Source organism: Blastococcus sp. TML/C7B, assembly GCF_016612845.1.
Classification (GTDB): Bacteria; Actinomycetota; Actinomycetes; order Mycobacteriales; family Geodermatophilaceae; genus Blastococcus.
The window spans coordinates 57,672-280,085 of the sequence record NZ_JAEOAA010000001.1; the positions used below are offsets into that span (position 1 = coordinate 57,672).

General features: G+C 74.4%; 222 protein-coding genes, 1 other RNA gene and 17 pseudogenes (2 of these 240 running past the window's edge). 100 read left to right on the forward strand and 140 right to left on the reverse strand.

The window, feature by feature from the left end:
* Both JKP76_RS00265 and JKP76_RS00270 read left to right on the forward strand, forming a co-directional pair.
* Positions 1–1,083 carry the 3' portion of a CDP-glycerol glycerophosphotransferase family protein gene (locus tag JKP76_RS00265; protein WP_200489082.1) on the forward strand. The gene continues 45 nt to the left of window position 1, outside the view, so 1,083 of the gene's 1,128 nt are visible here — the last part of the coding sequence; the start codon falls outside the window, past its left edge; it ends in the stop codon at positions 1,081–1,083.
* Positions 1,070–1,882 (forward strand): phosphocholine cytidylyltransferase family protein, encoded by an 813-nt coding sequence (locus tag JKP76_RS00270; protein ID WP_309232779.1) that lies wholly within the window; start codon positions 1,070–1,072, stop codon positions 1,880–1,882. The genes JKP76_RS00265 and JKP76_RS00270 overlap by 14 nt, the downstream gene beginning before the upstream one ends.
* Before the next feature lie 39 nt (positions 1,883–1,921).
* Here JKP76_RS00270 and JKP76_RS19820 read toward each other — a convergent pair whose 3' ends face one another.
* From JKP76_RS19820 to JKP76_RS00290, 5 genes are read right to left on the reverse strand one after another with little or no spacing between them, the layout of a single operon-like run.
* A complete protein-coding gene (locus JKP76_RS19820; RefSeq protein WP_242471128.1) occupies positions 1,922–2,275 on the reverse strand; it encodes an SCO family protein in 354 nt (117 codons plus the stop codon).
* Positions 2,276–2,291: 16 nt separating this feature from the next.
* Positions 2,292–2,639, reverse strand: coding sequence for a hypothetical protein (locus JKP76_RS19825; RefSeq protein WP_242471129.1), 348 nt, complete (start codon positions 2,637–2,639; stop codon positions 2,292–2,294).
* Complete coding sequence (locus JKP76_RS00280; protein WP_200489083.1) at positions 2,636–3,349, reverse strand: YcnI family protein; 714 nt, start codon at positions 3,347–3,349, stop codon at positions 2,636–2,638. The genes JKP76_RS19825 and JKP76_RS00280 overlap by 4 nt, the downstream gene beginning before the upstream one ends.
* 38 nt (positions 3,350–3,387) lie before the next feature.
* A complete protein-coding gene (locus JKP76_RS00285) occupies positions 3,388–5,169 on the reverse strand; it encodes a copper resistance protein CopC (protein WP_309232780.1) in 1,782 nt (593 codons plus the stop codon).
* Positions 5,166–5,810 (reverse strand): zf-HC2 domain-containing protein, encoded by a 645-nt coding sequence (locus JKP76_RS00290; RefSeq protein ID WP_200489084.1) that lies wholly within the window; start codon positions 5,808–5,810, stop codon positions 5,166–5,168. The genes JKP76_RS00285 and JKP76_RS00290 overlap by 4 nt, the downstream gene beginning before the upstream one ends.
* A 113-nt stretch (positions 5,811–5,923) precedes the next feature.
* Here JKP76_RS00290 and JKP76_RS23715 point away from each other — a divergent pair.
* The 6 genes and pseudogenes from JKP76_RS23715 to JKP76_RS00315 form a co-directional block, all read left to right on the forward strand.
* A pseudogene (locus JKP76_RS23715) lies at positions 5,924–6,139 on the forward strand (sigma factor); the annotation flags it as partial.
* A 229-nt stretch (positions 6,140–6,368) separates the two neighbouring features.
* Positions 6,369–6,488, forward strand: coding sequence for a hypothetical protein (locus JKP76_RS23720; protein WP_375335633.1), 120 nt, complete (start codon positions 6,369–6,371; stop codon positions 6,486–6,488).
* A gap of 107 nt (positions 6,489–6,595) precedes the next feature.
* The gene (locus JKP76_RS00300; protein ID WP_200489085.1) at positions 6,596–7,213 is read left to right on the forward strand and encodes a DUF47 family protein; all 618 of its coding nucleotides are present in this window, start codon (positions 6,596–6,598) and stop codon (positions 7,211–7,213) included.
* A 5-nt stretch (positions 7,214–7,218) separates the two neighbouring features.
* Complete coding sequence (locus JKP76_RS00305) at positions 7,219–8,220, forward strand: inorganic phosphate transporter (protein ID WP_200489086.1); 1,002 nt, start codon at positions 7,219–7,221, stop codon at positions 8,218–8,220.
* 10 nt (positions 8,221–8,230) lie between these two features.
* A complete protein-coding gene (locus JKP76_RS00310; RefSeq protein ID WP_309229496.1) occupies positions 8,231–9,655 on the forward strand; it encodes an MFS transporter in 1,425 nt (474 codons plus the stop codon).
* A gap of 226 nt (positions 9,656–9,881) precedes the next feature.
* Positions 9,882–10,904: a sulfite exporter TauE/SafE family protein gene (locus JKP76_RS00315; protein WP_200489087.1), complete on the forward strand. Its 1,023-nt coding sequence runs from the start codon at positions 9,882–9,884 to the stop codon at positions 10,902–10,904.
* A gap of 75 nt (positions 10,905–10,979) precedes the next feature.
* Here JKP76_RS00315 and JKP76_RS00320 read toward each other — a convergent pair whose 3' ends face one another.
* From JKP76_RS00320 to JKP76_RS00335, 4 genes and pseudogenes are all read right to left on the reverse strand, one after another.
* The gene (locus tag JKP76_RS00320; protein ID WP_309232940.1) at positions 10,980–11,417 is read right to left on the reverse strand and encodes a DUF5994 family protein; all 438 of its coding nucleotides are present in this window, start codon (positions 11,415–11,417) and stop codon (positions 10,980–10,982) included.
* Between the two features lie 294 nt (positions 11,418–11,711).
* Positions 11,712–13,605: pseudogene (typA, locus tag JKP76_RS00325) on the reverse strand (translational GTPase TypA).
* A gap of 101 nt (positions 13,606–13,706) precedes the next feature.
* The gene (locus JKP76_RS00330) at positions 13,707–14,054 is read right to left on the reverse strand and encodes a hypothetical protein (protein ID WP_200489089.1); all 348 of its coding nucleotides are present in this window, start codon (positions 14,052–14,054) and stop codon (positions 13,707–13,709) included.
* Positions 14,055–14,236: 182 nt separating this feature from the next.
* Positions 14,237–14,797: a YceI family protein gene (locus JKP76_RS00335; RefSeq protein ID WP_200489090.1), complete on the reverse strand. Its 561-nt coding sequence runs from the start codon at positions 14,795–14,797 to the stop codon at positions 14,237–14,239.
* Positions 14,798–14,885: 88 nt separating this feature from the next.
* On the opposite strand from JKP76_RS00335, the gene JKP76_RS00340 reads away from it, so the two are divergent.
* Positions 14,886–15,401: a MarR family winged helix-turn-helix transcriptional regulator gene (locus tag JKP76_RS00340; protein WP_200489091.1), complete on the forward strand. Its 516-nt coding sequence runs from the start codon at positions 14,886–14,888 to the stop codon at positions 15,399–15,401.
* Between the two features lie 39 nt (positions 15,402–15,440).
* On the opposite strand, the gene JKP76_RS00345 is transcribed toward JKP76_RS00340, so the two are convergent.
* On the reverse strand, positions 15,441–16,343 hold the full coding sequence (locus JKP76_RS00345; protein ID WP_200489092.1) for an enoyl-CoA hydratase-related protein: 903 nt from the start codon (positions 16,341–16,343) through the stop codon (positions 15,441–15,443).
* 207 nt (positions 16,344–16,550) lie between these two features.
* Here JKP76_RS00345 and JKP76_RS00350 point away from each other — a divergent pair, with 207 nt between their 5' ends.
* Positions 16,551–17,192, forward strand: a complete 642-nt coding sequence (locus JKP76_RS00350) for a TetR/AcrR family transcriptional regulator (RefSeq protein ID WP_200489093.1) — start codon at positions 16,551–16,553, stop codon at positions 17,190–17,192.
* A 63-nt stretch (positions 17,193–17,255) separates the two neighbouring features.
* A complete protein-coding gene (locus tag JKP76_RS00355; RefSeq protein ID WP_200489094.1) occupies positions 17,256–18,827 on the forward strand; it encodes a long-chain-fatty-acid--CoA ligase in 1,572 nt (523 codons plus the stop codon).
* A gap of 3 nt (positions 18,828–18,830) precedes the next feature.
* On the opposite strand, the gene JKP76_RS00360 is transcribed toward JKP76_RS00355, so the two are convergent.
* On the reverse strand, positions 18,831–19,685 hold the full coding sequence (locus tag JKP76_RS00360; RefSeq protein WP_200489095.1) for a patatin-like phospholipase family protein: 855 nt from the start codon (positions 19,683–19,685) through the stop codon (positions 18,831–18,833).
* A gap of 94 nt (positions 19,686–19,779) precedes the next feature.
* Here JKP76_RS00360 and JKP76_RS00365 point away from each other — a divergent pair, with 94 nt between their 5' ends.
* The gene (locus tag JKP76_RS00365) at positions 19,780–21,519 is read left to right on the forward strand and encodes an AMP-binding protein (protein ID WP_200489096.1); all 1,740 of its coding nucleotides are present in this window, start codon (positions 19,780–19,782) and stop codon (positions 21,517–21,519) included.
* A 99-nt stretch (positions 21,520–21,618) separates the two neighbouring features.
* Complete coding sequence (locus tag JKP76_RS00370; protein WP_200489097.1) at positions 21,619–22,680, forward strand: TrkA family potassium uptake protein; 1,062 nt, start codon at positions 21,619–21,621, stop codon at positions 22,678–22,680.
* A gap of 6 nt (positions 22,681–22,686) precedes the next feature.
* Here JKP76_RS00370 and JKP76_RS00375 read toward each other — a convergent pair whose 3' ends face one another.
* Complete coding sequence (locus JKP76_RS00375) at positions 22,687–24,213, reverse strand: adenylate/guanylate cyclase domain-containing protein (protein ID WP_200489098.1); 1,527 nt, start codon at positions 24,211–24,213, stop codon at positions 22,687–22,689.
* A 235-nt stretch (positions 24,214–24,448) separates the two neighbouring features.
* Here JKP76_RS00375 and JKP76_RS00380 point away from each other — a divergent pair, with 235 nt between their 5' ends.
* Positions 24,449–24,703 (forward strand): isochorismatase family protein, encoded by a 255-nt coding sequence (locus JKP76_RS00380; RefSeq protein WP_200489099.1) that lies wholly within the window; start codon positions 24,449–24,451, stop codon positions 24,701–24,703.
* A 4-nt stretch (positions 24,704–24,707) separates the two neighbouring features.
* On the opposite strand, the gene JKP76_RS23095 is transcribed toward JKP76_RS00380, so the two are convergent.
* Complete coding sequence (locus tag JKP76_RS23095; RefSeq protein ID WP_309232941.1) at positions 24,708–25,640, reverse strand: alpha/beta hydrolase; 933 nt, start codon at positions 25,638–25,640, stop codon at positions 24,708–24,710.
* Between JKP76_RS23095 and JKP76_RS00390 the strand changes: the two genes are divergently transcribed.
* Entirely contained in the window at positions 25,592–27,469 is a 1,878-nt protein-coding gene (locus tag JKP76_RS00390; RefSeq protein WP_242471308.1) for a DUF2207 family protein, read from the forward strand. The genes JKP76_RS23095 and JKP76_RS00390 overlap by 49 nt on opposite strands.
* Positions 27,470–27,486: 17 nt before the next feature.
* On the opposite strand, the gene JKP76_RS00395 is transcribed toward JKP76_RS00390, so the two are convergent.
* The 6 genes from JKP76_RS00395 to JKP76_RS00420 form a co-directional block, all read right to left on the reverse strand.
* The gene (locus JKP76_RS00395) at positions 27,487–28,152 is read right to left on the reverse strand and encodes an NADPH-dependent F420 reductase (RefSeq protein ID WP_200489101.1); all 666 of its coding nucleotides are present in this window, start codon (positions 28,150–28,152) and stop codon (positions 27,487–27,489) included.
* Between the two features lie 61 nt (positions 28,153–28,213).
* On the reverse strand, positions 28,214–28,345 hold the full coding sequence (locus JKP76_RS00400; protein ID WP_200489102.1) for a methionine/alanine import family NSS transporter small subunit: 132 nt from the start codon (positions 28,343–28,345) through the stop codon (positions 28,214–28,216).
* The gene (locus tag JKP76_RS00405) at positions 28,342–29,904 is read right to left on the reverse strand and encodes a sodium-dependent transporter (protein WP_200489103.1); all 1,563 of its coding nucleotides are present in this window, start codon (positions 29,902–29,904) and stop codon (positions 28,342–28,344) included. Before JKP76_RS00405 ends, JKP76_RS00400 begins: the two co-directional genes overlap by 4 nt.
* A 171-nt stretch (positions 29,905–30,075) precedes the next feature.
* Positions 30,076–31,317 carry an FAD-dependent oxidoreductase gene (locus JKP76_RS19845; RefSeq protein ID WP_200489104.1) on the reverse strand — a complete coding sequence of 414 codons (1,242 nt, stop codon included), beginning with the start codon at positions 31,315–31,317 and terminating at the stop codon, positions 30,076–30,078.
* Positions 31,318–31,327: 10 nt separating this feature from the next.
* Positions 31,328–32,677: a cytochrome P450 gene (locus JKP76_RS00415; protein WP_200489105.1), complete on the reverse strand. Its 1,350-nt coding sequence runs from the start codon at positions 32,675–32,677 to the stop codon at positions 31,328–31,330.
* A 116-nt stretch (positions 32,678–32,793) separates the two neighbouring features.
* Positions 32,794–33,105 (reverse strand): 2Fe-2S iron-sulfur cluster-binding protein, encoded by a 312-nt coding sequence (locus JKP76_RS00420; RefSeq protein WP_200489106.1) that lies wholly within the window; start codon positions 33,103–33,105, stop codon positions 32,794–32,796.
* A 51-nt stretch (positions 33,106–33,156) separates the two neighbouring features.
* On the opposite strand from JKP76_RS00420, the gene JKP76_RS00425 reads away from it, so the two are divergent.
* Both JKP76_RS00425 and JKP76_RS00430 read left to right on the forward strand, forming a co-directional pair.
* Positions 33,157–33,366 (forward strand): hypothetical protein, encoded by a 210-nt coding sequence (locus JKP76_RS00425; RefSeq protein ID WP_200489107.1) that lies wholly within the window; start codon positions 33,157–33,159, stop codon positions 33,364–33,366.
* Positions 33,367–33,431: 65 nt separating this feature from the next.
* Entirely contained in the window at positions 33,432–34,073 is a 642-nt protein-coding gene (locus tag JKP76_RS00430) for a TetR/AcrR family transcriptional regulator (protein ID WP_200489108.1), read from the forward strand.
* 156 nt (positions 34,074–34,229) lie between these two features.
* On the opposite strand, the gene ssrA is transcribed toward JKP76_RS00430, so the two are convergent.
* The 17 genes and pseudogenes from ssrA to JKP76_RS19855 form a co-directional block, all read right to left on the reverse strand.
* Positions 34,230–34,605: a transfer-messenger RNA gene (gene ssrA / locus JKP76_RS00435) on the reverse strand.
* A gap of 59 nt (positions 34,606–34,664) precedes the next feature.
* Positions 34,665–36,422: an exodeoxyribonuclease V subunit alpha gene (gene recD, locus JKP76_RS00440; RefSeq protein ID WP_309232781.1), complete on the reverse strand. Its 1,758-nt coding sequence runs from the start codon at positions 36,420–36,422 to the stop codon at positions 34,665–34,667.
* Positions 36,419–39,688, reverse strand: coding sequence for a UvrD-helicase domain-containing protein (locus JKP76_RS00445; protein WP_200489109.1), 3,270 nt, complete (start codon positions 39,686–39,688; stop codon positions 36,419–36,421). The genes recD and JKP76_RS00445 overlap by 4 nt, the downstream gene beginning before the upstream one ends.
* Positions 39,685–42,906: an exodeoxyribonuclease V subunit gamma gene (gene recC, locus JKP76_RS00450; RefSeq protein ID WP_200489110.1), complete on the reverse strand. Its 3,222-nt coding sequence runs from the start codon at positions 42,904–42,906 to the stop codon at positions 39,685–39,687. Before recC ends, JKP76_RS00445 begins: the two co-directional genes overlap by 4 nt.
* A 55-nt stretch (positions 42,907–42,961) precedes the next feature.
* Positions 42,962–44,098: a magnesium and cobalt transport protein CorA gene (locus tag JKP76_RS00455; protein ID WP_200489111.1), complete on the reverse strand. Its 1,137-nt coding sequence runs from the start codon at positions 44,096–44,098 to the stop codon at positions 42,962–42,964.
* A gap of 233 nt (positions 44,099–44,331) precedes the next feature.
* Positions 44,332–45,945, reverse strand: coding sequence for a DASS family sodium-coupled anion symporter (locus JKP76_RS00460; protein ID WP_200489112.1), 1,614 nt, complete (start codon positions 45,943–45,945; stop codon positions 44,332–44,334).
* Between the two features lie 69 nt (positions 45,946–46,014).
* Positions 46,015–46,896 carry a hypothetical protein gene (locus JKP76_RS00465; protein WP_200489113.1) on the reverse strand — a complete coding sequence of 294 codons (882 nt, stop codon included), beginning with the start codon at positions 46,894–46,896 and terminating at the stop codon, positions 46,015–46,017.
* Positions 46,897–46,947: 51 nt separating this feature from the next.
* The gene (locus JKP76_RS00470) at positions 46,948–47,325 is read right to left on the reverse strand and encodes a VOC family protein (protein ID WP_242471131.1); all 378 of its coding nucleotides are present in this window, start codon (positions 47,323–47,325) and stop codon (positions 46,948–46,950) included.
* The gene (locus JKP76_RS00475; protein ID WP_200489115.1) at positions 47,325–48,227 is read right to left on the reverse strand and encodes an amidohydrolase family protein; all 903 of its coding nucleotides are present in this window, start codon (positions 48,225–48,227) and stop codon (positions 47,325–47,327) included. Before JKP76_RS00475 ends, JKP76_RS00470 begins: the two co-directional genes overlap by 1 nt.
* A gap of 91 nt (positions 48,228–48,318) precedes the next feature.
* Positions 48,319–49,239 (reverse strand): NADP-dependent oxidoreductase, encoded by a 921-nt coding sequence (locus JKP76_RS00480; RefSeq protein ID WP_200489116.1) that lies wholly within the window; start codon positions 49,237–49,239, stop codon positions 48,319–48,321.
* Positions 49,240–49,351: 112 nt separating this feature from the next.
* Positions 49,352–49,846, reverse strand: a complete 495-nt coding sequence (locus JKP76_RS00485; protein WP_200489117.1) for a hypothetical protein — start codon at positions 49,844–49,846, stop codon at positions 49,352–49,354.
* A 39-nt stretch (positions 49,847–49,885) separates the two neighbouring features.
* On the reverse strand, positions 49,886–50,362 hold the full coding sequence (smpB, locus tag JKP76_RS00490; RefSeq protein ID WP_200489118.1) for an SsrA-binding protein SmpB: 477 nt from the start codon (positions 50,360–50,362) through the stop codon (positions 49,886–49,888).
* 123 nt (positions 50,363–50,485) lie between these two features.
* Positions 50,486–51,370, reverse strand: a complete 885-nt coding sequence (gene ftsX, locus JKP76_RS00495) for a permease-like cell division protein FtsX (protein WP_200489119.1) — start codon at positions 51,368–51,370, stop codon at positions 50,486–50,488.
* Positions 51,371–51,420: 50 nt separating this feature from the next.
* A complete protein-coding gene (gene ftsE, locus JKP76_RS00500; protein WP_200491196.1) occupies positions 51,421–52,101 on the reverse strand; it encodes a cell division ATP-binding protein FtsE in 681 nt (226 codons plus the stop codon).
* Between the two features lie 110 nt (positions 52,102–52,211).
* A complete protein-coding gene (prfB, locus tag JKP76_RS00505; protein WP_200489120.1) occupies positions 52,212–53,327 on the reverse strand; it encodes a peptide chain release factor 2 in 1,116 nt (371 codons plus the stop codon).
* A gap of 69 nt (positions 53,328–53,396) precedes the next feature.
* Entirely contained in the window at positions 53,397–54,269 is an 873-nt protein-coding gene (locus JKP76_RS19850; protein ID WP_242471132.1) for a bifunctional diguanylate cyclase/phosphodiesterase, read from the reverse strand.
* Between the two features lie 109 nt (positions 54,270–54,378).
* A pseudogene (locus tag JKP76_RS19855) lies at positions 54,379–54,660 on the reverse strand (GGDEF domain-containing protein); the annotation flags it as partial.
* Here JKP76_RS19855 and JKP76_RS23100 point away from each other — a divergent pair.
* Positions 54,556–55,269 carry a hypothetical protein gene (locus JKP76_RS23100; RefSeq protein WP_309232782.1) on the forward strand — a complete coding sequence of 238 codons (714 nt, stop codon included), beginning with the start codon at positions 54,556–54,558 and terminating at the stop codon, positions 55,267–55,269. The pseudogene JKP76_RS19855 and the gene JKP76_RS23100 sit on opposite strands and share 105 nt — an antisense overlap.
* Positions 55,270–55,275: 6 nt before the next feature.
* Here the strand turns inward: JKP76_RS23100 and cutA are convergent, their stop codons facing one another.
* Entirely contained in the window at positions 55,276–55,602 is a 327-nt protein-coding gene (gene cutA, locus JKP76_RS00515) for a divalent-cation tolerance protein CutA (RefSeq protein ID WP_200489121.1), read from the reverse strand.
* A gap of 80 nt (positions 55,603–55,682) precedes the next feature.
* Between cutA and JKP76_RS00520 the strand changes: the two genes are divergently transcribed.
* Complete coding sequence (locus JKP76_RS00520) at positions 55,683–55,919, forward strand: hypothetical protein (RefSeq protein WP_200489122.1); 237 nt, start codon at positions 55,683–55,685, stop codon at positions 55,917–55,919.
* A 60-nt stretch (positions 55,920–55,979) separates the two neighbouring features.
* Here the strand turns inward: JKP76_RS00520 and JKP76_RS00525 are convergent, their stop codons facing one another.
* Positions 55,980–57,095 (reverse strand): hypothetical protein, encoded by a 1,116-nt coding sequence (locus JKP76_RS00525; RefSeq protein WP_200489123.1) that lies wholly within the window; start codon positions 57,093–57,095, stop codon positions 55,980–55,982.
* Positions 57,092–57,538 carry a hypothetical protein gene (locus JKP76_RS00530; protein ID WP_200489124.1) on the reverse strand — a complete coding sequence of 149 codons (447 nt, stop codon included), beginning with the start codon at positions 57,536–57,538 and terminating at the stop codon, positions 57,092–57,094. Before JKP76_RS00530 ends, JKP76_RS00525 begins: the two co-directional genes overlap by 4 nt.
* 199 nt (positions 57,539–57,737) lie before the next feature.
* Between JKP76_RS00530 and JKP76_RS00535 the strand changes: the two genes are divergently transcribed.
* Together JKP76_RS00535 and helR are read left to right on the forward strand one after the other, a co-directional pair.
* Complete coding sequence (locus tag JKP76_RS00535) at positions 57,738–58,340, forward strand: LppP/LprE family lipoprotein (protein WP_200489125.1); 603 nt, start codon at positions 57,738–57,740, stop codon at positions 58,338–58,340.
* 99 nt (positions 58,341–58,439) lie between these two features.
* A complete protein-coding gene (gene helR / locus JKP76_RS00540; protein WP_200489126.1) occupies positions 58,440–60,581 on the forward strand; it encodes an RNA polymerase recycling motor ATPase HelR in 2,142 nt (713 codons plus the stop codon).
* Here helR and JKP76_RS00545 read toward each other — a convergent pair whose 3' ends face one another.
* From JKP76_RS00545 to JKP76_RS00560, 4 genes are all read right to left on the reverse strand, one after another.
* The gene (locus tag JKP76_RS00545) at positions 60,582–61,562 is read right to left on the reverse strand and encodes a phosphotriesterase (protein ID WP_200489127.1); all 981 of its coding nucleotides are present in this window, start codon (positions 61,560–61,562) and stop codon (positions 60,582–60,584) included.
* Between the two features lie 30 nt (positions 61,563–61,592).
* Positions 61,593–63,089 (reverse strand): class I adenylate-forming enzyme family protein, encoded by a 1,497-nt coding sequence (locus tag JKP76_RS00550; protein WP_200489128.1) that lies wholly within the window; start codon positions 63,087–63,089, stop codon positions 61,593–61,595.
* Positions 63,090–63,174: 85 nt separating this feature from the next.
* A complete protein-coding gene (locus tag JKP76_RS00555; protein ID WP_200489129.1) occupies positions 63,175–63,351 on the reverse strand; it encodes a hypothetical protein in 177 nt (58 codons plus the stop codon).
* 100 nt (positions 63,352–63,451) lie between these two features.
* Positions 63,452–65,041: a helicase HerA-like domain-containing protein gene (locus tag JKP76_RS00560; protein WP_200489130.1), complete on the reverse strand. Its 1,590-nt coding sequence runs from the start codon at positions 65,039–65,041 to the stop codon at positions 63,452–63,454.
* 107 nt (positions 65,042–65,148) lie between these two features.
* Here JKP76_RS00560 and JKP76_RS00565 point away from each other — a divergent pair, with 107 nt between their 5' ends.
* Genes JKP76_RS00565 through JKP76_RS21940 form a run of 3 tightly spaced genes read left to right on the forward strand, consistent with a single transcriptional unit; the run spans position 65,149 to position 66,851 of the window.
* Positions 65,149–65,820 (forward strand): class I SAM-dependent methyltransferase, encoded by a 672-nt coding sequence (locus JKP76_RS00565; protein ID WP_309229491.1) that lies wholly within the window; start codon positions 65,149–65,151, stop codon positions 65,818–65,820.
* Between the two features lie 51 nt (positions 65,821–65,871).
* On the forward strand, positions 65,872–66,336 hold the full coding sequence (locus JKP76_RS21935; protein ID WP_309232783.1) for a YhjD/YihY/BrkB family envelope integrity protein: 465 nt from the start codon (positions 65,872–65,874) through the stop codon (positions 66,334–66,336).
* Positions 66,333–66,851: a YhjD/YihY/BrkB family envelope integrity protein gene (locus tag JKP76_RS21940; RefSeq protein ID WP_309232784.1), complete on the forward strand. Its 519-nt coding sequence runs from the start codon at positions 66,333–66,335 to the stop codon at positions 66,849–66,851. The genes JKP76_RS21935 and JKP76_RS21940 overlap by 4 nt, the downstream gene beginning before the upstream one ends.
* A 7-nt stretch (positions 66,852–66,858) precedes the next feature.
* Here JKP76_RS21940 and JKP76_RS00575 read toward each other — a convergent pair whose 3' ends face one another.
* Positions 66,859–67,965: an alanine racemase gene (locus JKP76_RS00575; RefSeq protein ID WP_304504695.1), complete on the reverse strand. Its 1,107-nt coding sequence runs from the start codon at positions 67,963–67,965 to the stop codon at positions 66,859–66,861.
* Between JKP76_RS00575 and JKP76_RS00580 the strand changes: the two genes are divergently transcribed.
* A complete protein-coding gene (locus JKP76_RS00580; RefSeq protein WP_200489132.1) occupies positions 67,964–68,422 on the forward strand; it encodes a GNAT family N-acetyltransferase in 459 nt (152 codons plus the stop codon). The two genes, JKP76_RS00575 and JKP76_RS00580, sit on opposite strands and share 2 nt — an antisense overlap.
* A gap of 96 nt (positions 68,423–68,518) precedes the next feature.
* Here the strand turns inward: JKP76_RS00580 and JKP76_RS00585 are convergent, their stop codons facing one another.
* Genes JKP76_RS00585 through JKP76_RS19860 form a run of 8 tightly spaced genes read right to left on the reverse strand, consistent with a single transcriptional unit; the run spans position 68,519 to position 74,478 of the window.
* Complete coding sequence (locus tag JKP76_RS00585) at positions 68,519–69,262, reverse strand: hypothetical protein (RefSeq protein WP_200489133.1); 744 nt, start codon at positions 69,260–69,262, stop codon at positions 68,519–68,521.
* Between the two features lie 51 nt (positions 69,263–69,313).
* A complete protein-coding gene (locus tag JKP76_RS00590; RefSeq protein ID WP_200489134.1) occupies positions 69,314–69,766 on the reverse strand; it encodes a DUF5313 family protein in 453 nt (150 codons plus the stop codon).
* Positions 69,763–70,278, reverse strand: a complete 516-nt coding sequence (locus JKP76_RS00595) for a MarR family winged helix-turn-helix transcriptional regulator (RefSeq protein WP_200489135.1) — start codon at positions 70,276–70,278, stop codon at positions 69,763–69,765. The genes JKP76_RS00590 and JKP76_RS00595 overlap by 4 nt, the downstream gene beginning before the upstream one ends.
* A gap of 59 nt (positions 70,279–70,337) precedes the next feature.
* Positions 70,338–70,805, reverse strand: coding sequence for a hypothetical protein (locus JKP76_RS00600; protein ID WP_200489136.1), 468 nt, complete (start codon positions 70,803–70,805; stop codon positions 70,338–70,340).
* Positions 70,802–71,212 carry a TadE/TadG family type IV pilus assembly protein gene (locus JKP76_RS00605; protein WP_200489137.1) on the reverse strand — a complete coding sequence of 137 codons (411 nt, stop codon included), beginning with the start codon at positions 71,210–71,212 and terminating at the stop codon, positions 70,802–70,804. Before JKP76_RS00605 ends, JKP76_RS00600 begins: the two co-directional genes overlap by 4 nt.
* Positions 71,205–71,411, reverse strand: a complete 207-nt coding sequence (locus JKP76_RS00610) for a hypothetical protein (RefSeq protein ID WP_200489138.1) — start codon at positions 71,409–71,411, stop codon at positions 71,205–71,207. Before JKP76_RS00610 ends, JKP76_RS00605 begins: the two co-directional genes overlap by 8 nt.
* Before the next feature lie 29 nt (positions 71,412–71,440).
* Positions 71,441–72,382, reverse strand: coding sequence for a type II secretion system F family protein (locus JKP76_RS00615; protein WP_200489139.1), 942 nt, complete (start codon positions 72,380–72,382; stop codon positions 71,441–71,443).
* The gene (locus JKP76_RS19860) at positions 72,379–74,478 is read right to left on the reverse strand and encodes an ATPase, T2SS/T4P/T4SS family (RefSeq protein ID WP_309232785.1); all 2,100 of its coding nucleotides are present in this window, start codon (positions 74,476–74,478) and stop codon (positions 72,379–72,381) included. Before JKP76_RS19860 ends, JKP76_RS00615 begins: the two co-directional genes overlap by 4 nt.
* 201 nt (positions 74,479–74,679) lie before the next feature.
* Here JKP76_RS19860 and JKP76_RS22835 point away from each other — a divergent pair, with 201 nt between their 5' ends.
* Positions 74,680–75,843 (forward strand): flagellin, encoded by a 1,164-nt coding sequence (locus JKP76_RS22835; protein ID WP_207146577.1) that lies wholly within the window; start codon positions 74,680–74,682, stop codon positions 75,841–75,843.
* A 10-nt stretch (positions 75,844–75,853) separates the two neighbouring features.
* Here the strand turns inward: JKP76_RS22835 and JKP76_RS00635 are convergent, their stop codons facing one another.
* Both JKP76_RS00635 and JKP76_RS00640 read right to left on the reverse strand, forming a co-directional pair.
* Positions 75,854–79,636, reverse strand: coding sequence for an ABC transporter ATP-binding protein (locus tag JKP76_RS00635; RefSeq protein WP_200489141.1), 3,783 nt, complete (start codon positions 79,634–79,636; stop codon positions 75,854–75,856).
* Positions 79,637–79,768: 132 nt separating this feature from the next.
* Positions 79,769–80,656, reverse strand: a complete 888-nt coding sequence (locus JKP76_RS00640; protein WP_200489142.1) for a hypothetical protein — start codon at positions 80,654–80,656, stop codon at positions 79,769–79,771.
* A 296-nt stretch (positions 80,657–80,952) separates the two neighbouring features.
* On the opposite strand from JKP76_RS00640, the gene JKP76_RS00645 reads away from it, so the two are divergent.
* Positions 80,953–81,180 carry a hypothetical protein gene (locus tag JKP76_RS00645; protein WP_200489143.1) on the forward strand — a complete coding sequence of 76 codons (228 nt, stop codon included), beginning with the start codon at positions 80,953–80,955 and terminating at the stop codon, positions 81,178–81,180.
* A 35-nt stretch (positions 81,181–81,215) separates the two neighbouring features.
* Here JKP76_RS00645 and JKP76_RS00650 read toward each other — a convergent pair whose 3' ends face one another.
* A complete protein-coding gene (locus JKP76_RS00650; protein ID WP_200489144.1) occupies positions 81,216–82,757 on the reverse strand; it encodes an acetolactate synthase large subunit in 1,542 nt (513 codons plus the stop codon).
* Between the two features lie 44 nt (positions 82,758–82,801).
* A complete protein-coding gene (locus tag JKP76_RS00655) occupies positions 82,802–83,023 on the reverse strand; it encodes a hypothetical protein (protein WP_200489145.1) in 222 nt (73 codons plus the stop codon).
* 59 nt (positions 83,024–83,082) lie between these two features.
* On the opposite strand from JKP76_RS00655, the gene JKP76_RS00660 reads away from it, so the two are divergent.
* The gene (locus JKP76_RS00660) at positions 83,083–83,478 is read left to right on the forward strand and encodes a hypothetical protein (RefSeq protein ID WP_200489146.1); all 396 of its coding nucleotides are present in this window, start codon (positions 83,083–83,085) and stop codon (positions 83,476–83,478) included.
* A 9-nt stretch (positions 83,479–83,487) separates the two neighbouring features.
* Here the strand turns inward: JKP76_RS00660 and JKP76_RS00665 are convergent, their stop codons facing one another.
* From JKP76_RS00665 to JKP76_RS19875, 3 genes and pseudogenes are all read right to left on the reverse strand, one after another.
* On the reverse strand, positions 83,488–84,429 hold the full coding sequence (locus tag JKP76_RS00665; protein ID WP_200489147.1) for an NADP-dependent oxidoreductase: 942 nt from the start codon (positions 84,427–84,429) through the stop codon (positions 83,488–83,490).
* Positions 84,430–84,507: 78 nt separating this feature from the next.
* Positions 84,508–85,308 (reverse strand): acyl-CoA dehydrogenase family protein, encoded by an 801-nt coding sequence (locus JKP76_RS00670; protein ID WP_242471318.1) that lies wholly within the window; start codon positions 85,306–85,308, stop codon positions 84,508–84,510.
* Between the two features lie 94 nt (positions 85,309–85,402).
* Positions 85,403–85,708 (reverse strand): annotated as a pseudogene (locus tag JKP76_RS19875) (acyl-CoA dehydrogenase family protein); the annotation flags it as partial.
* A 172-nt stretch (positions 85,709–85,880) separates the two neighbouring features.
* On the opposite strand from JKP76_RS19875, the gene JKP76_RS00675 reads away from it, so the two are divergent.
* Together JKP76_RS00675 and JKP76_RS00680 are read left to right on the forward strand one after the other, a co-directional pair.
* Positions 85,881–86,300, forward strand: a complete 420-nt coding sequence (locus JKP76_RS00675) for a DUF4190 domain-containing protein (protein WP_200489148.1) — start codon at positions 85,881–85,883, stop codon at positions 86,298–86,300.
* A gap of 64 nt (positions 86,301–86,364) precedes the next feature.
* Positions 86,365–87,009 (forward strand): dihydrofolate reductase family protein, encoded by a 645-nt coding sequence (locus tag JKP76_RS00680; protein WP_200489149.1) that lies wholly within the window; start codon positions 86,365–86,367, stop codon positions 87,007–87,009.
* Between the two features lie 55 nt (positions 87,010–87,064).
* Here JKP76_RS00680 and JKP76_RS00685 read toward each other — a convergent pair whose 3' ends face one another.
* The 4 genes from JKP76_RS00685 to JKP76_RS00700 all read right to left on the reverse strand — a co-directional run bounded on the left by JKP76_RS00685 (position 87,065) and on the right by JKP76_RS00700 (position 90,690).
* Positions 87,065–88,018, reverse strand: a complete 954-nt coding sequence (locus JKP76_RS00685; RefSeq protein ID WP_200489150.1) for a CoA ester lyase — start codon at positions 88,016–88,018, stop codon at positions 87,065–87,067.
* Between the two features lie 82 nt (positions 88,019–88,100).
* Positions 88,101–88,853 (reverse strand): SDR family oxidoreductase, encoded by a 753-nt coding sequence (locus JKP76_RS00690; RefSeq protein ID WP_200489151.1) that lies wholly within the window; start codon positions 88,851–88,853, stop codon positions 88,101–88,103.
* Between the two features lie 41 nt (positions 88,854–88,894).
* Positions 88,895–89,755, reverse strand: coding sequence for a DMT family transporter (locus tag JKP76_RS00695; RefSeq protein ID WP_200489152.1), 861 nt, complete (start codon positions 89,753–89,755; stop codon positions 88,895–88,897).
* A gap of 62 nt (positions 89,756–89,817) precedes the next feature.
* Positions 89,818–90,690: a PhzF family phenazine biosynthesis protein gene (locus JKP76_RS00700; protein ID WP_200489153.1), complete on the reverse strand. Its 873-nt coding sequence runs from the start codon at positions 90,688–90,690 to the stop codon at positions 89,818–89,820.
* Between the two features lie 24 nt (positions 90,691–90,714).
* Here JKP76_RS00700 and JKP76_RS00705 point away from each other — a divergent pair, with 24 nt between their 5' ends.
* Together JKP76_RS00705 and JKP76_RS00710 are read left to right on the forward strand one after the other, a co-directional pair.
* Positions 90,715–91,953 (forward strand): magnesium transporter MgtE N-terminal domain-containing protein, encoded by a 1,239-nt coding sequence (locus JKP76_RS00705; RefSeq protein ID WP_200489154.1) that lies wholly within the window; start codon positions 90,715–90,717, stop codon positions 91,951–91,953.
* The gene (locus JKP76_RS00710; RefSeq protein ID WP_200489155.1) at positions 91,946–92,491 is read left to right on the forward strand and encodes a DUF1003 domain-containing protein; all 546 of its coding nucleotides are present in this window, start codon (positions 91,946–91,948) and stop codon (positions 92,489–92,491) included. The genes JKP76_RS00705 and JKP76_RS00710 overlap by 8 nt, the downstream gene beginning before the upstream one ends.
* 16 nt (positions 92,492–92,507) lie before the next feature.
* On the opposite strand, the gene JKP76_RS00715 is transcribed toward JKP76_RS00710, so the two are convergent.
* The 3 genes from JKP76_RS00715 to JKP76_RS00725 are packed head-to-tail and all read right to left on the reverse strand — an operon-like array spanning position 92,508 to position 93,816.
* Positions 92,508–92,825 carry an AzlD domain-containing protein gene (locus JKP76_RS00715; RefSeq protein ID WP_200489156.1) on the reverse strand — a complete coding sequence of 106 codons (318 nt, stop codon included), beginning with the start codon at positions 92,823–92,825 and terminating at the stop codon, positions 92,508–92,510.
* Positions 92,822–93,520, reverse strand: coding sequence for an AzlC family ABC transporter permease (locus JKP76_RS00720; RefSeq protein WP_200489157.1), 699 nt, complete (start codon positions 93,518–93,520; stop codon positions 92,822–92,824). The genes JKP76_RS00715 and JKP76_RS00720 overlap by 4 nt, the downstream gene beginning before the upstream one ends.
* A gap of 11 nt (positions 93,521–93,531) precedes the next feature.
* Complete coding sequence (locus tag JKP76_RS00725) at positions 93,532–93,816, reverse strand: hypothetical protein (RefSeq protein WP_242471134.1); 285 nt, start codon at positions 93,814–93,816, stop codon at positions 93,532–93,534.
* Positions 93,817–93,899: 83 nt separating this feature from the next.
* Here JKP76_RS00725 and JKP76_RS00730 point away from each other — a divergent pair, with 83 nt between their 5' ends.
* From JKP76_RS00730 to JKP76_RS00745, 4 genes are all read left to right on the forward strand, one after another.
* Positions 93,900–94,076, forward strand: a complete 177-nt coding sequence (locus JKP76_RS00730) for a hypothetical protein (protein WP_200489158.1) — start codon at positions 93,900–93,902, stop codon at positions 94,074–94,076.
* Positions 94,077–94,209: 133 nt separating this feature from the next.
* The gene (locus JKP76_RS00735; RefSeq protein ID WP_200489159.1) at positions 94,210–95,361 is read left to right on the forward strand and encodes an Mrp/NBP35 family ATP-binding protein; all 1,152 of its coding nucleotides are present in this window, start codon (positions 94,210–94,212) and stop codon (positions 95,359–95,361) included.
* Between the two features lie 11 nt (positions 95,362–95,372).
* The gene (locus JKP76_RS00740) at positions 95,373–95,951 is read left to right on the forward strand and encodes an SRPBCC family protein (RefSeq protein ID WP_200489160.1); all 579 of its coding nucleotides are present in this window, start codon (positions 95,373–95,375) and stop codon (positions 95,949–95,951) included.
* On the forward strand, positions 95,840–96,523 hold the full coding sequence (locus JKP76_RS00745) for a tyrosine-protein phosphatase (RefSeq protein ID WP_200489161.1): 684 nt from the start codon (positions 95,840–95,842) through the stop codon (positions 96,521–96,523). Before JKP76_RS00740 ends, JKP76_RS00745 begins: the two co-directional genes overlap by 112 nt.
* Positions 96,524–96,619: 96 nt before the next feature.
* Here JKP76_RS00745 and JKP76_RS00750 read toward each other — a convergent pair whose 3' ends face one another.
* From JKP76_RS00750 to sigE, 4 genes are all read right to left on the reverse strand, one after another.
* The gene (locus tag JKP76_RS00750) at positions 96,620–96,979 is read right to left on the reverse strand and encodes a twin-arginine translocase TatA/TatE family subunit (RefSeq protein ID WP_200489162.1); all 360 of its coding nucleotides are present in this window, start codon (positions 96,977–96,979) and stop codon (positions 96,620–96,622) included.
* 53 nt (positions 96,980–97,032) lie between these two features.
* The gene (locus JKP76_RS00755) at positions 97,033–98,487 is read right to left on the reverse strand and encodes a trypsin-like peptidase domain-containing protein (RefSeq protein WP_309229487.1); all 1,455 of its coding nucleotides are present in this window, start codon (positions 98,485–98,487) and stop codon (positions 97,033–97,035) included.
* Positions 98,488–98,606: 119 nt separating this feature from the next.
* Positions 98,607–99,176 carry an anti-sigma factor gene (locus tag JKP76_RS22840; RefSeq protein ID WP_200489163.1) on the reverse strand — a complete coding sequence of 190 codons (570 nt, stop codon included), beginning with the start codon at positions 99,174–99,176 and terminating at the stop codon, positions 98,607–98,609.
* Positions 99,173–99,757, reverse strand: coding sequence for an RNA polymerase sigma factor SigE (gene sigE, locus JKP76_RS00765; RefSeq protein ID WP_200489164.1), 585 nt, complete (start codon positions 99,755–99,757; stop codon positions 99,173–99,175). The genes JKP76_RS22840 and sigE overlap by 4 nt, the downstream gene beginning before the upstream one ends.
* A gap of 219 nt (positions 99,758–99,976) precedes the next feature.
* On the opposite strand from sigE, the gene JKP76_RS00770 reads away from it, so the two are divergent.
* The gene (locus tag JKP76_RS00770) at positions 99,977–100,633 is read left to right on the forward strand and encodes an O-methyltransferase (RefSeq protein WP_200491201.1); all 657 of its coding nucleotides are present in this window, start codon (positions 99,977–99,979) and stop codon (positions 100,631–100,633) included.
* An 86-nt stretch (positions 100,634–100,719) separates the two neighbouring features.
* On the opposite strand, the gene JKP76_RS00775 is transcribed toward JKP76_RS00770, so the two are convergent.
* Positions 100,720–101,220, reverse strand: a complete 501-nt coding sequence (locus JKP76_RS00775; protein WP_200489165.1) for a 2'-5' RNA ligase family protein — start codon at positions 101,218–101,220, stop codon at positions 100,720–100,722.
* 24 nt (positions 101,221–101,244) lie between these two features.
* Complete coding sequence (glgC, locus tag JKP76_RS00780) at positions 101,245–102,465, reverse strand: glucose-1-phosphate adenylyltransferase (RefSeq protein ID WP_200489166.1); 1,221 nt, start codon at positions 102,463–102,465, stop codon at positions 101,245–101,247.
* A 118-nt stretch (positions 102,466–102,583) separates the two neighbouring features.
* Between glgC and glgA the strand changes: the two genes are divergently transcribed.
* The 4 genes from glgA (at position 102,584) to JKP76_RS00800 (ending at position 106,864) form a co-directional block, all read left to right on the forward strand.
* On the forward strand, positions 102,584–103,771 hold the full coding sequence (gene glgA / locus JKP76_RS00785; protein WP_200489167.1) for a glycogen synthase: 1,188 nt from the start codon (positions 102,584–102,586) through the stop codon (positions 103,769–103,771).
* Between the two features lie 294 nt (positions 103,772–104,065).
* Positions 104,066–104,971: an ABC transporter substrate-binding protein gene (locus tag JKP76_RS00790; RefSeq protein ID WP_309229485.1), complete on the forward strand. Its 906-nt coding sequence runs from the start codon at positions 104,066–104,068 to the stop codon at positions 104,969–104,971.
* A 10-nt stretch (positions 104,972–104,981) separates the two neighbouring features.
* Positions 104,982–106,079 carry an iron ABC transporter permease gene (locus JKP76_RS00795; RefSeq protein WP_309229484.1) on the forward strand — a complete coding sequence of 366 codons (1,098 nt, stop codon included), beginning with the start codon at positions 104,982–104,984 and terminating at the stop codon, positions 106,077–106,079.
* A gap of 11 nt (positions 106,080–106,090) precedes the next feature.
* Positions 106,091–106,864 (forward strand): ABC transporter ATP-binding protein, encoded by a 774-nt coding sequence (locus JKP76_RS00800; RefSeq protein WP_309229483.1) that lies wholly within the window; start codon positions 106,091–106,093, stop codon positions 106,862–106,864.
* 83 nt (positions 106,865–106,947) lie between these two features.
* Here JKP76_RS00800 and JKP76_RS00805 read toward each other — a convergent pair whose 3' ends face one another.
* Together JKP76_RS00805 and JKP76_RS00810 are read right to left on the reverse strand one after the other, a co-directional pair.
* A complete protein-coding gene (locus tag JKP76_RS00805; protein ID WP_309229482.1) occupies positions 106,948–107,784 on the reverse strand; it encodes a biotin-dependent carboxyltransferase family protein in 837 nt (278 codons plus the stop codon).
* Positions 107,785–107,794: 10 nt separating this feature from the next.
* The gene (locus JKP76_RS00810) at positions 107,795–108,424 is read right to left on the reverse strand and encodes an allophanate hydrolase subunit 1 (protein ID WP_309232786.1); all 630 of its coding nucleotides are present in this window, start codon (positions 108,422–108,424) and stop codon (positions 107,795–107,797) included.
* 74 nt (positions 108,425–108,498) lie between these two features.
* Between JKP76_RS00810 and JKP76_RS00815 the strand changes: the two genes are divergently transcribed.
* Complete coding sequence (locus JKP76_RS00815; protein ID WP_200489170.1) at positions 108,499–109,590, forward strand: hypothetical protein; 1,092 nt, start codon at positions 108,499–108,501, stop codon at positions 109,588–109,590.
* A 4-nt stretch (positions 109,591–109,594) separates the two neighbouring features.
* Here JKP76_RS00815 and JKP76_RS19885 read toward each other — a convergent pair whose 3' ends face one another.
* The 3 genes and pseudogenes from JKP76_RS19885 to JKP76_RS00825 all read right to left on the reverse strand — a co-directional run bounded on the left by JKP76_RS19885 (position 109,595) and on the right by JKP76_RS00825 (position 111,597).
* Positions 109,595–109,825, reverse strand: a complete 231-nt coding sequence (locus JKP76_RS19885; RefSeq protein ID WP_309232942.1) for a LamB/YcsF family protein — start codon at positions 109,823–109,825, stop codon at positions 109,595–109,597.
* Between the two features lie 61 nt (positions 109,826–109,886).
* A pseudogene (pxpA, locus tag JKP76_RS19890) lies at positions 109,887–110,360 on the reverse strand (5-oxoprolinase subunit PxpA); the annotation flags it as partial.
* A gap of 52 nt (positions 110,361–110,412) precedes the next feature.
* Positions 110,413–111,597, reverse strand: a complete 1,185-nt coding sequence (locus tag JKP76_RS00825; protein ID WP_200489171.1) for a zinc-dependent alcohol dehydrogenase — start codon at positions 111,595–111,597, stop codon at positions 110,413–110,415.
* 147 nt (positions 111,598–111,744) lie between these two features.
* Between JKP76_RS00825 and JKP76_RS00830 the strand changes: the two genes are divergently transcribed.
* Entirely contained in the window at positions 111,745–112,827 is a 1,083-nt protein-coding gene (locus JKP76_RS00830) for a spore photoproduct lyase family protein (protein WP_242471135.1), read from the forward strand.
* Between the two features lie 157 nt (positions 112,828–112,984).
* Complete coding sequence (locus JKP76_RS00835; protein WP_200489172.1) at positions 112,985–114,646, forward strand: SpoIIE family protein phosphatase; 1,662 nt, start codon at positions 112,985–112,987, stop codon at positions 114,644–114,646.
* A 1-nt stretch (position 114,647) separates the two neighbouring features.
* Here JKP76_RS00835 and JKP76_RS00840 read toward each other — a convergent pair whose 3' ends face one another.
* Positions 114,648–115,340 carry a DUF6766 family protein gene (locus tag JKP76_RS00840; RefSeq protein WP_200489173.1) on the reverse strand — a complete coding sequence of 231 codons (693 nt, stop codon included), beginning with the start codon at positions 115,338–115,340 and terminating at the stop codon, positions 114,648–114,650.
* Between the two features lie 85 nt (positions 115,341–115,425).
* A complete protein-coding gene (locus JKP76_RS00845) occupies positions 115,426–115,812 on the reverse strand; it encodes a hypothetical protein (RefSeq protein ID WP_200489174.1) in 387 nt (128 codons plus the stop codon).
* A 143-nt stretch (positions 115,813–115,955) separates the two neighbouring features.
* On the opposite strand from JKP76_RS00845, the gene JKP76_RS00850 reads away from it, so the two are divergent.
* A complete protein-coding gene (locus JKP76_RS00850) occupies positions 115,956–117,455 on the forward strand; it encodes an NAD(P)/FAD-dependent oxidoreductase (protein ID WP_200489175.1) in 1,500 nt (499 codons plus the stop codon).
* A gap of 66 nt (positions 117,456–117,521) precedes the next feature.
* Here JKP76_RS00850 and JKP76_RS00855 read toward each other — a convergent pair whose 3' ends face one another.
* The 9 genes from JKP76_RS00855 to dapE form a co-directional block, all read right to left on the reverse strand.
* On the reverse strand, positions 117,522–118,988 hold the full coding sequence (locus JKP76_RS00855; protein WP_200489176.1) for a hypothetical protein: 1,467 nt from the start codon (positions 118,986–118,988) through the stop codon (positions 117,522–117,524).
* On the reverse strand, positions 118,985–120,487 hold the full coding sequence (locus JKP76_RS00860; protein ID WP_200489177.1) for a M17 family metallopeptidase: 1,503 nt from the start codon (positions 120,485–120,487) through the stop codon (positions 118,985–118,987). The genes JKP76_RS00855 and JKP76_RS00860 overlap by 4 nt, the downstream gene beginning before the upstream one ends.
* Positions 120,488–120,576: 89 nt before the next feature.
* Positions 120,577–120,744: a DUF3117 domain-containing protein gene (locus JKP76_RS00865; RefSeq protein ID WP_012947303.1), complete on the reverse strand. Its 168-nt coding sequence runs from the start codon at positions 120,742–120,744 to the stop codon at positions 120,577–120,579.
* A 124-nt stretch (positions 120,745–120,868) separates the two neighbouring features.
* The gene (locus tag JKP76_RS00870) at positions 120,869–121,528 is read right to left on the reverse strand and encodes a DNA-3-methyladenine glycosylase I (protein ID WP_309232943.1); all 660 of its coding nucleotides are present in this window, start codon (positions 121,526–121,528) and stop codon (positions 120,869–120,871) included.
* Entirely contained in the window at positions 121,444–122,355 is a 912-nt protein-coding gene (locus JKP76_RS00875) for a DMT family transporter (RefSeq protein ID WP_200489178.1), read from the reverse strand. Before JKP76_RS00875 ends, JKP76_RS00870 begins: the two co-directional genes overlap by 85 nt.
* Positions 122,352–122,831, reverse strand: coding sequence for an SRPBCC family protein (locus JKP76_RS00880; protein ID WP_200489179.1), 480 nt, complete (start codon positions 122,829–122,831; stop codon positions 122,352–122,354). The genes JKP76_RS00875 and JKP76_RS00880 overlap by 4 nt, the downstream gene beginning before the upstream one ends.
* A complete protein-coding gene (locus JKP76_RS00885) occupies positions 122,824–123,174 on the reverse strand; it encodes a DivIVA domain-containing protein (RefSeq protein ID WP_200489180.1) in 351 nt (116 codons plus the stop codon). Before JKP76_RS00885 ends, JKP76_RS00880 begins: the two co-directional genes overlap by 8 nt.
* Before the next feature lies 1 nt (position 123,175).
* Positions 123,176–123,940 (reverse strand): TIGR00730 family Rossman fold protein, encoded by a 765-nt coding sequence (locus JKP76_RS00890; protein WP_200491205.1) that lies wholly within the window; start codon positions 123,938–123,940, stop codon positions 123,176–123,178.
* Positions 123,941–124,020: 80 nt separating this feature from the next.
* Positions 124,021–125,127: a succinyl-diaminopimelate desuccinylase gene (gene dapE, locus JKP76_RS00895; RefSeq protein WP_200489181.1), complete on the reverse strand. Its 1,107-nt coding sequence runs from the start codon at positions 125,125–125,127 to the stop codon at positions 124,021–124,023.
* A gap of 52 nt (positions 125,128–125,179) precedes the next feature.
* On the opposite strand from dapE, the gene dapD reads away from it, so the two are divergent.
* Positions 125,180–126,154 (forward strand): 2,3,4,5-tetrahydropyridine-2,6-dicarboxylate N-succinyltransferase, encoded by a 975-nt coding sequence (dapD, locus tag JKP76_RS00900; RefSeq protein ID WP_200489182.1) that lies wholly within the window; start codon positions 125,180–125,182, stop codon positions 126,152–126,154.
* Between the two features lie 64 nt (positions 126,155–126,218).
* Entirely contained in the window at positions 126,219–126,866 is a 648-nt protein-coding gene (locus JKP76_RS21945) for a hypothetical protein (protein WP_200489183.1), read from the forward strand.
* Between the two features lie 4 nt (positions 126,867–126,870).
* Here the strand turns inward: JKP76_RS21945 and JKP76_RS00910 are convergent, their stop codons facing one another.
* From JKP76_RS00910 to fdxA, 5 genes and pseudogenes are all read right to left on the reverse strand, one after another.
* Positions 126,871–127,455 (reverse strand): carboxymuconolactone decarboxylase family protein, encoded by a 585-nt coding sequence (locus JKP76_RS00910; protein WP_200489184.1) that lies wholly within the window; start codon positions 127,453–127,455, stop codon positions 126,871–126,873.
* Positions 127,456–127,511: 56 nt separating this feature from the next.
* Complete coding sequence (locus JKP76_RS23105; protein ID WP_309229479.1) at positions 127,512–129,881, reverse strand: excinuclease ABC subunit UvrA; 2,370 nt, start codon at positions 129,879–129,881, stop codon at positions 127,512–127,514.
* Positions 129,882–129,936: 55 nt separating this feature from the next.
* A complete protein-coding gene (locus tag JKP76_RS22845) occupies positions 129,937–130,266 on the reverse strand; it encodes an aminotransferase class I/II-fold pyridoxal phosphate-dependent enzyme (RefSeq protein ID WP_309232787.1) in 330 nt (109 codons plus the stop codon).
* A 121-nt stretch (positions 130,267–130,387) separates the two neighbouring features.
* Positions 130,388–131,050: pseudogene (locus tag JKP76_RS22850) on the reverse strand (aminotransferase class I/II-fold pyridoxal phosphate-dependent enzyme); the annotation flags it as partial.
* Positions 131,047–131,373 carry a ferredoxin gene (gene fdxA, locus JKP76_RS00925; protein WP_200489185.1) on the reverse strand — a complete coding sequence of 109 codons (327 nt, stop codon included), beginning with the start codon at positions 131,371–131,373 and terminating at the stop codon, positions 131,047–131,049. The pseudogene JKP76_RS22850 and the gene fdxA, both read right to left, overlap by 4 nt.
* Positions 131,374–131,531: 158 nt before the next feature.
* Between fdxA and JKP76_RS00930 the strand changes: the two genes are divergently transcribed.
* Positions 131,532–131,693: a GNAT family N-acetyltransferase gene (locus tag JKP76_RS00930; RefSeq protein ID WP_200489186.1), complete on the forward strand. Its 162-nt coding sequence runs from the start codon at positions 131,532–131,534 to the stop codon at positions 131,691–131,693.
* Here JKP76_RS00930 and JKP76_RS00935 read toward each other — a convergent pair.
* The 7 genes from JKP76_RS00935 to JKP76_RS00965 all read right to left on the reverse strand — a co-directional run bounded on the left by JKP76_RS00935 (position 131,647) and on the right by JKP76_RS00965 (position 138,751).
* Entirely contained in the window at positions 131,647–132,066 is a 420-nt protein-coding gene (locus JKP76_RS00935) for a hypothetical protein (RefSeq protein ID WP_309229478.1), read from the reverse strand. The genes JKP76_RS00930 and JKP76_RS00935 overlap by 47 nt on opposite strands.
* Positions 132,063–132,956: an N-acetyl-1-D-myo-inositol-2-amino-2-deoxy-alpha-D-glucopyranoside deacetylase gene (gene mshB, locus JKP76_RS00940; protein ID WP_200489187.1), complete on the reverse strand. Its 894-nt coding sequence runs from the start codon at positions 132,954–132,956 to the stop codon at positions 132,063–132,065. Before mshB ends, JKP76_RS00935 begins: the two co-directional genes overlap by 4 nt.
* 23 nt (positions 132,957–132,979) lie before the next feature.
* Complete coding sequence (locus JKP76_RS00945; protein WP_200491208.1) at positions 132,980–133,990, reverse strand: dipeptide ABC transporter ATP-binding protein; 1,011 nt, start codon at positions 133,988–133,990, stop codon at positions 132,980–132,982.
* A 70-nt stretch (positions 133,991–134,060) separates the two neighbouring features.
* Positions 134,061–135,107 carry an ABC transporter ATP-binding protein gene (locus JKP76_RS00950; RefSeq protein ID WP_200489188.1) on the reverse strand — a complete coding sequence of 349 codons (1,047 nt, stop codon included), beginning with the start codon at positions 135,105–135,107 and terminating at the stop codon, positions 134,061–134,063.
* Positions 135,104–136,075 carry an ABC transporter permease gene (locus JKP76_RS00955; protein ID WP_200489189.1) on the reverse strand — a complete coding sequence of 324 codons (972 nt, stop codon included), beginning with the start codon at positions 136,073–136,075 and terminating at the stop codon, positions 135,104–135,106. Before JKP76_RS00955 ends, JKP76_RS00950 begins: the two co-directional genes overlap by 4 nt.
* Positions 136,068–136,991: an ABC transporter permease gene (locus JKP76_RS00960; RefSeq protein WP_200489190.1), complete on the reverse strand. Its 924-nt coding sequence runs from the start codon at positions 136,989–136,991 to the stop codon at positions 136,068–136,070. Before JKP76_RS00960 ends, JKP76_RS00955 begins: the two co-directional genes overlap by 8 nt.
* A 143-nt stretch (positions 136,992–137,134) precedes the next feature.
* Complete coding sequence (locus JKP76_RS00965) at positions 137,135–138,751, reverse strand: ABC transporter substrate-binding protein (protein ID WP_200489191.1); 1,617 nt, start codon at positions 138,749–138,751, stop codon at positions 137,135–137,137.
* A gap of 398 nt (positions 138,752–139,149) precedes the next feature.
* Between JKP76_RS00965 and JKP76_RS00970 the strand changes: the two genes are divergently transcribed.
* Positions 139,150–139,320, forward strand: coding sequence for a CsbD family protein (locus JKP76_RS00970; RefSeq protein WP_200489192.1), 171 nt, complete (start codon positions 139,150–139,152; stop codon positions 139,318–139,320).
* Positions 139,321–139,443: 123 nt separating this feature from the next.
* Here JKP76_RS00970 and JKP76_RS00975 read toward each other — a convergent pair whose 3' ends face one another.
* Entirely contained in the window at positions 139,444–140,202 is a 759-nt protein-coding gene (locus tag JKP76_RS00975) for a (deoxy)nucleoside triphosphate pyrophosphohydrolase (RefSeq protein WP_200489193.1), read from the reverse strand.
* Positions 140,203–140,229: 27 nt separating this feature from the next.
* Here JKP76_RS00975 and JKP76_RS00980 point away from each other — a divergent pair, with 27 nt between their 5' ends.
* The 7 genes from JKP76_RS00980 (at position 140,230) to JKP76_RS01005 (ending at position 144,402) form a co-directional block, all read left to right on the forward strand.
* Positions 140,230–140,712, forward strand: a complete 483-nt coding sequence (locus JKP76_RS00980; RefSeq protein WP_207146575.1) for an Rrf2 family transcriptional regulator — start codon at positions 140,230–140,232, stop codon at positions 140,710–140,712.
* 31 nt (positions 140,713–140,743) lie between these two features.
* Entirely contained in the window at positions 140,744–141,292 is a 549-nt protein-coding gene (gene cysC / locus JKP76_RS00985; protein WP_200489195.1) for an adenylyl-sulfate kinase, read from the forward strand.
* Positions 141,293–141,338: 46 nt separating this feature from the next.
* Positions 141,339–141,425 carry a putative leader peptide gene (locus JKP76_RS23725; protein ID WP_375335634.1) on the forward strand — a complete coding sequence of 29 codons (87 nt, stop codon included), beginning with the start codon at positions 141,339–141,341 and terminating at the stop codon, positions 141,423–141,425.
* A gap of 105 nt (positions 141,426–141,530) precedes the next feature.
* Complete coding sequence (locus JKP76_RS00990) at positions 141,531–143,204, forward strand: nitrite/sulfite reductase (RefSeq protein ID WP_200489196.1); 1,674 nt, start codon at positions 141,531–141,533, stop codon at positions 143,202–143,204.
* On the forward strand, positions 143,201–143,377 hold the full coding sequence (locus JKP76_RS00995; protein WP_200491430.1) for a hypothetical protein: 177 nt from the start codon (positions 143,201–143,203) through the stop codon (positions 143,375–143,377). The genes JKP76_RS00990 and JKP76_RS00995 overlap by 4 nt, the downstream gene beginning before the upstream one ends.
* On the forward strand, positions 143,374–144,084 hold the full coding sequence (locus JKP76_RS01000; protein ID WP_200489197.1) for a phosphoadenylyl-sulfate reductase: 711 nt from the start codon (positions 143,374–143,376) through the stop codon (positions 144,082–144,084). Before JKP76_RS00995 ends, JKP76_RS01000 begins: the two co-directional genes overlap by 4 nt.
* Before the next feature lie 24 nt (positions 144,085–144,108).
* The gene (locus JKP76_RS01005) at positions 144,109–144,402 is read left to right on the forward strand and encodes a 4a-hydroxytetrahydrobiopterin dehydratase (RefSeq protein WP_200489198.1); all 294 of its coding nucleotides are present in this window, start codon (positions 144,109–144,111) and stop codon (positions 144,400–144,402) included.
* Positions 144,403–144,412: 10 nt separating this feature from the next.
* On the opposite strand, the gene JKP76_RS01010 is transcribed toward JKP76_RS01005, so the two are convergent.
* From JKP76_RS01010 to JKP76_RS01020, 3 genes are read right to left on the reverse strand one after another with little or no spacing between them, the layout of a single operon-like run.
* Entirely contained in the window at positions 144,413–144,805 is a 393-nt protein-coding gene (locus JKP76_RS01010) for a DUF3037 domain-containing protein (RefSeq protein ID WP_200489199.1), read from the reverse strand.
* Entirely contained in the window at positions 144,802–145,647 is an 846-nt protein-coding gene (locus JKP76_RS01015; RefSeq protein WP_200489200.1) for a HipA family kinase, read from the reverse strand. The genes JKP76_RS01010 and JKP76_RS01015 overlap by 4 nt, the downstream gene beginning before the upstream one ends.
* Positions 145,648–145,660: 13 nt before the next feature.
* Positions 145,661–146,125 (reverse strand): SAM-dependent methyltransferase, encoded by a 465-nt coding sequence (locus JKP76_RS01020; RefSeq protein WP_242471330.1) that lies wholly within the window; start codon positions 146,123–146,125, stop codon positions 145,661–145,663.
* A 97-nt stretch (positions 146,126–146,222) separates the two neighbouring features.
* Between JKP76_RS01020 and JKP76_RS01025 the strand changes: the two genes are divergently transcribed.
* Entirely contained in the window at positions 146,223–146,768 is a 546-nt protein-coding gene (locus tag JKP76_RS01025) for a DUF1990 domain-containing protein (RefSeq protein WP_309229475.1), read from the forward strand.
* A gap of 36 nt (positions 146,769–146,804) precedes the next feature.
* Here the strand turns inward: JKP76_RS01025 and JKP76_RS01030 are convergent, their stop codons facing one another.
* Entirely contained in the window at positions 146,805–147,626 is an 822-nt protein-coding gene (locus JKP76_RS01030; protein ID WP_200489203.1) for a formate/nitrite transporter family protein, read from the reverse strand.
* 130 nt (positions 147,627–147,756) lie between these two features.
* Between JKP76_RS01030 and JKP76_RS01035 the strand changes: the two genes are divergently transcribed.
* On the forward strand, positions 147,757–148,563 hold the full coding sequence (locus tag JKP76_RS01035; protein ID WP_200489204.1) for an inositol monophosphatase family protein: 807 nt from the start codon (positions 147,757–147,759) through the stop codon (positions 148,561–148,563).
* An 85-nt stretch (positions 148,564–148,648) separates the two neighbouring features.
* Positions 148,649–150,766 carry a catalase gene (locus JKP76_RS01040; protein WP_200489205.1) on the forward strand — a complete coding sequence of 706 codons (2,118 nt, stop codon included), beginning with the start codon at positions 148,649–148,651 and terminating at the stop codon, positions 150,764–150,766.
* 66 nt (positions 150,767–150,832) lie between these two features.
* Here JKP76_RS01040 and JKP76_RS22860 read toward each other — a convergent pair.
* The 3 genes and pseudogenes from JKP76_RS22860 to JKP76_RS01055 form a co-directional block, all read right to left on the reverse strand.
* Positions 150,833–152,420, reverse strand: a pseudogene (locus tag JKP76_RS22860) (succinic semialdehyde dehydrogenase).
* Positions 152,421–152,467: 47 nt separating this feature from the next.
* A complete protein-coding gene (locus JKP76_RS01050; RefSeq protein WP_309232789.1) occupies positions 152,468–153,208 on the reverse strand; it encodes an FAD-binding oxidoreductase in 741 nt (246 codons plus the stop codon).
* Positions 153,201–153,809, reverse strand: a complete 609-nt coding sequence (locus JKP76_RS01055; protein ID WP_200489206.1) for a molybdopterin-dependent oxidoreductase — start codon at positions 153,807–153,809, stop codon at positions 153,201–153,203. The genes JKP76_RS01050 and JKP76_RS01055 overlap by 8 nt, the downstream gene beginning before the upstream one ends.
* Before the next feature lie 146 nt (positions 153,810–153,955).
* Here JKP76_RS01055 and JKP76_RS01060 point away from each other — a divergent pair, with 146 nt between their 5' ends.
* Genes JKP76_RS01060 through JKP76_RS01070 form a run of 3 tightly spaced genes read left to right on the forward strand, consistent with a single transcriptional unit; the run spans position 153,956 to position 157,417 of the window.
* Positions 153,956–154,648, forward strand: a complete 693-nt coding sequence (locus JKP76_RS01060; protein WP_309229473.1) for a succinate dehydrogenase cytochrome b subunit — start codon at positions 153,956–153,958, stop codon at positions 154,646–154,648.
* Positions 154,649–154,658: 10 nt separating this feature from the next.
* Entirely contained in the window at positions 154,659–156,605 is a 1,947-nt protein-coding gene (locus tag JKP76_RS01065) for a fumarate reductase/succinate dehydrogenase flavoprotein subunit (protein WP_200489208.1), read from the forward strand.
* Entirely contained in the window at positions 156,602–157,417 is an 816-nt protein-coding gene (locus tag JKP76_RS01070) for a succinate dehydrogenase/fumarate reductase iron-sulfur subunit (RefSeq protein WP_309229472.1), read from the forward strand. The genes JKP76_RS01065 and JKP76_RS01070 overlap by 4 nt, the downstream gene beginning before the upstream one ends.
* 94 nt (positions 157,418–157,511) lie before the next feature.
* Here the strand turns inward: JKP76_RS01070 and JKP76_RS01075 are convergent, their stop codons facing one another.
* Positions 157,512–158,822, reverse strand: a complete 1,311-nt coding sequence (locus JKP76_RS01075; protein ID WP_200489209.1) for a bifunctional diguanylate cyclase/phosphodiesterase — start codon at positions 158,820–158,822, stop codon at positions 157,512–157,514.
* Here JKP76_RS01075 and JKP76_RS01080 point away from each other — a divergent pair.
* Both JKP76_RS01080 and JKP76_RS01085 read left to right on the forward strand, forming a co-directional pair.
* Positions 158,794–159,927: a hypothetical protein gene (locus JKP76_RS01080; protein ID WP_200489210.1), complete on the forward strand. Its 1,134-nt coding sequence runs from the start codon at positions 158,794–158,796 to the stop codon at positions 159,925–159,927. The two genes, JKP76_RS01075 and JKP76_RS01080, sit on opposite strands and share 29 nt — an antisense overlap.
* Positions 159,924–160,313 (forward strand): MmcQ/YjbR family DNA-binding protein, encoded by a 390-nt coding sequence (locus JKP76_RS01085; protein ID WP_309229471.1) that lies wholly within the window; start codon positions 159,924–159,926, stop codon positions 160,311–160,313. Before JKP76_RS01080 ends, JKP76_RS01085 begins: the two co-directional genes overlap by 4 nt.
* A gap of 4 nt (positions 160,314–160,317) precedes the next feature.
* Here the strand turns inward: JKP76_RS01085 and JKP76_RS01090 are convergent, their stop codons facing one another.
* The 4 genes from JKP76_RS01090 to JKP76_RS01105 all read right to left on the reverse strand — a co-directional run bounded on the left by JKP76_RS01090 (position 160,318) and on the right by JKP76_RS01105 (position 163,629).
* Positions 160,318–161,217: a DUF1028 domain-containing protein gene (locus JKP76_RS01090; protein WP_200489212.1), complete on the reverse strand. Its 900-nt coding sequence runs from the start codon at positions 161,215–161,217 to the stop codon at positions 160,318–160,320.
* A gap of 55 nt (positions 161,218–161,272) precedes the next feature.
* Complete coding sequence (locus JKP76_RS01095; RefSeq protein ID WP_200489213.1) at positions 161,273–162,250, reverse strand: LLM class flavin-dependent oxidoreductase; 978 nt, start codon at positions 162,248–162,250, stop codon at positions 161,273–161,275.
* A 78-nt stretch (positions 162,251–162,328) separates the two neighbouring features.
* Positions 162,329–162,829 (reverse strand): hypothetical protein, encoded by a 501-nt coding sequence (locus tag JKP76_RS01100; protein WP_242471138.1) that lies wholly within the window; start codon positions 162,827–162,829, stop codon positions 162,329–162,331.
* A 449-nt stretch (positions 162,830–163,278) separates the two neighbouring features.
* Positions 163,279–163,629 (reverse strand): PspC domain-containing protein, encoded by a 351-nt coding sequence (locus JKP76_RS01105; RefSeq protein WP_200489214.1) that lies wholly within the window; start codon positions 163,627–163,629, stop codon positions 163,279–163,281.
* A 204-nt stretch (positions 163,630–163,833) separates the two neighbouring features.
* Here JKP76_RS01105 and JKP76_RS01110 point away from each other — a divergent pair, with 204 nt between their 5' ends.
* The 4 genes and pseudogenes from JKP76_RS01110 (at position 163,834) to JKP76_RS01120 (ending at position 169,707) form a co-directional block, all read left to right on the forward strand.
* A complete protein-coding gene (locus tag JKP76_RS01110) occupies positions 163,834–165,231 on the forward strand; it encodes a protein adenylyltransferase SelO family protein (protein WP_309232790.1) in 1,398 nt (465 codons plus the stop codon).
* A gap of 162 nt (positions 165,232–165,393) precedes the next feature.
* Positions 165,394–167,536, forward strand: a pseudogene (locus JKP76_RS23730) (acyltransferase family protein).
* 47 nt (positions 167,537–167,583) lie between these two features.
* Positions 167,584–168,762, forward strand: coding sequence for an FAD-dependent oxidoreductase (locus JKP76_RS23735; RefSeq protein WP_200492758.1), 1,179 nt, complete (start codon positions 167,584–167,586; stop codon positions 168,760–168,762).
* A 258-nt stretch (positions 168,763–169,020) separates the two neighbouring features.
* Positions 169,021–169,707: a polysaccharide deacetylase family protein gene (locus JKP76_RS01120; protein WP_200489216.1), complete on the forward strand. Its 687-nt coding sequence runs from the start codon at positions 169,021–169,023 to the stop codon at positions 169,705–169,707.
* A 66-nt stretch (positions 169,708–169,773) separates the two neighbouring features.
* On the opposite strand, the gene JKP76_RS01125 is transcribed toward JKP76_RS01120, so the two are convergent.
* The 3 genes from JKP76_RS01125 to ychF form a co-directional block, all read right to left on the reverse strand.
* Positions 169,774–170,127: a DUF1801 domain-containing protein gene (locus tag JKP76_RS01125; protein WP_200489217.1), complete on the reverse strand. Its 354-nt coding sequence runs from the start codon at positions 170,125–170,127 to the stop codon at positions 169,774–169,776.
* 267 nt (positions 170,128–170,394) lie between these two features.
* Positions 170,395–171,018, reverse strand: a complete 624-nt coding sequence (locus JKP76_RS01130; RefSeq protein WP_200489218.1) for a maleylpyruvate isomerase family mycothiol-dependent enzyme — start codon at positions 171,016–171,018, stop codon at positions 170,395–170,397.
* An 81-nt stretch (positions 171,019–171,099) separates the two neighbouring features.
* Positions 171,100–172,173 (reverse strand): redox-regulated ATPase YchF, encoded by a 1,074-nt coding sequence (gene ychF / locus JKP76_RS01135; RefSeq protein WP_200489219.1) that lies wholly within the window; start codon positions 172,171–172,173, stop codon positions 171,100–171,102.
* Between the two features lie 217 nt (positions 172,174–172,390).
* Between ychF and JKP76_RS19905 the strand changes: the two are divergent.
* The 3 genes and pseudogenes from JKP76_RS19905 to JKP76_RS21955 all read left to right on the forward strand — a co-directional run.
* Positions 172,391–172,690, forward strand: a pseudogene (locus JKP76_RS19905) (GAF domain-containing protein); the annotation flags it as partial.
* Between the two features lie 196 nt (positions 172,691–172,886).
* Positions 172,887–173,252 (forward strand): annotated as a pseudogene (locus tag JKP76_RS21950) (EAL domain-containing protein); the annotation flags it as partial.
* Between the two features lie 115 nt (positions 173,253–173,367).
* Complete coding sequence (locus tag JKP76_RS21955; protein ID WP_309232791.1) at positions 173,368–173,556, forward strand: EAL domain-containing protein; 189 nt, start codon at positions 173,368–173,370, stop codon at positions 173,554–173,556.
* 23 nt (positions 173,557–173,579) lie between these two features.
* Here JKP76_RS21955 and JKP76_RS01145 read toward each other — a convergent pair whose 3' ends face one another.
* The 5 genes from JKP76_RS01145 to JKP76_RS01165 form a co-directional block, all read right to left on the reverse strand.
* A complete protein-coding gene (locus JKP76_RS01145; protein WP_242471139.1) occupies positions 173,580–174,803 on the reverse strand; it encodes an HNH endonuclease signature motif containing protein in 1,224 nt (407 codons plus the stop codon).
* 145 nt (positions 174,804–174,948) lie between these two features.
* Positions 174,949–175,587: a response regulator transcription factor gene (locus tag JKP76_RS01150; RefSeq protein WP_309229470.1), complete on the reverse strand. Its 639-nt coding sequence runs from the start codon at positions 175,585–175,587 to the stop codon at positions 174,949–174,951.
* Positions 175,584–176,828, reverse strand: coding sequence for a sensor histidine kinase (locus tag JKP76_RS01155; protein ID WP_200489221.1), 1,245 nt, complete (start codon positions 176,826–176,828; stop codon positions 175,584–175,586). The genes JKP76_RS01150 and JKP76_RS01155 overlap by 4 nt, the downstream gene beginning before the upstream one ends.
* Positions 176,825–177,670, reverse strand: a complete 846-nt coding sequence (locus JKP76_RS01160; protein WP_200489222.1) for an ABC transporter permease — start codon at positions 177,668–177,670, stop codon at positions 176,825–176,827. The genes JKP76_RS01155 and JKP76_RS01160 overlap by 4 nt, the downstream gene beginning before the upstream one ends.
* Entirely contained in the window at positions 177,667–178,581 is a 915-nt protein-coding gene (locus JKP76_RS01165; RefSeq protein ID WP_200489223.1) for an ABC transporter ATP-binding protein, read from the reverse strand. Before JKP76_RS01165 ends, JKP76_RS01160 begins: the two co-directional genes overlap by 4 nt.
* Positions 178,582–178,733: 152 nt before the next feature.
* Here JKP76_RS01165 and JKP76_RS01170 point away from each other — a divergent pair, with 152 nt between their 5' ends.
* From JKP76_RS01170 to JKP76_RS01185, 4 genes are all read left to right on the forward strand, one after another.
* Complete coding sequence (locus tag JKP76_RS01170; protein ID WP_200489224.1) at positions 178,734–180,233, forward strand: AlkA N-terminal domain-containing protein; 1,500 nt, start codon at positions 178,734–178,736, stop codon at positions 180,231–180,233.
* Positions 180,230–180,766: a methylated-DNA--[protein]-cysteine S-methyltransferase gene (locus tag JKP76_RS01175; RefSeq protein ID WP_200489225.1), complete on the forward strand. Its 537-nt coding sequence runs from the start codon at positions 180,230–180,232 to the stop codon at positions 180,764–180,766. The genes JKP76_RS01170 and JKP76_RS01175 overlap by 4 nt, the downstream gene beginning before the upstream one ends.
* 36 nt (positions 180,767–180,802) lie before the next feature.
* Positions 180,803–181,924: a DNA recombination protein RmuC gene (locus tag JKP76_RS01180; protein WP_242471140.1), complete on the forward strand. Its 1,122-nt coding sequence runs from the start codon at positions 180,803–180,805 to the stop codon at positions 181,922–181,924.
* Positions 181,925–182,194: 270 nt separating this feature from the next.
* Entirely contained in the window at positions 182,195–182,797 is a 603-nt protein-coding gene (locus JKP76_RS01185; protein ID WP_200489226.1) for a DUF6542 domain-containing protein, read from the forward strand.
* Positions 182,798–182,861: 64 nt separating this feature from the next.
* Here the strand turns inward: JKP76_RS01185 and JKP76_RS01190 are convergent, their stop codons facing one another.
* Positions 182,862–183,830, reverse strand: a complete 969-nt coding sequence (locus tag JKP76_RS01190; protein WP_200489227.1) for a 4-hydroxy-3-methylbut-2-enyl diphosphate reductase — start codon at positions 183,828–183,830, stop codon at positions 182,862–182,864.
* Positions 183,831–183,955: 125 nt separating this feature from the next.
* On the opposite strand from JKP76_RS01190, the gene JKP76_RS01195 reads away from it, so the two are divergent.
* The 3 genes from JKP76_RS01195 to JKP76_RS01205 are packed head-to-tail and all read left to right on the forward strand — an operon-like array spanning position 183,956 to position 186,463.
* Entirely contained in the window at positions 183,956–184,960 is a 1,005-nt protein-coding gene (locus JKP76_RS01195) for a lipid droplet-associated protein (RefSeq protein WP_200489228.1), read from the forward strand.
* Positions 184,961–185,009: 49 nt separating this feature from the next.
* Positions 185,010–186,233: an exodeoxyribonuclease VII large subunit gene (gene xseA, locus JKP76_RS01200; RefSeq protein ID WP_200489229.1), complete on the forward strand. Its 1,224-nt coding sequence runs from the start codon at positions 185,010–185,012 to the stop codon at positions 186,231–186,233.
* Complete coding sequence (locus JKP76_RS01205; protein ID WP_200489230.1) at positions 186,230–186,463, forward strand: exodeoxyribonuclease VII small subunit; 234 nt, start codon at positions 186,230–186,232, stop codon at positions 186,461–186,463. The genes xseA and JKP76_RS01205 overlap by 4 nt, the downstream gene beginning before the upstream one ends.
* 2 nt (positions 186,464–186,465) lie before the next feature.
* Here the strand turns inward: JKP76_RS01205 and JKP76_RS01210 are convergent, their stop codons facing one another.
* Both JKP76_RS01210 and JKP76_RS01215 read right to left on the reverse strand, forming a co-directional pair.
* Positions 186,466–186,750: a hypothetical protein gene (locus JKP76_RS01210; protein WP_200489231.1), complete on the reverse strand. Its 285-nt coding sequence runs from the start codon at positions 186,748–186,750 to the stop codon at positions 186,466–186,468.
* A gap of 143 nt (positions 186,751–186,893) precedes the next feature.
* Positions 186,894–187,460, reverse strand: a complete 567-nt coding sequence (locus JKP76_RS01215; protein WP_309232792.1) for a DUF4245 domain-containing protein — start codon at positions 187,458–187,460, stop codon at positions 186,894–186,896.
* Between the two features lie 183 nt (positions 187,461–187,643).
* Here JKP76_RS01215 and glpX point away from each other — a divergent pair, with 183 nt between their 5' ends.
* On the forward strand, positions 187,644–188,687 hold the full coding sequence (gene glpX / locus JKP76_RS01220; protein WP_200489233.1) for a class II fructose-bisphosphatase: 1,044 nt from the start codon (positions 187,644–187,646) through the stop codon (positions 188,685–188,687).
* 116 nt (positions 188,688–188,803) lie between these two features.
* Here the strand turns inward: glpX and JKP76_RS01225 are convergent, their stop codons facing one another.
* Complete coding sequence (locus JKP76_RS01225) at positions 188,804–189,451, reverse strand: DUF1707 domain-containing protein (RefSeq protein ID WP_200489234.1); 648 nt, start codon at positions 189,449–189,451, stop codon at positions 188,804–188,806.
* A 67-nt stretch (positions 189,452–189,518) separates the two neighbouring features.
* Positions 189,519–190,145 carry a hypothetical protein gene (locus JKP76_RS01230; RefSeq protein ID WP_200489235.1) on the reverse strand — a complete coding sequence of 209 codons (627 nt, stop codon included), beginning with the start codon at positions 190,143–190,145 and terminating at the stop codon, positions 189,519–189,521.
* Between the two features lie 156 nt (positions 190,146–190,301).
* On the opposite strand from JKP76_RS01230, the gene JKP76_RS01235 reads away from it, so the two are divergent.
* Positions 190,302–191,705: an aspartate ammonia-lyase gene (locus JKP76_RS01235; protein ID WP_200489236.1), complete on the forward strand. Its 1,404-nt coding sequence runs from the start codon at positions 190,302–190,304 to the stop codon at positions 191,703–191,705.
* A 40-nt stretch (positions 191,706–191,745) separates the two neighbouring features.
* Here the strand turns inward: JKP76_RS01235 and JKP76_RS23110 are convergent, their stop codons facing one another.
* The 4 genes from JKP76_RS23110 to JKP76_RS01255 are packed head-to-tail and all read right to left on the reverse strand — an operon-like array spanning position 191,746 to position 195,624.
* Entirely contained in the window at positions 191,746–192,681 is a 936-nt protein-coding gene (locus JKP76_RS23110; RefSeq protein WP_200489237.1) for a GNAT family N-acetyltransferase, read from the reverse strand.
* A gap of 7 nt (positions 192,682–192,688) precedes the next feature.
* Complete coding sequence (locus tag JKP76_RS01245) at positions 192,689–193,423, reverse strand: class I SAM-dependent methyltransferase (RefSeq protein WP_200489238.1); 735 nt, start codon at positions 193,421–193,423, stop codon at positions 192,689–192,691.
* Positions 193,424–193,466: 43 nt separating this feature from the next.
* Complete coding sequence (locus JKP76_RS01250; protein WP_200489239.1) at positions 193,467–194,837, reverse strand: hypothetical protein; 1,371 nt, start codon at positions 194,835–194,837, stop codon at positions 193,467–193,469.
* Positions 194,830–195,624: a methyltransferase domain-containing protein gene (locus JKP76_RS01255; RefSeq protein ID WP_200489240.1), complete on the reverse strand. Its 795-nt coding sequence runs from the start codon at positions 195,622–195,624 to the stop codon at positions 194,830–194,832. The genes JKP76_RS01250 and JKP76_RS01255 overlap by 8 nt, the downstream gene beginning before the upstream one ends.
* A gap of 247 nt (positions 195,625–195,871) precedes the next feature.
* Here JKP76_RS01255 and JKP76_RS01260 point away from each other — a divergent pair, with 247 nt between their 5' ends.
* From JKP76_RS01260 to JKP76_RS21965, 8 genes and pseudogenes are all read left to right on the forward strand, one after another.
* On the forward strand, positions 195,872–196,390 hold the full coding sequence (locus JKP76_RS01260; protein ID WP_309229466.1) for an FdtA/QdtA family cupin domain-containing protein: 519 nt from the start codon (positions 195,872–195,874) through the stop codon (positions 196,388–196,390).
* Positions 196,387–196,797 (forward strand): annotated as a pseudogene (locus JKP76_RS23740) (DegT/DnrJ/EryC1/StrS family aminotransferase); the annotation flags it as partial. The gene JKP76_RS01260 and the pseudogene JKP76_RS23740, both read left to right, overlap by 4 nt.
* 25 nt (positions 196,798–196,822) lie before the next feature.
* Positions 196,823–197,518 (forward strand): annotated as a pseudogene (locus JKP76_RS22865) (DegT/DnrJ/EryC1/StrS family aminotransferase); the annotation flags it as partial.
* Positions 197,515–197,814 (forward strand): annotated as a pseudogene (locus tag JKP76_RS23745) (glycosyltransferase family 2 protein); the annotation flags it as partial. The pseudogenes JKP76_RS22865 and JKP76_RS23745, both read left to right, overlap by 4 nt.
* 16 nt (positions 197,815–197,830) lie before the next feature.
* Positions 197,831–198,856: a hypothetical protein gene (locus JKP76_RS01270; RefSeq protein ID WP_242471141.1), complete on the forward strand. Its 1,026-nt coding sequence runs from the start codon at positions 197,831–197,833 to the stop codon at positions 198,854–198,856.
* Positions 198,857–198,900: 44 nt separating this feature from the next.
* Positions 198,901–200,191: pseudogene (locus tag JKP76_RS01275) on the forward strand (citrate synthase).
* Positions 200,192–200,355: 164 nt separating this feature from the next.
* Positions 200,356–200,547: a hypothetical protein gene (locus JKP76_RS01280; RefSeq protein WP_200489242.1), complete on the forward strand. Its 192-nt coding sequence runs from the start codon at positions 200,356–200,358 to the stop codon at positions 200,545–200,547.
* A gap of 196 nt (positions 200,548–200,743) precedes the next feature.
* Entirely contained in the window at positions 200,744–202,768 is a 2,025-nt protein-coding gene (locus JKP76_RS21965; protein ID WP_309229464.1) for an NlpC/P60 family protein, read from the forward strand.
* Between the two features lie 23 nt (positions 202,769–202,791).
* On the opposite strand, the gene JKP76_RS01290 is transcribed toward JKP76_RS21965, so the two are convergent.
* From JKP76_RS01290 to JKP76_RS01325, 8 genes and pseudogenes are all read right to left on the reverse strand, one after another.
* A complete protein-coding gene (locus JKP76_RS01290; protein ID WP_200489243.1) occupies positions 202,792–203,553 on the reverse strand; it encodes a hypothetical protein in 762 nt (253 codons plus the stop codon).
* Positions 203,553–203,894, reverse strand: coding sequence for a hypothetical protein (locus tag JKP76_RS01295; RefSeq protein WP_200489244.1), 342 nt, complete (start codon positions 203,892–203,894; stop codon positions 203,553–203,555). The genes JKP76_RS01290 and JKP76_RS01295 overlap by 1 nt, the downstream gene beginning before the upstream one ends.
* The gene (locus tag JKP76_RS19930; protein WP_242471142.1) at positions 203,891–205,705 is read right to left on the reverse strand and encodes a hypothetical protein; all 1,815 of its coding nucleotides are present in this window, start codon (positions 205,703–205,705) and stop codon (positions 203,891–203,893) included. The genes JKP76_RS01295 and JKP76_RS19930 overlap by 4 nt, the downstream gene beginning before the upstream one ends.
* Positions 205,706–206,056: 351 nt before the next feature.
* Positions 206,057–206,209 (reverse strand): annotated as a pseudogene (gene csrA, locus JKP76_RS23750) (carbon storage regulator CsrA); the annotation flags it as partial.
* Between the two features lie 87 nt (positions 206,210–206,296).
* Positions 206,297–206,752: a flagellar assembly protein FliW gene (gene fliW, locus JKP76_RS01310; protein ID WP_200489246.1), complete on the reverse strand. Its 456-nt coding sequence runs from the start codon at positions 206,750–206,752 to the stop codon at positions 206,297–206,299.
* On the reverse strand, positions 206,752–207,630 hold the full coding sequence (gene flgL / locus JKP76_RS01315; RefSeq protein ID WP_200489247.1) for a flagellar hook-associated protein FlgL: 879 nt from the start codon (positions 207,628–207,630) through the stop codon (positions 206,752–206,754). Before flgL ends, fliW begins: the two co-directional genes overlap by 1 nt.
* Before the next feature lie 5 nt (positions 207,631–207,635).
* On the reverse strand, positions 207,636–209,042 hold the full coding sequence (gene flgK / locus JKP76_RS01320) for a flagellar hook-associated protein FlgK (protein WP_200489248.1): 1,407 nt from the start codon (positions 209,040–209,042) through the stop codon (positions 207,636–207,638).
* Positions 209,039–209,521 (reverse strand): flagellar protein FlgN, encoded by a 483-nt coding sequence (locus tag JKP76_RS01325; RefSeq protein WP_200489249.1) that lies wholly within the window; start codon positions 209,519–209,521, stop codon positions 209,039–209,041. Before JKP76_RS01325 ends, flgK begins: the two co-directional genes overlap by 4 nt.
* 185 nt (positions 209,522–209,706) lie before the next feature.
* Between JKP76_RS01325 and JKP76_RS01330 the strand changes: the two genes are divergently transcribed.
* The gene (locus tag JKP76_RS01330) at positions 209,707–210,654 is read left to right on the forward strand and encodes a sigma-70 family RNA polymerase sigma factor (RefSeq protein WP_200489250.1); all 948 of its coding nucleotides are present in this window, start codon (positions 209,707–209,709) and stop codon (positions 210,652–210,654) included.
* A 259-nt stretch (positions 210,655–210,913) separates the two neighbouring features.
* A pseudogene (locus JKP76_RS01335) lies at positions 210,914–211,904 on the forward strand (IS481 family transposase).
* On the opposite strand, the gene JKP76_RS01340 reads toward JKP76_RS01335, so the two are convergent.
* Together JKP76_RS01340 and JKP76_RS01345 are read right to left on the reverse strand one after the other, a co-directional pair.
* On the reverse strand, positions 211,901–213,793 hold the full coding sequence (locus JKP76_RS01340; protein WP_200489251.1) for a hypothetical protein: 1,893 nt from the start codon (positions 213,791–213,793) through the stop codon (positions 211,901–211,903). The pseudogene JKP76_RS01335 and the gene JKP76_RS01340 sit on opposite strands and share 4 nt — an antisense overlap.
* Positions 213,786–214,859, reverse strand: a complete 1,074-nt coding sequence (locus JKP76_RS01345; RefSeq protein WP_200489252.1) for a glycosyltransferase — start codon at positions 214,857–214,859, stop codon at positions 213,786–213,788. The genes JKP76_RS01340 and JKP76_RS01345 overlap by 8 nt, the downstream gene beginning before the upstream one ends.
* Positions 214,860–215,178: 319 nt before the next feature.
* Between JKP76_RS01345 and JKP76_RS01350 the strand changes: the two genes are divergently transcribed.
* The 10 genes and pseudogenes from JKP76_RS01350 to fliG all read left to right on the forward strand — a co-directional run.
* Positions 215,179–216,015: a flagellin gene (locus JKP76_RS01350; RefSeq protein ID WP_200489253.1), complete on the forward strand. Its 837-nt coding sequence runs from the start codon at positions 215,179–215,181 to the stop codon at positions 216,013–216,015.
* A 113-nt stretch (positions 216,016–216,128) separates the two neighbouring features.
* Positions 216,129–216,626, forward strand: a pseudogene (locus JKP76_RS23755) (flagellar cap protein FliD N-terminal domain-containing protein); the annotation flags it as partial.
* 208 nt (positions 216,627–216,834) lie between these two features.
* A complete protein-coding gene (gene fliD / locus JKP76_RS01360; RefSeq protein ID WP_309232946.1) occupies positions 216,835–217,515 on the forward strand; it encodes a flagellar filament capping protein FliD in 681 nt (226 codons plus the stop codon).
* A 78-nt stretch (positions 217,516–217,593) separates the two neighbouring features.
* Complete coding sequence (gene fliS / locus JKP76_RS01365) at positions 217,594–217,980, forward strand: flagellar export chaperone FliS (protein WP_200489255.1); 387 nt, start codon at positions 217,594–217,596, stop codon at positions 217,978–217,980.
* On the forward strand, positions 217,977–218,405 hold the full coding sequence (locus tag JKP76_RS01370; RefSeq protein ID WP_200489256.1) for a hypothetical protein: 429 nt from the start codon (positions 217,977–217,979) through the stop codon (positions 218,403–218,405). The genes fliS and JKP76_RS01370 overlap by 4 nt, the downstream gene beginning before the upstream one ends.
* A 355-nt stretch (positions 218,406–218,760) precedes the next feature.
* Positions 218,761–219,108, forward strand: coding sequence for a flagellar basal body rod protein FlgB (locus tag JKP76_RS19940; RefSeq protein WP_200489257.1), 348 nt, complete (start codon positions 218,761–218,763; stop codon positions 219,106–219,108).
* Positions 219,108–219,512 carry a flagellar basal body rod protein FlgC gene (flgC, locus tag JKP76_RS01380; protein ID WP_200489258.1) on the forward strand — a complete coding sequence of 135 codons (405 nt, stop codon included), beginning with the start codon at positions 219,108–219,110 and terminating at the stop codon, positions 219,510–219,512. Before JKP76_RS19940 ends, flgC begins: the two co-directional genes overlap by 1 nt.
* A gap of 2 nt (positions 219,513–219,514) precedes the next feature.
* Complete coding sequence (gene fliE, locus JKP76_RS01385) at positions 219,515–219,835, forward strand: flagellar hook-basal body complex protein FliE (protein WP_200489259.1); 321 nt, start codon at positions 219,515–219,517, stop codon at positions 219,833–219,835.
* Complete coding sequence (gene fliF / locus JKP76_RS01390; protein ID WP_200489260.1) at positions 219,835–221,430, forward strand: flagellar basal-body MS-ring/collar protein FliF; 1,596 nt, start codon at positions 219,835–219,837, stop codon at positions 221,428–221,430. The genes fliE and fliF overlap by 1 nt, the downstream gene beginning before the upstream one ends.
* Positions 221,431–221,441: 11 nt before the next feature.
* Positions 221,442–222,414 carry the 5' portion of a flagellar motor switch protein FliG gene (gene fliG, locus JKP76_RS01395; protein WP_242471143.1) on the forward strand. The gene runs 95 nt beyond the window's last position, so only the first 973 of its 1,068 coding nucleotides appear in the window; its start codon is at positions 221,442–221,444; its stop codon lies off the right edge, out of view.

Consider the following 222,414-nt stretch of genomic DNA (forward strand, 5'->3'; position numbering starts at 1 on the left):
CCGCGCGCCCTCTACGAGGAGCTGCTCGCCCGCGGGGTGGACGCCACGCACACCTGGCTGGCCGCGCCGCACACGCAGGCCACCTTCCCCGCCGACATCGCGACGGTGACCTTCGGCAGCCCGGAGTCGATCGCCGCGCTCGAGGGCGCCGACCTGGTCATCTCCAACGACCACATCCCGCTGGACTGGGAGAAGCGGCCGGGCACCACCTACCTGCAGACGTGGCACGGCACGATGCTCAAGCGCATCCACAACGACGTGCTGTGGGCGCCCGAGGGCCGGCTGGCCTACCTGGACCAGGACATCGCCCGGTGGGACCTGCTGCTGTCCCCCAACGCGGTGACCACCGAGCGGCTGCGCAAGGCGTTCGGCTTCACCGGCCCCGTCCACGAGACCGGCCTGCCGCGCAACGATCTGCTGAGCAGCCCCGAGCGGGACGCGGTGCGGGCACGGGTGCGTGCCGACCTCGGCATCGACGACGGGCAGAAGGTCGTCCTCTACACCCCGACCTGGCGCGACGACCTGGTCTTCGAGGGCAACGAGGGGCAGGACTTCGAGTTCCCCATCGACCTGGACGCCTTCACCGCGCGCCTCGGCGACGACCACGTCCTGCTGCTGCGGCTGCACAACATGGTGATGAGCCGGCTGGAGGTCACCGAGGGCTCCGTCGTCCGCGACGTCTGCGGCCACCCGGACATCCGCGACCTGTACCTGGCCGCGGACCTCATGGTCACCGACTACTCGTCGACGATGTTCGACTTCGCCATCACCGGGCGGCCGATGGTCTTCTTCACCTACGACCTGGACCGCTACCGGGACCAGCTGCGAGGCTTCTACTTCGACCTCGAGGACGTCGCCCCCGGGCCGCTCGTCCGCACCAGCGAGGAGCTCGTCGACGCCATCGCCGACATCGATCGGCTCGCCGAGCAGCACGCCGACCGCTACGCGCGGTTCCAGGCGATGTTCAGCCACCTCGAGGACGGCGCCGCGACCCGGCGGGTCCTCGATCTCGTCCTCCCGTCCGCAACCGCGTCCGGGCAGCTCAGCACCACAGAGGGAGATGACGCTCGTGCGCAACGGTGATCGCGTGCTCAACCCCGTCCGCCGGGGGATGGCGCCCCTCTCGACGCGTGCCGCCGGCCGGCGGGCCTCCGGGGCGTCGGTCCAGGTGGTCATCCTGGCCGCCGGCATGGGCACCCGCCTGGGCCGCTCGGACCCCAAGCCCCTCACCGAGCTCCGCGACGGCCGCAGCATCCTGCAGCGCCAGCTCGACGGGCTGCGCGCCGTCCTCGGCGCGGACGTCAGCATCACCGCCGTCGTCGGCTACCGCAGCAAGAAGATCATGAAGGCCGCCCCGGACCTGCTGTTCGCGTACAACCCGGACTTCGCGGTGACCAACACGTCGAAGAGCCTGCTGCGCGGGCTGCGCTCCACCCGCGACGGCGGCGTGCTGTGGCTCAACGGCGACGTGGTCTTCGACCCGGCGGTGCTCGAGCTGGCGCTGCCCAGCATGGCCGCCGACCAGAGCTTCGTCTGCGTGGACACCAGCGCCGTCGCCGACGAGGAGGTCAAGTACACCCTCGACGCCGACGGCTACGTCGACGAGCTGTCCAAGACCGTCGTCGGCGGCCTCGGCGAGGCCGTGGGGATCAACTTCATCTCCTCGGCGGACAAGGCCACGCTGATCGAGCACCTGGCCGCCTGCGGCGACCAGGACTACTTCGAGCGGGGCATCGAGACCGCGATCGAGTCCGCGGGGCTGCGCGTCCGCCCGGTCGACATCTCCGCGTACAGCGCCGTCGAGGTCGACTTCGAGACCGACCTGGCGCGTGCCAACACGCTGTTCCCGGCGCCGCTGAACACCGTCGCCGACGTCGGCTGAGCCGCGGCCGGCCGGGGGCTGCCCCGGCCGGCCGCGCGGTCAGCGCCCGTCGACGACGAGCCCGAGGTCGACGGCGATGTCGCGGGAAGTGTTCCCGGTGTCGAAGGCCACGTTCGCCTCGTCGTCGGCGCCGTACAGCAGCAGCAGCGTCGAGTGCAGGCGCCCCTCGTCCTCGGCCAGCGGAACGCCCGCCGACAGCTGCGCCTGCTCGATCGTCTGCTGGTCACCGGTCAGCCCGACGTAGCGGACCGGCAGGTCGGCGTCGAACTGCGCCAGGTACTTCCCCAGCACCTCGGGGGTGTCGAACGCCGGGTCGGTGGTGACGAACACGACCTGCACCTGCTCGGCGATCGCCGGGTCCACGGTGCGCAGCGCCACCGTCAGGTCGGCCATGGTCGTGGGGCAGACGTCAGGGCAGTTCGTGTAGCCGAAGAACAGCAGCGTCGGGCGCCGCGGCGGTCTCGGCGCGGAAGTCGTAGGCCGCGCCGGTGGTGTCGGTCAACGTGAACGCAGGCCGCCGGTAGGGCTCGGCCAGGTCGAACCCGGCGTACACCTCGTCCGGCCCCTCCACCGTGGCCGGCGGCTCGCTGCCGGAGTGGTCGTGCCCGCCCTCGGCCTGCGACGACGGCTCCTCGGCCGAGGACCCGCCGCAGCCGGTGAGGGCCACCCCCGCGGCGAGCAGCAGCGCCGCACCCGCGGGGAGCCGGCGGGCGGGGGCCCAGCGGGAGCGGGCACGGCGCAGGACGGATCGGCTCACGGAGCCACGGTACGACGGCCGGCGCGGAGGCCGAGGACGACCGCCGCGACGGCGCCCACGAGGGCGATGACGGCGACGACGAGCGCCGCGGTCGCGGTGCCGTCGTCGGACCCGCTCTCCGCGGCGGACTCCGTGGACGACTCGTCCCCGCCCGCGCCGTCGGCGCCGCTGTCGGCGGCCAGCGACAGCACGGGGGCGGGCCGCTCGGGCTCCTCGCCGTCCACCGCCGGCTCGATCCAGGCCGACTCGGTGCCGTCGCTGTAGGACTGCACGGTCGGGTAGGTCAGCTCGTCGGCGTCGGGGAACGGCCCGCCCGACAGCGCGAACTCCTGGAACTCCCCGGGTGCGATGCCGGGGCCGGTCGCGCGGAACTCCACGACCGAGACGTAGGAGGTGATCTCCTGCCCGTGCGCCTCCAGCGGCTCCGGCAGCTCGGAGCTGGTCAGCGTGGCCGTCCAGCCCGGCACCGGCTGCACGCGCAGCGAGGCCAGCGCCGCCTCGGCCGGCACCTGGATGCGCAGCCCGACGGTGCTGGCGGTGTCGCTCTCGTTGGGCACGCGGAAGACGACCTTCCCGTACCCGCCGGGCGCGGCGTCGGCGGAGGCCGCCGTGACGTGCGCCGACGCCAGGGAGGCCCCGGTGACGGACGCGGCGAGCGCCACGAGGGCGGCCGCGAGGACGACGGCCAGCCGGGAGAGGGGACGGGACATGGACACGGGTCTCCTGTTCGGAACGGGGTGGATCACGGTCAGCGCACCGGGAAGTCGGTGCTGGCCCGGGTGGCGGTGAACTCGTCGAGCCGCAGGGTCACGGTGAGGGTCCAGGTGCCCGCCTTCGGGATGGTCATGGCGTCGGCCGTGTAGTGGCCGGGGCCGGCGCCGGCGATCTCGACGTCGACCGGCCCGATGTCCTGGGCCTCCTCGGTGAGCGAGACCTCGATGCCGACGGGCTGGGTGGGGCGGCCGTCCTCGTCGAAGAGGTAGACGTGCAGCACGTTCGACCCGGCCAGCGCCGGGTCGACCGACACCTGCACGCTGCCCGCCTCCCCCGCGGTGCCCTGGAGCGGCAGGGTGACGTCGACCGGCTGGGCGACCGCGGAGCGGGCCGGGGGCGTGCCGACCAGCACGGCCGACAGCGCCAGGACGACGGCGGCCACGGCCACCTCGACGAGCATCGAGCGGCGCAGCGAGGGCAGGTGCTCGACGGCGTTCTCCTGCTGCACCCGCCCGCGGGCGGCGGCGTCGTCGTCCTCGGCGGCGGCGGCGGCGAAGGCCTGCGCGGTCACCCGGGGACGGCTCGCCGCTCGGGCCGGGCGCACGCCCAGCCGCTGCTGCACCCACACGCGGGAGACCCCGGCGGCGCCCAGCACGACGAGCACGAGCAGCACCTTGACGAGCAGCAGCCCGCCGTAGGTGCTCTCCAGCAGCGCGGTGGGCGAGCCGACCTCGCGCACCGCCTGGATGATCCCGCTGACCACCAGCGCGGCGACGGCGGCGAACGCGAGGCGGGAGTAGCGCGGCATCGCGTCGGCCACGTCGGCGGCCTCCGGGCCGGGCCGGACCAGGCCGACCAGCAGGCCGGCCAGCCCACCGAGCCAGACCGCCATCGCCGCCACGTGCACGGTCGCCACGGCAACCGCCAGCAGCGGCCAGGGCCCGGCGACCGGGTGCCCGGTGGCGGCCGTGGCGACGACGAGCCCCCCGGCGAACACCGCCCCGCCCGCCAGTGCGGGCGGCTCGGGGGCGCGCCCGGAGCGCCAGGCCGGCAGCAGCGCCGCGGCCAGGGCGAGCGCGAGCACGATCCGGGCCAGCAGCGACCAGCCGGTGCCCGAGGCGGCGGTCGCGGAGAGCAGCGACGGGCGGAAGACCGTGCCCACCCCCGTCCCTGCCGAGTAGGGCCCCTGCAGCAGGAACGACAGGGCGGCGGCACCGGCGACCGTGAGCGCTCCCCCGCCCGCGAGCCGGCGCAGCCGCGGCGACGCCCAGCCGCCGGGCCAGCACAGCAGCGCCAGCACCGGGACGCCGACGGCGAGCGCGGTGCCGGCGAAGCCGATCGCGCGCACGGCCGGCAGCAGCGCCGCCACCACCGGATCGGCGTCGGCCTCCCCCGCGCCGACGCCGGCCGGGACCAGCTCCCCCTCGCCCACGACGAAGGAGAAGGCCCCGGAGATGGGGTGCGAGTCGGCCGACACGACCCGGTAGGTGACCAGGTAGCCGCCGTCGCCCAGGTCGCCCGGGAGCGGGATGCGCAGCTCGTCGCCGTCGACCGACGGCTCCCCGCCGCCCACCTCGTCGCCGGAGGCGGTGAGCACCCGCGCGTAGCCCGCGCCGAGGGAGACGCCCTCGCTGAACGAGAGCGTCACCTCCGACGGCGCGGCGTCCAGCCGGGAGCCCTCGGCGGGGTCGGTGGAGACGAGGGTGGCGTGCGCGGCGGCCGGCCCGGCCGAGACGAGCGCGGCGAGCAGCCATCCGGCCAGCAGCACGAGCAGGGCCGCGGCGCGGCGACCCGGCACGCGGACGGCAGCGGTCACGCGGCCAACCGCCGCCCGGGCACGGCCGGCGAGAGGCGCCGGCGCGAACCGCGCCAGGCCACGACGGCGACGAGGAGGGCGCCGGCCACCAGCAGCAGGTGGGCGACGGCGCGGTCGAGGTGCACGTGCCCGGCCCCCAGGTCGGCCAGCGTGACCGGGACCAGCAGGACCGCGAGCGAGCCCAGCGCCGTCAGCGCGCCGGCGGCCAGCCCGGGGCGGGCGGCGACGGCGAGCAGCGCCGCGGCGACGGCGAGGTTCCAGGCGCCGGTCTCGTGCGCCATGTGCGCGGGTGCGCTCATGGCGCCGACGCCGGTCACCAGCACCGGCCAGGCGATGCCGGCCTGCGCGACGCCGACGACCAGCAGCGCGAACCGCAGCGCGGTCCCCACCAGCCGCGCGCGGGCGGCCGGAGCCGCACCGGGCAGCTCGCGGGGCAGCGCGGCCAGCACGTCGGCGGTGAGGTCCGGGACCGGCGGCGCGGCAGCGAGCCGGGCGCGGCGGGTGACCAGGGCGGCCCGGTCCGCCCAGGCGGCGCAGGCGCTGCAGACGCCGAGGTGGTCCTCGAGCGCGCGGGCGGGCATCCCGAGGGGCTCGCCGTCCAGGCGCGCGGAGACCGCCTCGCGGTAGGGGGAGCACGGCATGTCCTCTTGGTCGCGCGAGCCCCCTCCGGAGTTCCCGAGACCTCCCTCACACCCGACCTGGCCCCGGTCCGCCCTCCGCCCTCCCCCGGCCCGCGGTGCGGGAGGATGGGGGCATGGACGAGCTGGACGCCCTCGCGGCCGACGCCGCCGCCGGCGACCCCCTCGCCGCCGCGGCCCTCGTCCGGGCCACCCAGTCCGACGTCTGGCGGCTCTGCGCCGCCCTCGGCGACCCGGGCACGGCCGACGACCTCACGCAGGAGACCTACCTGCGCGCGTTCTCCTCGCTGCACCGCTTCGAGGGCCGGTCCTCCCTGCGCACCTGGCTGCTCGCCATCGCCCGCCGTACCTGCGCCGACGCCGTCCGCAGCCGGCGCCGCCGTCGCCAGGCGTTCGTCACCGAGGACGTCGACCTGGCCGCGCTCCCCGCCGCGGGGGGTGCCGACCCGGTGGGCGAGGGCGCCGGCGTGGCCGACCTGCTGGCCCGGATGGAGCCCGACCGCCGCGAGGCGTTCGTGCTCACCCAGACTGCTCGGCCTGTCCTACGCCGAGGCCGCCGAGGTGGCCGGCTGCGCGGTCGGGACGATCCGCTCCCGCGTGGCCCGCGGGCGGGCCGACCTGGTCGGCTCGCTCGCCCGGGTGGAGGACCACGGCGCGGAGGGCGACGTCGCTCACAGGTGACGCCCCGGTGTCGGAGAGGTGACCGGGGGGCGACCTAGGATGCCGGACGGTCGTGTGTCCACCCCCGTGCGGCGGCGACCGGTGCCCACACCGAATCGGAGCCCCGCGTGCCCTTCAGCCTGACGCCCAAGGACTCGACGTTCTACCCCCTGTTCACCGCCTCCGCGGAGAACCTGGTGCAGGCGACCGAGGTCCTCGGCGACTTCGTCCACGACCACGCGCGCCGCGCCGAGCTGGCCGTCCAGCTCCGCGAGCTGGAGCACGTCGGCGACCAGGCCACCCATGCGATCTTCCGGCAGCTCAACACCAGTTTCGTGACGCCGTTCGACCGCGACGACATCTACAACCTGGCCAGCTACCTCGACGACGTCATGGACGCCATCGAGGCCGCCGCCGACCTGGTGATCCTCACCGGCCTCGGCACCCTCCCGGCCGAGATGAGCCAGCAGGCCGCGCTGCTGCAGCGCTGCGCGCAGGTCACCGCCGAGGCGATGCCCCGGCTCAGGACGCTCAAGGACCTCTCCGACTACTGGATCGAGGTGAACCGGATCGAGAACGAGGCCGACAAGCTCTACCGGCGGCTGCTCTCCCGGCTCTACAGCGGCGAGTTCGACGCCCTCGAGATCCTCAAGCTCAAGGAGGTCGCCGACCAGCTCGAGGAGGCGGCCGACCACTTCGAACACGTCGCCAACGTGGTCGAGACGATCGCCGTCAAGGAGTCCTGAGCCGCATGGATGCGGCTTTCCTCGGCTTGATCATCATCGTCGTGGTGGCGCTGGCGTTCGACTACACCAACGGCTTCCACGACGCGGCCAACGCGATCGCCGTCGCGGTGTCGACCAAGGCGCTCACCCCGCGCGTCGCCCTGGCCCTCGCGGCGGTCATGAACCTGGTCGGGGCGCTGCTCTCCACCGAGGTCGCCAAGACCGTCGGCGCCGGGATCATCGACCCTCCCGAAGGCAACAACGGGCTGGAGATCGTGTTCGCCGCACTGGTGGGCGCGATCGTCTGGAACCTGATCACCTGGTGGTACGGCATCCCGTCGTCGTCCTCCCACGCGCTGATCGGCGGCCTCGTGGGTGCGGCGCTGGCCGCGGCGCACTCCGTGCAGTGGATGGGCGTCCTGGACAAGGTCGTCATCCCGATGATCGTGTCGCCGCTGGTCGGCTTCGGTCTCGGCTACCTCTTCATGCTGACGATCCTCTGGACCTTCCGGCGCGCCAACCAGCACCGGGCCAACCGCAACTTCCGGTACGCCCAGATCATCAGCTCGGCGACCATGGCGCTGGGCCACGGCATGCAGGACGCCCAGAAGACGATGGGCATCATCACGCTGGCGCTGTTCACCGCCGGCGAGATCGACGACTTCACCGTCCCGTTCTGGGTGGTGCTGGCCGCGGCCGGCGCCATCAGCGCCGGCACGTACGCCGGCGGCTTCCGCATCATGCGCACCCTGGGCCGCGGGATCATCCAGCTCACGCCCGCCGGCGGCTTCGCCGCGCAGACGGTGGCGTCCGGCGTGATGGTCACGACCGCGACGGTCTTCGCCGTCCCGGTGTCGACGACGCACATCACGACCACCTCGATCATGGGCGTGGGCTCGACGCGGCGGCTGTCCGCGGTCCGCTGGGGCGTGGCCGGCAACATCGTCGTCGCCTGGGTCGTGACCCTGCCGGCCGCCGCCGCGGTCGCCGCCGTCGCCTTCTTCATCACCGACTTCGCGGTCGGCTAGGACCCCTCCGGTGGCCGGGCCCGCTGACGCCGCTCCGTCCACCGTCGCCCTGGGGACGGCGTCGGGCCGGTGGCTGCTCAGCGCCACGGTGCTCGCCTCGGGCATGGCGTTCCTCGACGCCACCGCCGTCCAGGTCGCCCTGCCCACGCTGGGTCGCGAGCTCGGCGCGTCGCTGTCGGACCTGCAGTGGATCATCAACGGCTACACGCTGCCGCTGGCCGCGCTGATCCTGCTCGGCGGCTCGCTCGGTGACCGCTACGGGCGGCGGCGGGTCTTCCTCGTCGGCGTCGCCTGGTTCGCCGCCGCCTCGCTGCTCTGCGGGCTGGCGCAGTCCCCGGGCCAGCTGATCGCCGCCCGCGCGCTCCAGGGCGTCGGCGGCGCGCTGCTGACCCCGGGCAGCCTCGCGCTCATCCAGGCCTCGTTCCGCCCCAGCGACCGCGCGCCCGCGATCGGGGTGTGGTCGTCGCTGTCCGGCGTCGCGGGGCTGGTCGGGCCGTTCCTGGGCGGCGCGCTCATCGACCTGGTCAGCTGGCGGCTGGTCTTCCTGCTCAACGTGCCGCTGGCGCTGTTCGTCGTCGCCGTCGCCGGGCGGCACGTGCCCGAGAGCCGGGACCCCGGCCCGCACGGCCGCTTCGACGCCCCCGGCGCGCTGCTGGGTGCGGTCGCCCTCGGCGCGCTCACCTACGCGCTCATCACCGCCGGCGAGCAGGGCGGCCCCGCCGTCGTCGTCTCCGCCGTCGTCGCGGCCGGTACCGGGGCGCTGTTCGTCGTCCGCGAGCGGCGCACGCCCTCCCCCATGCTGCCGCCGCGGCTGTTCGCCGACCGGCAGTTCACCGGCGCCAACCTGACCACCCTGGCCGTCTACGGGGCGCTCGGGGGCAGCTCGCTGTTCCTAGTGCTCCAGCTGCAGGGCGTGCTCGGCTACGGCGCCACCGCGGCGGGGGCCGCGACCCTGCCGACCATCCTGCTGATCACGCTGCTGTCCCCCCGCGCCGGTGCGCTGGCGACCCGGATCGGGCCGCGGCTGCCGATGAGCGCCGGCCCGCTGACCGTCGCCGTCGGCACGCTGCTGCTGGTCGGGGTGGACGGCGGGAGCCCGTACTGGCTGGAGGTGCTGCCCGGCACCGTCCTGCAGGGGCTGGGGATGGCGCTGACCGTGGCGCCGCTGACCGCCAGCGTCCTGGGCGCGGCGCCCGACGCCCTGGCCGGGGTGGCCAGCGGCGTGAACAACGCGGTGGCGCGCGCCGCGCAACTGCTCACGGTCGCCGCGCTCCCCGTGGTCGTGGGGCTCTCCGGCGCGGACTACGTCGACCCCGAGGCGCTCACCGGCGGTTACCGGGCGGCCATGGCCGTGTGCGCGGGCCTGTTCGCGGTCGGGGCAGCCGGGGCGTGGATGACGATCCGCAACGACCTCCTGCGCGAGCCGTCCCACTGACCGGAACGGGCCGTACGCCTAAGTGCATCGGTCTGGTAGACATAGCGCCGTGACGCGACCGACGACGCTGCTCCTGGTGAGCCGCCTGCACGTCGACCTGCTGCGCGTCTGCACCGCCGCCTGTCCGGGCCGCTGACCTCCCGCGCCGTACCCGGCGCCGTTCGACTCGCTCTCCCGTGGGCCCCCGCGCGCCCGCGCCCCTCCTCGCGACCCGGAGTCCGTTCCCGTGAAGACGCTCGTCCTGCTCGCCCTCGTGGGCCTCGGCGCCCAGCTCGTCGACGGCAGCCTCGGCATGGCCTACGGCGCCACGTCGTCGACCCTGCTGCTCGCCATCGGCACCAGCCCCGCCGCCGCCTCCGCCACGATCCACCTCGCGGAGATCGGGACCACGCTGACCTCCGGCCTCGCGCACTGGAAGTTCGGCAACGTCGACTGGAAGGTCGTCGCGAAGATCGGCATCCCCGGCGCGGTCGGCGCCTTCGCCGGCGCCACCGTGCTGTCGAACCTGTCCACCGAGGTCGCCGCCCCGGTGATGTCGCTCATCCTGCTGGCCCTCGGCATCTACCTGCTGATCCGGTTCACCCTCCGCGGGATCAACCGGCGCAACCTCGGCAAGCCGGTCCGCACGCGCTTCCTCGGCCCGCTGGGCCTGGTGGCCGGCTTCGTCGACGCGACCGGCGGTGGCGGATGGGGGCCGGTCGGCACGCCGGCCCTGCTGGCCAGCGGACGGATGGAGCCCCGCAAGGTCATCGGCTCGGTGAGCACCGCCGAGTTCCTCGTCGCGCTGGCCGCCAGCCTCGGCTTCCTCTTCGCGCTCGGCTCGCAGGGCATCGACTTCACCTGGGTGGCCGCCCTGCTGATCGGCGGCTCGATCGCCGCGCCGCTCGCGGCCTGGCTGGTGCGGCACATCCCGCCGCGGATGCTCGGCTCGCTGGTCGGCGGCCTCATCGTGCTGACCAACACCCGGACGCTGCTCAAGAGCGACTGGATCGACGCCGACGACGCCACCCGCTACGCCGTCTACGCGGTGCTCTACGTGATCTGGGCGCTGGCGGTCACGCACTCGTTCCGCCAGTACCGCCAGGAGGCCGCGCTCGAGTCCGCGGACGCCCTCACCGCCGAAGCCGAGGCGGCCGCGGTCAGCGAGGCGGCCGCGGCTGCTGCCGGGGACCGCAACGTCGTCGTCGAGGTGGCCGAGTCCGCGGTCGAGCCGGTGCCCGCCGGCCGGCCCAGCGCCCCGCGCGACTGACGCCGCTCCCCGCACGACGCACGCGAGGCCCCTCCCGGCACTGCCGGGAGGGGCCTCGCCTCGTCCTGGGGGCGCTCAGACCGCCCGGCGGTACGCCTGCGGGACCTGCGGCAGCGGCGTGGACCGCGCGGCGGCCAGGACCATCTGCGGCGAGCGGGGCAGCCCGCGGCGGGTGCACAGCCGCAGCGCGCGGGCGCCGGTGAGGACGTCGGTCTCCGGCGGCACGACGAGCAGGTCGGCGCGCCGGGCGCCGCCGTCCCAGGTCAGGCAGACCACGAGCGGGTCCATGCTGCGGAAGCCGCCGGTGCGCACGACGCGGTCGCGGACGACGAGCTTGCGGGCGGTGGGCCGGTCCCAGGCGTCCAGCGAGTAGGTGAAGCGCTCGATCCGCACCCCGCGGCGGTCGAGCTCGGCGATGAGCTCGGGCAGCTCGGCCTCGAGGTCGTGGCTGCGCGGGAACCACGCGCCGTCGAAGGCGGAGCCGCCGTCACCGGCGCCTTCCCGCAGGCTCACCCGGACATCGATCCCGCCCCGGAAGCTGTTCTCCACCGGAGCCGTTCGGGTGATCGTCGTCATGCGTGCGGCCGCCTCTCGTGCACTCGTCCCCCGGAGTCATGACCCATGACCCCGAGGAGAACGTAGGCGTCGCGACACACCCGCCCCACGGACCACACGACCGGCGCGCCGCACCCCTGCGGCCGGTCATCACGATTCGTGACCTCCCGACCACTCCCCCTCGGCTCTTCTCGGGGAAAGCAGGGAGGGCCCCCGGCGCGATGCGCCGGGGGCCCTCCGTGAGCCGGTCGATCAGACGGGCTTGGGCTTCTTGTTCTTCGCCTTGCCGCGCTCGGTCTGGTCGAGCACGACCTTGCGGATGCGGACGGTGGCCGGGGTGACCTCGACGCACTCGTCCTCGGCGCAGAACTCCAAGCGCCTGCTCCAGGTTCAGGATCCGCGGCGGCACCAGGCGCTCGAGCTCCTCGGAGGTGCTCTTGCGCATGTTGGTGAGCTTCTTCTCCTTGGTGATGTTCACGTCCATGTCGTCCGGACGGGAGTTCTCACCGACGATCATGCCCTCGTAGACCTCGGTGCCGGGCTGGACCATGAGCTGGCCGCGCTCCTGCAGCGAGAACATCGAGTACGTCGTCGCCACGCCCTGGCGGTCGGCGACCAGCGAGCCGGTCGGGCGGGCGCGCATGTCGCCCAGCCACGGCTCGTAGCCCTCGAGGTTGTGGTTGAGGACGCCGGTACCGCGGGTCTCGGTGAGGAACTCGGTGCGGAACCCGATGAGCCCGCGGGACGGGACCATGTACTCCATCCGCGCCCAGCCGGTGTCGTGGTGCACCAGGTTCTCCAGGCGGCCGCGGCGGGTGGCCAGCGCCTGGGTCAGCGTGCCGACGTACTCGCCGGGGGTGTCGATGGTGACCCGCTCGACCGGCTCGTGCAGCTTGCCGTCGATCGTCTTGGTGACGACGGTGGGCCGGCCGACCGTGAGCTCGAACTCCTCGCGGCGAAGCTGCTCGACGAGGATGGCCAGCGCCAGCTCGCCACGGCCCTGCATCTCCCAGGTGTCGGGGCGGTCGGTCTGCAGCATGCGGACCGACACGTTGCCGACGAGCTCCTGGTCGAGCCGGTTCTTGATCAGGCGGGCGGTGAGCTTCTTGCCCGACTTGCCCGACAGCGGCGAGGTGTTGATCCCGATGGTGATCGAGATCGACGGCTCGTCGACGGTGAGCGGGGGCAGCGGGCGCGGGTCGCTCGGGTCGGCGAGGGTGTCGCCGATCATGACGTCCTCGATGCCGGCGATGGCCACGAGCTCGCCCGGGCCGGCGCTCGCGGCCGGGGTGCGGGTGAGGCCCTCGGTGACCAGCAGCTCGGTGATCTTGACGTTCTTGATGGTGCCGTCGGTGCGGCACCAGGCGACCTGCTGGCCGCTCTTCATCTCACCGGAGTGGATGCGCAGCAGGGCCAGGCGGCCGAGGTAGGGCGAGGCGTCGAGGTTGGTGACCTGCGCGCGCAGCGGCTCCTCGGCGTCGTAGACCGGCGCCGGGACGGTGTCCAGCAGCGTCTTGACCAGCGGGGCGAGGTCCTCGCTGTCGGGCTCCTCGCCGTTCTCCGGGCGGGTCAGCGACGCCTTCCCGGAGCGGCCGCTGCAGTAGACGATCGGGAACTCGAGGGCGGAGGCGTCGAGGCCGGCGTCCTCCATCAGCTCCATGAACAGCTCGTAGCACTCGTCGACGACCTCGGCGATGCGCGCGTCGGAGCGGTCGGTCTTGTTGACCGCGAGGATGACCGGCATCCCCTTGCCCAGCGCCTTGCGCAGCACGAAGCGGGTCTGCGGGAGCGGGCCTTCGGAGGCGTCGACGAGCAGGCAGACGCCGTCGACCATCGACAGGCCGCGCTCGACCTCGCCACCGAAGTCGGCGTGACCGGGGGTGTCGACGATGTTGACGACGACGGGGTTGCCGTTCTCGTCGGCCAGGTGGATGGCGGTGTTCTTCGCCAGGATGGTGATGCCGCGTTCGCGCTCGAGGTCCATCGAGTCCATCACGCGGTCCTGCGTGGTGTCGTTGTCCGTCCCCTCGCCCTTGGCGCGCCCGAGGGCGCCTGCCTGGCGGAGGAGGGCGTCGACCAGGGTCGTCTTGCCGTGGTCGACGTGAGCGATGATCGCCACGTTGCGCAGGTCGTCGCGGGTGGGCATGCGGAAGGGCACCTCAGAAGGGTTTCGGGGGACGCCGCTGCGTCAGCGCGCGGCATCTCGTTCAACGGCCGCCGGCCCGGCGACCTTCCCAGAGTAGTCGCTCAACCGACGGGCGAGCCCTCGCGCGGGGCATCGGCCACCCCGAAGGTGACCCCCGCAGCGGTCAGAGTGACCAGACTCACCGCCAGCCAGGCCGACATCCCGACCCCGATGGCCAGCACGTGGGCCAGCACGAAAGCGCCGACGTAGAGGGCGGCGAGCGCGACGGCGGTGGCCGGCCCCCTCCGGCGCAGCCACAGCACCCCGGCCGCGAGCCCGGCGGCGGCGAACACCGCGCCGCCCAGCGCCCGGATGCCGGTGCCCTGCGCGAGACCGAACCCGGCGGCCAGGCCGACGGCGACGAGGACGGCGGACGGGAACCGGGTGCGGACGAGGCTGCTGGTCGTCATGCCCCCAGTGTCCCCGACCCGCCCCGCTGGGATCAGGTCACCTGATCATGGCGCTTCCTCCCTCGTGGTGTGCGGTGAGGGAGGACGCGCTCCGGTGAGGGAGGACGCGCTCCGGTGAGGGAGGACGCGAGAGGCCCCGGACGCACGATGCGTCCGGGGCCTCTCGGGGAGAGCGGGGGTGATCAGGCGGCGCGGAGCACGGCCTCGATCTCGAGCTCGACGTTGATCTTGTCGCCGACGACGACGCCGCCGCCGTCCATGGGCATGTCGATGTCGACGCCGAAGGCGGAGCGGGAGATGACGGTCTTGGCGCTGAAGCCGGCGCGCGTGCCGCCGTAGGCGTCCGGGCCGAAGCCGTTGAGCTCGAGCTCCAGGGTGACCGGCTTGGTGATGCCCTTGAGGGTCAGGTCGCCCTCGATGGTCCAGTCCTCGCCCTTGGCGACGACGGCCGTCGAGCGGAAGGTCATGACGGTGTGGTTGCCCACGTCGAAGAAGTCGGCGGAGCGGATGTGCGCGTCACGCTGCTCCTGACGGGTGTCGATGGAGTCCATGTCGATCGTGGCGGTGACCGACGACTGCGCCGGGTCCTCGGCGGTCACGAGCACGCCGGAGAACTCGCGGAAGTAGCCACGGACCTTGCTGACCATCATGTGGCGGACGGAGAAGCCCACGGTCGAGTGGCTGGCGTCGATGTCCCAGGTGCCGACGACGTAACCGGGGATCTGTCGGAGCGTGCTGGTCATGGTGTCCTCCATGTCGTTGAGCGTTTGACCTTCTTGCTCGAGCCTAGCGTAGTTGAGCGCTGAACTATTCCGCCGGTAGGATGTCGGCATGACCGCGCACGTGTCGCCCGCCCCGGACAGCGTCCCGACCGCCGCCGCCCGCTGGCTGGACGCCGACGAGCAGCGCGCCTGGCGGGCCTGGCTCTACAGCGCGCAGCTGCTGCAGGACCGCCTCGACCGCGAGCTCACCCAGGCCACCGGCATCTCCCACGCGTACTACGAGATCCTCGTGGCGCTCTCCGAGGCCGACGACCGCCGAATGCGGATGAGCGAGCTCGCCGACCGCTGCCTCTCCTCCCGCAGCCGGCTCTCGCACGCGGTCTCCCGCCTCGAGGAGCGCGGCTGGGTGCGCCGGCAGACCTGTGCCGAGGACGGTCGCGGCCAGCTCGCCGTCCTCACCGACGAGGGGTTCGGCGCACTGGAGGCGGCCGCGCCGATCCACGTCGAGAGCGTCCGCACCCACCTGTTCGACCAGCTCAGCCCGCAGCAGGTCGAGAACATGCGGGACCTCGGCGAGACGCTGCTCGCCCACCTGGACGAGACCGCGCTGCGCCCCCTCCGCTGACGAGCACCTGTTCCCGAGCGGTGCGGTGGGGCGACCGGATCAGTCGCCGGGCGCCAGGTCCGGCGGCGGCGCCGGCCAGCGCGGCACCCCGGCGATCGGGCCGTCACCGAGCGGCGCGGTGAACTCCGCCGGCCGCTTCTCCAGGAACGCCGCCACGCCCTCGGCGCTGTCGGCGCCCTCGCCGAGCTCCACGACGGCGCGCGAGTCCGCGCGGTGCGCGTCCCAGGGCGACGGCGCTCCGAGCATCGACCACAGCAGCTGGCGGGCGGCGCCGACGGCGACCCCGCTGGTGTTGACGACGATCTCGCGGGCCAGGGCGTACGCGGTCGGCAGCAGCTCCTCGTCCGGGACGACGCGGGAGACCAGCCCGCCACGCAGCGCCTCGGCGGCGTCGAAGACCCGGCCGGTGGCCACCCACTCCATCGCCTGGCTGATCCCCACGACCCGGGGCAGGAACCACGACGAAGCAGCCTCGGGTGGGAGGCCGACCCGGCCGAAGACGAAGCCGAACCGCGCCGACTCGGCGGCGATCCGGATGTCCATGGGCAGCGTGAGGGTCGCGCCGACGCCCACCGCCGGCCCGTTGACCGCGGCGATGACCGGCTTGCGGAGGGCGGCGAAGGCCAGCGCGGAGACCCCGCCGGCGTCCCGGCGGTAGCCGCCGATCGTCTGCCGCAGCGGACCCTCGGGCAGCACCCGGTCCCGCCGGTCGGCGAAGCTGGTGGGCCCGCCGGAGAGGTCGGCACCCGCGCAGAAGCCGCGGCCCGAGCCGGTGACGACGACCACGCGCACGTCGTCGTCAGCATCGGCGGCGGCCGCCACCCGGGTCAGCTCGGCGGCCATGGTGGGCGTGAAGGCGTTCAGCCGGTCCGGTCGGTGCAGGTGCACGGTGGCGATCCGGTCGGCGACCTCGTAGCGGAGCTCGGTGAGTTCCAACGCCATCTCCCGTCCTGGTGCGCACGCCGCCGACCGGACTTTCGGTACCGAAAGTCCCTCCCCCGACCGGACTTTCGGTACCGAAAGTCCCTCCCCCGACCGGACTTTCGGTACCGGAAGTCCGGGGGCGGGGTCGCGGGCAGCCTGGCACCGGTGAGGAACGGCAGTCAACGGTGACTGTCGGAAGCCGCCGTCCGCGCCTAGGTTCGAGCCATGACCGTCCTCGAGCAGCCGACGGGGCCCCGGTCCCGGTCCGCGCGCACCGCCGGGAGCAGGCTGCTGATCCTCGACGCGGCGGTCGCCTGCCTGGTGGAGGACGGCTACGCCGGCGCCTCGACCCTGGCGGTCCAGGCGCGGGCCGGCGTCTCGCGCGGCCGGCTGCTGCACCACTTCCCCTCGCGGGCCGAGCTGCTCGTGGCCGCCGCCGACCACCTGGCGACGACGAAGCTCGACGAGGTGCGCGAGCGCTCGGTGGCGCTCATGGCCGACGGGCCCACCGGCCGCGAGCGGGTGGACCGCGCCATCGACCTCATGTGGGCCACGTTCCAGGAGCCGCCGTTCTGGGCGGCGGCCGAGCTGTGGACGGCGGCGCGCACCGACCCCGCCCTGCGCGCGGCGCTGCGCGGCGGCGAGGGCCGGCTGCGCGCGGCGATGAGCGCCGTCGGCGACGGCATCTGGGGCCCGGAGTTCGCCGCCTCGCCGGTCTACCCCGACCTCACCGAGCTGCTGTTCACCAGCATGCGCGGGGTGGCGCTCGTCTACGCCTTCGAGGAGCGGCCGGCGGCCACCGATCCGCACCTCCCGGTCTGGAAGCGGCTGGCCGCCCGCCTGCTGGGCCTCGACGCCGAGGCTTGACCCCCCGGCCGGTCCCGGCCAGCATGACGCAGATCACACCCGGCCCCACCCCGAGGAGACTGCGTGACCGTCGAGATCCCCGTCCTGCAGGGCCGCGGCATGACCCTGAGCGACCAGCTCGCGCGGCACGCCCGCACGATCCCCGACGCCACGGCGCTGCGCTTCGACGGGGCGGGCCGCACCTACGGCGAGCTCGACCGGCGGGTGACCCGGCTGGCCCGCGCCCTGCGCGAGCGCGGCGTCGGCCAGGGCGACCGCGTCGCGGTGCTGGCGCTCAACGGGATGGAAACCTGGGAGGCCTACCTCGCCGGCGTGCGCCTGGGCGCGATCGTCGTCCCGGTCAACTTCCGGCTGGTGCCCGACGAGGTCGCCTACGTGCTCACCGACTCCGGCGCGGTGGCGCTCGTCGTCGACACCGCCCTGGCCGAGGTCGGCGAGAAGGCGCGGGCGCAGTCGCCGTCGGTGACCAGCACGCTGGTGATCGGCGGGGACTACGAGGACGCGCTGGCCGCCGCCGGCGACGAGCCGCTCGACGTCGTCGTCGCCGAGGAGGACCCGGCCTTCCTCATGTACACCTCGGGGACCACCGGCCGGCCGAAGGGCGCGGTGCTCACCCACCGCAACCTGCTCATGCACGTGTTCAGCCAGCTGGCCACCCTCGGCTCGGACCCCGAGGACCGGGTCGGCGTGCCCGGCGCGCCGCTGTTCCACATCGCCGGGCTCGCCGGCGGGATGCCGCCGCTGCTGCTGGGCGGCACGCACGTGATCATCCGGTCCGGCTCGTTCGACCCGGCCGAGACGCTGGACATGATGGAGCGGGAGAAGGTCTCCAACATCTTCCTGGTGCCCGCGATGTGGGCCGCCGTCCTCGCCGTCCCCGACCTCGCGGAGCGCGACCTCTCGCACCTGCGGCGGATCTCCTGGGGCGCGGCGCCGGCCTCCACCACGCTGCTGCGCGGGCTGATCGAGGCGTTCCCGCAGGCCGAGGTGATCACCGCCTTCGGGCAGACCGAGTGCAGCCCGGTCACCTGCCTGCTGCGCGGCGAGGACTCGGTGCGCAAGATCGGCTCGATCGGCACCCCGATCCTCAACGTCGAGGTCCGGGTGGTGGACGACGCGATGCAGGACGTCCCCCGCGGCGAGGTGGGCGAGATCGTCTACCGCAGCCCGATGGTGATGAAGGAGTACTGGGGCAAGCCGGAGGCGACGGCGGAAGCGTTCCACGGCGGCTGGTTCCACTCCGGCGACCTCGTGCGCCAGGACGAGGACGGCTACTTCTACGTCGTCGACCGCAAGAAGGACATGATCATCTCCGGCGGGGAGAACATCTACTGCGCCGAGGTCGAGGACGTGCTCGCCGCGCACCCCAAGGTCGCCGAGGTCGCGCTCATCGGCGTCCCGGACGCGAAGTACGGCGAGGCGCCGCTGGCCGTCGTCGCCCCGCGGGACGCCGAGGACCCGCCGACCTCCGAGGAGCTCGCGGCGTGGTGCCGGGAGCGGCTGGCGCGCTACAAGAACCCGCGTGAGTACTCCGTCGTCGGCGCGCTGCCCCGCAACCCGAGCGGCAAGGTGCTCAAGACGGCGCTGCGCCAGGAGCACTCCGCCGGCTCGCTGGTCGCCGAGCCGGTCGTCTAGCGGTCAGCCGGTCCAGGCCTCGGCCACCCGCTCGAGCACCGTCGCGGCCTGGGCCCGGCCGGCGCGCGCCGACCCCGCGCGCGCCGCGGGGTCGAGCACGTTGCGGCCGATCGCGGCCCTGCTGCCCTGGTCCGGCGAGACGACGGCGACCCGCGCGGACACCATCCCGGTCACCTGCGCGTCGACGCTGGTGATCGGCCCGATGCCGCGCGCGATGGGGGCGAGCACGACCAGCCGGTCGTAGCCCTGGGCGAGGTCGGCGTTGGCCGCCGAGCGCATCCCGCCGTCGACGTAGCGCCGCCCGTCGATGGTGACCGGCGGGTAGACGCCCGGGACGGCGCAGCTCGCGGCGACCGCCTGGACCAGCGGGACTCCGGAGTCGCGGTCGAACGCGCGGAACTCCCCCGTGGCGGCGTCGACCGCGGTGACGGTCAGCTGCCGCTCGGGCCAGTCGCGACCGACCAGCCGCCCGCCGATGACGTCGAGCCGCTCCTGCTCGGTCGGTGTCAGCCCGGCCTTCTCCGCGGCCAGCGCCACCTGCCCGACCCGGCGGCGGAACTCCTCGTCGCGGCCGCGGCTGACCAGCATCGCCCAGGCGTAGCGGGCCAGGTTCGCCCGCGACATGCGCGCCACCTTCTCCTGCGCCGGCGGCTCGAGCTGGCGGGCGTACATCGCCTCGAGCTCGGCGCCGCTTGTCACCTGCGCACCGACCACCGACCCGGCCGACGTGCCGACGACGAGGTCGGCGGTGGTGAGGTCGACGCCGGCCTCGGCCAGACCGGCCAGCAGGCCGATCTCCCAGGCGATGCCGGTGATGCCGCCGCCGCCGAGGACGAGGGCCGTGCGCTGGTCGCTCATCCACTGATGGTCACAGACGCTCGACAGCCCGTGTGGTGTGGGCCACCCTGTCGGGGGTGTCCCGACCGGGGAGCACCGCCACGAAGGGATGGGCATGACCGCACCGCAGCCGGCACCCGACACGACGACCGCGAGCTGGCCCCCGGGGCTGCCGCGGTCGCTGGACTACCCCGCGGTGCCGGTGGGCTCGATCCTCCGGGCGGGCGTCCGGCGGTGGGGCGACCGGACGGCCTTCATCCAGCACGACCGGCCGATCACCTTCACCGAGCTCGGCGAGCGGGCGCACGCCGTCGCCGGCTGGCTGGCCGACCACGGCATCGGCCGCGGCGACGTCGTCGCCCTGCACATCCCGAACTGCCTGCAGTACCCGGCGCTCTACTTCGGGATCATGCTGTCGGGGGCGACCTTCTCCCCCACCAACCCGCTGCTCCCGGCCGCCGACCTCGCCGCGCAGCTCACCGACGCCGGCGCCACCGCGCTGATCACCTGGGACCAGGTGCTGCCGCTGGTGCGCCCGGCACTGGCCGCCTCCCCCGTCACGACGGTCATCGTCACCGGCGACGTGCACGCCCGGGACTTCACCGCCCGCCTCGACCTCGCCGACGGCGACGTCGACGCCGCCGACCTGCTGGGCGGCGACCCCACCGACCGGCACCTCGACGCCGCGGTCGACGTGGACACCGACCTGGCGCACCTCGCCTACACCGGCGGCACGACCGGCGTCAGCAAGGGCGTCGAGATCCTGCACCGCAACGTCGTCACCAACGTGCTGCAGTCGGCGTGCTGGAGCAACGGCGCGCTGCCGGAGCTCGACGAGCACGGCGACGTCACGGTCCGCCAGGTGTGCAGCGCCGAGGAGTACCCGGTGCCGCTGGGCACCGTCCGGATCATCAACCTGACGCCCTGGTTCCACGCGATGGGCGCCGTCGGCTACCTCAACGGCATGGTGCTCAGCGGCACCACCGTGGTCATCCACGCCCGGTTCGACCCGGCCGCCTATGTCGCGGACATGGCCCGATACGACGTCACCTCGATCGGCGGTGCGCCGCCGATCTTCGTGGCGCTGCTCCAGGTGCCCGCCTTCACCGAGGGCGACTGGTCCGGCGTGCGCGGCGTCTCCAGCGGCGCGGCCCCCCTGCCGGTCCCGCTGATCGAGAAGCTCAAGGCGACGCTGCCCAACGCCAAGATCGGCGAGGGCTACGGGCTGACCGAGGTCACGATGATGGCCACGAGCAACCCGTCCTTCCTCTCCGGGACACGCAAGCCGGGCACCGTCGGCGTGCCGGTCTTCGACACCGAGATCAGCATCCGCTCGCTGGAGACCGGCGAGGCCCTGCCGCAGGGCGAGCGCGGCGAGGTCTGCATCCGCGGCCCGCAGGTCATGCGCGGCTACGCCGGACGGCCCGAGGCCACCGCGGAGGTCATCGACGCCGACGGCTGGTTCCACACCGGCGACGTCGGCATCCTCGACGAGGACGGCTACCTGGCGATCGTCGACCGCACCAAGGACATGCTGATCTTCAAGGGCTACACCGTGTACCCGCGCGAGCTGGAGGAGATCCTCTTCGGCGTCCCGGGCGTGGCCGGTGCCGCCGTCGTCGGCCGCCCCGACGAGGAGGCCGGCGAGCTGCCGGTCGCCTACATCGTGCGCAAGGACGACGCCGCGGGCGCCGCGCTTACCCTCGAGTCGGTGCTCGCCACGGTGAACGACCGGGTGACGCACTACAAGCGGCTGCGCGACGTCGTCTTCATCGACGCCATCCCGGTCTCCGCCGCCGGCAAGGTGCTCAAGCGCGAGCTCGCCGCCCTGGAGCGCGAGAAGGTCGGCGGCTGACGCCGACCCCCTGTCCACCCGCAGCCGCCCCGACCGGGTCCTGACCCGTTCGGGGCGGTTCGCGCGCGCCCGGCGCCGCGGCTCACTACTGTCCGCGGCGTGGGCAGCGAGTGGGAGGGCAGCGAGACCGAGCACACCGGTGTCCGCATCGCCCACGAGGAGATCTCCCCGGTCCGCCAGGTGCTGCGCCGGGTGTGGATCGCGGCGCTCGTGCTCGTCGCCGTCGTCCTCGTGGTCTACCTCGACCGCGACGGCTACCGCGACGGCGACGAGGTCGGCCTCTCGCTGCTCGACGCGACCTACTACGCGACGGTCACCCTCTCCACGACCGGCTACGGCGACATCACGCCGGTCACGCCCGAGGCGCGCCTGGTCAACATCATCCTGATCACGCCGCTGCGGATCATGTTCCTGATCGTCCTCATCGGGACGACCCTCGAGGCGCTCACCGCGCGCTCGCGGGAGGAGTTCCGCATCCACCGCTGGAGGTCCCGCGTGCGCCAGCACGTCATCGTGTGCGGCTACGGCACCAAGGGCCGCAGCGCCATCCGCTCGCTGATCGCCAACGGGACGCCCCCGGACAAGATCGTCGTCGTCGACCCGGAGCCGCGCGCCATCGACGAGGCGAACTCCGTCGGTCTCACCGGCATCGTCGGCGACGCCGGCCGCACCGAGGTGCTGCGCAGGGCCTCGGTCGAGCGGGCCCGCGCGGTCATCGTCGCCGCGAACCGGGACGACGCCGCGGTCATGATCACCCTCACCGTGCGGCAGCTGAACCCGAGCGTGCCGATCACCACCAGCGTCCGGGAGGAGGAGAACGCCAACCTGCTCCGCCAGTCCGGCGCCGACACCGTCATCACCACCTCGGCCACCTCCGGCCGGCTGCTCGGGCTCTCCACGGACGCGCCGCGGGTGGTGTCGGTGGTCGAGGACCTCGTCACCGGCGGGCAGGGCCTCGACCTGCACCAGCGCACCGCGCAGGCCAGCGAGGTGGGGCTGGGCCCGCGCGACCTGCGCGACATCGTCCTGTCGGTCACCCGCGGCGGCCGCACCCTGCGCTTCGACGACCCGCTGATCGGCACCCTCCAGCCCGAGGACGTCCTGGTCGTGGTGAAGGCCCACGAGCCGGGGAAGCCGGCTCAGCCCCTCTCGCAGTCCTGATCCCGCTCAGGCGGGAGCGCGCACCCAGGTGGTGGTCGCCTCGTCGCGCCCGCGGAGGGTGACCTCGGCGCCGCGGACCCACTGCTCCCGCTCATCGGGCGGGGCGCCGAGCACCGTCGGCCCGCTGGCGACCGCGCGGCCGGGGTGGTCCTTGGCCAGCTCGGTCAGCCGGGCCGCCTCGTTCACCGGGTCGCCGATGACCGTGTACTCCAGCCGGCTGGCCGCCCCGACCTGGCCGGCCCACACCGGGCCGCAGGCGACGCCCACGCCGACGTCGACCTCGCCGGCCACGGCGACGGCGTCGCAGATCCGCCGGGCCGCCCGCAGCGCCGCGCCCGCCGGGTCCGGGTGGTCGGTCGGGGCGCCGAACACGCACAGCGCGGCGTCGCCCTCGAACTTGTTCACCAGCCCGCCCTCCTCCTCCACGGTCTCGACGACGACGGCGAAGAACCGGTTGAGCAGGCCGACCATCTGCTCGGGCCCGGTGCGGCGCACCAGCGACGTCGAGCCGGCGATGTCCACGAACAGGGCGGCGACGACCCGCTCCTCACCGCCCAGACTCACGCCGGTCCGCAGCGCCTCCTGGGCCACCGTCGTCCCCACGTGCCGGCCGAACAGGTCGCGCAGCCGCTCGCGCTCGGCGAGCCCGGCGACCATCGTGTTCACGCCCTCCTGGAGCAGCCCGATCTCACCGGCGTCGTCCACCAGCACGTCGACGCCGTAGTCGCCCCGCCCGACCTGCTGCACCGCCCGGCGCAGCTCGCGCAGCGGCTGCCCGACGGCGCGGGCGGTCAGCAGCGTCGCGAGTGCCCCGACGAGCAGCGCGACGACGACGAGGAAGACCACCGCCGCCTCTCCCGGCCCGTCGGGGTCGCTCGGGTCGAGGAACAGCAGGACGACGCCGAGCATGGGCACGCCGCTGGTCAGCGCCCAGGTGAGCAGCAGGCGCGGCCGCACGCCCAGGACCAGCGCGCCGACCGGCGGGTGCGCGGCCAGCGCGATCGCGGTGACCGCTCGCGCGGCGCGGGCGGTGAGCAGGTAGGTGACACCGGCGGTGACGACGCCGCCCAGCGTCACCACCACCGCGACGCGCAGCCCCACCAGCGGCTCGGGGAAGAGCATGGCCACGACCGTCGACATCAGCACGGCGGCGACCAGCCAGATCGCGGCGGCGACGAGCGCGACGTCCAGCGGCAGGCGCAGCGCCTGCCCGGCCTCGGCCGGGGTCGGCTCGCGGCGCTGCAGGAGCCAGCGCGTGGTGGACCGCTGGCGCCGCAGGCCCGCGAGACCGCCGGCCGGCAGGGCGAGGACGAGGTAGGCCACCGCGGTCCAGAGCACCTCCGTCCGGCCGGTCCGCCCGCTGCCGTCGTCGACGCCCAGGAGCAGGAGGACGACGGTGCCGACCCCCACCAGGTTCGCCACGATGACCAGCAGCGCGATGAACGGGACGGCGGACCTGCCGCTGGGGGCCCACTCCGCCCACGCGGCGGCCCGGGCCACCGGAACCGGCCACGGGCTCCCGTCCGAGGTCATGACCTGCGCAACGACACCCCGGGCATCCCGGTTCCGCCCCGTCCCCCGATCGTGCTCACCGCCACCTCCCCCGTTGATCATCGTCATAAGGCTGGTCGACACGCCGTCGGGCCCGACCACCTGACGATGATCAACGGGGAGACGGGGGAAGCAGGGACGGCGAGCCGGTGGTGCACAAGCGGTTCGACGACTCCTTCGAGGAGACCGAGCTGGAGCAGCGGCTGGCCGAGCGCGGGTGGGCCGGCTGCTGGTCACCGGGGCGCAGACCGACGCCTGCATCCGCGCCACGCTGCACGGCGCGCTGGTGCGCGGGTACGACACGACGCTGGTGGAGGACGCGCACACCACCGAGGACCTCCGCCGCTTCGGCATGCCGATCGGGCCGGAGGACGCGATCGCCTGCACGAACACCTACTGGCGCTACACCGAGGCGCCCGGCCGGGCGACGGCGGTGACCCCGGCCGCGGAGGTGGAGCTCGCGCCGGCCTGACCGGTCAGCCCCGGGCGATCTCCTCGACGATCCGCTTCGCCGCGGACCGGCCCTCGGGCGCGGGCACCAGCGGGTAGACGTGCACCGCGCCGGGGCAGACGGTCACCTCCAGCGCGGCACCGGCGGCCGCGCCGCGCTCCTGGAGCAGGAGGACGTCGGGCAGGCACAGCTCGGCGGTGCCGACGTAGACCTCCATCGGCGCCAGCCCGCCGAGCTCGCCGTTGATCGGGCTGAGCCGGGGCTGGATGGGGTCGTCGCCGCCGGCCCACGCCTTGCCCGCCTCCACGGTGCCGTCGATGTTCAGCCACGGGTCGCGGGGCTCGAGCGCCGGCAGGTCCGGGTGGCTCAGCGTGAGGTCCAGCCACGGCGAGAGGAGCACGAGCCGGCGCGGCTGCGGCAGGCCCGCCTCGGCCAGCGTCTGGGCGAAGCCGAGCGCCAGACCGCCGCCGGCCGAGTCGCCGGCGACGGTGACCGCCGAGGCGTCGACCTCGGCCAGCAGCTCGCGGTACACCTCGGTGACGAAGGGATAGGCCTCGCGGTAGGTGTGCTGCGGCCCCAGCCCGTAGAGCGGCACCTCGACGCGGACGCCGGCATCGGCCAGCTTCGAGATCAGCGCCCAGTGCTGCTTTCGCGATCTCGCTGACGTAGGACCCCCCGTGCAGGTAGACGACCGCCCGGCCGGTGCCCCCGTCGCGCGGCGCCACCGTGGTGCACGGGAACCCCTGCACCGAGCGGGTGCGCACGTGGTGCCGGCGCAGCAGGGCCGTCGGCGGCGCGGTGGAGCCCTTCGGCTCGGCGATGCGCTTCCGCGCCCGCTCGACCGTTGCCATCCGCGGCTTGCGGGTGAGCCGCAGGACCACGGAGATCGCGCGCATCTGCAGGCTGGCCATGGATGCGGATCCTCTCCCGTGCCGGACGTGCGTGCGGCGCACCCTATGCGGCCGCACCGCTAGGGTGGCGCGGCCCACCGGAGCAGCCCGCTGCCCTGCCCCGACCCGGAGGTCCACGTGCCGCAGTCCGCCCGCTCCACGGCCGCGCGGCGCCGCCGCCGGATCGACGCCTGGGTCATCGTGCTGGCCGCCGTGGTCGTCGCCGTCGTCGCCTTCGCGGTGGCCGCGCTGGCCGGCCGGCGAGCGGGTCGCCCGGATCTGGGTGAGCGCCACGATCGCCGAGGATGGCAGCGCGCGGATCGTCGAGGTCATCGACTACGACTTCGGCGTCGAGGAGCGGCGCGGCATCTACCGCGACGTGCCCGGGCTGCGTGCCGACGACCCGGTGGAGGTCACCTCGCCCGACGCCCCGGCCGACGTCGTCGTCACCGGGGAAAACCCGGTCCGGCTGCGCATCGGCGACCCCGACGTCACGATCACCGGGCAGCACCGCTACGAGCTGAGCTACACCCTGGACGGCGTCAGCCGCGGCGGCCGGCTGGCCTGGGACGCCGTCGGCACCGGCTGGGAGGTGCCCGTCGACGAGGTCGAGGTGCACGTGCTCGGCGCGGTGGAGCTCGTCGCCGACGGGTGCGCCACCGGGGAGGGCGGCTCGAACGCCGACTGCCCCATGCGCCTGGAGGCGCCGGGCCACCTCGTCGCCCGGGTCGACGGGCTGGACGCCGGCGAGGGCGTGACCGTCTTCGCGACCGAGGGCCGCCCCCTCGACGCCGCACCGCCCGCGCCGGCCGCGCCCAGCGCGGCACCGGAGGACCCGGGCACCGACCCGGTGGTCCCCGCCGCGCTCGCCGGGCTGCTGGCGCTCGCGGCCGGCGCGCTGGTGTCCCGGGTGGTGCGGCAGGCCGGCCGGGAGCACGTGCCCAGCTCGTGGCTGCCCACCGTCGTCGCCCCCGGCGGCGAGGCCCGGATCGACTTCGAGCAGCTCGGTGGGTTCGCGATGCCCTCACCGTCGATACCCCGGGACCTCACGCCCGCGCAGGGCGGGGTGCTGCTGTCCGGCTCCGTGGCCGAGCGGCACAAGGCGGCCTGGCTGCTGCAGCTCGCCGTCACCGGCGTCCTCGACCTGGAGCCGGCACCGGACGGCGGGAAGGCGACCACCCTCGTCCGCCTGCGGGACGGCGAGCCCACCGACGCCCGGCTGCTCGACCTCGCCCTCGACGGCCGCGACCGGCTGCGGCTGGGCAGCTACGACGAGTCCTTCGCCGCCGCCTGGTCGGCCCTCGGGACGGAGCTCGCCGGCTGGCAGCAGAGCTCCGGCATGTGGGACGCCGCGGCCGACCGGCGCTCGGTCCGGGTGCGCTGGTTCGGGGTGCTCGCCGCGCTGGTCGGGCTCGTCGTCCTCGGGGTGGGCGCGTGGCTGTCGAACGGGCCCGGCGTCGCCCCGGTGGTGCTGGCCGCGCTCGGCGGCGTGCTCGCCGGCGGCGGGGCGGCCGCGGCGCTGCGCGGCTGGGAGCTGCGCGTGCTCACGCCGCAGGGCTCCTCCACCTGGCTGCGGGTGGAGGCGCTGCGCCGGTACCTCGCCGAGTGCGCCCCGACGGCGATCGACGACGCTCTCGCCGAGGGCACGCTCGGCGACTACAGCGCGTGGGCCCTCGCCCTCGGCGAGGCCGAGCGGTGGTCGAAGCTCGCGACGTCGGTGCGGACCCGCGCCGGCCGCGGCGGGTACGACGACCGGCACTGGTACTACGCGTCCTCGGGCCCGGTCTTCGTCTCCACCTTCGCCGGCGCGAGCACCGCGCCGTCGTCGTCCTCGTCGTCCGGCGGCTCGGGCAGCGTCGGCGGCGGGGCCGGCGGTGGTGGCGGGGGTTCCTGGTAGCCACCACCGCCGCGCCCTCACATGTCGCGGTAGCGGACCGCCGCGTGGAGGCCCCTGCGCAGCCAGTCCTCCTTGACCGGGCGCCCGGGCTGGGAGAAGACGGCGTAGGCCTTGGTGTCGCGCTGGTAGCGCCAGCCCTCGGCCAGCGGGCCGACGTCGTAGGCGTCGTAGCCGATCGCGTCGAGGAAGTCGGTCACCGTCTTCTTGGCGCCCTCGTCGTCCCCGGCGATGGCGAGCACCGAGCGGTCGGGGTCCCCGGCGGGCTTGGCCAGCGGCACCATGCCGGCGGCGGGCACGTTGTTGAAGCACTTCACCACGTGCGATTCCGGCAGGTGCGCCTGCAGCAGCTCGCTGACCGTCGTCGACTCGTCGTCGAGCTCGGCGATCTGCCCGTCGCGCTGCGGGTAGTAGTTGTTGGTGTCGATGACGACCTTGCCGCGCAGCGGCTCGACCGGCACCTCCCGGTAGGCCTTGAGCGGCACGGTGACGACGACGAGGTCGCCCGCCTCCGCCGCCTCGGCGGGCGTCGCGGCCCGCGCCTTCGGGCCGAGCTCGGCGACCAGGTCGGAGAGGGTCTCCGGCCCCCGGCTGTTGCTGAGCACCACGTCGTAGCCGGCGGCGACCGCCAGCCGTGCGATGCCGCTGCCGATGAGTCCGCTGCCGATGAGCCCGAGAGTCGTCATGACCGTGCCAAGCCAGGTGTGGCGGAGGTCATTCCCGGTCCCGCCTGCGCGACCGGGCCGGTCAGAGGTCCCGGCGGTGCTCGGCGCGATCCTCGACGGCGCCGTGCCGGATCAGGCTGACGACGGCCAGCCCCAGACCGCCCCAGATGACGAGCATCGCCACCAGCATCATCACGATCGCGGATGCGCTCATCGCGTTCCTCCCTCGGAGCCGGCGTCCGCCGGGCCGCCGGCCGGCGCGTGCAGGGGTGCGGCCGGGTCGGAGCCCGGTGGTGGCCCGTCCAGGTGCGTGCCGGCGCGCCAGGGCAGCCGGGCCACGAGGAAGCCGACGACCGGCAGGACGACGACCAGGCCCCAGCCGAAGACCAGCAGCAGCCAGTCCGGATAGCCCTCGTAGGCGGCCTCGAGGTCGTCCTTCAGCGCGAAGCCGAGGACCAGCGCGAGGCCGACCGGGGCGACGAGGCTGACCAGCACCCGCCACCCGGCGCCGATGCGGGGGCGGCCGTGCACGTTGAGGTGCCCGCTCAGGTCGGTCAGGGACCGCAGCACCCAGGCGACGACCAGCATGCTCACCAGCGCGACGACGAGGATGCCGTACTGGTTGACGAAGTGGTCGACGACGTCGAGCACGTAGATGCCGCTGGTGGTGCTGAACAGCACCAGGCTGATCACCGCGACCGGCACGGTGACCACGAGGGTGGCGGTGAGCCGGCCGGTGTCGAGCTTGTCGCGGACCGCCGAGATGACGACCTCGAGCACGCTGACCAGCGAGGTGATGCCGGCGATGACCAGCGACCCGAAGAACAGCACGCCGATCAGTGCCCCGGCGGGTGCTTCGCTGATGATCGTCGGGAAGGCGATGAAGGCCAGCCCGATGCCGTCGCTGGCGACCTCGTCGACCGGCACGCCCCCGGTCTGCGCCATGAACCCGAGCGCGGCGAAGACCCCGATGCCGGCCAGCAGCTCGAATCCGGAGTTGGAGAACCCGACGACCAGGCCGGAGCCGATCATGTCCTCGCGGCGGCCGACGTAGGACGCGTACGTGATCATGATGCCGAAGCCGATGGACAGCGAGAAGAAGATCTGGCCGAAGGCGGCCGCCCACACCGACGCCGAGCTCAGCGCCGACCAGTCCGGGGTGAACAGCGCGTCGAGCCCCTCCCCCGCGCCGTCGAGGAACAGCGCCTGCACGACGAGGGCGGCGAAGGCGAGCACCAGGACGGGGATGAAGACCACCGAGGTGGCGCCGATGCCGCGCTGGACGCCGAGCGCCATGATCGCCAGCACCGCCAGCCAGACGACGAGCAGCGGCACGAGGACGCCGACCACGACGTCGGTGGTGATCTCGACGTCGCCGGCCTGGAGGAACTCGCCGAAGAAGAAGCCCTCGGGGTCCTCGCCCCACGCCTCGTCGAGCGAGAAGAACGTGTAGCGCACCGCCCAGGCGATGACCGCCGCGTAGTAGACGGCGATGACCGCGCAGATGCCGACCTGCCACCAGCCGAGGCCCTCGATGCCGCGGCGCAGGCGGGCGAAGGACAGCGGCGCGGAGCCGCGGTGGCGGTGCCCGATCGCGTAGTCCAGCAGCAGGAACGGGATGCCCGCGGTGAGCAGCGCGACGAGGTAGGGCACCACGAAGGCGCCGCCGCCGTTCTCGTAGGCGACATAGGGGAACCGCCAAGATGTTGCCCAGCCCCACCGCCGAGCCGATCGCCGCCAGGATGAACACCCGCCGGGAGCTGAACGCGCCACGGCGCTTCTGCTCCGCGGTCTGACCCGCCGTCCGTTCCACCGACCCGCTCATGCGATCGAGGATGGCAGGAACCGGGCGACTCGGCTGCCGCTGCGGCCGCGCGATCAGCCGGAGCGGACGACCAGGCGGCCGGTGATCTCACCGGCCGCCTGGTCGCGACGCCTCGGGCATCAGCCCGTCGGAGCCAGCCCGTACGCCTCGTGCCAGCGCGTCAGGTCGAAGGAGGGGGCCGATGCCTCCTCTGGCGACGGGCCGCCGGTCCCTGCGAGGATCCTGCGTGCGAGGACGTGGTCGCCCGGGCGGTTGACGGTCTCGACCGCCACCAGCCGGTCGCCGCGGTAGCGCAGGACGCACGTGGCCCGGGGCTCGGGCACGGCCACCTCCACCGCGCTGTCGGTGACCTCGGCCAGGCCCGCGATCTGGATCTTGAGGTCCCCCTGGTCCGACCAGAACCACGGCAGCGCGTCGTAGCCGATCGAGGTGCCCATCAACCGTGCGGCCACGTGCCGGGCCTGGTCGACGGCGTTCTGGACCGACTCGAGGCGGACGCGCCCGCCGGTGTGCGCGCTGGGGAAGCTGGCCGCATCGCCGATGGCCGAGATGTCCGGGTCGCTGGTGAGCAGCCGGTCGTCGACGCGGATGCCGTTCTCGATGGCCAGCCCCGCCTCCTCGGCCAGCACGGTGTCGGGCACCACGCCGATGCCGTAGACGACCAGGTCGGCCGGCAGGCGCCGTCCGTCGCCTGTCTCGACGCCGGTCACCCGGCCCTCGCCGTCGATGGCGGTGAGGGCCTGGCCGAAGTCGAACCGCACGCCCCACTCCTCGTGCGCCCTGCGGATGAACTGCGCCGTGGGCTCCGAGACGGCGCGCGCCATCGGCCGGTCGGCGAGCTCGAGGACGTGCACCGCCGCGCCGTGGGCCGCGGCGACGGCGGCGAACTCCAGACCGATGAACCCGGCGCCGGCGACGACCACCTCGACGCCCTCGCGGATCCGACCGGCGAGCTCGTCGGCGTCCGCGCGGGTCCGCATGCCGATGACGCCGTCGAGGTGCGCCCCGGGGACCGGCAGCTCCCGGTTGCGCGACCCGGTCGCCAGGATCAGGTGGTCGTAGGACAGGGACGGGCCACCGGCCAGGTGGACCTGGTGGCCGGCGCGGTCGATGGCCACCGCGCGGTCGAGCACGAGGTCCACGCGCTGCTTGGCGTACCAGTGCTCCTGACGGAGCAGCAGCTTGCGGGCCTCGAGCCGGCCCAGGAGGTACGCCTTCGACAGGGGCGGGCGCTGGTAGGGCAGGCCCGGCTCCCCGTGGACCAGCGAGATCGATCCCTCGAACCCGCCCTGCCTGAGGGAGGCGGCGGCCTGGGCGCCTCCGGCGCCCGCGCCGACGATGACGACGGACGCCGGAGTCACAGCGGGCCGCTCAGTTGCGCCGCGGGATGACGACGGTCATCGAGTCGTATCCCTTGACGAAGTGCCCGTGGCTGCGCTTCGGCTCCCCGACGACGGTGATCTCGGGGAAGCGGACCAGCATCTCCTCCCAGATGATCCGCAGCTGCAGCTCGGCGAGCTTGTTGCCGAGGCAGCGGTGGATCCCGAAGCCGAAGGAGAGGTGCTGGCGCGGGTTCTTGCGGTCGACGACGTAGGAGTCGGCGTCCTGCACCTTGGCGTCGTCCCGGTTGCCCGAGACGTACCAGAGGACGACGCGGTCGCCCGCGGGGATGACCTTCCCGCCGATCTCGACATCGCGGGTCGTGCGGCGCGTCATGTGGGTCAGCGGCGTCTGGAACCGGATCGTCTCCGACACCATCGAGGGGATCAGCTTGGGGTTGGCCCGCAGCTTCGCGTTCTCCTCCGGGTTCTGGGAGAGGAAGTAGACCGACCCGGTGATCGTGTTGCGGGTGGTGTCGTTGCCGCCCACCAGCAGCACCACGCTGTCACCGAACAGCTCGGCCTCGGAGAAGTTCACCGAGTGCGGGCTGTGCGCCATCAGCGACATGAAGTCGATGCGGGGCTCCTCGCTCCGCCGGGAGCCGACCAGCTCCGCCATCGTCATGTAGAAGTCGCGGATCGCGAGGTCGTGCTCCTCCTGCGTCTCCGCGGGCTGCCCCGGGCCGGCCTGCGTCGTGATCACGTCCGACCAGTAGGTCAGCTGACGGCGCTTCTCCTGCGGGTAGTCGAACAGCGTCGCCAGGGTCATCGCGGTCAGCTCGATGGAGACCTTGTCGACCCAGTCGAACTCCTCACCGATGGGCAGGCCGTCCAGGATCGCGCCCGCGCGCTCGCGGATGAGCGGCTCCAGGGCGGCCAGGTTCGCCGGGGCGACGCCCTCGGCCACCGCGCCGCGGTGGATCTCGTGGTCCGGCGGGTCCATGCTCAGCAGGGAGCGGATCCCGGCCTTCTGGCGCTCCTGGACCTCCTCCTCGGTCAGCTCGCGGCCGTCGAAGATCGACGTCGTCCGCGCGACCGGCTCCGGCCGGTTCAGCGCGATGAGTCCGTCGGCGGAGAAGAGCTCGTGGTTGGTGTCCGCGGCCTGGATGTCCGCCCACCGGGTCAGCGACCAGTACCGGCCGAACTCGCTGTGCTCCTCCGTCGTGAGGTGCACCGGGTCCTCGGCGCGCAGGCGCTCGAAGACCCACTGCCACTCCCCGGTCGGGAAGCGATCGGTCTTGGCCGGGTCGAGCGACTCGAGGGGGGCCGCGTAGATGCGCTCCCGGGCCTCGGCCTGCTCCGGGGAGAGGTCCGTGGCTGCTCGTGGCATTGCAGTGGTCATCCGTCTGCCTTCCAGGTCGGTGAGGGGTCGTGGCGGAACCGGTGTGCTCGCGGCGGCGCGGTCGCGGTGCGTGCTGCCTCGCTGGCGGCCGGGCGTTCGCGTCCCGGCCCGCGGGTTCAGCTGCCGACGACCTCGACGGACAGCCCGTCGAGCTCCTCGGACGTCTCGATCTGGCAGGACAGCCGGCTGTTCTCGCGGACCCCGAAGGTGCTGGCGAGCATGGCCTGCTCCAGGTCGGTGCGCTCACCCGTAGCGTCGCGCCACTCGGAAGCGACGTAGACGTGGCAGGTCGCGCAGGCCGCCTCACCGCCGCAGTCCCCGTCGATGCCGGGGATCGCGTTGTCGACGGCGACCTCCATCAGCTTCCAGCCGGGCTCTGCCTCGACAGTGCGCGAGGTCCGGTCCTGCAGGGTGAAAGTGACGTTCATGCGCGGCCTTCCTGGTGTTCGTCCGGTGTGGCGCACGGTACAAGTGACACAGTGTCAAGTCAATGGCGCCACGTCAGCGAGATCGCCGCGCGGCCGCACGAGGAGGAGGACGGCGTGGAGAAGTACCTGAACTGCCCGTGCGGTGAGGTCATCGAGGGCTCGGATGAGGACGACCTCGTGGCGAAGGCCCAGGCGCACCTGAGCGAGGCGCACCCGGGGCGGACGTACACCCGGGAGCAGATCCTCTTCATGGCGTCCTGAGCCACGGCGTGGAGGAGCCGAGGCGCACCGGCCCGACCCTGACGACCACCACCTATCGTCGGGCCGTGGACGCGCGCTCGGGCACCGGACCCGGCACTCCCCCGAACCTGACGGTCCGGGAGGAGCTGAGGGAGGCGACCCGCCAGCGGCTGCTGTCCGCGGCCGAGGAGATCTTCCAGCGCGACGGCTACTCCGGGACGACGGTGGGGAACATCGCCGCGGCCGCGAACGTCAGCCGGGCCGCGTTCTACCTCCCCTTCACCGACAAGGCCGACGCCCTGATCACCCTCATGCGGGCGAACCTGGCCGAGACCCCGGAGTACTGGCGCGAGGTCGACGCCGCGCTCGTCAGCGGCGACCGGACCGCCCTGCGCGCCTCGCTGCGCAACACGCTGACCTGGTACGAGCAGCACGCACACCTGCTGCGACCGGTGCGCGAGGCGCTGGCCGCGCACCCGCACCTCACCCAGAAGGTGCAGGGCAACTTCGCCCGCTTCGCCGACGAGATGGCCGGCTACCTGGACCGCGTCCCGGCGCAGGACAGGGACCGCGCCCGACTGCGGCTGCAACTGCTGATCATCCAGCTCGACCAGCTCGCCTACCGGCTGGTCGTGCTCGGGAACACCAGCATCGACCGCGACGTGATGCTCGACGAGGTCACCGAGATCTGGCGCCTCACCCTGCCCGCGGCGGCGCAGCCCGGCTGACACCGCGCCGCCGGCTGCTGGGAGCGCCGGAGGGTCGTCCGAGCCAGGGGCAGCGGTCACGCCGCGATGGGGCCCCTCGCCCACCGAGAGCGAGAGGCTCGGGCACAGACGCACGAAGGGCCCGGTCAGCTGACCGGGCCCTTCGTGGTGGAACAGGGGTGGAGGTGGCGGGAATCGAACCCGCGTCCTTCGACGCACAACCAGGGCTTCTCCGAGCGCAGTCCGCGTTGCCTCTGCTCGACCCCGTCGATCATGCGGACAAGTCGACGTGACGGGCCCAGTCACTGTTTGGTGTCCCACACGCGCCCGCGACCGGCGCGCGCAGTGAGTCATCTAGCTGATGCCAGGAACCGGGTCGATGACGAACCCGGGCTGACAGACTCGCCTAGCTGCTATCAGGCAGCGAGAGCGAAGTCGCGCTGATTGGAATCGGCGCTTGTGTGTTGTGCAACGGATCGTTAACGAGATGATCGTTGCCTTCCTCGGCTCGCTTCCCCTGGTCACCCGACCGAAGTCGAGACCATTCACCCCCTGTGTAGTTGTGCAGTCAGGCTAACGGACTCCCCGCGCCCCGTGTTCCCGGCGCTCCCGCTAGGGCCCGAACCGCCGGCGCAGGCCGCTCGCGCGCACCACCTGGCGGCCCACCGCGGCCCGCACCTCGTCCGCCGAGCCGACGATCCGCACGCTGCGGCTGGCCCGGGTCACCGCCGTGTACAGCAGCTCGCGGGTCAGCAGCGGCGACGACGCCGGCGGCAGCAGGACCGCGACCTCCTCGAACTGGCTGCCCTGGCTGCGGTGCACGGTGAGCGCGTGCGCCGAGCTGACAGCCGACAACCGGGACAGCGGCACGAGCGCCGGCCCGTCGCCGCGGAGGAACGCCGCGCGCGGCCCGTCCTCGGTGCGCACCACGACGCCGGTGTCGCCGTTCCACAGCTTGTTCTCATAGTCGTTCGCGGTGACCAGCAGCGGCGCCCCGGGCAGCCACTCCCCCGGTGCCGCGCCGATCAGCCGGCCCACCCGCTCGTTCCACGTCGAGACGCCGGCCGGCCCGCGCTGGTGGGCGCAGAGCAGCCGGTGCCGGCCGAGCAGCGCCAGGCACCGGACGGCGTCCCCGCGCTCGGCCGCGGCCCGCAGCTCGGCGGCGACCTCGCGGATCCGCTCTTCCAGCGCCGTGGGGTCGGGGTCGAGCGCGAGGTCGCCACCGGCCGCGAGCAGCTCGAGTACCCGGTCCGCCTCGCCTTGGCGCACCGCCTCGGCGAGGCCGGCGATCCCCGCGCCGAACCGCTGCGAGCCGCGCAGCCGCACCACGCCGGTGCTCAGCTGCTCCCGCTCCTTGTCGGTCAGGTCCGCGGTGTCGTCGCGCTCGGCACCGGTGCCGAGCTGCACGGGTGCCGCGCCGTCCCGCGCCGGTCGCTGCACCAGGTCGCTGAGCACGGCGCCGGCGTCCACCGGGGTGAGCTGGTCGGGGTCGCCGACCAGCACGAGCCGGGCGGAGGGCCGCAGCGCCTCCAGCAGCCGGGCCATCATCGTCAGCGACACCATCGACGACTCGTCCACGACGACGACGTCGTAGGGCAGCCGGTTGCCGGCATCGTGCCGGAACCGGCTGCGGCTCTGGTCTACCCGCCGGCCCAGCAGCCGGTGCAGCGTCGAGGCGGTCAGGTCGTCGGGCAGGCCGATGGCCGCGGCCTGCTCGAGCACCGACTCCTGCAGCCGGGCGGCGGCCTTGCCGGTGGGGGCGGCCAGCGCGATCCGCGGCGGCGGCCCGGGCTGGTCGAGCAGCACCTTGAGCAGCCGGGCGACGGTGTGCGTCTTCCCCGTGCCCGGCCCGCCGGTGATGACGCTGACCCACCGGCCTGCCGCGACCGCCGTCGCCAGCCGCTGCCGGTCCGGCGCCGGGCCGTCGAACAGCGCGTCCAGCCCGCCGAGGTCGACCGCGGGCGCCGGGCGGGCGGCCCGCTCGTCGAGCTCGCGCCGCACCAGCTGCTCCTGCTGCCAGTACCGGTCCAGGTAGAGCAGGCCGTCGACCAGGCGCAGCGGCCGCCACGGCGCATCCAGGCCGACCGCGACGACCGGGCTGTCCTCGAGCGCGGTCCAGTCCGACGGCCAGGTCAGCTCGACCGGCGGCGCGTCCTCGTCCGGGACGACGGAGCCCGCGATGGTGGCCAGCTCGACGCAGACCGAACCGGCGCGCACGCCGCGCACCGCCAGCGCCGCCGCCAGCAGGACCGTCTCCCGCTCCTCGCCGCCGAGCCGGGCCAGGCGCAGCGCCACGTGCACGTCGGCGGGGGCCAGCACGCCGGCCTCGGCGAACTCCCGCAGCAGGCCCTCCGCCCGCACCGGGATCACGGCCGACCCGCCAGCAGGTCGGAGAGTCCGGCGACCAGGCCGGGCGGGGGCGTCCACGAGAACACACCCGCCCCGGCCGGGGTCTGCGGACCGGCCATGCCGCGCACGAAGAGGTAGAGCACCGGCCCGATGTGCTGCTCCGGGACGTAGCCGGGCAGCCGCCAGCGCAGGTACCGGTGCAGGGCGACGCAGTAGAGCAGCGCCTGGAGCACGTAGTGGGTGTGCCGCATCTCCTCCGCCATCGCCTCGGGCCGGTAGTCGTCGGTCGTCAGCGGTTCGGCGCCGAGCCGGTTGGTCTTGTAGTCCACGACCGAGAACACCGGGCCGGGCAGCCGCAGGACGGCGTCGATGCTGCCGGTGAGGAAGCCGCGCAGCGCCTGCGGCTCGAGCTGGGCCAGCAGGTCGGGGTAGCCGGCCAGCGTCCCGAGGTCGTACCGCCGCAGCAGGGTGACGACGTCGGCCAGCGTCGCGTGCGGGACGGCGTCGTCCCCACCGGCCAGGGGCAGCTCGAAGTCCAGCTCGGCCAGCCGGTCGACCGCGGGCACGGCGGCGAGCGTCGTCCCCAGGTCGGCCAGCGGGGTGTCCAGCACCGGGCGCAGCCCCTCGGCGAGCGCCTCGGCTGTCACCCCGGGCACGAGCTGGCGGGCCACCTCCTCTGCGCAGCGCTCGGCCAGCGCGTCCGGGTCGAGGTCCTCGAGGACGGCGTGCACCAGGGTGCCGAACGCGGCCCCGCCCGGCAGGTCGCTCAGCGGGGAGGGCAGCGCGTCGGGCGGCGGGGTGCGCTCTACCGCCACCGCCTCCACAGCCTCGGCGTCGGGCTCGTCGTCGGTGACGGCGGTGTCCGGTTCGCTGGCCAGGTGCTGCTCGTACACGGCGTCGTGCGCCGCGCGGGTGAGCGCGCTGTAGGAGGTGCGGCGCCAGTCCTCGTCGAGGGTGCGGGTGAACGTGCTCACCGACAGCTCGGGCGCGGGGCTGCCCGGCGGCGCCCAGCGCGGCAGCGGACGCCGGCCCACCTCGGCCGCCTCGATCGTCCCGGCGGACCGGGTCACGAGGCCGTCCAGCGCCGCGGCGGCGTCGTCGTCCGACGGTGGCTGGACCCGCGCCGCGGGCTCGGCGCCGGGACCGGCCGCACCGAAGAGCAGCCGGTTGAGCGGGGCGGCGACGGTGTTGCTGCTCGGCGCCCAGTGCGCGACCACCTGGCACCGGGCGCGGGTCAGCGCGACGTAGAGCAGCCGCAGGTCCTCACCGGACTCCTCGGCGGCGTGCCGGCGGTACGCCTCGGCGTGGCCCGTGCTGCCGGGCCCACCGACGTCGAGCACCCGCCGGCCCTCGTCGTCGTGCAGCCGCAGCACCGCGGGGTCGTCGGGCATCCAGCGGTCCCAGCCGTAGGGCACGTAGACCACCGGGAACTCCAGCCCCTTGCTGACGTGCACGGTCATGACCTGCACCGCGGCCGCGTCGGACTCCAGGCGGCGGCTGCGCTCGTCGGTGCGCTCGTCACCGGCCTGGGCGATCCGGCGGCGCAGCCACTCCACGAGCGCGGTCAGCCCCAGCGACTCGCGCTGCGCCACGGCGTGCAGCACCTGCCCGATGTGCCGCAGGTCGGTGAGCACCCGCTCGCCGTCGGGCCGGCCGAGCACCCGCGCGGGCAGCCCCTCCTCGGCGGTGAGCACCTCGAGGAAGGCGGCCACGCCGCGGTCGGCCAGCAGGTCGGCCCACTGCCGCAGCTGCTGGCCGAGGACGTCGGCGACCTCGTCCCCGGACTCGTCGAGCTCGGTCTCGTCCCGGCCCAGGAACACCGAGAGCGCGGCGGAGCGCACCCGGCCCGACCGGTGCGGCTGCTCCATCGCCTCGAGCAGCCGCAGCCAGGACTGCGCGCTCGGGGTGGCGAAGACGCTGCCACCGCCGGCGAAGACCGCGGGCACCCCGGCCCGCGCCAGCGTCTCGCGCACCAGGGTGCCCTGCGCGTTGGTGCGCACCAGCACGGCGACGTCGCCCGGCTCGACCGGCCGCCCCTCGAACTCGGCGCCGCCGGTCAGCAGGTCGACGACGTCGGCGGCGACGTCGCACGCCACGGCCTCCCGCAGCGGGCCCACGCTCGGCAGGCCGCGGTGGACGCGGCCGTGCCCGGTGCGCCCCAGCCGGCGCAGCCGCAGCGGCGCTCCCGCCCCGGTCAGCCGCGGCGCCGGGTGGGCCGCCCCGACCGGGCGGACGACGATCCGCTCGTGGCCCAGCGCCGCGCCCCCGAAGACCAGCTGGAGCGCGTCGAGCAGCGGGCCGTCGCTGCGCCAGTTGGTGCCCAGCGTCGCCTCGGTGGTCGCCTCGGCGGCGGCCGCCAGGTAGGTGGTGACGTCCCCGCCGCGGAAGGCGTAGATCGCCTGCTTCGGGTCGCCGATGAGCACGAGCGCGGTGCTCCCGTGGAACGCCCGGCGCAGGATCTCCCACTGCACGGGGTCGGTGTCCTGGAACTCGTCGACCATGACGACCCGGTAGCGCGAGGCGATCCGCTCGCAGGCGACCGGCCCCGACTCGGGGTCGGCCAGCGCGTCGCGCAGCAGCGAGAGCCAGTCGTCGTAGTCGACCAGCCCGAGCAGCCGCTTGCGCCGCTCGACCTCGGCCCGCACCGCCGCCGCGGCCGCGCGCCGGCGGCCGGGCAGCCCCTCGTCGGCCCGGGGCCACAGCTCCGCCTGCCGATCGCTGCCGACCGCCTTGCTGCCCAGCTCGAGCAGCTCGGCGTGGGAGAGGAACGGCTGCTCGCCGGCCCCGGCGAAGACCCGCAGGTAGAGGTCGTCGACGACCTCGCGGACGAGGTCGTCGATGTTCTCGACGAAGGCGGCGGCGGGATCGGCGTCCGCGGTCATCCCGATGCCGGCCAGCATCTGCGAGCAGAACGAGTGCGTGGTGGCGATGGTGGCCTCGTCGAAGCCGGCCAGTGCCCGCGCCAGCCGCTCGCGGCGCACCGCCACCTCCTCGTCGGTGCCGCGGGCGAGCAGCTGGAGCACCTCGTCGCGCCCGTCCGCCCGGGCGGCGGCCGGGTCGCGCAGGCCGCGCTCGGCGCTGACGAGCCGCTCCCGCACCCGGTCGCGCAGCTCGCGCGAGGCGGCGTTGCCGAAGGTGACCAGCATGATCTGCGAGAGGTCGGCCGCGCCCTCGGCGACGTAGCGCGCGGTGAGCGCGGCGATGGTGAACGTCTTGCCCGTGCCGGCGCTGGCCTCGAGCACGGTCGTGCCGGTGGGCAGGTCGCCGCAGACGTCGAAGGCGTTCACGAGAACTGCTCCGCGGCGCGGACCGGCGTCCAGAAGCGGCAGGCCAGCGCACCGAAGCGGGTGGTCTCGCCGGGCCAGGCCTCGCCGTCGCCCGGCGCGGCGGCCAGCAGGTCCTCGAACGCGGGCCGGTCGCCCCACACGAAGGCGTGCGAGCGGTCCTCCTTCTCGCCGCCGCCGTCCCGGTTCCACTCGCGGCGGGCGGTGTCGAGCGCGCGGTCGGCGTCCTGCGCGTCGAGCCGGGCGCCGGCGTAGGCCCAGGAGGTCTTCACCGCCATCGGCAGCGGCTCGCAGGTGCCCCGGTCGTAGAGGTCGAGCAGGTCGGCCAGCACGGCGGCCGGATCGGCCGGCGCGGTGATCGTCGAGGTGCGGGCGCGGTCGCGCATCCGGCCCACGGTGATCGCCCGCCCCTCGCCCTCGGTGGCCGCCAGCGCCAGGGCCAGCACCCAGGCGCGGGCCCGGTGCTTGGGTGCCAGGCTGGAGTAGGTGACGCCGACGACGGCGCCGTCCCGCACGCCGTTGACCGTGCCGTGCAGCTCGCGGCCGCCGAGGTCGAGGCGGACGTCGACCGTGCGGGGGTGCGCGGCCACGAGCGGCCGGCCGGCGGTCAGCAGCGCGTTCACCCGCGTCCCGACGCGGCGGAGCACCTGACCCCCGAGTCCCGCGGGCGGCAGCGTGCCGCGCAGCCACTCGGCGCGCTCCGCGTCCTCCGGGCTCACGCCGCGCAGCCCCGCCTCGAGCAGCCGCTCGCCCACGGCCCACTCCTGCAGCGGGTCGAGGGTGGCGGACATGGCGTCGGCGACCTCGTCGTCCTCCCCGGGCAGCGTGATGCCCAGCCGCTGCCGGAGGAACGCCCGCACCGGGTGCTCGACGAACGCGACGAGGTCGGCCAGGGCCACCGCACCGGAGCGCGGGCGCAGCGGGCCCCGCGGGGCGGGCGCGCTGCGCGGCTGCACCGACCGGCGGGCCCCGGCCAGGCCGACCGGGTCGAAGCTGGGCGCGGGCGTGCCGGTGAACGACCGGACGTCGTAGGGCTGCAGCGGGTGCCGCGTGATCAGCTCGCCGCGGGCGCCCGGCACCATCACCTCGAGCACGTCGAGCAGCTCACCCAGCGGCACCGCCGGCGGGCGCGGTGCGCCGCTGACCGGGTCGGCGCCGGTGTGCAGCACGACCAGCCGCTCCCCCGCCGCCATCACGGCGTCGAGCAGCTGCTGCCGGTCCTCGCTGCGCACGTCCCGCTCCCCGGCGCAGGGGTCGCGGGCCAGCACGTCGTCGCCGTCCATGCCGGTGGTGCGCGGGAAGGCGCCGTCGTCCAGGCCCAGCAGGACCACGACGCGGTGCGGCACCGACCGCATCGGCACCAACGTGCAGACCGTCAGGTTGCCGGTGCGGAAGTTGGCGCGGGTGGGGCGGCCGCGCAGCCGGTCGGCGAGCATCGCGCGGACGTCGGCGAGGCGGACCGGGGAGACGCCGCCCTCGGCCGCCTCGGCGAGCTCGCGGCGCGCCTGGGCCAGCTGCCAGGCGTCGGCCGGCTCGGACTCGGTGAGCAGGTCCAGCGCACCGGCCAGCGTGCCGGTCCAGTGCCCGACGGGGTGCTCGCCGGAGAGCGCCGTGAGCACGTCCTCGAGCCGGTCGAGCAGCTCCGCGAGCCGGCCGGCGAGGTCGATGTCGCTGCTGTCGACGTCGTCCAGGGGCAGCGCCCGGTCCAGCCAGACCGGCTCGTCCTCGGAGGTGGTGACGCCGAGCAGCACCCGGTCCAGCCCGGCCCGCCAGGTGTTCTGCGCGATCGTCGCCAGCCGGTAGGGCTCCCGGGTGCCGGCGTCGATGCCCCACCGGACACCGGAGCGGGCGACCCAGTCCCGCACCCGTTCCAGCTCCTCGTCGGTGAACCCGAACCGGCGGCGCACCCCGGGGGTGGCGGCGAGGTCGAGCACCTGGCTGGCGGTGACCCGCCCCTGCGCCAGGTCGAGCAGCGCGGCGACCGTGTCGAGCAGCGGGTTCGTGCGGCGCAGGCTGCGGTCGGCCAGGCGCACCCGCAGCGCGCCGCCGGGGTGCGGCAGGCCGGGCCCGAGCCCGAACGCGGCCGAGATGAGCGGGGCGAAGGTCTCGACGTCGGGGCACATGACCAGCACGTCGCGCGGCTCGAGGGTCGGGTCGTCCTCGAAGAGGCGGAGCAGCAGCTCGCGCAGCACCTCGACCTGGCGCGCCGGACCGTGGCAGGCGTGCACCTGGACGCTGTCGTCGAGCGCGGCAGGCCCGGGGACGACGTCGTCGCGCAGGTCGGCCTGCAGCCGACCGAGCAGCGTCGCGGGCCGGGCGGCGTCCTGGAGGTGCTCGTCGGTGTGCGCCGGGAGCCGGAGCTGCAGCTCGCGCACGTCGCGCGCCAGGCTGCGCAGCAGCGGGTGGCGGGGCAGCGTCGCGGTGCCGTCGAGCCGGCGGCGGCCGGCGCTCCGCTCGGTCAGCCGGCCCCACAGCGCCGGGCTCGGGTGCGGCAGCCAGAGGTGGACGTCGCGGTGCGCGGCCAGCGCGTCGAGCACCGCCAGCGCGTCGGCGTGCAGCCGGGTCGGCCCGAAGACGCTGATCCGCTCCGGGAGCGCGGACAGCGCCGGATCGGCGCGCAGCGCCGCGCAGTCGGCCTCGAGCCGTTCGGCGGGGCTGGGGCCGAGCCGCTCGCGCAGCCGGCGCCACAGCTCGGCCTGCCACGCCAGGTCGGCCGGGAGCGGATCGCTGCCGTCGGTGTCCCGCCCCTGCGCCCAGTCGCGCAGCATCTGCGGGCGGTGCGCGCCGTAGGAGCGGTAGAGCCCGGCCAGCCGCGCGGCGGCCGCCCAGCGGCGACCGCGGCGGTGGTCGTCCGCGCCGGCGCCGAGGTGCCGGCCGAGGACCCCGCACCACGCCTCGCCGGCGCAGGCGTCGATGACCTCGAGCAGCGGCCAGACCGGCTCGGTCCAGGGGTCGTCGCGGAGCTCGGTGCCCCGCGCCGCGGACAGCGCCTCGGCCACCACCCGCCCGGCCGAGGGGAACACCACCCCGGAGCAGATGCCGTCGCCCGCGGCCGTGGCGCCCAGCGCCGTCGACAGCCGCTGGGCCAGCCAGCGCTCCACGCCCTTGGCCGGCACCGCGACCACCTCCGCGGCGAACGGATCGGCCAGCGGCGTGGCCAGCACGCCCGCCAGGCCCTCGGCCAGGCGCGCGGTCCGTTCGGCCCGGTGGACGTGCAGCATGCGGCCTGTCTACCGGACGGCCCCGACAGAACCGGTCAGCCGAGACCGCTGCGGCTCAGATCCAGCCGCGCCGCTTGAAGACCGCGTACAACGCCAGGCTCACCCCGACCATCGCCAGCAGCGCGAACGGGTAGCCGAGCGACCAGTGCAGCTCGGGCATGTCGTCGAAGTTCATCCCGTAGACGGTGCCGACGAGGGTGGGCGCGAAGAGGATGGCCGCCCACGCGGAGATCTTCTTGACCTCCTCGCCCTGCGCGATCGAGGCCTCGGTCAGCTCGCGGATCTCCTCGTTCTGCCGCTGCGCGACGAGGGTGGCGTTGACGGTGAGGATGTCGCGCAGCTGCTGGCGGAAGCCCTCGACCCGTTCGATCACCTGGGTCACGTGGTCGGCGACGTCCCGCAGGTAGCTGCGCAGCTCCTCGTCCACGCCGTACTTGTCGAAGCCGGCGGTGATCGCGGCGAGGATGCCGGTGAGCGGCTGCGCGGCGCGCTGGAACTCCAGCACCTCCTGCGACAGCTCGTAGATGCGCCGCGAGACGCCGGGGTCCCCGCGGAAGACCTCGGTCTCGATCTCGTCGATGTCGGTCGCCAGGCCGTCGACCACAGGCCGGTACCCGTCGACGACGGCGTCCAGCGTCGCGTACAGCACCGCCTCGCTGCCCTTGGCCAGCAGCGCCGGCTCGCTCTCCAGCCGGCGGCGCACCCGCGAGAGGTCGGGCGACTCGCTGTGCCGCACGGTGACGGCGAAGTCGGCGCCGAGGAACAGGTGCACCTCGCCGAACTCGACCTGCTCGGTGGAGTCCTCGTACCGCGCCGCCTTCAGGACGACGAACAGCGTGCCCCCGTACCGCTCGAACTTCGGCCGCTGGTGGGCCTTGATCGCGTCCTCGACGGCCAGCTCGGGCAGGTCGAACAGCTCCGCGAGCTCGCCGAGCTCCTGGGGCTCGGGCCGGTACAGGCCCAGCCAGGCCAGCCGCTCCTCGCCCAGGTCCAGCTCGGCGCGGCTGTCGGCGGCGGAGTCCGGCGTCGCGACCCGCCGACCGGCGGAGTAGACGGCGTTGTCCACGACCCGCGATCGGGCGGCGTCGGCCTCGGTCCCCGCCGGGACGGGCGGGACCGGCCGCAGCTCGGGCCGGGGACGGCGGGTCAGGGTGGTGAGCGCGCTCAGCGGCGCGCGGCGGCGGTCGGCCATGGGGGGCTCCCGGGACGGGGACGACGGTGGGCGCTCGGAGACCCGGCGCCGGCCCGCATCGCTCCCGGGGGAACGGCGTCAGCCGGCGATCCGGACCTCGCTGCCGGTACTGGGGGGCTCGCCGGGCATGCGTGCTCCTCCTCCCGCTCGGGCGCCCGTCCACCGCGGGGCCGTCGTCCATGGTCCCACGCCGCACCGGGCAGGGCAGCGCCGCTGCCCCCTCCTGGGGAGGGTCAGCCCACGCTGCCGAGGACCAGGTCGACCATCACCGGCAGCAGGATGACGATGAGGATCGCCCCGAGGACGTCGAAGGAGATGCCGCTGCGGATCATCTTGGTGATCGGCACGACGCCCGAGCCGTACGCGATGGCGTTCTGCGGCGTCGACACCGGCAGCATGAACCCGAACGAGGCGGCGAAGGTGGCCGCCAGCGCCGGCACGAACGGGTTGATCCCCGCCGCCATCGCCACCGGGATGATGATCGGGACGACGACCGCCGCCGACGCCGTGTTCGACGTCGTCTCGCTGATGATGATCGCCAGGATCACCGCGAAGACCGTGATGGCGAAGGTGCTGGTCAGCCCCAGCCGGTCCGCCGAGGCCTCGCCGATCGTCTCGGCCAGCCCGGTGCTGGCCAGCAGCGAGCCGAAGATGATCCCGGTGCCGAACAGCAGGATCGTGCCCCAGTCGATCTTGGCGGCGTCGCTCCAGTTGAGCGTGAACTCGCGCGCCTTCCAGTCGGTGGGCAGCAGGAACAGCAGCGAGGCGCCGAGGACGGCGATGATGCCCTCGTCCATCCGGTCGCTGATCGTCGTGTACAGGTCGGACTCGGTGCCGGCCGTCAGCGCGATGACGCCGGGGAAGATCCAGCACGCGACGGTCACCCCGAACGCGATGAGCGTGTTCCGCTCGGCCTGCGAGAACTTCCCGAGGCTGCTCCGCTCCTCCCGCACGTACTCGCTGACGCCTTCGATCCGCCGGATCTCGGGCTTGTTGAGCAGCAGCAGGACGACGGTCAGGGCGGCGAACATCAGCACGCAGATCGGCAGCGCCATGAGCATCCAGTCGAGGAAGCCGATCCGCTCCCCCGTCGCCTCCTCGATCAGCCCGCGGCCGATCAGGTTCGGCGGCGTGCCCACCGGGGTGAGCAGCCCGCCCACGCTCGCGCCGTACGCGAGCATCAGCATCAGCGCGGCGCCCACCCGCAGCCGCAGCGGGTCGAAGTCGGGCTTCACCAGCTCCTTGTCCTGGAGGAGCTTGGCGATGACCGAGAGGATGCCCAGCGCCGTCGGCAGCAGCATCGCGACGGTGGCGGTGTTGGAGACGAACGCCGAGAGCAGCGCGGTGATCGCGCCGAAGGCGATGACCACCCGGTAGGTCGACGTCCCGACCCACGACAGCGACAGCACCCACATGGCGAACCGCCGCGCGAGGCCGTGCTTGAGCATCGCCATCGCGAGGATGAACGCCCCGATGAAGGTGAACACCGTCGTCGAGCCGAACGGGGCCAGCGCGTCGTCGGCCGGGACCACCCCGAGGGTGACGATCGCGCCGATCCCGATGAGGCCGCCGACCGGGATCGGCACCGGCTCGGTGATCCACAGGACGATGACGCCCAGCAGGATCGCCGCGAGCAGGTGCTGGTCGCGGGGCAGGTCGACGGGCAGGAGCGCGAAGACGATCGTGACCACGGGGGCCAGGAACAGCCCGATCGTCCGGCGGCCCTTCTCGAACCGTTCCTCGGCCGGGCTGAGCTCCTGCTCGCCCAGGCTCCGGTAGGTCGCGCTGCCGCGGAACGCGGCGTCGACGTCGGTGCGCTTGCCCTGCTGCCGCTCCGTCGCGGTCATTCCGCCCCCCGGGTCAGATGAGTGATCAGACCCTAGGCAGCGCGGGGCCGGGCGGCGACCCGACGACGATCAGCTCCTGGCCAGGCCCGATGCGCTCAGCGCGCCATTGGTGACCAGCTGCCGCGAGAACCCCTTGGCGAGCTCGACGACGCGCGCGGTGCGCTCGGGCCCGAGGAGCAGCCACGGGTCGGCCGACAGCGCGTCCGTGTGCACCTCGAGGCGCGCCCGGAGCTCCACGCCCTCCTCGGTCAGGCCGGCGTCGTCGACCAGGCCGCGGTCGGCCAGCGCCTGCGCGGCGTCGGCCCACTCCTGCTCGCTCCAGCCGCGGGTGGCCTTGGCCGCCTCCGGGGTGAAGCCGCGGCCCATGGCGGTGTGCGTCACCAGCGCCTCGATGCCGGACAGCCCCGAGTGCAGCAGCGCGGCCACGTGGCCGTCGCCGCGGTGCTCGCGCAGCAGGGTGGCGCCGTGCCAGAGCACCAGGATCGGCTCCTCCGGCCACGGCAGGTCGGCGTGCCCGGCGTAGAGCGCGCGACCCTCGGGCGACAGCGCCGTGGTGGCCTCGCGCAGCAGCTCGCCCAGCTCGACGACCTCGTCGGAGCCGGCCAGGTCGCCCAGCAGGCGGGTGAGCGAGGCGCGGGCGGCGTCGAACCGCGCGGCGAGCACCTGCGCCGGCGTCGCCAGCTCCCAGGCCGCCGGGATCGTCCTCGCCACCAGGGCGGGCGAGAAGTTGTAGAAGGTGCCGACGACGGCGCCCGCGCCGACCGCCCCCATCGCCGCCGACCGCCCGGCGAAGTAGCACATCCGGCCCGGCTTCAGCCCGGCCGCGGTGAGGTGCTGCTCGGTCTCGGGCGCGAAGTACACGTGCGAGTGCAGCAGCTCGACGGCGCGGTGCGCGCGGGCGACCTGCCGGGGGTCGAGGACGGCGGGGGACGACGGATCGGCGCTAACCATGGCCGCACCCTAGTCATCCCCCGGGGCGGGCAGGCCCCGGCCGGGCCGCTTTCAGCGGCGCACGAACAGGCAGAACGGGTGACCGGCCGGGTCGCGGTAGACGCGGACGACCTCGTGAGGGTCCTCGTGGCCGCCGATCGGCTGCGCCCCCGCCTCCTCGGCGTGCGCGCCGGCCGCCTCCAGGTCGTCGACGAGGAAGTCCAGGTGCAGCTGCATCTGCTGGGTGCCCGGCGCCGGCGGCCACACCGGCGGCACGTGGTCGCGCTCGAGCTGGAAGGACAGCCCCGTGCCGCCGTCGGCCGGCCGGACGGTGGCCCAGTCGTCGGTGTCGTCGCGGATCGGCCAGCCGAGCAGCCGCTCGTAGAAGCGGGCCAGCCCGCGTGGGTCCGGCGTCCCCAGGACGGTCGCGGTGAACGTGAAGCTCGCCATCATGCCTCCAGCCCGAACATCCGTGCGCCGTTCCCCCACAGGACGGCGCGCAGCCACTCCTCCCCCAGGCCCAGCCGGTGCAGCGCCTCCAGCTGGTGGGCGTAGGCGTACGGGATCGAGGGGAAGTCGCTGCCGAGCAGCACCTTTCCCCGCAGGTCCGACAACCGGGGCAGCAGGGCCGGGTCGAAGGCGTTGCTGCCGCGCTGGGTGAAGTCGGTGGCGAACATCGTGGTGTCCAGGTGCACCCGCTCGTACCGCTCGGCGAGCTCGAGGAACTCGGCGTACTCCGGCATGCCGAGGTGGGCGATGACCAGCTGCAGCCGGGGGAAGCGCTCCAGCAGCCCGGCCATCGGCGCCGGGCCGGTGTGCTCGCCGCGCAGCGGGCCGGAGCCGCAGTGGATGACCACCGGCGTCCCGGTCTCCTCCAGGCGCGCCCACACCTCGTCGAGCAGCCGGTCCCGCGGGTCGAAGGCGCCGACCTGCACGTGCACCTTGAAGACCCGGGCACCCTCGTCCAGCGCGGCCGCGACGTAGGCCGCGGCCTCCGGCTCGGGGTAGAAGGTGGCCGACTGCAGCACCTGCGGCCGGCCCTCGGCGAACCCGGCCGACCACTCGTTCAGCCAGGCGGCCATGCCCGGCTTGTGCGGGTAGGGCAGCGTCGAGAAGGCCCGGACACCGAGCCCCTCGAGGACGGCGAGGCGCTCCTCCACCGGCAGCCGGTAGGTGATCGGCCACGACGCCGTGCCGTAGTTGTCCCGGGCCGCGCCGAAGAAGTCCCACACCTTCGCCTGCACCCGCTCGGGCAGGAAGTGCACGTGCACGTCGACCAGGCCCGGCAGGCCCAGCTCGCGCCAGAAGCGGGGGACGTCGGCGTCGTCGGCAGGGGGCGCGAGCGTCTCCATGGCCCGACCGTATCGGCCCGCGGGCGCGACGCATCGCCGTCTGCTGGCGGTCACCTCCACCGAGCCCCGCGAGCGGGCCCGCGCCTCCGGGTCAGAGGGTGACGACGACCTTGCCGCGCACGTGGCCCTCGCTGACCAGCCGGTGCGCGGCGACCAGGTCGGCCAGCGGGAACGCCTTCGCGATCGGCACCCGCAGCTGCCCGGCGTCGGCCATGCGGCCTAGCTCCTCGAGGTCGTGCTGCTCGGGCCGGACGAACACGTAGCGGCCGCCCAGGTCGTTCACCGACGGGTCGACCACCGAGGCGATGCGGGAGACGTCGCGCACCTGCTTCGGGGCGTCGGCCAGCGTGTCGCCGCCGACCAGGTCGAGGACGGCGTCCACCGGCTCGGACAGCTGCTCGCTGATCGGGCCGGCGTTGTAGTCGAGCACCTCGGCGGCGCCGGCGTCCTTCAGGAAGCCGTGGTTGCGCGGGCTCGCCGTCCCGATGACGTGCGCGCCCAGGGCGACGGCGATCTGGACGGCGTTGAACCCGACCCCGCCGGCCGCGCGGTGGACCAGCACCCGGTCGCCCTCGCCGACGTCGAGCGCCTCGGTCAGCGCCTGGTACGCGGTCAGGCCGGCAAGCGGCAGGGCCCCGGCCTCGGCGAAGGAGAGCGACTGCGGCTTGTGCGCGAGGCAGCGCTGCGGTGCGGGCACCAGCTCCGCCGCCGTCCCCCACTGGACGTCGTCCCGGCGGACGTAGCCGAACACCTCGTCTCCCGGTGCGAACGCGACCACCGCGGGGCCGACCGCCTCGACGACGCCCGCGACGTCCCAGCCCGGGACGATCGGGAAGTGGTGCGGGAAGAAGTTCGCCAGCCCGCCGGCGCGGATGCCCATGTCGACGGGGTTCACCCCCGAGGCCGTGACCCGCACGAGCACCACGTCCGGGCCGACCGGCGGCTCCGGGAGGTCGTCGCGCAACGTCAGGACGTCGTCGTCCCCGAACCGGTCGTAGGCCATTCCTCGCATGCGGTCCACCGTAGGCGGGCGCCGGCGGCCGGGCCCGGGCAGCACGGGTACCGCGGTGGCCGGCCCGGTACCGCGTTGTGCGGCGGTACCGGGGCCGGTGACGCGGTAGCGGTCAGCGGCGGCGCCCGGCGGCCCGCGGCGCGACCCACTCCACCACCCACCGCTCCCCCACCGGCAGCGCGGCCCACCGGCGGGCGGCGTCCCGCACGGCGTCCACGGCCGCGTCGATGCGCGGCTCCGGGATGCCGACGACGGCGCCGGGCGGCACCTGCTCGCCCCGGGCCCGCCGGGCGACGACGTCGGCGATGGCCTCGGCCCGCATCACCGCGTCCCGCCGCTCGCGCTTGAGCCGCTCGGACCGCTCCGCCGAGTGCGGCGGACGGCGGCCCGACACGTGCCGCATGCTGCCCCACACCACGCCGTCGGCGACGCAGCCCCAGATGCCGTCGGGCAGCGGCAGCGCGGTCTCGACGACGGCGTGCACGAGGTCGTGCGGCAGCTCCGCGCCCCCGCCGGCACCGCGCATCGCGAACACCACGCCGTCGTCCCGCTCGACCAGGGTCTCGACCGGACGGCGGTCGCCCATCCGCTGGAACGTCATGCGCACGGTGTCGATGATGAGCCGGGGCTCAACCCGATTTCGCGGTCAGCGCCGGCCCTTCACGTACCGCCCGAACGCCTTCTGGATCTCGCGGCGGGAGTCGCGCTCGGCCATGTCGTGCCGCTTGTCGTAGGACTTCTTGCCCTTCGCCAGCGCGAGGGTGGCCTTGACCTTGCCGTCCTTGAAGTACAGGTCCAGCGGGACGAGCGTCAGCCCGCCCTCCTTGATCTTGCCGATCAGCTTGTCGATCTCGCTGCGGTGCATGAGCACCTTGCGCTTGCGGCGCGGCGTGTGGTTGGTCCAGGTGCCGGCCACGTACTCGGGGATGTGGACGTGCTGGAGCCACACCTCGCCGTCGTCGATCGAGGCGAACCCGTCGACCAGCGAGGCGCGGCCGGCACGCAGGCTCTTGACCTCGGTGCCGGTGAGCACGAGGCCCACCTCGTACGTGTCGAAGATCGAGTAGTCGTGCCGCGCCTTCTTGTTCTGGGCGATGAGCTTGCGCCCCTGTTCCCGCGGCATGTCTCCACCCTACGTCGGTGGGTGATCCACCCCCGAACGCCCAGATCGGCGATCTGGGGCCATACGCGGCGCGTAGGCCACCAGATCGCCGATCTGGGGAGGGTGCGGTTGACGCGAGTGGGGCTACAGCCGGACGTACAGCCGCAGCGTCACGTACGCGGCGACGCCGGCCAGGCCCACGCCGGCGCCGGCGATGATCGGGCTGATCAGCGCGATCTGGCCCCAGTCGACCGGCGGGATGATGCCGGCCTTGATCGGCCCGGACAGGGTGCGGTCGACGAACAGCACCTTGGTGAGCACCAGCCCGCCGACGGCGAGCAGCGCACCGATGAGCCCGGCGAGCGCGGCCTCGAGGATGAACGGCAGCTGGGTGTACCAACGCGAGGCGCCGACCAGCCGCATGATGTTCGTCTCGTTGCGGCGGTTGAACGCGGCGAGCTGGATCGTGTTCGAGATCAGCAGCAGCGCCGCCAGCGCCTGGACCACCGCCACGGCGATCGTCGCGTTGCGGGCGCCGTTGAGCAGGCTGAACAGGCGGTCGAGGAAGTCGCCCTCGTCGCGCACCTGGTCGACGCCGTCCTGCCCGTTCGGGAACTGCTCGGCGATGACCGGGTACCGCTCGGGGTTGACCAGCTCGACGCGGAAGCTCTCCGGCAGCGCGTCCGGCGGGGTGTTCTGGACCAGCTCGGGCTGCTGGCTGAACTGCTGCTGGAAGCGCTCGTACGCCTCGTCCTTGTTCTCGTAGATGAAGCTCTTCACCTCCGACGACTCGGAGAGCTTCGCCTCGATGGCGCCGCGCTGCTCCTCGGTCACGTCGTCGGCGAGGAAGATGGAGACCTGGACCTTGTCGTAGTAGATCTCCTTCATGTCGGAGATCATCCCGGCGATCAGCAGGCCGGTGCCCATGAGGCCGAGCGAGATGGCCGTCGTCAGGATCATCGCGACCGTCATGGTCAGGTTGCGACGGAGCCCGGTGGCCACCTCGGAGAGCACGAAGTTGACGCGCATGGAAGTCCTGTCGTGTTCGGAGGTAGTCGGTCAGCGGCGGGCGAGGCCGCTCAACGGCCCACGCCGTACACACCGCGCGACTGGTCGCGCGTGAGCACTCCCCCGTTGAGCTCGATCACGCGACGGCGCATCGAGTCCACGATGTGGTAGTCGTGCGTCGCCATGATCACCGTGGTGCCGGTCCGGTTGATCCGCTCGAGGAGCAGCATGATGCCCTCGCTGGTGTCCGGGTCGAGGTTGCCGGTGGGCTCGTCGGCCAGCAGCACCAGCGGCCGGTTGACGAACGCGCGGGCGATCGCGACCCGCTGCTGCTCACCACCGGAGAGCTCGCCGGGCAGCCGCTGGGCCTTGCCCTCCAGGCCGACCATCTCCAGCACCTCGGGCACCACCTTGCGGATGGTGCGGTGCGGCTTGTTGATGACCTCGAGCGCGAAGGCGACGTTCTGCGCCACGGTGCGGTCGCGCAGCAGGCGGAAGTCCTGGAAGACGCAGCCGATCGTGCGGCGCAGCTTCGGCACGTTCCACTTGCTCATGGTGTTGAGCGTCTTGCCGTTCACGACGATCGTGCCCGAGGTCGGGTCCTCCTCCTTCAGCAGCAGCCGCAGGAAGGTGGACTTGCCCGACCCGGAGGAGCCGATGAGGAAGACGAACTCGCCCTTGTCGATCTCCGTCGACACGTCGTCCAGGGCCGGCCGGCCGCTCGCCGGGTAGAGCTTGGTGACGTGTTGCATTTCGATCACGAGGCGCAACGGTACTAGCACCGAGGCCCTCGACCCGTCGTTCGCCACGGAACGCGCGGGGCTCGTTCGGGGCCCGCGGGGTGACCTCCCCGACAGGCCGGTCAGGCGGCGGGCGTGGTCTCCTGCTGGCGCCGCCAGCGGATGCCGGCCTCGATGAAGGCGTCGATCCCGCCGTCGAGCACGTCGCCGGGGTTGCCGCTCTCCTGCTCGGTGCGCAGGTCCTTGACCATCTGGTACGGGTGCAGCACGTAGGAGCGCATCTGGTTGCCCCAGCTGCTGCCGCCGTCGCCCTTCAGCGCGTCCATCTCCGCGCGCTGCTCGGCCTGCCGGACGACGAGCAACCGCGCCTGGAGCACGCGCAGCGCGGCGGCGCGGTTCTGGATCTGCGACTTCTCGTTCTGGCAGGACACCACGATGCCGGTGGGGATGTGGGTCATGCGGACGGCGGAGTCGGTCGTGTTGACGCTCTGCCCGCCGGGGCCCGAGGAGCGGAAGACGTCGACCCGGATCTCGTTCTCGGGGATGTCCACGTGGTCGGTCTGCTCGACGACGGGCAGCACCTCGACGCCGGCGAAGGAGGTCTGCCGGCGGCCCTGGTTGTCGAACGGCGAGATGCGGACCAGCCGGTGGGTGCCCTGCTCGACCGAGAGGGTGCCGTAGGCGTAGGGCACCTTGACCGCGAAGGTGGCCGACTTGATGCCGGCCTCCTCGGCGTAGCTGACGTCGTAGACCTCGGTGGGGTACTTGTGCCGCTCGGCCCAGCGCAGGTACATGCGCATGAGCATCTCGGCGAAGTCGGCGGCGTCCACGCCTCCGGCCTCCGAGCGGATGGTCACCAGCGCCTCGCGGGAGTCGTACTCGCCGTTGAGCAGGGTGCGGACCTCGAGCTCGTCGATGACCGCGCGGATGCTCTCCAGCTCCCGCTCGGTCTCGGCGAGGGTGGCCTCGTCGCCCTCGTCGGCGGCCATCTCGTGCATGAGGCCGACGTCGTCGAGCCGGCCGCGCAGCTCCTCGACCCGGCGCAGCGTGCCCTGGAGGTAGGACAGCCGGGAGGTGACCGCCTGAGCGGCCTCGACGTCGTTCCACAGGTCGGGTGCGGCGGCCTGCTGCTCGAGGTCGGCGACTTCCTGGCGCATGTCGTCGACGTCGAGCACGGCCTCGATCGACGCCAGGGTCGTGGTCAGTTCGTCGAGTACGACGGAGAAGTCAGCGGCCACGTCGACCCAGGGTAGTCAGCTCTCGGCCCGGGCAGGCAGCCGCGGCACGGGCGGGGCCGGGAAACCCGCTCAGTGCGCGACGGCGGCCGGGACGGCCGAGGCGTGCTGGGCCGCGATCCACCCGGGGACGGCGTCCGCGGGCAGCGGCCGGGAGATGTGGAAGCCCTGCGCGAAGCTGCAGCCGAGCTCGACCGCGAGCGCCAGCTGCCCCTCGGTCTCCACGCCTTCGGCCAGGCTGCGGATGCCGCAGGCCTGCCCGAGCGCGACGACGGCGGCGATCGCGGCGGCGGCCCGGTCGCGGTGGCCCTCGGTGTAGTTGACGAGGCTGCGGTCGATCTTGAGGATCCCGGCCGGCAGCGTGACCAGCTGGCCGAGCGAGGAGAAGCCGCTGCCGAAGTCGTCGATGGAGACCTCGACGCCGCGGCGGCGCAGCTCGGCCATCTGCCGGGCGGCGCCCTCGGGGTCCTCCGCGACGGAGGTCTCGGTGAGCTCGATGACCAGCTGTTCCGGGGGGACGCCGGCCGCCGCGAGCGCGGAGAGGACGTCGTCCACCAGGGTGCCGCCGGCGAACTGGTCGGCGCTGATGTTCACGCCGACCACCGTGTCCAGGCCCTGCCGCCGCCACGCGGCGATCTGCCGGGTGGCCGCGGTCAGCACCCAGCGGGACAGCGGGGTCATGAGGTCGTGGGTCTCGGCGATGGGCAGGAACTCCGCCGGGGCCAGCAGGCCGCGCTCGGGGTGCTGCCAGCGGACCAGCGCCTCCACGCCGGTGCAGCGGCCCGAGGCCAGGTGCAGCACCGGCTGGTAGTGCAGCACCAGCTCGTCGCGGACGAGGGCGTCGCGCAGCTCGCCGGCCAGCGTCGCGCGCCGCTCGGCCGCGGTGCGCAGGTCGGGGTGGAACACGTGCACCCGGTTCCGGCCGGCGGCCTTCGCCGCGTACATGGCGAGGTCGGCGTCGCGGACCAGGTCGGTGGAGCGCAGGTAGCGGTGACCCCGAGGTGCCGGCGATGCCGATGCTGGCCCCGAGCCGGACGACGCGGCCGCCGAGCTCGAAGGGCCGCGCGAGGGTGCGGCGCAGCCGCTCCGCCAGCGCCTCCGCCTCGTCGGGTGCGCAGTCCCGCGTGAGGACGACGAACTCGTCGCCGCCGAGCCGCCCCACGGTGTCGCCCTCGCGGACGGCGGCGGTCAGCCGGGCGGCGATCTCGCGGAGCAGGTCGTCGCCGGTGTCGTGCCCGAGCGAGTCGTTGACCTCCTTGAACCCGTCGACGTCCAGGAAGAGCGCGGCGACCGGACGGCGCGGCGCGGACAGGTCGGCGTCGATGAGCTCGTGCAGGTGGGAGCGGTTGGGCAGGCCGGTGAGCGCGTCGTGCCGCGCCTGCCAGGCCGAGGTCCGTTCGGCGCGCACCCGGGAGGTCACGTCGGTGTGGGTCAGCACGATGTTGCCCGCCTCGTCGACCCGCGAGGCCTGCATGTGGAACCACCGGGTGCCCGACGCGAGCCGCACCGGGAGGTCGGCGGTGGCGCTGTCGCGCAGGCCCATGGAGAGCTCGCGGACGCCGGCCAGCAGCGCGCGGCTGTGCTCGTCGTCGCGCACCCGGAGGGCGAAGGCGAAGTAGTCGCCGCCGACGGGGACGCGGAAGCGGTCGTCGTCGAGGTCCTCGGCGGCCTGGGTCCAGGCGGAGTTCGCCAGCAGGATCCGCCCGTGCGCGTCGATCAGCAGCGTCGGCGAGGGCAGCGCGTCGAGGACGGCCTCCACCAGCAGCGGTGCGCCGGGGCGGTCGCCGCCGCGGTGCCGCACGTCGGCGGGCAGGGCCCGGCCGGTCCGTCGTCGCACTGCTTCCCACCCCCGTCGTCGTGGACGCCGGTGACGTCCTCCGCTTCTCCATCGGCACACGCGCTCGGCGGAACACCTCCGGACGGAATGGCTCGCCCCAAGGGGTGAGCGCCGTCACCCCTCCCGCGTCTGGTCGGCGATCCAGCGCAGGTAGGCCGGGTTGCCGCCCAGCACCGGCAGCGCCAGCACGCACGGGACGTCGTAGCCGTGCAGCTCGACCACGCGGGCGACGACGGCGTCGACCAGCGCCCGCCGGGTGTGCAGCGCGACCCGGGCCTCGGGCTCGTCGTGCACCTCGCCGGCCCAGCGGTACACCGACCGGACCGCGGTGACGTGCTGCCCGCAGGCGACCAGCCGCTCCTCGACCAGGGTGCGGGTCAGCGCGACCAGCCGCTCGGGGTCCGCGTCGGTGACGACGATCTCGCAGCACTCCACGTCCACGGAGCCGATCCTGGCGCACGGCGGCCGGAGCGCGACGTCGGCGGGTTGAGCACTCGCGGTCCGGGGGTAGGGGGCTCCCCATGACCGACGAGAAGACGATCGACATCGACGGCGAGACCTACGTGCTGCGTCACGACGGCGAGGGCCTGCAGGTGGGCCGCCGCATCGACGGCGACGTGACCTGGCTCGACACCGTCGCCGACAGCCTGCTGCCCGAGGCCGCCCGCTCGGCGCTGTCGTCCGGCGACACCTCGGACGAGGCCCTGCAGACCGCCGTGCGCGGCGTGCTCGAGGCCGAGGTCAAGCGCGGCGGCTGAGCCGACCGGCACGAGAGCACGGGGTGGTCGCGGGGAACCGCGACCACCCCGTGCTGCGTCTCAGCGGTGCCCGCGCCCGGGGCCGTGCCCGCTACCGGGACCGGCGCCGGGACCGTTGCCGCCGGCCGGGCCGGGGGCGGCGCGCTCGCGGTCCTGCTGGCGGGCCCGCTCCTCCGCGACGGCCCGCTCCCAGGCATCGGCCAGCTCGCGCAGCCGCTGCGCGGTGCGGTCCTGCAGCTCCTGCCAGGTCGGCAGCCGGGGCTGCCGGGGGGCGGGGGCCGCGGCCGGCGGCGGTGCGGGGGCGGGTGCTGCCGCCGGGGCGGGAACGGGCGCGGGAGCCGGGGCGGCCGCCGGCGGCGCGGCCGCGGCGGGCGCCCGGACGACCTGGGGCGCCGGCGCGGGGTCCGCGGCGGGGGCCGGCTCGACCTCCGGTGCCGGCTCGGCCGGGGGCGGGTCCGGCACCGGGGTGGTCCCGAGCTGGCCCAGGGTCACCGGGGCGCCGGCGGGCCAGGCCGCGTCGAGCGCCGACCACCGCGCCCACGACTCCGGATCGAGCAGCGAGGGCAGCAGCGCGGCGACGGCTCCCCGGTCGAGGTGGTCCGCCGCGGCCGCGGCGAGGGCGAGCGCGGCGTCGACGTCGCAGGCCGCCGTCGTCAGGAAGTTCTGCCCCTCGGCGCAGCCGGCCCGGTCGGCCAGCACCCCGCCCAGCTGAGCGACCAGCGCGGCCGCGCTGTCGGCGTCGTCAGCGGTCAGCTCACCCGGCAGCAGCTCGGCCAGCTCCGGAGCCGCGGGAACGGGCAGCGACTGCACGGTGAGGAAGGCCGGGCCGGCGCCGATCGGCCACCGGGCCACCTCGCCGGCGAGCAGCACCTCGCCGTCACCGGCCGACCCGGCGCGCCGGAGGACCGCCGCGACCTCGCTGTTCTCGCTGCGCACCCGCACCGGCGCGGCGACGTCGCCCATCGGAGTCACCAGCACCGGCCGGTCGCGGTCGTTGCGCAGGGTGATCGCGGTGCCGTCCACGCAGGCCTCGACCGGGAACCGCTCGGGCACGCCACCGCGGACCTCGTCGGAGCTGCACAGCGCCGGCGCGCGGTCGGCGGCGGGAGCCGCCGCGGCCGAGGGGGTGTGCAGCAGCGGCAGCACCAGCAGGAGCGCCAGTGCGCGGCGCCTCACGTCGGGAACCCGCAGATCGGCTGCGCCAGCGCGCCCACCTGCCGGAGCGCGGCGGAGACGTCGGCGCCGGCCGGCTCGTCCCGCGAGCCGTCGGCGACTCCGCCGAGCGCGCCGACCAGGTCGTCCAGCGCCGCATCCAGCTCGGCCGGTCCGTCCTGGTCCCGCACGTCGGCGAGCACATCGCGCAGGTCGCGGGCGACCTGGCTGACCTGGGTGCGGGCCTCGACGTCCGGGCCACCGAGCAGCGCGCCCAGCGAGACCGGCAACCGGTCCAGCCCTCCGACGCCGGCGAGCCGGGTGCAGAACTCCGGCGCGTCCTCGGGTGCCTCGTAGGACGGCAGCGCGGCGTCCGCGGGCCGCACGTCGTCGTCCGGTCCGCAGGCCACCGCGGCGGCGAGCACCAGCAGCGCCGCGCCGAGACGACGGGGACCGAGGAGCTGCACCCGGGCACGGTAGGTCGGCGCGAACGCTGCGTGGTCGCCGCCGGCCCGGCGTCACCCGGTCGGGCGACCGCCGATCGGGTCGCCGGCGCAGGGGTGGACCGGCAGGGCAGACATGGCCATTTCTGCCCCTGAGGGGTGCGGCCTCACCCCGAGGGGTGAGGCGCGTTCACCGGGCGGCTCCACGTCCCGATGGGACGACGTGACGATCCCTCCGCGCGCCCGCCGCCTCCGGGCTGCCGCCGTCGTCGCCTGCTCCGCGCTGCTGCTGCTCGCCGGCTGCGAGGCGGGCCCGCACGCGGCGACGCCGGTGGCCGGGAAGGCTCCGGCGACGTCGGAACCCGTCGCGACCCGGGTGGACTGGAAGACCGCCGCCTACGCCGCCCTGGACTGCGCTCCGCGCGACGCGTGGGTGGCCGGTGGGCTACCCGGCGAGCTGTGGGACGCCGAGACCGTGCGGCGCAGCGTCGCGGACGTGACCGGCGACGGCGCCGACGAGGTGCTCGTGCAGCTCGGCTGCCCGTCGGCGGTCTCGACCCCGGCCGAGCGCGTCGCCGTCTTCGACGTCCGCGGCTCCGCGCCGCGGCTGATCGGCGTCCTGGGTGAGGAGCTGTTCCTGACCCGGGCGGCCGTCACCGCCGACGGGACGACGGTGGAACTCACCGGGCCGACCGTCGCGGGCACGGACCCGTACTGCTGCCCCGGCCACACGGGCTCGGTGACCTACGCGTGGGACGGCGCCCTCTTCGTCGTCCGGTCGCTGACCGAGACCCCGGCGGCACCGGACGTGCGCGCCGCGTCCTGAGCGGCTCTCCGTCACTCTCTTTGTAGCAGTTCTGGTCAAGGCTCATGAGGCCGATTTTTTCGTTCTACGGTCGCGGGCCTCACGAACGGAGCTGACGCCGTGGACCCGCTGACCACCGCAACCTTCGCCCTGCCCGACACCCTGGCTGCCAAGGCCGATCCGGCGCTGATCGCCGCCGACGAGGCGCACCTCGCGGCCATCGCCGCGAGCCTCGCGCGGTCCGTCGCGGAGCTCACCGAGCGCCTCGACGCCGAGCGCCGCGCACCCGGCGGGGACGGCCAGGCCGCGCTCGACCGCGACCTGGAGATCCACCGGCTGACCGCCCGGCTGCGCACCCTGCGCCGGTTCGGCCTCGACCTCTGCCTCGGCCGGATCGTCGCTGCCGACGTCGAGCCGGTCTACGTGGGGCGGCTGGGGCTCACCGACACCACCGGCCGGCGGCTGCTGGTCGACTGGCGCTCCCCCGCCGCCGGGCCGTTCTTCGCCGCGACGCACGCCTCCCCGATGGGGCTGGTGAGCCGGCGCCGGTACCGGTGGACGCGCGGGCGGATCACCGACTACTGGGACGAGGTGTTCACCCCCGAGGGGCTCGAGGGGCACGCGGCGCTGGACGACCAGTCCGCGTTCATCGCCAGCCTCGGCAGCACGCGCTCGCCGCGGATGCGGGACGTGCTGGGCACGATCCAGGCCGACCAGGACGCGATCATCCGCGCGGGCTCGGCCGGTGCGCTCGTCGTCGACGGCGGTCCGGGCACCGGGAAGACCGTCGTCGCCCTGCACCGCACCGCCTACCTGCTGTACGCCGACGCGGCGGTCGGTCACGACCGGGGCGGGGTGCTGGTCGTCGGGCCGCACGAGCCGTACCTGGCCTACGTGTCCGACGTGCTGCCGAGCCTCGGCGAGGAGGGCGTGCGGACGGCGACGCTGCGCGACCTGGTGCCGGAGGGCGCCGCCGCGGTTCCCGAGCCCGACGACGAGGTGGCTCGGCTCAAGGCGACCGCGCGGGTGGGCGAGGCGATCGAGGCGGCCGTGCGCTTCTACGAGGAGCCGCCGTCGGCCGGGCTGACCGTGGAGACGCCGTGGTCGGACCTGCGGCTGAGCGCCGCCGACTGGGCCGAGGCGTTCGAGGTCGCCGATCCCGGCACCCCGCACAACGAGGCGCGCGAGCAGGTGTGGGCCGAGCTGCTGGACCTGCTGCTCGAGCGGGGCGAGGACGCCGACGTCTCCCCCGACGAGCTGCGCACCCTGCTGGAGCAGGACCGCGAGCTGCGGGCGGCGTTCGACCGGGCGTGGCCGCTGCTCGAGGCGACCGACGTCGTCGGGGACCTGTGGTCGGTGCCGGCCTACCTGCGGCGGTGCGCGCCGTGGCTGACGGCCGACGAGGTGCGGGTGCTGCAGCGGGCCGATGCCGGCGCGTGGACCCTGGCCGACCTGCCGTGGCTGGACGCGGCGCGCCGGCGGCTGGGCGATCCCGGCATCGAGCGGCGGCGGCGCGCGCAGGCGGCGGTCACCGCGCGGGAGCGGGAGCGGATGGCCGGGGTCATCGACGAGCTGATCGCCGCCGACGACTCCGAGCTGCTGCTGATGACCTCGCTGCGGCACGGCGACCTGCGGGACGCGCTGCTCGACGAGGCGGCACTGCCCACCGCCGAGCGCGATCCGCTGGCCGGGCCGTTCGCGCACGTCGTGGTGGACGAGGCGCAGGAGCTGACCGACGCGGAGTGGCAGATGCTCCTGCTCCGCTGCCCGTCCGGGAGCGTCACCATCGTCGGCGACCGGGCGCAGGCGCGGCACGGGTTCGCCGAGCCGTGGGAGGAGCGGCTGGCGCGCGTCGGGGTGCGCGACGTGCGCCTGGCCTCGCTGACCGTCAACTACCGGACGCCGGCCGAGGTGATGGCCGAGGCCGAGACGGTCATCCGGGCCGCGCTGCCGGACGCGAACGTGCCGACGTCGATCCGCAGCAGCGGGGTGCCGGTCCGGTACGGGTCGGTGGGGTCGCGGGACGCGGTGCTGGCGGACTGGCTGGCCGAGCACCCCGAGGGCATCGGCTGCGTCATCGGCGACCCGTCGTTCCCCGGCACCGAGCGGGTCCGCTCGCTCACGCCGGTGCTGGCGAAGGGGCTGGAGTTCGACCTCGTCGTCCTCGTCCGGCCCGAGTCGTGGGGTGGTGGCATCGAGGGCGCGGTGGACCGCTACGTCGCGATGACCCGCGCGACGCAGCGGCTCGTCGTCCTCAGCTGATCACTCGAAGTACCGCCGCGGCGCCTCGACCAGCATCAGCCGGACCTGCTCCTCGGTGACGCCTCGCTCCCGCAGCATCGGCAGCACGTCCTTGCTGATGTGGGTGAAGTTCCAGTTCGGCGCGATCTGCTCCTTGGCGGCCTGCGCCTCGACCCCGGGGAAGTAGTCGATGTAGCAGCTCGCGTCGTGCGCCAGCACCATCCGGTCGGCGTAGCCGCGCTCGGCCAGCGCGACGATCGTGTCCACCCGCGAGGACGTCGGGTTGTAGATGTCCAGGCCGAAGCGGTCCATCCCGAGCAGGCAGCCGGCCTCGGCGAGCTCGCTGAGGTAGTCCAGGTCGTTGGTGTCGCCGGCGTGCCCGATGACCACCTTGGTGAGGTCGACGCCCTCGTCGCGGAACACCTGCAGCGCCATCCGCCCGGCCTGGTTGGCGACCGAGGTGTGCACGGTGATCGGGGCGCCGGTGGCGCGGTGGGTAGCGGCGACGGCGCGCAGGTTCCGCTCGACCCCGGGGGTCAGCCCCTTGGCCTCGACCACGCACTTGAGGAACGCGGCCTTCACCCCGGTGCGGGCGATGCCGTTCGTGATGTCGGAGGTGAAGTCGTCCACCATCGGGTCGCGCGGCAGGTCGAGGAGCAGCCCGGGGCCGCGGTGCTCGTACTGGTGCGGCAGCTCGTCGTAGGTGTAGAGGCCGGTGGCCACGATGATGTTGAGGTCGGTCTGCTCGGCGACCCGCTGCACCCGCGGGATGTAGCGGCCCAGCCCCCACACCGTCGGGTCGAGGATCGTGTCGATGCCGAGCGCCTTGAGCTCGTTCAGCTGGGTGACCGCGTCGGCCACCCGCTCGTCCTCGTCCCACCAGTCGCCGTCGCCGTAGTTCTGCACGTGCTCGGTGGAGAGCACGAACACGTGCTCGTGCATGAGGGTCGCCCCCATGTCTGCGGTGTCGATGGGGCCACGGACGGTCTCGACGGTGGGCATGGCTTTCCCCTCGGGTGGTGGGCGTGCGGCTCAGCGCACCGGCTGCCAGTCGGTCGCTTCGCGCAGGGCGGGCTTGAGCACCTTGCCGCCGGGGTTGCGGGGCAGCGGCTCGGTGCGGACGTCGAGGAACTGCGGCACCTTGAAGTCGGCGAGGTGCTCGCGGGCGAAGGCGAGCAGCTCGGCCGGGTCGAGCGTGCGCCCGGGCAGCGGGACGACGACAGCGCCGACCTTCTCGCCCATCATCGAGTCGGTGACGCCGATGACGGCGACCTCGCCGACCGCCGGGTGCGCGGCCAGGGCGTTCTCCACCTCGACGCAGTACACGTTCTCGCCGCCGCGGTTGATCATGTCCTTCTTGCGGTCGACGACGTAGACGCGGCCGTCGTCGTCGATGCGGGCCAGGTCGCCGCTGTGCAGCCACCCGTCGACGAAGGTCTCCGCGGTCTGCTCGGGCTTGCGCCAGTAGCCGGCCACGACGTGCGGGCCGCGGATGAGCAGCTCCCCCACCCCGGTGTCCGGGTCGGGCCGGTCGAGCCGGACGTCGACCACCGGGGCCGGGTAGCCGACGGAGTCGGCGTGCTCGGCGGCGTCCTCGTGCGGCAGGTAGGTGGACACCGACGAGGTCTCGGTGAGCCCGAAGCCGTTGCCGACGCGGGCGGTCGGGAACGCCTGCTGGATGCGGTGCACCAGGTCGGGCGCGATCGGCGCGCCGCCGTAGCTCAGCGAGATGACCGAGGAGGTGTCGACGTCGGCGAAGCCGGGCTGCTGGAGCGCCAGCCAGTAGATGGCCGGCACGGTGGTGAGGACGTCGACCCGCTCGTCCTGGATCGCGCGGAGGAACGCACCCACCTCGAACGTCGGCATGACCACCGACGTCCCGGCGAGCGCGGTCACGACCAGCAGCTGGGAGTTGCAGCCGGTGACGTGGAACAGCGGCACCGAGATCAGCGTGGTGCGGGGCTCGCGGCCGAGGTCCAGGCAGCGCAGGCAGGTCTCGATGTTGGACAGGAAGTTCTCGTGGGTGGTCATCGCACCCTTGGGGAAGCCGGTCGTCCCGCTCGTGTAGAAGATCCCGGCCAGATCGGTGTGCTGCGGGTCGGCCGGCTCCACCGGCTCGCCGTCCGGGAGCGGGGCGCCGGGCTCGACGACGAAGGCGGCGCCGGAGTCCTCGACGACGTAGCGGACCTCGGGCTCGGCGAAGCGGGTGTTCACCGGGACGACGACGCCGCCGGCGAGCAGCGTGCCCCAGAACGCGTAGACCCAGTCGTTGCCGTTGGGCAGCCGGTTGGCGACCCGGTCCTCCGGCTGCACCCCGGCCGCGCGGAGGCCGCCGGCGACACGGGCGGCGCGGTCCCAGAGCTGCCGGTAGGTGACCCGCTCACCGCCGAGCTCGACCAGGGCCTCGCCGTCGGGATGGCGGTCGACGGCGGCGCGGAGCAGCCGGATCAGGTTCTGCGGCAGGTCGCGGTAGCGGCGGATGCCGTCGGGGCCCACGTCGGTGCCCTCGCGGTCGAACGGGTAGGCCATGCCGACCTCGAGACGTCGTCGTCCGGTGCTGGTGCCCGGAGTCTGTCCGGACCGGCGCCGCGCGTCCAGACGATCGCGTCGCGGGTCAGGCGTTCCCGCGGCGCCGCCGCACGGCCCGGACGCCGAGCACGACGGAGGCCACGATGAGGAAGCCGCCGATGCCCTGCAGCCCCGGGGAGTCGTCGGCGCCGCCGAGGACGACGGCCAGGACGCCGAGGACGAACAGCGCCTCGACCCCGACGGTGGTGAGCAGCGACCTCATGCCGCCATCGTGCACGCCCGCGGGAACGCCGTCCCCACCCGCATGCGCCTGCGCGTGGTCTCCCCGCCCCGGGAGACCACGCTCGTGCGCATCCGGGCGGTCAGCGGCGGCGCTTGCGGGTGCCGAACAGCCCGCGGGTGATCTCCCGCCCGAGCGACGACGCCGCCGAGCGGGCGAAGGACCGGAACGCCGAGGAGCCGAGGATCTGCGTGACGACGCTCTCCTCCTCCGGTTCCGGACGGCGGGGCCGGCGCGGCTCGGGGTCGGCGTCGGGGAGCCGCACCTCGGGCGCGGGCTCCGCGGGGGCCGGCGGCGGGGCGAGCCGGGCGGCCAGCCGCTCGTAGGCCGAGTCGCGGTCGACCGGCCGGCCGTAGCGGGCCTGCAGCGGCGAGGCGTCGACGGCCTGCTGCAGCGCGGCGGGGTCGGCCGGTGCCATGAGCGAGCGCGGGGAGCGCATCATCGTCCAGGCGACGGGGGTGGGCGTGCCCCGCTCGGAGAGCACGGTGACCGCGGCCTCGCCGGTGCCGAGCGAGGTGAGCATGCCCTCGACGTCGTAGTCGTCGGACTTGGGGAACGTCTTCACCGTCTTGCGCAGCGCGGTGGCGTCCTCGGGGGTGAAGACGCGCAGCGCGTGCTGCACCCGGTTGCCGAGCTGGCCGAGCACCGCCGAGGGCACGTCGCCGGGGTTCTGCGTCACGAAGAAGACGCCGACGCCCTTGGAGCGGATCAGCCGCACCGTCTGGGTCACGGACTCGAGGAACGCCTTGCTCGCCCCGGAGAACAGCAGGTGCGCCTCGTCGAAGAAGAAGACCAGCTTCGGCTTGTCCACGTCGCCGACCTCGGGCAGCTCCTCGAACAGCTCGGCGAGCAGCCACATGAGGAAGGTGGAGAACAGCGCCGGCCGGTCCTGCACCGCGGCCAGCTCGACGGCGCTGATGACGCCGCGCCCGTCGGCGGCGGTGCGGATCAGGTCGGCCGGTTCGAAGGCGGGCTCGCCGAAGAAGACGTCGCCGCCGAGCTGCTCCAGGCCGATCAGCTCGCGGAGCAGCACGCCGGCGGTGCTCGCCGACAGCCCGCCGAGCCGCTTGAGCTCGGGCTTGCCCTCGTCGCTGACCAACCAGCTGATGACGGAGCGGAGGTCCTTGAGGTCCAGCAGCGGCAGCCCGGCCTCGTCGGCGTAGTGGAAGACCAGCCCGAGCGAGCTCTCCTGCGTGGCGTTGAGGTCGAGCACCTTGGCGAGCAGCACGGGGCCGAAGTCGGTCATCGTCGCGCGCAGCGGCACGCCGGGGCCGATGCCGCCGAGCGACAGGTACTCGACGGGGAAGCCGGTGGCCGCCCAGTCGTCGCCGGTGACGGCGATGCGCTGGGTGACGCGGTCGCCGCCCTCGCCGGGGTGCGCGAGCCCGCTCAGGTCGCCCTTGATGTCGGCGACCACGACCGGCACCCCGGCGGCGGAGAGCTGCTCGGCCATCAGCTGCAGCGACTTGGTCTTGCCGGTGCCGGTCGCGCCGGCGACGAGGCCGTGCCGGTTGAGCATCGCCAGCGGCAGCCGCACCTGGGCGTCGGGGTGCGCCGTCCCCTCGTGGACCACCGAGCCCAGCGCGAGCGCCGGGCCGGGTGCTGCGTAACCGGTGGCGATCCGGGCGGCGACGTCGTCGCCGGGGGCCGGGGTCTGGTCGGGCGTCGTCACGGCTCGGACGCTAGCGGCCGGGAGGCCGTGGGGCAGGCCGAGCTGCGCGGTTGCCGGAACGGCAACGGCGGTGGCGGGCGCGGGCCCCGCCCGGCGAGAGTGGTCCGGTGACCGACGCCCGACCGCCCGCCCCCGAGACCTTCCCGACCGAGGGATACGCCGGCGACCCGGCCGTGGCCGCGGAGTGGGACGAGCGCTACGGCGCCGACCCCGACCGGTTGTGGAGCGGCCGTCCCAACGGTGCGCTCGTGGCGGAGGTCGCCGACCTGCCGCCGGGGCGGGTGCTCGACGTCGGCTGCGGCGAGGGGGCCGATGCCGTGTGGCTGGCCGGCCGCGGCTGGGACGTCACGGCGCTCGAGGTGTCCGGGGTCGCCCTGGAGCGCGCGGCCCGGCACGCGCGGGACGCCGGGGTCGCCGTCCGCTGGGTGCACGCCGGCCTGGTCGAGGCCGCGCTGCCGCCGGGGTCGTTCGAGCTCGTCTCGGCGATGTACCCGGCGCTGCTGCGCACCCCGGACGCCGCCGCCGAGCGGGCGCTGCTGGCAGCGGTCGCCCCCGGCGGGGTGCTGCTGCTGGTGCACCACGCGGGGATGGAGTCGCACGTGCCGGAGGAGGGCCGGCCCGACCCGGCCGACTACGTGTGGCCGTCGATGGTGGCCGCGCTGCTCGACGAGGACTGGCAGGTGGAGGTCGACGAGGTGCGGCCGCGGGTGGTGCCCGAGGGCGGCGCCGGCGCGCACCACGCGGACGACGTCGTGCTGCGGGCCCGCCGGCTGCGCTGAGCGCCGCTGCGGCCGGGGGCGGCCGAGCGCGGGACGTGATCGACTGCGCCTGTGGCTCTCGTGGACCGGCTGGACCGCCTGCAGCGCCGCCACCGGGCGGCCGGCTTCCCGATCGCCGTCGTCTACAAGTACGTCGACGACTCCGGCCCGTTCCTGGCCGCGCTGATCACCTACTACGCGTTCGTCTCGCTGTTCCCGCTGCTGCTGCTGTCGACGACCATCCTCGGGTTCGTCCTGGCCGGGAACCCGGAGCTGCAGGAGCGGCTCATCGACTCCGCGCTCAGCCAGCTGCCCGTGGTCGGCGAGCAGCTGGGCGAGCCGCAGAGCCTGAGCGGCGGCACCACCGCCGTCGTCATCGGTGTGCTGGGCGCGCTGTACGGCGGGCTCGGCGTCGCCCAGGCGCTGCAGCACGCCATGAACACCGCGTGGAACGTGCCGCGCAACGACCGGCCCAACCCGTTCCTGGCCCGCGGCAAGAGCCTGGTCCTGCTGGCCACGGCCGGCGGGTCGCGGTGATCGGGACGACGGCGCTGTCCACCATCGGTGCGGCGGACGCGGGATCGTTCGGCGGGGTCGTGCGGACCCTGGTGCTCATCGCCTCGGTGCTGATCAACGGGGTCATCTTCACGTTCGCGTTCCGGCTGGGGACGAGCCGCTCGGTGAGCGTGCGCGACGTGCTGCCGGGAGCGCTGCTCGCCGCGGTGGTGTGGCAGCTGCTGCAGACCTTCGGGGTCACCTACGTGAGCCGGGTGGTGGCCAACGCCAGTGCGGTCAACGGGGTGTTCGCCCTGGTGCTCGGGCTGCTGGCGTTCCTGTACCTGGCGGCGGTGTTCGCGGTGCTGTGCGTCGAGGTCAATGTGGTGCGCGTCGACAAGCTCTACCCGCGGGCGCTCCTCACGCCGTTCACCGACGCCGTCGACCTCACCCCCGGCGACCGGCGCAGCTACACCGGCAAGGCGAAGGCCGAGCGGCACAAGGGGTTCGAGACGGTGCACGTCACCTTCGACCCGCCGGACCGGCCGGGCGGCTGAGCGCGGCTCACCAGTGCCGCATGTCGACCGGCCAGCAGTCGACGACCTCCTCGCCGTCGACGACCCACATCCGCTCGTGCTGGGAGACCGTCGGGTCGATGTGCGCGGGCACCAGGCGCACCCGGTCGCCGAGCGCGGGCAGGGTGCCGCCGTCGGCCGCGGCGACGATGGTGTGCTCGTCGGAGCAGTAGAGGACGGCGGCGCCGGGCAGGGTCGGGTCGCCGTGGTCCATGCCGAAGGCCTTGAGCCCGGCGTCGGCGACCGCCCAGCCGCCGGCCGCGTTCACCGAGACGACGGTGGCGAGGACGGTGAGCGCCTGCTCGAAGGGGACGTCGTCCTGCGCGGCGTAGGCGGTGTCCATGAGCGCGTAGGAGCCGGCCTGGAGCTCGGTGACGACGGCGTTGGTGCGCCAGGTGCCGGTGCCGCCGCCGGAGAGGACGTCGCCGCCGACGTCGGCATGCGCCGTCGTCAGCAGGTCCATGGCCTTCGCCGTCTTGCGGACGCGGTCGTCGCGGTCGGGGACGAGCATCAGGTGGCCCTCGTAGCCCATGACGCCGCGGACCTCGAGGCCCGCGGCGCGCGCGGCGTCGGCGAGGCGGCCGGCGTCCTCGGGGGCGCAGCCGCAGCGGGGCAGGCCGACGTTGACGTCGATGAGCACCTCCCGGACGCCGCCGTCGACCGCTGCCCGCAGGACGGCGTCGGAGTCGACGGCGACGGTCACCCGGGCGCCGGCCTCGACCACGGCGCCGAGCCGGCGCATGTCGAGCACCTCGTTGGCCAGCAGCAGGTCCTCCCCCAGGCCGGCGGCGGCCATGACCTCGACCTCGCGGATGGTGGCGCAGGTGAAGCCGGTGTGCCCGAGCTCGGCCTGGCGGCGGGCCAGGCCGCTGGTCTTGTGCGCCTTGACGTGCGGCCGGAGCCGCCGCCCCGGCCAGACCTCGGCCATCGTGGCGAGGTTCCGCTCGAGCGCGCCCTCGGTCGACGACGAGGGCGGGGGTGGGGAGTTCGTCGAGCCGCATGCCCGCGACCCTGTCAGAAGACGATCACGCTCGGCCAGCCCCGCCTCGATCCGGCGGCGGGCCGTTCCGACAGGCACGGGTACGGAGGAGCGCATGGGCGAGGAGCCGCAGCTGCGGTGGCGCACCGCTTCTGCGGTGGACCTGCCGCTCGTCGAGGCGGCGGAGCTCGACTACATCCGCCAGCGGGAGCCCGACCAGGAGGCGGCGTGGCTGGCCGCGCTCGACCGCAACCGGCGGCTGTGGGGCGAGAACCTGGAGCGGACCACCGTCGTCGAGCTGGACGGAGCGCCCGTCGGCTACGGGATGTGGACCGTGCTGGACGGCGTCGCCACGGTGGTCACCCTGCACGTCTCGCCGGCGCACCGGCGCCTCGGCCTGGGCCGCCGGCTGCTGGACGCCGTCGCCGACCATGTCCGGCGCGGCGGGCACGCCGCTCTGGCTCTGGGGGTGCACCGGGAGAACCCGGCCCGCCGGCTCTACGAGGCGGCCGGCTTCCGGTGCACCGGTGAGGACGGCGAGTACGTGCTGTTCCGCCGCGACCTGGCCGGCTGATCCGGGGCGCGACGCTCCCGCGGAAGCGCGCGACGTTCCCGCGGGAACGTGCATCAGGCGCGATCCGCCGTTCCGCGGAAGCGCAGAGCGGAGGGGTCAGCCGGCGTCGGCCACCCGCTGCGCGAGCCAGTCGGGCATCGCCGGGGACGGCCGCGGGAACCGCCGCAGCTCCTCGACGTAGGCCTCGACCGGCAGCGGATCCCCGGCCGGCTCGAGGTTGTAGTTGAACCCCGGGCTCAGCTGCCCGGCGGCGCGGTCGACGGTGAACTGCAGCTCCAGCCAGGTACCGCGGTCCGGCGTCCACATCAGCTGCTTGAGCTCCTCGACCGCCGCACGCACCTCGGCGGGCGCGCCCTGCAGGTCGACCGACCCCTCCTCCGTGGTGGCGGTGAGCCGGTCGCGACGCCGGTCGCCGATGAGCAGCGCGGCGTAGCTGAGGTGGGTCCACTCCTCCGGAGCGGCGTCGATCAGGCCCCCGGCGATCTCGCGGACGACGTCCGTCTGGTCCCGCTCCGGGGGGATGCTGTCGGCGAGCTGCCAGGCGACGGTCACGCCGTCCGCCGCGAGCAGATGCCCGGCCGCCTTGAGGACGTCGAGCACCACCTTCGGCGGCTCGTCGACCGTGTGGAGCAGGACGACGGCCGGCTCGTCGCCCTCGCGCTCGGCGATCTGGCGGGTCTTCACCGCGTAGATGTAGGCGTTGAGCTTGGCCCGCAGCTCCTCGGCCAGCGCCGTTGCGGTGTCGGGCGTGTAGGGCCGGTCCTCGGTGACGAGGAGGGTGAGCAGCCCGTCGGAGGCCCGGGCGATGGAGTCGATCGTCTGCGCGTCACGTACGGCCACGCAGCCATCCTCACACCGGCTCCCGCCGACCCCAAGGGCGGAGCGGGACGGCTAGCGGTCGGCGCGGCGCTGGTAGCGGGCGGCGCGCTTGGTGGCGGCGGCGCGCTTGCGCTCGCTCTCCAACCGCTGGCGCTCGATGCCGGCGCGGTCGCGCAGCGCCAGGGCGGTGCCCACGGGGTAGCCGGCCTTCTTCACCCGCGTCTCGGTCGACTCGGCGATGTAGGCGGTCGAGTAGATGAGCGCCAGGAAGATCCCGAGCAGGCACATGCCGACGCGCAGCCCGAAGCTGCCCGGCACGAAGACCATGATGAGCGCGATCGGGATGACGAGCTGGACCATGCTGCGCGTGGTGTGCCGCAGCCACCAGGTGCTCGTGGTGGTGTCGAACAGGACCCAGCCGCGGTGCTTGCGGGGCAGCCGACCACCCAGGGCGTACCAGAACCAGCGGTGCGGAGCGGGCCGGACGATCGGCTCCTCGGCGATGCTGTCGATCGGGCCGGTCATGACTGGTCACCCCGAGCACTGGCGGCGTCGCGGGACCGGGCGAGCGCGTCCTGCGACGTCGTGATGACGCGAGTCAGCACCTCGTGCAGGTGGACGAGCTCCTCGACGGGCATGCCGAGCCGCTCGACGATACCGGCCGGGATCTTCTCCGCCTCCGCGCGCAGCGCCTTGCCCTCGTCGGTCAGCGCGAGCGCGAGGTTGCGCTGGTCCTCGGGGTCCCGCTCGCGGCGCAGCAGACCGGCCGCTTCGAGCCGCTTGAGCAGCGGCGAGAGCGTGCCCGGGTCGAGCTGGAGCAACTGCGAGAGCTTCTTGACCGACGACGTGCCGTACTGCCAGAGCGCCAGCATCACCAGGTACTGCGGGTGGGTGAGCCCCAGCGGCTCGAGCACCGGCCGGTAGATCGCCACCACGTTGCGGGCGGCCACGGACAGCGCGAAGCACACCTGGCGGTCGAGCGCGAGGACGTCCTCCGCCTCGAGGGCGGTCGGCACCTCGGCCACGTCGGACTTCATGGCTCCAGCGTAACACCGGGTGCACCAATGATTGGTGCACCATGCGTCACACCGGCGGTTCACCCGTCGACGTACCGCTCCCGCTCCACCACGAACTGGCCGGTGGCCGTGTTCGCGTCGACGAACTCCGGCAGCAGCGGGATCCGCACCGTCACCGTCACGCACACCGAGAACCGCTCCCCCGGCACCAGCACCGGCGTGTACGAGCCGGCGGCATCGCAGTCCGAGCCGGCCGGCGCGTAGGCAACCCGCACGTCGGTCGCGTCCACCGACTGGTCCTCCACCGCCAGCTCCGCTGCCCGCAGGGCCTGCGCCTGGCCGGTCACCGGGTCGGCGGCCGTCGCGAGTGCCCGGCCCGCCTCGCGCGCGGCAGCATTCGCGGCGAACACCCCGCGTTGCACCGCCGAGAACCCGGCCACGATGTAGACCAGCGGCACCAGGGCGACCAGAGCGATGAACACGAACTCCACCAGCGCCGATCCGCGCTCGCCCTCCAGCTGCCCGAGCCGGGCGCGCAGCCACCTCACGCGCCCTCCTTCACCGCGCGGCCGGTGACCTCCAGCGGCAGCAGGTCGCCCAGCGCCGACAGCAGCGAGGGCACCGCCCCCGAGCAGCGCACCACCACCAGCGTCATGCCGCTCGGGTCGGCCTCCTCCTCCGAGGTGCACACCAGCCCCGCCGCGGTCCGGTCGGTCGTCGCCCGCCCGACCACCTCGAGCGTGCGGGCGGCGCCCACCGCCGAGTCGACGTCGGCGTTCGCCGCGAACCGGGCGCCCTCCTGCGCGCTCGCCGTCACCACGTTCCGGACGTGCGCGTAGACCGCCACCTGCAGGATCGCCAGCAGCAGCCCGACGACGAGCAGCGAGACCAGCACGAAGTCGACGACGGCGCTCCCCCGCTCGCCGCCGTCGTCGGCAGGAGACGCGTCAGCCACTGCTCGTGACGGAGGTGAGCGCGTTGGTCACCGCGTCGACGATCGCCGTCCGGAACGGCACGAGGATGGCCAGCACGAGCGCCGCCGTCATCACCGTGATCATGACCCAGCCGGGCACGTCCCCCCGCTCCGGATCGTCGGCCTCGAGCCGGGCGGTCAGGGCGGCCAGAGCCGCCGTCAGGAATGCGAACGGGCGCATGGCGCGTCCTTTCTCCGTGTCCGCCGGCATCACTGCGCCAGCGAGACGATGCTGATCAGTCCCGGGAAGAGGGCGAAGAGGACAGTCACCGGCAGCACGAGGAAGACGACCGGCACCATCATGGCGATCTCCTTCCGGCCACCGGCCTCGAGCAGCCGCCGCTTGCCGGCCTCCCGGACGTCGGCCGCCTGGGCGCGCAGCACCTCGGCGAGCCGGGTGCCGCGCTCGATCGCCACCAGGAGCCCGTCGATGAAGCGGGCCAGCGGATCCAGCGAGGTCCGGTCGGCGACCTGCTGCAGCGCCTCGGTCAGCGGTACCCCGGCACGCGCCCGGCCCAGCGCACCGCCGAGCTCGCGGGCCAGCTCGCCACCGGAGAGGCGGGTGACCCGCGCGATCGCCGCGGCCGGGCTCTCCCCCGCCGTCACCGCCAGCGCGAGCAGCTCGGCGACCACCGGGAACTCCGCGAGCAGCAGCTCCTCGCGCCGGTTCACCTGCTGCGTCAGCCACCAGTCGCGGCCGAGCACGCCGCCGACCAGCCCGGCCACGCAGAGCAGGCCCGCGCTCAGCACGTTCAGGCTCCCGGCCGCCGCCGAGCCGACCCCGGCGACGACGACGCCGCCCAGCAGGCCGAGACCGCCCCACACCACCTGCTCGACGCGGAAGTCCTCGACGGTCATCTCGCCGCCCAGCGCCTCCAGCCGACGGCGCACCGCCGCTCGCCCACCGAGGAAGCGGTCCACCAGCCGGGCGCCGTCCCCGATGGCCGGACCGAACACCCGACGGACGGCGACCAGCAGCCCCGGCTCGGTCGGCGTGCCCAGCAGCCGGGACGGCGGCGGGGTGTCGTGCACGTACGGCGCCAGCCGGTCGACCAGCCGCACCGCGCGGAACGGCGGCGCGTACCGCACCGCGAGGATCAGCCCGCCCGCGGCGACCAGCCCGAGCAGCATCCCGGTGAGGGCCGGGCTCACTGGAGCACCCGCACGTCCTGGGGCAGCCGGCCGATCCGCAGCATGAGCCGGTAGGCGACGAGGCAGACCGCGCCGCCCCCGACCAGGATCACCGTGCCGAGCGGGGTGTCGTAGGCCGACAACGTCGTCGACTGGGTGGCCAGCAGGAGCAGCACCACCCACGGCGCGGCCACGGCCAGGCGCGCGGCGGAGACGACCCAGCCCTGCCGGGTCTCCAGCTCGGCGCGGGCGCGGGCGTCCTCGCGCAGGAACGTCGCGAGCGTGCGCAGCACCCGACCCAGATCGGTGCCGCCCACCTCGCGCGCGACGCGCAGCGTCTCGACGATCCGGTCGCCGACCGGGTCGGCGAGCTCGGCCTTGAGCCGGTCGAGCCCCGGCCCGAAGCGTCCGGTGGAGCGGTAGTCGGCGGCGAAGCGGGCGAACGGCGGCCGCAGCACCTCGGGTCCGCGAGTGCCCAGCGCGGCCAGAGCCTCGGGCAGCGACATGCCCGCCCGCACCGCCGAGGACAGGTTGTCGACGACCTCCGGCCACACCTCGCGCAGGTCGGCCTGCCGCTTGGCCGCGAGCCGGCGCACCTGCGCGTACGGCACCGCGAAGCCGAACAGCCCGAACGCCAGGCTCACCGTCACCGTTCCGGTGGTCACCAGGACGACGACGAGCACCAGCAGCCCGAGCCCGACCTGCAGCGCGAGCAGCTGGGCGGGGTTGATGCCGGTCAGCCCGGCCGCGCCGAGCAGCTGCTGCGTGCGACCCGGCCGCCGCGGGGTCGTCGGCCGCTGCGGCGCCCGCGGACCGCTGCGCCAGATGAGCAGCGCGCCCAGGCCGAACAGCAGGCCGAGCAGCGCCCCGGACTGCGTCATGCCGACAGCCCGGTCATGCCAGCAGCCCGGCGAGGTCGACGCCGCGGGCGGCGAACCGGTCGGCGTGCGGCGGGTAGCCGTCGGCGCCCGCACCAGCCGGCCGTCGCGGGTGGTGAAGACGTCGGCGGTCTCGATGACGCCGCCCTCGGCCCGCCCGGGCAGAGCCACGATCTCCCGCACCCGCCGCTGCCCCGACGGGTCGGTGCCCACGTGCACGACGAGGTCGACGCTGGAGGCCACGGTGGGGACGACGAACGCCGTCCCGATGTTCTCGCCGGCCAGCAGCGGCAGCGTGCACATCTTCACGACGGCCTCGCGGGCGCTGTTCGCGTGCAGCGTGCACATGCCGGGAAGTCCGCTGTTCAGAGCAATCAGCAGGTCGAGGCACTCCTCCTGCCGCACCTCGCCGACGACGATCCGCGAGGGCCGCATGCGCAGCGCCTCCTTGACCAGCCGGCGCAGCGGGATCTCCCCGGCGCCCTCGAGGTTGGGCTGGCGGGTCTGCATGGCGACGACGTCGGGCAGCGGCACCCGCAGCTCGAAGACCTCTTCACAGGTGATCACCCGCTCCTGCGCCGGGATCGCGGCCGCCAGGCAGTTCAGAAGCGTGGTCTTCCCGGCCTGCGTGCCGCCGGACACCAGCACGTTGAGCCCGGCCGCGACCGACGCCTCCAGGAACCGCGCCGCCTGCACCGTGATCGTGCCGAGCGCGATCAGCTCGTCCAGCGAGTGCGCCTGCAGCACGAACTTGCGGATGTTCACCGCCATGTGCCGGCGGGTGATGTCCGGGATGACGACGTGCAGCCGCGACCCGTCGGGCAGAGTCGCGTCGACGAACGGGGTCGACATGTCGATCCGTCGACCCGAGGTGCGCAGCATCCGCTCGACCAGGTCGGCCAGCTCGCCGGGCGCGAGGATCGTCGTCGTCAGCTCCGAACGGCCGCGGCGGGCGATGAACACCCGGCCCGGCTCGTTCACCCAGATCTCCTCCACCTCAGGGTCGTCGAGATAGCGCTGCAGCGGCCCGAACCCGGCCACCCGGTCCAGCACGTCGCGGACGACGGAGTCGGCGTCCCCGATCGGGGGAAGCGCTGAGGTGAGCGCCCGCTCCGAGTAGTCGGCGACGACGTCGCGCACCAGCAGCCGCACCGGCCCGGGGTCGGTGAACGGGTCCAGCCCGCGGCGGCGGATGAGCTCGCGGACCTCCCCGTCCACCACGTCCAGAGCGCTCGCCACGGCCGGACTGTAGGAGAACGGGAGGGTCCGCGACCGGCCGCGATCACGATCTGTGGACGACGGACGGGCAGCTCCACCCACCCGGGTGAACGGTGGACGGCGGCCCGCTCCGACAACCGAGACAGCGACGCCTCGTTTCGGGTTGAGGTCGCGGCGCCCGGGCCGATGTCAGAGCGTCGGCACTACCGGGGAGGGGTCAGCGTGGGTCTGGGCGTCGCCACGAACGTCGCCGCGATGGGCACCCACCGCGCGCTGGCCCGCAACGACGAGGCGATGACCGTCTCCCTGCGCCGGCTCTCCACCGGGCTGCGGATCAACTCCGCCGCCGACGACGCGGCAGGGCTCAGCATCGCCGAGGGCCTACGCGCCCAGATCCGCGGCGGCACGGTCGCCATGCGCAACATCCAGGACGGCATCAACTTGCTGCGCACCGCCGAGGGCGCGCTCGCCGAGACCTCGGCGCTCCTGCAGCGGCTGAGCGACCTGACCGTCCAGCGCCACAACGTCGGCGCCCTCGACAGCACCGCGCTCGCGGCCATCCAGACCGAGACGAGCGGAGTGCGTGCGGAGATCGACCGCATCGCCCGGAGCACCACCTTCAACGGCATCCCGCTGCTCGACGGCACCTTCGAGCGCGACTTCCAGGTGGGCGGGGCCGCCGGCGACACCGTGCGCGTGACCATCCCGGAGGACGGCCGGCCGCTGAATCTGGCCGGCATCCTGCTCTCCGTCGGCAGCGGCCTGGAGGCACCGGCCACCTCGGTCTGGGCGGAATCCGCCGCGCCGGGGCCGGCGCAAGCCGGCCGGCTCCGGCTGACCGGCGGCTTCGGTTCGCCCACCGACGCACCGGGCGAGTTCCGCACACTGGCCGGCACCCTCCACTACGGCGGGCAGGCCTTCGACTTCGGCTCGGTCGACTACACCGGCGCGGTCACCCCGCAGGACCACCTCGACCGGCTCAACGCCGCCGTCACGGGCGCCCTCGGCACCGGCTTCACCACGACGGCGACCGGCCTGCTCTTCACCGGCGCGGTCCCGGGCCCGGCGACGACCGCCGCCGACGAGGCCGCCCTCACCCCGCTCTACGCACCACCGGCCAAGGTCGCCACCACCGGCGAGCTCATCGACCGGATCTCCTCCGTGCGCGCCGCCCTGGGCGCGATGGAGAACCGGTTCGAGCACACCGCCGCAGGACTGTCGGTCTCGCTGGCGAACCTGACGGCGTCGGAGTCCCGCATCCGGGACGCCGACATGGCCCTGGAGATGGCGGCTTTCTCCCGCAACCAGGTGCTCAGCCAGGCCGGGACGGCGATGCTCAGCCAGGCGCAGTCGACGGCGAAGGGCGTGCTCGCGCTGCTCGGCTGACCCGGGGCGTTCAGTCCATCAGCGGGTCGGCGTCCTCGTCCGCGGTGAACGCCTCCCACAGCGCGGCGTACGCACCACCCGCGGCCAGCAGCTCGTCGTGCGTCCCGATCTCCACCAGCCGGCCGTGCACGAGCACCGCCACCCGGTCGGCGCGGGCCGCCGTCGTCAGCCGGTGCGCGACGACCAGCGTCGTCCGCCGCCGGGCCACCGCGTCCGCCGCCCGGGTGACCGCGGCCTCGGTGGCCAGGTCCAGCGAGGCGGTCGCCTCGTCGAACAGCAGCACGTCGGGGTCGACCAGCTCCGCGCGGGCCAGCGCCAGCAGCTGCCGCTGCCCGGCCGACAGCGAGCGCCCGCGCTCCCCCACCCGCGTCCGGTAGCCCTTCGGCAGCCCGGCCACCATGTCGTGCGCGCCGACGGCCCGGGCGGCGGCCTCCACCTCGGCGTCGGTCGCGTCGGGCCGGCCGTAGGCGATCGCGTCACGCACGGTGCCCTCGAACAGGTAGGCCTCCTGCGGCACGACGCCCAGCCGGTGCCGGTACTGCAGCAGGTCCAGCGAGCGCAGGTCCGCGCCGTCCACGCACACCGCCCCCGACGTCGGGTCGTAGAACCGCGCCACCAGCTTCACCACCGTCGACTTGCCCGCACCGGTCTCCCCGACCAGCGCCAGCGTCTCCCCCGGCGCGACGGTCATCGTCACGTTCCGCAGCGCCGCCTCCGGCGCGCCCGTGTAGGCGAACGTGACGTCGTCCAGGTGCACCTCGCCGCGCAGCGGGCCCACCGGGGCGGCGTCGGGCACGGCCGGCGTCGACGTCGGCGTCCGCAGCAGGTCGCGCAGCCGGCGCAGGCCGACCGAGGCCTGCTGGTAGCTGTCGAACACCTGCGAGAGCTGCTGCACCGGCGCGAAGAACGTGTCGACGTAGAGCACGAAGGCGATCAGCACGCCGGTCGTGATGCTGCCCGAGGTGAGCCGCGCGGCCCCGACCGCCAGCACCGCGGCCGCCGCCACCTCGGACAGGAACTCGACGAACGGGAAGTAGGTGGCGATGTACCGCTGTGCCCGCAGCCGCACGTCGCGGTAGCTGCGCGCGTAGCCCTCGAACACCGCGGTCGAGCGCTCGGTCCGGTTGAACGCCTGGGTGACCCGCAGCCCGGCGACGTCCTCCTGCAGCCGGGCGTTGACCGCGCTCACCCGCTCGCGCGCCTCGGTGTACGCCGGCACCGACCGCGACCGGAACCAGACGGTGGCGACCACCAGCACCGGCAGCACGGCCACCAGCACCAGCGCGAGCGCGGCGTCGAAGAGGAACAGCGCGACCAGCACCCCGGTCAGGGTGAGCAGGCTGACCAGCGCGGTCGTCAAGCCTGTCTGCAGGAACGTCGACAGCGCGTCGACGTCCGTCGTCATCCGCGTCATGATCCGGCCGCCGAGCTCGCGCTCGTAGAAGTCCAGCCCGAGCCGCTGCAGCTGGGCGAAGGTCTTCACCCGCAGCGTGTAGAGCAGCCGCTCGCCGGTGCGCCCGGTCAGCCAGGCCGCGCCCCGGGCCAGCGCCCAGTCCGCGACCACGACGCCCAGCGCGACCGCCGCGACGGTCAGCAGCAGCGGCAGCGACTGCGCGGCCACGCCGTCGTCCACGCCCTTCCGCACCAGGGCGGGGATCGCCAGCTGCGCGGCGGTGTCCCCGGCCACCAGCACGATCGCCGCGGCCAGCGGCCAGCGGAACGGCCGCAGCAGCCGCCGCAGCGTGAAGTCCGGATCGGCGGCGCGGGCGCGTTCGGCCGGCACGTCCGGGAGCGCGTCCGCGGGCGGCAGCCGGTCGACCAGCGCGCGGAGGGCAGCCGTGGGCGCGGCCGCCGCCGCCATGCCCGCGCCACCGCCACCGCCACCACCGGGCGCGCCGATGGACGCGGTCGCGGCCCGCGACGGGCCGCCGTCCTCCACCGGGGCCTCGGGCTCGGGCCACGCCTCCGGGGTGGTGCCCCCGGCCGGGGGCACCTCGGCCAGGGGCGGGACGTCGCCCTCGGCGCCCGACAGCAGCAGCCGGTACAGCGGCGAGCGCGCCTCGAGCTCCGCGGCGGTGCCGACATCGACCACCCGGCCCGCGTCCAGGACGGCGACCCGGTCGGCCAGCGCGAGCGTCGACCGCCGGTGCGCGACCAGCAGCACCGTCCGGCCGCGCATCTCCCCGCGCAGCGCCTCGTGGATGCGGGCCTCCACCGCGGCGTCGACGGCGGAGGTCGCGTCGTCCAGCACCAGCACACGCGGCGCGACCAGCAGCGCCCGGGCCAGGGCGACCCGCTGCCGCTGCCCACCGGACAGGGTCAGCCCCTGCTCGCCGACGACGGTGTCATAGCCGTGCGGCAGCTCGGAGATGAACCCGTCGGCCTGCGCGGCGCGGGCGGCGGCGCGCACCTCGTCGTCCGTCGCGTCCGGCCGCCCGAAGGCGATGTTCGACCGCACCGAGTCGGAGAACAGGAAGCTGTCCTCGAAGACGACGCCCATCGCCGACCGCAGGTCGTCGGTGTCCAGGTCGCGGACGTCGACCCCGCCGATCCGCACGCTGCCCGAGGCGACGTCGTAGAAGCGCGGCAGCAGGTTGACCACGCTGGACTTGCCGGAGCCCGCGGTGCCGATCAGCGCGAGGGTCTCCCCCGGCTCGATCCGCAGCGAGACCCCCGAGAGCACCGGCCGGTCGTCGTCGTGGCCGAAGGTGACGTCGTCGAGCTGGACGGTCAGCGGCCCGTCCGGCAGCCGGCCGGTGCCGGGCAGCACCGTCGGCCGGCTGTCCACGATCTCCAGCACCCGCTCCACCCCGGCGCGGGCCTGCTGCCCGATGGTGAGCAGCGCGGCGAGCTGCCGGACCGGCGCGACCAGCGCGGCCAGGTAGGTGGCGAAGGCCAGGAAGGTGCCCAGGCTGATCGAGCCGCGCAGCGCCAGCCAGCCGCCCAGCGCCAGCACGCCGACCTGCCCGAGCGCCGGCACGGCCTGCAGCAGCGGGTTGTAGAGCGCCGTGAACCGGACCACCCGCAGCCGGGCGCCGTAGAGCCGGCGGGCGCCGGATTCGATCCGGTCGAGCTCGCGGTCCTCCTGGCCGAAGCCCTTGACCACGCGGACGCCGGTGACCGCGGCCTCGACGTCGCCGACGACGGCGCCGGCCTGCTGCTGCGCGGCCCAGTTCGCCGGGAAGAGGTCCCGCCGCGAGCGCAGCGCCAGGAACCACAGCGCCGGGCCGACGGCGAGCGCGACCAGCGTCAGCAGCGGCGAGAGCCACGCCATGACGCCCAGCGAGACGAGGAACAGCAGCGCGTTGCCGGTCAGGTTGGGCAGGAACGCCAGCAGCCCCTGGACCAGGGTCACGTCGCTGATCGCCCGGCTGACCGTCTGCCCGGTCTGCAGGTGGTCCTGGCCGGGGCCGTCGACCCGCGCCAGCGCCGCGTGGACGTCGTTGCGCAGGTCCATCTGGACGTCGAGCGAGAGCCGGCCGGCGAGGTACCGGCGGACGAACCCGGCCGCGAACCGCAGCGCCCCGGCCCCGATCAGCGCGACCACGAACGGGGTGATGTCGACCGACCGGCCCGTCTCCGTGCCCTCGACCACCCGGTCGACGACCTCCCGCACCAGCAGCGGCGCCAGCCCGGCCACCACCGAGGCGACCAGCGCCGCGGCGAACGCGCCGTACAGGTCGGCCCGGTGGCGGAGGCAGTAGCCGATGAGCCGCTTGAGCCAGCCGCCCTCCGGCGGCGGTGGTGCGGGCCGCCCACGGGTGCCGGGGAGCTGGAGCTCGGTGGCCGTCACTGGGGAGCCGCCGCCCGCGACGGGACGGCGGAGAGGTCCGACACGCCCCCAGTCTGCGACGGACCCGCGCGCCCCGCCCGGCCCGGGCCTGCGTGTCGCCCGCCCGGGTGCCGGCCCACCTTCCAGTGCGGCTCAGCCGGCGGGCTGCAGCTTCCCGCCGGGCGCGCGGGCCACCAGCTCCACGAGCGTCCGGACGACCCGGGGCTCGAGGCCCTCGGTGTGCCCCTTGTCCCGCCGCAGCACGTCGGCGACCACCCGGTCCCCCTCCAGCTCCGGGTAGACGTAGACCTCTGCTGTGCCCGGTGCCGGCGGCCCGCCCCACGCGCGCGTCGGCGTGCCGGGCCGCGTGTCGTGCACCCGCCCGGGCTGCTCGTCGACGACGTCGTCCAGCCGGACGCGGGTGCCGCCGCCGAACCGTTCCGCCCACGGCGAGGTCTCGGGCAGCGCGACGATCTCGTGCTCCCCGACCGCGTAGACGAAGGAGAACTCCCCCTCCGGCAGGCCCCGCGCGACGCCGAACATCCGGGCCCGCGCCTCCGGCGGGAGCGCCGCCAGCGAGGGCTGCCCCGGCTGCGCCGGCGGGCCGAAACCCTCGACGACGGTCACCTGCCCCAGGCGCACACCGGAAAGGCTCAGCCAGCCGTCGACCCGGTCGGCCCACCAGTCGGTGCGCAGCAGCCGGTTCGACGTGATGCTGCCCTGCGAGTGCCCGGCCAGCCAGAACGACCGGACCCGCCCCGGATACCGGGCGAGGACGTCCTCGACGACGGCCTGCAGGTACGCGTCGTCGGCCTCGGCGACCCACCTGCGGAAGGGCGACGTCGTCCGCGCGGTCGGGGTGGCGACCACCAGCCCGAACTCGTCGACGTGGTCGTGCACCGGGAAGTACTCGCGCTGCCACGGGCCCAGCGATCCGGCGCCGTGCAGGTTGAGCACGAACACGACGCCGTCCTCCGGCGGGGAGTCGGGCCGGTCGAGGGTGAACGGGCGGCCGTCGAGGTCGACCTTCTCGGTGATCACGGCGCGACGCTAGAGGCGACGGCCCGCCGGCGGAAGGGTGCCGGCTCGACGCGGTAGGAGTCGGCGTCGTCCCGGATCCGGGTCGGTGCCGCCTCCCCTCCCAGCCGGAAGGGTCGACCGCACCGCGCGGGGACGGACAGGGCCGATCGGCCGGATCCGCCGACGGACGACGGACCCGGCACCCGGGACCTCCGGCCCCGTCCCCGAGCACGCGACAGCGCTAGCGTGGTCGTCGGGCGCCGGGCCGCCGGCGTCCGGACGCCGGTCTCCGCGGCCGGCTTCCCCCGGGAGTCGTCATGACCCGTCCCGTGAACCGGCCCCCCGCCGTGGCCGGGCAGCACCGCCCTCCCGACGAGCACCCGGCCCGCCCGGATCGGAAGAAGCCTCCCGAGAAGCCCGGCATCGAGGACCACATGCTGCTGCTGCTGGCCCTCGCGGCGGTGGTCGTCGTCCTCGCCTTCACCGCCATGATCGTCCTCACCGCGCTGGGCGGTGGGACCGACTACGTCCCCTGGAACGGCTGACCCCAGGGGCGTAGCCGGCGAAGGCCCCGCGCGGGCTACCGCAGGGTGGCGACGACGACGTGCGGGCCGGGCTCGGCCAGCGCGTGCCGGACCTGCTCGGCCAGCTCCTCGGCGGTGGTCGCCCGCGAGGCCGGCACCCCCATGCCCTGCGCGATGGAGACGAAGTCCAGCGCCGGGCCGCCCAGGTCGAGGAGCTGGCGCGCCCGCTTCCCGTCCGTCGCCGCGCCGACGTTGACCAGCTCGTGCTGCAGGATCGCGTAGGAGCTGTTGTCGCAGATGATCGTGGTGATGTCGGCCTGCTCGCGGGCGAAGCTCCACAGCGCCGAGATGGTGTACATCGCGCTGCCGTCGCCCTGGATGCCGATGACCGGCCGGTCGGGGCAGGCCACCGCGGCACCCAGCGACATGGGCAGCCCGTCGCCGATCGCACCGCCGGTGAGCGAGAGCCAGTCGTGCCGCGGCCCGGCCGAGGTCATCTCCGTCAGGCCGACGCCCGAGGTGAGCGCCTCGTCGACGATGATCGCGTCCTCCGGCAGCAGGGCGCCGATGACCGCTGACATAGCCCGCGGGTTCAGCGGGCCGCTGGGCAGCTCCGGGCGCTCCAGCTCCTGCCGCGCCGGCTCGGCCCCGGGGGCGGCCAGCTCGGCCAGCGCCTCGATCGCCGCGACGCCGTCCTCACCGGGCTGGCTGAGCACGTGCACCGTGCAGTCCTCGGGCACCGGGTGGCCGGGCAGCCCGGGGTAGCCGAAGAAGTGCACTGGCGCGGTGGCGCCGGCGAGCACCAGGTGCTTGGTCCCGGCCAGTGCCGGGATGGCCAGCTGCGGCGGGTACGGCAGCCGGTTCAGGTGCGGCAGGCCCCCGCCTCGCGCGGTGCGGGCGGTGAAGGTCTCGGCGAGCAGCCGCACGCCGGTGCCGGCGGCGACCCGCGCCGCGGCCAGCTGCCCCTCGGGCGAGGCCAGGACGTCGCCGCCGAGGAAGAGCACCGTCTCCTCGCCGGTGGCCACGACCTCGGCGATGCGCTCGATCAGCGCCGGCGCGGCGTGCGGCCGCGGCCGCACGTTCAGCGGCACGGCGGGCTCGGCGCCCTCCTCCCACGACACGTCGGCGGGGAGGATCAGCGTGGCGATGCCGGTCTTCTTGGCCATCGCCACGGCCTCCGCGGCGTCACCGGCGACGTCGGCCGGCGACAGCGAGCGGCGGACCCAGCCCGAGACGGTGCCGGCGATCGCGTCGATGTCGGACTCGAGCGGGGCGTCCAAGCGCTTGTGCGAACGGGCGTGGTCACCGACGACGTTGACCAGCGGCGCCCTGCCGCGCCGGGCGTTGTGCAGGTTCGCCAGGCCGTTGCCGAGGCCCGGGCCCAGGTGCAGCAGCGTGGCCGCCGGGCCCCCGGTCATCCGCGCGTACCCGTCGGCGGCGCCGGTCGCGACGCCCTCGAAGAGGGTCAGCACCCCGCGCATCTCGGGCACGTCGTCCAGCGCCGCGACGAAGTGCATCTCGGAGGTGCCCGGGTTCGAGAAGCAGACGTCCACGCCCGCGTCGACCAGGGTCCGGATCAGTGCCTGTGCGCCGTTCACCCGGCGACCATGGCACGGCTCACACCCGGGGTCCACACCGGGGTTCAGGTGCCGGGCTCCTCCGCGGCGCGGCCGCGCACCCACAGCAGGCTGCCCACCGCCAGCGCGGCCAGCAGCACGCCGGCGACGACGAGGCTGGCCCGCGAGGTCTGCCCGATGCGGATCAGCAGGTGGATCATCAGCGGGACGACGACGGGCAGCAGCATCCGCGCCCGCTGCCGCAGGCCGGGCACCGATGGCGCGCCGGGCGTCGGGGAGTCGGGCACGGCGGTCATCCTCGCACCGGCAGACTGCCCGTGATCACCCCCGACCGAGGAGCACCACCATGGCCGACGCCACGACCACCGCCGCCCCCGCCCGCCGCGCCCACCCGGCGCACAGCGCGCTGGTCGGGCTGACCACCCTCGGCGTGCTCCTCCAGGGCCTCTGGGCAGGCCTCTTCCTCGGCGGGACCGATGACCCGGGCACCTGGTACGACGTGCACAAGCACGGCGCGGAGGCCACCGTCGCGCTCGCCGCCCTGGCCACGGTCGCGGCGTTCGTCTGGCTGCGGCACCGGACACCCGTCGTCGTCGCGACGGCCCTGCTGTTCGTGCTCCTGGTCGTCGAGATGCTGCTCGGGCTCGCGGACTCCTCCGCGGCCGTCGCCGTGCACGTGCCCCTGGCGATGCTGATCATGGGCCTGGCCGTCTGGCTCCCCGTCCAGGCCCGCCGCGGCTGACCCCCGCGGCTAGAAGGTCAGCACCAGCCGGCCGCGGACGCCACCGGCCTCGAGCATCCGGTGCGCGTCTGCGGCCCGCTCCGCCGGGAAGGTCTGCGCCACCCGCAGGGTGAGCACGCCCTCCTCCACCTGCTCGCGCAGCCGGTCCAGGGCCGCGCGGTCCTCGGCCACCTTGCGCACCAGCGTCGGGAAGAAGCGGAGGTCCTCGCGGCCGCCGCCGTCGCCCCGGTACCCGCGGACGGTCGCCACCGCGCCACCCTGCTTGACCGCCGGCAGCACGAGCGCGTCCTGCACCGAGCCGTCGGCCAGCCCGTCGACGCCCTCGGGGAAGTGCTCGCGGATGCGCTCGGCGACGTCGTCCCCACGCCGGACGACGACGTCGGCACCGAACCCGCGCACCAGCTCCTCGTCGGCCTCGGAGGCGTCGGCGACGACGGTGAGCCCGTCGGCCTTCGCCAGCTGGACGACGTAGCCGCCGTACGCGCCCGCCGCACCGGTCACCGCCAGCACCTGGCCCGGCTGCAGCCCCAAGAGGTCCAGCGACAGGCGGGCGGTCAGCCCGTTCATCGGCAGCGTGGACGCCTCCACGGCGGTCGCCCCCTTCGGTGCGCGCACCACCGAGTTCCCCGGCAGCACCTTGTCCTCCCGGTAGGCGCCGTACGGCCCGAAGGGGACGACGACGCCCATCGCGAGGTCACCGACCGCGAGGTGGTCGACGCCCTCGCCCAGCTCGGTGACCACGCCGGCGAGGTCCATGCCCGGCACGTACGGCGGGCTCTTCACCGGGTCGCGCCCGGCGTAGGCGCCGGAGCGGGCGTGGGTGTCGGTCGGGCTGACCGCCGCGGCCTCCACCTTCAGGCGGACCTGGCCGGGGCCGAGCGGCTCCGGCTCCACCTCGACGATGTGCAGGGCCTCGGGCCCGCCGAACTCGGTCACTCCAGCTGCGCGCATGCCTCCTGACTACACCACCGCCGGACGCAGCGCGGCCCCCGTCTGGGTGATCGGGACGGGGGCCGCGAGGCGGCTAGGTCAGCCCTTGAGCTTGTACTCCTTGAGCAGACCACGGCTGATGATTGTCTTCTGGATCTCGCTGGTGCCCTCGCCGATGAGCAGGAACGGCGCCTCGCGCATGAGCCGCTCGATCTCGTACTCCTTCGAGTAGCCGTAGCCGCCGTGGATGCGGAACGACTGCGTGGTCACCTCGGCGCAGTACTCGCTGGCCAGGGTCTTGGCCATGCCCGACTCGACGTCGCTGCGCTTGCCGGCGTCCTTGAGCCGGGCGGCGTTGACCATCATCAGGTGGGCGGCCTCGACCTTGATCGCCATCTCGGCGAGCTGGAAGGCGATCGCCTGGTGCTGGGCGATCGGCTTGCCGAAGGTCTCCCGCTGCTGGGCGTAGGCGATGGCGAGCTCGAAGGCGCGGATCGAGATGCCGCAGGCGCGGGCGGCGACGTTGACGCGGCCGACCTCGACGCCGTCCATCATGTGCGAGAAGCCCTTGCCGGGGACCCCGCCGAGGATGTCGGAGGCCTGGGCCTCGTAGCCGTCGAACACCAGCTCGGTGGTGTCGACGCCCTTGTAGCCCATCTTGTCGATCTTGCCGGGGATGGTGATCCCGGGCTTGACCTCGCCGAAGCCGGCCGGCTTCTCGACCAGGAAGGTCGTGAGGTTCTCGTGGGCGCGCTCGGCGCCCTCGTCGGTGCGGACCAGCGCGGCGACCAGGGTGGAGCTGCCACCGTTGGTCAGCCACATCTTCTGGCCGTTGATCGTGTAGTTGCCGTCGGCGTTCTTGGTCGCCTTGGTGCGGATGGCCGCGACGTCGGAGCCCAGGCCCGGCTCGGACTATGGAGAACGCGCCGCGCACCTCGCCGGTGGCCATGCGCGGGAGGTAGTGGTCCTTCTGCTCCTGCGTGCCGTGCTGGCGCAGCAGGTAGGCCACGATGAAGTGGGTGTTGATGACGCCGGAGACGCTCATCCAGCCGCGGGCGATCTCCTCGACCACCAGCGCGTAGGTGAGCAGCGACTCGCCGAGGCCGCCGTACTCCTCGGGGATCATCAGGCCGAAGATCCCGAGCTCCTTGAGCCCGTCGACGATCTCCTGCGGGTAGGTGTCGCCGTGCTCGAGCTCCTGCGCGTTCGGGATGATCTCCCGGTCGACGAAGCTGCGCACCGTCGACAGGATCTCGCGCTGGATGTCGGTCAGGTCCGCGGTCTGGGCCAGGCGGGTCATCGGTCTCCTCCGGGGACTCCGGTGTCCATGGTCAGCGGAAAGTATGGGCTAGCCCGCCAGGCCCCCGCCCACGAGGGCAGAAATGGCCATGTCTGCCCTTCCGGGGGGCCGGCGCGTGGTGGAGTAGCCGCACCGGCCACCCCCGCCCGCACCGTGAGCAGGAGACGAACCGATGAGCACCCCCGACGACGGCCCGCGGACCGCGCCCGGCCCCCACCCGGGTCCGCCGCCGTACGGGCAGCAGCCGTTCGCGCAGCCCGGGTACGGGCAGCCGCCGCACGGGCAGCCGCAGTACGCACCGCCGCAGTACGGCCCGCCGGTGTACGGCTCGCCCTACCCGCCCGGCTACGGCTACGGCCGCCCGACGAACTCGCTGGCGATCCTGTCGCTGGTGCTGGCGTTCGTCTTCGCACCGGCCGGGCTGATCACCGGGATCATCGCCCGCCGGCAGATCCGCGAGACGCACGAGGGCGGCGACGGCCTGGCGCTGGCCGGGATCATCGTCGGCGGCATCGCGACCGCGCTGTTCGCGCTGGTGATCGTCTTCTGGGTCATCGCCTTCGCCTCGCTGACCAGCACCGGGTTCTCCTGATCCACCGACGAGTTCCCGGCGTCCCCGCCGGTCTGACGGGGCGACGACCACGACGGGAGATCCGATGGACCAGCTGCTCAGGGTGCAGAACTTCACCGTCTCGCGGGACGGCTTCGGGGCGGGCGAGGGCCAGAGCCTGGAGCGGCCCTTCGGCTCCGCCGACCCGGGGCAGCTGATGTCCTGGCTCCTCGCCACGGCCGGCTTCCCGAACCGCAGCGAGCCCGGGGGGAGCCGCGGTCTCGACGACGTCCTCGCCCGGGACTTCGCGAACAACATCGGCGCCGAGATCATGGGCGCCCACAAGTTCAGCCCGCACCGCGGTCCGTGGCGGGACCTCGAGTGGCGGGGCTGGTGGGGCGACGAGCCGCCTTTCCACACGCCGGTCTTCGTGCTGACCCACCACCTGCGGCCGTCGTTCACCCTGTCGGATACGACGTTCCACTTCACCGACGAGGACCCGGCCACCGTCCTCGCCCGGGCCCGCGACGCGGCCGACGGCCGGGACGTCCGGCTCGGCGGCGGGGCGACGACGATCCGCGAGTTCCTCGACGCCGACCTGGTCGACACCCTGCACGTCGCGGTGGCACCGCTCGAGATCGGCGCGGGCGCCCGGCTCTGGACGTCGCCCGACGAGCTGCTCGACCGCTTCCACTGCGACGTCGTCCCGAGCCCGAGCGGCGTCACGCACCACCTGTTCTGGCGGCGGTAGGACGACGACGGCCGCCCGGGGAGGACCCCCCGGGCGGCCGTCGGCACAGCCGGTGTCAGCTCTCCGGCGGGGTGAACGTCGAGGTGCGGGACATGCCGGCGGCGCGGCCCTTGCCCGCGATGACCAGCGCCATCTTGCGGCTGGCCTCGTCGATCATCTCGTCGCCGAGCATCGCCGAGCCCTTCTTGCCACCGGCCTCCGAGGTGGACCAGTCGTAGGCGTCGAGGATCAGCTCGGCGTGGTCGTAGTCCTCCTGCGACGGCGCGTAGATCTCGTTGGCGGCGTCGATCTGGCCCGGGTGCAGGACCCACTTGCCGTCGAAGCCGAGCATCGCCGAGCGCTTGGCGACCTCCTCGAACGCGGGCACGTCGCGCACCTGCAGGAAGGGGCCGTCGATGGCCTGCACGCCGCGGGCGCGGGCGGCCATGAGGATCTGCATGAGGATGTAGTGGAACGGGTCGCCGGGGTAGTCCGGGTGCAGCGCACCGACGACCAGCGACTTCATGTTGATCGAGGCCATGAAGTCGGCGGGGCCGAAGATGATCGTCTCGATGCGGTCGCTGGCGAACGCGATGTCGTTGACGTTGATCAGGCCCTGCGCGGTCTCGATCTGCGCCTCGATGCCGATCTTGCCGATCTCCAGGCCGTTGGCCTTCTCGATCTGGGTGAGCAGCATGTCCAGCGCCTTGACCTGCGCGGCGTCCTGCACCTTCGGCAGCATGATCGCGTCGAGGTTCGCGCCGGCGCCGCCGACGACCTCGAGCACGTCCTGGAAGGTCCACTCCGTCGTCCAGTCGTTGACGCGGACGGTGCGGATCTTGTCGCCCCAGCCGCCCTCGTTCAGGGCCGCGACGATGTTCTTGCGGGCTCCGGGCTTGGCCAGCGGCGCGCACGCGTCCTCGAGGTCGAGGAACACCTGGTCCGCGGGGAGGCCCTTGGCCTTCTCGAGGAACCGGGGGTTGCTGCCGGGAACGGCCAGGTTGGAACGGCGGGATCGGAGCTCGGCCACAGTGCCTCCGCGGGTAGGAGTGGACAGGATTCGGTTGCACGGAGCGTAGCGACGGGCGTCGCCGCACGCGCTGGCGCGGTGATCACCCGGGGAGCGCGGCGAGCCACTGGTCGAAGGTCTGCGTGCCCAGATCGGCCCCGGGGCCCGCGGTGAGGCTGCCGTCGCGGAAGGCCCGTCCCTGCCGGCCGGGCAGCGGCACGGGGACGACGACGCCCCGCGCGCCGGTGGCCCGGGCGTAGCGCCGGACCATGTCGGGCACGCGCAGCACCTCCGGCCCGGCGAGGTCGGGGACCCGCCCCGAGGGCCCCGCCTCGACCAGCGCGACCAGCCGCTCGGCCACCTCGCGGGCCGCGACCGGCTGCGAGCGCATGACCGGCACCGGGTGCAGGGGGCCGACCTGAAGCCGGGCGTGCATCTGCGCCGCGAACTCGTGGAACTGGGTGGCGCGCAGCAGGCTCCAGGGCACCGGACCCGCCGTCACCAGTTCCTCCTGGAGGGCCTTACCCGCGTAGTAGCCGTCGGGCGCGCGGTCCATGCCGACGATGGAGAGCGCGACGTGGTGCCCCACGCCGACCCGCGCCCCGGCGTCGAGCAGGTGGGTGGTGACCGCCCCGAAGAAGCGCCGCGACCCCCTGCCGGACTGGGTGGACACCGAGGTGACGTCGACGACGGCCTCGCTCCCCCGCAGCGCCTCGTCCAGGCCCGTGCCGTCGACGAGGTCCACGCCCCTGCTCCGCGCCAGGACGACGACGTCGTGCCCGCGCCCCCCGGCCACGTCCACGACGTGCCGCCCCACGACGCCGGTCCCGCCCGCGACTGCGATCTTCGATGTCATGCACCTGGGACGACGCAGCGCCGCGGGATGTGACATCCCGGTCAGGTGGCGGGCTCGACCAGCGTCGTCGGCCGGCTGCCACGCACCACGAGGCCGACACCCACGACGACGGCGACCATCCCCGGCAGCGCGAGCAGCGGCGGCGCCTGCTGCAGCAGCGCCAGCGCGACCAGCGTCGCCCCCGGCACCTCGAGCAGGATCACCAGGCTGACCATCGTCGGGCCGACCGTGGAGAGCACCAGGTTGAGCAGCGTGTGCCCGAGCAGCTGGGCGCAGACCGTGATGCCGGCGATGAGCAGCCAGTCCCGCCCGCTCATGCCGAGCAGGGGGACGTCGAACACCAGCGCCCCGACGGCGACGGCGGCCGCGCACACCGAGTACGCGACCACGGCGTAGGCCGAGGTGGACAGCCGCTCACGCGCGCGGGCGCCGGCCAGCACGTAGCCCCCGGCGAAGATCGCGCCGAGCAGCGCCAGCACGTCGCCGGCCAGCGCCTCCAGGCTCACCGAGACGTCCACGCCCGCGATCAGCGCGGCGCCCAGGACCGACAGCCACAGCCCCCACCAGACCGCGGCCGGCAGGCGCACCCCGGCGTACCGGGCGGCCAGCGCCGTCCAGATCGGGGTGGTCGTGACCAGCGCGGTGGACGCGGCGACCGTCGTCATCGTCAGGCTGGGCAGCCAGGCGGCGAAGTGCGCGGCGAGGAACAGCCCGGCGACGACGGAGCTGCGCAGGTCCCGCAGCGCCAGCCCCCGCAGCGAGGCGCGCTCGCGGGTGAGCAGCACCGGCAGCAGCAGCGCGGCGCCCGCGGCGTTGCGCCAGAAGGCCACGGCCAGCACCGGCGCGACGACCAGCGCGGTGAGCGGCCCGGACATCGAGACGCCCAGCACGGCCACGCCCATGAGCGCGACGTCCCGACCGCCGGGCCGCTGGACCGCCCACGAGGACGACGCGGTGGACGCGGTCAGCGGCGCACCCGGATCCGGCCGCTCGCCACGGGCACGACCGCGCCGCGCACCGTGGCGGCCACCGCGCGGTCGGCCGCCGCGGTCACCGTGCACTCCAGCACCGACGGGCGGCCCATCGCCTCGCCCTGCCGCACCGTGTACGACGACGTCCCGTCGGCGGCGAGCAGGCCGGTCTCGACCAGCCACACCCCGGTGCCGAGCGCGGCGGAGCCGGTCGCCGGGTCCTCGCCCCAGGAGAGGTCGGCGGCGAACACGCGGGCGTAGGCGGTGGCGGTGGCGGCGTCCCAGGACAGCACCGAGACGCCTTCCCCCACGGAGAAGGCGCGCAGCGCGGCCGGGTCCGGAACGGCGCGGTCGACGGCGTCGGGGCGCACGGACAGGTAGGCGAACGGCAGCCCGCAGCCGGCCACCTCGACCGGGACGCCGGTGACGTCGCCGGCGGTCAGGCCCATCGCCCGCGCCAGCTCCTCGGCGGCCGGGCCGTCCTGCAGCGTCGGCGTCCCACCGGACAGCGTCGCGCCGTCCCCGTCGACGACGACGTCGAGCACGCCGGCGCCGCACTCCTGGCGCAGCGTGCCCGCGGGCAGCCGCCCGGCGCGGACCAGCGTGTGCGCCGCCCCGACGCTGGGGTGCCCGGCGAACGGCAGCTCGGCGTAGGGCGTGAAGATCCGCACCTTGTAGTCCGCGCCGGGCTCGGTGGGCGCGCTCAGGAACGAGGTCTCGGAGAGGTGGAACTCGTTGGCCAGCGCCTGGCACTGCTCGGTGCTCAGCGCGTCCGCGTCGAGGACGACGGCCAGCGGGTTGCCCGCGAAGGCCCGCGGCGCGAACACGTCGACGATCTCATAGTCCAGCAGCTCCGGGCCGTTCACGGCGCCGACGGTAGCCTCAGCCCCGTGACGACGGTGAGCAGGGCGTACGTCTCGCGGCTCGCCGGGTTGACGGTGTTCGACCCCAACGGCGACCGCGTGGGCAAGGTGCGCGACGTCGTCGTCGCCCTGCGGGTGGGGACGGCCTGCCCCCGGGTGCTCGGCCTGGTCGTGGAGGTCGTCGCACGCCGGCGGATCTTCGTGCCGATGGGCCGGGTGACCGGCATCGACCAGGGCGCGGTGCTGCTGGCCTCGGGCACGATCAACCTCAAGCGCTTCGAGCAGCGGGCCGGCGAGACGCTGGTCCTGGGCGAGCTGCTGGACCGGTCGGTGCAGATCGTGGAGAGCGGCCGGCCGGCGACCGTCGTCGACGCGGGCATCGAGCAGACCCGCACCGGCGACTGGCAGATGTCGCGGCTCGCGGTGCAGGAGCCGGGCCGGCTGGGCCGCCGCGGGCAGCTGCACACCCTCGCCTGGGACGAGGTCTCGGGGCTCGCGCTGGCGCAGACCGGGCAGGGCGCGGAGACGCTGATCGCGACCTACCGCGAGCTCAACGCCGCCGACATGGCGCACGCGCTGCAGGAGCTGCCGATCAAGCGGCGGCACGAGGTCGCCGAGGCCATGGACGACGAGCGCCTGGCCGACGTCCTGGGCGAGCTGCCCGAGGCCGACCAGGTGGTCATCCTCGGCACGCTCGAGGAGCGCCGCGCCGCCGACGTCCTCGAGGAGATGGACCCCGACGACGCCGCGGACCTGCTGGCGGAGCTGTCCAACGTCGACCGCAACCGGCTGCTGGAGCTCATGGAGCCCGACGAGGCCGAGCCGGTCCGCCAGCTGCTCAAGTACTCCGAGGACACCGCCGGCGGGATCATGACCAGCGAGCCGGTGATCCTGGCGCCGGACGCCACCGTCGCCGAGGCGCTGGCGCGGGTCCGGGAGCCGGAGCTGACCCCGGCGCTGGCCAGCCAGGTGTACGTCTGCCGCCCGCCGTCGGCCACGCCCACCGGCCGCTACCTGGGCCTGGCGCACATCCAGCGGCTGCTGCGCGAACCCCCCTCGAACCTGGTGAGCGGCGTCCTCGACGACCTCGACCCGCTGCGCCCCGAGGCGCCGCTGGCCGAGGTGACCCACTACTTCGCCACCTACAACCTGGTCGCCGCCCCCGTGGTCGACGCGCAGGGCCGGCTCGTGGGCGCGGTGAGCGTGGACGACGTCCTCGACCACCTGCTGCCCGAGGACTGGCGCGAGCGGGCCCGTCGTGGCTGAGACCCCGCGGCTCGACGTCCCCAGCGGCGGGCCCCGGCGGCTGGCCTCCTGGCTGCCCCGGCTCAACCCCGACGCGGTGGGCGCGGGCGCCGAGGCGGTCGCGCGCTTCCTGGGCACCGGCCGCTACCTGGCCTGGCAGACGATCTTCGTCATCGTCTGGATCGCGCTGAACGTCGTCGCGGTGGCCTGGCGGTGGGACCCCTACCCGTTCATCCTGCTCAACCTGGCGTTCTCCACCCAGGCCGCGTACGCCGCGCCGCTGATCCTGCTGGCCCAGAACCGGCAGGCCGACCGGGACCGCGTGCAGGCCGAGGAGGACCGCTCCCGCGCCGCGCAGACCCGCGCCGACACCGAGTACCTGGCCCGCGAGCTGGCCTCGCTGCGCGTGGCGGTCGGCGAGCTGGCCACCCGCGACTTCATCCGCGGCGAGCTGAGCCGGCTGCTCGAGGACAGCGCCGAGGAGCAGGAGAAGCGCGAGAAGAAGCGCCGCAAGCGGGAGCGCGAGCAGGCCGAGGCGGCCGGCGGCGCCCAGGCCTAGCGCGGCCCGTGTCCGGTCAGCCGGTCAGCACGTGCACGCCGGCGCCGGTGGCCCCGGCCAGCACGATCACCACGATGAACGGCGCGCGCAGCGCCAGCGCCAGCGCGGCGACCGCCAGCCCGGCCAGCCGGCCGTCGACCACGAGCCGGTCGTCGCTGGTCAGGCCCTGCACCGCGACCAGGGCGGCCAGCAGCGCAGCGGGCACGAAGTCCACGACGCGGGCCACCCAGGGCTGCTCCACCCACGCCGCGGGCACCGACATCCCGGCCAGCTTGAGCAGGTAGCAGCCGACCGAGGCGACGACGACGGCCAGCCAGAGCGTGTCGGGGCTCATGCCGGCAGCTCCGCCGTCCGGGGCCGGCCGGCCAGCGCGACGGCGACCACCGCCACGATCACCTGCACGCCCGCCGGCACGAACGGCGTCAGCGCCAGCGCCACCACCGCGCCCCCGAGCGCGACCCGCCGCTGCGCGCCCGGCTCGGCCGAGCCGCGCGCGGTCAGCCGCGGCCACAGCAGCGCCAGGAAGGCGGCCGGGACGACGGAGTCCAGGGCCGCCTCGGCGGTGCCGCCCAGGCCGGAGGCGCCGAGCGCGCCGACCAGGGTCATGGCGTTCCAGCCGAGGTAGACCGTGCCGCCGGTGACCCAGAACGCCAGCCGGCCGAGCTCGCGGTCCGGCGCGGCGACGGCCATCGCCGTCGACTCGTCGATGACCAGGTGCGCCGCAGCCGCCCGCCCGGCCGCGCCGCGCGGGGCCAGCAGCGGTGCCATCCGCACGCCGTAGACGGTGTTGCGGGTGCCCAGCAGCAGCGCGCTGCCCACCGCCGCCGGCGCGCTGCCCCCGGCGCCGAGCACGCCGACCAGCGCGAACTGCGAGGCACCGGTGAACATCAGCAGCGACAGGGTCATCGCCTGCCAGGCGTCCAGTCCCGCGGCGTCGGCGGCCGCGCCGAACGCGATGCCGTAGAGGCCGACGGCGACGCCGAGCCCGACGGCGTCGCGCAGGGTGCGGGAGCGGTCGGGCGGGGCCACGGGGCCCCAGGTTAGGCGGCGCGCGTCCGGCGCCGGCGCACCGTCCGGTCGAGGATGCCGAGGGTCCCCTTGAGCGCGCTCTCCGGGACGATCGGGAAGGTGAGCAGCGACCGGTAGTCCTCCCGCAGGTTCGACCAGTCGCAGTAGGAGACGACCCGGGTGCCGCCGTCGGCGGGCTCCAGCCGGTAGCCGTAGACGTGCTGCAGCGGCGGCCGGATCGTGCCGAGGATGGTCCAGGCGATCTCCCGGTCCGGCTCGTAGGCGGTGATGACCACCTCGACGTCGTACCGCCCCATCGGCAGGGTCGCCGAGGGCCTCCCGGTCCATGTGGACGACGAACCGGTCGCCGACTGCCGAGACCGGCTCGCCCTCGGCGTCCATGAGCATCCCGGAGGCGTCGATGTCGACGTGGCCCTGCGGATCGCGCAGCACCGCGAACACCTCCGCGGGCGTCGCCGGGATCAGGCGGGCCGCCTCGATCCGCTCCGCGGCGGGCTCGTCGGGGGCGGGGACTGCGCTCGCGCTGGTCATGCGCCGCAGCATGGCACCGACCTGAGCAGCAGATCACCCCCGCGCGCGACGGCGCGCCCTCCGGGCCGCCGTACAGTGGCGACGTCCCGAGTGCGCAGGCCCCGCTCCTGTCGCGGCAGGCCACCCTCGGGCCCCCGTCGAAGGAGACAGACGCACCGATGTCCGACACCCTGACCGGCAGCCCGGCGCTCGACGCCATCACCGCCGCTCTGGCCACCGTCCAGGACCCCGAGATCAACCGCCCGCTCACCGAGCTGGGCATGGTCAAGGATGTCCAGATCGCCGAGGACGGCGCGGTCCGCGTCGAGGTCTACCTGACCGTCGCCGGCTGCCCGATGCGCGAGACGATCACCAACCGGGTCACCACCGCCGTCGGCGCCGTCCCCGGCGTGACCTCGGTGCAGGTCGGCCTGGACGTCATGAACGACGAGCAGCGTGCCGAGCTGCGCAAGACCGTCCGCGGCACCGACGTCGCCGACCCGGTCATCCCCTTCGCCCAGCCCGGCTCGCTGACCCGCGTCTACGCGGTCGCCTCCGGCAAGGGCGGCGTCGGCAAGTCCTCGGTGACGGTGAACCTCGCCGCGGCCCTGGCCAAGCGCGGGTTGTCCGTGGGCGTCGTCGACGCCGACATCTACGGCCACTCCGTGCCCCGGATGCTCGGCACCGACGAGAAGCCGACCCAGGTCGACAGCATGATCATGCCGCCGCAGGCGATGGGCGTGAAGCTCATCTCGATCGGCATGTTCACCCCCGGGAACACCCCGGTCGTGTGGCGCGGGCCGATGCTGCACCGCGCGCTGCAGCAGTTCCTCGCCGACGTGTGGTGGGGCGACCTGGACGTCCTGCTGCTGGACCTCCCCCCGGGCACCGGCGACGTCGCGATCTCCATCGCGCAGCTGCTGCCGAACGCCGAGATCCTCATCGTGACCACCCCGCAGCTGGCCGCCGCCGAGGTGGCCGAGCGCGCCGGCGCGATCGCGACGCAGACCCACCAGCAGGTCGTCGGCGTCATCGAGAACATGTCGTGGCTGGACCTGCCCGACGGCTCCCGCATGGAGGTCTTCGGCGCCGGCGGCGGCGAGGCGGTCTCCGATGCGCTCACCAAGACCCTCGGTGCCCGCGTGCCGGTGCTCGGGCAGATCCCGCTCGACACCCGCCTGCGCGAGGCCGGCGACGCCGGTGCCCCGATCGTCCTCGCCGAGCCGGAGTCCCCGGCCGCGGTGGCGCTCCAGAAGATCGCCGACGGGCTGGCCAGCCGGCAGCGCGGCCTGCAGGGCATGTCGCTGGGGCTCACCCCCGTCCGGAAGTAGCCGGCACCGGGGTGACCGAGAAGCTGATCTCCGAGAGCACGACCGTCGACGCCCCGCCGGAGGTCGTCTTCGCGATCCTCGCCGACCCCCGCCAGCACTCACGGATCGACGGCTCCGGCTCGGTCGGCGCGGTCCTCAGCGCCCCGGAGCGGCTCACCGGCACCGGCCAGACGTTCACCGTGCGGATGAAGCTCTTCGGCGTCCCCTACGTCATCCCCAACCGGGTCGTCGAGTTCGAGGAGGGCCGGCTCATCGCCTGGCGGCACTTCACCGCCAACCGCTGGCGCTACGAGCTCGCCCCCACCTCCGACGGCGGGACGACGGTCACCGAGACCTTCGACGCCTCGCGGGCCGACGGCCTCACCGACGCGATCGTCCGCGCCGCGAAGTTCCCCGAGCGCAACCGCGCCGGCATCCTCGGCACGCTGCAGCGGCTCAAGCAGGCCGCGGAGACCGACGCCGCAGGTCCGCTAGCCGGGTGGACGCCCGGCCCGCCCGTTCGCGCGGTGTCCTGCGCGGCTTCGCGAACTCCGCCGATCTCGGCGGTCTGCCCGCCCCCCGAGGCTCGGAGGTTCCGACGGGCCGCGTGATCCGCGCGAACACCCCCGCAAGGCTGAGCGAGGAGGACCTGGCCGCCGCACACGCGGTCCGGTTCGCTGTGGTCCTCGACCTCCGCTCGTCCGAGGAGCTGGTGGCCTGCCCGCACCCGTTGGCCAATTCACCGGCGTACCGCTGGCTTCCGCTCATCGACCCCGCCGCCGAGGCAGGGGAAGACTTCAGCCGGTATCGCACGCTCGGGGAGATCTACAGCAGCAGCCTGCAGCGCAACGCCGCACACATCGCGGCCATCTTCGGCGCAGTGGCCAGCGCGCCGCCCGGACCGGTCCTCATCTCGTGCCGGGCGGGCCGTGACCGCACCGGGATGATCGCAGCCCTGCTGCTCGACCTGGCCGGGGTCGACCGACAGGCGATCGCCGCCGACCACGCTCTCCCCCCGGCCGGCACCTGCGGGACGAACGCGGCAGATCCAGCCTCCGGGGACGACATCCTGGAAATGCTCGACCACGTGAGCGCTGCCTACGGCTCAACGGCGCAGTACCTCCGCTGGCTCGGCCTCGACGGCGGCACCGTCGACTCGCTGAGTCGACGGCTGGCAGCGTGACCTCTGACCGCGAGGTCGGAGATCACCGCGCACTCAGGGTTGTCGACGCCGGTCGGCGAGCAACCCTGGGTGTGAACTGATCACCGGGCGGCCGGGCTAGGTCGCGTCGGGGTCGAACGGGGGCGGCACGTTCCGGTCCCGCGGCCGGGCGGCGGCCGGCGCGGCGGCGGCCGCGGTCGCCGTGGCCCCCCGGCCGACCGCCTCGTCGTCCTCGAACAGCTGGCTGCGGATGAACGTCCGCGGGTGGTACTTGCGCAGGTCCAGGTCGCGCAGCTCGGGCAGGTCGTCGCCGAGGGTCTCGTTCACCTGGGCGCGCACGCCGCTGATCGCCGTCCGCAGCTTCTTGATCCCGGCCGCGGCGTCCTTGGCCAGGTGCGGCAGCCGCTCGGGACCGAAGATGAACAGCGCGGCGAGCGCCAGGACGATGAGCTCGCCCCAGCCGATCGAGTCGAACACCGCCGCTCCCGTTCCTCACCGGCCCGGACGGGCCGACTCCAGAGTAGGCGGCGTCAGGCCGCGTCCAGCGTGGCCCGCAGCTCCTGCGAGCTCCCGTCGCGCACGACCTCGACGGTGACCTCCTCGCCGGGGGCGTACCGGTCGACGGCGACGACGAGCTCCTCCGAGCTGCCCACCGGGTTCCCGGCGATCGCGATGATCACGTCCCGCTCGCGCAGGCCCGCGTCCGCCGCGGCGCTGCCCGGCTCGACGTTGAGCACCAGGGCGCCGTCGCGGGCGCCGTCGGTGACCGAGCGGGCGTTCACGCCCAGCGAGGAGTGCACCGCGCTACCGGTGGAGATGAGCTGCTCGGCGATGTCCTTCACGGTGTCGACCGGGATGGCGAAGCCCAGCCCGATCGAGCCGCCGGTGGTGCCGTTGCCCCCGAGCGAGGCGATCGCGGTGTTGATGCCCACCAGCGCGCCGGTCTCGTCGACCAGCGCGCCGCCGGAGTTGCCCGGGTTGATCGGGGCGTCGGTCTGCACCGCGCTGATGACGGCGTTGGTGTCGCTGCCCTCGCCGGCCAGCCGGACCGGGCGCTCCAGCGCGCTGACGATGCCGCTGGTGACCGTGCCGGCCAGCCCGAGCGGCGAGCCGATGGCGACCACGGGCTCGCCGACGACGACGCTCTCCGAGGTCCCCAGCGCGATCTCGACCAGGCCGGGCTTCTCGACCTTGATGACGGCGAGATCGCTGGCCGGGTCGCGGCCGACGATCCGCGCCGCCGAGCCGCTGCCGTCGGAGAAGACCGCGCGGATCTCGGCGCCGTCGACGTCCTGGGCACCGGAGACGACGTGGTTGTTGGTGACGATGTAGCCCTCGTCGCCGTCGATGACGACGCCGGAACCGGTCGCGCCGGACTCGCCGACGCGCACCTCGATGGACACCACCGCGGGGGTCACCGCGGCGGCGATCGCGGAGACCGACCCGGGCTCGCCAGGACTGCCCGGATCGACCTGGGCCAGCGTCGTGCCCGGCGAGAGCAGGGGCGACTCGGGGGTGGCGCGGGTGAGGAACCAGCCGACCCCGCCGCCCACGGCGCCCACCAGCAGGACGGCGAGCAGGACCAGCGCGGACAGCCGCACGGAGACGTCCCGCAGCCGGACCTTCTTCCGGCCCTTCGCGTCGACGACGATCGGGCCGGGCTGCTCCTCGGGCTCCGCCGGGAAGACCGCGGGCGCGCCGAGGCCGGCGGGCGCGTACGGATCGCGCCAGGGGTCGCTGCGGGCGTCGGACTTCCACCACGGCCCGGCCGCGGTGCGCCGGCGGCCGGGGCGGCCCGCCGGGGGGTCCTGCAGGCCGCGGCGGCCCGGCGCGGGCGGCCCGAACGCGCGGATCAGCGCCTCGGGGGGCGGCGGAGGGACGGGACGGGCCGGCGGCTGCGGGCGGTCCCCGGCGAAGCTGCCGGCCACGCTGCCGGGCCGGCCGAACGCCGCCTGCTGGTCGGGACCGGGCTCGGGCGCGGTCACCCGGCGCGGCGCGAGCCGGTCGGGTGCGGCGCCGAAGGAGCCGTCGGTGCCGGGCGGCCGCGCGAAGGCGGCCTCCTCCGGGGCGGCGTCCGGCGGGGTGCCGGAGTCGTCGGAACCGGTCAGGGGGTGCCGCCCGGCTCGACGAACGGGAGCGTCGCCCCGGTGTTCAACGTCCGCACCACCGGCGGGACGACGTCGGTGTGCTCGCGGACGGCGGAGTCGGCGCTGCCACCCGGGGCCACCGGGACGTCGGGCGGCAGGTTGAGGGCCAGCGCGGTGACGCCTGCCCCGAGGCCGGCGAGCGTGCCGACCAGCCCGCGGCGCAGCCAGCGGGCGTGGTCGGGGCGGTGCGGGCGCTCCTCGGGGGCGAGGTCGACCTCGAAGGCGCCGCCGTCGCGCACGGTGAACCGGCCGGCATCGCCGCCGAGGGACATCGGGCCGGGCCCGGAGCCGGGGACGTCGGCGGTGAACGGGATGGCGCACAGCCGCGACACCAGGTCACCGGGGACGGCGACCTCCTGCGAACCGTGCAGGGCGTCCTTGGCCTCGCGCTGCGCCTGGACGGCCATCCGGCACTGCAGGCACCCGGCGAGGTGCCGGGCGGCGCGGGCGGCCGGGCCGGCGGTCAGCTCGCCGTCCACGAGGGCGGCGATCGCCTCCTGCGCCAGGTGGCTCTCCGGCAGGCTCATCGGGCACCTCCCCCGAGGACGACGTCGTCGTCGCTGATCACGCGGCCGGGCGCCAGGTGGGCCAGGGCCTGCCGCAGCTGCACGCGGCCGCGGTGGATGCGGCTGCGCACGGTGCCGAGCTTGATGCCCAGGGTCGCCGCGATCTCCTCGTAGGTCAGCCCCTCGATGTCGCAGAGGACGACGGCGACGCGGAACTCGGGCGACAGCGCGTCGAGCGCGGCCTGGATCTGCGGGTCGAGGTGGGTGTCGGCGTAGACCTGCTCGGGGCTGGGCGCCCGGCCGGGCAGCCGCTCGGTGTCCTCGGGCAGCGCGTCGAAGCGAATCCGCTGCCGGCGCCGGACCATGTCGAGGAAGAGGTTGGTGGTGATGCGGTGCAGCCAGCCCTCGAAGGTGCCGGGCGAGAAGTCGGCCAGGGAGCGGAAGACCCGGACGAACGTCTCCTGGGTGAGGTCCTCGGCGTCCTGCGGGTTGCCCGAGAGGCGGTAGGCCAGCCGGTACACGCGGGCCGAGTGCTCGCGCACGACCTGCTCCCAGGTGGGCGCGACCCAGACCTCGGCCTCGGGGCGGGTCGGCTCGGTCACGGCGCCAGTATCCCCGACGGCGGCCGGGGTCACCGGATCGGCGTCGGAGGGTCGTGCGGGCACGGGTTCGCGTCAGGGCCACGTCCGGTCCAACGGGGCGGCCCGCAGGCGGTGTTCCCCCGCCCCGTTGTTCCCAGCGAACTCACAGCCCCCGCCCTCCCCCGCGTCCCGGCGGCGGTCGCGCGACGCGCCGTCACCGGCAACTACCCTCGGCCGGTGATGAGCGCCCACCCACCGCCGCCGGGGAGCGGCTCGGAGGGCGCCGCCTGGGCCGACCGCTTCGCCACCGAGACGGCCGAGATGACCGACGCGCGCGACCGCGCCGCCCGCCTGACCGGCCCGCCCCCGGTGCAGCCCGCCGTCGGCGCGACCCTGGCGCTGCTCGCCTCCGGCGCCGAGGCCCGGTCGGTGGTGTCGATCGGCAGCGGCGGCGGGCTGGCCGGCCTGTGGCTGCTGCGCGGCATGCGGCCCGACGGCGTCCTCACCGCCCTGGACGGCGACCCCGAGCAGCTGCGCGCCGCCCGCGCCGCGTTCGCCGGCGCCGGCGTGCCGGCGGGCCGGACCCGGCTGATCTTCGGCACCCCCGCCGAGGTGCTGCCCCGGCTCTCCCCCGGCGCCTACGACCTGGTCGTCTGCGCGGGCCCGCCGCGGGAGTACGCCGCCCAGCTGCCCGGCCTGCTCGACCTGGTGCGGGTCGGGGGCACGCTCACCTGCCACGGCCTGCTCGCCGGCGGGCGGATCGCCGACCGCGCCGCCCGCGATCCGCAGACCGTCGCCTGGCGGGAGATCGCCCGCGCCGTGAAGGAGGACGAGCGGCTCCTGTCGGCCGTCCTCCCCATCGGCGAGGGCCTGCTGGTCGCGACCCGGCGCAGCTAGGGCGCACCCCCGCCGAGTGCGGAGTTGATGCCGCCCACGCCGGCGCGCCGTCCCGTGTCGGCGACCGCAACCCAGCACTCGGCGGCTCAGCCGAACCCGAACTCGGCGACCGGCTCCCACGGTCCGCCGAGGTAACGCCACAGCCCCAGGCCGCGGGCGCCGACGTCGTGCGGCGCGAACTCCACGAGCAGCCGCTGGTGCAGCGCCCGGGCCACCTCGGGGGCGACCTTGTTCTGCACGGTGACGTGCGCGGCGTGCTCCTGCCGGTCCTGCGGCGTCAGCCAGGGCCGCCACGCCGCCGCCAGGCCGGCCCGCAGCGCGGTCAGCTCCGGCGCGGTCAGCGCGTAGGCGACGCCCCGGCCGAGGAAGCGCACCCCGGTCACCGCGACGTCGAACGGCGGGCGATCGGCGGCCGCCGCGAGGTCCTGCCGCACCGCGTCGAGCTGCTCGCCCGGCAGCGCGTGGAACAGCGTCACGTGCGCCGCGAGGTGGTTGCGCTCGGGCGGGAAGTGCTGCGCCCGCAGCCGGTCGAAACGCTGCTGCGCGGCGTCCTCCAGCAGCAGCGTGACGACCAGCGGCTCCCTCACAGCAGCTCCGTCACAGCAGCCCGGTCACAGCAGGGCGCGGGCGCCCTTGCCCAGCACCGTCACGCCGCCGGCGCTGACGTCGTAGCGCTCCCGGTCCACGTCGAGGTCGACGCCGATCCGCGCACCCGGCGGCACGATCACGTTCTTGTCGAGGATCGCGCGGCGCACGACCGCGCCCTCGCCGATGACGACGCCGTCCATGACGACGCTGCCCTCGACCCGCGCGCCCCGCTCCACGCGGACCCCCGGCGAGATCACCGACCCGTGCACCGCGCCGCCGCCGATGATCGCCCCGGCGCTGACCATCGACTCCTCGGCCCGGCCGCCCAGCACGAACTTGGCCGGCGGCAGCTGCGGCGGCAGGGTGTAGATCGGCCAGCGGTCGTTGTAGAGGTTGAAGACCGGGGTCACCGAGACCAGGTCCATGTGCGCGTCGTAGTAGGAGTCGATCGTCCCGACGTCGCGCCAGTAGCCGTGGTCGCGCTCGGTGGCACCGGGGACGACGTTGGTCGAGAAGTCGTAGACCCACGCCTCCCCGCGCTCGGCGAGCATCGGCATGATCGAGCCGCCCATGTCGTGCACGGAGCTCTCGTCGGCGGCGTCGGTGCGCAGCGCCTCGAGCAGGGCGTCGGTGGTGAAGACGTAGTTGCCCATGGAGGCGAAGCTCTCCTCGGGCGAGTCCGGCAGCCCCGGCGGGTCCGCCGGCTTCTCCAGGAACCCGCGCACCTTGCCGTCGGCGTCCGCGTCGATGACGCCGAACTCGGTGGCCTCGCGGCGCGGCACGCGCAGCCCCGCGATCGTGACGCCGGCGCCGGTCTGCAGGTGCTGGTCGATCATCTGCCGCGGGTCCATGCGGTAGACGTGGTCGGCGCCGAAGACGACGACGATGTCGGGGCGCTCGTCGTAGATCAGGTTGAGGCTCTGGTAGATCGCGTCCGCGCTGCCGGTGTACCAGCGCGGCCCGAGCCGCTGCTGCGCCGGCATCGGGGCCACGAAGCCGCCCAGCAGCTGCGACATCCGCCAGGTGGTGGTGATGTGCCGGTCCAGGCTGTGGCTCTTGTACTGGGTCAGGACGGCGATCTGCCGGATGTCGCCGTTGACCAGGTTGGAGAGCACGAAGTCGATGAGGCGGTAGTTGCCGCCGAAGGGCACCGCCGGCTTCGCGCGGTCCCGGGTGAGCGGCGACAACCGCTTCCCCTCACCGCCCGCCAGGACGATGCCGAGAACCCGAGGACCGCCACGCATGCCCGCAACGTATCCGGCATCCGCCGCCGCCACTCCTCCACCGGCCCCGGCTCACCCCTCCGGGGGCCGGATCGCCCGCCGCCGGGAGCGCGGGGCCTGCTGCCCTTACGGTGACGGCGTGCGCATCGGCATCGTGACCCGCGAGTGGCCACCGGACGTCTACGGCGGGGCCGGGGTGCACGTCGAGCACCTGGTCGCCGCGCTGCGCGCCCTCCCGGCGGGGGCGGACGGCAGCACCGTCGACGTCGACGTGCACTGCTTCGGCGAGCCGCGCGACGACGCCACGGCCCACGCCGTCCCCGCGGGGCTGGCCGGGGCCAACGGCGCGCTGCAGGCCCTCGGCGTCGACGTCGAGATCGCCGCCGCGCTGGGCGGGGCCGACCTCGTGCACAGCCACACCTGGTACGCCAACACCGCCGGGCTGCTCGCGGCCCTGGTGCACGGCGCCCCGCACGTGGTCACCGCCCACTCGCTGGAGCCCCGCCGGCCGTGGAAGGCCGACCAGCTGGCCGGCGGCTACCGGCTCTCCTCCTGGGCCGAGCGCACGGCCTACCTGGCCGCCGACGCCGTCATCGCGGTCAGCGCCGGGATGCGCACCGACGTCCTCGACGTCTACCCCGACCTCGACCCCGCCCGCGTGCACGTCGTCGGCAACGGGGTGGACGCCGAGGCCTACCGCCCCGTCGACGCGCCGGACACGGTGCGCGCGCTCGGCGTCGACCCCGACCGGCCCTACGCGCTGTTCGTCGGCCGGATCACCCGCCAGAAGGGGCTGGTGCACCTGCTGGCCGCGGCCGAGCAGCTGCCGCCCGACGTGGGCCTGGTGCTGTGCGCCGGCGCCGCGGACACACCGGCCGAGCGCGAGCAGGTGGCCGACGCCGTCGCCGGGCTGCAGGCCCGCCGCGAGGGCGTGGTGTGGATCGAGCAGATGCTGCCGCGCGAGCAGCTGGTCCCGCTGGTCTCGGGCGCGACGGTGTTCGTCGTCCCGTCGGTCTACGAGCCGCTGGGCATCGTCAACCTGGAGGCCGCGGCCTGCGGCACCGCCGTCGTCGCCAGCGCCGTGGGCGGCATCCCCGAGGTCGTCGACGACGGCCGCACCGGGCTGCTGGTCCCCTACGACCCGGCGGACCCCGAGGCGTTCGCGAGCAAGCTGGCGGCCCGGATGACCGAGCTGCTGCGCGACCCCGACCGGGCGGCGCGCATGGGCGCGGCGGGCCGCGAGCGGGTGCTCGCCGAGTTCGGCTGGCCGGCGATCGCCCGGCAGACCGTCGAGGTCTACGCCGCCGTCCTGGCGGCGCGGCCCTAGCCGCGCCGCTGGTACCTTTCCCCCGCCGGCCCGTGCGCCGGTGACGCAGCAGCAGCGAAGTCCGGTGCGAACCCGGCGCTGTCCCGCAACTGTGAGCGGCCCCCTGCCCGACGCGGCGGAGCCCGAGCCAGATCGCCTGCTCTGCGCCGTGCATCCGACCCTCGCGGCAGGGGTCGCGCACCGGGCGTCGGGTCAGCTCGGAGGCGACCTCCGCCGCCTCTCCTGGAGGCCCTCCCCTTGTCCGGTTCCCTTCCCCGGGCTGCGCGGTCCGCAGCGCGCCTGCGCCTCGCGGCGGTGCCCGTCGCGCTGCTGCTGACCCTGACCGCCTGCGGCGACGACGCGTCCGACGACGCCGGTGACGCCGCCGCCTCCTCGTCTGAGGCCGCCGACTTCCCGGTGACCCTCACCGCCGACAACGGCGAGGTGACCCTCGAGGAGCAGCCCGAGGCCATCGTCTCGATGTCGCCCTCGGCCACCGAGATGCTCTTCGCCGTCGGTGCCGGGGACCAGGTCGAGGCCGTCGACAGCAACTCCAACTTCCCCGAGGGCGTGCCGACGACCGACCTGTCGTCGTTCACCCCCAACGCCGAGGCGATCGTCGGGTACTCGCCGGACCTGGTCGTGCTCAGCGACGACATCGGCGGCATCGTCGACGCGCTCGAGGGCCTCGACGTCCCGGTGCTGCTGCTCGGCGCGGCCGAGGACCTGGACGACACCTACGCGCAGATGGAGCTGCTCGGCGAGGCCACCGGCCACGCCGAGCAGGCGGCCGAGGCCGTGGCCGACGTGCAGGACCGCATCGACGCCGCGGTCGCCTCGGTCACCGCCGACGTCTCGGGCCAGCGGGTCTACCACGAGCTGGACCCGGGCCTGTACTCCGCGGACAGCTCCACCTTCATCGGCAGCATCTACACGCTGTTCGGCCTGGAGAACATCGCCGACGGCGCCCCCGACCCCAGCGGCGGCTACCCGCAGCTGTCGGCCGAGTACGTCGTCGAGCAGGCGCCGGACATCATCGTGCTGGCCGACACCAAGTGCTGCGGCGAGAGCGCGCAGACCGTCGCCGCGCGGCCCGCCTTCGGCACCGTGCCCGCCGTCGTCGACGGTCGCATCGTCGAGGCCGACGACGACGTCGTCTCCCGCTGGGGCCCGCGCGTCGCGGACTTCGCCGAGAGCGTGGCCGGGGTCCTGCAGGGCTGAGCGCCGCACCGTGAGCAGCACCGCCTCCCGCACCCGGTCCGGCCGCCCGACGGCCGGGCCGGGTGCGGCGCGTCCCCGCCGGCCGGCCGCCCTGGTCTACGGCGTGGCGGTGCCGGTGCTGCTCGTCGCCGTCCTGGCCGGCATCTGGGTGGGCGCGGTGCCCCTGGCCCCCGGCGGCGTCGTCGTCACGCTGCTCGACCGGGCGCTGGGCCCGCTCGGCGTCGACCTGCCCGGCGGGCTCGAGGGCACCCAGGCGGCCGTGCTGCTGCAGCTGCGGCTGCCCCGCGTGGTGCTCGCCGTCCTCGTCGGGGCTGCCCTGGCCATCGCCGGTGCCGGCTACCAGGGGGTGTTCCGCAACCCGCTGGCCGACCCCTACCTGCTCGGCGCGGCCGCCGGTGCGGGGCTCGGCGCGACCCTGACCATCGCCTACGCGCCGGTGCAGTCGCTCGGCCCGGTCGGGCTCGTCCCGCTGGCCGCCTTCGCCGGCGCGCTGCTGGGGGTCGGCTGCGCCCTGGCCCTGGGCACCGTCGCCGGCGGCTCGCACAGCCCGACGCTGCTCCTCGCCGGCATCGCGGTGGCCGCCTTCCTCTCCGCCGCGCAGACCCTGGTGCAGCAGCAGAACACCGACGACCTGCGCGAGATCTACGGCTGGATGATCGGCCAGCTGGGCAGCTCCCGGTGGTCGGACATCGCGCTGGTCCTGCCCTACCTCGGCGTCTCCTGCGCGGTCCTGCTCTTCTGCGGCCGGGCCCTCGACGTGCTGGCCGTCGGCGACGACGAGGCCGCCTCGCTGGGCGTGCACCCGGGCCGGCTGCGGCTGCTGGTCATCCTCGCCGCGTCGCTGGCCACCGCCTCGGCCGTGGCGGTCAGCGGCCTGATCGGCTTCGTGGGCCTGGTCGTGCCGCACATCGTGCGGCGGCTGGCCGGCGGTTCCTACACCCGCGTGCTGCCCCTGTCGCTGCTGGTCGGCGGCGCCTTCCTGGTGCTCGCCGACCTGGTCGCCCGGGTGGTGCTGGCGCCGGCGGAGCTGCCCATCGGCGTGGTGACCGCCTTCGTCGGCGCGCCGTTCTTCGCGGCCCTGCTCTGGGCGGGGGCGCGGCGACGGTGAGCGGGCAGCGCGTGCACGGCGCACGGGTCGAGGTGGTCGGGCTGGGCGCCGCCTACGGCCGCACCCGCGTGCTGGACTCGGTGCGCTTCACCGTCGAGCCCGGGGGGTGGCTGGCGGTCATCGGGCCCAACGGCTCGGGCAAGTCGACGCTGCTGCGCTCGGTGCTCGGCCTCCAGCCCCACGAGGGCCAGGTGCGCATCGACGGCGTCCCGACCACGGGGCTGCCGCGGCGCGAGCGCGCCCGCCTGCTGGCCTACGCCCCGCAGCTGCCGGTGCTGCCCGAAGGCATCAGCACCGCGGACTACGTGGCGCTGGGCCGCACCCCGCACCGCCCGCTGCTGGCCGCGCCGCGGCGCGTCGACCGGGACGTCGTCGCCGACGTCATGGCCCGGCTGGGCCTGGAACCGCTGGCCGACCGGCTGGTGGTCACGCTCTCCGGTGGCGAGCAGCAGCGCGCCGTCCTGGCGCGGGCGCTGGCCCAGCGCCCGCGGGTGCTCCTCCTCGACGAGCCGACCGCCGCCCTGGACCTCGGCCACGCGCAGCAGGTGCTCGACCTCCTCGACCGGCTGCGCCGGGAGGACGGGTTGACCGTCGTCAGCACGCTGCACGACCTCACCCTGGCCGGCCAGTACACCGACCGGCTCACCCTGCTGGCCGGCGGCCGGGTGGTCGCCGACGGCACCCCCGCCGAGGTGCTCACGCCCGACGCGCTGGCGCGGCACTACGGCGCGCGCGCCCAGGTCGTCACGGGCCCGGACGGTCTCGCCGTCCTCCCCGTGCGCTGACCCCGCCCGGTCCAGCCGCGCCGGGAGACGTCCAGCCGCGCCCTACCGCGGCCGGACCGTCGCCCGACCGGCTGCACCCCTCGTCAGGCCCGGAACCGCACCCCGTCACCCGGGCGCAGCTGCGCGGCCAGCGGCAGGTCCGCGGTGACGACGACGGCGAGCACCGGGTAGCCGCCGGTCACGGGGTGGTCGGCGAGGAAGAGCACCGGAGCGCCGTCCGGCGGCACCTGCACCGCGCCGGCCACCAGCCCCTCGCTGGGCAGCTCGCCCTCGCGAGCCCGCGCCAGCCGGGGCCCGGTCAGGCGCAGGCCCACGCGGTCGCTGTCCGCCGCGACCGCCCACTCCTGCGTGGTGAGCGCGGCCCAGGCGGCGTCGTCCAGCCAGTCGCGTCGCGGGCCGGGCAGGACCCGGAGCACCGGCCGGTCCGGTGGCGGCCCGACCGGGGCGACGTCCACGACCGGCTCGTCGGCGGCGAGGTCGCCGACCGGCAGCAGCGTGCCCGCGGTGAGCGGCGGCGGGCCGAGGCCGGAGAGCGTGTCGGTGCTGCGCGACCCCAGCACCGGGGGGACGTCGATGCCGCCGCGCACCGCGAGGTAGCTGCGCAACCCCGCCCACGGCGTCCCGAGCGACAGCACCGCTCCCGGCGGGAGCGTCATCGGCGCGGCGAACGGCGCGGGCCGGCCGTCGACCGCCACGGGCAGCGGCGCCCCGGTCACCGCCACCAGCACGGTGCGCCCGGCCCGCAGCCGCAGCCCGCCGGCGGTCACCTCCAGCAGCGCCGCCTCGGGCCGGTTGCCGACCAGCCGGTTGGCCAGCGCGGCGGAGGCGGCGTCGGCCGCGCCCGACCGGGTCACCCCGATCGCGGCGCGCCCCGGCCGGCCGAGGTCCTGCACCGTCGCGAGCGGCCCGGGGGCGAGCACCGTCAGCACCTCAGCCCACGTCCTGGAACCGCACCCGGGCGCCCGGGGCCAGCAGCGCCGGCGGCTCCCGGTCGACGTCGAACAGGACGGCGTCGGTCCGCCCGACCAGCTGCCACCCGCCGGGCGAGGCCCGCGGGTAGACGCCGGCGTAGGGCCCCGCCAGCGCGACCGACCCGGCCGGCACCCGCGTCCGCGGGGTCGCCCGGCGCGGCACGTGCAGATCGGCGGGCAGCCCGGTGAGGTATCCGAAGCCGGGCGCGAAGCCGCTGAAGGCGACGGTCAGCTCGACGGCGGTGAGCGCCGCGACGACGTCGGGCACCGAGCGGCCGGCCCGCTCCGCGACCTCGGCCAGGTCGGGCCCGTCGAAGACGACCGGCAGCACCACCGGCGCGCCCGCCTGCCCCGGCGCGGCCTCCCCGAGCGGCAGCCGGCGCAGGGCGGCGACGTCGAGCTCGGTGGGCGGGCGGTCCAGGACGACCAGCACGGTGCGCGCGGCGGGCACCAGCTCGCGCTGCCCGGGCAGCGGCGCGGCGGTCAGCGCCCAGTGCACGGCCGGCACCCCGCCCGGCTCGTCGACCTCGACCAGCAGCGCCCGGTCCCCGTACGGCAGCACCCGCACGCCGGCCCCGGTCCGCTCCACCGGATCATGATGGCCGATCCCCCGCCCACCGCCCGCCCGCGGCCGGGCTCCCCCAGCAGCAGGAGGAACCCGCCGTGGCGCAGGCAGCTCCGCCGGTCGTCGTCGTCGGCCTGGTCGCCGCCCCCGGCGCCGCCGCCGACCTGGCGGCCGGCCTGTGCGACGACCTCGCCGCCGAGCTGTCCGCCCAGCACCCCGAGGTCGCCTGGCGGGTCCGCTCGGTGGCCGACGGCCTGGTCACACCACCCGCCGACGACGCCGAGCTGGTCGCCGCCACCCGCGCCCGGCTGCTGCGCGAGGACTGGGACCTCGCCGTCTGCCTGACCGACGTGCCGCTGGAGCGCGCCCGCCGGCCGGTCGTCGGGCACGCCAGCCCGGTGCACGGGGTCGCGGTGCTCTCGCTGCCGGCGCTGGGCGCGGTGAACTGGCGGCGCCGGGCGCTGCAGACCGCGGTCGGCCTGGTGCAGGCCCTGGCCGGGGACGGCGAGCCGGACGACGCCGAGGACCGCGCGCTGATCGGCCGCCGGCTGCGGCAGCTCGCCGTCGACCCGGCGGAGTCCACCGAGGGCGTGCGCTTCACCGCCCGGGTGCTCACGGGGAACCTGTCGATGCTGGTCGGGATGGTGCGGGCGAACCGGCCGTGGCGGCTGGCCGTCCGGCTCTCCCGGGCGCTGACCGCCGCGATCGCGGCCGGGGTGTTCGCGCTCATCACCCCCGATATCTGGCGGCTGGCCGACGTTTTCGGCTCGGTGCGGCTCTCCGTCGTCGCCGTCGGCTCGGTCGCGGCCACGGCGGTCACGCTGGTGGTCGGGGCGCAGCTGTGGGAGCGCGCCCGCTCCCGCCGGGGCCGCAAGCAGGTCGTCCTGTTCAACCTGGCGACGGCGGCGACCGTCGTCATCGGCGTCCTCTCGCTGTACGCCGCGCTCTTCGTGCTCGCGCTGCTCGGCGCGCTGCTGCTCGTCGTCGACCCGCTGTTCGCCGAGGCGCTCGGGCACCCCGCCGGGTTCGGCGACCGCCTCGAGCTCGCCTGGCTGATCAGCTCGCTGGCCACGGTGGGCGGCGCGCTGGGTGCCGGGCTGGAGACCGACGAGGCGGTGCGCGAGGCGGCCTACACCTACCGCCCCGGCGGGAACGACCCCGAACCGGTCGAGCCGGCGACCGCGACCTGAGCGCTCAGCCGGTGAACGGGGCCGGTGTCACGCCGGCGTCGGTCAGCGCCGCGCGCACCGCTCGGGCCAGCTCGACCGCACCCGGGGTGTCCCCGTGCAGGCAGATCGACCCGACCGCCGCGGGCACGGTGCTGCCGTCGACGGCGACGACGGTGCCCTCCACCGCCATGCGGACCGCACGGGCCGCGACCTCCGCGGGGTCGTGCACCAGGGCACCCGGTTCGCGGCGGGGCACCCAGCCCGCCGTCGGGGGTGTAGCCGCGGTCGGCGAAGCCCTCGCGCACCGCGCGAAGGCCGGCCGCCTCCGCCACCCGGAGCAGCGCCGAACCGGGCAGACCCAGCACCGGCAGGGCCCGGTCGTGGGCGACGACCGCGTCGACGACGGCCCGCGCCTGCGCCTGGTGCGTGACCGTCGCGTTGTAGAGGGCGCCGTGCGGCTTGACGTAGCGGACCCGCGTGCCCTCGGCCCGGGCGATCCCGTCCAGGGCGGCCAGCTGGTAGAGCACGTCGTCGGCGAGCTCGCCGGGCTCGACGTCGATGAACCGCCGGCCGAAGCCGGCGAGGTCGCGGTAGGAGACCTGCGCCCCCACGGCGACGCCGGCCCGCGCGGCGCCGGCGCAGACGCGGCGCATCGTGCCCGGGTCGCCGGCGTGGAAGCCGCAGGCGACGTTGGCGCTGGTGACGACGCCCAGCAGCGCCTCGTCGTCGCCCAGCCGCCAGACGCCGAAGCCCTCGCCGAGGTCGGCGTTGAGGTCGACGGAACTGCTCACCGGCGCAGTCTCGCACTGCGCCGGTGAGCGCTGTCCCGGTGAGCGCTGGGGCTCAGAGCTCGGGCTTGAGCTGCACCTTGATCACACCGTCGGACTTCTCCTGGAACTTCCGGTACATCTCCGGGGCCTCCGACAGCGGCACGCGGTGCGTGGCGAAGTCGTCGACGCCCAGCGGGTCGGCGTCGGTGAGCAGCGGCATGATCTCCGGGATCCAGCGCTTGATGTTGCACTGGCCCATGCGCAGCTGGATCTGCTTGTCGAACATGGTCATCAGCGGCATCGGGTCCGCGGCGCCCCCGTAGACACCCGACAACGAGATGGTGCCGCCACGCCGGACGATGTCGATCGCCGAGTACAGCGCGTTGAGCCGGTCGACGCCGGCGTGCTCCATGAGCGGCGCGGAGACGGCCTTGGGCAGCAGCCCGGCCGCCTTCTGGACGAACCCCGTGCCCGGGGAGCCGTGCGCCTCCATGCCGACGGCGTCGAGCACCGAGTCGGGCCCGCGGCCACCGGTCATGTCGCGGATCGCGTCACCGATCTCCTCGACCTCGTTCAGGTCGACCACCTCCACGCCGCGGGCCTTCACCCGCGCCAGCCGCTCGGGGACGAGGTCGACGCCGATGACCCGGAAGCCCTTCTGCTGCGCGATCCGGCAGGCGAAGTCACCGATCGGCCCCAGGCCCAGGACGACGAGCGTCCCGCCCTCGGGCACCGCTGCGTACTCCACGCCCTGCCAGGCCGTGGGCAGGATGTCCGAGAGGTAGGCGAACCGGTCGTCGGCCGGGCCCTCGGGCAGCGGGATGTGCGTGAACTGCGCCTGCGGCACCCGCAGGTACTCCGCCTGGCCACCCGCGACCTGGCCGTAGAGCTTGGAGAAGCCGAACAGCGCCGCGCCCATGCCGTGCTCGCGCACCTGGGTCGTCTCGCACTGGGTGTAGAGCTGCTGCTGGCACATCCAGCAGTGCCCGCAGGAGATCTGGAAGGGGATCGAGACGCGGTCGCCCACCTTCAGGTTCGTGACCGCCGAGCCGACCTCCACGACCTGGCCCATGTTCTCGTGGCCGAGGATGTCGCCCACGCCCATGAACGGCGAGAGCGGCTCGTACAGGTGCAGGTCCGAGCCGCAGATGTTCGACGTCGTCACCCGGATGACCGCGTCGGTCGGCTCCTGCACGAACGGGTCGGGCACCTCCTCGACGCGTACGTCCCGCTGCCCGTGCCAGGTCACTGCCTTCATGGGGTCCACCGTTCGTCTCGTCGCGTGCGCGCCTCTGTCGGCGCACGACCGCTGTTCCCGGGGTGCCCGTGACCGTCGGGCCGAAACCGGGCCGCGCGCCACGCACCCGTTCGGAATGCCGCCCAGCGCCGGCACGCTGCACCAGACATGGCACCGGCCGAGCCGCTGACCCTCTTCGACCCCGAGCCGCCCCCGACGCCTGCGCCGCCCAACCGGCTGCTGCAGGTCCGCCGCATCTACGCCGAGCCCGCCGCCGCGGACAGCCCCCGCGGCCGCCAGGTGCTGGGCCGCTACCCCGACGCCGAGCTCGTCGAGGTGCCCTCCCACTGGCAGATCCCGGACCTCCACGGCAACGAGGGCAACGTCGAGCGCTGGGTGCGGGTGAAGACCGAGACGCTGGTGCTCGGCGTCAAGAAGTCGCTCTCGGCCCGCCCCAACGGGCGGTCGGCGAACTGGATCGCACCGTCCACCGCCAACGGCTGCGCGATGGCCTGCGCCTACTGCTACGTCCCCCGGCGCAAGGGCTTCGCCAACCCGATCACCGTGTTCACCAACATCGAGCAGATCACCGGGTACCTGCGCCGCCACGTCGTCCGGCAGGGCCCCAAGCCCGAGCCGGACCAGGCCGATCCCGAGAGCTGGGTCTACGACCTCGGCGAGAACAGCGACTGCTCGGTCGACGCGCTGGTCAGCGACAACGTCGCCGACCTCGTCGCCACCTTCCGCGAGCTGCCGACGGCCAAGGCCTCCTTCGCCACCAAGTACGTCAATCGGCAGCTGCTCGACCTCGACCCCGCCGGGCGCACCCGCATCCGCTTCTCCGTCGTGCCGGAGGACGACGCGCAGCTGCTCGACATCCGCACCAGCCGGGTGGCCGAGCGGATCGCCGCGGTGGACGACTTCGTCGCGGCCGGGTACGAGGTGCACCTCAACCTCTCGCCGGTCGTGCTGCGCGAGGGCTGGGAAGAGGCCTGGGCCGCTTTGTTGCAGCGACTGGACGACGAGCTCTCCCCGGCGGCCAAGGCGCAGGCCGCGGCCGAGGTCATCCTGCTCACCCACAACCGCGATCTGCACGAGGTCAACCTGGGCTGGCACCCCCGGGCCGAGGAGCTGCTGTGGCGCCCTGAGCTGCAGCAACCCAAGCGCAGCCAGAACGGCCAGGACAACGTCCGCTACCGGAACGACGTCAAACGCGAGGGAGTGCAGCGACTGCACCGACTGGTCGCCTGAGCACGCGCCCTGGCTGCGGATCCGCTACTCCTTCTGAGGGCTCTTCCGGCGGACCGGATCCGGCTGGAAACTGTCCGCACGGGCTTCCGGAGGTCACGAATCGTGTGACAAGGTTGCACAGCTAGTGATCGGGCAGGGGCGAGGGGGCACGGTGCCGATGGATCTCGGGCACCTGTCGGCGGTTCCGCCGGAGACCCTCCTGGACGCCCTCCCCGACGCCGTCGTCGTCGCGGACGGCGAGGGCCGGATCAGCTACGCCAACCCCGCGATCCGCACCCTGCTCGGCCACGACCCCGACGCCCTCATCGGCCGCTCGCTGGTCCGGGCGCTGCCGCGGCGCTTCCAGCCCGACTCGAGCAGCGGCGCGCTCCGCCCGCTGTCCGTCGCGCAGGGCGAGCTGCTGGGCCGGACGACGCAGCTGCCCCTGCTGCACGCCGCCGGGCACGAGGTCGTCGTAGACCTCACCGTGGCGCGGATCGGCTCCCCGCACACCGAGCCGGCCCAGCGCTCGTTCGTCTGCGTGCTGCGCGACGCGAGCGCCACCGTCCTGCTCGAGCGCCAGCTGCAGGTGAGCCGGTACCTCGCCGCCACGCTGCGGGTGACCGCCGCGCTCACCGAGGCCACCGACGCCGACGTCGCCTTCCAGCGGCTGCTGCCCACGCTCTGCACCGAGCTGGACTGGGACGCCGCGGTGCTCTGGGAGAAGGACGACCACAGCGGCCGGCTGGTGCACGCCGGTACCTGGACCGCGCCCGACGTCGACGTGCCGGCGCTGCGCGGGGAGACCCGGCGGACCTTCGGCCGCGGCGAGGGGCTGCCCGGCCTGGTCCAGCAGGAGCGCGCGCCGGTGGTCGTGGAGGACCTGTGGCGGGATCCGCGCTTCCTGCGCCGGGAGGCGGCCCGGGCCGACGACGTCCGCACCGGCGTGGCGTTCCCCGTGCTGCGCGGCGACGCGGTGCTGGGCGTCTGCGAGCTGTTCTCCCGCGCCCGGCGCACCGTGCCGCCGGAGCTGATCGACGTGCTCGCGCACGCGGGGCGGCAGGTCGGCCAGTTCCTCGGCCGGCTGCGCGCCGAGTCCGAGATGCGTTCCCTGGCCGAGACGCTGCAGCGCAGCCTGCTGCCCTCGCACCTGCCGACCGTGCCGGGTGTGGAGCTCGCCGCGCGGTACCGCGCCGGCGGCGGCACCGCGCTGGTCGGCGGCGACACCTACGACGTGCTGCCGCTGCCCGACGGGCGGTGGATGGCCCTGGTCGCCGACGTGTGCGGCACCGGCGCCGAGGCCGCGGCGCTGACCGCGCTCACCCGGCACACCGCGCGCGCCGCCTCGGCCGCCGGCTGCCCGGCCGCGGTGCTGGCCGCCGTCAACGCCGCCCTGCTGCACGAGCAGGGCGGCGGCCCGCTGCGCTTCGTCACCGCGGCCTGCCTGGTGCTCGAACGCGGCCCCGACGGACACCGGGTCGGCATCAGCCTCGCCGGGCACCCGCCGCCGTTGCTGCGCACCGCCGACGGCGACGTCGTCGCCCTGGGGAGCCCGGCCGCGCCGCTCGGCGTCGATGCGGGCACCGTGTTCACCGACCACACCGTGGAGCTGCCGGCCGGCAGCACGCTGCTGCTCTACACCGACGGCGTCACCGAGGCGCGGGACGCGGCGGGCGAGCAGTTCGGCGAGGAGGGGCTGCAGCGGCTGCTCGGCGACGCCGCCTGCGCGGACGCCGAGGGCGCCGTCGCCGCGGTCGCGGCCGCCGTCGAGGCGCAGGTCGCGGGCTCCCGCCACGAGGCCGACGACATGGCGCTGCTCGCGCTGACCGTTCCGGCCTAGGTCACCCGGTCTGGCCGGTGTCGGCGTGCGCCACCCCGACCGGCTTGGACTCCGGTGATCCCCGCTGCCGGAGGTACACCGCGAAGATCGCCATCGAGCCCACCGCCAGCATCTCGGACTGCCAGTTCTGGAAGCTCCGGTTCCAGAAGTCGGCCTCCCCGAGGTAGCCGGCGAAGGTCACCGGGTCCTGCCGCTGACCCAGCTGCTCGCTGTTGAACGCGACCCAGCCGGTGGCCGCCGAGGCGGCCCAGGTGAGCAGGAACAGGCAGCCCATGAGCAACCCGAGCGACCGGGAGAACACCGTCGTCCGCCAGTCGCCGGTCCGCGCCCACGCCGGGGAGTCCTCGTCCGCGTGGCGGACGACCCGCTGCTCCTCGTCGCTCTCGGTGCCCTCCTCGCCCGGCTCCTTGGACTCGCTCGAGCCCTTCTGGACGAGCCAGACCGTCGCGAATATGTAGAGGAAGAACTGCAGGTACTCCGACTGCCAGTTCTCCATCACGTCGACCATGAACGACGACGAGGTCACGTAGTCGAGCAGGCTCATCGGCTCCAGGCCCTCGGCCAGCTGCTGCGCGTTGACGTCGGCGTTGCCGGAGACCGCCTGCCCGGCGAGCGTGACGAGGAACAGCCCGCCGAAGGCCAGGCTCAGCGCGTTGTTGCGCAGGAAGCCGTAGCTCGGCTCCCGGGCGCTCATCGCCCGGCCGCCGCGACGGCGAACGCGTAGGCGATGCCCAGCGCGATGACCAGCAGGTAGACCACGAAGACCGCCCGGACACCCTTCACGGCCCCTCCACCTCGCAGTCGTAGGGCGCCTCGCCGCGCCGCTCGCAGGCCGCGGCGGTCACCCGCCAGCCGGCTCCCGTCTCGGTCAGGAAGACGACGTCGCCCCCGATGCGCACCTGGGCCTCACCGCCCCACACCTCGACCGACGTCACGTCGCCGCCGGGCAGCGGCAGCTCCCCGATCAACGCGGCGCACGACGCCGACCCGTCGGACTCCAGGGCCGCGCGCGAGGCCGGGGCCAGGAGCCCGCACCGCTGCGCCGGGTCCCCGGCGGGGTCCTCGAAGGCGGTGGCGACCGCCCGCGCGTCGTCGGCCCCGGCGGCGCACCCGCTCGCCAGCGCCAGGACGGCGACCACCCCCGACCACACCCCTGCTCCGCGCACGGCTCCTCCTCGAACGCACTCGCGCAGCGGCGTCCCGCACGCTCCTCGCCCGGACAGCGGGCGGCTACCCGGTCCCGGCACCGGGCACGCGCCGGTCACCCGGACGGGCGGACGTCCCGGCCGGCCCGGCTACCGTGGCCGTCGTGGCGCGGGTGGCGGTGGTGGGCGCCGGGCTCGGCGGGCTCGCCGCGGCCGCCCGGCTGGCCACGCAGGGCCACGCGGTGACGGTGCTCGAGCAGTCGGCCCAGGTGGGCGGCAAGCTCGGGCTGCTCGAGGTCGACGGGCACGCGTTCGACACCGGCCCGAGCCTGGTCACGCTCCCCCACGTGTACCGCGACCTGTTCGCCGCGACCGGCGCGCCGCTGGAGGAGGTCCTCGACCTCGTCCGGCTGGACCCCGCGGTGCACTACCGCTTCGCCGACGGCACCCGACTCGCCTTCCCCGGGGAGCCGGCCGCCGTCCCGGCTGCCCTCGATGCCGCGCTGGGCGCCGGAGCGGGCGCGCAGTGGGCGGCGCTGATGGGCCGCGCCGAGCGGATGTGGCAGGTCAGCGAGCGCCCCTTCCTGCGGACGCCGCTGGCCGGCGCGACCACCCTCGCGCGACTGGCCCGCCGGCCGGCCGACGTCGCCACCGTGGCGCCGTGGCGCTCGCTGCGCGGCCTCGGCGCGCAGCACCTGCGCGACCCCCGGCTGCGGGTGCTGCTCGACCGCTACGCCACCTACTCCGGCTCCGATCCGCGCCGCGCGCCGGCGGTGCTGGCCACCACCGCGCACGCCGAGCAGGCGTACGGCTCCTGGTACGTGCGCGGCGGGCTGCACCGGCTCGCGCTCGCCGTGGCCGAGCGGGCCGCCGAGCGCGGTGCGGTGCTGCGCACCGGGTGCGCGGTGCGCCGGGTCATCGTCGCCGGCGGCCGGACGGAGGGCGTGGAGCTGGCCGGCGGGGAGATGGTGCCGGCCGACGTCGTCGTCTCCGACGTGGACGCCGCCGCCCTCTACGCCGACCTGCTCCCGCGGGAGCTGACCCGGGCTCCGCGCCGCGCGCTGACCCGTACGACGCCGTCCCTGTCCGGGTTCGTGCTGCTGCTCGGGCTGCGCGGCCGGACGCCGGGCCTCGCGCACCACACCGTGCTCTTCCCGGCCGACTACGACGCCGAGTTCGACGCGGTCTTCGGCTCCGGCCGGCACGCCGGTGCGCCGGAGCCGGTGGCCGACCCGACGGTCTACGTCAGCGCGCCCGACGACCCGGCGCTGCGCCCCGACGAGGACAGCGAGTCGTGGTTCGTGCTGGTCAACGCGCCGCGGCACGAGCCCGGGCGGGGCGTCGACTGGGACGCACCCGGCCTGGCCGAGCGCTATGCCGACCACGTGCTGCAGGTGATGGCCGACCGCGGGCTGGACGTGCGCGACCGGGTGCGCGTCCGCGTCGTGCGGACGCCGGCCGACCTGGAGCGCGACACCGGCAGCGTGGGCGGCTCGATCTACGGGACGTCGAGCAACGGCGCCCGGGCCGCGTTCCTGCGCCCGGCCAACGCCTCCCCCGTGCCCGGCCTGTTCCTCGTGGGCGGCTCCGCGCACCCCGGCGGCGGGCTGCCGTTGGTCACCCTGTCCGCCGAGATCGTCGCGGGCCTGGTCGGTCCCGCCTGAACGGTGTGCGCGGATCGGCAGCTCCGGGGCTCGGAACTGCCGATCCGCGCACAGCGTCGCGAGGCGTCAACCGCGGGCGGCGCCGTAGCCGAGCAGCGCGGCCAGCCCGAGCGCGCTGCGCGGCTGGTAGGCCGCCCGCCAGAGCCCGCCGTGCGCGGCCTCGTGCGCCTCGTCCTGCCACGGGTGCTCGTGCGCGGGCCCGCCGCCGGTGTGCAGGTCGTGCACGAGCAGCGCGGCCATGAGCACGTTGGAGGTCGCCGGCTCGAAGATCTCCACGCCGAACCGGTGCGCACCGGCGTAGGCGGCGGCCAGCGCCCGGTTCTTCACCACCGACCGGGTGCGGGTCGGCGGCGCGACGTTCATCGACACCGTGGTGCCGGCGGCGCGGGCGGTCGTCGCCCGCCAGCGCTGCAGCCGCTTGGCCAGGGCGTAGTTCGGCCCCTGCTGGGCGACCAGGCTGTCGGCGATGCCGGGGTCGGTGCCGGGCACATAGGCCCGCTGCAGCAGCCGTCCTCCCGACACCGTGCGCAGCGGCCGGCCCAGCAGCTTCGCGCCGCGCGAGCGGTCGGCGTAGGCCTGCACCGACTGCGCGACGGCGTCGGCCGGGACGGCGAAGACGTCGGTGGGCGTGGCCAGGAACGCCAGCGCGAGCTCCGGGCGGGCCGCGGTCAGCCGGACGGTCAGCGCGTCGACCGCCGTCGAGACCCGCACGTTGGTCGCGCCGTCGGCGTAGACGTAGTTCCCCAGCACCGGCCGGCCGGGCAGCGCGGCGGCCCAGTCGGCGACGGCGGGCACCTCGGCGATGAGGTCGGCGCCGGCGTGCGCGGGGTCGGCGTCCTCGGCCGGTCCGCCGACCGGGACCAGCAGGGTGCCGGCGCTGCCGCGGGCGGTGTCGAGCACCCGCTCCCACAGCGGCGCGCGCGGCAGGTCGACGCCGGCCACCCGGGCACCCCACCGCAGCAGCGCGGTCAGCGGGCCCATCTCGGCACCGGCGCCGAGGACGACGACGGTGCTGCCGGGCAGCGCCAGCCACTCCGGGTTCGCAGCGACCGTCCGCACCGCCTCGGCGCACGAGGGCTCGACGACGCCACCGGCGACCCAGGTGTCGAGCCGGCGCAGCAGCGCGTCGCCCCGCAGCCGCCCGCCGTGGAAGGGCAGCGAGAGCTCCCGCTCGGGCTCTGCGGTGCCGCGCACCTCCACGGCGTGCAGGGCCCGGTCGGCAGGTGCGGCGACCAGGCCGTCGAGGCCGGTCTCGCCGTCCGGGCCGGCCACGCGCATGCGCTCGTGCAGCGAGGCCAGCCCCGCCTCGGCGATGGCGCGCGCGGACGACGCGGCGGGCAGGCCGGCCTCCACCAGGCGGCGGAAGTGGGTCAGGTAGCCCCCGCGCCAGTTGGTCTCCCGCTCCGCGGCCAGCGCGCCGGCGGCGTCGACCGGGCGCAGCGCGTCGGCGACCACCCCCCGGCCCAGGGACGACGTGCTGCGCCGCCCGTCCGCCCCGGCCGGGAACACCACACCGCGCTCGTCCTGGCTCATCGTTTCCTCTCGTCGTCGTCGGCAGGGGCGCCGGCCTCGAGCCAGCGCAGCAGTGTGCGGGTGCCGAAGCCGGTCCCGCCCTTGACCGTCTCGGCGTCGTCGGAGCCGGCCCGCGCCGGCCCGGCGATGTCCAGGTGCGCCCAGGGCAGCGTGCCTGCGAAGGGCTGCAGGAACAGCGCCGCCGTCGTCCCGCCCGGGTTGCCCGGCTGGTTGTTGGCGTCGGCGACCGCGCTCTCCAGCAGGTCGCCGTACTCGGCCGCCAGGGGCAGCCGCCACAGCGGCTCGCCCGCGGCGTCGCCGGCTGCGCACAGCGCGTCGGCCAGCCGGTCGGTCGTCGCGTAGAGCCCGCCGGTGCGCGCGCCCAGCGCCTGCTTCATCGCGCCGGTCAGCGTGGCGACGTCGACCAGCGCGGTGGCGCCCAGCTCCAGCCGGGCGTGCGCGAGCGCGTCGGCCAGCACCAGCCGGCCCTCGGCGTCGGTGCTGCGCACCTCGGTGGTGCGGCCACCCACGTGCCGGACGACGTCGGCCGGCCGGTAGGCCGCACCCGAGACGGCGTTCTCCGCGGCCGGGACCACCGCGGTGACGGCGACCGGCAGCTCCAGCCGGGCGGCGGCGTCGACGGCGGCGAGCACGGCGGCGCCGCCCGCCATGTCGGTCGCCATGTGCCGCATGCCGGCATTGGTCTTGATCGAGATGCCACCGGTGTCGAAGGTGATGCCCTTGCCGACGAGCACCGGGTGCGTCGGCCCGGCCGACGGCGGCCGGTAGGCGGCGATCACCACCCGGGGCGGCGAGGCGGAGCCCCCGCCGACGGCGAGGACGCCGCCGAAGCCGCCGGCGCGCAGCTCGTCCGGGCCGAGCACGGTGACCGTCACGTGCGGCAGCCCGCCCAGCCGGGCGCACGCCTGCGCGGCCAGCCAGGCCGGGTCCTTGCGGTGCGGCGGGGTGTTCACCAGCGTCCGCGCCCAGGCGACCGAGCCGGCCGCCACCTCGCCGGCGGTCGCCGCGCGGCGCACCTCGGGGTCTGCGGCCGCGGCGGCGACCACGGCGATGGTGGCCAGCCGCCGCGGCGGGCGGGTGGAGGAGTCGCGGAAGCGGTAGCCGGCCAGCAGCGCGGCCTCGACCGCGGCGCGCACCTCGTCGGCGCCGGCGGCGCCGTCCAGCGGCAGCACCAGCCGGGTCGCGCCGTGCTCGGCCAGGGTCTGGGCGCGGCGCACGCAGATGCCGACGTACCGGCGCAGCTCGGGCACGGTGCCCGCCTCGGCGCCGACGGCGACCACGCTGCGCGGCCGGCGCCCGGCGATCGGCACGTTGGTGATCGTGCCCGCGGCTCCGGTGTTGCCGGTGTCGGCGAGCGCGCCGGCGAGCAGCTCGGGGCTGACCACCGGCTCCGGACCGGTCAACCAGGTGGGCAGCACGCCGCCCGTGCCGACCGGGACGGCGAGCACGTCGTCGGTCCCGAGGGCGGGCAGCTCGGCGAGCAGCTCGACGTGCGGCAACGGCGCGGCCCCGGTCGCCGGCTCGTCGCCGGCGGCCGGGGCCGTGTCGTCCTGCGCTGCGCTGCCCGGGGGCAGCTCGGCGGAGGTGGTCAGCTGGTCGCGCCCTTGAGCGCCTCCGACAGCGCCGCCGCCTCGTCGGGCGACAGCTCCACCACGAGGCGACCGCCTCCCTCGAGCGGCACGCGCATGACCAGGCCGCGGCCTTCCTTGGTCACCTCGAGGGGACCTTCACCCGTGCGCGGCTTCATGGCCGCCATGCGTGCCTCCTTCGCCGGCCACACCGCTCCCCGCCGGGGCGGGAGGTGGGGTGGCGTCCATCGCTGCTGGAACTCCGGGACCAATGATCCCGTATGAGGGGCCGTCGTCCAACACGAGGTCCCTTCAGGGTGATGCGCGGAAGCAGGAGGCGACGTGATCGTCGACCATCCCGGTCGCCTGCATGAGCGCGTAGGCCGTCGTCGGGCCGACGAAGACGAACCCGCGGCGCTTGAGCTCGCGGGCCATCGCGACCGACTCCGCGCTGGTCGCGGGCACGTCGTCGACGGTGGCGGGGCGGGTCCGCGGGCCGGTCGGGGCGAACGACCAGAGCAGCTCGGAGAGCCCCTCGGGCTGCTGCTGCGCGGTCCGGGCGTTGCGGATGGCGGCGGCGATCTTCGCCCGGTTCCGCACGATCCCCGCGTCGGCCATCAGCCGGGCCTCGTCGTCGGGCCCGAACTCCGCGACGGCGTCGATCGCGAAGCCGGCGAACGCGGACCGGAACGCCGGCCGCTTGCGCAGGATGGTGATCCAGGACAGGCCCGACTGGAACGCCTCGAGGCAGAGCCGCTCGAACAGGGCTGTCGTCCCCGTGCAGCGGCGTCCCCCACTCCTCGTCGTGGTAGACGACGTACTCGGGGGCCGACCCGGCCCAGGCGCAGCGCTCCACGCCGGCGACCGTAGCCGCGGGTGCCGACGGTTCAGCGGGCTCCGGCACCGGAGGCCTCCGCGGGAAGGTCGGCGGTGGCCGGCACGGGGTGGTTGCGCCGGGTCGCCAGCACGCAGCCGGCCAGCACCAGCGGCAGGCCGAGCGCGATGCCGAGCGTGAACGGCTCCCGCAGCAGCAGCACGCCGAGCAGCACCGCGACCGCCGGATTGACGAAGGTGATCACCAGCGCCCGCTGCGGGCCGACCTCCCGGATGAGGGCGAAGAACAGCGCCAGCGCGACCGCGGTGCACAGCACGCCCAGCGCGGCCAGCGACAGCACCGCCTGCCCCGACGCGTCGACGGCGTCCCCCAGCCGCGGCAGCGCGAACGGCGCGTAGACGACCGTGGTCACCGCCAGCGCCAGGGCCGCGGCCGCCACGCCGGGCACCTCGGGCAGCCGCCGGCTCATCACCAGCGGCGCGGTCGCGTAGCCGACCGCCACCAGGGCGACGGCGCCGACGGGCAGCCACTGCGCGCCCTCCAGGTCCAGCCCGAGCAGCGCGGCGATGCCGACGACACCGAGCCCCATGCCCGCCATCCGCACCGGCGTGAGCCGCTCCTCCTCACCGGCGAGCCGGCCGGCCAGCGCGGCGACGAACGGCACCGCGGCCACCAGCAGCCCGGTCAGCGAGCTGGACAGCGACTGCTCGGCGTAGGCGAGCAGCAGCCACGGCGCGGTCATCTCCAGCACGGTGAAGACCAGCAGCCAGCGCCACTGGCGCAGCGCCGCCCCGAGCCCGCCGCGGTGCAGGGCCCACGGCAGCAGCAGGGCCGCCCCGATCGCGCAGCGCACGAAGACGACGACCACCGGCGGCACCTCGTCGACGGCCACCTTGATCAGCAGGTACGGCATGCCCCAGATGACCGACAGGGCCACGAACAGCGCCCACCCCCGGCGGCTCACCGGGCGGGCGCTCCCCCCGCCCGCGCGGCGACCGCGGCGAACCGGCGCAGCGACCGGCGCACGCCCCAGCGCACGAACGGCCGGACGGCGTACCAGCCGGGCGTCAGGACCACCCCGAACCAGCCCCACGGCAGGTAGAAGCGCTCGGTCCAGACGAAGGTGGCGTGCTCGCCGCGCGGCTCGATCTCGAAGATCCCCGGGCCGCGGATGACCCGGCCGGTGTGCTGCACCTCGACCAGGCGCGGCGGGTCCCACTTCGTGATCACCATGGTGTCCAGCAGCCCGAGGTGCCTACCGCCGGGCAGCGGCAGCCCCGTGCGGGCCGCGAGCCGCCCGCCGACGCCCTGCGCCGGGCCGCCGACGGTCTCGACGTCGGTGGCGACCATCCACTCGCCCTGCCCGACCCAGTCGGTGAGCACCGCCCACACCCGCTCCGGGGACGCCTCGACGTCGATCCGTTCCACCAGCTCAGGCATCGCGCTCCTCCTCGGGGGCCGCCGCAGCGGTCTGGCGCGCGGGCTGCTCGGCGAGCTGCGCGCGCAGGGCGGCGAGCTCGGCGTCGCGCTCGTCCAGCGTCCGGGCCAGCTGCTCGAGCAACCAGTCGACCTCGGTCATCCGGTAGCCGCGCACGGCCACGGTCATCCGCACCGCGCGCACGTCGTCACCGTCCACCGGCCGGCCGACCGGCAGCTCCACGGGCGAGCGGTCCGGCTCGGCGGGCGGCGCGCTCTCGCCCCGGCCCAGGAGCACCGAGGCGCCGAGGAACAGCAGCGCCGCCACCACGACCACCCCGACGCCGAAGACCACGAACTCCAGCACGTCAGGCGTCCGACGGGCCGAGCGGTGCCCGCATCCCGCCGCCGTTGTCGCCCGCGCTGCGGCCGGCCTCGGCGGCCCGGATCACCGCGACCACCTCGGCGACGTCGTCGGTCACCGTGAGCAGGTCGAGGTCCCGCGGGCCGATCGTGCCGGTGGCGGCCATGGTGTCCCGGATCCAGTCGACCAGCCCGGACCAGTAGGCCGAGCCGAAGAGGATCACCGGGAAGCGGGTGACCTTGCCGGTCTGCACGAGGGTCATCGCCTCGAAGAGCTCGTCGAGGGTGCCGAAGCCGCCGGGCAGGATCACGAAGGCCTGCGCGTACTTCACGAACATCGTCTTGCGCACGAAGAAGTAGCGGAACGTGATGCCGACGTCGACCCACTCGTTGAGCTCCTGCTCGAACGGCAGCTCGATGCCCAGACCCACCGACAGCCCGCCGGCCTCGCACGCCCCGCGGTTGGCCGCCTCCATCGCGCCCGGGCCGCCGCCGGTGATCACCGCGTAACCGGCCTGCGCCAGCGCGGACCCGATCGCGACGCCCGCCGCGTAGTGCGGGTGGTCGGCCGGCGTGCGGGCGCTGCCGAACACGCTCACCGCACGCGGCAGCTCGGAGAGCAGCCCGAAGCCCTCCACGAACTCGCTCTGGATGCGGAGCACGCGCCATGGATCCGTGTGCACCCAGTCAGTGGGGCCGCGGCGGTCGAGCAGCCGCTGGTCGGTCGTCGTCCCGACCGTGCGCGGGTCGGGCTCGCCACCGCGGAGCATGACCGGGCCGCGGTGACGGGGGCGCCGGCGTTCGCCGTCCGCGGCCGGGGGTCCGGCCTCCGGCGGGGTGGGCGGCACGGTCACGCGGCGCTCCCGGAGAGGTAGGCGACGAGCGCGTCCTCGGCCGGCTGCAGCCGGTCGATGACGACGTGCTCCTCGCGGGTGTGGGCCAACTGCGGATCGCCCGGGCCGTAGTTGATCGCGGGGATGCCGAAGGCGGCGAAGCGGGCGACGTCGGTCCAACCGAGCTTCGCCCGCGCCGGCCGGCCCACGGCCGCGATGAAGGCGGCCGCGGCGGGCTCGGTGAGGCCCGGCAGGGCACCACCGGAGTGGTCGACGAACTCCAGCGTGGCGCCGCCGGCCAGCGCCTCGGCGAACACCTCCCGGACGTGCGCCTCGGCGGCGTCCTCGTCCCGGTCGGGCGCGTAGCGGAAGTTGACCAGCAGGGCGGCCTGGTCGGGGATCACGTTGCCGGCGACCCCGCCGGAGATGCCGACGGCGTTGAGCCCCTCGCGGTAGGTGCAGCCGTCGATCTCGACCTCCCGGGCGGTGTACGCCGCGAGGGTCGCCAGCGGCCCGGCCAGGGCGTGGACGGCGTTCTCCCCCAGCCAGCTGCGGGCGCTGTGCGCGCGCCGGCCCTTCGCGGCGATCCGGGCGCGCAGCGTGCCCTGGCAGCCGGCCTCGATCTCGCCGTCGGTCGGCTCGAGCAGGATGGCGAGGTCGCCGTAGAGCCAGCCGCGGCGCTCGCGGGCCACCCGGCCGAGGCCGTTCTTGACCGCCTCGACCTCCTCGTTGTCGTAGAAGGCGAAGGTCAGGTCGTGCGCCGGCTCGGCACCGGGGACGCCGAACCGGCCGGCCAGCCGCAGCATCACCGCGTCACCGGACTTCATGTCGCTGGTGCCGCAGCCGTACAGCCGGTCGCCCTCGATCCGGCTGGGCACGTTGTCCGCGATCGGCACGGTGTCCAGGTGGCCGGCCAGCACCACCCGGGTCGGCCGGCCGAGGTTGGTGCGGGCCAGCACGTTGTTGCCGATCCGCTCCACCTCCAGCCCGCCGAGGCCGCGCAGGGCCGCCTCGACGAGGTCGGTCAGCGCCTGCTCGTCCCCCGAGACGGACGGGACGTCGACCAGCGCGCGGGTGAGGGTGAGGACGTCGGCGGAGAGGTCCAGCGGTGGGAGGTCGCTCACGCCGCCGAGCCTAGGGGGCGGCGCCGGCCTCCGGCTCGGTAGCGTCTCACCCGTGACCGCTGCGCCCGTCTCCGCTTCCGCTGCCGGCCTCGCCACCGTGACCCGCGAGGGCACGGTCCTGGACACCTGGTACCCGGAGCCCCGGCTCGGCGCGCCCGACGGGGCGGCCGCGGGCACCACCCGCATCGGCGCCCTCGACCTCTCCGGCGAGCTCGGCCCCGACTACGGCGGCCTGGTGCGCAGCGACGAGGCGCGCGGCGTGGAGGTCATCGCCGTCCGGACCGTCATCCCCGACCTGGCCGCCCCGCCGGTGGACACCCACGACGTGTGGCTGCGGCTGCACCTGCTCTCCCACCGCCTCATCCGGCCCAACAGCGCGAACATGACCGGCGTCTTCGGTCTGCTCACCAACGTGGCCTGGACCAGTGCCGGACCGGTCGAGGCGGCCGGGTTCAACGCGCACCGGCTGCGTGCGGCCGTGGGCCACGTGACCGTCTTCGGCGTGGACAAGTTCCCGCGGATGGTCGACTACGTCATCCCCTCCGGCGTCCGCATCGCCGACGCAGACCGGGTGCGCCTGGGCGCCCACCTGGCCGAGGGGACGACGGTCATGCACGAGGGCTTCGTCAACTTCAACGCCGGCACGCTGGGCCCGTCCATGGTCGAGGGCCGGATCAGCCAGGGCGTCGTCGTCGGTGCGGACAGCGACATCGGCGGCGGCGCCTCGATCATGGGCACGCTCTCCGGCGGCGGCACCGAGGTCATCTCGATCGGCACCGGGTGCCTGCTGGGGGCCAACGCCGGCATCGGCATCTCGCTCGGCGACGACTGCATCGTCGAGGCCGGTTGCTACGTGACCGGCGGCTCGCGCGTGACGCTGCCCGACGGCTCGGTGGTCAAGGCCCGCGAGGTCTCCGGCCGCGACGGGCTGCTGTTCCGCCGCAACAGCGTCAGCGGCGCGCTCGAGGTCGTCGACCGCAAGGACCGCGCGTGGGGCGCGCTCAACGCGGAGCTGCACCAGAACTAGTGCGGCCGCCGTCACCCCCGGTCGTCCAGGGAACGGTCAGGGAGCCGACCTAGAGTTCCTCCCGATGAGCTCCACCTCCACGCCGGCCCGCACGACCGCGGTCCGGGCCGGCGCGCCGGCCCGCCGGCGCCCCGCCCGCCGGAGTGCGAAGCGGCGCGGCCCGGCACGCCGGAAGCGGAGCGGCTCGGACAACTGGTGGCCGCTGGTCGTCGTCGCGGTGCTGGTGGTCGTCGGTGTCGCCTGGGTGCGCTCGGCGGACGACGTCCCGCCGGCGGTCACGTGCACCGTCGAGGGTCCGATCGGGACCGGGACCGTCCAGCTCTCCCCCGACCAGGCGCAGAACGCGGCGACGATCGCCCGCGTGGGCCGGGAGCGCGGCCTGCCCGACCGGGCGATCGTCATCGCCCTCGCGACGGCGATGCAGGAGTCGACCCTGCGCAACCTGGACTACGGCGACCGCGACTCCCTCGGCCTGTTCCAGCAGCGCCCCTCGCAGGGCTGGGGCACCCCCGAACAGGTTCAGGACCCGGTCTACGCCGCGGGGAAGTTCTACGACTGGCTGGTGACCGTCCCCGGCTGGGAGACCGGCCGGCTCACCGACGTGGCCCAGGCGGTGCAGCGCTCCGGCTTCCCGGAGGCCTACCAGAAGCACGAACCCCTGGCCCAGGAGCTGACCGCCGCGCTGAGCGCGGACGCCCTCGGCTGCGTCTGAGGCCTCAGGCCTCCGCGATCGGCCGGCCGACCGTCAGGCCCGCACGCAGTCCCGCGTCCATCGACCGGTACTGCGCGTCCGGCTCGGTGCCGGTGGCGTCCAGCACGCTGCTGAAGAAGCACCGCGCCGCCGCGGCGAGGACGACGTCGAGGATCTCGTCGTCGTCCAGGCCGAGGGTGCGCAGCTCGGCCAGGTCCTCCGGCGTCATCGCGGCGGCACCGGCGGCGACCTTCGCGGCCACCCGGACGACGGCGGCGTCGACCGGGCCGAGGGCGGCGAGCTCACCGCCGCTGATCGCGCGCACCTCGGGCTCCGCGCCGAACCGGTCGACCAGCACCCCGCCGTGGGCGAGCGAGCAGTAGCTCGACCGCAGCTGCCGGGCCGCGGCCAGGGTGGCCAGCTCGTAGCGGCGCGGGTCCATCGACGCCTTGACCGCGGCGTTCAGCGCGCGCCACGCCTCGTAGACGGCGGGGCGCCGGGCGAGCAGCCGGGTGTAGTTCGCGACGTACCCGAGGGTCGCCCGGTCCCGGTCGAAGGCCTCCGCCGCCTCGGTGGAGGCGGCCTCGTCGGCGTCCGCGATCCAGCTCATGGCGGGACGGTAGGGCCGCGCCGGGGCCCGCGGAAGGCCACCGGCCCGCCGCCCGGTCACCGGCCGACGTACGCCGCCAGGTGCTCGCCGGTCAGGGTGGAGCGGGCGGTGACCAGGTCGGCCGGCGTCCCCTCGAAGACCACCCGGCCGCCGTCGCGGCCCGCACCCGGACCGAGGTCGATGATCCAGTCGGCGTGCGCCATGACCGCCTGGTGGTGCTCGATGACGACCACCGACCGGCCGGCGTCGACGAGCCGGTCCAGCAGCCCGAGCAGGTTCTCCACGTCGGCCAGGTGCAGACCGGTGGTCGGCTCGTCCAGCACGTAGACGCTGCCCTTCTCCGCCATCTGGGTGGCCAGCTTCAGCCGCTGCCGCTCGCCGCCGGACAGCGTGGTGAGCGGCTGGCCGAGGGTGAGGTAGCCCAACCCGACGTCGGCCAGCCGGTCGAGGACCGCGTGCGCCGCGGGTACCTTCGCCTCGCCGGCGCCGAAGAACTCCTCGGCCTCGGCCACCGACATCGCGAGCACCTCGGCGATGTTCCGGCCGCCGAGGGTGTACTCGAGCACCGCCGCCTGGAACCGCCGGCCCTCGCACTCCTCGCAGGGCGACTCGACGGTGGCCATGACGCCCAGCTCGGTGAAGATGACGCCGGCGCCGTTGCAGGTCGGGCAGGCGCCCTCGGAGTTGGAGCTGAACAGCGCCGGCTTGACGCCGTTGGCCTTCGCGAACGCCTTGCGGATCGGCTCCAGCAGCCCGGTGTAGGTGGCCGGGTTGCTGCGCCGCGACCCCTTGATCGCGCCCTGGTCGACCACCACGACGCCCTCGCGGCCGGCGACCGAGCCGGTGACCAGCGAGCTCTTGCCCGAGCCGGCGACGCCGGTGAGCACGCACAGCACGCCCAGCGGGATGTCGACGTCGACGTCCCGGAGGTTGTGGGTCGACGCGCCCCGGACCTCGAGCGCGCCGCTCGCCGACCGCACGGCGTCCTTGACCGTCGCCCGGTAGTCGAAGTGCCGGCCGGTCGAGGTGTCGCTGCGCCGCAGCTCCTCGACGCTCCCCTCGAAGCAGACCGTGCCGCCCCCGGAGCCGGCGCCCGGCCCGAGGTCGACGACGTGGTCGGCGATCGCGATCGTCTCGGGCTTGTGCTCGACGACCAGCACGGTGTTGCCCTTGTCCCGCAGCTGCAGGAGCAGCCCGTTCATCCGCTCGATGTCGTGCGGGTGCAGGCCGACGGTGGGCTCGTCGAAGACGTAGGTGACGTCGGTGAGCGAGGAGCCGAGGTGGCGGATCATCTTGGTCCGCTGCGCCTCGCCGCCCGACAGCGTGCCGGCCGGCCGGTCCAGCGACAGGTAGCCCAGCCCGATCTCGGTGAACGAGTCGAGCAGGTGCTGCAGCCCCTTGAGCAGCGGCGCCACCGAGGGCTCGTCCAGGTCACGGACCCACTGGGCGAGGTCGCTGATCTGCATCGCGCAGACGTCGGCGATGTTCTTGCGGGCGATCCGCGACGAGCGGGCCTCCGGGGTGAGCCGCGTGCCGTCGCACTCCGGGCACTGCTGGAAGGTGATCACCCGCTCCACGAAACGGCGGACGTGCGGCTGCAACGCGTCGATGTCCTTGGACAGCATCGACTTCTGGACCTTGGGGATCACGCCCTCGTAGGTCAGGTTGATGCCCTCCACCTTGATCTTGGTGGGCTCCTTGTGGAGGAGGGTGTCGAGCTCCTTCTCCGAGTACTTCCCGATCGGCTTGTCCAGGTCGAGCCCGATGCCCTGGAACAGCCGGCCGTACCAGCCGTCCATGCTGTAGCCGGGCACCGTCAGCGCGCCCTCGCTGAGCGACTTGGTGTCGTCGTAGAGCGCGGTGAGGTCGAAGTCGGAGACCGCCCCCATGCCCTCGCACCGCGGGCACATGCCGCCGAGGTAGACCGCCTCCCGGACGACGCTCTTCTCGACCCGGCCGCCGGCCTTCTCGGTGCTCATGACGCCGCTGGCCTTGCGCGTCGGCACGTTGAACGAGAACGCCGTGGGCGGGCCGATCTGCGGCGTGCCCAGCCGGCTGAACAGGATGCGCAGCATGGCGTTGGCGTCGGTCGCGGTGCCGACGGTGGAGCGCGGGTTGGCCCCCATCCGCTCCTGGTCGACGATGATCGCCGTCGTCAGGCCCTCGAGCAGGTCGACCTCCGGGCGCGTCAGCGAGGGCATGAAGCCCTGGAGGAAGGCGCTGTAGGTCTCGTTGATCAGCCGCTGCGACTCGGCGGCGATCGTGGCGAACACCAGCGAGCTCTTGCCCGACCCCGAGACGCCGGTGAACACCGTCAGCCGCCGCTTGGGCAGCTCGACGCTGACGTCCTTGAGGTTGTTCACCCGCGCGCCGAGCACGCGGATCACGTCATGGCTGTCGGCGGCGTGCACGGGTCGATCGGTCACCCGCGGGATGCTGCCACGCCGCACCGACGTCGTCAGGCGACTTCGGGCCCCGGCCTCAGCCGGACAGGCGCTCCACGGCGGTGTCGATGCGCTCGTCGGTGGCGGTGAGCGCCATGCGCACGTGCCGCTCCCCCGAGGGTCCGTAGAACGCGCCCGGCGCGGCCACGATGCCCAGGCCCGCGAGCCAGTCGATGGTGGCCCAGCAGTCCTCGTCGCGGGTGACCCACAGGTACAGCCCGGCGGCGGAGTGGTCGATCCGCAGCCCGGCAGCCCGGACCGCGGCGGCGAGCCGGTCGCGGCGGCCGCGGTAGCGCTCGCGCTGGGCGTCGACGTGCGCGTCGTCGGCCAGGGCGGCGGTCATCGCGGCCTGGACCGGCGTCGGCACGAGCAGCCCCAGGTGCCGGCGGACCTCCCAGACGCGGCGGACCAGCGCCGGGTCGCCGGGAGAGCAGGCCGCCGCGGTAGCCCGCCGCGCTGGACTGCTTGGACAAGGAGTGGACGGCGAGCAGGCCGCGGTGGTCCTCCCCCGCGACGGCGGGGTGCAGCAGCGAGCGCGGCTCGACGTCCCAGCCGAGGGTCACGTAGCACTCGTCCGAGGCGATCGGCACGCCGTGCGTCCGGCCCCAGTCGATCCAGGCGCGCAGCTCGTCGTCGTCCAGCACGCGGCCGTGCGGGTTGCCGGGGGAGTTCAGCCAGACCAGCACGACGCCGTCGGCGTCCGCGGGCGGGGTGTCGGCGCGCCGGACGTCGAGCCCGGCGACCACCGCGCCCACCTCGTAGGTCGGGTAGGCGACCGAGGGGATCAGCACCGTGCCGCGGCCGGAGAGGCCCAGCAGCGTCGGCAGCAGCGCGACGAGCTCCTTGGAGCCGACCGTCGGGATGACCGACGGGTCGGCACCCAGCGGGTCCGCGACCGTGACGCCGAGCCGGCGGCTCAGCCAGCCGGCCGCCGCGGTGCGCAGCGCGGCGGTGCCCAGCGCGGCCGGGTAGCCCGGGGCGTTCCCGGCCGCGGCCAGCGCCTGGCCGAGCAGCGCCGGGGTCGCGTCGACCGGCGTGCCGATCGAGAGGTCGACGACGCCGCCCGGGTGCTGCGCGGCCCGCGCACGGGCCGGCTCCAGCGCGTCCCACGGGAAGTCCGGGAGGACGCGCGGACCCCCGGGGGCGGTCAGTGCCCTTCGCCCTGGGGCGGGAGCGCCGCGACCAGCGGGTGGTCCTTGTGGATCTTCCCGGTCTTGGCGGCGCCGCCGGGGCTGCCCAGGTCGGAGAAGAACTCCACGTTGGCGTTGTAGAAGTCCTTCCACTTGTCCGGGACGTCGTCCTCGTAGTAGATGGCCTCGACCGGGCAGACCGGCTCGCACGCACCGCAGTCGACGCACTCGTCGGGGTGGATGTAGAGCATCCGTTCGCCCTCGTAGATGCAGTCCACCGGGCACTCGTCGATGCACGCCTTGTCGAGGACGTCGACGCAGGCCTGTGTGATGACGTAGGTCACGGTGGTTCCTCCCGGGGGCGGTGCGGGCTACGACCGCTGGACGGTCGATCGGCAGAATTAGTATCACCCTCTCGCACCCGGTTGGCCGGGAAGGGTGCCCTTGCCTGCGTGGTCACCCCGCAGAGGGAGTTCCCGGGCGCCGTCGCAGGATGTCGCGCGTGGTCGACGTGGCCGCTCTGGCCACCGCCGGGCGGGAGCGGGGCGCGCACTCCTGCCTGCTCCAGGTCGGCGACGGCAACGAGCCCGCGCTGGGGCTCTACGCGCGGCTGGGCGTCACGGAGCACCACCGGTACCACCACCGGTCGGCGCCACCGGCCTGACGCCCGCGGCCAGCACCCGCCCGGCGGCGAACGCGGCCGCGACGACGCCGAGCAGCAGGAACGCCATGCCGACCCACCCGGTGACCCCGCTGCCGATCAGCACCAGATCGCCCTCGGGCCGCCGGATCGTCGCGGCCAGCGCCACGACCAGCCAGACCAGCGCCGGCACGACCGCAACCAGCCGGGAGCCCGACAGCCGGTGGAACAGCTGCACCAGCAGCAGGTTCCCGACCACCGCGGCGAGCACCGAGACCGGCACCGGCACGGCGCCGGCCCGCAGCGGCAGCCAGAACACCTCGACCAGCGCCAGCCAGCCGCCGACGACGACGGCGAGCACCGCCCAGCCCAGCCTCGCGGCGATCCGGGCGATCACGGCTCCAGGCCGGCGAACAGGTCGTCCTCCCAGCCCTCGTCCCCGACCGCCGGGCCGCGCCGCCCGCGCACCAGCCGGTAGTGCTCGGTGGCCATGACCTCCAGGCCCAGGTTGTTCGACAGCGCGAAGAACGGCCCGTCGACGGTGATCTGGGTCGGGTGCGAGCGCATCGCGGCGTCCTTGCGGTCGGCGTGCGCGCGCGCGTCCACGGCGGTGGTGACGACGTCGTCCGGCACGACGAACGGCACGTCGTCCAGGTCGCCGAGGCCGTCGAACATCGACTTCTCGCCGAGCGCGGCCAGCGCGTCGATGCCCGCCTGCACGACCGAGCGCGGCATCGCGTTCCAGTAGACCTTCGCGATCTCCCACGCCGCCCCGAGGTCGGGCCGGAACGCGGGGTCCGCGGCGGCGTCGGCGGCGCGCATGGCGACCCGGTGCGCCTGGATGTGGTCGGGGTGGCCGTAGCCGCCGTTCTCGTCGTAGGTGACCAGCACCTGCGGGCGCACCTCGCGGATGACGGCCACGGCGTGCGCCGCCGCCTCGTCCAGGTCCGCGTTCCAGAAGGCGCGCGGGTGCCCGTTGGCCGGCGTCCCCATCATCCCGGAGTCCCGGTAGCGGCCCGGCCCCCCGAGGAACCGGGAGTCGGTGACGCCGAGGGCGGCCATCGCATCCCGCAGCTCGCCGATCCGGTAGCCGCCGAGCTGGTCGGCCTGGTCGGCGGCCAGCTGGGCGAGCTCCGGCACGAGGATCTCGCCCTCCTCCCCCAGCGTGCAGGTGAGCAGCGTGACCCCGGCGCCCTCGGCGACGTAGCGCGCCATGGTGGCGCCGTTGCCGATCGTCTCGTCGTCGGGGTGGGCGTGGACGAGCAGCATGCGTCGGGAGGGCGTCACGGCGCGATCCTGCCGGATCGGCCTCACTCCGCGTCGACGGGGACCACCGCTCGCGCCTCGGCGAAGTGGCACGCCGCCGGGTGGCCCTGGCCGCGGTCCACCAGCGCCGGCGCCTCGGTGGCGCAGATGTCCTGCGCCTTCCAGCAGCGCGTCCGGAACCGGCAGCCCGAGGGCGGGTCGGCCGGGCTGGGCACGTCGCCCTGCAGCAGGATGCGGTCCTTCTGGCCCCGCAGGTGCGGCTCGTGCAGCGGCACCGAGGACAGCAGCGCCTGCGTGTAGGGGTGCGACGGCGTCGTGTAGACCTGCTCGTCGGTGCCCTCCTCGACGATCGAGCCGAGGTACATGACCGACACCCGGTCGGAGATGTGCCGGACGACCGAGAGGTCGTGCGCGATGAACAGGTAGGACAGGCCGAAGTCGTCCTGCAGGTCCTCGAGCAGGTTGACCACCTGCGCCTGCACCGAGACGTCGAGGGCGGAGACCGGCTCGTCGCAGACGATGATCTCCGGCCGCAGCGCCAGCGCCCGGGCGATGCCGATGCGCTGCCGCTGGCCGCCGGAGAACTGGTGGGGGTAGCGGTTGACGTAGTCGGGGTTGAGCCCGACGCGGTCCAGCAGGTCCTGGGTGCGCTTGAGCCGGTCCTTGCGCGGCGCGATGTCGGAGTGCACCGACCAGCCCTCGGCGACGATGTCGCCGACGGTCATCCGCGGGTTCAGCGAGGAGTACGGGTCCTGGAAGATGATCTGGACCTCGCGGCGGTACTCCTTGAGCGCGCGCCCGGTCATCGTGGCGACGTCCCGGCCCTTGTAGACGATCGAGCCGCCGGTCGGCTTCTCCAGCGCGACCAGCAGCTTGGACACCGTCGACTTCCCGCAGCCGGACTCACCGACGAGGCCCACGGTCTCGCCGCGGCGCAGCGTCATGTTCACGCCGTCGACGGCGCGGACGTGGCCGATCGTGCGCTTGAACAGCACGCCCTGGGTGAGCGGGAAGTGCTTCTGCAGCCCCTTGATCTCCAGCAGCGTCTCGCCCAGGGGGCCCCGGGCGGTGGCGCCGGTGGTGGCGGACACGGCGGTGGCGGAGACGGCGGTGGCGCCGGTCGGCTCAGACACCGAGGACCTCCTCGCTGTAGTGGCACGCTGCCTCGCGGCCGGGGACGACCAGGCGCAGCGGCGGGACGTCGGTGGCGCAGTCGCGGCCGGGCGCGGCGTCCGCACCCAGGCGGCGGCGGGCGCACCGCGGGTGGAACGGGCAGCCGCTGGGGATGGCGGCGAGGTTCGGCGGCTGGCCCACGATGGGCTGCAGCCGGCCGCCCTTGGCCTCGACCTGCGGCACCGAGTTCATCAGGCCCTCGGTGTAGGGGTGCCCGGCGTCGGTGAAGACGTCGTCGACGGTGCCCCGCTCCACGATCCGGCCGGCGTACATGACCGCCACCCGGTCGGCGACCTCGTTGACGACGCCGAGGTCGTGGGTGATGAGGATCAGGCCCATGCCGGTCTCCCGCTGCAGGTCCTTGAGCAGGTCCATGACCTGCGCCTGCACGGTGACGTCGAGCGCGGTGGTCGGCTCGTCGGCGATGAGGATCCGCGGGTCCAGCGCGATGGCCATGGCGATCATGACGCGCTGGCGCATGCCGCCGGAGAACTGGTGCGGGTAGTCGTCGACCCGCTTGGCCGCGGCCGGGATGCGCACCCGGTCCATGAGCTCGATCGCCTTGGCCTTGGCCTCCTTGCGGGAGGCGCCCTGGTGCACCCGGAACATCTCGCCGATCTGCCACCCCACGCTGTAGACGGGGTTCAGCGACGACAGCGCGTCCTGGAAGATCATCGAGATGCCGGGGCCGCGGACCTGGCGCTGGTCCTCGTCGGACATCCGCAGCAGGTCCTCGCCCTGGAAGCGGATCGCGCCGCGGACCACCGCCGGCGGGGTGTCGAGGATGCCCATGATCGCCTGGGCGGAGACGGACTTGCCCGAGCCGGACTCGCCGAGGATCGCCAGGGTCTCCCGCTCGGCGAGGGTGTAGCTCACGCCGTTGACGGCGTTGACGACGCCGGAGCGCTGCTGGAACTCGACGTGCAGGTCGTCGACCTCGAGCAGCGTCGCGCCGGCGGTCGCGGGGTGCGGGGTGGGGTCGAGCTGGGACTGGGTCATGCACGCTGCCTCGGGTCGAGGGCGTCGCGCAGGGCGTCGCCCATCAGGATGAACGCCATCACGGTCAGGCTCAGCACGATGCTCGGGAACAGCACCAGGTGCGGGGCGGTGCGGATGAGGTCCTGACCGGCCTCGATCTGCAGGCCCCACGAGATGGCCGGCCGCTGGAGGCCGACGCCGAGGTAGGTCAGCGTCGCCTCGGCCGCGATGAGCACGCCGATGGTGATGGTCGTGTAGACCAGCACCGGCGCGACGGCGTTGGGGAGGATGTGCCGGACCAGGATCCGGCTGTTGGACGCGCCCATGGCGCGGGCGGCGGCGACGTAGTCCGAGCTCTTCACCGCGATGACCTGCGAGCGGACCAGCCGCATCGCCGTCATCCAGCCGAACAGCGCCAGCGCCAGCGCGACCGCGCCCGGGCCGCGGCTGTTGAGGATCGGGATGTCGGTCTGCGGGCCGACGCGCAGCAGCACCAGCGCGCCGAGGATCAGCGGCAGCGCGTAGAAGATGTCCGCGATGCGGGACAGCACGCCGTCGGTGACCCCGCCGAAGTAGCCGGCGATGGCGCCGACGACGACGCCGAGCAGCAGCACGACGACGACGGCGAAGACGCCGATGATCAGCGAGTTGCGCGCCCCGTAGACCACGTTGGCCAGGTAGTCGCAGCCCTGCTGGTCGAAGCCGAACCAGTGCTGGGACGACGGCAGCAGCTTGGAGTTGGCCAGGTCGCACGCGCGCGGGTCGGCGCCGCGGGCGAACAGCTGCGGGAAGGCCGCCATCACCACGAGCAGCACGGTGAGCAGCGAGCCGATCCAGAACAGCGGGTTGCGCTTGAGCGACGCCCACGCGTCGGACCACAGGCTGTTCTGGCGGGCGCTGAGCGGGTCCACCGACGGGCTGGCCAGCCCGGTCGTCGTCCCCGCCTCGATCTCGTCCTTGCGCAGGTCCACCTGCTGCTGGTCAGTCATAGCGGATCCTCGGGTCCAGGACGGCGTAGAGCACGTCGACGACCAGGTTGAAGAAGATGAAGAAGAAGACCATCAGCGTCACGATGCCGACGACGACGGCGCCTTCCTGCGCCTGGATCGAGTCGAACACCTCGCGGCCGATGCCGGGCAGGTTGAAGACGGTCTCGGTGACGATCGCGCCGCCCAGCAGCGCACCGATGTCGGCGCCGATGAACGTGACCACCGGGATCAGGCTGTTGCGCAGCGTGTGCCGCACGATGATGCGGCTGCGCGGCAGGCCCTTGGCCTTCGCCGTCCGCACGTAGTCCGCGCGCATGTTCTCGGCGATGCTCGTGCGGGTCAGCCGGGCCACGTAGGCCAGGGAGCCCGAGGCGAGCACCAGCCCCGGCAGCACGTAGCTGTACCAGCCCTCGCGGGTGCCGGCGATGGGGAACCAGCCGAGCTTCAGCCCGAAGGTGAGCTGGGCGAGGAACGCCAGCACCAGGATCGGGATCGACACGATGACGGTCGTCGAGACCAGCACCAGGTTGTCGAAGTAGCTGTTGCGGCGGATGCCGGCCAGCACGCCGGCGGTCAGGCCGATGATGATCTCGAAGATCACCGCGACGATGGTCAGCCGGATCGTGACCGGGAGCGTGCGCTCGATGGTGTCCAGCACCGGTCGGCCGCGGAAGTCCGTGCCCAGATCGCCCTGGACGAGGCCCTTCAGGTACTCCCAGTACTGGACCCAGAGCGGGTCGTCGAGGTGGAACCGCTCGGTGAGCACCTGGACGAAGGCCGGCGACACCGGCCGGTCGCCGGCCAGCGCGCGGATGGGGTCGCCCGGCAGGGCGTAGACCATCGAGAAGATGAGGACGGAGGCGCCCAGCAGGACCGGGATGGTGAGCAGCAGGCGGCGCGCTACGTAGCGGCCCATGTTCCCCCTCGGGTGCGGGCCCGCGCGGATGCGGCGGGCCGGTGTCCATCGTGCGCTTCCTGGCGCACGCGCGCCGCCGGGGGCGACCGTCCGTGGTGGACGGGCGCCCCCGGCGGGTGGTGCGGGTCCCTGCTAGCGAGCGGTCAGTTGACCGTGACCTCGGACCAGACGGGACGCTGGAACAGGTCGATCCGGACGTTGTCCACGTTGTCGGTGTGGACGGTCTGGATCTGGGTGAAGAACATCGGCGCGTAGGGCATGTCCGCGGCGATGAGGTCCTCGGCCTGCTGGTAGAACTCGATCGCCTCTTCCTCGCTGGTGGCCTGGTCACCCTGGGTGATCAGCGCGGAGACCTGGTCGTTCGTGTAGAAGCTGTAGTTCGAGCCGGTGGGCGGCAGCGAAGCCTCGGTGAACATCGGGGTCAGGTAGCTCTCCGCGGCCGGGTAGTCGAAGCTCCAGCCCATGCGGAACGGGCCGGTGAAGCCCTTCGACTCACCGAGCGGCAGGTACTGCGCGAAGTCGAGGTTGCCCTCGAGGCTGAACTCGACACCCAGGTTGGTGCGCAGCTGGTTGCCCACGGCCTCCATCCACGCGTCGTGGCCGCCGCCGGCGTTGAACCACAGCTGCACCGGCTGCGTCCGGTCGAACCCGGCCTCGTCGAGCAGCTGGTTGGCGGCGTCGACGTCGAAGGTGCAGAACTCGCAGGAGCCCTCGCGGTAGCCGTCGACGACCGGCGCGATGAACGAGTCGGCGGGGGTGCGGGTGCCGGAGAAGATCGCCTCGGAGATGGCCTCCCGGTCGATCGCCATGGAGATCGCCTGGCGGACCCGCGGGTCGGCGTAGCGGGCGTCGTAGGTCGGGAAGCCCATGTAGGTGATCTGGGAGACCTCGGTGTTGATGAAGTTGTCGCCGAACTCGCTCTCGGCGGACTCGATCACGTCCGGCGGGATGACGTCGACGATGTCGACGTTGCCGTCCTGGGCGTCGGTGTAGGCGGTGGCCTGGTCGGCGTAGACGACGAACTCCATGCCGGCGGCCTGGGCCTTGTCCTCACCGGCGTAGTCCTCGTACCGGGTCAGCGTGATGCCCTGGCCGGGCACGAACTCGCTGTCGGCCTGGAACGGGCCGTTGCCGATCGGGTTGGTGCCGAACTCCTCGGGGTCCTCGAAGAAGGCGTCCGGGAGCGGGTTGAAGGCGTCGTAGCCGACGACCGCCGGGAAGAGCGCGAACGGGCTGGTGAGCTCGACCGTGAAGGTGAGGTCGTCCACGACCGCGAGGCCGGAGAGGGTGTCGGCCGTGCCGGCCTCGAGCTCGGCCAGGCCGGCGATGCGGCCCAGGTACGAGCCGCCGTCCTGGGCGTTCTCCGGGTTGGCGGTGTAGTTCCACGCGTCGACGAACGACGCGGCGTCGACCGGCGTTCCGTCGTGGAACGTCCAGCCGTCCTTCAGCGTGATCGTCCAGTTCTGGTTGTCCTCGGACTCGATGGACTCGGCGACGCCGGTGTACTCGACCTCGCCCTCCTCCGAGTAGCCCACCAGGCCGGTCCAGAGGGCGGCGATGACCTTCGCGCCCTCGCTCTCGGTGGTGTTGCCGGGGACGAGCGGGCTCTTGGGCTCGCCGATGTAGGCGGTGAACGTGCCGCCCTCACCGCCGCCGGAGCCGGAACCGCTGTCGTCGCTGTCGCCGCCACAGGCGGAGAGCAGCATCGCGCCGGCCAGGGCCGTCGCGACGAGCGCACTGCGGCGCTGGGTGAACTTCACGTGGATGGCCTCTCTCGTTCCGCGGGTGCGGAGTCTCGGACTGCGACCGGCTCACCCCGGGACGGGCCCGGGTGCCGGCGATCGTGGTCGGACACGCACGCGTACGGGTGGGCCCACGCCGCGTGCACGGTGAGCAACGCTAGGCATTGCCCACGAGGCTTTGCCAGCCACGTTGTCCATTTGTGACCTGCTCACACGGTCTCACAACGACCCCCGCAAGCCCTCCAGGGGTTCTGGCCTGCGACGGGACCGCTTGCGGTGCCGGGCGGCCTCACCCGGACGGGTTGCGGCGCCCGGCGCGGGGTGGGGAACGGGGGGTCGAGGTGTCGGGCAGCGCCCCACCGGGTAGTGCCCGACCGGACCCCGCGGGGCCCGGACCTACGACGAGAGGACGACGCATGAGCGGCGAGGACAAGGCCAACAACAAGCTCGAGGAGCTGGGCGGCAAGGCCAAGGAAGCGCTGGGCAACGCGACGAACGATCGCGATCTCCAGGCTGCCGGCCAGAAGGACCAGACGAAGAGCAACCTCAAGCAGGCCGGCGAGAAGGTCAAGGACGCCTTCAAGTAGGCCCGCACCACTGCGCGGCGGAGGCCGCACCCCACCCAGGGGTGCGGCCTCCGCCGCGTCCGGGCCCGGGCAGCCGCCCCGCGGTGTGCGCTCGTCGGCAGTTCCGGAAGCGGGAACTGCCGATCAGCGCACGGTGTCGCTCGGGGCGAGCAGCGCGCGCACGGCGGGGAGGAGGGGGCGGTCCGCGGCGATCCAGTCCAGGCCGTCCAGCTCGTCGGCGCCGATCCAGCGCAGCGCGGCGTGCTCGTGCGCGACCGGCTCCCCCGACACGATCCGCGCCGACCACACCCGCATCGTCGAGGCGCCGCGCGGCCCGCCGGCGACGACGCCGTCCAGCGGCACCTCGCCGAGGAAGCCCTCCGGGGCGACGACGACGCCGAGCTCCTCGGCGCACTCGCGGACGAGCGCGGCCAGGTCGGACTCCCCCGGCTCCACCTTGCCGCCGGGGAACTCCCAGCAGCCGTCGTACGGGCCGCCGGAGCGCTGCGCGGCGAGCACGCGAACGCCGTCGACCAGCGCCGCGCCCACGACCTGGACGACGTCCTGCGCGCGGGCCTCCGCCGCGACGACGTAGGCGGCCAGGTGCGCGGTCATCGCACGCCGCAGCCGACGGCGGAGCAGCCGGCCGGTCAGCGGGCCGGAGCGCCGCCCCCGCAGCTCGATCCGCTCCTCGACCAGCGTGCCCTCCGCGGTCGGGGTGAACCGGCGCGAGTGGGTGACCCGGTGCCCGCCGGGCCACGAACCGGTGTGGACGTCGGAGAGCGGCCGGACCGACTCGAGCTCCTCCAGCGGCGCCGGCCAGGGCCGGCCGAGCACGCGGGCGACGTCGAACGCCACGGTCAGCGGCGCCTCCACCAACGTGGTGAATGACAGCAGCCGCACGCGGCCACTGTGGCAGACCACGGCAGGATGGGCTCCGTGCGCATCAACGCCCGGGTCGACTACGCCATCCGAGCCGTCGTCGAACTGGCCGCGGCGGCACCGAACTCGATGACCGCCGACGCCATCGCGACCGCCCAGGGCATCCCCAGCCGGTTCCTGCAGGCGATCCTCACCGACCTCCAGCGGGCCCGGGTGGTCACCAGCCAGCGCGGTCGGGACGGCGGCTACCGGCTGGCGCTCCCGGCGTCGGAAATCTCCATCGCGCGGATCATGCGGATCGAGCAGGGCTTCCTCGCCGAGGTGCACGGCCAGCGCCCCGAGGACGTCCGGTACTCCGGCGCGGCCACCGAGCTGGCGAAGGTCTGGGTCGCGGCGCGGGAGGCCTACCGCCGGGTGCTGGAGGGCGTGACCATCGCCGACGTCGTCGCCGGCACGCTGCCCCCGCACGCGGCCGAGCTCGTCGCCATCGACGAGGCCTGGCAGTCCTTCGGCGCCTCCTCCGGCGACTGACCCGCGGAGGCGGTGCGCGACACTGGCGCCCATGCCCGCAGCCCCGCGTCCCGGCGTCACCGTCTTCCTGACCGGCCTCTCCGGCGCCGGCAAGTCCACGATCGCCGACGCGCTGGTCGCCGACCTGGAGCGCGACGGCCGCCCGGTCACGGTGCTCGACGGCGACGTCGTCCGCACGCACCTGTCCAGCGAGCTGGGCTTCGCCCGCGAGCACCGCGACCTCAACATCCGCCGGATCGGCTGGGTCGCGGGCGAGGTGGTCAAGCACGGCGGCACCGTCGTCGTCGCGGCCATCGCCCCCTACGAGGAGGCCCGCGAGCAGGCCCGGGCGCTGGTCGAGGAGCACGGCCGCTTCGTGCTCGTGCACCTGTCCACGCCGCTGGAGGTCTGCGAGCAGCGGGACGTGAAGGGCCTCTACGCCAAGGCGCGCGCCGGCGAGATCCCCGAGTTCACCGGCGTCAGCGACCCCTACGAGCCGCCGGTCGCCCCCGAGCTGGTCATCGACACGTCGGTGACGCCCGTGGCCGAGTCGGTCGCCCGCATCCGCGGCGCCGTGGACGGGCCCGCCCCGCAGGTGTGAGCTGCTCCACGCCGGTGCGCGCGGTGAGCTGTGGCACCATCGACGCGTGACCGGACGCGGCGTACTCCTCGTTGCGCGCCTCCACATCGATCTCGCGCGCGTCTCCAGCGCTGCCTGTTCCGCCTCGCGCTGACCCAGGCTCTCCCCGCGCAGCACTCCCTGCGCATCGAACCGGCAGCGCCCTCCCGAACCGCGCGGTCTGCCGTGCCGGGAGCCGGCGCAGGAAGAAGTACGACACGTGACTGCTCCCACCCGCACGAGCAACCGCCCCAAGCGCGGCGAGGGCCAGTGGGCCCTCGGCTACCGGGAGCCGCTCAACCCCAACGAGCGGATGAAGAAGGACTCCGACGGCCTCGAGGTGCGCCAGCGGATCATCGACATCTACTCCAAGGGCGGCTTCGACAGCATCGACCCGGGTGACCTCCGCGGCCGGATGCGCTGGATGGGCCTCTACACCCAGCGCGCCCAGGGCATCCCCGGCGGCAAGACCGCCGTGCTGGAGCCCGAGGAGCTCGAGGACAAGTACTTCATGATGCGGGCCCGCATCGACGGCGGGCAGCTGACCAGCGACGCGCTGCGCGTCCTCGGCGGCATCAGCACCGAGTTCGGCCGCGACGTCGCCGACGTCACCGACCGGCAGAACGTGCAGTACCACTGGATCCGCATCGAGGACGTCCCCGAGATCTGGCGGCGCCTGGAGTCGGTCGGCCTGAGCACGATGGAGGCCTGCGGCGACGTCCCGCGCGTCATGCTCGGGTGCCCGCTGGCCGGCATCCTCGAGGACGAGGTCCTCGACGCCACCGACGTCATCGCCGCGACCGTCGAGAAGTACGTCGGCAGCCCCGAGTTCAGCAACCTGCCGCGCAAGTGGAAGACCTCGATGTCGGGCTGCGTCGACCACTGCACCGAGCCCGAGATCGACGACGTCTCGTTCGTCGGCGTCGTCAACGAGCAGGGCGAGGCCGGGTACGACCTGTGGGTCGGCGGCGGCCTGTCCACCAACCCGATGTTCGCCCAGCGGATCGGCGTCTTCGTCCGGCCCGACCAGGTGACCGAGGTCTGGGCCGCCTGCACGTCGGTGTTCCGCGACTACGGCTACCGCCGCCAGCGCAACCGCGCCCGCATCAAGTTCCTCATCGCCGACTGGGGCCCGGAGAAGTTCCGCCAGGTCCTGCAGGACGAGTACCTGCACGCCGCGCTGCCCGACGGCCCGGCGCCCGCCCCGGCCAAGCACGACCAGCGCGACCACGTCGGCGTCAGCCGGCAGAAGGACGGCCGCAACGCCGTCGGCTTCGCGCTGCGCACCGGCCGGATCAGCGGCTCGCTGCTCAGCACCATCGCCGACCTCGCCGACGAGTACGGCGAGGGCCGCATCCGGACGACGACGCAGCAGAAGCTGGTCATCCTCGACGTCCCGGACGACAAGGTCGAGGCCCTGGTCGACGCGCTCGCCGCGCACGACCTGCAGGTCCGCCCCAGCGCGTTCCGCCGCGGCACGATGGCCTGCACCGGCCTGGAGTACTGCAAGCTGGCGATCGTCGAGACCAAGCAGCACGCGCAGGACCTCTACGCGGAGCTGGAGAAGCGGCTGCCGGAGTTCGACGTCCCGATCGGGATCAACGTCAACGGCTGCCCGAACAGCTGCGCCCGGTTCCAGACCGCCGACATCGGCTTCAAGGGCTCGATGGTCCGCGACGACAACGGCGAGATGGTCGAGGGCTTCCAGGTGCACCTGGGCGGCCACCTCGGCGTCGAGGCGACGTTCGGCCGCAAGTTCCGCGGCCACAAGGTGACCAAGGCCGAGACCGCCGACTACTGCGAGCGCGTGCTGCGCGGCTTCGTGGAGCGGCGCACCGATGGCGAGTCCTTCGCCCGCTACGTCGCGCGGGCCGAGGAGGAGTGGCTGCTGTGACCGAGGACGCAGCCGGCGGAAGAACGCGGCAGCTGCCGGTGTTCCACTGCCCGTACTGCGGGGACGAGGAGCTGACCCCCTACGAGGGGGAGTCGGCCGACGGCTGGCGCTGCGGCGCGTGCCTGCGGGCCTTCTCGGTCCGCCTGATCGCAACGGGGGTGCAGCAGGGATGACGACCGCCATCGCAGCGACGCCGAAGCTGGCCGCCGAGGCCGACGCCCGGTTCGGGACCATCGCCGACCCGGTCGAGCAGGCGCTCGCCGCCCTCCGCTGGGCCGGTGAGACCTTCGGCGACGAGTTCGCCATCACCTCGTCCATGGCCGACGGGCTGCTCGCGCACCTGGCGAGCCGGGCGGTCCCCGGCGTCCACGTGATCTTCCTGGACACCGGGCTGCACTTCGCCGAGACGATCGGCACCCGCGACTGGATCACCGGCGTGCTGCCGGTGACGCTGGTCAACGTCACCCCGCCGCAGACCGTGGGCGAGCAGGCGCTGTCGTTCGGTCCGGAGCTGTGGGAGCGCGACCCCGACCTGTGCTGCGAGATGCGCAAGGTGAGGCCGTTGGCCGAGACGCTGTCGGGCTACGTCGCCTGGGGCTCGGGCGTGCGGCGCGACGAGTCCCCGACCCGCGCCGGCACGAAGCTGGTGGACTGGGACGCCAAGCGCGGCATGGTCAAGGTCAACCCGATCGCGGCCTGGACGCAGGCCGATGTGGACGCCTACATCGCCGAGCACCAGGTGCCGGTCAACCCCCTGTTCGAGCTGGGCTACGGCTCCATCGGGTGCGCGCCCTGCACCCGGCCGGTCGCTCCCGGCGAGGACCCCCGCTCGGGTCGCTGGGCCGGCTCGAGCAAGACCGAGTGCGGCCTGCACACCTGAGCCCGCCGGCGGGAGGATCGGCGCATGCCACGTCCACCGCGCCTCTCCCCTGACGACGTCACGACCGCGCTGACCGGGCTCCCGCTGTGGTCGGGGTCCGCCGACGGCCTGCGCCGGACGGTGGAGCTGCCGAGCTTCCGGGACGCCGTCGCCGCCATCGTCTCGATCGCCGACGTCGCCGAGGAGCTGGACCACCACCCCGACGTCGACCTGCGCTGGCGCACCCTGCACCTGGCGCTGGTCAGCCACTCCGAGGGCGGCGTCACCGAGCTCGACCTGGAGCTCGCCCGCCGCATCGACGGTCTGCTCCCCGCCTGAACCCGGCTGCTCAGCCCTGGACGGGGAGGACGAGCAGGCGGAAGAGGCGGTCGGCCTCGGCGTCGGGGTCGGCGGTCAGGCCGGTGTGCACCGGACCGGGCTGGATGACCGTGCTCCGCGGGGCGGTCAGCCAGCGGAACCGGGAGCCCAGCGCCTCGCGCCCGGCCGCCCCCGCGCCCGGGTCGGCGGCGCACACGTCCGCCGCCGCCTGGAGCGCCCGGCCGATGCCCGCGGCGTCGGCCGTCGGGTCGAGCGCGCGCAGCCGGTCGGGGTCCAGGTGCACGCGCGAGCCGAGGTAGTCCCGCTGGCGGCAGTAGACGAGGACGCCGGCGTTGAGGAACTCCCCGCGCTCGACGCGCGGCACGACCCGGAGGACGGCGTACTCGAACGTGTCCCGGCTCATCGCTGGGTGATCCCCTCGGGCGGCGGCGGCCCCAGCCACGACGGCCGGTTCTCCCCCCGCGGCGCGCGGCGGCGGCCCGCTCCCCCGGCCTCCGCGGCGGCGACCAGCCCGGGCAGCCAGGCGTCCCGGGCGGCGGCCCGCGCGAGGAGCTGCCCGACGTAGCGCTGCCGCAGCTCGTCGGCCGGCTCGCCCTCGAGCCACTCGTCGGGCACCAGCGCGAGGACGCCGTCCAGCAGCTCGCGGGTGACCAGGGGCGCCAGCGCGGCGTCGGCGGCGGGCACGTCGGGTGCGCACTCGACCAGCGCGTGCGTCGAGGCGTCGTAGGGGCGGCGGACCGCGGCCTCGGCGCCGGGCCAGTGGTGGTGGAAGGTCAGCGCGGCGCCGTGGTCGATCAGCTGCAGCCGGTCGTGCCAGAACAGCATGTTCGGGTTCCGCCAGGAGCGGTCGACGTTGCCGACGAGCGCGTCGAACCACAGCACCCGGCCGGCGAGCCCGCCGTCCACGCCGTCGGCGCCGGCCTCGAAGTCCAGCGCCCCGGGCAGGTAGTCCAGCCCCAGGTTGCGGCCGGCCGACCGCTGCAGCAGCTCCTGCACCTCGGGGTCCGGCTCGCCGACGGCGAGCTCCGGGGCGACGTCGACGGTCACGATCGTCGGCACCGGCAGGCCCAGCGCCCGCGCCAGCTCGCCGCAGACCACCTCGGCGACCAGCACGTTCACGCCCTGACCGGCGGCCCGCCACTTCACCACGTAGGTGCCGAGGTCGTCGGCCTCCATGAGCCCCGGCAGCGAGCCACCCTCGCGCAGCGGGGTGACGTAGCGGGTGGCGGTGACGGACGCGAGCACAGTGCCGGCGACCCTACCGGTCGGGCGACCGCCAGTACCCGGCCATCAGCTCGTGCGACCAGGCGGGCTGCCGGACCTCGCCGCGCGGTCCGAACTCCGCCAGGTAGGGCTTCACGTCGAGCACCGGTGAGCCGTCGATGGCGTCCAGCGCGTGCACCGTCAGGGTCAGCCCGTCGACGCCGAGCAGCCGGCAGACGCTCACCCCGATACGGTTCGGCCGGCCCTTCGCGCGCTGGGCGAAGATGCCGACCTGCGGCCAGTCCGGGTTGCCCCGCGGGTGCCGGGCGCGGGTCTGCACCCCGGCGGGGTCGACCCGGTCGAACACGTAGACCACCTCGACGTGCGAGAACTCCGCCAGCCCGTCGAGGGCGTCGGGGGTGAAGCGGCCGGCGTCGAGGGTGACGGTGGCGGTGACCGAGTCCCAGTCGTCGTCCAGCCGCTCGGTCCGGGGTGAGCGCACGGTGCCGATCGGGGTCATCTCCACGGCGGCAGCCTGCCAGCCGCGGCGATCCGGAGGGCGGTCCCGCGCAGCCCGGGGAAGACTCGACCGCGACGGCACGACGGCGGGAGGACCGGTGGGGCTGTTCCGCGCGACCGATCCCGCGGCGCTGGCCGACACGCCGTTCAACTACGCCGAGGTGGGCGCGACCGCCGCTGCCCGGCTCCCATCCGGGTACCGCACGGCCACGTACGCCACTGTCGTCGGCTCGGGCCGGGCGGACCTCGAGCGGGCGTCGGCCGCCGTCCTCGACTGGCGGGCGCAGCGCAGCGTCGGGTTCCGCGTGCGCGCCAGCGGCCCGGCCGGGACGCCGGGCACGGTGGTCGTGCTGACCGCCGGGCTGCCGCGGCTGGGTTACGAGCTGCCGTGCCGGGTGGTCTGGGCCGCGACGGACGGTGACGAGCGCGGGTTCTCCTACGGCACGCTGGCCGGCCACCCGGAGAGCGGCGAGGAGCGGTTCACCGTGCGCCTGCTGCCCGGCGGCGAGGTGGAGTTCGAGATCCGGGTGTTCTTCCGGCTGGCCACGCGCGCCGCCCGGCTGGCCGGCCCGCTGAGCCTGGGCCTGCAGCGGCTGGGCACGCAGCGCTACCTGTCGGCGATCCGCCGGGCCGCGCGCGGCTGACGGCCCGGCGGATCGCAGGCCGCCCCGGTCGGGCGGCTACTCGCCGCTGCGGACGTCCTCCCGCTCGCGCTCGATCAGCTCCTTGCTGCGCACCAGCCGCAGCGCGGTGACCACGAGCAGCCCGCCGGCCATGTTGAGCAGCGTGACGTACCAGAACCACGCAAGCCAGTCCCCGTAGCCGAACGGGCCGCCGGCGTGGATGCCGGCGAAGACGATCAGCGAGTCGAGGATCGAGTGGAAGAGCACCAGCCCGGCGAGCACGAAGGCCCCGGCGACGGCGGCGACGATCTTGCCGCCCTCGGACTCCGCGCCCTGCTGCATGCGGGTCATCAGCGTGATCGTGCTGCCGGCGAGGAAGGCCAGGCACACCGACTGCAGGTCCAGCGGCGCGTCGACGAAGGTGGTGGCGGACTCGATCGCCGTCGTCCCGAGCTCGGGGAGGGCGTGGACGGCGATCCACATGACCACCCACCCGCCGACCAGGTTGGCCACGAGCGTGCCGGCCCAGAGCTTGGCCAGCTGGCCGGGGCCCGCCCGCCCCGCGACGACGGCGGTGACCGGCACCAGGAAGCCCTCGGTGAACAGCTCGCTCCTGGCCAGCAGCAGCGCGATGAAGCCGACGGAGAAGGCGATCCCGGCGAGCAGGTGGCTGCCGGTCTCGGCGTAGACCGCCAGCAGGGCGAGCACGCCGACGCCGACCTCCAGGCCGCCGGCGAGGCCCGTGGTGAGCACCTCGCGCCAGGTCCGGTGCAGCCGCTGCGCCCCCTGGCTGACGATCCGGTCGAACGCCAGGGCGACCTCGTCCTCCTGCGGGGCGTCGGTCTCTCCGAGCTCGCTGCGTGCGTCGTCGCCGGCCACGGGTCCTCGTCTCTCCGCCGGGCACGGGAGGAGCCGCGGCGTCAGCGCGCTACCCCTCCCCCGGATGCCCACACCCGCGCTCACCCCGTCGGGTCGCCCTCGGCGGCCGCGGGCAGCAGGATCGGCGGTCGTGGACCGCGACCTGCTCGAGTACGCCGTGGAGCTGGTCGAGGAGGCGGGCGGGCTGGCCGCCCGGCGGTTCGCCGAGGCGACCCCGCGGGCCGGCCGCGACGGCGGCCCCATGCCGGTCGAGGTCGAGGTGGAGCAGCTGCTGCGCGCCCGCATCGCGGCGCGGTACCCGGACGACCCGGTGCTGGGGCACGCCGACCGCCCCGCACCCGGGACCACCGCGCGCCGGTGGGTGCTCGACCCGGTCAACGGCACGAGCCTGTTCGACCAGCGGGTGCCGACGTTCGACGTGCTGCTCGCCGTGGAGGACGCCGAGGGCCCGGCGGTGGCGGTCGCCGGCTACCCGATGAGCGACGAGCTGCTCTACGCCGGGCGCGGGCTCGGTTGCTGGCACGCACTCGCCGGCCGGCCGGTGCGGCAGGTGCACGTCAACGACCACGACCGGCTGCGCGGCGCCCTCGTGGAGATGCTCAACCCGCTGGCGTGGTCCGAGCAGCTGCTGGTCGCCCTGCACCGCGAGCTCTACCTGCAGCCGTGGACCAAGGGCGACGTGGACCTCGCGACCGGGCTGGCCGACGCGCTCGTCGTCGCCGGCCAGCCGCTGGGCTACGAGGACCTCGCCGTCCTCCCCCTGCTGATCGGGGAGGCCGGCGGGCGGGTCACCGACCTCTCCGGTCGCGACGTGCTCACCGGCGACGGGACGGTGCTGGCCAGCAACGGCCGGCTGCACGACGCGCTGCTGGCGCTCGTCGCCGGCATCCCGCACGCGCGGGACTTCGCCGCGCTGCGGCGCGATCCGGTCGGCTGACCTGCGCCGACGCGACGAGCGGGTGTGCCGGAGCAAGCCCCGGGTACCGGCCGGGAGTTCGCCGCCCCGCTCAGCAAGGAGTCCCATGCCCCCCGCGCGCACGCCCGACCAGTCCGCCCCGCGGACCGTCAGCCCGACCGGGGTCGGCTACGCCGGCCCGAAGGACGGCCGCGACCCCCGGGGTCAGGCCGGCGACAAGCTGACCACCCCGAACGGCGTCCGCCTGCCCGACACCGACCACTCGCTCAAGGCGGGCCCGCGCGGCCCGGTCCTCCTCGAGGACTTCCACCTGCGCGAGAAGATCATGCACTTCGACCACGAGCGCATCCCGGAGCGCGTGGTGCACGCCCGCGGGGCCGGCGCGCACGGCGTCTTCACGGCCAACGGCGCGGGCGCCTCGGTGACCCGGGCCGCTGTCCTGGCCGAGAAGGGCCTGGAGACGCCGGTGTTCGTGCGGTTCTCGACGGTGCTGGGCTCGCGCGGCTCGGCCGACACCGTGCGCGACACCCGCGGGTTCGCGACGAAGTTCTACACGAAGGAGGGGACCTGGGACCTGGTCGGCAACAACATGCCGGTCTTCTTCATCCAGGACGCGATCAAGTTCCCGGACATCATCCACGCGGGCAAGCCGCACCCCGACCGCGAGATCCCCCAGGCGCAGTCGGCGCACGACACCTTCTGGGACTTCGTCACCCTCCACACCGAGGCCACCCACCACACGATCTGGAACATGAGCGACCGGGGCATCCCCCGCAGCTACCGGACGATGGAGGGCTTCGGCGTCCACACCTTCCGGCTGGTGAACGAGAAGCGGGAGACCGTCCTCGTGAAGTTCCACTGGAAGCCCAAGCTGGGCGTGCACTCCCTCACCTGGGAGGAGGCGCAGATCGCCGCGGGCGTCGACCCCGACTTCCACCGCCGGGACCTGTACGACGCGATCGAGGCCGGCGCCTTCCCGGAGTGGGAGCTGGGCATCCAGGTCTTCCCGGACACACCGGAGGAGACCTTCCAGGGCATCGACCTGCTCGACCCCACCAAGATCGTGCCGGAGGAGCTGGCGCCGGTGCAGCCGATCGGCACGCTGGTGCTGAACGCCAACCCGACGAACTTCTTCGCCGAGACCGAGCAGGTGGCCTTCCACACCGGGCACCTCGTGCCGGGCATCGAGGGCACCAACGACCCCCTGCTCCAGGGCCGCAACTTCTCCTACCTGGACACCCAGCTCACCCGGCTGGCCGGGCCGAACTTCACCCAGATCCCGGTCAACCGGCCGCACGCCCCGGTGAACGACAACACCCGGGACGGCTTCCACCAGCAGGCGGTGCACACCGGGCAGGCGCCGTACACGCCCAACAGCGTCGACGCCGGCGTCCCGTTCCCGTCGGACTGGTCCGAGGGCGGCTACGTGCAGGTGCCGCGGCACGTCGAGGGCGAGGTGGGCCGCACGGCTCCGGCGTCGTTCGACGACCACTTCTCGCAGCCGGCGCTGTTCTACAAGAGCCTGACCAGCGTCGAGCAGCAGCACGTGATCGACGCGTACACCTTCGAGCTCGGCAAGTGCTACGAGCAGCCGATCAAGGAGCGCGCCCTGACCGTGCTGGCACGCATCGACGCGGACCTCTGCGCGCAGGTCGCGGGGGGCCTCGGCCTGCCGGTGCCGAAGAAGATCAAGGCCGAGAAGGCGCGGTCGGAGTCCCCGGCCCTGCGCCAGATCAAGCCCACCCCGTTCCCGATCGCGGGTCGGATCGTCGGCGTCGTGGCCGGCCCCGGCGCCGACCTCGAGGGCATCGCCACGCTGCGCAAGGCCCTCGAGGCCGAGGGCGCGCTGCTGCGGGTCATCGCGCCGCACGGCGGGCAGCTGGTGAAGGGCAAGACCGTCGAGATCGTCGAGCGCACCTTCGCCACCGGCCGCTCGATCGAGTTCGACGCGATCGTCGTCGCCGACGGCGCACCGAAGGACGGCGACTTCCGCGCGCTGGTCATGCTGCAGGAGGCGTTCCGCCACCTCAAGGCCGTCGGCGCGTGGGGCGACGGCGTCGAGGTGCTGAAGACCGCCGGCATCGACCCGACCGCGCCCGGCGTGCTCACCGGGAAGAAGGCCAACGCCAAGCTGGCCGCCGCCACCGTCGCGGCGCTCGGCCTGCACCGCGCCTGGGACCGCACCCCGCTGGTGCGCGCCTCGGTGGTGCCGCCGACGGTCTGATCATCCAGCGGTGACGGGGGCGGGACGGCAGCAGCCGTCCCGCCCCTGGTCGTTCCTGCGGTCGGCTCAGCGCAGGAAGGGCAGCCGCTTCACCAGCTTCAGCGACGCCGTCATCGTGGCCGCGTACTTCTCCAGGGGCAGACCCGGGACCGGCCCGATGGCCCGGCCGCGCTGGACCGCGACGGTCTGGGCCTCGGTGTACTTGAGGATGCCCTCGCGCCCGTGCCGGCGGCCGACCCCGGAGTCCTTGATCCCGCCCATGGGTGCGTCGATCGACGCCCAGGCGGCGGCATAGCCCTCGTTGACGTTCACCGTGCCGGCCTGGATGCGGGTGGCGACCTCCGCGCCGTGCCGCGGGGTCGACCAGACGCTGGCGTTCAGCCCGTACGCGGTGTCGTTGGCCCGGCGCACCGCCTCCTCGGCGTCGGCCACGCGGGTGACCGCGACGACCGGCCCGAACGTCTCCGCTCGCGCCAGCTCCATCTCCTCGGTCACGCCCTCGAGCACGGTCGGCTCGTAGAACAGCGGGCCGAGATCCGGCCGCGGCTTCCCGCCCGGCGAGCACGCGCGCGCCCTTCGCGACCGCGTCGTCCACGTGCCGGGTGACGACGTCGAGCTGCTTGCGGCTGATCAGCGATCCCATGTCGGCCTCCCAGTCCAGGCCGGCGCCCAGCCGCATCGCCCCCACCCGCGCGGCGAACGCGGCGACGAAGCGGTCGTAGACGCCGTCCTCCACGTAGAGCCGCTCGATGCTGATGCACAGCTGCCCGGAGTTGGAGAAGCACGCCCGGATCGCACCCTCGACCGCCTTGTCCACGTCGGCGTCGGCCAGCACGATCATGGGGTTCTTCCCGCCGAGCTCGGCGGAGAAGCCGATCAGCCGGCGCCCGCACTGCTCCGCGATGATCCGCCCGGTCGCGGTGGACCCGGTGAACATGAGGTACTCGACGCCCTCGATCAGCGGCGCCCCGAGGTCCGCGCCGACGCCGGTGACCACCTGGAACAGGTCGCGCGGCAACCCGGCCTCGAACAGCAGCTCCACCGCGATCAGCGCCGTGAACGGCGTCTGGGCGTCGGGCTTGAGCACGATGCCGTTGCCGGCGAGCAGCGCGGGGATCGCGTCGGAGACCGCGAGGGTGAACGGGTAGTTCCAGGGTGCGATGACGCCCACCAGACCCTTGGGGTGGTGGTGCTCGACGGTGCGGGTCAGCAGCGGCAGGGCGCCCCGCCGCCGCGCCGGCCTCAGGTGCCGCGCCGCGGCGTGGGCGTAGTAGCGCGCGGTCAGCGCGACATCGGCCAGCTCCTCGAAGGCGCTGACGCGGTTCTTGCCGGTCTCGACCTGGACGATGTCGAGCACCTGGTCCTGCCGCTCGAGGACCAGGTCGTGGTAGCGCAGCATCACCGCCCGCCGCTCCGCCAGCGGGCGGGCGGCCCACTCCGCCTGCGCCGCCCGCGCCCGGCGCTGCGCCTCGGCGACGTCCTCGGCGGTGCAGACGGGCACCTCGCCGATCAGCGCCCCGTCGAACGGCGCGGCGGAGGCCTGCCGGGGCCGGCCGGGCGCCGCGGTGACCAGGGCGGCGAGCCGGGTGACCAGCGCCGGGTCCAGGGGCCGCGGTGCGGACACGTCCGTCGGGGTGCGTTCGGCGGTGGTCATGCGACCTTCCTACCCTGCGGCCGCCACGGCGCCTGCGGTCGTGACGCTCAGGCCGGTCCACCGCTGGGGCCGAAGCGCTCCACCCGGATGGTCGACGGCGGCCGCCCCGAGGCCACGAGCAGCTGGGTGGCCGCCTCCGCGAACCGCGTCGACCCGCACACGTAGGTGGTCTGGTCCGGTTCCCACAGCGGCAGCAGCTCGTCGGCCCGCAGCCGGCCCGGCGGCCGGATCCCGTGCTGCTCGCGGCTGAGGACGACGAGCGCCCCGGCCGCCACCAGCTCGTCGGCGTAGGGCAGCTGCGCCAGCGTCCGGGCCGAGACCGCGATGCGGAGCAGGTCCTCCCGGCCGATGGCGCGGGCGTGCCGCAGCATCGACACGAAGGGGACGACGCCCGCTCCCCCGGCGACCAGCAGCGCGGGGGTCGCGCCGTCCCACACGAACCAGCCGCCGATCGGCCCGCGCACCTCCAGCTCGTCACCCGGCTCGACGACGTCGGCCAGGTAGGTCGACACCTCGCCGTCGTCGAGCCGCTCGACGAACAGCTCCACCAGCGGGTCCCCGGGCGCGGAGGCGACGGAGTAGGAGCGCTGGGCGGTGTAGCCGTCCTCGGCGGTCAGCCGGACGACGTAGTGCTGGCCGGGCAGGTGGTCGACCCGGTCGTGGACGTCGAGGCGCAGCTGCACCGAGCGCTGGATCGGCCGCCGCACCCCCGACACCGTCGCCGTCCGCCAGCCGCCGGCCGGTGCCCTCGCGACGCCTGCCCCGAGCAGGCCGTCGTCCTCAGTCACCCTGGTACCGCTGCTGGCGCCACGGGTCGCCGAGGTCGTGGTAGCCGTTCTGCTCCCAGAAGCCGGGCTGGTCGCGCTGGAGCAGCGACAGCCTGCTGATCCACTTGGCGCTCTTCCAGAAGTACAGGTGCGGCACGAGCAGCCGGACCGGCCCGCCGTGCTCGATCGGCAGCGGCCCGCCCTCGTACTCCCACACGATCCACGCCTGCCCGCCGGTGACGTGCTCGAGCGGCAGGTTGGTCGTGTAGCCGGTCTTCGACGTCGCCATGACGAAGTGCGCGTCGGCGGTGGGGCGGGCGGCCTCGAGCAGCGTGTCGACGCTGACACCGGCGAACCAGGTGCCGAACTTCGACCAGGTGGTCACGCAGTGGATGTCGCCGCGGTACTCCGACCGGGGCAGCGCGTGCGCCTCGTCCCAGGTCCAGGTCGTCGGCTGCTCCACCGCGCCGTCGACGGTGATCGACCAGTTCTCGGGAGCGATCCGCGGTGTGGGTTCCGCGGTGAGCACCGGCCAGTCCGAGCCGGCGTCGTACTGGCCGGGCGGCAGGCGGGGGTCGCGGTCGCGACGGCGGCCCAGGAAGCCGCGGGTGGGTCCAGGCATGCCGCCACTCTCCCCCATCGGGCCGACGCCCGACCTGACAGCGAACCTCCCCCGAGCCGGTTAGGCAACCCTTACGAGAGCTGTGTCACCGCGCGTTGACGTGGTGGCCGGACCGGGAACGTCCTAGTTTGGGCGCCGTGGTGACGGTGACGGACTCGACTCAGCGCAGGACACCCAAGGCGGCGAAGACCACCTCGGTCTTCAAGAAGGCCGTGATGGCGGTCAGCGGCATCATCCTCGTGCTCTACCTGATCGCGCACATGATCGGGAACCTCAAGGCGTTCTCGGGCGAAGAGGACTTCAACCACTACTCCGAGTGGCTGCGCACGATCGGCAACCCGGCCCTGCCGGGCGCGACCGCGCTGTGGATCATCCGGCTCGTCCTGCTGGCCGCCGTGTTCGCCCACATGTGGGCCGCGATCTCGCTGTGGCGGCAGGCCAAGCGGGCCCGCCCCCAGGGCTACGTCACGAAGAAGGCCGTCGCCCAGTCCTACGCCTCCCGCACCATGCGCTGGGGCGGGGTGATCATCGCCGCCTTCGTCATCTGGCACCTGCTCGACCTCACCTGGGGCACGGTGAACAGCGCGGGCGACTCCGGGCCCTACGACAAGCTGGTCGCCAGCTTCTCCAACCCCGTGTCCACCGCCTTCTACGCGATCGCGGTGATCCTAGTCGGCATGCACCTGCGGCACGGCATCTGGAGCGCCACCCAGACCCTCGGGCAGAGCAACCGCCGCCGCGAGGTCACGGTGAACTGGGCGGCCACCGGCATCGCGACGGTGCTCACGCTCGGCTTCCTGCTCGTGCCCTTCTCCGTCCTCTTCGGTCTGATCGACTAAGGATTCCCCCGTGCCTCTCGACCTCTTCACCGAAGGCGACCCGATCGCCGACACCAAGGCGCCGACGGACGTCGCGCTCCCCCAGCGCTGGAACGAGCGCAAGTTCCGCGGCAAGCTGGTCAACCCGGCCAACCGCCGGAAGATGACGGTCATCGTCGTCGGCACGGGCCTGGCCGGCGGTGCCGCCGCCGCGACGCTCGGCGAGGCCGGCTACAACGTCAAGTCCTTCTGGTACCAGGACAGCCCGCGCCGCGCGCACAGCGTCGCCGCGCAGGGCGGCATCAACGCCGCCAAGAACTACCGCAACGACGGCGACAGCGTGCACCGGTCGTTCTACGACACGGTGAAGGGCGGCGACTTCCGCTCGCGCGAGAGCAACTCGTACCGGCTGGCCGAGGTGAGCGTCAACATCATCGACCAGGCGGTCGCCCAGGGCGTGCCCTTCGCCCGCGAGTACGGCGGCCTGCTCGACAACCGCTCCTTCGGTGGCGCGCAGGTCTCGCGCACCTTCTACGCCCGCGGCCAGACGGGCCAGCAGCTGCTCTACGGCGCCTACCAGGCCCTCGAGCGGCAGATCGCGGCCGGCACGGTCGAGCAGAACGCGCGCACCGAGATGCTGGACCTGATCGTCGTCGACGGCCGCGCCCGCGGCATCGTCGCCCGCGACCTGGTCACCGGCGAGATCACCTCGCACTTCGCCGACGCCGTCGTCCTCGCCACCGGCGGGTACAGCAACGTCTTCTACCTGTCCACGAACGCCATGGGCTCCAACACCACGGCGATCTGGCGGGCGCACAAGCGGGGTGCCTACTTCGCCAACCCCTGCTACACCCAGATCCACCCGACCTGCATCCCGGTCAAGGGCGACTACCAGTCGAAGCTGACCCTGATGTCGGAGTCGCTGCGCAACGACGGCCGCGTCTGGGTGCCCAAGGAGCGCGGCGACACCCGCGACCCGCGGGACATCCCCGAGGCCGAGCGCGACTACTACCTCGAGCGGATCTACCCGGCGTTCGGCAACCTGGTGCCGCGCGACATCGCCTCGCGCCAGGCCAAGAACGTCTGCGACGAGGGTCGCGGCGTGGGCCCGGGTGGGCTCGGCGTCTACCTCGACTTCGCCGACGCCATGAAGCGCCTGGGCCGCCCGGCGATCGAGGCCAAGTACGGCAACCTCTTCGACATGTACGCCCAGATCACCGGCGAGAACCCGTACGAGACGCCGATGCGGGTCTACCCGGCCGTGCACTACACGATGGGCGGGCTGTGGGTCGACTACGACCTGCAGTCCTCGATCCCCGGGATGTTCGTGATCGGGGAGGCCAACTTCTCCGACCAGGGCGCCAACCGGCTGGGCGCCAGCGCGCTCATGCAGGGGCTCGCCGACGGCTACTTCGTGCTCCCGTCGACGATCAGCGACTACCTGGCCGCCGGCCCGTTCGAGAAGGTCGACGCGAACCACCCGGCCGCGGTCGAGGCGCTGCAGAACGTGCAGGAGCAGGTGCAGAAGCTGCTGTCCATCAACGGCACCCGCACCCCGTCGTCCTTCCACCGGGAGCTCGGCCAGCTGATGTGGGACCTGTGCGGCATGGAGCGCACGGACGAGGGCCTGCGCAAGGCCATCGACCGCATCCGGGAGATCCGCCAGGAGTTCTGGACCGACGTCAAGGTCTCCGGCGACTGGCACTCGTTCAACCAGACGCTGGAGATGGCCGGCCGGGTCGCCGACTTCATCGAGCTCGGTGAGCTCATGTGCGTCGACGCCCTGCACCGCGCCGAGAGCTGCGGCGGTCACTTCCGCGCCGAGAGCCAGACCCCCGAGGGGGAGGCGCTGCGCGACGACGAGAACTTCGCCTACGTCGCGGCGTGGGAGTGGACGCCGGAGGGCCAGCCCCCGGTGCTCCACAAGGAAGCCCTCGAGTACGAGTACGTCCACCTCGCCCAGCGGAGCTACAAGTGACCATCACCGACCAGGGCCAGCACTCGGCTCCCGCCGGCACGCAGGACAAGCGCGGCATGAACCTGACGCTGCGCGTCTGGCGTCAGCAGGGCCCCAGCGTCAAGGGCAAGATGGTGACCTACAAGGTCACCGACATCTCCCCTGACATGTCGTTCCTCGAGATGCTCGACGTCCTCAACGAGCAGCTGATCATGCAGGGCGACGACCCGGTCGCCTTCGACCACGACTGCCGCGAGGGCATCTGCGGCATGTGCGGTCTGATGATCAACGGCCAGGCGCACGGCCCGCAGCAGACCACCACCTGCCAGCTGCACATGCGCTCGTTCAAGGACGGCGACTCGATCGACGTCGAGCCGTGGCGCGCCTCGGCCTTCCCGGTCATCAAGGACCTCGCCGTCGACCGGCGGGCGTTCGACCGGATCATCCAGGCCGGCGGCTACATCAGCGTCCCGACCGGCACCGCCCCGGAGGCGCACGCCACCCCGGTGCCGAAGAAGGACGCCGACAACGCCTTCGACGCCGCGACCTGCATCGGCTGCGGCGCCTGCGTGGCCGCGTGCCCGAACGCCTCCTCGATGCTGTTCACCGCCGCCAAGGTCACCCACCTCGGCCTGCTCCCCCAGGGGCAGCCCGAGCGCGACGACCGCGTGGTCAACATGGTCGCCCAGCAGGACCGCGAGGGCTTCGGTGGCTGCACGAACATCGGCGAGTGCTCCGCGGCCTGCCCGAAGGGCATCTCGATGGAGACCATCTCCCGGCTGAACCACGACCTGCTCGGCGCCCTGCGCGCGGGGGCCCGCCCCAAGAGCTGATCGACCGGCACGAGCGAGAGGCCCCCTCCGAGTTCTCCGGAGGGGGCCTCGCGCGTGTGCGGCGCCGGGGTCAGGGGCGTCGCGGTCCGTGGGGTCAGCCGGCGTGCGCCACCGGGACCCGCTCCTCCAGCCAGGACCACAGCGCCTCGGGCGCCAGCGGCCGGCTCAGGTGGAAGCCCTGGACGACGTCGCAGCCCAGCGCGGCGAGGGCGTCGACGGTGTCCTGGTCCTCGGCGCCCTCGGCGACCAGCACCAGCCCGAGGGCGTGCGCCAGCTGCAGCGTCGAGGTCACGATCGACGCGGCGCGCGGGCTGCCGGTCATCGCCCCGACGAAGGTGCGGTCCAGCTTGAGCTCGGTGACCGGCAGGGCGGCGAGGTAGGCCAGGCTCGAGTAGCCGGTGCCGTAGTCGTCGATGGCCACGCCGACGCCGTCCTCGCGCAGCCGGCCCAGCACGCGGACGGCGCGCTCGCGGTCCTCCATGAGCAGGCTCTCGGTCACCTCGAGCACCAGCTGCCCGGCCGGCAGCCCGTAGCGGGCCAGCAGCCCCCGCACCTGGTCGGGGAAGACCTCGTCGACCAGGTTGGACGGGCTGACGTTGACCGCCACGGTGAGCGGGCGGCCGCGGTCGGCCCAGGCGCGGCACTGGGCCAGCGCCATCTCGATGACCCGGCTGGTCAGCGGGGCCATGAGGCCCGCGGACTCGGCGAGCTCGATGAAGGCGTCGGGCAGGAGCAGCCCGCGGGTGGGGTGCTGCCAGCGGACCAGCGCCTCCACGCCCTCGACCTCGCCGGTCCCGAGGGCGAGCTTGGGCTGGTAGTGCAGGACGAGCTCGTGCCGCTCGAGGGCGTTGCGCAGCTGGGCGACGTCCTCGAGCCGGTGCCGGCCCTCGCCGTCGCGCTCCTCGTCGTAGACCTCGACGCCGGTGCGGCCGGCCTTGGCGGCGTACATGGCGAGGTCGGCCAGCTGCAGCAGCTCGACGGCGCTGCGCGACTCGTCCGGGCCGATGGCGACGCCGACGCTGGCGTCCACGCTCAGGCCCATCCCGCTCAGGGAGAACGGCACCTGGAGACGCCCGCGCAGCCGCTCCCCCAGCAGCCGCGCGCGCTCGGCGTCCAGGTCCGAGGCGAGGACGACGAACTCGTCGCCGCCCAGCCGGGCCAGCACGTCGTCGGCACGCAGCTCGGACCGCAGCCGCGGCCCCACCTGGGCCAGCAGCGCGTCGCCGACGGCGTGCCCGAGGGAGTCGTTGATCTCCTTGAACCGGTCCAGGTCGAGCACCAGCACCGCGGTGCGGTGACCGGTGGCCAGCCGGCCGTCGGCGGCGGCGAGCGCCTCGAACACCGAGCGGCGGTTGGGCAGCCCGGTCAGCTCGTCGGTGCGCGCCTGGCGGCGGCTGTCGGCCAAGCGCCCGGACGTCGCGGAAGGTCAGCCCGGTGCGGGCCAGTGCGGCGAGGACGGCGAGCAGCGCGAAGGCGCCGGCCACCGGGTCGCCGGTCGCGAGGTAGCCGAGGAACAGCAGCGCGAGCGCGGCGAGCGCGCTCAGGCCCGGGATGAGCAGCGCGCCCCGCCCGTCCGAGCGCGGGGCGACCCGGCGCGGGGTGCGCTGGGTGGCCGCCAGGCCGCAGCAGATGAACGCCAGGCTCCAGCCCAGGTCCAGCGGACCGCCGACGGTGTAGGTGCCGTGGCTCAGCTGGTAGGCGTAGAGGGTGTCGGTCACGACGAAGAGCGCCAGCGCGGCGCTGATCCACCACCAGCCCGGCCCGGCACCGCGGCCGATGAGCACGAGTCCGCCGGCGATGAGGCTGAGCAGCAGCAGGTCTCCGACCGGGTAGAGCATCGCGACGGTGGTGCCGAGCGCACCGCCGTCCAGCGCCTGCAGCTGCGCGCCGATGCCGGCGGCCGCGGCGACCGCGGCGGCGGTGCAGGCGGTGACCGCGACGTCCAGCCACATGCTGGTCGTGAGCGTGCGGACCCGGCCCCGCAGGAGCAGCAGGAACGCGACGAAGGCCAGCGGGTAGAAGCCGAGGAAGGCGGCGTCGGACCACGACGGCCGCGGGACGACGTCGAGGTGCCGGTAGTGGAACTCGTAGGCGGCCGCACCGCCCAGGTAGCAGAGCACGGCGGCGGCCAGGCTCCACCAGGAGGCGCGGTCGGCCCGGGTGCCGGCACCGCGCACGACGAGCACGCAGACCAGGCCGGCGAGGAAGAAGATCTTGCCCTGGGCGGCCAGCAGGTCGGCGACGACGGTCACGCCCAGCGCCGCGGCGGTCAGCGCGACGACCCAGATCCCGACCAGGCCCATCGCCAGCAGGCGGACGACGCGCAGGGATCGTTCGTCATCCCTCGCCTCGCCGGTGAGGTCCTCCAGGACCACCGCTCGCTCCCGCCGCATGCCCCTCCATCGGCGCGGGGGCCGGAGGTCTGGAGCACGCGGGCCGGGCCCACCCGGCCGCGTCCCCCGACGGGGGGACGTCCCCCGAGCAGCGGGTTACCGTGCGCCCCGTGGTGAGCTGGGACGATGTGGCGCGGGCCTGCCTGGCGCTGCCCGCGACGACGGAGGCCGTCTCGGCGTCCGGCCGGAGGCGGTGGCTGGTGCGCGGGAAGACCTTCGTCCGGGAGCGCCCGCTGCACCGGAAGGACCTCGACGAGCTCGGGGCGTCCGCACCGGAGGGCCCGGTGCTGGTCGCCTACGTCCCCGACGAGGGGGCCAAGGCCGCGCTGCTGGCCGCGGAGCCCGACGTCTGGTTCACGACGGCTCACTTCGACGGCCTTCCGGCGCTGATGTGCCGGCTGGACGCCGTGGACGGGGAGGCCCTGACCGAGCTGGTGGCCGAGGCCTGGGCGAGCCGGGCACCGCGCGGGCTGCTCGCCGAGCACCCGCTCCCGGCGTCCTGATCGCTCAGCCGCGGGAGGGCACGATCCGGGCGATGACGTCGGCCGGCATCAGCCCGGCCTTGCCGAACCGCCGGGCGGCCTCGAGGAACTGCGGCGCGCACGTGCCGAGCTCGGCGAGCATCTCGCGGGCGGCGTCCTCGCGGCCGGCCAGGGCGGCGACGACCGCCCGCCACATCAGCTGGTCGGGTTCGGTGACCGGGTCCATCGGCCGCAGGAGCTCGAGCTCGCGGTCGGCGGTCACCGGGTCGCCGTCGATGGCGAGCTGGAAGGCGCGGACCACGTCCTGGTAGCGGGCGCGGGTGACCGCGAGGTCGTGCAGCGCGGCGATCGGGTCCGGCGAGTCGTCCACCCGCAGGTCCACCACGGTGTCGTGCCAGGGCCGGCCGGTGGTTGTCGCGCGGATGACCATGATCGCGGCGGACCGCCGGCCGCGGAAGTCGCCGCCGGCCTCCTCCCCCGCCTGCAGGGCGGTGAGCAGGCGCTGCGCGAGCGGCCCGCCGGAGCTCTCGAAGCGCTCGACCATCGCCTCCCACACCTGCGCGGAGGCGGCCATGTTGGCCAGCGCGACGCAGGTGTCGCCGACGAGGTGCCCGGCCGCGTCGACGCACTGCTCGCCCGTGTAGGCGGCGAGGTCGCCGTTGACGCCGAGGATGGCCAGCTGCCGGCGCTGCGGCTGCGGGTCCACGCTGCTCAGCGCGGTGAGCACCTCCTGCGCGGTGAACCCGCCCTGCAGCAGGTCGAGGCCGACCGAGCCGTACATCGGCTCGGCCATCGACTGGGTGGCGATGACCCCGTGGCCGGGCAGCGCGAACGGCACGCTGTTGCCGACGGCGAAGGCCTGGGACTGGGTGGCGACGCCCATCTCCCCGGTCTCGGGGTCGCGGGCGACGATCGAGTAGGTCACCGGCACGGGCTGCCCGCGGCGGCGGGCCGGGCAAACACCGGGCCGCCGGTCGGGGTCAGGCCATCGCCTGCGCGAGCAGCTCCACCGAGCGCAGCCGGCCCTCCACCGAGGAGGACTGGTGGGCGACGATCAGCTCGTCGGCGTCGGCCAGCTTGCGGAAGCCCTCGACCTGGTCGGCGAGCTGCCCGGGGCTGCCCATCGCGGTGTGCGTGAGCATCCCCTCGACGTGGTGCCCGGCGCCCTGGGCCAGCAGCTGGTCGGCCTGCTCGTCGGTGAGCGACTGCCCGCGGCCGAACAGCCCGATCGCCAGGTTCCGCTTGACCGCCTGCAGCTCCGCGCGGGCGGCGTCCTCGGTGTCGGCGGCGACGACGTTCAGCCCGGCGATGACGTACGGGGCGTCGAGCTGCTCGGAGGGCTTGAACTCGGCACGGTAGGCCGCGACGGCGGGCTCGAGCAGCTGCGGCGCGAAGTGCGAGGCGAAGGCGTAGGGCAACCCGAGGGCGGCGGCGAGGGTGGCGCCGAACATCGACGAGCCGAGGACGTACAGCGGCACGCGAGAGCCCTTGCCGGGGATGGCGTCGACGCCGGCGACGCGGGTCTCGCCGGCCAGGTAGGCCTGCAGCTCCAGCACGTCCTGCGGAAAGCGGTCGGCCGAGTTCGGGTTCCGGCGCAGCGCGTACATCGTGTTCTGGTCGCTGCCGGGCGCGCGACCCAGGCCCAGGTCGATGCGCCCGGGGTACATCGCGTCGAGGGTGCCGAACTGCTCGGCGATGGTCAGCGGCGAGTGGTTGGGCAGCATGACGCCGCCGGCGCCGAGCCGGATCGTCGTCGTGTGCGCGCCGACGTGCGCGATGAGCACGCTGGTGGCCGACGAGGCGATCCGCGGCATGTTGTGGTGCTCGGCGTACCAGACCCGCTCGTAGCCGTGCTCCTCCGCGCGCTGGGCGAGGGCGACGCTGGCGGCGATGCTCGTGCTCGCGGTCTCCCCGCGGTTGATCGGCGCCAGGTCGAGGATGGACAGCGGGATGCGCATGGGGAGGTGCCTTTCACGTCGGTTGCCCTGAGCAACCGCGGCGCCCCCCGCAGGCTTCCCGCCGTCGGCACCCCGCCCTCAGCGGCTCTGCAGCGCGTCCAGCGCCACCGCCATCGCCGCGGCCACCCGGAAGTCGATCCGGGGGTCGGGGACGGAGACGTCGTACCGGTCGCGGATCGCCTTCCGCCGCTCGCTCACCAGGACCGGCGCACCGGTGGCGGTGTCGACGAAGTCGAAGTGGAAGACGAAGGGCACCCACACGTCCCCGAGGTACGGGATGAGCTCCCAGACCCGGCGCAGGACGGCGAGGACCGGCCGGCGCTCGCGGCCGACCGCCTCGAGCCCGGGGACCCGGAGCTCCCAGGTGGAGCGCAGCAGGCTGGCGCCGAACACCTTGCGGAAGCTGCCGAGCACCGCGCCGTGCTCGTCGAGCACGTCGTGCTGGGCGTGCACGTCGAGGCGCTGGCGGGCCCGGAAGGAGAACAGCGGCCGGCTGCGCGACTCGTCGGCGTAGAAGACCACCTCCTCCTTGAGCTTCATCCGCTTCTGCTGCGCGAACGCCAGGAGCGGGCCCCTCACCGCCGTCGGGGGCGACGGCACGGACCTCGTACCGGTTCACCATCACCGTGATGCGCTGGTGGACGGTGAACCGGGGCACCACCTGCGCCGGGGTGGACGGGGGCTGGGTCACGGGTCGCTCCTCGCGGGTCGGTGGTCCGGCCGGGGGTCCGGCCGGGGTGGTTCTCCACCCGATGGTCGGGCGCTCGTCATCCGATCGACACGTCGGACGGCCATCCTCGTGCCATGACAGCCAGCCTCTTCGTGACCGGGACGCCCGTGGTGTGGACCGGGCACGACCCGCGGGGGGCCGTGGCCTCCGGCTCCGACGTCGTGCACGCCGTCGCCCGGCCCGCGGTGGACGGGTTGGAGTCCTCGGTCTGCGGTGAGCTGGTCGCCGCCACGGCGGGCCGGGACTGGTCGGTCGCGGCCGGTGCGGTCCGCTGCGCGGAGTGCGCGCGGATCGCCGATCACACCGGCGGCCGCGGCGCCCGGGAGCCGTTGACAGCGGCGTGGAGCCGCCGGGCCAGCCGCTCGAGCGGGCTGAGCGGCTCGTCGCCCGTGGGCGCCGGCGGCAGCAGCACCCACAGCAGCAGGTAGAGGAGGACGCCGCTGCCCCCGATGAGGGTCAGGGCCACGAACCCCACCCGCCAGAGGACGGCGTCGACCCCGCTGTAGTCGGCCAGCCCGCCGCAGACGCCGCCGGCCATCCGGTCGGTCGCGCTGCGGCGCGCCTCGGGGCGGAGCGGCGGTGCGGTCGGCTGGTCGGTGGACGGCGCGGTCGGCTGGCCGGCGGGCGCGGAGAAGGGTGCATCGGTCATGGGACGAGCCTGTCGACGGCGCGGTCCCGGCACCATCCGGTGATCCCCGGATCCGCCCCGGATCCGCTGGTCAGGGTCCACCCCCGCTCCGCGGGAGCCGACACGCACCGGCGTGCGGACGTACCGTCGACGGGGTGAGCGTCCACACCGGTCAGGCCCTCCGCCTCGACGACCGCTTCGCCCGCGCCCTCCCTCGAGCTGGCCGTGCCGTGGCAGGCCGAGGAGGCCCCCGACCCGCGGCTGCTCGCGTTCAACGAGCCGCTGGCCGCCGAGCTCGGCCTCGACGCGGCCGCGCTGCGCACCCCCGAGGGGCTGCGGCTGCTCGTCGGCACCGCCGTCCCCGACGGCGCCCGGCCGGTCGCCCAGGCGTACTCGGGGCACCAATTCGGCGGCTACTCGCCCCGCCTCGGGGACGGCCGTGCGCTGCTGCTGGGCGAGCTGGTGGATGACGCGGGCACGGTGCGCGACCTGCACCTCAAGGGCTCGGGCCGCACCCCGTTCGCCCGCGGCGGCGACGGCCTGGCCGCCGTCGGCCCGATGCTGCGCGAGTACGTGGTCAGCGAGGCGATGCACGCGCTGGGCATCCCGACCACCCGCGCGCTCGCCGTCGTCGCCACCGGTCGGGCCGTCCGGCGCGAGACGGTGCTGCCGGGCGCCGTCCTGGCTCGGGTGGCGAGCAGCCACCTGCGGGTCGGCAGCTTCCAGTACGCCCGCGCCACCGACGACGTCGACCTGCTGCGCCGCCTGGCCGACGTCGCCATCGCCCGGCACCACCCCGCAGCGGCCGACGCAGCCAACCCCTACCTCGCGCTGTTCGAGGCGGTGCTGGCGGTGCAGGCATCGCTGGTGGCCCGCTGGATGCTCGTCGGGTTCGTGCACGGGGTGATGAACACCGACAACATGACGATCTCCGGCGAGACGATCGACTACGGCCCGTGCGCGTTCATGGAGGCCTACGACCCGGACACCTCCTTCAGCTCGATCGACGAGGGCGGCCGGTACCGCTACGGCTACCAGCCGCTGGCCGCCGAGTGGAACCTGGCGCGGCTGGCCGAGGCGCTGCTGCCGCTCATCGACGAGGACCCGGACCGGGCGGTCGCGCTGGCCGTCGAGTCGCTGAAGACGTTCCGGCCGCGGTACGACGCCGCCCTCGCCGATGGGATGCGGGCCAAGCTCGGCCTGCCCGCGGGGGCCGACGACGCCGTGGTGGCCGACCTCGTGACCGATCTGCTCGCCCTCCTCCAGGCCGGCCACGTCGACTGGACGTCGTTCTTCCGCCGGCTCGCCGACGCCGCCCGCGGCGACGCCGAGCCCGTGCGGCTGCTGGTCCTCGACCTGGCCGGGCTCGACGGTTGGCTCGAGCGCTGGCGGGCGCTCTCCCCGGACGGCGCGGCGATGGACCGGGTGAACCCGGTGTACATCCCCCGCAACCACCTCGTCGAGGAGGCGCTCGACGCCGCCACCGGCGGGGACCTCGCGCTGCTCGACGAGCTGCTCGACGTGCTGGGCTCACCCTTCGAGGAGCGCCCGGACCACGAGCGGTACGCCGAGCCCGCGCCCCGCGACTTCGGCGCCGCGTTCCGCACCTTCTGCGGCACCTGAGCCGACCGCGCCGCGGAATCGCGCGGCCCCCTGTCGACGGGAGCGGGGGCGAGGCAGACTGGCGCCCCGGGGACGACGGGCGCGTCGATCTGCCGATGGAAGAGGGGCCGACGCAGGTGCTGCGCTGCGGCACGCAGCCAGCACTCACACAGGAGGACGTCGATGGTGGGCGCGACCACCCTGACCGATGCCCGCCCCCCGGAGCCCCGAGCCGCCGCTCCGGCCGGTCCGGCCGGGAAGAGCCACCACCGGGCCGACATCCAGGGGCTGCGCGCCGTGGCCGTCGGCCTCGTCGTCGCAGCCCACGTCACGGGGTGGCCCGCGGGCGGCTTCGTCGGCGTCGACGTCTTCTTCGTCATCTCCGGCTTCCTCATCACCGGGCTGCTGGTGCGCGAGCGGGCGCGGACCGGGCGGATCTCCTTCCGCGGCTTCTACGCCCGGCGGGCGCGCCGGCTGCTGCCGGCCGCACTCACGACGCTGGCGGCCACCACGGCGGTGGCGTACGTCGTCTTCCTGCGGGGGCGCTTCGAGGAGACGGTCACCGACGTCGTCTGGGCGGCGCTGTTCGGCGCGAACATCAACTTCGCCCGCCAGGGCACCGACTACTTCGCGCTGACCGCGGCGCCCTCGACGGTGCAGCACTTCTGGTCGCTGGCGGTCGAGGAGCAGTTCTACCTCGTCTGGCCGGCGCTGGTCCTGCTCGCGTTCGCCGTCCCGCTGGCCGGTGCCGGCCGCCGTCGCGTCGTGCTGTGGGTGGTCCTCGGCGCGGTGACCGCGGCGTCGTTCGCCTGGTCGGTGCACGCGACGAGCGCGTCACCGACGACGGCCTACTTCTCCACCTTCACCCGGGCCTGGGAGCTCGGGCTGGGCGCGCTCGTCGCGGTCTCGGCGGCGCAGCTCTCCCGGCTGCCCGCCCCGCTGCGGGCGGCGCTGGCGTGGGCCGGGCTGGCCGTCGTGCTCGCCTCCGCGTTCGTCCTCGACGAGGGGACGCCGTTCCCGGGGACGGCGGCGGCGCTGCCCGTCGTCGGCACGGCCGCGCTGCTCGCCTGGGGCGCCGCTCCCGGCGGGCCGGGCGGCCGCTGGGCGCTGGGCAGCGCACCGGCCGGGTTCGTCGGCGCCATCTCCTACTCCCTCTACCTCTGGCACTGGCCGGTGGTGGTCGTCGCCGGGGTGCTCATGGCACCCGGCACGCCGCGCTTCTACGCGGCCGCGCTCGCCGTCTCCCTGGCGCTGGCCACGGTGTCCTACTACTGCATCGAGCAGCCGGTGCTGCACACGAACTGGCTGCTGCCGCACCGGCCGGTGGACCGCAGGCGGGCGCGCCCGGTGTTCCGCCGGGCCGGGCTGGTGGGTGTCGCCGCGGTCGTGGTCACGGCGGCCACCGCGGTGACCGTGGTTGTCCTGCCGCAGGGCGAGGCCGGGGCCGGGGAGGCCGAGGCCGCGCGGGCGGCGGCCGAGGCGGACGCCGCGGCCGCCGCCGGCGGGCTGCCCCCGCTCACCCCGCTCCAGCGCGACATCCAGGCCGCCACCTTCGCGACGGAGTGGCCCGCCGACCTCGACCCGAGCCTCGACGAGCTGCCCGGCTACCTCACGAAGCAGTGGGACGAGGGGTGCCTGCACATCAGCGAGGAGAACGTCGACACGTGCCGGTGGGGCGATGCCGACGCCACGCAGTCGATCGCCGTCCTCGGCGACTCCTTCGCCGCCGCGTGGGTGCCGGGGCTGCGCGAGGAGTTCGTCCCGGCGGGGTGGTCGGTGCAGAGCCTGACGTTCGGCCTGTGCCCCAACATCACCGCGCTCACCCTGTTCGAGGGCGAGCCGTTCGACGGCTGCGTCGAGCACCGCGAGTGGGCGCTGGAGCACATCCTGGAGAACCCGCCGACCGTCGTGGTGATGACCCACTCCTGGCGGGCCCAGCTGCAGCGCGGCGCGGACCGACCGTCGCTGTACACCGAGGGCCTCACGGAGATCGTGCGCCGGGTGCAGGCCTCGGGCGCCCGGGTGGTCGTCCTCGGCGCGCCCCCGGGCTCGGAGAGCCTGCAGACCTGCCCGACCAGCCTCAACGGGCCGCAGGACTGCCTCCGCGGTCCGGACCGAGACCTTCGCCCCGCAGATGGCGAGCGAGCGCGCGGTGGCCGCCGCGACCGGAGCGCGGGCGATCGACCCCGAGCCGTGGTTCTGCGTGGACGACCGTTGCCCCACGTTCGTGGGCAGCACGCCGGTGTACGGCGACGGTCAGCACCTGACCGCCGAGTACGCGCAGCGGATCGCCCCCGAGCTGGCGGCCGCGATCCTGCAGCCCTGACCGGCGCTCGCCGCGCGGGATCGGCCGCGAGTGGGCAGGCTCGCTGGGTGGACCGTTCCGAGGTGCTGATCGTCGGGGCCGGCAACGCCGGCATCTCCCTGGCCGCCAAGCTGCTGCGCGACGGGGTCCGCGGGGTGACGGTGGTGGCCGCCCAGCCGGTGCACCGCTACAAGCCGCTGCTCAACTACGTCGCGGGCGGCGAGGCGGAGATGGCCGACCTCGAGCTCCGCATGGCCGACGTCGTGCCCGAGGGCTGCACCTGGATCCGGGACACCGTCGAGGCGGTCGACCCGGCGGCGATGACCGTGCGGACCCGGTCGGGCCGGACGCTGTCGTGCGCCACGCTCGTGCTGTGCCCCGGCCTGGAGGAGGACTGGGCCGCCACGCCGGGGCTGCAGGCCGCCTACGCGGACGGGTGGGCGGCGTCCTCGTACGTCCCCGGCAGCACGCCGACGGTGTGGCCGCGGCTTCGGTCGCTGCGCAGCGGGACGGTCGTGTTCACCGTGCCGCCGGAGCCGGCGTCGTGCGCGCCGACGGCGCTCAAGCCGCTGTTCATGGCGTGCGACGCGTGGCGGCGGGCGGGGGTGCTGGGGAACCTTGACGTCCGCCTCGTCCTGCCCGGCGCGACCGCGACCGGTGTGCCGCGCGCCGACGAGGTGCTGGAGCGGGCGTTCGCCGACTTCGGCGTCGAGGTTCTGCGCGAGGCGCGGATCGAGACGGTGGACGCCGACGCGCACGCCGTGGTGGTCGGTTCGCGCAGCGGCCGGCACGTGCTGGGCGACGTCGCCTTCGCGCACGCGGTGCCGCACTACCGGGCGCCGTCGTGGATCGCCGACGCGGGGCTGGCCGGCCCGTCCGGGCAGGTGGACGTCGATCCGGAGACGCTGCGCTCGCGCCGGTCCGGCTCGATCTGGGCGATCGGCGACGCCGCCGACGTCGGGACCCGGCCCTCCGGTGGTGCGCTGCGCAAGCAGGTGGCGGTGCTGTCGCAGAACCTGGCCGCGGCCGCGCGCGGCCGGGAGCTCCAGCGCTACGACGGCTACACGGTCATGCCGATCACCGTCGCCCGGCGGACGCTGGTGCTCAACGAGGTGGACCGGGGCGGCCGGCCCAGCCCGTCGGTGCCCTTCCTCGACCCCTTCGTACCGCGGCGCTCCACCTGGTTCTTCGACCGCTACGTGCTGCCGCGGATCTACACCCGGCGGATCCTCCGCGGCCGGGTCTGAGCCCCGGCCCGTCGCGCGGGCTCCGGCGGGAGCGCCCGGCATACTGCCTCGCCGTGCCCGCCTCTCATCTCACCCGATCGGCGGGCCCTGCTCCTGCTGGCGGCGGCCGGTCTCGCCGCGGCCTGCGCGCCGTCGGTCGCTGCGCCGTCCGGTCCGACGCGCGCGCCCGCGCCCAGCAGCACCCCGCATGCCGCAGCCCCGACCTCCGCCCCGTCGGGTGCTCCTGGCGGGACCGCTGGGCCGACGCGGGAGGACGTGGTGGCGCGGTACGCGGGGGTGCGCCCCACTGCGTTCGGTCTCGACGTGCCGGGGGTGGTGAACCGGCTGCCGACGGCGGAGCGGGTGGTCGCGCTGACCTTCGACGCCTGCGGCGGGACGCACGGCAGCGGGTACGACGCCGCGCTGATCGCCGCGCTGCGGGCGGCCGGGGCGCCGGCGACGCTGTTCCTGAACCAGCGGTGGATCACCGCGCACCCCGACCTGGCGGCGGAGCTGGCCGCCGATCCGCTGTTCGAGCTGGCGAACCACGGGACGGCGCACCAGCCGCTGTCGGTGACCGGCGCCGCCGCCTACGGGATCGCGGGGACCACGGGCCCGGGCGCGGCCTTCGACGAGGTCGACGGCAACACGCGGACCCTGACCGAGCTGACCGGCGCGCCGCCCCGGTTCTTCCGCTCCGGGACGGCGCACTACGACGACGTCGCCGTCCGGATCGCCGGGGAGCTGGGTCAGACGGTGGTCAACTTCGACGTCAACGGCGACGCCGGCGCCACGTTCTCGGCCGCGCAGGTGACCGCCTCGCTGCGCTCCGCGGGCCCGGGCTCGATCGTCATCGGCCACCTGAACCAGCCCACCGGCGGCACCGCCGCCGGTGTCGCCGCCGCCCTCCCCCGCCTCACCGCCGATGGCTTCCGCTTCGTGCAGCTGTCGGAGCACCTGCCCTGACCCCCGGGTCAGGAACCCACTCGCCGACCGCGGCTGGACCGGCGGGCGGGCTCGGACCTCACGGGGTCAGGAGACGACGGCCCTGACGATGTCGGCTATCCGTTGCTCCGCCGCTTCATCCACGGTCTCGAAGTACCAGGCCGCGGGCATCAGGGACCCGTCCGAGCCGCCGGCGGGCCGGAAGTCGGCCTTCTCGGTGAGCGCGAGATTTATGCGGTCGTCGCTGCGCAGGGTCACCAGTGCCGGCGTACCCGCCGAGAGGGCGTAGGCCGGCATCCCGTACCAGATCCGCGGCTTCAGGGCCGGAGCGCTGGTCATGATTACGTCGTGCACCCGCTGCATCAGCGACCGCCGCGGCTCGTCCAGCTTCGCGATGGTGTCGATCACCTGAGCGAGGTTCTTCTCGTCCTTCGACGACATGCTTGGTCCTCTCGTCGGCCGACGCCGAGCATCACCGTGAAGTCGGCGTATCGGTACGCCGCACCCCCACCGGACGTGCCCCGACCTGGTCGGGCCTCTCCGAGAAGATTCAGGCGAGTGGTCGCCTGGAAGTGCTGTCGGTGGCGCGAGCCACCGATCCGCAGCATAGCGGCGACCGCCGGCAACGGTGGCTGCGCAGCACCTCGGCGACCCGGCTCCCGATCGCGGCCGTCGAGAGCTCCGTGCCGGCCGGACCCCGGGCGGGGGTCAGCTCGCCGCCACGAGCACGGGAACCCCCGGTCCGTCGAGGTCGGCCAGCGCCACCCGCCGCCCGGAGACGGCCAGGAGCAGCGAGAGCGCGGGGCCACTGACCTCCGAGCCGTCGCCGATCGACACGTCCGCGTCGGGTGCCGTGAGCCGGACGCGCCCCACGAGCTCCTTGGCTCCGCCGAAGGACGCCGGGGTGCGCGCCTGCAGGCGGAGCGCCCGGACGACGGCTTCCTCCGGGTAGGAGCGGGTGAGGCCCAGCGGACGACGGATGTCCTCCCCGTGGACGACCTCTTCGACGAGCCGGCTGTCCAGCGGCGCCGGAGGGGTCGACCTCCGCGACGCCACTCGTCGGAGCCGCGCGAGCGTCTCCTGCGGCGAGGCACCGCGATGGCGCAGCACGCCGCGGGCGTTCTGGCGGTCGAAGTCGAAGCCCGCGCGCGCGAGGCCGACCACGAAGCCGATCTTGGTCGTGCCGGCCGAGTCGACGAGGTGCGCGACCACGTCGTGCACGGTCCAGCCCCCGCAGAGCGACGGCTCCTCCCACCGCGCGGCGTCGAGGTCCTCGAGGTCGTCGATCAGCGCCGCCCGTTCCGCGTGCACCATCGACCAGACGTCTCCCACGCGCTTCTCCCGTCGTCCGTCAGGCGTCGCGCATGGGACCCGCGGTGCCACCGGAACTCATCGGCACGTCCCGCAGGCCCCTCAGACGTTGAAGCGGAACTCCACGACGTCGCCGTCGGCCATGACGTACTCCTTGCCCTCCATGCGGACCCAGCCCTTGGACTTGGCCTCGGCCATGGAGCCGGCCTCGACCAGCTGGTCGAAGGAGACGATCTCGGCCTTGATGAAGCCGCGCTGGAAGTCGGTGTGGATGACGCCCGCGGCCTGCGGGGCGGTGGCGCCGACCGGGATGGTCCAGGCGCGCGCCTCCTTGGGGCCGGCGGTCAGGTAGGTCTGCAGCCCGAGGGTGCGGAAGCCGACCTTCGCCAGCTGGTCCAGGCCCGGCTCGCTCTGACCGATCGACTCGAGCAGCTCGGCGGCCTCGTCGGCCGGCAGCTCGATCAGCTCGGACTCGGTCTGCGCGTCCAGGAAGATCGCCTCGGCGGGCGCCACCAGCGCGCGCAGCTCGTCCAGCTGCTCGGCGTTGCCCAGCTCGTCGGCGTCGACGTTGAACACGTACAGGAACGGCTTGGTCGTGAGCAGGCTCAGCTCGCGCAGCGGCTCGGGGTCGACGCCGGCGGCGAAGAGGGTCCGGCCCTCGTTCAGCACGGCCTGGGCGGCGACGGCGGCGTCGTGCAGGACCTTGCGGTCCTTGTCCTTGCGCGACTCCTTCTCCAGCCGCGGGATCGCCTTCTCCAGCGTCTGCATGTCGGCCAGCACGAGCTCGGTGTTGATCGTCTCGATGTCGTCGGCCGGGTCGACCTTGCCCTCGACGTGCACGACGTCGGGGTCGGTGAACACGCGGATGACCTGGCAGATCGCGTCGCTCTCGCGGATGTTCGCCAGGAACTTGTTGCCCAGGCCGGCACCCTCGCTGGCGCCGCGCACGATGCCGGCGATGTCCACGAACGACACCGTCGCCGGGATGATCTTCTGCGACCCGAAGATCTCCGCGAGCTTGTCCAGCCGCGGGTCGGGCACGCCCACCACGCCGACGTTGGGCTCGATCGTCGCGAACGGGTAGTTCGCCGCGAGCACGTCGTTCTTGGTCAGGGCGTTGAAGAGGGTCGACTTGCCGACGTTGGGCAGGCCGACGATCCCGATGGTGAGGCTCACGGGGGTCCAGGTTACGTGCCGGGCGCCGGTGCTCCGGACGACGACGTCCCCGCCGGCCCGACCCCTCCGGGGCAGCCGCCCTCCAGTTCGTGCCCCGATCGGCCGACGACTTCCGTGACGCAGCCGAGAGGAACCCACCGTGGGCACGAAGCGCACCGATGCCGAGCAGCAGATCGCCGAACTGCTCCGGACGGCGAAGAAGTCACTGCGCCTGTCCGTGGCGTTCCTGTCCCGGCTGGACGGCACCACCCAGCACCTGGAGGTCGTGGAGTCCTCGGTGCCCTTCCTCTTCCAGGAGGGCGTCACGCAGATGCAGGAGACCACGCTCTGCCAGGCGATCCTCGACAAGGAACTGCCGGCGGTGATCCCGGACCTGAAGCACTTCCCGGCGGCGATGCGGCTGCCGGCGGCCCGCATGCCGCGGATCCGCAGCTACGTCTCGGTGCCGGTGACGCTCTCCGACGGGACGCTGTACGGGACGTTCTGCGCCGCGGGGCTCACCTCCGACCGGGACCTCACCCAGCGCGACAAGGCGCTGATGGACGTCCTCGCCTCGGCCGCCTCGGTGATCATCGAGCCGCAGGTCAAGGAGGCGGAGCGGCGCAACGGCATCGAGCAGCGGCTCGACCCGATCACCGCCGGCGGCGGCCCCGGTCGTCGCGCTGCAGCCGATCGTCGACCTCGCGACCGGCCTGCGCGTCGGGTCCGAGGCGCTGAGCCGCTTCCCCGCCGAGTGGGAGCAGACCCCGGACGTCGTCTTCGCGGAGGCGCACAGCGTCGGCCGCGGCGACCAACTGGAGCTCCTGGCCCTGGCGCGTGCGGCCGACCTGCTCGACCGGGTCGACGGGTACGTCGCCATGAACGTCTCCCCCGGCACGCTGCTGACGCCGGAGTGCGCCGCGCTGCTCTCCCGCCTCCCCGCCGACCGCGTGCTGCTCGAGCTCTCCGAGCACGACCCGGTGGACGACTACGACCAGCTCCTGGCGGCCCTCGCGCCGTTCCGCGCGGCCGGGCTGCGGCTGGCCATCGACGACGTCGGCGCCGGCTTCTCCTCGCTTCGCCACATCGTCGTCACCTCGCCGGACGTCATCAAGATCGACCGCAGCCTGGTCACCGCCGTGGACAGCGACTCGGTGCGCAGCATCCTCATCCGCGTCGCTGGTCGACTTCGCCCGCGGGCTCGGGGCCCGCGTCGTGGCCGAGGGCATCGAGACCCCGGAGGAGGCGGCCACGCTCCGGGCGCTCGACGTCGACTACGGGCAGGGGTGGCACTTCGGCCGCCCGGCAGTGCCCCCGCCGCACCCCGCGCACGCCGCCGAGCCGGCCCTGCCGGGCGGCATACCGGTGCCACGGCAGGGTCGGCTCGCTGTCGAACTCGGGTAGCCGGGTCACGTCCCGGCGGGAGGTCAGGCGGAGATGAGGAACGGTTCGCCGAGGAGGATCTCGGTGCCGTCGGGGCGATAGGTGCGCCATCGGCCGTCGGGTTGGCGTTCTATCCGGAAGCCGTGGTGGACCTTGGTGTGGTGGCGTTCGCAGAGCAGCCCTGAGTTGTGCAGCGAGGTGTCGCCGCCGTCGATCCAGTGCACGAGGTGGTGCACGTCGCACCAGTAACTGGGCGCATCGCAGCCGGCGAAGACGCAGTGCTGGTCGCGCACCTCGACCGCCCTGCGGAGGTGCGGGGGCACCAGCCGCTGGGTGCGGCCCAGATCCAGTGGCTGGCCTTCGGGGCCGATGACGATGCGGGTGACGGTGCCGTCGCAGGCCAGCCAGCGGGCCTTCGCCGCGGAGATCAGCCCACCGAACCCGGTCCGCGCGGCACCGGCGCCCGCCCCGGCCGCTGAGCTGGTGTCCATCAGGTCTTCGTGGTCGATCAGCACCCCGATGTGCGGCTTGTGCCCGCGCAGCACCGGCAGGCTGCCGGAGGCCAGCGCGTTGTCGCACAGCTGCACCAGCGCATCCCCGGCCTGCTGGGCGCGGGTGCGGGTGTCCCCCGCGGGGCGGGAGGCCTGCAGGATCGATTCGATCGCGGCCTGGAACTTCTCTCCACCGACCGCGTCGAGCGTGCCGGAGAAGGACAGGGTGCCGTCGGTGTGCTTGGCGAAGGTCAGGGACCGCTGCTCGGTGGGATCGGGTTCGGCACCGTCGGGGTCCAGCCGGGCGAGGTAATGCCCGACCGCCTGCCGCAGCTCCGCGTGCGAAGCAGTCACCGCGACCTGGGTGAGCAGCCGGTCGATCTCGGCCACGTCCACGCCCTGGGCCTCGGCGCGGGCCAGGTTCACGTCGGACACGACCGGCGCGATCACCGACACTGCCTCCGCCGGCACGAGACCCGCCGCGGCCGCGGCCGCGAGCGCCGGCAGCCGCTCCGACGCCCGCCCGTTGCGCACCAGCTGGCTCGCCGCCCCGGCCGGCAGCCGGTGGTGCCCGCGCAGCCAGGAGGCCATCGTCGCCTTGCCGTCGTGCTCGGGCGCCTGGGTCAGCTCACCCTCGCGCACCGTGCGGGCCACCTCGGCGTCCAGCCGGTTGCGGGCCTGCACCAGCACCCCGGTCCGCTCGATCACCGCCGGCCCGAAGGAGGACTTCAGGTCCTGGTCGGCCAGGGCCGCCAGGGCACCGGTGAGGCACTCCAACGGTGACTGACAACTACTCGAACACATGTACGAATTGTACCGGTAGCAGCAACGCACCACCAGATGAATCCCCAGGTCAGCGACCTGTCCACAGATCGCCGACCGCCCTTGACAGGAGCCCGATGAGCTCCCCCAAGAAGGCGGATCAGCTCCCCGGAGACGGCAGCAGACCTCGCTCCACCGCCACCAGCACCGCGCGGGTCCGGTCGTCCACGCCGAGCTTCGCGAACACCCGCAGCAGGTGCGTCTTCACCGTCGCCTCGCCGATGAACAGCTGCCGCCCGATCTCCGCGTTGGTCAGCCCGCGGGCCACCCCGGCGAGCACCTCCAGCTCCCGCGCGGTGGGTGCGTCCACGGCCGGAGCGCGCATCCGCGACACCAGCCGCGCCGCCACCGGCGGCGCGAGCACCGTCTCCCCGCGGGCGGCCGCGCGGACGGCGTCGGCCAGCTGCGGCAGCGGGGTGTCCTTGAGCAGGTAACCGGTCGCGCCCGCCTCGACGGCCCGCACGATGTCGGCGTCCGTGTCGTACGTCGTCAGCACCAGCACCCGCACGCCCGGGTGGTCGGTGGCGAGCCGGCCGGTCGCGGTGGCCCCGTCCATGCGGGGCATCCGCAGGTCCATCAGGACGACGTCCGGTGTCAGGGCAGCCACCATCGCCAGCGCCTCGAGCCCGTCGCCCGCCTCGCCGACGACGTCGATGTCCGGTTGCGCCGCCAGCCAGCCGACCACGCCACCGCGCACCACCGGGTGGTCGTCCACGACCAGCACCCTGATGGCGCTCACCGGACCGGCACCCGCACCGTCACGCGGGTCCCCTCCCCCGGCGCCGAGCGGACGTCGACGGCGCCGCCGACCTCCTCCGCGCGGTCCCGCAGCCCGGCCAGCCCCACGCCGGCGGAGACGGCCGGGTCGAAGCCCACCCCGTCGTCCTCCACGTGCACCGACACGTGCGCTTCGTCCCCCGCGCCGATCCGGCTCACCCGCAGCACCACGGCGCTGGCCGACGCGTGCCGGCGCACGTTGGCCAGCGCCTCCTGCGCGCCGCGCAGCAGCACGATCTCCTCGGCGCGGCTCAGCACCGGCCCGCTCCCGCCGAGCGCCGCGGTGTCGAGCCGGGTGGCGAGGCCGGTCTCCCGGCCGAAGCGGTCGGTCAGCCGCTGCAACGCTTCGACCAGCGTGGCCGAGTCCAGCGCGACCGGCGCGAACGCGGCGACCATCGCGCGGGCCTCGGCGAGGTTCTCGCGGGCCACGTCCTCGATCACCGCCAGCCGCTCGGCGGCCGCGGGAGGATCGTCCGGCAGCGCGGCCGCCGCCGTCTGCGCCAGCACGACGATGCTCGTGTAGCCCTGCGCGAGGGTGTCGTGCACCTCCCGCGCCAGCCGCTCCCGCTCGGCGACCATGCCCTGCTGGTGGTGCAGCGCGGCGAGCTCGGCGCGGGTCGACTCCAGCTCCCGGATGAGGGACGCCCGCTGGTCGCTCTGCTCCAGCACGCGGTGCACCCAGATCCCCATGGCCAGGCTGAACGCCAGCCCGATCAGGGTGGAGCCCGGTCCGGCCAGCGGCTCCTCGCCCCGGGTCCAGTCGACGAGCGGGCCGGCCGTCGCCGCGGCGGCCAGCGCGAAGGTCCACGGCACCCCGTCGCGCCCCCGCTCGGCGAGGAACCACACCTGCGAGTACGCGACGAACAGCAGGAACAGCACCGAGGGCTCGTGCCAGGCGATCACCGCGACCGCGGCGACCATGACCGTCAGGTAGCCGACCCGCCGGCGAGGGTCGCGGGAGACGAGCGCGGGCCCACCCAGGAGGACGTAGGCCAGCGCCCAGGCTACGAGCGCCAGGACCGCGGCGGCCCGGGATCCCTCGACGTCCCCCACGAGGACGTCGACCACCGCTAGCGCCATCCCGACGGCGAAGGCGACGTGCAGGACGACCACGGTCAGGCGCCAGCCCCGCTCGGACAGCGGCGGTCCGCCGGGCTCCCCTGCCGCGGGGGGCCCGGCGGACCGCATCCAGGGCGAGGTCATCCCTCGCCCCGCCGCCAGCGGAACGTGCGCACGCAGACCACGACGCCGATGATCACCCATGCGCCCAGCACCAGGGCGGTCCTGCCGTGCTCCCACGACCCGGCGACCTCCCCGGCCGCGGCCTGGTCGGGCAGGAGCACAGACCGCATGCCCTGCGTCAGCCACTTCAGCGGGAAGACCGCGGCCACCTGCTGCATCCACGGCGGCAGCTCGGCGAAGACGAAGAAGACGCCGGAGAAGAACTGCAGGACGACGGAGAAGCCGGTGATCCCCGCGGACGCCGCCCGGGCGCTGCCGACGAACGGTGAGACCGCGATGCCGAGCACCGTGCCCGCGAGGACGCCGAGCAGGGCGACCCAGCCGAAGGTCAGCCAGCGCCCCGCGTCGGCCGGCAAGGGGACGTCGTAGGCCAGCCGCGCGACGGTCAGCAGCAGGGCGAGCTGCACCGCCGTCGTGAGCACGACCTGCCCGGCCTTGCCGATCACGTAGGCCGCGGGCGGCGCGCCGAGCAGCTGCAGCCGAGCGAGGTCGCCGCGCTCGCGCTCCTCGGCGATCGCGATGCCGACCGCCTGGAAGCTGGTCAGCATGATCCCGGTGGCCGCGATGCCGGCGAGGAAGTAGTCCTCGAACCGGACGTCGGGGCCGGTCGTCTCGCCGCCGAAGACCGAGCCGAAGATCAGCAGCATGATCACGGGATAGGCGAAGGAGAACACCACCTGCCCGGGGTCGCGGAGGTAGAGCCGCAGCTCCAGCCCGATCCGGGCCAGCCCGATCGGCAGCGCGCCGGGCGGCTTCGGCCGGGTGTCGGCGCGGACGTCGGCGGGTGGAGTGGTGAGCGTCATCGGAGGACTCCTTCGGGAGCGGGCTCGGCAGGAGCAGCCCCGACCAGCTGCAGGTAGACCTCTTCCAGGGTGGGCCGGGTGACGGTCAGGTCGGGCAGCGCGACCCGCGGCCCGGTGGTGAGCAGGTCGCGCAGCACGACGTCGGGCTCGGTGGTGACGACGGAACGGACGCCGCTGCCCTCCCGCCAGCGCACCGTCGCGCGACGGCGCAGCTCCCCGCCCATCTGCTCCGGCGGCGCGACGTCGGCGAGCCGGCCGGCGTCGATTACGCCCACCCGGTCGGCCAGGTGCGCGGCCTCGTCGAGGTAGTGGGTGGTCAGCAGGATCGTCGTGCCGCCCTCCCGCAGGCGCTGGAGCACCGCCCAGAACTGCCGCCGGGCGACCGGGTCGAGGCCGGTCGTCGGCTCGTCGAGGAAGAGCAGCTCCGGCCGGCCCTGCATGCTCAGGGCCACCTCCAGCCGGCGGCGCTGCCCGCCGGAGAGCCGCGCCGCCCGCGTGCCGGCCGCCTCGGTGAGGCCGACGGCGGCGATCAGCTCGTCGGCGCCCGCCGACCGGGAGTGGTAGACGGCGAAGTGGTCCAGCGTCTCCCGGACGGTCAGGGCGTTGCCGTCGCCGGTGGCCTGCCCCACCACCCCGATCCGGGCCCGCCAGGTCCGGTCGCCGGCGGCCGGGTCCACGCCCAGCACGCGGACCTCGCCGCCGTCGCGGCGGCGCAACCCCTCCAGGATCTCCACGGTCGTCGTCTTGCCGGCACCGTTCGGGCCCAGCAGCGCGAACACCTCGCCCGGGTGGACGTCGAGGTCGAGCCCGTCCACCACCGCCCGGTCGCCGTAGCGCTTGACCAGGCCGCGCACCCGCACGGCCGGTCCGTCCGCGCGCAGCCCGTGCGGCGAGGTCCCTGTCGTCGTCATGCACCGAGCCTGCCGACGACGGCGGCCGGCCCGGGACCGCCGAAGCGCTGGTCCCCCGTCCACCGACCGGTGGACGGGGCCCGCCGGCCGGCGGCGACGGCGGTGTCCGAAACCCGCCGGTCCTCCCCGTCGGCGGCTGTCATGCTCGAACCGTGACCACACCGACCGACCACGAGCACCGCTACCGCGCGGTGGCCGGCCGCGACGCGCGGTTCGACGGCTGGTTCGTCACGGCGGTGCGCACGACCGGCATCTACTGCCGCCCGTCCTGCCCGGCCCGCACCCCGAAGTCCTCGAACGTCTCGTTCTTCAGCACCGCGGCCGGCGCGCAGGCGGCCGGCTACCGCGCCTGCCGCCGCTGCCGGCCCGACGCGGTGCCCGGCTCCCCCGAGTGGGACGTGCGCGCCGACGTCGTCGCCCGGGCGATGCGGCTGATCGCCGACGGCGAGGTGGAGCGCTCCGGCGTGCCCGGCGTCGCCCGGCGGCTGGGGTACTCGGAGCGCCAGCTGCACCGGCTCGTCGTCGGCGAGCTCGGCGTCGGCCCCCTCGCCCTGGCGCGGGCCCAGCGCGCGCAGACCGCCCGGCTGCTCATCGAGACCACCGACCTGCCGATGGCCGACGTCGCCTTCGCCGCCGGGTTCGCCAGCATCCGCCAGTTCAACGACACGGTCCGCGAGGTCTTCGCGAGCACCCCCACCGAGCTGCGCCGCCGCCCCGCCACCGCGCCGGGCGGCACCCCCGGGTGGCTGACCCTGCGGCTGGCCGCCCGCGCGCCCTACGACGCCGCCGAGGTGCTGCTCTTCCTGGGCGCGCACGCCGTCCCCGGGCTGGAGGAGTGGGACGGCGTCACCTTCTCCCGCGTGCTGGACCTCCCGCACGGGCCGGGCGTCGTCCGCCTCTCCCCCGCTCCCGACGGCGGAGCCGCGGTGGTCGCCCGGCTGCAGGTCGCCCAGCTGCGCGATCTCGGCACCGCGGTCAGCCGGTGCCGGCGGATGCTCGACCTGGACGCCGACCCGGTCGCCGTCGACGCCGTCCTCGGTGCCGATCCCGCGCTGGCCGGCCTGGTCGCCGGCGCCCCCGGCCGCCGGGTGCCCGGTTCGCCGGACGGGCCCGAGCTCGCCGTCCGCGCGGTGCTCGGGCAGCAGGTCTCGGTGGCCGGTGCGCGCACCCTCACCGCGCGGCTGCTGGCCGCGGCCGGCGCCCCGCTGCCGGCGCCGGTGGGCACGCTGACCCACGCCTTCCCCCGCCCCGAGGCACTGGCCGCGGCCGACCTGGGCGCGGTCGGGCTGACCGGCGCGCGCCGCGCCACGGTGCACGCGCTGGCCGCCGCCCTCGTCGGCGGCGACGTGGCGCTGGACCCGGGCGCCGACCGCGACGCGGCGGCGCGGGCGCTGCTCGCGGTCCGCGGCATCGGGCCCTGGACGGCGGCGCTGGTCGCCCTCCGCGGCCTGGCCGATCCCGACGTGTGGCTGCCCGGTGACCTGGCGTTGCGACGCTCGCTGGCCACCCTCGGCAGCACCGACATCGAGGCCGCAGGACGCTGGCGCCCGTGGCGTTCCTACGCGGTGATGCACCTGTGGGCGCTGGCCGCGCCGTCCTTCTTCACCCGCCCGGCCGCCGCGGCGGTCCCCCCGGAAAGGAGCGCCTCATGACTGCTCGTGCCGCGCGCTACGCGACCGTGCCCACGCCTCCCGGGCCGTTCACCGTCGTGGTCGCCGACGGGCCGGGCGACGACGACGTCGTCCTGGCCAGCGGCTGGACCGACGACGTCGCCGAGCTGCTCCCGGTGGTGCACCGCTCGCTGCGGCCCACCTGGGTCGAGCGCGCCGACGACCTGCCCGTGCTGGAGGCCGTCGAGGCGTTCTTCGCCGGCGACGTGGCCGCGATCGACGACGTGCCGGTCCGGCAGCGCTCGGGCCCCTTCCTCGAGGACGCCTGGACCGTGCTGCGCAGCGTCCCCCCGGGCGAGCCGGACACCTACACCTCCTTCGCCGCCCGGTGCGGACGGCCGACGGCCGTGCGCGCCGCGGCCAGCGCGTGCGCCCGCAACGCCGCCGCGTTGTTCGTCCCGTGCCACCGCGTGCTCGCCTCCAGCGGCGGCCTGGGCGGCTTCCGCTGGGGGACGGCGGTGAAGCGCGAGCTGCTCGACCACGAGGCGCGCCACGCGCCGCTCGCCGTCGCCTAGCCGGTTCTGTCGGACCCGTCGGGCAGCCTCGGGGGCATGGACGCCGCTTCCCTGCTCCTCGGGCTCCTCCTCGGTGCGCTGCTCGCCACGGCGGTCACGCTCGGCGTGGTCGCCCTGCTCGCCCGCCGCCGCCCCACCGACAGCGGGCTGGAGCCCGTGCACGAGTCGCTGGACCACCTGCACCGGCTGCTCGCCGGCATCGAGCGGGCGCGCGCCACCGCGCACGGCGAGCTCCGCGAGCAGATGGGCACCGTTGGCCTCACCTCGGCCCAGCTGCAGCAGGAGACGGCGGCGCTGGTGACGGCGCTGCGCACGCCGCACGTGCGCGGCCGGTGGGGCGAGGTGCAGCTGCGCCGGGTCGTGGAACTGGCCGGCCTGCTCGAGCACTGCGACTTCGTCGAGCAGCCCTCGAGCACCAACGACGAGGGCGCCGGCGTGCGCCCCGACCTGGTGGTCACCCTGGCCGACGGCCGCCAGGTGGTGGTCGACGCCAAGGTGCCGTTCACCGGGTACATCGAGGCGGTGCAGGCCACCGACCCGGCGGTCCGCGACCAGCGGGTGGCGATGCACGCCCGGCAGCTGCGCGCGCACGTCGACGCGCTCGCCGCCCGGCGCTACCCGACCGCGTTCCGGCCGGCCGCGCCCTTCACCGTGCTCTTCGTGCCGTCGGACGGCTTCCTCATCACCGCGCTGGAGGCCGAGCCCGGGCTGCTGGAGCACGGCTTCTCGCGGGACGTCGTCCTGGCCACGCCGAGCACCCTGCTGGCCCTGCTGCGCACGGTGGCCTACTCCTGGCGGCAGGAGCGGCTGGCCCGGGACGCCGACCAGGTGCTCGAGGTGGGGCGGAAGCTGCACGCCCGGCTCAGCACGCTGTCGGGGCACATCACCCGGCTCGGCTCCGCGCTGGGCACGACCATGACCCGGTTCAACGAGACGGTCGGCTCCTACGAGCGCTCGGTGCTCACCGCGGCCCGCCGGTTCGACGACCTCGGCATCGCCGAGCAGCCGGTCCCGTCGCCCGCGCCGCTGGAGGCGACGGTGCGCACGCTGCGGCCCGAGCCCGGCGACGGCACCGACGCCGTCGTCCTGGACGGCGAGGACCGGTTCGACGCCGGCCGCCGGTACGACGACGGGGGGCGGGACGGCACCCACGGCTGACCCCGCCGGCCCTCCGGCGCACCGTCCGTCACACCCCTCACTCCGAGTCTCTTCGTCGACACGGTCGGGGTGGCGACGCGAGCCCCTCCTCCGCCGAACTTGCCTTGTCCCTCGCTACCGTGACGATCGAGGGACGGCCACCCGGGCCCGACCGCGGTGGAACGGAGGTGCGCCATGGCCACGGCACGTACGGCCGATTCATGGCGGCCCGGCGGGGGCTCTCCCGACCGGTCCTTCCCCGGGTCGCGCATGCCCCGTGAGGAACGTGCCATGAACCCCGACCGCAGCGCCCGGGCCGGTCGCCCGCCCGTGCCCCCGCGCGGAGGGCGCCCCGGCGACAGCCGCCCGCTCCCCCCGCGCCGCGACTCGATCCGTCCGGCCGACCGCGCATCCGGTGCCCGGCCGTCCGGCCGCCCCGCGCCGTCCCGCCCGGCCGAGGGCCGGGCCGCCGGAGGCCGCGCCGCCGAGAAGCGGGCCGCGGCACAGCGCGTCCGCGTGGACACCCGCTCGTCGACCGGCGGCAGCCAGGTCCGCGGCCTGGTCGCGGTGCTCGGCGTCTTCCTGGTGACCCTCGCGGGCGCGGCCGTCGACTCCTACACCGGCGTCGGCCTGGGCCGGATCACCCTGGCGGCCCTGCTCGGCTCGACCACGGTCGCCACCCTCGTGGTGCGCCGCCGCGACCTGGTCTCCGTCGTCGTCTCCCCGCCGCTGGTCTTCATCGCGGTCGCCGCGCTCAACATCGGGCTGGCCCCGTCGGCGACGTTCAGCGCCCCCACGGTCGCCACGCTGCTGATCCGCGGCTTCCCGACGATGGCCATGGCCACCGTCGTGGCGCTGGTCCTCGCCCTCTTCCGGGCGATCGCCCGCCGCTGACCTCCCGGATGCAGAAGAGCCCGTCCCCGCTGCCGCGGGGACGGGCTCTCGTGCATCCGGGGCGTCAGTCGCCGGTGGACTGCGCCTTCTCGGCGCGCCGCAGCTCGTGCGGCAGCGCGAAGACCAGCCGCTCCTCGGCGGCCTTGACCGTCGAGACGTCGGCGTAGCCGCGCGCGGCCAGCCAGTCGAGCACCTCGCTGACCAGGATCTCCGGGACGGAGGCGCCGCTGGTGACGCCGACGGTGCCCACGCCCTCGAGCCACGCCTCGTCGATCTCGGCGGCGTAGTCGACCAGGTAGGAGGCGCGGGAGCCGGCCTCGAGGGCCACCTCCACCAGCCGCACCGAGTTCGAGGAGTTCGTCGAACCGACGACCAGCACGAGGTCGCACTCGGCCGCCATCTGCTTGACCGCCTGCTGGCGGTTCTGCGTGGCGTAGCAGATGTCGTCGCTCGGCGGGGACTGCAGACCGGGGAAGCGGTTCTTCAGCTGGTCGACCGTCGCCAGGGTCTCGTCGACCGAGAGGGTGGTCTGGGACAGCCACACGACCTTCTCGGGATCGCGCACCTGGACGTTGGCGACGTCGTCGGCACCGTCGACGAGCTGGATGTGGGCGGGCGCCTCACCGGCGGTGCCCTCGACCTCCTCGTGCCCGCGGTGGCCGATGAGCAGGATGTCGTAGTCGTCGCGGGCGAAGCGCTTGGCCTCCTGGTGCACCTTGGTCACCAGCGGGCAGGTCGCGTCGATGGTGCGCAGCTGCCGGTCGGCCGCCTCCTGGTGCACCGCCGGGGAGACCCCGTGGGCGCTGAAGACGACGACGGAGCCCTCGGGCACCTCGGTCGTCTCGTCGACGAAGATCGCGCCCCGCCGCTCGAGCGTCGCCACGACGTGCTTGTTGTGCACGATCTGCTTCCGGACGTAGACGGGGGCGCCGTGGATCTCCAGGGCGCGTTCGACCGCCACCACCGCCCGGTCCACACCGGCGCAGTAACCCCGGGGATCGGCCAGCAGGACACGTCCGCGCTGATCTGCCATGCACCCAGCGTACGTGGGTGCGGACGCCTGCCGGGACTCCCGAGGGTGGCCCAGAACACCCTCCGGACGGGCACATCACCGGCGACGGGGGTGTCGGGGCGCGGTTGCTGGGGCAAGGTGGCCCCATGGCCCGTGAGATCCCTGAGGTTGTCCGCGCCGCTGCCGGCCTGGCCGCGACCGTCGTCGACGAAGCCCGCAAGCTCCCCGAGACCCTGCCGGGGCTCCCCGTGCGGGTCGTCGGCATGGCGATGCAGCACGCGATGAAGGTGCAGCAGCAGTACGCCGGCCTCGTCGCCCGCGGCGACGAGCTGTTCACCGGCATCCGCGGCGAGGCCGAACCGGGCCTGGCCACCTTCGACGACGACGGCGACGCCGCCCCCGCGCAGGGCTTCCGAGGCTCGGCGTTCGACCGCGCCGACGTCGTCCCCGACGAGGTGCCCGACGTCGTCGGTGCGCAGGACTCGGTGGAGACCTTCCTCGAGGAGGCGCCGGAGACCGAGGAGATCCTCGACGAGCTGGCCGTCGACGAGGCGATCGAGGCCGCCCCCACCCTCGAGGAGACCGCGCCGACCACGGGCGACGCCCCGGACGCCCCCGACGAGGACGAGCTCGCCATCGAGCTGCCCGTCGCCGGCGCGGCCGACACCGAGTCGGTCCCGACCTCGGTCGACGTCCTGGACGCCGACGGCAGCGGCATCGCCACCGTCGAGGCCACCGTCACCGACGAGGGCATCGCCGCCCCGGCGCCCGAGGACTACGCCGGCAGCGCCGACGACGGCACCGAGATCGCCCGGGGGGACGGCCCGATCGCCGCCGCCACCGGCCTGGCCGCCGGCGTCGACACCGGGGACGAGGCGCCGATCGCGGCCGGCGCCACCGTGGAGGCCCCGGCCGACGCGGACTCCTCCGGTGCGCCCACCGAGGCGCCCGTCGACGGGTACGACAGCTTCTCCGTCGCCCAGCTCCGCGGTCGGCTGCGCGGCTACGCGCTGAGCACCGTCTCCGACCTCGTCGCCTACGAGGAGGCCCACCAGGGCCGCGAGCCCTACCTGCGGATGCTGCGCAACCGGCTCGAGAAGCTCGAGGAGCAGGCGGTCGAGGCCAGCCCGCTGGCCCCCCGCGGCGCCTGACCCGCGCTCCCGGTCCGGGGGTGTCGGCAGCGTCTGACACCCTCGGACCGTGACCGCACCCTCCTCCCCCGAGGCGCCGTGGCCGGTGCGCACGGTCGCCCGCAAGGTCGCCGACTGGATCGGCCGGCTGGGCGAGGTCTGGGTCGAGGGCCAGGTGGCGCAGCTGTCCCGCCGCGGCAACGCCGCCACCGTCTTCCTGACCCTGCGCGACCCGGTGGCCGACCTCTCGGTGCCGGTCACCTGCCACCGCGACATCGCCGACCGGCCGGGCCTGGAGCTGACCGAGGGCGCGCGCGTCGTCGTCCGGGCGCGCCCCGACTACTACGTCGCCCGCGGCTCCTTCTCGCTGCGCGCCACCGAGATCCGCGCCGTCGGCCTCGGTGAGCTGCTCGCCCGCATCGAGCGGATCCGGCAGCTGCTTGCTGCCGAGGGGCTCTTCGACGTCGTCCGCAAGCGCCCGCTGCCCTTCGCGCCGGCTGTCGTCGGCGTCATCACCGGCCGGGACAGCGCCGCCGAGCGCGACGTCCTCGTCACCGCGCGCCGCCGCTGGCCCGCGGTCCGTTTCGCGGTGCACAACTGCGCGGTGCAGGGCCCGCAGGCCGCGGCCAACGTCATCGAGGGGCTGCGCGTGCTCGACGCCGACCCCGCGGTCGAGGTCATCGTCGTCGCCCGCGGCGGCGGCTCGGTCGAGGACCTGCTGCCCTTCTCCGACGAGGGCCTGGTGCGCGCCATCGCCGCGTGCCGGACGCCGGTGGTCACCGCGGTCGGCCACGAGACCGACACGACGCTGGTCGACCACGTCGCCGACGTGCGCGCCGCCACCCCCACCGACGCGGCGCACCGCGTCGTCCCCGAGATCGGCGAGCAGCGGCGGCTGGTCGAGGGCCTCCGCGCCCGCGCCCGCCACCTGCTCACCACCCGCGTCGAGCAGCAGGAGCGCTGGCTGGAGTCCCTGCGCAGCCGGCCCGTGCTCGCCAGCCCCGAGCGGCTGCTGCACGGCCGGGCCGACGACGTCGCCGCGCTGCGCACCCGTGCCCGCCGCACCGTGGTGCACCGGGTGGAGGCCGCCGAGCGCGACCTCGAGCACGCCCGCGCGCGGGTCGCGGCGCTGTCGCCGGCGGCGACCCTGGACCGCGGCTACGCGGTGGTGCAGCGCGCCGACGGGGCCCTCGTCCGGGATCCCGCCGAGGTGGCCGACGGCGAGCGGCTGCGGGTCCGGGTGAGCGGGGGCCGGCTGGACGTGCGGGTCGACCGGGAGGATGGGGAGCCATGAGCAGCACCGAGCAGACCACCGGGCCGGCCGAGGAGCCGACGACGACCTACGAGCAGGCCCGCGAGGAGCTCGCCGACGTCGTCCGCCGACTGGAGGCCGGCGGGCTGACGCTCGAGGAGTCGCTGGCCCTGTGGGAGCGCGGCGAGGAGCTGGCCACGCTGTGCCAGCACTGGCTGGACCGGGCCCGCGAGCGCCTCGCGGCCGCCGCCCCGGCCGACGGCGAGGACTGAGCTCAGGCCGAGCGCCGCTCCCCCGCGCGGTCCGCGGCCGGCCGGTGGGCGATCTCCAGGCCCGCGTGCGCGAGCGCACCGAGGACGCGGTCGGCCCGCTGCCGGAGTCCCGCCAGGTCGGCGACGCCACCGCGCTCGACGAGGCACCGGGCGATCAGGTCCCGCACCGCGTCGTCGGCCGACGCCGGCGGGGTGCGGGCCGGGATGCGGGTGACCATGCCGCACGGGCACGACCCGCCCCGGGCCGGTGGCCGGTGGTCCCCGTGCGCGCAGACGTCGTCGTCCATGTCGGCTCCTCGTCCGGCCGGCTGCCGCGGTGGCGCCGGGCGTGCGGGGAGCCTGCTGCGTCCCCGCCCCGGCCGCCGCGCGACCGGCCGCGCGTCGGGCAGTCGTCGGGCACCCGACACGGAACCGCAATCAACGCCGGCGCTCAGCCCTCCGCGGGCGTGACGGCGGCCGCCACGGTGCGCAGCTCGTCGTCGGAGGCGGAGCCGCTGACGACGACGACCACGCCGTCGGCCTCGCGGGTCAGCGCGGTCTCCCCGCGCTCGGTGGTGAGCCGCTGCCACGGCTGCCCGCCGATGTCGACGGCCGCCTCGTCGGTGGCGCCGTCGAGCACGTCGCGGACCGGCTCGGCGCCCGGGTCGTCGCTGACGGCGAAGCCGGCGTACTCCCCCGACGGCGTCAGGTAGCCGATCTGCAGGGTGACCGCATCGCCCTCGCGGGCGTTCCCGGCGTCGGTGCGGGCGCTGGTCGGGCGGTACCCCTCCGGCAGCCCGGCCGGAGCCGGCACCGGGTACCCGGCCCGCTCCACGGCCAGCCGCACCGTGCTCGCCGGGTCGACCTCGCGGACGGTCTCCTCGCCGCTGGTGCGGAAGGCCTGCCAGGCGACGAGCAGCAGGCAGATCACGACCAGCGGCGCCAGCGAGCGGATCATGTTCGCCGCGCTCATCCGGTTCGCGCGCTCCACCGCCGGCGACGGCGCGGGAACCGCCACCGGCCCACCCGGGGACGCCGGGGCGTCCGGGGGGTCAGCGGGTCGCGGGCTCGTCGGGCCGACTTCGGTCATGCACATAGGATCGCAGGAGAGCTCACCCAGCCTGCCGCCCATGGCCTGCCTCCCGGGTTCGCCCTGCTCGCGGCGGGACGACGGATCGCAGGTCCCTCTCCAGGAGGTCCCGTGTCGCTGCCCGTTCCCGAAGGCCCCGTCTCCTCGAGCGGGAGCGCGTTCTCCACCGACCGCCCCGCCCCCGACCGGAACCTGGCCCTCGAGCTGGTGCGGGTCACCGAGGCGGCCGCGATGGCCGCCGGGCGCTGGGTCGGGCGCGGCGACAAGAACGGCGGCGACGGCGCGGCGGTCGACGCCATGCGCGCGCTCATCGGCACGGTGAGCATGAAGGGCGTCGTCGTCATCGGGGAGGGCGAGAAGGACGAGGCCCCGATGCTCTTCAACGGCGAGCAGGTGGGTGACGGGAACGGCCCCGAGTGCGACGTCGCCGTCGACCCGATCGACGGCACCACGCTCATGGCCAAGGGCATGCCGAACGCGATCGCCGTCATGGCGGTGGCCGAGCGCGGCGCCATGTACGACCCGTCGGCGGTCTTCTACATGGAGAAGCTGGCCACCGGCCCGGCCGCGGCCGACGTCGTCGACATCACCGTGCCGGTCGCGGAGAACATCCGCCGGGTCGCGAAGGCCAAGAAGAGCTCGGTCGGCGACGTCACCGTCTGCATCCTCGACCGGCCGCGGCACGCCGGGCTGGTGCAGGAGGTCCGGGAGGCCGGCGCCCGCATCAAGTTCATCACCGACGGCGACGTCGCCAGCGCGATCGCCGCGGCCCGCGAGGGCACCGGCGTCGACCTGATCCTCGGCATCGGCGGCACGCCGGAGGGGATCATCGCCGCGTGCGCGCTCAAGTGCATGGGCGGGACCTTCCAGGGCCGGCTCTGGCCCAAGGACGACGAGGAGCGGCAGAAGGCGCTCGACGCCGGCCACGACCTCGACCGCGTGCTGCACATCGACGACCTGGTGCGCGGCGACGTCTTCTTCGTCGCCACCGGCATCACCGACGGCGAGCTGCTGCGCGGCGTGCAGTACGGCGCCGGGGGCTGCACGACCCAGTCGCTGGTGATGCGCTCGAAGTCCGGCACGATCCGGTCGATCGAGAGCCTGCACTCGCTGGAGAAGCTGCGCGCCTACTCGGCCGTGCCCTTCGATTCCTGACGCGATCCTCCGGATCGCACCGCGGCCAGGAGCCGTCCCCGGGTAGGTGGAGCCCCCTCGTCCCACCTGCCGGGGACCCTCCGGGCCCCACTCGGCGCGACAGGGCCCCCTGCGGATCAGCCGGGTTCGGCCCGTCGTGCCAGCCGCTCCATCACCTGACGCCAGCGGCTGGCCGACTCCCCCGGGGCCAGGCTGCGCAGCTTCAGGTCGCCGAACACGGTGCGCCCGTGGACGACGACCCGCGGCGTGCCGGCCACCCGCGGCACCGCGGCCAGGTCGATCTTCCGGTCGCCGAGGACGGTGCGGCCGTGCAGCTGCGCGTCCACGCCCTCGGCGACGATCACCTCGACGTCGCCGAAGACGGTGGACAGGTGCAGCTCGAGCCGCTCGGCGTCGGTGCGCAGCCCGCGCAGGTCCACCCGGACGTCGCCGAAGACCGTGCTCGCGCGCAGCGGGACGCTCGGCCCGGAGAGCTTGATGTCCCCGAACACGCTGGTCTGGACCTCCGGGGCCCGGCTGCCGACGATCTCCACCGGCGGCTCGGCCGGGAGGTCCGCGACCAGGGCGGCCAGCTCCGCGGTGGTCACCGCCGCCCAGGCCGCGCCGGCCCGCTGACCGAACTCGTCGAGGTCCAGCCGGCCCTCGGCCAGCGCCTGCTGGAGCCGGGCGACCAGCGCCTCCCGGTCACCGTCGGAGGCGCGCACCCCCGGGGCGGCGGCGGGATCGGGCTCGGGGACGGCGGGCAGCGCGGCGTCGTCGGACACGGCTGCCGACGGTAGCCCAGCCGGTGCCCGGCGCGGCCGCCCCGGCGGGCGGTGGGCCCGCGGGCGCTCAGCTCGCGGGCGGGAAGGCGTCGACGCAGTAGACCTGACGGGCGTCGGTGTTGGACTGCCGGCCGGCGCAGCTGCCGCCGTACAGCTCGTAGGCCGACCCCACCGGCGACTGGTTGAACAGGTCGTCGCAGGCCTGCATGTCGCCGTCGTGGCACTCCTCGGCGTAGTCGTCGAGCTCCGGGTCGTCGCCCAGGCCCTCGGGTTCCGAGGTCGCGGCCGGGATCGACGACCCGCCGTCGGACCCCTCGTCGTCGGAGCGCAGCCCGACGACCAGCGCCACCGCCAGCGCGACGATCGCCACGGCGACGACGGAGAGCACGGTCACGAGGACCTTCCGGTTGCCCGACGGCGGCTGCGGGGCCTGGCCCCACGGCGGCACGGCGCCCGGCCCGCCCTGCTGCGGCTGCCCGTACGCGGCCTGGCCGTAGGGCGGCTGGCCATACGGCTGCTGGCCGTAGGGCGCCTGGCCGTACGGCGCCTGCCCGTAGGGCGGCTGGCCGTGGGGCTGCTGCCCGTACGGCTGCTGACCGTAGGGCTGCTGCGCCTCGGGAACGCCACCACCGCCGGCAGCGGGCTCACCGCCGGGAGCGGGCTCACCCGGGGGCGGGTACGGCGGCTGTGTCATCGGGCGCTCCTCGGTGCTCGGATCCGTCCGACGATGCTAGGGGGCGGCATCCCGGCGTCTGCCCACCTCCCGCGGACGGGGAGGCGTCGCGCGGCCGTGCCGGTGTCTAGGGTTCCCCGGAGCACTGTCACCATCCAGACACCCCGGGAGCACAGCGTGGCCACCCAGCAGGACGGCACCGACTACCGCATCGAGCACGACTCCATGGGGGAGGTCCGCGTTCCCGCCTGGGCCAAGTGGCGGGCCCAGACCCAGCGCGCCGTCGAGAACTTCCCGATCTCCGGCACCCCGATCGAGCGCGAGCTGATCGGCGCCCTCGCCGCCATCAAGGGCGCGGCGGCCGCCGTCAACGCCGACCTCGGCGTCCTCGACGCCGCCGTCGCCGGCGCCATCGGCGAGGCCGCGGCCTCGGTCGCCCGCGGCGAGTGGGACGAGCACTTCCCCATCGACGTCTTCCAGACCGGCTCGGGCACGTCGAGCAACATGAACACCAACGAGGTCATCGCCAGCCTCGCCACGGAGGCGCTCGGCAGCCCGGTGCACCCGAACGACCACGTGAACGCCTCGCAGTCGTCCAACGACGTCTTCCCGTCGGCGATCCACGTGGCCGCCACCAGCGCGATCGTCCGCGACCTGGTGCCGGCGCTGCGCCACCTCGAGCTGTCGCTGTCGCGCAAGGCCGACGAGTTCGCCACCGTGGTCAAGAGCGGCCGCACCCACCTCATGGACGCCACGCCGGTCACCCTCGGCCAGGAGTTCGGCGGCTACGCGGCCGCCGTCCGCTACGGCGTGGAGCGGCTCGAGGCCTCGCTCCCCCGCATCGCCGAGCTGCCGCTGGGCGGCACCGCCGTCGGCACCGGCATCAACACCCCGCCCGGCTTCGCCGCCGCCATCATCGAGCGGCTCTCGGGCGAGCTGGACCTGCCGCTCACCGAGGCGCGCGACCACTTCGAGGCGCAGAGCTCCCGCGACGGCCTGGTCGAGGCGTCGGGCCAGCTCAAGACGATCGCCGTCGGCCTGATCAAGATCGTCAACGACCTGCGCTGGATGGGTTCCGGCCCGCGCACCGGCCTGGGCGAGATCCAGCTCCCCGACCTCCAGCCCGGCAGCTCGATCATGCCCGGCAAGGTGAACCCGGTGATCCCCGAGGCGGTCATCCAGGTGGGCGCCCAGGTCATCGGCAACGACGCCGCGGTCACCTACGCCGGCACCACCGGCGTCTTCGAGCTCAACGTGACGCTGCCGCTCATGGCGCGCAACGTGCTCGAGTCGATCCGGCTGCTGGCCAACGTCAGCCGGCTGCTCGCCGACCGCTGCGTCGACGGCATCGTCGCCAACGTCGAGCAGTGCCGCGAGTACGCCGAGTCCTCTCCCTCGATCGTGACCCCGCTGAACAAGTACATCGGGTACGAGGAGGCCGCGATCGTGGCCAAGCAGTCGCTCAAGGAGCAGAAGACGATCCGCCAGGTCGTGCTCGAGCGCGGCTACGTCGAGCAGGGCAAGCTCACCGAGCAGCAGCTGGACGAGGCCCTCGACGTCCTCTCCATGACCCACCCCTGAGCTGCTCGTCGCGCCGGGCCTGCGGGCCCGGCGCGACGGCTCAGCCCAGGTCGACCGTGAACACCTTGCGCGTCCCCGGGACCGCGCCCACCGCGCGCTTGAACTCGGCCAGCCCGGGGTTGAGCCGGCCCTGGTCGTCCGAGGCAGGACCGAGGTCGATCAACCGGGCGCCGTGCCGCAGGCAGTCCGCGTAGACGAGGTAGGCCAGCAGGTCCATCGGGGAGCGCTCCTCCCCCGGGGCGTCGGCCCAGTGCACGACCTGGTCGATGCCGTCGAGCACCCGGTAGACCACCGCGGCCGCGACGGCGCGGCCCTCCACCCGCAGCAGCCGCATGCGGATGCGGTCGGGGAAGGCTTCCTGCGCGCGCCGGAGGTAGTCCAGGGCCAGCGGCTCGGGCCTGCCCTTCGCCCGCCGGTTCCCGGCGATGATGGCGTGCAGGGTCGCGAGGTCCTCCCCGCCGTCCACCGGGGTGAGCTCGACCGACCCGCGCAGCGATGCGCGGACGTACCGGCGCTTGCGCGGCTTGAGCAGGTCCAGCACGTCGTCGTCGGGGGTGAACCGCGACAGGTCCACGTGCATGTTCAGGTCGCAGTGCTCGACGGCGAAGCCCCGGTCGAGCAGCGCGAACTCCACCAGCGGCTCGGCGGCGGAGTAGACCAGCGGCCGCGCCCTGATCCGCGCCGTCCGCACACCGTCCTCGCGCAGCGCCGCCAGGGCGCCCGTCACCAGGGCGACGACGTCCTCGACCGACGGGTCCGGAGCCACCAGGTCGGGCCCGCCGAACGGGGCGCTGTGCCCGGACAGCAGCACACCGTCGGTGACGACGCCTTCCAGCACGCCGACCAGCCGGTCCTCGCGGCGGTGCTCGTACCGCCAGCGGCGACCGGCCGGGATGCCGTTCAGGTCGTGGAACCCCGGGTCGCAGAACAGCAGGCCGTCCCCGGGGAAGGGCTCGACGTCGAGGAGCACCGGCACGACCGGCTCAGCCCACCCGTCGGGCGCGGACGGCGATGTTCGCGCCGAAGTCCGCGGGCAGCTCGTCACCCAGGTCGTTGAGCGCCTGGATGAGCTCCGGGGAGTGGTCCAGCATCATCCCGTTGGGCAGCACCTTGAGGAAGAAGCCCTTGCGCTCGAACGGCTCGAACCCGCCCTGGCGCAGGTCGGCCTCCAGCCCGTCGAGGTCGTAGACCCGCTGGTGGCCGACCAGGTGGTCCCGTGCGCTCAGGGTGTCCAGCTCCGGCTGCAGCCCCATGAGGACGGCGAGCCGGCGGTGCAGCGACCGCTTGTTGGGGACGACGACGACGATCTCCCCGCCCGGCTTCACCCACGAGCGCAGGTGCGCGGCCAGCGGCACCGGGTCGTCGACGTGCTCGAAGACGTGCAGGGCCAGCAGCTTGTCGCACGGGGTGGCGGGCTCGTGGTCCTCGAAGAGCGCCTCCACGACCTCGACGCCCGGGAAGTCGGTCCGGACGCGGGCGGCGAGGCTGGGCGCGCCCTCGACCACCACGTACCGGCGCGGCAGCGGGGCCAGCCGGGCGAGCGTGACGCCCTCGCCGGCGCCGAGCTCGACGACGTGGTCCTCCGGCGAGACGAGGGAGGCCAGCCAGTCGCAGCAGTGCTCCTGGCAGGCGTCCTCGATGAACTTGTCGGGCACCTCGTCGTTGAGGTGGTAGCTGTGGGCGATCCGCTCCAGTTCCTGGGTGCGGGCGGCGGTCATCGGTCCTCCGGGAGTTCGGGGTGGTGCCGGTGGTGGCGGGCGGTCACGGGAGCTGCGCGGCGACCGCGAGCCCCTGGACCACCTGGTCGTTCATGGAGGTGGCTCCCCCACCCAGCAGGGCGCCGGTGAGCAGGGCGCCGGGGCAGGCGGCGGTCAGCGCGTCGGACGCCGTCGCCTCCGCGGCCACCGAGGCCGCGGTGGGTGCGGGGACCGCGCCGGGCGCGGCGACCGCCTTCACCACCCGCACGTCGGCGGACGGATCGGTGATGCCCAGCAGCCGGCCGAGCTCGGCGACCAGCTCGCCCGGGACGTCGGCGCCGTCCTTCAGCCGGGCGGCGGTGGCCGGTCCGGCCTCCACCACGACGCGGTGCTCGGCGGGGTCGAGGCCGGCGAGGGCGTCCTGGTCGGTGACCCGGTAGGTGGCGTACTCCCGGTCGACCACCGAGAGGCAGCCGACGGGCTCGGTGATCGCTGCGCCGCGGACGAGGCAGCAGACGAGAGCCACCGAGGCACCGGGCGCGCGCTCCTGCACCGGCAGCCCCAGCAGGGTCTGCAGGCGGTCGGCGCCCACGCCCAGGACGGGGCGCTCGGAGGACCACGACCCGTCCGCGGTGGCCGCGGTCCACCGGCTGCCCTCGAGAGCGAGCGAGGTGACCGCGCCGTCGTGCACCTGCACGGTCGGCATGGCCGCCAGGCGCGTCTCCAGCGTGCGGACGACGTCGCCGACGAAGCCCGTCGGCGTCGTCCAGAACGGGTACTCGGCCAGGCCGGTCGGCTGCCCCGCGCACGCGGCCGCCAGGGTCTCGGGCCAGTACAGCGGCAGCCAGCCGGCGCGGTGGTAGCGCGCCAACAGCGTGCCGGCGGCGGGTCCCAGCAGCTTCTCGGCGAACGGCTCGACCAGCCGGGCGTGGATGTCCTCGCCGTGGTTGGCGGCGGCGGCCTCGCGGTAGGGCAGCGCGTCGTAGGCAGCCCCGGCGACCTTGGCCGAGGCGTGCCGGGGGTCCTCCCGCGGCAGCGGCGCCGGCGGGCGGAAGCCGCCCTCGGCCAGCACGTCGAGGCGGTCGGCGACGAGGTGGTCGGGTCGGCGCCGGCCCTCCACGAGCGCCTCGGGGGTCGGCGTGCGGACGGGCCGGACGAGCTCGGCCTGCCAGCGGTCGACGCGGGCGCCGAACCGCGTCCAGTCGTAGCGGACCCGCGGGCGGTAGGTGGCCAGGTCGTCGTCGGCCGTGCTGCCCGCCGACTCCAGCAGCACCATGCCGAGGTCGAAGTCGGCCTCGGGCGTGCGCAGGCCCCGGAAGTGGCCACCCGGGCCGCGCCCGTCGGTCACCAGGACGACGTCGTGCCCCGCGGCGCCGAGCTCGACCGCCGCCACCAGGACGGCGAGGTTGTTGCCGACGAGGAGCGCCTCAGGCATCGGCCGGCTCCGCCCCGACGGGCACCGCGTCGACCGGCACCGTGTCGACCGGCACCGCGTCGACCCACAGCTCGGAGCCGAGGTCGGGCAGCAGCGCGGCGAGGGCGTCCAGGCCGTCGAGCAGCTCGGGGGTGAGGAAGCCGTCGTCGAGCAGGCGCTGCATCTGGCCGTGGGTGAACGGCTTGACGAAGAGGCTGCCGCGCTCGGCGACGGCGAACCCCGCCGCGCGCAGCTCCGCCTCGAGCCCCGCGGCGTCGTAGATCCCGCGCTGCTGCATCCGCAGCTGGGTGTCCGACGTCGTCGCCGGGTCCGGGATCAGCCCCATGGCGACCGCCAGCATCCGGTGCAGCGACCGGGCACTGGGCACGTTGACGTGCAGCCGGCCGCCGGGGGCGCAGAACCCGCGCGCGGCGGCCAGCAGCGCCTGCGGGTCGGGGACCTCGTGGAGCAGGCAGCTGAGCACCACCAGGTCGAACCCGCCACCCACGGACGCCGGGTCGACCCGTTCGGCGAAGTCCTCGACCACGACGACGTCGGGCCGGCCGGCGGCCAGGGCGCGGGCTCCGGCGGCGAACGCCGCGGTGGGCTCGATCACCACCGACCCGGTGCCGGGGAGGTCGGGGAACAGGGGCGCCTCGCCGCAGCCGATCTCGAGCACCCGGCGCGGGGCGTGGGCGGCGACGCGGGCGAGCACCAGCTTCCGCCGGTAGGCGATCTGCACGGGCTCGAACGGCAGGGCGCGGTACTGCTCCGCGTAGTCGACGAGGTCTCGCTGGACTACGGACACGGTGTTGTTCCTCCCCCCGGTGCGCGGCGGACCGGCCGGGGTGCCGGGTCCGCGGGCGGCTCCCGGGATGCCGGCCAGGGTAGGCACGGACCGGCCCCCGATCCGGGCACGTGCGGGGTGTCGGGGGCACCTGCGGGCACGAGGAACGGATGTGACGGAAGGGTCGCCCCGGTCCCCCGCCGGCCCCGTCGGCGACAGCGGGGAGAGGCCGTCACGGCGTCGTCCGCGGCTGCCGATGACCAGGGGCGTGACTCTCCTCGAACGGCGTTCCCTGGGTCCCGGCCGGCGGACGACGGACTGGAATCCGCGGCCGGCCGACGGTGGCGCGGGCTGCCGGGTCGTCGACCTGCCGCGCATCACCGACCCGCGCGGCAACCTCACCATGATCGAGGGCGGCGACCACGTCCCCTTCGACATCGCCCGCGTCTACTACCTGTACGACGTCCCGGGTGGCGAGTCCCGCGGCGGGCACGCCCACCGCGACCTCCAGCAGCTGATCGTGGCCGCGTCCGGCAGCTTCGACGTCGTGGTGGACGACGGCACCAGCACCGCCCGCTTCCACCTGAACCGCTCGTACCACGGGCTGTACGTGCCCCGGCTGACCTGGCGCGAGCTCGGGAACTTCTCCTCCGGCAGCGTCTGCCTGGTGATGGCGTCGCTGCCCTACTCCGAGGACGACTACTACCGCGAGTACGACGACTTCACCGCGGCCCGGCAGGCCGCCGAGGCGGCCGGCGAGGTCACCCCCGCCCCCCTGCCGGCATGACCGCGGCGCCGGAGGCGGTCCGGGTCCCGTTCCTCGACCTCGCGGGGCTGCACGCGGAGCTGCGCACCGAGCTGGACGCGGCCGCGCTGCGCGTCCTGCGCAGCGACCGGGTCCTCCTGGGCCCGGAGCTCGAGGGCTTCGAGCAGGCCTGGGCCGCGGCGGTCGGCGCCCGGCACGCCGTGGGGGTGGGCAGCGGCCTGGACGCGCTGTCCCTGGGCCTGCGGGCGCTCGGCGTCGGCCCCGGCGACGAGGTCCTGGTCCCCTCGCACACCTTCGTCGCGACCTGGCTGGCCGTGCTGCACGTCGGCGCCGTCCCGGTCCCGGTCGACGTCAGCTCCGCGGCCGGGGCATGGGAGCCCGCGGCGCTCGAGGCCGCCGTCACCCCCCGGACGCGGGCCGTCGTCCCGGTGCACCTGTACGGGCACCCGGTGGACCCTCGACGCGGTGGCCGACGTCGCCCGCCGGCACGACCTCGTCGTCCTCGACGACGCCGCGCAGGCGCACGGCGCCCGGCGCGACGGCCGGCCGGTGGGCGGCGGCCCCGCGCACGCGACCGCCTGGAGCTTCTACCCGGGCAAGAACCTCGGTGCGATCGGCGACGGCGGCGCGGTGACGACCTCCGATCCGGAGACCGCGCGCCGGCTGCGGTCGCTGCGCAACTACGGGTCTTCCGAGAAGTACCGGCACGACGAGGTGGGGTGGAACAGCCGGCTCGACGAGATCCAGGCGGCGCTCCTGACCGTCAAGCTGGGCCGGCTCGACGAGCACAACGGCCGCCGCGAGGCAGCCGCCCGCAGGTACGACGATGGCCTGGCCGGCCTCGGGGAGGAGCTCGAGCTCCCCACCCGGGTGCCCGGGACGACCCCCGCCTGGCACCTGTACGTCGTCCGCACCCCGCACCGCGACCGGCTGCGCGAGCACCTCTCCCGCTGCGGCGTCGAGACGCTCGTGCACTACCCCGTGCCGCCGCACCGCCAGCCCGCCTTCGCCGGCACCGGCCTGGCCGAGGCGCACCTGCCGGTGGCCGACCGGCTCGCCCGCGAGGTGCTCAGCCTGCCGATGGGCCCCACCCTGCGCCCGGAGCAGCAGGACGCGGTCATCGACGCGGTGCGCGGCTTCCGCCCGTGAGCGACCCGCTCGTCAGCATCCTGATCCCGACCTGCAACGGCGAGGCGCACCTGCGGGCGGCGCTGCGCTCCGCGCGCGAGCAGAGCTACCGGGACGTCGAGATCATCATCGGCGACGACGCGTCCACCGACCGCACCCCGGAGATCATCGCCGCCGCCGCGGCCGAGGACGACCGCATCCGCGTCATCCGGCACGAGACGAACGGCGGCGGCTACGACAACCTGCAGTCGATCCTCGAGGCGGCCCGCGGCGAGTACGTGAAGTACCTGCTCCACGACGACGTGCTGGCCACCGACTGCGTCCGCAGAGCTCGTGCGCGGCCTGGAGGCGACCCCGGGCGCGGCCCTCGCCTTCTCCCGCCGGTCGCTCATCGACCAGGACGGCCGGCCGGTGGCCGGGCACGAGTTCCCGGCGCTGCGCGACCGCCCCGGCGCGATCGCCGGGCCGGAGCTCGGGACCAGCATGCTCGAGACCTGCACGAACGTCGTCGGGGAGCTCTCCACGGCGCTGTTCCGCAGGGACGCCCTGCCGGTCGCCACGATGTGGGAGCCGGACGGGCGGCGCATCGACTCCCTCACCGACGTGAAGATCTGGCTGGAGCTGCTGGCCCAGGGCCCCGCCTTCTACACCCCGCGCGTGCTGAGCCGCTTCCGCGTGCACCCGGGCCAGAACTCGATGAACCCCTGGATGACCGCGCGCGCCGAGCGGGACTGGGTCCGCCTGATCGACTCGGGGATCCGGCAGGGGTTCCTGCCCGAACAGGCGCAGCGTCGTCGCGCGTACGCGCGGGTCCTGCAGCACGCCACCGCGCGCCTCGCCTCGCTCGTCGACGGTCCCGACTACGGGCCGGCGCTCGAGGCCCTCTACCTCAGCACCGCGGCGCTCGTCGAGTTGCGTCCCGGAGCCGCCGACGACGTCGCCGACCCCGCCGTCGAGCCGCTCTGGGTCCGGGCGCACCGGCCCGAGCTCCGGGGCCGCCTCGACCAGCAGCTGGAGGTGTGGACCCGGCTCTTCCCGATCGCCCTCGCGGCACCGGCGCTGGACCGCGCCGAGATGAGAGCGACGGTGCAGGCGTTCCGTGACGTGACCTCGGCCGTGGTGGCCGAGAAGCTCGTGATCGCGGTGCCGTCGGCATCTCTCGAGGCAGCCGTGCCGCTGATCGAGGAGGCGCTGGCCGAGGGGTCCGACGTCGACGTCGAGCTCGTGCCGTCGGACGACCCCGCCGGGCTGCTGGTCCACCCGTGGCTGGCGGTCGCACCCCGCGGGGCCCGCTGGCACCTCGACCGGTGCGCCGGGGTGTGGACCTTCGACGTGAGCGCATCCGCCGCTCGGCGGTGACGACGGCGGGTCACCCGGCCACGACGGGGGTAGCGTCCCGGGGGATGAGCGAGACAGATGTAGCCCTGCGCTACCCCGGTGGAGAACTGCCCCTTCCCGTCAAGCAGGCGACGGAGGGGGCCGACGGCATCGACACGAGCAAGCTGCTGGCCACGACCGGCACGGTCGCGCTGGACATCGGCTTCGTGAACACCGCCGCGTGCACCTCGGCGATCACCTACATCGACGGTGACGCCGGGATCCTGCGCTACCGCGGCTACCCGATCGACCAGCTGGCCGGCAAGGCGAGCTTCCTCGAGGTCAGCCACCTGCTGATCTACGGGGAGCTGCCGACCGCCGACCAGCTCGCCGAGTTCGACCAGCGGATCCGGCGGCACACCCTGCTGCACGAGGACCTCAAGCAGTTCTTCAAGGGCTTCCCGCTGGACGCGCACCCGATGCCGGTGCTCTCCTCGGCGGTCAGCGCCCTGTCGACCTTCTACCAGGACTCGCTGGACCCGTTCGACCAGGACCAGGTCGAGATGTCCACGACCCGCCTGCTGGCCAAGCTGCCCACCATCGCGGCCTACGCCTACAAGAAGAGCGTCGGCCAGCCGTTCCTCTACCCGGACAACTCCCTCGGCCTGGTCGAGAACTTCCTGCGCATGACGTTCGGCTTCCCGGCCGAGCCCTACGACGCCGACCCGGAGCTGGTCAAGGCGCTGGACATGCTGTTCGTGCTGCACGCCGACCACGAGCAGAACTGCTCGACGTCGACCGTCCGGCTGGTCGGCTCCTCGCACGCCAACCTGTTCGCCTCCGTCTCGGCCGGCATCAACGCGCTGTTCGGCCCGCTGCACGGCGGCGCCAACCAGTCGGTGCTGGAGATGCTCGAGGCGATCAAGGCCGACGGCGGCGACATCCCCCGGTTCGTCGAGCGGGTCAAGAACAAGGAGCCCGGCGTCAAGCTGATGGGCTTCGGCCACCGGGGTCTACAAGAACTACGACCCGCGCGCGGCCATCGTGAAGGCCACCGCCGACACCGTCCTGGACAAGCTCGGCGGCAGCAACGAGCTGCTCGACCTCGCCCGCCAGCTCGAGGACATCGCGCTGAAGGACGACTACTTCGTGGAGCGCAAGCTCTACCCGAACGTCGACTTCTACACGGGCCTGATCTACCAGGCGATGGGCTTCCCGACCCGGATGTTCACCGTGCTGTTCGCGCTCGGCCGGCTGCCCGGCTGGATCGCCCAGTGGCGCGAGATGATCGCCGACCCGACCACCAAGATCGGCCGCCCCCGGCAGCTCTACGTCGGAGAGACCGAGCGCACCTTCGTGCCGCTCGACCAGCGCTGACAGGGCCCTGACAGGGCTCTGACAGGGCGCTGAGCAGGGCACTCGGACACCGGGCCGGGTCGATTCCCCCAGGGGGAGCCGACCCGGCCCGCGCTGCGTCCGGGGAGCCGCCCCCTACGGTGAGGGCCCCGCACCCGCGCAGCCGACGACCTGGAGGTCCGCCCATGGCCGAGCCGCCCGGCGACGACGTCCTCGTCGTGCCGCCGATCCCGCTGGCCAGCGGCAGCGTGCTGGAGCCCGAGGGCGACGGGCCGCCGGTCCGCATCAGCACCGTCGAGCTCGTGGTCTCCACCGAGGACGGCGAGGAGCTGCGCATCCCCCTCGTGCACCGGCACGGCGCCTGGTGGGCACCGTGAGGAACCGCCGGTAACCGGCCCGACGGGGGCTCACCCGTCCGAGCACCACCCGCGAGTTCACCCTCCCCCGCAGGGGTGAGACCGCCTCCCCCTCCCTCAGGCGCCCGATCCGGGCCGTCGATACGAGGTCAGAGCCCGACTGCACTCCGCAGCCGGGCCGGCCATCGCAACGACGACACCGCCGGGGGACGCCGCAGTGCCCGCACCACGCACGCCCGTCCGCTCCGCGCCCCGGGGCCGCACCCCGGCCGCGCGGCCGGCGATGAGCGCCCGCGAGGCCCAGGCGCTGCGCGAGGCGATGGCCCTGCGCGAGGCGATGGCCCTGCGCGAGGCGATGGCCCTGCGCGAGGCGATGGCCCTGCGCCAACTGGCCGCGGCCCGCCCCGACCTCACCCCCGCCCAGCTCGCCGCCGCCCGCGCCGCGCTCGCTGCGCAGGCCTCCCCCCGGGGCACCCGGCCCGCGGCGAAGCGGCCCGCCACCCAGCGCCCGGCGGGGAAGCGACCCACGCCCAAGGGCCCCACGAGGAAGCGCCCCGCGGCACCGGAGGAGCGCACCGGTTCGCGCTGGTCCACCCGCCTCGGCGTCGTGGCGCTGGGTGCGCTGATGGTCCCCGCGCTCGTCGCCGTGGTGCTGCCCGGCGTCACCACCCCCGCCGGCGGGCCGCTGGACGTCACCGCCCTGGCGCTGACCGCCCGCAGCTCGATGCTGGAGGCGGCCGACGGCTACCGCTCGCTGGAGCAGACGGCGGCGCAGCTGCGCGCCGAGCTCCAGGCGGCCCGGGACGCCGAGCAGGCCGCCCGTGAGGCCGTGGACGCCGACCGGCGCGTCGTCGGCAGCCACGCCGCCGACCTCTACCGTGCCTCCCCCACCGCCCGCTACCCCGGGCTGGCCCTGGACGCCGGCGACGCCGCCGCCACCTCCGGCGTGCTGCACCAGCAGGCCGCCAGCGAGCTCGGCGAGCGCGCGCTGGAGACCGCCGTGGTGCGCGCCGAGCGCACCGGCGCGGCGCTGGCCGCGGCGGAGGTCCGCGTCGAGCGGGCCGAGGCCGCGGTGGATGCCGCCGAGGCCGAGGTCGCCGCCGCCCTCGGCGCGATGCGCGACCGGGTGGACGAGCTGAGCACCGAGGTCACCGGCCGGCTGGCCGGGCTCGGGACCGTGCCGGCCGCCGGGCAGCAGCAGGAGCGCAACCAGCAGGCGGTCGCCCGCTGGCAGACCTACCTCGCCCAGCTCACCGCGGCCGAGGTCGTCCCGCCGCCCGCCGCCGCGCTGACCGGCCCGGGAGAGCTGCCCGCCGGCCTCTCCCCCGCGCTCGACGCCGCGGGACAGCCCGTGCCGGGAGTCGCCTGGGCGATCGTGGGCAGCAGCCCGGTGACCGTGCTGCCGTCGGAGACGGTCGCGGCGGTCAGCAACGCGCTCTCCCAGCTGGGCCGGCCCTTCGTGCCCGGCACCGCCGGCCCGGAGACCTACGACTGCGGCGGTTTCACCGCCGCCTCCTGGCTGCTCGGCGGGTACGCGCTGCCCGCGACCCCGCAGGGGCAGTGGGCCGCCGCGGCCGCGGTGCCGCTGGACGGCCTGCAGGTCGGCGACCTGGTCTTCGCCCCCGGCGGCGAGGACGTCGGCATCTACCTCGGGGACGGCGACGTCGTCGGCGCCTCCGCGGCGACCTACCAGGTGGGCGTCCGCTCGCTGGCCGCCGGATCCACCGCCGTCCGCGTGCCGGTGCTGGCCGCCGAGCCCAACGCCCCCCTGCCCGGGGGCGGCCCGACCGGCCCCTGCGGTGCCCCCCTCCCCACCCCCGGGGTGAGCAGCCCGCAGTGGGGTGGCTGGGACAACGGCGAGATCCCGACCAGCGCCCTGTGCCAGCTCGGCGTGTACCGCCACGCGCTGCGCTGCGACGCCGCGGCCGGCTACGCGCAGATGAGCACGGCCTTCCGCGCCCAGTTCGGCCGGGACCTGTGCATCACCGACTCCTACCGGTCGCTGGGCAGCCAGATGGCGGCGTTCCGCGCCAAGCCGGCCCTCGCGGCGGTGCCCGGCACCTCGAACCACGGCTGGGCCCTGGCCGTCGACCTGTGCGGCGGCATCAACATCGCCGGCAGCACCGAGTGGCGCTGGATGACCGCCAACGCCGGGCGCTTCGGGTTCGTGCAGCCCGACTGGGCCGCGCCCCGCGGCGAGAAGCCCGAACCCTGGCACTGGGAGTACGGCTACATCTCCTAGCCGCTACGCCGCCGGGCGCCGGCTCAGAGCCAGCGGAGGTCGGCCAGCCGCGCCCACGGCAGGGTCACGCTCACCTCGGGGGTCTCCCCCGCCAGGCGCGCGGCCACGCTGCCGCCGGCGCAGGCCAGCGGACGGTGCGGGGTGACCACGGCGTGCAGGTCGTCGACGGGCAGGCCGGTGGCCGCGATGCGCGCGCGCAACCGGTCGGGCGCGGCGAGCACGGTGGTGGCCAGCGAGGGCACCACCGGGTGCGACCAGATCGCCACCGGGCCCTCGACCCGCTCCACCAGCTCCACCGAGCCCGAGCGCAGCGCCGCCGCGGCCCGGGTGGCGCGCACCCGGTCGGCACCGGTGCCGGCTCCGGGGCTCCACGGCAGGGCGACGTCGCCGCGGCGGACCACGACCCGCCAGCCGACCGCGGAGCGCACCGCGTCGGCCCAGTCCAGGACGGCGACCCCGGCCGCGGCCGCAGCCGCGTCGGTCACCGGGCGCCGCTCCACCCAGGCGCCCAGGGCGGCGGCCATCGCCTCGGGGGTGGCCGCGACGCCCGCCCGGGTCATGTCGTCGGCGAGCTCCTCGAGGTCGACGCGCAGGGTCCGCTCGTCCTCCTCGACGACGACGACCGAGCCCGCGGCGGTCCGGCGCACCAGCTCCACCCGCAGGTCGGGGCCGGTCATCGACGGCAGCACGGCGGTGGCGACCTCGAGCAGGTCGGCCACCCCGATCCGGGTGGGGCGCAGCCGCTGCAGGAGGCTGGCGGCCCCGCGGCTCCCGAAGCCGGTCATCACGAGTCCCCCGACAGGCGGGCCCGGAGCTCCCCGGGCAGCGCGCACAACGCCAGGACGGCGGTCACCTCGGGCAGGCTGAGGCGGACGGGCAGCACGTCGGCGTCCCAGCCGGTGGCCAGCCGCACGCGGGCGGCGGGGGCCGGCCACACGGCGTCCCGCGCGGCGGCCACGTGCAGCTCGGTGAGGACGTCCTCGAGGTGGATGAGGGCGACCGGGTGCACCCCGGGGGCGCCCAGCGCGGCCCGGACGGCGGCGGCCAGTTCGACGCGGTGCGCGGCGCCGAGCCAGTGCGGCACGAGGACGCCGGAGCCGGTCCCGCCGGCGGGGGCGGCGCTCACCGGGCGCCGTCCCGGACCGGGCGCCGGCCGACCGCACCCCGCGCGACCGCGGGCGCGGTCCGGCGGGTCGGGCTGCACGACGTCACGAGGTGGATATCGGCAGGGCAGCGCCCGGATGGACCCGTTCCAGGCAACCAATCGTCGCGCTGCGGCGGGAGGGCCGGGACGGTCAGTCGACCAGCTCGGCCAGCCGGCCCTTGAGAGCCTTCTCGACCCGGTCGGCGTAGACGTTCATGTTGCGCACCGACGTGTTGAGGTCGGCCGAGAGCTGCGTCTTGGTCTGCCCGCCCCACGTGGTGAGGTACCAGGTCGCCCAGCCGAGCACGTTCGGCTGGCCGGCCCGCTGGTCGGGCCGGGCGTCCGGGTCGGGCGCGCAGGCCGCGGTCAGCGCGTGCGAGAGCAGCGTCTGCTCGGCCTCGCCCATGATCTCGGTCGGGCGCCTCGCCCGAGTCGGGCAGCAGGATCTCGGTGCCGTCGGGACCGCCGTCGAGGGACTGCAGGTTGCGCAGCCCGTTGAGGGTCGCCACCGTCTGCGAGTTGCGCCGGAGGGTCGCCACGCTCTGCCCCATGTAGGCGGCGAGCTCCTTCTCGCTGGGCCGGCGCTGGTGCTCGGCGATGAAGGCGGCGATCGCCTTCTGCTGCTTGTGCTCGGTGTCGGCGGCGGTCCGCCCGTGGGCGTTGCGCCCCAGGTCGTGCACCCACTTGGACAGCTGGGTGGCCAGGAAGGCGCCGAAGGGGACCGACTTGGTCTCGTCGAACTGGCTGACCGCCTTGAGGATCCACTCGTACACCTGCTGGCCCAGGTCGTCCGGGTCGGGCAGGTGCAGCCGGATCGTGCTCATGTTGCGCTGCAGCCGCTTGAGGCTGACCGGGCCGTAGTGCCGGCACAGGTCGGCGAGGAACTCCGGTGGCAGGTCGCGGGGGGCGCGGCGCCGCACGTCGGTCTCCGCGCGCAGCCCGACCGTCGTGCAGCCGCGCCCGGCGCACCAGGCGCGCACCCAGTCGGCGAGCACCGAGGCCGAGCCGCATGCGCCGTCCACGCGGTAGAGCCCGTCGCCTTGGTCGTAGCTGACGGTGACGCCGTCGGGCAGGTCGGCGCGGAACTCGTCGAGGGGCAGCTCGCGGTCGACGCGGAAGTGCACGCGGTCGCGGGGCGTGATGGGCGCGAGCGCCCATCCCTCGGCCTCGGGGAGGCCGCCGAAGACGAGCGGCTGGCGGGTGCGGGCGGGGGCGGAGATGTCGGACACCGGAACTCCTGGGCACTGCGGGGAAGGACAGACCTCGGGGAGAAGGCCTGCGAAGACGCTCGGGAGGCCGGCCGTCAGGCCGGGATGCGCTCCCCCGGGCCGGCGGTCCGCGGGCTCGGGATCGGGGCGGGGTCGGCCGACACCGGCAGGGCCTCGACGACGTCGGCGGCGGTGGCACCGGCGGCCGGCCCGCTCCAGCAGGACGGCGGCGGCGGCGCGCTCGGCCGGGCTGGGCTCGGCGACGTAGACGGGCATGTGGTCGTAGAGCGAGGTGAAGACGGCGCTCACGAAGGCGTACGCCGCCTGGGCCTGCGGGGAGAACTTGGCGACAGCGGTCCGGGGGCCGAGGTCGACACCCACGGTCACGCGGACGACGCGGTCGTCCTTGCTCAGCCCGGAGACGGCGAAGGCGACCTCGTCGTGCTCGGCGGCCAGCGTCGCCAGCGCCGCGAGGCACTTGCGGATCGCGCCGCGGCGGGGCCGCAGCTGCACGTGGACCACCACGGACTCCGGCTCGGCGCCGAGATCGACGTCGGCCTGCGCGTTGGATGCAGTGTGTTGCACGGTGATCGCCCCCTGTCACTTGCTTGGGGGCAAATCTGCCGCATCCCCTCGGCAGCGAAGGGCACAACACTCGCCGTGTCATACGCACGTATGCATCAACACTTCGGCAGAAGTTGCCCGTGTCGCACGCACGAAGGCCCGCTGGGCGGCTCCCTTGGCAGGGTCTGCCGAAGGAACCGCGGCAGACCTGGTCGGTCAGCCCTGCGCGTCCCCAGCCTCCGGCACCGCGTCGGCCGGGGTGGGGACGGGGGCATCCCCTGCTGCGCCGGCTGCGGCCGCCGAGGGGGCGAAGGCGGCCAGCGCGCCGAGCGTGTCGGCGGTGACCTGGGCGGCGAGGAGGTTGGCCTCCGCGATCTGCCGGTAGACCTCCTCGCGGTGGATGGTGACCTCGCGCGGCGCCTTGAAGCCGAGCCGGACGGTGCCACCGCGCACCTCGACGACGTGGACCTCGATGTCGTCGCCGATGCGGATGGTCTCGCCGACGCTGCGGGTGAGTGTGAGCACGTGTACCCCTCCATGGGTGCTGTGTGTGTGGCCGTCCGTGGCGGCCCGGCGGCAGCCGGGCGGCGGCGCGCTGCGCCGCTGGGAGTGTTATCGGCGCATCGGGCGCCGGACCGGATGCGCGGGATCGAGCAGGACGACCTGCCGGGCGCGGGCGGTGAGGGGGCTCACGACCAGCGGTGCCCGGAGGTTGGCGGTGGCCGCGGAGACGTCCCCCGCGGGCACCGTCACCAGGCAGTGCACCTGCGCCTCCGAGACCTCCCCGATGCCGAGTTCGACGCAGGCCGCCCAGGGCAGCTGCGGTGCGTACTCCGGGAAGTATGCGTCCGCCCGGGCGACGAGGAACCGCGGGCCGTCGGGGGCGACCGACTGCAGCCACGACAGGTTCCCCGTGCCGTCGGCCGGGACCAGCACGTAGTCCCGGTGCTCCGGGAAGCCGAGCAGGGGCTCGGTCAGTGTGAGCACCTGCACCGCGGGGACCGGCAGGGCCGGCGCGGCCGCGGGGGCGTGCGGGCGCGCGGCCAGGGCGGCCGGGGTCGGGGCCATCAGCGCAGGTAGTCCATGAGCGTGGGCGAGATCGACTTCGCGGTCGCGGCGAGCGCGGCCTCGTAGCCCATCTGGCGCATCTGCACGTCCATGATCGTCTTGGGCAGGTCGATGTCCTCGGCCGCGCCCAGCTGGGCCCGGAGGGTCAGCTGCCGGTCCAGGTTGACCTGCTCGGCCTGCTCCAGCCGCGACGCGCGGGCGCCGATGTCGGCGATCGCTCCCTGCATCGTCCCGAAGACGGCGTCCAGGTCCTCCAGGTGGCCCTGGAGCGCCGAGGGGTCGGCCACCAGGTCGGTGGCGATCCGGCCGACGACGGCGAACAGGTCGTCGCTGCCGGCGCCGAAGGCCTCGGGGCCGGTCAGGTCGACCCGCAGCAGCTCGCTGTCGGAGACCCGGCGGAGCACCTCGGCGCCGCCGTTGCCGATGTAGGCACCGGTCGGGTCGTAGGCGTTCTGGCCGGCGGTCACGCCCCCGAAGAGCGGGCGGCCCATGACCTTGGTGTTGGCCATGCTGAGCAGCCCGTCGCGCAGCGACGCGACCTCGATGGCCAGCGCCTCCTGGCTCGCGGGCGAGCTCGCCGCGTTGGAGCCCTGGACGGTGAGGTTCCGGACGCGCTTGACCACGTCCATCATCTCCATGAGCGTGGAGCCGCCCTGCTCCAGCCACGCCTTTGCGTCGGTGACGTTGCGCGACTGCTGGTTGACCGAGGCCTGCTGGGCGCGCGTCTGCATCGCCGTGTTGGTCCCGGTGGGCGAGTCCGAGGGACGGCTGATCGCCTTGCCCGAGGTGAGCTGCTGCTGCAGCTTGCCCAAGGCCTCGAGGTTGCTGTTGAGGCCCTGCAGGCTGGTGAGCGTGACGGCACGCTGGGTGATGCGCACTCAGATCACAGCCCCACGCGGCCGGTGCGGTTGATCAGCACGTCGAGCATCTCGTCGATCGTGCTGACCAGCCGGCCGGCGGCGGAGTACGCGTGCTGGTACGAGAGCATGTTGGTCATCTCCTCGTCGAGGTTGACGCCGGCGACCGAGTCGCGGGAGGCGTCCACCTGGGTCGTGATGACCCGCTGGATCTCCAGTCCGCGGTTGGCCACCGCGGCCTCGACCCCGAGCTGCACCACGAGCTTGCGGTAGGTGGCGTCCGGGCCGCCGGCCTTGTTGCGCAGCTGCGCGATCTCGTCGGCCTTGCTGCTGTCGGTGTTCGGGCCACCCGCCAGTCCGGAGGCGGCGATCAGCGCCGGGTCGGTGAACGCCAGCTCGATGGTCGCCGCCGTGATCGGCCCGCCGTCGGAGGACCGGAACACGTCGCCGCCGGGGTTCCCGAGCTTGTCGTAGGCGTTGTCGGTGTGCACCCCGTTGACGGCGGCGGCGATCGCCCCCGCCAGCTGGTCGAGGTCGGTCTGGTAGTTCGGGAAGACGCCGTTGAGCGCGGTCAGCTGACCACCGGCGGTCCCGTCCGGGTTCACCGTGTGACCACCGACGGCGGTGACCACGCGCACCTTGTCCGTGGCGGTGCCGGCCATGTCGAGGCTGCCGGCGACGGCGAGCTTCGAGGCGCTCGGACCACCGACGAGCGTCACGCCGCCGACGATGACGTCGAGCATGCCGTCCTTGGCCTGGCGGACGGTCGCGCCCGCCTGGTCGGCGAGCTTCATCACCAGGACGTCGCGCTGGTCCACGAGGGCGTTGACCGGCAGGCCGGTCTGGTTGCCGCGCTGGATCGCCTGGTTCAGGTCGGCGATCGAGGCCGCGGCGGCGTTGACGTCGTCCACCAGGACGGTCAGGTTCCCCCGCGTCTGCGTCCACTGCGCGTCCAGCGAGGCCGACGCGAAGTGCAGGCCGCCGACCAGCGCCGTCATCTGCTGGATGACCTGGACGCGGGCGGCGTCGGTCTCCGGGCTGTTGGCCACGGCCTCCCAGCCGTCCCACACGTCGGCGAGCAGGGCCTGGATGCCGTTGCTTCCGGGCTCCCGGAACGCCGTCTCCACCTGCTCCAGCGACGCGGCCTCGGCGCTGAGGCGGGCGAAGTTGGCGTGCTCGGTGTGCCCGCGGCCCTCGAGGAAGACGTCGCGGATGCGGGTGACCTGGTCGACGGACACGCCGCCGCCGATGCCGTCGCCGACCGAGTAGAACGCGGGGACCGCGCTGCCGCCGATGGCCTGCATCTCGGCCCGCTGGCGGCTGTAGCCGTCGGTGTTGACGTTCGCGATGTTCTGGCCGACGACGTCGAGCGCGCGGCGCTGCGCCCAGAGCGCCGTGGTGGCCGAGTTGAGCGCGGCGAAGCTCCCGCTCACAGCGCGCCGTCCAGGGTGACCGCGCGGTGGCTGCCGTCGTCGTGCCGGCCGCTGGCGCCGTACGTGCCGGCCGCCGCGCGGGTCTGCACCAGGGCGTCCCCGATGGCGGCCAGGCCGCCCTCGATGAGCTCGCGGTTGGCGTCGGACAGGCTGCGCAGGTCGGTGATGAGCACCAGCAGCGCCTCGTGGTGCTTGCCGAACAGGTCGTTCCAGGGGGCGGGCGCGGCTTCCGCGACCTGCTTCAGCGACGGGTTGGCCCCCAGGCCCAGCCGGCCGGCGATGGTCTCGGTGGCCGCGGCGCGCTCCACCTCCAGGGTGCGCAGCTGGTCCAGCACGACCTCGATCTCGTGCGCGATGCGCGCCAGCCAGCGGGTCTTACCCGTGACGATCAGGTACTGCTTCTCCTCGGCCTTGAACAGCAGCAGGTCCAGGAGCTCCTGCTCCCGCCACAGCAACGTCGACAGGTGCTGGTAGTCCACGCGTCCACCGCCTCTCCGTCACTCGCCCGGGCGCCGTCCACCCGGTCGACGCGTCCTCGTTGCAGGAGGCTTCGGCACCCCCGGGAGCCCCCTCAAGCCGAAGCGCGGAGCGAAGTGCTCAAGTCGAGACCGAAAGTTGCCGATGGGCGGTGCCACAGCGGCCCCGGTCCGCCGAGAAGGAGGACGTGAGCCCAGCCCGTGCCCTTGCGTCCGAGCGCCCTCTGCGCGAGCGGGTCCCGCGTGAGCGGCCCGCGGCCGGGCGGATCCCGCACCCGTCCCGGAACCCCGGCGCCCAGCGCAGCCAGGCCGACGTCGACGCCCTGGTCACCGAGCACCTGCCGCTGGCCGCGTTCGCCGTCAACGCCGTCGCGGCCCGCATCTCGCTGCCCGCGCACGTGAGCCGGGACGACCTGGTCTCCTGCGCGCACGTCGCGCTCGTCGAGGTCGCCAGGCGCTTCGACCCGGCCGCCGGCGCCTCGTTCGCGACCTACGCCCTGGCCCGCCTGCAGGGCGCCGTCCTCGACGAGCTGCGCTCGGGCGACTGGGCGAGCCGCTCGGTGCGCGCGGCCGCCCGTCGCACCGAGGCGGCCGCCGACGCGCTGGCCGTCTCGCTCGGCCGGCCCCCGACACGGGAGGAGCTCGCCGCCGCGCTCGGTGTCCCGCGCAGCGAGCTGGACAGCCTCCAGGTGGACGTCCACCGCGCCGTGATGGTGAGCATCGACGCCGAGACCGGTCAGGACGGCGGATCGCTGGACCTGCCCGACACCGGCGAGTCCCCCGAACGCGCCCTGCTGCGCGGGGAGCGCGCCCGCTACCTCCACGAGGCGATCCGCGCGCTGCCCGATCGGCTGGACGAGGTCATCGAGCGGAACTTCTTCGGTGACGAATCCCTGACCGACATCGCCGAGGACCTCGGGGTCACCCTCTCCCGCGTCTCGCAGATGCGGGCCCGTGCCCTCACGCTCCTGCACGCCGCGATGAGCGAGGTCTGGGACGGCCGCGCGGTCCAGGCCGACGGCGGCGTGCGCGCCCGCAACCAGCAGCGCAGCTACGTCGACCGGGTCGCCGGCCGGCAGCCGGCGGCCGTGCCCGGCCCCCGGAACCCCTGGGCCGGGGTGGCCCGACCGGCCTGACCCCGCCCGACCCACCCGGCCCGACCCGGCCACGATCAGGGAACCTGATCGTGGCGCTACCTCCCTCACGGTGGACGGTGAGGGAGGTAGCTGCGCGGTGAGGGAGGACGGCCCCGCGGGGCGCTAGCTGTACTGACCAGAGACGTTGGTCGAGGAGCTGTGACGACGGGATCTGAGTAGAGGTCTTGTTCGGGGAGGACCTCCGGGCGTGGAGTGGAGCTGCTGAAGGCACCCATTCCACGAGTCACCGGAGGTCCTCGTGCTCCACGCTAATGCCGCCTTGACCCCGCGCCAGCGTCTGCGGATGGCCCAGCTGATCGTCGAGGACAACTGGCCCAAGGTTCGGGCCGCGGAGTTGTTCGGAGTGGCGTGGACGACCGCGGATCGGTGGGCCGAGCGGTATCGAACGCTGGGTGCCGCCGGCATGGTCGATCGCTCCAGCCGTCCGCGCACCAGCCCCACCAAGACCGCCCCGGAGACGACGAAGCGGATCGTGTCGCTGCGGCTGCGCAAGCGGTGGGGCGCGGTCCGGATCGCCGCGGAAACCGGCGTGGCGGCCTCGACCACCGGGGCGGTGCTGCGCCGCTGCGGCCTCAGTCGGCTGTCTCGTATCGAGCGTCGCGAGCACCAGGTGGTGCGCTACGAGCACGCCGCTCCCGGCGATCTACTGCACGCCGACGTGAAGAAGCTGGGCAACATCCCCGCCGGCGGCGGCTGGCGCTTCCTCGGCCGCGAACAAGGCAAGGCCAACCGCACCGCCGATGGCGGCCGCGCCCGCAGCCGCCACGGGCAGCCGCTGATGCGCCACGGCTTCATCCACGTCGTGCTCGACGACCACACCCGGCTGGCCTACGCCGAGATCCACAACGACGAACTCGGGGCCACCGCCACCGCGGTGCTGCGCCGCGCGGTGAACTGGTTCGCCGACCGGGGCGTGACCGCCCGCGGCGTGCTCACCGACAACGGAGGCTGCTACCGCAGCCGCGACTGGGCGGCCGCCTGCGCCCAGCTCAACATCACCCCAAAACGGACCCGGCCCTACCGCCCGCAGACCAACGGAAAGGTCGAACGCTTCAACCGCACCATGACCAGCGAATGGGCCTTCGCTCAGCTCTTCACCAGCGAAGCCGACCGCCGCGCCGCCTTTCCTGCTTGGCTACACGGCTACAACCCACCATCGGCCCCACACCGGCATCGGCGGCCACCCACCCATCAGCCGCTTGACCAACCTGCCCGGTCAGTACAGCTAGCGCGCGAGGAGCGCCCGGTCGCCGTCGGACCACAGCGCGGAGGCGAGGAACTCCTCCACCACGGCCAGCGAGTCGGGCGTGAAGGTGAGCTCCTCGCCGATCGCGAGCCCGGCCACGTCGGGGGCCTCGGCCTCCAGGCACAGGTCCCCGCAGGTCTCGGTGTCCTGGCCGACCGAGGCGAGGACCGACCGGAGCCGGTCGATGCTGGCGGCCCCGGTGCCGTCGTCCCCCTGCACCGGCGGCAGGCTGACGCGCAGCCGGGGGTGCGCCACGGCGAGCTCGGCCAGCCGCGCCGTCCACGCCTCGTGCCGCTCCCACTCGGCGGCGACCCGCACCGAGAGGGTGGGCCGGTGCGCGGCCGCGACCGAGAGGTCGTAGCGCATCCGCCGGTCGAACCGGTCGGCGATCGGCCCGCTGAACATCTCCGGCGCCAGCGTGCCGTCGGCCGGCAGCATGGGGGCGGTCAGGGGCAGCAGCCGTGCTCCGTACTCCGGGCTCTCGATCCGCACCGGGTACTCGTCCAGGTCGGCCGGGGCGGTGGCGCGGGCGCGGGCGTACAGGTCCTCGAGCGCGGCGTCCCACCCCGGACCGGCGTTGGTGCCGCGCACCTGCTGCTGGGCGTGCGCCGCCCGGCTGCGCCGGAGCTCGGGATCGCCGACCAGCTCGCCGAGGGCGCCCAGGTACTCCTCGTCGGTGCGCCCGACGTGACCGGGGCCGGCCGCGCCGGGGATCTGGGCGTAGTAGACGTCCCCGTACGGCACGTCCCGGTGCAGGCTCAGCGGGGGCAGCCCGGCCATCGCCGCCTCGAGCAGCGACGTCCCACCGCTCACCGGGAAGGAGTCCAGGTAGACGTCCATCGCGGGGAACAGCGACTCCGGGTCGGGGATGACACCCAGGGCGAACACGCGCCCAGGGAACCGCCCGGCCAGCAGCTCCCACGGTCCGGCCGGCGAGGGCCCGACCAGGTAGACGACCAGCTCCGGGAACCGCTCCAGCGCGCGGGCGAGGACCTCGTCGAAGCCCTCCCCCCAGATGGCCGACATCTTGTACGCGCTGCCCACGGTGAGCGCGGCCACCTGGTCCTCCAGGCCCAGCGCCTCCCGCATCTGCGCGCGGGACGTCGGGGGCGCCACGTCCGGGATCGGCAGCGGCAGCCGGGCGCGGCGCCCGACCGGGACGCCGCGGAGGTCGCCGGTCACCCGCAGGGCGCCGGCGCGGTTGTCCACGACCAGGTCGGCGCAGCCGAGACCGAGCCAGAAGGTGTGGTCGGCGTGGTTCTCCAGGAGGACCGGCGGTCGCCGGCCCGGCAGGTTCGCCGCGGCGAGCGCGATCGGGTCCGACGGGTGGGTGTGCAGCACGACCAGGTCGGCGTCGTCCATCTGCCGGCGGAGCGCGTGCGCCCGCCCGGTGAACGCGTGGTGGACCTCGGCCAGGTCGAGGACCCGTCCCCCGGTGCCCTCGACGGCTGCCCGCAGGGTGTCGGGCACCGGCCCCGCCTGGTTGGTCAGGACGACGTCGGAGCGACGGGGGTCCCGCGCGATCCAGCGCGCCGCCAGCCGGGTGTGCCCGCCCACGCCGTAGCCCTCGGTGAGGACGTGCAGCACCCGGCGGCGGTCACGCTGCCCGTCGACCTCCGGCGCGGGCGCTCCGGCGCGGGCGGTCGACACCACCAGGCGCTCCAGGACCGGGTCGCCCAGCAGCCCGACCGGGGCGTGCCAGGGCAGGTTGCCGGCCATCGTCGCGGTCAGGAGCACCCGCTCGAGGTCGCCCTGCCCGGCGTACGCGGCGGCCACCTCGACGAGGCGGTCGTAGTGCTCCCGGTGAATGGCGATCCGCTGCTGCCCGGTGCCGGGGAGCCCGCTCGGCGTGCGCATCGCGGCCTCAGGCACCGATCCGGGCACTGCCGACGCGGTTGTCCAGCGCCTGCCGCCACGCCTGCGCCCACAGCGGCGCGGTGTGCTCGGTGAGGTGCTCGGCGAGCACGACCTCGCGGTTGCGCACGGCCATCTCCCGCCGGCGGTCCGGGTCGTCGATCGCCTTGGCGATCTGGTCGGCCCAGTCCCGGGGCCGCTTGGCCCGGATGCCGAGGCCGAAGCGCTCGTAGTCCGGCGTGTTCGCGCGGATCGGGAAGACCCCGCGGGCGGCGTACTCGAGCGGCTTGAGCCAGCTCTTGGCCTCGTTGAAGCGGTCGTGGCGCAGCGGGGCGATCCCGACGTCGAACAGCTCCCCCATGGCCGTGAGGTACTCGTCGACGTCGTCCTTCCAGGGCACCTCCACCGGGTCCTCGCGCAGGTACAGCCGCTGGCGGGCGTCCATCGCCTGCCCGAGGATCATGAACCGGCTGGCTCCGCGGGCGCGGTCGAGCCCCTGCTGGAGCCCTGACTCCATGGTCTGCAGGTCGTAGGGGTGGCCACCGACCGAGCCGGTCCAGCCGACGGTCACCGTCTCCGGGTCCCGGTCGTAGGCGGGCGGGAGCTCGGCGATCCGGCGCGGCACGGCGTTGGGCACGACGGCACCGCGACCGTGCCGGGCGTACTCCGCCAGCAGGGCAGGGGTGGTGACGGTGACGAGGTCGGCCTCCCGGGCGCAGGCCGAGGCCCACTGGGCGACGTTGAAGTGCTGGATGGTCGCGTACGAGAGGTGACCGAAGGCCAGCCCGCTCATCAGGTCGTCCATCTCGACCACGACGGCGACGCCCTGCGCCTGGAGCAGGCGGATCATCTCCAGCGCCGCCTTGGTCTTGGGCAGCTGGAACACGACGACGTCGGCGCCCTTGGCGTCCACGGAGGTGACGGAGGACGACTCGTCGTCGGCGGGCCCGTCCATGGTGGTGGCCAGCCCGTAGGTCACCTCGACCTCGATCCCGAGGCCCCCCTCGGCGACGGCGCGGGCCGGCTCGGCCGCGCGGTAGTAGAGCGACCCCGGGAAACGGGTCGTGGACAGCAGAACCTTCATGGCCGGCGGGAGTCCTTCCGGGTCCGGGGATGCGGCGCCCCGCCGGCCCGGGTGCGGCACACCCCGGCGGGTCGGGCGACGACCCCCTCAGGAGCCGCCGCCTCCCCCATCGGCAGTCCGCGCGGGAGGAGGCACCGCGCCGGCCCGCTGCGCCGCCGCCGTCCTGCTGTGGTCCGGAACACGGTCGGGTGAAACGGCCGGAAAATTTCCGGGTTCGGGTCAAGGAACCGCCCGCACCCGCCGTAGACCCTCATGCAACACACCGCCAGCACGGATGCCAGCGGAGTCACGGCAAGACCCCAGTCCAAGGAGGAACATCATGGGTCTCAGCGTCAACACCAACATCGCGGCGATGAACGCGTACCGCAATCTGTCCAACACGGACAACTCGCTCAACAAGTCGCTGGAGAAGCTCTCCTCGGGCTACCGGATCAACCGCGCCGCCGACGACGCGGCCGGTCTGGCCATCTCCGAGGGCCTGCGCTCGCAGATCGGTGGCCTCAAGGTCGCCATCCGCAACACGCAGGACGGCGTCTCCGTCGTGCAGACCGCTGAAGGTGCGCTCACCGAGACGCACGCCATCCTGCAGCGCATGCGCGACCTGGCGGTCCAGTCGTCGAACGGCAGCAACGACGCCGACTCGCGGTCGGCCCTCAACTCCGAGGCCACCGCGCTCAAGGCCGAGCTGACCCGCATCGCCGACAAGACCACCTTCAACAACGTGAAGCTGCTCGACGGCAGCTTCTCGGCCAAGGACTTCCAGGTCGGCTACGCCGCTGGTGACACCATCGCGGTGGCCATCAAGGGCGCTTCCGCCGGCTCGGGCTTCTCGTCGGCCCACCTGGGTGTCTCCGGTGTGGACCTGAGCAGCGCGTCGGGTGCCTCGGCCGCGATCGGCCTGCTGGACACCGCCATCAAGACGGTCAGCACCTCGCGTGCCGACCTGGGTGCCCTGCAGAACCGCTTCGAGCACACCATCAAGAACCTCAGCGTGACCCAGGAGAACCTGTCGGCGTCGGAGTCCCGCATCCGCGACACCGACATGGCCCAGGAGATGACCAACTTCTCCCGGAACCAGATCCTGAGCCAGGCCGGCACCTCGATGCTCGCGCAGGCCAACTCGGCCTCGCAGAACATCCTGAAGCTGCTGGGCTGATCCTCGGGGATCTCCTGAGCAACACCTCGCACCACCGGTGAGGGGGGAGGCCCGCGGTCTCCCCCCTCACCGCGTTCGACCCGCACCCGACCGAAGGAGGCGCCGTGGCAGGCATGAGCATCGGTGGACTGGCCTCCGGTCTGGACACCGCGGGCATCGTCGACCAGCTGATCGCGGTCGAGGGCAACCAGCAGACGCTGCTCAAGCAGCGCCTCTCGGCCACGCAGTCGCAGGCGGCCGCGTTCCGCGCGATCAACACCCGCTTCGACGGCCTGCGCGCCGCGGCGGAGGCCCTCACCAAGCCTGCTGCCTGGACGTCGGTGAAGGCCGCCAGCTCGTCGACCTCGGTGACCGCGACCACGCTCAGCGGGGCCGTCGCCGGCTCGATCAGCTTCTCCGTGGACCAGGTGGCCCGCGCCCACTCGCTGGTCAGCGCCACGACGTGGACGGCGACCGGCACCCAGACCGCGACCGACCTCGACTTCGGCGCCACCTCCCTCGACCTCGTCGTCGGCGGCGTGACCACGTCGGTCGCCCTCGACCGCGACGGCAGCGGGACGGCCACGCTGGCCGAGGCCGCCGCCGCCATCAACGCCGCCGGCCTGGGCGTCACCGCGACCGCCGTGAAGGTCTCCGACACCGGCTACCGGCTGGCGATCACGTCCACGACGACGGGTGACGCCTCCGCGTTCACCGCGACCGGCTTCACCACCGCGACGCAGGGCCGCAACGCCCAGATCACCGTCGGCGACGCCGCCACCGGCTACAGCATGACGTCGGCGACCAACACCTTCAGCGACCTCGTCCCGGGGCACGACGATCACCGTCACCAAGCCCGAGACCGCCGTGACCGTCGACGTCACCCCCGACCCGGCCGCCGTCGCCGCGAAGGTCGAATCCCTGGTCTCCGCGGTCAACGGCCTGCTGGACAGCATCAAGTCCTACACCGACGCCGGCAGCAGCGCGGCCGCGCTCAAGGGCAACGCCACGCTGCGGCAGCTGGGCACCCAGGTCCTCGACGTCCTCGCGTTCGCCGTCGGCGGGGACGGCTCCGCGTCCCAGATCGGCCTCCAGCTCTCCAAGGACGGCCGCTACGTCTTCGACAAGACCGTCTTCACCGACAAGCTGACCTCGGACCCCGCGCTGGCCCAGCGGATGTTCAGCGCCACCACCCCGACGGCCGGCCCGGACGGCGACCTCGCCACCACCGCGGACAACGGGACCAGCCCGGTCGGGATCGCGGCCAAGCTGCTGAGCCTGGCCAAGTCCGCCAACGACTCCACGATCGGCTCGCTGACCGTCCTGGCCCAGGGGGCCGACTCGCGAGCCAAGGACCTGCAGGACAGCATCGATGCCTGGGACCGCCGCCTCGAGCTGCGCCGGGCCACGCTGACCCGGCAGTTCACCGCCATGGAGACCGCCCTGAGCACGATGCAGAACCAGGCGAACTGGCTCACCGCGCAGCTCGGCTCGCTCGCGGGCAACACCAAGAAGGACTAGGCCCCGCTCCACCCCTCGGGCCGCGGCCGCGAGCGCCCGGCCCCTCCCACCCCTCCCTCGTACTAGGAGTCGATCCCGATGAGCCACGCAGCCCTGCGTGCCCGCTATCTCGGTGACTCGGTCGCCACCGCCTCCCCGCAGCAGCTGCTGGTCATGCTGTACGACCGGCTGGCCCTCGACCTCCAGCGCGCCCAGGAGGCGGTCGCCGCCGGGAACCGCACCGAGGCCGTCGAGCAGCTGCAGCACGCGCAGGAGATCGTGCTGGAGCTCCTGGCCAGCCTCCGCGTCGACGTCTGGGAGGGCGGCCCCCGGCTGGCCGCGCTCTACGACTGGCTGATCCGCGAGCTGTCCCAGGCGGCGATCCGGCTGGACACGAACCGGATCGCCTCCTGCCGCCAGGTCGTCGAGCCGCTGCGCGACGCGTGGTCCCAGGCCGCGGCGTCCCTGGCCGGCACCCCGGCATGACCGGCGTGAGCCCGGTCGGCGGCTCGGCCACCGCCGGCAACGGGTTCGCCCACCACCCCTCCGCCGAGACCCGCCACCCCGGCACGCGGGGCCGCGAGCAGCGCCGCACCCCGCGGGACTGGCAGGAGGCCCTCGACGAGATCGAGGGCGACGTGCTCGACAGCGAGGAGCTCCTGGCCCGCGGCCGCGCCGCGGAGATCGCCACCTGGGGCCGCCGCGCCGAGGACTGGATCCCGCCGACCCACCTCGGTCCCCTGCCCGACGACCTGCGCGAGCGGGCCGCCCGGCTGCTGCAGCACCAGCTCGCCGTCGCCGAGCAGCTGGCCGAGCGGGTCACCCAGTCGCAGAAGCAGCGCGACGTCGCCGCCCGCATGTCCTACGGCCCGGCCCGGCCCGTCGCGTCCTACATCGACCGCGGGGTCTAGCCCACCTCCGCCACCCCGCTCTCCCCAGCCCCGTCCCCGGCACCGCCGGCGGCGGGGTTCTCTGCTCTTCCACGGAAGAGCAGCGCGCTCTTCCGCCGAAGAGCCGGTCCCGGGGCGCAGGACACGAGGAGGTCACCGCCCGCCCCATCCGCCTCCGGTCCCCCACCCGGCCTCCGTCGCCCCACGAGGACCACACCCACGGTCACCCGGCAGTCACGCCCTGCCGATGACCGGAAGGCACGGAGAGCAAGCCCTTTCGCCACGGATCGGCGGACCACGCACTCGTTCGCGAGTGCTCCTTCCGCGTACCCCGGAGGTCGAACGTGTCCTGCTGTCTCCGTCGGCGATCCCAGCCGTGATCGGCGGAATCACCCCCGCCGCGCTGCACGCCACCCTGTCGGGCCTGGCCCAGCGCCAGCGGGTGACCGCCGACAACATCGCCAACATCAACACGCCGGGATTCCTCGCCGGCCGCGTCGACTTCGAGTCGGCGCTCGGTGGCGCCCTGCGCAACGGCGAGACGCCCGCCATCAACGGCGGCACGACGGCGCGCTCGCTGGAGCCGACGAACACCAACGGCAACAACGTGAACCTGGATGCGGAGACGCTCATCGCCACCGAGACAGGCCTGCGGTACCAGCTGGCGCTCAACGCCCTGGACGGCAAGTACAACACCATCCGCGTCGCCCTCAGGACCTCGTGATGTCCCTCTTCGGCACGTTCGGCATCTCCGGCTCCGGCCTGATGGCGCACCGCAAGTGGCTCGACGCCGTCTCGGACAACATCGCCAACGTCAACACCGTGCGGCGCACGGACGAGGACGCGTTCCAGCAGCGGATGGTCGTCGCCGAGGCGGTCGGCTACGGCACCGGCGAGGGCGGTGTCCGCGTCGCGCGCGCGGAGTTCGGCAACGCCGAGGGCCGCCTCGTCTACTCGCCGGACCACCCGCTGGCCGACGCCGAGGGCTACGTGAAGTACCCGGACATCGACCTCGGCGACCAGATGTCGCAGATGATCATGGCGCAGCGCGGCTACCAGGCGAACCTCGCCGTGGTCGAGCGCGCGACCGCCGCCTACCAGGCCGCTCTCCAGCTCGGGAAGGGCTGATCATGACCTTCCCCATCGGGGCCCTCACCGGCCTCGGCGCGCCCGCAGGTGTCGGCGGCGTCGCCGGCCTCGACTCGACGGCCGCGGTCCAGAGCGCGAACGGCGACGCCTTCGCGTCGGTCCTGGCCTCGTCCTTCGACCAGCTGCAGGCCGTCCAGGCGAACGCCGACGGCCTGGCCGCCCAGGCCGCCACCGGCGAGCTCAAGGACGTGCACGACTACATGATCGCCCGCAACGAGGCCTCGCTGGCCGTCGAGATGGTCGTGGGCATCAAGAACGCCGCCGTCAGCGCCTTCAACGACATCATGAGGATGCCCATCTGATGAAGTCGGCCCTCGCCGGCACGCTGGAGCGTGCCCGCTCCGCGTTCGCCTCGGTCAGCCTGGGGCAGAAGGTCGTCATCGGCCTCCTGCTCGCCGGGCTGCTCCTCGGCGGCTTCTTCTTCTCGACCTGGATCACCGCGCCCACCAAGGCGCCGCTGTTCTCCAACCTGGCCACCAGCGACGCCGCGGCGATCGTCGAGGAGCTCAACGCCGCCGGCGTCACCTACGAGCTCACCGACGGCGGGCAGACGATCCTGGTCGCCAAGGACGCGGTGTACGACCTGCGCCTGCAGATGAGCGGCAAGGGGCTGCCCTCGGGGTCGGACACCGGCTACGCGCTGCTCGACGAGCAGGGCATCACCAGCAGCGAGTTCCAGCAGCAGGTCACGTACAAGCGGGCGATCGAGGGCGAGCTCTCGCGGACGCTGGAGGCCCTGGACGGCGTCAACCAGGCCATCGTGAGCGTCGCCCTGCCCAAGGACGAGGTCTTCGTGACCGAGCAGGCCGAGCCCACCGCGGCGGTGCTGCTCGACCTGGCCCCCGGGACCACCCTCTCCGGCGAGCAGATCCAGGCCGTCACCAACCTGGTCTCCGCGAGCGTCGAGAGCATGGCGCCGGACCAGGTGACGGTCACCGACACGACCGGCCAGGTGCTCTCCTCCCCCGGCACGGGCATCACCGCGGCCGCCGGCGACGCCCGCTCGCAGGTGGAGCTGGAGTACCAGAACCGCCTGGCCGCCAACGCGCAGCGGATCCTGGACACCGTCCTCGGCCCGAACCGGTCGGTCGTCTCCGTCCGCGCCGACGTGGACCTGGACAAGCGCGACACCACCTCGAAGACCTTCACCTACGACGAGGGCACGCCGCCGGTGTCCGAGCGGCGCGACGTCGAGGAGTACAGCGGCTCCGGCGGCGCGATCGTGGGCGGCGTCCTCGGCCCGGAGAACATGCCCGACGCCGCGGACAACACCGGCGGCGGGGACTCCAGCTACACCAAGGAGTCCACGACCTCGAACAACGCCGTCGGCGAGACCACCGAGGTCGTCCAGGGCGCCCCCGGCGGCCTGAACCGGCTCACCGTGTCGGTGGTCATGGACCAGGCGGTCGCCGGCAACCTGCCGCAGGCCCAGCTCCAGGCGCTGGTCGGCAACGCGGTCGGGCTCGACGAGGCCCGCGGTGACGCGATCACCGTCGCCGCGATGCCCTTCGACACCGCCGCCGCGGACGCGGCCGCCGCCGACATGGAGGCCGCCCGCGAGGCCGAGGCCGCCGCGGCGATGTGGTCGATGATCCGCACCGGGGGCATCGCCGCCGGCATCGCGCTGCTCGTGCTCGTGGTCTGGCTCCGCTCGCGCAAGCGCGGCGACGTCGAGGAGGACTACGAGCCCCTCGAGCTCAGCGACGACATGCTCGCCGAGCTCGACCGCATCCGGATCGAGAGCACCCGCGAGGCGCCGGTGATCGACAACCGGGCCGCCGAGCTCGAGGCCGCCGAGCGCCAGCGGGTCCGCAGCGACATCTCCACCATGATCACCGAACGTCCCGACGAGGTCGCGGCGATGCTGCGCGGCTGGTTGACGGAGAACAAGGCATGACGCTCGCCGGGATGGACCAGCTCCTGAACGCCGGCACGGCGGCCAACCTGCCGGCCGTGCCCTCCGCTCCGCCGCGCCCGGAGCTGCCCGGCCTGCGCAAGGCCGCGGTCTTCCTCGCCCAGATGAGCAAGGAGGAGGCCGGCGTCCTGCTGTCCAAGCTGCGGCCGCGCGAGGTCGAGTCGCTGACCCGCGAGCTGATGCGGCTGGGCTCGGTGGAGGTCGAGGACGTCGACGGCGTCCTGAACGAGTTCCACAGCCTGATGAGCGCGCAGCACTTCATCGGCCGCGGCGGCGTCGACTTCGCCCGCGAGATCCTCGCCGCCGGCCTGGGCGAGGACAAGGCGGAGGGCATCCTCTCCCGCCTCAACGTCGTCTACACCGAGGTGCCCTTCGCCTCGCTGCGGAACGCCGACGTGCGCCAGCTCGTCACCTTCCTCAAGGACGAGCACGCGCAGATCATCGCCCTGGTGCTCGCGCACCTGCCCGCCGCACAGTCGGCGGAGGTGCTGTCGGGGTTCGCCCCCGAGCAGCAGGCGGAGGTCGCGCACCGCATCGCCACGATGGACCGCACCTCGCCGGAGATGGTCCGCCTCGTCGAGGAGGAGCTCGGCCGCCGGATGGGCTCGATCCTGGCCCACCAGGACATGTCCACCGCCGGTGGTGTCGAGGCCCTGGTCGAGATCATCAACCGCTCGCCGCGGCCCACCGAGCGCTCGATCCTCGAGTGGCTGGACAACACCGACCCGGAGCTCGCCGACGAGGTCCGCTCGCAGATGTTCGTCTTCGAGGACATCGTCACGATCGACGACCGCTCCATGCAGCTGGTGCTGCGCGAGGTGGAGGCCAACGACCTGGCCACCGCGCTCAAGGGCGTGCGGCCCGACGTCCGCGACAAGATCCAGCGCAACCTCTCCGAGCGCGCCGCCGAGAACCTCTCCGAGGAGATCGAGATGCTCGGCCCGGTCCGCACCCGCACCGTCGAGG

What these genes read in the sequence shown, in the direction of transcription:
- JKP76_RS19820 (WP_242471128.1), bottom strand. Translation starts at nt 2,275, where the DNA reads ATGGCCGACCTGACGGTGGCGCTGCGCACCGTGGACCCGGCGATCGCC.
- JKP76_RS00280 (WP_200489083.1), bottom strand. Translation starts at nt 3,349, where the DNA reads ATGTCCCGTCCCCTCTCCCGGCTGGCCGTCGTCCTCGCGGCCGCCCTC.
- JKP76_RS00290 (WP_200489084.1), bottom strand. Translation starts at nt 5,810, where the DNA reads ATGCCGTGCTCCCCCTACCGCGAGGCGGTCTCCGCGCGCCTGGACGGC.
- JKP76_RS00305 (WP_200489086.1), top strand. Translation starts at nt 7,219, where the DNA reads ATGGATGCGGCTTTCCTCGGCTTGATCATCATCGTCGTGGTGGCGCTG.
- JKP76_RS00330 (WP_200489089.1), bottom strand. Translation starts at nt 14,054, where the DNA reads ATGACGACCAGCAGCCTCGTCCGCACCCGGTTCCCGTCCGCCGTCCTC.
- JKP76_RS00335 (WP_200489090.1), bottom strand. Translation starts at nt 14,797, where the DNA reads ATGACCAGCACGCTCCGACAGATCCCCGGTTACGTCGTCGGCACCTGG.
- JKP76_RS00340 (WP_200489091.1), top strand. Translation starts at nt 14,886, where the DNA reads ATGACCGCGCACGTGTCGCCCGCCCCGGACAGCGTCCCGACCGCCGCC.
- JKP76_RS00345 (WP_200489092.1), bottom strand. Translation starts at nt 16,343, where the DNA reads ATGGCGTTGGAACTCACCGAGCTCCGCTACGAGGTCGCCGACCGGATC.
- JKP76_RS00350 (WP_200489093.1), top strand. Translation starts at nt 16,551, where the DNA reads ATGACCGTCCTCGAGCAGCCGACGGGGCCCCGGTCCCGGTCCGCGCGC.
- JKP76_RS00360 (WP_200489095.1), bottom strand. Translation starts at nt 19,685, where the DNA reads ATGAGCGACCAGCGCACGGCCCTCGTCCTCGGCGGCGGCGGCATCACC.
- JKP76_RS00365 (WP_200489096.1), top strand. Translation starts at nt 19,780, where the DNA reads ATGACCGCACCGCAGCCGGCACCCGACACGACGACCGCGAGCTGGCCC.
- JKP76_RS00375 (WP_200489098.1), bottom strand. Translation starts at nt 24,213, where the DNA reads ATGACCTCGGACGGGAGCCCGTGGCCGGTTCCGGTGGCCCGGGCCGCC.
- JKP76_RS00390 (WP_242471308.1), top strand. Translation starts at nt 25,592, where the DNA reads ATGGATGCGGATCCTCTCCCGTGCCGGACGTGCGTGCGGCGCACCCTA.
- JKP76_RS00395 (WP_200489101.1), bottom strand. Translation starts at nt 28,152, where the DNA reads ATGACGACTCTCGGGCTCATCGGCAGCGGACTCATCGGCAGCGGCATC.
- JKP76_RS00400 (WP_200489102.1), bottom strand. Translation starts at nt 28,345, where the DNA reads ATGAGCGCATCCGCGATCGTGATGATGCTGGTGGCGATGCTCGTCATC.
- JKP76_RS00415 (WP_200489105.1), bottom strand. Translation starts at nt 32,677, where the DNA reads ATGACCACTGCAATGCCACGAGCAGCCACGGACCTCTCCCCGGAGCAG.
- JKP76_RS00420 (WP_200489106.1), bottom strand. Translation starts at nt 33,105, where the DNA reads ATGAACGTCACTTTCACCCTGCAGGACCGGACCTCGCGCACTGTCGAG.
- recC (WP_200489110.1), bottom strand. Translation starts at nt 42,906, where the DNA reads ATGCTGCACGTCCACCGGGCCGAACGGACCGCGCGCCTGGCCGAGGGC.
- JKP76_RS00455 (WP_200489111.1), bottom strand. Translation starts at nt 44,098, where the DNA reads ATGGCCGACCGCCGCCGCGCGCCGCTGAGCGCGCTCACCACCCTGACC.
- JKP76_RS00460 (WP_200489112.1), bottom strand. Translation starts at nt 45,945, where the DNA reads ATGACCGCGACGGAGCGGCAGCAGGGCAAGCGCACCGACGTCGACGCC.
- JKP76_RS00465 (WP_200489113.1), bottom strand. Translation starts at nt 46,896, where the DNA reads ATGGTTAGCGCCGATCCGTCGTCCCCCGCCGTCCTCGACCCCCGGCAG.
- JKP76_RS00470 (WP_242471131.1), bottom strand. Translation starts at nt 47,325, where the DNA reads ATGGCGAGCTTCACGTTCACCGCGACCGTCCTGGGGACGCCGGACCCA.
- JKP76_RS00475 (WP_200489115.1), bottom strand. Translation starts at nt 48,227, where the DNA reads ATGGAGACGCTCGCGCCCCCTGCCGACGACGCCGACGTCCCCCGCTTC.
- JKP76_RS00480 (WP_200489116.1), bottom strand. Translation starts at nt 49,239, where the DNA reads ATGCGAGGAATGGCCTACGACCGGTTCGGGGACGACGACGTCCTGACG.
- smpB (WP_200489118.1), bottom strand. Translation starts at nt 50,362, where the DNA reads ATGCCGCGGGAACAGGGGCGCAAGCTCATCGCCCAGAACAAGAAGGCG.
- ftsX (WP_200489119.1), bottom strand. Translation starts at nt 51,370, where the DNA reads ATGCGCGTCAACTTCGTGCTCTCCGAGGTGGCCACCGGGCTCCGTCGC.
- ftsE (WP_200491196.1), bottom strand. Translation starts at nt 52,101, where the DNA reads ATGCAACACGTCACCAAGCTCTACCCGGCGAGCGGCCGGCCGGCCCTG.
- JKP76_RS19850 (WP_242471132.1), bottom strand. Translation starts at nt 54,269, where the DNA reads ATGTACGCGGCGAAGGCCGCCGGCCGGAACCGGGTGCACGTGTTCCAC.
- JKP76_RS00520 (WP_200489122.1), top strand. Translation starts at nt 55,683, where the DNA reads ATGACCGACGAGAAGACGATCGACATCGACGGCGAGACCTACGTGCTG.
- JKP76_RS00545 (WP_200489127.1), bottom strand. Translation starts at nt 61,562, where the DNA reads ATGCCCACCGTCGAGACCGTCCGTGGCCCCATCGACACCGCAGACATG.
- JKP76_RS00550 (WP_200489128.1), bottom strand. Translation starts at nt 63,089, where the DNA reads ATGGCCTACCCGTTCGACCGCGAGGGCACCGACGTGGGCCCCGACGGC.
- JKP76_RS00555 (WP_200489129.1), bottom strand. Translation starts at nt 63,351, where the DNA reads ATGAGGTCGCTGCTCACCACCGTCGGGGTCGAGGCGCTGTTCGTCCTC.
- JKP76_RS00580 (WP_200489132.1), top strand. Translation starts at nt 67,964, where the DNA reads ATGGGCGAGGAGCCGCAGCTGCGGTGGCGCACCGCTTCTGCGGTGGAC.
- JKP76_RS00575 (WP_304504695.1), bottom strand. Translation starts at nt 67,965, where the DNA reads ATGCGCTCCTCCGTACCCGTGCCTGTCGGAACGGCCCGCCGCCGGATC.
- JKP76_RS00590 (WP_200489134.1), bottom strand. Translation starts at nt 69,766, where the DNA reads ATGACCGGCCCGATCGACAGCATCGCCGAGGAGCCGATCGTCCGGCCC.
- JKP76_RS00595 (WP_200489135.1), bottom strand. Translation starts at nt 70,278, where the DNA reads ATGAAGTCCGACGTGGCCGAGGTGCCGACCGCCCTCGAGGCGGAGGAC.
- JKP76_RS00610 (WP_200489138.1), bottom strand. Translation starts at nt 71,411, where the DNA reads ATGCGCCCGTTCGCATTCCTGACGGCGGCTCTGGCCGCCCTGACCGCC.
- JKP76_RS00645 (WP_200489143.1), top strand. Translation starts at nt 80,953, where the DNA reads ATGACCCGTCCCGTGAACCGGCCCCCCGCCGTGGCCGGGCAGCACCGC.
- JKP76_RS00660 (WP_200489146.1), top strand. Translation starts at nt 83,083, where the DNA reads ATGGCCGACGCCACGACCACCGCCGCCCCCGCCCGCCGCGCCCACCCG.
- JKP76_RS00665 (WP_200489147.1), bottom strand. Translation starts at nt 84,429, where the DNA reads ATGCGCGCAGCTGGAGTGACCGAGTTCGGCGGGCCCGAGGCCCTGCAC.
- JKP76_RS00675 (WP_200489148.1), top strand. Translation starts at nt 85,881, where the DNA reads ATGAGCACCCCCGACGACGGCCCGCGGACCGCGCCCGGCCCCCACCCG.
- JKP76_RS00680 (WP_200489149.1), top strand. Translation starts at nt 86,365, where the DNA reads ATGGACCAGCTGCTCAGGGTGCAGAACTTCACCGTCTCGCGGGACGGC.
- JKP76_RS00690 (WP_200489151.1), bottom strand. Translation starts at nt 88,853, where the DNA reads ATGACATCGAAGATCGCAGTCGCGGGCGGGACCGGCGTCGTGGGGCGG.
- JKP76_RS00695 (WP_200489152.1), bottom strand. Translation starts at nt 89,755, where the DNA reads ATGGGCGTGGCCGTGCTGGGCGTCTCGATGTCCGGGCCGCTCACCGCG.
- JKP76_RS00715 (WP_200489156.1), bottom strand. Translation starts at nt 92,825, where the DNA reads ATGAGCCCCGACACGCTCTGGCTGGCCGTCGTCGTCGCCTCGGTCGGC.
- JKP76_RS00725 (WP_242471134.1), bottom strand. Translation starts at nt 93,816, where the DNA reads ATGGGGCGGTACGACGTCGAGGTGGTCATCACCGCCTACGAGCCGGAC.
- JKP76_RS00730 (WP_200489158.1), top strand. Translation starts at nt 93,900, where the DNA reads ATGAGCATCCCGGAGGCGTCGATGTCGACGTGGCCCTGCGGATCGCGC.
- JKP76_RS00735 (WP_200489159.1), top strand. Translation starts at nt 94,210, where the DNA reads ATGTCCGACACCCTGACCGGCAGCCCGGCGCTCGACGCCATCACCGCC.
- JKP76_RS22840 (WP_200489163.1), bottom strand. Translation starts at nt 99,176, where the DNA reads ATGAGCCTGCCGGAGAGCCACCTGGCGCAGGAGGCGATCGCCGCCCTC.
- JKP76_RS00770 (WP_200491201.1), top strand. Translation starts at nt 99,977, where the DNA reads ATGAGCGCCCACCCACCGCCGCCGGGGAGCGGCTCGGAGGGCGCCGCC.
- glgC (WP_200489166.1), bottom strand. Translation starts at nt 102,465, where the DNA reads ATGCGTGGCGGTCCTCGGGTTCTCGGCATCGTCCTGGCGGGCGGTGAG.
- JKP76_RS00825 (WP_200489171.1), bottom strand. Translation starts at nt 111,597, where the DNA reads ATGAAGGCAGTGACCTGGCACGGGCAGCGGGACGTACGCGTCGAGGAG.
- JKP76_RS00830 (WP_242471135.1), top strand. Translation starts at nt 111,745, where the DNA reads ATGGCACCGGCCGAGCCGCTGACCCTCTTCGACCCCGAGCCGCCCCCG.
- JKP76_RS00835 (WP_200489172.1), top strand. Translation starts at nt 112,985, where the DNA reads ATGGATCTCGGGCACCTGTCGGCGGTTCCGCCGGAGACCCTCCTGGAC.
- JKP76_RS00840 (WP_200489173.1), bottom strand. Translation starts at nt 115,340, where the DNA reads ATGAGCGCCCGGGAGCCGAGCTACGGCTTCCTGCGCAACAACGCGCTG.
- JKP76_RS00855 (WP_200489176.1), bottom strand. Translation starts at nt 118,988, where the DNA reads ATGAGCCAGGACGAGCGCGGTGTGGTGTTCCCGGCCGGGGCGGACGGG.
- JKP76_RS00865 (WP_012947303.1), bottom strand. Translation starts at nt 120,744, where the DNA reads ATGGCGGCCATGAAGCCGCGCACGGGTGAAGGTCCCCTCGAGGTGACC.
- JKP76_RS00880 (WP_200489179.1), bottom strand. Translation starts at nt 122,831, where the DNA reads ATGCCTGAGCTGGTGGAACGGATCGACGTCGAGGCGTCCCCGGAGCGG.
- JKP76_RS00890 (WP_200491205.1), bottom strand. Translation starts at nt 123,940, where the DNA reads ATGCTCCGCGGTGGCGAGCCCGACCCGCGCACGGTCGGGACGACGACC.
- JKP76_RS21945 (WP_200489183.1), top strand. Translation starts at nt 126,219, where the DNA reads ATGAGCTCCACCTCCACGCCGGCCCGCACGACCGCGGTCCGGGCCGGC.
- JKP76_RS00910 (WP_200489184.1), bottom strand. Translation starts at nt 127,455, where the DNA reads ATGAGCTGGATCGCGGACGCCGACGAGGCCGCCTCCACCGAGGCGGCG.
- JKP76_RS00950 (WP_200489188.1), bottom strand. Translation starts at nt 135,107, where the DNA reads ATGACCCAGTCCCAGCTCGACCCCACCCCGCACCCCGCGACCGCCGGC.
- JKP76_RS00955 (WP_200489189.1), bottom strand. Translation starts at nt 136,075, where the DNA reads ATGACTGACCAGCAGCAGGTGGACCTGCGCAAGGACGAGATCGAGGCG.
- JKP76_RS00960 (WP_200489190.1), bottom strand. Translation starts at nt 136,991, where the DNA reads ATGGGCCGCTACGTAGCGCGCCGCCTGCTGCTCACCATCCCGGTCCTG.
- JKP76_RS00970 (WP_200489192.1), top strand. Translation starts at nt 139,150, where the DNA reads ATGAGCGGCGAGGACAAGGCCAACAACAAGCTCGAGGAGCTGGGCGGC.
- JKP76_RS00980 (WP_207146575.1), top strand. Translation starts at nt 140,230, where the DNA reads ATGGGCTCCGTGCGCATCAACGCCCGGGTCGACTACGCCATCCGAGCC.
- cysC (WP_200489195.1), top strand. Translation starts at nt 140,744, where the DNA reads ATGCCCGCAGCCCCGCGTCCCGGCGTCACCGTCTTCCTGACCGGCCTC.
- JKP76_RS01000 (WP_200489197.1), top strand. Translation starts at nt 143,374, where the DNA reads ATGACGACCGCCATCGCAGCGACGCCGAAGCTGGCCGCCGAGGCCGAC.
- JKP76_RS01005 (WP_200489198.1), top strand. Translation starts at nt 144,109, where the DNA reads ATGCCACGTCCACCGCGCCTCTCCCCTGACGACGTCACGACCGCGCTG.
- JKP76_RS01010 (WP_200489199.1), bottom strand. Translation starts at nt 144,805, where the DNA reads ATGAGCCGGGACACGTTCGAGTACGCCGTCCTCCGGGTCGTGCCGCGC.
- JKP76_RS01020 (WP_242471330.1), bottom strand. Translation starts at nt 146,125, where the DNA reads ATGACCCCGATCGGCACCGTGCGCTCACCCCGGACCGAGCGGCTGGAC.
- JKP76_RS01040 (WP_200489205.1), top strand. Translation starts at nt 148,649, where the DNA reads ATGCCCCCCGCGCGCACGCCCGACCAGTCCGCCCCGCGGACCGTCAGC.
- JKP76_RS01055 (WP_200489206.1), bottom strand. Translation starts at nt 153,809, where the DNA reads ATGCCTGGACCCACCCGCGGCTTCCTGGGCCGCCGTCGCGACCGCGAC.
- JKP76_RS01095 (WP_200489213.1), bottom strand. Translation starts at nt 162,250, where the DNA reads ATGCGCATCCCGCTGTCCATCCTCGACCTGGCGCCGATCAACCGCGGG.
- JKP76_RS01105 (WP_200489214.1), bottom strand. Translation starts at nt 163,629, where the DNA reads ATGACCGATGCACCCTTCTCCGCGCCCGCCGGCCAGCCGACCGCGCCG.
- JKP76_RS01125 (WP_200489217.1), bottom strand. Translation starts at nt 170,127, where the DNA reads ATGTCGTCGAAGGACGAGAAGAACCTCGCTCAGGTGATCGACACCATC.
- JKP76_RS01155 (WP_200489221.1), bottom strand. Translation starts at nt 176,828, where the DNA reads ATGACCTCGCCCTGGATGCGGTCCGCCGGGCCCCCCGCGGCAGGGGAG.
- JKP76_RS01160 (WP_200489222.1), bottom strand. Translation starts at nt 177,670, where the DNA reads ATGACGCTCACCACTCCACCCGCCGACGTCCGCGCCGACACCCGGCCG.
- JKP76_RS01165 (WP_200489223.1), bottom strand. Translation starts at nt 178,581, where the DNA reads ATGACGACGACAGGGACCTCGCCGCACGGGCTGCGCGCGGACGGACCG.
- JKP76_RS01175 (WP_200489225.1), top strand. Translation starts at nt 180,230, where the DNA reads ATGACTGCTCGTGCCGCGCGCTACGCGACCGTGCCCACGCCTCCCGGG.
- JKP76_RS01180 (WP_242471140.1), top strand. Translation starts at nt 180,803, where the DNA reads ATGGACGCCGCTTCCCTGCTCCTCGGGCTCCTCCTCGGTGCGCTGCTC.
- JKP76_RS01185 (WP_200489226.1), top strand. Translation starts at nt 182,195, where the DNA reads ATGAACCCCGACCGCAGCGCCCGGGCCGGTCGCCCGCCCGTGCCCCCG.
- JKP76_RS01190 (WP_200489227.1), bottom strand. Translation starts at nt 183,830, where the DNA reads ATGGCAGATCAGCGCGGACGTGTCCTGCTGGCCGATCCCCGGGGTTAC.
- JKP76_RS01195 (WP_200489228.1), top strand. Translation starts at nt 183,956, where the DNA reads ATGGCCCGTGAGATCCCTGAGGTTGTCCGCGCCGCTGCCGGCCTGGCC.
- JKP76_RS01205 (WP_200489230.1), top strand. Translation starts at nt 186,230, where the DNA reads ATGAGCAGCACCGAGCAGACCACCGGGCCGGCCGAGGAGCCGACGACG.
- JKP76_RS01210 (WP_200489231.1), bottom strand. Translation starts at nt 186,750, where the DNA reads ATGGACGACGACGTCTGCGCGCACGGGGACCACCGGCCACCGGCCCGG.
- JKP76_RS01230 (WP_200489235.1), bottom strand. Translation starts at nt 190,145, where the DNA reads ATGACACAGCCGCCGTACCCGCCCCCGGGTGAGCCCGCTCCCGGCGGT.
- JKP76_RS01245 (WP_200489238.1), bottom strand. Translation starts at nt 193,423, where the DNA reads ATGACCGCCGCCCGCACCCAGGAACTGGAGCGGATCGCCCACAGCTAC.
- JKP76_RS01250 (WP_200489239.1), bottom strand. Translation starts at nt 194,837, where the DNA reads ATGCCTGAGGCGCTCCTCGTCGGCAACAACCTCGCCGTCCTGGTGGCG.
- JKP76_RS01280 (WP_200489242.1), top strand. Translation starts at nt 200,356, where the DNA reads ATGGCCGAGCCGCCCGGCGACGACGTCCTCGTCGTGCCGCCGATCCCG.
- JKP76_RS01290 (WP_200489243.1), bottom strand. Translation starts at nt 203,553, where the DNA reads ATGACCGGCTTCGGGAGCCGCGGGGCCGCCAGCCTCCTGCAGCGGCTG.
- fliW (WP_200489246.1), bottom strand. Translation starts at nt 206,752, where the DNA reads ATGGCCCCGACCCCGGCCGCCCTGGCCGCGCGCCCGCACGCCCCCGCG.
- JKP76_RS01345 (WP_200489252.1), bottom strand. Translation starts at nt 214,859, where the DNA reads ATGAAGGTTCTGCTGTCCACGACCCGTTTCCCGGGGTCGCTCTACTAC.
- JKP76_RS01350 (WP_200489253.1), top strand. Translation starts at nt 215,179, where the DNA reads ATGGGTCTCAGCGTCAACACCAACATCGCGGCGATGAACGCGTACCGC.
- fliS (WP_200489255.1), top strand. Translation starts at nt 217,594, where the DNA reads ATGAGCCACGCAGCCCTGCGTGCCCGCTATCTCGGTGACTCGGTCGCC.
- JKP76_RS01370 (WP_200489256.1), top strand. Translation starts at nt 217,977, where the DNA reads ATGACCGGCGTGAGCCCGGTCGGCGGCTCGGCCACCGCCGGCAACGGG.
- flgC (WP_200489258.1), top strand. Translation starts at nt 219,108, where the DNA reads ATGTCCCTCTTCGGCACGTTCGGCATCTCCGGCTCCGGCCTGATGGCG.
- fliE (WP_200489259.1), top strand. Translation starts at nt 219,515, where the DNA reads ATGACCTTCCCCATCGGGGCCCTCACCGGCCTCGGCGCGCCCGCAGGT.
- fliF (WP_200489260.1), top strand. Translation starts at nt 219,835, where the DNA reads ATGAAGTCGGCCCTCGCCGGCACGCTGGAGCGTGCCCGCTCCGCGTTC.